Genomic DNA, 224,335 nt, shown 5'->3' with positions numbered 1-224,335 from the left:
GGATCGACATCAGGTCGTTGGGCGTGGCGCCCAGGGAGTTGAGGGCATCCACCACGTCGAGCAGGTCGGCGCCCTCCACGACCTTCAGGGTGCCGGGCTGCTGCTCGATGCTGATCTCGGTGTCCTCGACCACCACGGTCTCGCCACCGCCGAAGGGATTGGGCTGGCTGACGCCCACATTGGTATCGATGACGATGGAGAGATTGCCGTGGGCCACCGCGGCCTGGCGCAGGGTGACGGCGCCGTTGAGCACGATCGATCCGGTGCGGGAGTTCAGCACCACCCGCGCCGGCGCCTCGGTGGGCGTGACCTCGATGTTCTCGATCCGCGCCATGAAGTTGACCCGCGCATTGGCGTCCAGCGGCCCGTCCAGGGCGATCACCCGGCCATTGCGGGCGGCGGCCACGGTGCGCCCGAACTCGCGGTTGATGGCGCTGACCACCCGCTGGGCGGTGCCGAAGTCGCTGCTGTCGAGCTCCAGCTCGAGCAGGCCGCCATTGGCCCCCAGCGTCAGCGGCACCTCGCGCTCCACGGTCGCCCCGCCGCTGATCCGCCCGCCGGCCTGCTGGTTGATCTGCACGCTGGCGCCGCCGGCGGAGGCCCCCGCGCCGCCCACCAGCAGGTTGCCCTGGGCGATGGCATAGGTGTCGCCGTCGGCGCCCTTGAGCGGCGTCATCAGCAGGGTGCCGCCGCGCAGGCTGTCGGCGTTGCCGACCGAGGAGACCACCACGTCGAAGCGCTGCCCCGGGCGGGCGAAGGGCGGCAGGTCGGCGGTGACCATCACCGCCGCCACGTTGCGCAGCTGCATGTTGGTGCCGGGAGGCACGGTGATGCCCAGCTGCGAGAGCATGTTGGTCAGGCTCTGGCCGGTGAAGGGGGCCTGCATGGTCTGATCGCCCGTGCCGTCCAGGCCGACCACCAGGCCGTAGCCCACCAGGGCGTTATCGCGCACCCCGGCGAAACCGGCCAGCTCGCGCAGGCGCTCGGCCTGGGCCGGCAGCGCGACCAGGCAGCACAGGACCAGCGCCATCGAGCGGACCATCAGCGATGCGCGGCGGGACATCGTGCGGACTGTGCCGAAGTTCATGCGATCACCATCAGAAGGGCGAGACGTTGAGGAAGAAGCGCTGCAGCCAGCCCATGTGCTGCGCCTCGTTGATGTAGCCGTTGCCGACGTACTCGATGCGCGCATCGGCCACCGAGGTCGAGGGCACGGTGTTCTGGCCGGTGATGGTGCGCGGGTTGACCACTCCGGCGAAGCGGATGAACTCGGTGCCCTGGTTGATGGCGATCTGCTTCTCGCCCCGCACCCGCAGGTTGCCGTTGTTCATCACCTCGACCACCGAGACGGTGATGGTGCCGGTGAAGGAGTTGTTGGCCTGGGAGCCCCCGCCCCCCTCGAAGTCGCTCTCGCCGGAGGCGGAGATATCGAAGCCGAGCTCGGCCAGCTGCTCGATGGCGTCGGCCTGCTGGTCGAGGCCGAGGCTCGAAGAGCCGCTTCGATCGGCGTTGGAGCGGGCGTTCTTGCTGGCGCTGACCTCCTCGTCCAGCACGATGGTCAGGATATCGCCCACCATGCGCGGCCGACGGTCCTCGAACAGCGGCTGGTAGCCGCGGTGCGCCTGATAGATGGAGCCGTTGGCCCGCGGGGCCGGCCGGTCCGGGATCATGATCTGCTCCTGCTCGCCGACCACCGAGGCGCGCGGCACCTGGGCGCAGCCGCCCAGCAGCACCAGCACCAGGACACAAAGCCTGCGCAGGCACCATCCGCTATCGAACATTCCGGCATTCATGACCGCTCTCCCTCTCTCACCCGCGCTCCTCCCTCGTCGTTACAGCTGGGCGAGGCGCGCCAGCATCTCGTCGCTGGTCTTCACGGCCTTGCTGTTGATCTCGTAGGCCCGCTGGGTCTGGATCATGCTGACCATCTCCTCCACCACGTTGACATTGGAGGTCTCGACGTAGCCTTGGGAGAGGCGACCCGCGCCGTTCAGGCCGGGGATGCCCTCGTTGCGAGGTCCTGATGAGGTCGTCTCGGTGTAGAGGTTACCGCCGATGCTCTCGAGCCCGGTGGGGTTGACGAAGGTGGAGACGGTGATCTGGCCCACCTCGTTGGACTGGGTGCTGCCCGGCTGCTTCACCGACACGATGCCGTCCTCGCCGATACTCACCGACAGCGCGTTCTCGGGGATGATGATCGCCGGCTCCAGCGGATAGCCGTTGGCGGTGACCATCTGGCCGTTGGCATCCAGCTGGAAGCTGCCGTCGCGGGTATAGCCGGTGGTGCCGTCCGGCATCATCACCTGAAAGAAGCCATTGCCGTTGATGGCGAGATCCCGGGAGTTGCCGGTGTTCTCGAGCCCCCCCTGGGTGTGCAGGCGCTCGGTGGCCACCGGACGCACGCCGGTGCCGACCTGCATGCCCGAGGGCAGACGGTTCTGGACGTCGTTCTGGGCGCCGGGCTGGCGCAGATTCTGGTAGAGCAGGTCCTCGAACACCGCCCGCGACTGCTTGAAGCCGTTGGTGTTGACGTTGGCCAGGTTGTTGGAGATCACGTCCAGCTTGACCTGCTGGGACTCGAGACCGGTCTTGGCCGTCCACAGTGACTTGATCATCTAGGGGTTCCTCATGTTCGGGGCGTCTCAGCTCAGGGAGAGCAGGCTGTTGGCGCGCTGGGCGTTCTCGTCGGCGGTGCTGATCACCTTGGTCTGCATCTCGTAGCGCCGCGCCACGTCGATCATCGACACCATGGCGTCCACGGCACCGACGTTGCTGCCCTCCAGGGCGCCGCTGACCAGCCGGGCCTGGTCGTCGGCGAGCAGCGCCGCCGGGGCGCCCTCGCCCTCGGGCGGGGCCCGAAAGAGCCCGTCGTCGCCGCGGACCATGCCCGCCTCGCCCGGCGTGACCAGCTTGAGGCGGCCCACAGCGACCAGGGCATCGGGCCCCTGGCCCTGGGCGATGGCGCTCAGGGTGCCGTCGCTGCCCACCGAGAGCTGGGCGCCCAACGGCACCTGGATGGGGCCGCCCTCGCCGATCACCGGGCGGCCGACGCTGGTCACCAGGCCGTCGCTGTCCACCTGGAGATCGCCGCGGCGCGTGTAGGCCTCGGTGCCATCCGCCGCCTGGACGGCTAGCCAGGCATCGCCCTCCAGCGCCACGTCGAGCGCCCGGCCGGTGCGGTTCATGGGGCCGGGCGCGAAATCCGCCCCCGGCGTCGAGGCGGCCACCGAGACCCGCGTGGGCAGGGCGCCGTCGCCCTGCACCGGCACAGCGCGCATGGCGTGCAGCTGGGCACGAAAGCCGACGGTATCCACGTTTGCGAGGTTGTGGCTGACCACCGACTGCTGCTCCATGCTCTGCCGGGCGCCGCTCATGGCGGTGTAGAGGATGCGATCCATGGCTCGACTCCCGCCTTAGCGACTCAGGTTGATCGAGGCCTGCAGGACCTCATCCTGGGTCTTGATGGTCTGGGAGTTGGCCTGATAGGCGCGCTGGGTGACGATCATCTCCACCAACTGCTTGGCCAGATCGACGTTGGAGGTCTCGATGGCCTGGGACTCGACGGTGCCCAGCAGGCCGGTACCGGCGACGCCCACCAGCGCCTGGCCGGAGTCCTCGGTGGTCGTCCAGGCGTTGCCTTCCACCGCCTTGAGGCCCTCGGGATTGCGGAAGTTGGCCAGCACGATCTGGCCGGCCGCCACCGACTGCTCGTTGGTGTAATTGCGCATCACGGTGCCGTCATCCTCGACGGTGATGCCCACCAGGGCGCCGGAGGTATAGCCATCCTGAGTCAGGGTGTTATTGGTGGAGTCGTTGGAGAACTGGGTGGTGCCGGCAAGGGTAAAATCGAAGTTTAGCGCATTGGCCCCCGTTCCCAGCAGAGCGTCCGCAAAGGAAAGAGCCTTACTATCGCCCGCATTATCGACACCAATGACGTCGCCAGCACCATCCTTTGTTAGGGTGCCGTCCGAACCAAAAGATAAGGTGAAATCATTGGCTGCTCCGGAGTAGACCCCGTTCACCGCCGTCTTGACGCTCCACTCATTGTCGCCGGTCTTCAGGAAGTAGGCCGCGACGTTATGGGTATTGCCTAGGGAATCATAGACATTGAACGAGTTGGAGTAGTGATACTCTGCGGCTTCAGAGGGCGGATCATCGTTAGTTTTTTCAGCCAGATCTGTGTAGAGGTCGGCAGAGTTTTTCAGGCTAGCATCCGTCGCATCGATGCCAGCATCCAGGTTATAGACGGCATTGACGCCGGCATTCTCTCCATCACTGGTGCCGGTTGCCTGGGCCGGCATATCTGCCGCCGAGACGTTCAGAGGCACCGGCTGACCGCCGGTCACGATCTCGGAGAAGGGATCGTTCGGATCGTCAAGGCCATAGCCCATGATCCTCGCGCCCTGAGCATTTTCCAGGAAACCGTCGGCGGTCATGGTCAGCTGGCCGTTGCGGGAATACACGACCTCGCCTTCCTGCTGGAAGCGATAGAAACCCTGGCCACTGATCGCCAGGTCAAGCTCGCGACCGGTCACTTCGATGTTGCCGGCGCCGAAATCCTGCACGATCGCCGACACCTTGGTACCCAGGCCCTTGGAGCCGGCGAAGACGCTCGCGAACTGGGCGCCGGAGCTCTTGTAGCCCACGGTCTGGGAGTTGGCGATGTTGTTGCCCAACACGTCGAGGTTGGAGGAGGCGGCATTCAGGCCGCTGAGCGCTTGAGAAAAACCCATGTCAATGTCCCTGCGTTATCTGAGTATCGAACGGAAAGCGGCCCGTGATCGAGCGGCCCGTCATCAAAGGATCTGCTTGATATCGGAGAGCCCGACCCGGCCGTAGACAGCTCCCAGGTCGAGCTGCACCTGCCCGCCGTTGGTCGGCGGCGTGACGCTGCCGACCACGGCGTAGTTGAGGGTCTCGACCGGCACCGCCTCGTCCCCGCGAGTCGCCTCGACGCTGACGCGATAAGCACCGTCGGCAGCGATCTGGCCGTCGCTGGTCTGGCCGTCCCAGCTGAAAGACTCCACCCCGGCCTTGGCCGAGCCCATGTCGTAGCGATTCACCACCTGGCCGGACTGGTTGGTGATGGTGACGATGACGCTATCGGCGGGCTGATTCAGCTCAATGCCGAACGGCGTGGTGGTCACCTTGGCCTCTTCACCCTCGGCCGCCTCGCCCTGGCTCAGCAGCACGCGATCGCCGGGCACCAGCACGCCCTTGCCGATCAGCCCGGTAGCCTGCAGCGCCTGGCCGGCGTCGATCTGGCCGGTGATCGCCGCCATCGACTCGTTGAGCTCCTCGATGCCGCTGACGGTGTTGATCTGCGCCAGCTGGGCGGTCATGTCCTCGTTCTTCATCGGACTGAGCGGGTCCTGGTTCTGCAGCTGCGTCACCAGCATGGTCATGAAGTTGTTGCGCAGCTCATCCGACTGGCGGGCGCTCAGGCTCGCGCCGCCCGCGGCTCCGCCGTTCATGGCGTTGATCACGCCGCTATCAATGGTGCTCGCCATGTGCTTATCCCTCGCCCAGGGTCAGTGTCTTGAGCATCAGCTGCTTGTTGGTGTTCATCACCTCGACGTTGGCCTGGTAGGAGCGCGAGGCGGAGATCATGTTGACCATCTCGCCGACCGGGTCGACGTTGGGCATGGTCACGTACCCCGCCTCGTCGGCCAGGGGGTGGCCGGGGCGATACTCCTGGCGCATGGGCGAGGGGTCTTCCACCACCTCGCGCACCCCTACGCCCCCGATGCCGTCGCGCGACTGGGCGCGGGTCTCGAACATCACCTGCTTGGCCCGGTAGGCCTCACCGTCAGGGCCCGCGACGCTGTCCGCGTTGGCCAGGTTGCTGGCGGTGACGTTCATGCGCTGCGACTGGGCGCTCATGGCCGAGCCGGAGATATCGAAGATGGAGAACATCGACATGGATCACTCCTGGGTTATTCGGGCTGCATGGCCTTCTTGAGGCCCTGGATACGGCTGTTGAGAATCGTCAGCGCCGACTGGTAGCGCACCGAGTTATCGGCGAACTGGGTGCGCTCGCGATCCATGTCCACGGTGTTGCCGTCGAGGCTCGGCTGGTCGGGCACTCGATAGAGCAGATCGCGAGATCCCGACATCGGCTCCTGGCCCTCGAGATGGCGCGAGGAGGTCCGCGACAGCGCCAGGCCGTCACCCCCGCCCTGCTGGACGGCCTTGTTGAGTTCGCTGGCGAAGTCCATATCGCGGGCCTTGTAGCCCGGCGTGTCGGCATTGGCGATGTTGCTGGCCAGCACCTTCTGGCGCTCCTGGCGCAGTCCCAGGGCCTGCTGATGGAAGTTCAAAGAGGCTTCGAGCCGATCGATCATCTCGGCGCTCCCCGCAAAAGGTATGAGTCGACGGTGGAGAATAGCCAAGCGTCTGTCATGACAAAGGCTCGAACAGTCGGCATTCGGATAGCCAATTCACGAGTTTCGCGGCGAGGACGACCGCTAGAATCGTGATACCACTCTCCTGCCTGGCCTCGACATGCTGCGCCATCGCCGACCACACCGCCTGCTCTGGCACGCCGCTCGCCTGCTCGCGCTGATCCTGCTGCTGGCCGGGCCGACGTATGCCGCAGAGGCCCCCAAGGAAGAGGCCCTGCTGGCACAGGTCCAAGACGTCCTCGTTGAGCGCGCCGCGCGACCGGGCGACGAGGTCGCCATCGAGGTGTATCCGCCTCGGGCCGCCCTGCCCGCCTGCCCACGGCCCGATATCTTTCTGCCCCGCGCCGCCGAGAGGCCGGTCGGCCGCGTCTCCGTGGGCGTGCGCTGCGGAGACGACAGCCGGGTGCGCTACCTCCAGGCCGAGATCCATGTCACCGGGCACTATGTGGAATTGGCGCGAGACGTGCGCACCGGCGAGACGCTCCACCCGGAGGACCTGGCCGAGGTCGCCGGCCGCCTGGATCGCCTGCCCCGCCAGGCCGTGCTCGATCCCGACCAGGCAATCGGCCAGCAGGCCACCCGGCATCTGGCGGCCGGTGTAACGCTGCAGCGCTACCACCTGCGCCCGCGGCCGCTGGTCAGGCGGGGACAACAGGTGGTCATCGAGGCGCGCGGGGCGGGCTTTCGCGTGACGAGAAGCGGCGAGGCGCTGTCACCGGGCGGCCGGGGAGAGCGGATACGCGTGCGCCTCGCCAATCGCGAGATCCTCGAGGCGCGGATCACCGGCGAGGGACGCCTGGCCGTGGACTTTTAAACGGCTCGACCGCACACTCATCGCCGCACAAGCGCCGCAAAGCCATGCGCCGCGTTAAAGTTCGCGAATCGACGGCCGATACCCTTCATCAACACATCGGTCACGAGGCCATCACCGTGAAAATCGACAACCTGCATCCCCTGCCGCGCGCCGGCCAGGCGGAGCCGCGTGACGAGAGCCGCAAGGCCGAGGGCGCGAACCGAGCTCCTCGACAGGACGCCGGCCCGTCCGCCACGACCCACCTGAGCCAGGGCGCCACGGATGCCAGCCAGGACATCGACACCGCGCGCGTCGAGGAGCTGCGCGAGGCCATTCGCGAGGGGCGACTGGACGTGCGGGCCGAGCGTATCGCCGACGGCCTGATCGCGAGCGCCCAGGACCTGCTGAAAGGCGAGGAGCGTGGCGAATGAGCCTGCACCGCCTGCTCGCAGCACAACAGTCTCGACTCGAGACGCTGACGCGCCTCCTCGATCACGAGCAGGAGCAGCTGCTGAACGGCACGATCGACGGCGCATGCCTCGAGGAGATCGCGCAGGAGAAGGCTCGGCTGCTGCTTAGCCTCGAAGAGGCCGAGACGAGCCGGACCAAGGTGCAGCACAAGCTTGGCTATCCCGGCGGCGGCCGCGGCGCCCGCCAGGCGGCCGAAGACGCGGAATGCCTTGAGCAGTGGCAGGCCACCCTCGAGATGGCGGCCCATACCGCTCGCCTGAACGAGCGTAACGGACGCCTGATCGGTCTGCGCATGTCGCACAATCAGCAGATGCTCGACTACATCCACCGCATCGCCGAGAAGTCCGTGTACGCCGCCGACGGACGCGCGACCGTAGGGCAGCGACGGCTGAACACCTCCGCCTGACACGCCTCACCGTCATCCTTCACCCTTCCCGGGCACGACACCGCCTCGTCACGACTCCAGCAACAGCTGTCGGTCGGGACGCTCCTCCAGCCAGATCGCCAGCGCGTCGGCAGACATCGGCGGACCCAGCAGGTGCCCCTGGACCCAATCGACGCCCTTGCGTCGTGCCGCGGTGAGCTCCTCGGTCGTTTCCACCCCGACCATGATGCTGCCCAGCTGCAGTGCCTTCAGGCACTGTGACAGCGCGCTGACCGCCTGGCGCGCAAAGGGACTGCTGTCCCCCAGGCCATGCACCAGCTCGCGACCGATCTTTCCCTGGGCGACCGGCAGCATCGCCAGGCGAATCAGGTCCACCGGGGCCTCTCCCAGGTTGTCGACCACCAGCTGCACCCCCATGCGCGAGAGACGACGCAGCAGCAGCCCATGAGCCTCGGCCTGCTGCGAGAGCCCCCGCCCATCGATCTCCAATGCTAGCCAGCTCAGGTCGTCGCAGCGCTGACGCAGGAAGCGGTCCAGCGGGCGTCCGTCGAAGACGCTCTGCTCCAGCAGACTGGCATCGAGATTGACCGATATCCTCAGCTCCGAGAGCCTCCCCTCGAGCGCCTGCCAACGTTCGTGCTGAGCCATGACCCGCTCGATGACCCAGCGGTCGAGCCTGACCATCTGCGCCATCTCGGCCACCATCGGCAGGAAATCGTCGGGCGGCAGCATGCCCCGCTCGGGATGTCGCCAGCGCACCAGGGCCTCGACACCAACGCAGCGGCCATCGGCCAGGTCGATCTGAGGCTGGTAGGCGACGACGAAATGCCGATCGGGGCAGAGCAGGGCCTCCTGCAAACGGCGGCGCAGCGCCATGCGCTGCGATAGCCTTTGCTTGAGGCGACGATCGAAGAAGGCATAGCCGGCCGGGCGCGCCCGATCCAGTGCCTGGCCGGCACACTCCATCAGCTGCTCGGAGGCGGCTCCGTCGTCCGGGTAGAGGGCGATGCCGATGGAGAGCGTCAGCAGCAGCGGCGGACGCTCCAGCGTGAACGGCGCCTCCATGGCCTCGAGACAGCGCAGCACGGCGGCCTGCAGGCTCTCCGGGGAGACCGGATGCTCGATCAGCGCCGCCCAGCGGTCGCCCCCCAGGTAGGCGATACTGTCCTCGCCGCGCAGGGTGCCCGTCAGACGACGGCTGATCTGTGCCAGCAGGTGCTGCATCGCCGGCTCGCCACAGGCAGCCCGGACATCGTCGGCACCGTCCAGCCGAATCAGCAGCACGGCCAACGGCTGATCGTGACGATCCGCTCGCGCCGTCGCATGCCGCAGGCGGTCTTCGAAGACCCACTGACTGGCCAGGCCGGTGTGGGGGTCCGAGAAGGGCGGCACCTCCTCGGCTTGTCCGTCTCGCAGGTCCACGAAGGCCAGCAGCTTGGCCACGCCCACCGCCTCCGCTTCTGGAATCACCTCGGACATCAGCACCATCCTCGATGCCTCGCGTCCTTCGCTGGCCAGCCAGATGCGCTGCCAACGATGCCCCGCCGAGTGAACCTCCATCTCGCGCTGCACCGGCAGCCAGGAGACCATGCGCACGATATCGGTGAGTCGCCTGCCGACGAGATCCGCCTCGGCCGAACCGAGCAGCGCCAGGAAGCCGGGATTGGCCCACAGCACCTCGTCCCCGGCGTTGAGAGCCACCATGGCCATCGGGGTGTGCTCGAGGAGCAGACTAGACAGCAGGGCCGGATGCTGCATCAGCGTGACGCCCTCTGGCTCCCGCTTCCCGGAGGGCGATTTGGGGGGTGATCCGCCACCGTCGTTGGACATGGGAAACTCCCGGAAGTGATGGGCGCGAAGAACATCTGGGCGTTTGACAATTGGCTGATCAGCCGCCGATACCGTGGGTCAGCCAATCTCTCTATCGGAGTCACGGGCCCATGCCCTGCCCACGGCGCTGCTGACCCGGCGCATGAGGGCATCATAGCGCGCCCCTGCCCCAAAGGAGACATGAAAGACCCAGTTGGAAACTCAGACTATCGGCCGCACGCCCCCGGACTTGAGGCACCTGGCGACGCCCGTCTCAAGATGAGCGCCGCGCGGCCGATAGCACCCCCAGGCAAAGCCGGCGAGATGAGGAAAGGATGGCGCAGCAAGAGGATGGCTACACTCGCGTGGAGAGCCCCGCGGAGATCGAGACGCTGCTGGAGGCACTGATCGAGCCCGGCGGGGCATCGCTGCAGGTCGACGCCCCGGGGAGCAAGCCGCTCCCGGTGCTGGTCGCGGAGCAACAGCCCGATGCCGCCCTCCTGACGCTGGACATCAGCGCCATTCGTGAGATCGCCGGCGAGCTGAAGCGCGGCCAGGCGTTTCGCCTGCTGGGCCAGGTCCAGGGCAAGATGCTGCGTACCCCGCTACTGGCCATGCACGAGTGCCACGAAGTAGAGGGTCGCCTGACCTGCACCTGCCCCTTCCCCTACCACCTCGAGGTACTGCAGCGTCGCGCCTCCTTTCGTGCCCGGCTGCGACTGGGCATGGAGGTCGGAGCGATCCTGCGCGACGATCGGGACGGCTCGGTCCAGGGGGACCTTAAGGATCTCTCGCTGGAGGGCTGCCAGCTGGAGCTGGACCTCTCCGCCGGCGCCATCCTGGCGGATGCCAGCCAGCCGCTGGAGGTGGAACTCTGCTTTCCCAACGATACCCGATTCTCGGTGCGCGCCTCGCCGCGCCATCATACCGTGGACACCGCGCGCCAGGTGATCCTGGCCGGCTTCCGCTTCGCCAATCCCAGCAGCGAGCAGGAGCGTCAACTCTGGTTCTTCGTGCGCGAGATCGAACGCGAGTCCGCGCGCTATGCCGAGGGCAGCGAGGCGTCACGCCTGCCGTCGTTGCTCTTCCAGACCCAGGCCTCGTCACCGCCCACGGTGGGGCGGCGCAATACCCAGGACTATGCCACGCCCATGGCCAAACGGCTGGCGCGCATCGCCGGCTACCTGGATGCCCAGATTCTCGAGCTGCAGCAGGGCGGTGAGATCGATTCGATACAGCTGTCACGCCATGCCGATCGCCTGATGCTGCTCCACGACGAGGATCGTGAGGGCCTGCTCTTCGCCACCCGCTGCCTCCAGCACGAACCCCAGCTGGTGCGCCACAGCCTCGCGATGAGCGTCTTCCTGCTGGATCTGGCCGGGCAGCCGCCCATCCCCCGCGAGCTGAGCAAGGCCATGGTGGCCAGCGCCATGGTGCACGACCTGGGCAAGGCCCAGTGGCCGGCCGAACTCTGGCAGGTGCGTCACCCCGACGAGCAGCAGCGGTGCCAGATGCACGGCCACGTGGAGGCGTTGATGAGTCGCATGGGGCGCTGCCACTGGCTCTCCGCCAACATCCTCGACTCGGTGGCCCACAACGTCAACGAGCGCCTGGACGGCAGCGGCTATCCCCGCGGCCTGACCGGAGACCGCCTGCACGAACTGGCCCGGGCCGCGGCGGTGGTGGACGCCGTCGACGGCATGCGACGCGAGCGGCCGGATCGGCCCGCCTGGCGCACCGCAGCCATCTATCGACACCTGCTGAATCACTCCGAACAGTTCGACTCCCGCTGGGTGAAGCGCTACATCCAGCGCTTCGGCCTCTATCCGATCGGCACCCTGATCCGCTACGACAGCGGCCAGCTGGCCTGGGTCCAGTCTCTGGATGCGCAGGGACAGCCCGATCGGGTCCAGCTGACCGACGCCCCGGAGCCTCCCGGGCCGAATCTCGGCGAGGTGTGTCGCGGCAGCGCCGTTCAACGGCTCGGCAGCATTCAGGAGGAACAGCCGGTTTCACGCTAAAGTCGCCGTCGGGCCGGCCGATACTCAGAAATAGCGACGCTGGCGAGTGCTGTTCACGTCAACACGGGGCACCCGGCTTGTCAGACTGTGCGCAGTGAAGGGGAGGCGTCATGACGGCCGTTTCAGCATGGCCCAGAGCGAGACCTTCCCCCCCATGGCCATCGATCGAGGCCTTAACGACAGGAGCATGCAACCCATGAGTGCCATGCGAGGAGCCGCCGCCTACGGGCGCGGAGCCAGCGCCTATGCCAAGGTCGGCGTCGAAAGCGCCGCGATGTCCGCGAGCCCCCATCAGCTGATCGTGATGCTGTTCGACGGTGCCCAGGCGTCTATCCGCACCGCCCGCATCCATATGGAGGGGGGCAACATCGCAGAGAAGGGCAAGGCGATCTCCAAGGCGCTGGATATCGTCAACAACGGTCTGCTGGCCGCCCTGGACGCCGAGCGAGGCGGCGAGATCGCCGAGCGCCTCGCCTCCCTCTATGACTACGTGGCTCGCCTGCTGCTGTCGGCCAACCGGCACAACGATGTCGAGAGCCTGAACCAGGCCGAGGCGCTGCTGAACGACATCGCCTCGGCCTGGCGAGAGATCGGCAACCAGGCATCGGCGGGGTGAACATGGACCAGGGTGGGGAGCCAACCGGCCAGCAGGTACTGGTCGAGCACTACGAGGCGCTGCGCTCGCGCACCCGCCAGATGCTGGATTCGGCTCGCGACGCCGACTGGCCGACGCTGATCGGCCAGCAGGAGAGCTACCTCATGCAGGTGGAACAGCTGGCGACACTCGAAACCGAACGCCAGCTGGATGCCGAGAACCGGGCCCGCAAGGCGACACTGCTCGAGGAGATCCTGGAGAACGATCTCGAGATCCGCGCGCGCCTGATCGAGCGGCGCGACGAGCTTGGGGAGCTGATCGGCACCGCGCAGCGTCAGCGCAAGCTGCACCGCGCCTATGACATCAGCGATCCGGGTCAAGGAAGCCGCGCCCGGTGAGCGGCATCACCCCGCTGCTGGATACCCTGCTGCACCAGGTGCTGGGCAAGCGCGTCGACACCCAGCCCCCTCAGGACCTGAACCAACCGGTCAAGCCGACCTCCCCTGCCGAGGCCCCGAAGGCCCTGCACAGCGACTCGCGGCTCGATGCGAGGAGCCGACCCGCCCCATTGCCCGGCCTGGGGCGCACCCCAGGCACCGCGTCGGACAGCGCGACCCAGCCGCTCCCCGCATCGGGCCAGTCGCCCGCCTCGACCCAGACCCACTTCAGCCGCTCGGCGCTCACCATCGCCGACCTGTTGATGCGCTTTCCCGCTCCGCCCTCCTCCGTGCGGCCGCCAATGCCGCTGATGGCCACGGGGCAGGCGCCGGAGGCGGCCAACTTGGCGTCTCGTCTGGAGGAGAGCATCCGCCATAGCGGGCTCTTCTACGAGTCGCACCTGGTCCGCTGGTTCAAGGGGGAGATGCCCCGCCAGCAGCTCCAGCAAGAACCCCAGATGTGGCGCACGCTGCAGTTCGCCCTCGCCGGCACGCAGCAGGGCGACGCCGCTCCGAGCGGGCTCGCCGGCCCTCGCGACCTGCCCTTTCTGCCCGGAGCCCCCCTGCCCCGCGGGGCACGCCCCGGGCCGAACACCCTACCGGCCGGCATTCCACCCGCTTCGGCCTCCTCGCCGCCACCGGCCAACGTCGTGAGCCAGTCCCCCGCGGCGGCACCGGCCAGCCCGGCGCCATCGCCCGCCGGCTCGGAACAGGGCGGTACCGTCGCCGCACGGGAGACGCTGGCCGAAGCGCTCCCCCGGCCCCCTGCTGGCCCACCGATTCACGAGAGCCTGCAGGGCATCGTCCGCCACCAGCTCGAGATGCTGGTGACACCGGCCCTGCGCTGGGAGGGCGACGTCTGGAGTGGGCTGTTCATGGCGCTGATGGTTCCGATGCCACCGGGTCACCAGGAGTGGACGGGCGGCGAAGAGGCCGACGCGCAACGCCGGGAAGGCGAACAGCGCGGATGGCGCTCGGAGATCGATCTGGACGTCGCCGGCCTGGGACGCCTGAAGGCCTCGCTGTGGATGGATGCGGACCGCGTGGAGGTCGACCTGCGCCTGGCCCATGAGTCGGCCCGACAGCGCCTCGAGCGTGATCTGGAGAGCCTGCGCTCCCGACTGGCCGGCCATGGCTTCGAGACGGTCCAGATCGAACTGGGCAAGCTGGACGAGGAACCGACACCGTGAACGACCAGGATCCCCGAGGGCGCCGCCAGGCCGTGGCCCTGGCCTATCACGACGCGAATGACGCGCCACGTGTCATAGCGCAAGGATATGGCGAGCTGGCCGAGCGTATCATTGCGGAAGCCCGGCACCAGGGCGTGCACGTCCACGATGCACCGGAGCTGGTCGGCCTGCTGATGCAGCTGGATCTGGACGAGGCGATCCCCCCACGACTCTACCAGGTCATCGCGGAGCTGCTGGTCTGGGTATATGAACGAACCCCGGAATCATCAACGGATCATCCCTAACGTGATAGAGCACCGCTATGGGTGTCATAGCGCTAATCTGTGTAAACATTTGTAAAAAACTAAGTTTAATTTAATGCATGAGATACAGTGAGAGAAGCATGATTTTTCTCATCTTTTTTATTAGGTAATACCATTTATCCCGATCGGCCAGCGCGTGACTCCTCTCGGGCCCGATTGCATCTGCTCACCAACCGCTGACAATACGGACGCCCCGGCCACGTCAACAGACGCCGGAGCAGCGGTCATAGGCCGCCATGTCCATACCATCGGGGTTGGGAGTCGACAGAGAGCCATGCAGACCAATAGCCACATCGACGAGATTCACGAGATGAATCTCGCCTACCTCCTGCTCGCTCAGCGCCTGATCAACGAGGATCGCGCCACGGCCAAGTTTCGCCTCAAGATCGATGACGAGATGGCGGACCTGCTTCAGGAACTCAATGCGCGCCAGCTGACCCGGCTCTCGCGGGTCAATCAGCTGCTCTGTCACTTCGGTCACGACAGTGCCGAGCAGCTGCGACAGTTGACCCACAATCCCCGGGAGCAGGGGCTTGCCCAGTTCCACACGTCGCTGTTGATGGCCTCCCGGCCGGCGGCATCGACCGCCAGGGAGCAATAAGGGATGTCCACCAAGAGCCTGCTCGCGGAAATGAACCAGGTGCAGCTGGCGATCGACCTGATCGAACTCGGCGCACGCCTGCAGGTGCTGGAGACCGAGACCGACCTGAGCCGCGCCCGACTGATCCGCCTGTTCAAGGAAATACGCGGCATGTCGCCGCCCAAGGGCATGCTGCCCTTCTCCACGGACTGGTTCATCACCTGGATGCCGAACATCCACTCATCGCTGTTCTACAACATCTTCCTGCGTCTTCTGGAAGATCAGGGCTGCGAGCGGATGGAGGCCTTCATCAAGGCCTATCGGCTCTACGCCGAGCAGGTGGAGATCGATGGCGCCGAGACCGTGCTGGGCCTGACTCGTGCCTGGACCCTGGTGCGCTTCTTCGAGAGCGATCTGCTGCAGCTCTCGGCATGCACCCGCTGTGCCGGTCACTTCGTGGCACATGCCCACAGCCCGACCCATGACTATGTCTGCGGCATCTGCCAGCCTCCCTCGCGCGCCGGCAAGACCCGCAAGCGTCAGCAGAGCGTGGCGGAACAGCCCCCCAGCGACGCCTCGTCGACACCCCACCGCCATCATCGCCGGGCCTGACCCTCCCGGCCCCAGGCCCGCGATACTCCGCCGCTTTTCGACGACAAGTTTCACCGCCTCCCTCAAGTCTCTCCCGACACCGCCGATATCCGATGAAGAACGTCATTCATCGCCACGCTAGGGATACCGGCCGTGCTGATACCCATTGGATACCTCGTCGTCATCTTGTCCGTGTTCGGGGGCTTCGCCCTGGCGGGCGGCCACCTGGGCCCGCTCTTCCAGCCCACGGAGTTCCTGATGATCGGCGGCGCCGGTATCGGCGCCTTCATCGCCGCCAACAACGGCAAGGCCATCAAGGCGACCTTTCGCATCTTCGGCCGGCTGCGCCGCTCCAACAAGTACGACAAGGCGCTCTACATGGAGCTGCTGGCGCTGCAGTACAAGATGCTCGCGAAGATTCGCCGCGACGGCATGCTGGGCATCGAACGCGACATCGACAACCCCGCCGAGAGCCCGCTGTTCAACGAACATCCCCGCGTGCTCGCCGACCCGCTGATCATGGCTTTCCTCACCGACTACCTCCGCCTGATGGTCAGCGGCAGCATGGATCCCATGGAGCTCGACGAGCTGATGCTCCACGAGATCGAGGCCTTCGAACAGGAGGCGCATATCCCGGCCGACGCCATCGCCAAGGTCGGGGATGCCATGCCGGCCTTCGGCATCGTGGCCGCGGTGATGGGCGTGGTAAAGGCCCTGAGCGCGGCCGATGCCGCGCCCGACGAGATGGGGCGGATGATCGCCCACGCCCTGGTCGGCACCTTCCTCGGCATCCTGGCCGGCTACGGCTTCATCAATCCGCTGGCCAGCCGCGTCGAGCGGCAAGCGAAGGAGGTGGAGAAGATCCTCCAGTGCATGCGGGTCACCCTGCTGGCCAGCCTGCACGGCTATGCCCCTCAGCTCGCCGTGGAGTTCGGACGCAAGGCCCTGCATACCGAGGAACGCCCCGGCTTCAGCGAACTGGAGGAGTACGTCCGCAGTGCCAAGGCAGGTGAAGGCGGCGCATGACCCCGAATCGCAGACCCATCATCATCCGCCGCAAGAAGGTCGTCCATCGGCATCATGGCGGCAGCTGGAAGATCGCCCTGGCGGACTTCATGACGGCCCTGATGGCGCTGTTTCTGGTCATGTGGATCCTCTCGCAATCCGACCAACAGCAGCGGGAGGCCGTCTCCGAGTACTTTCGCACCCCCCTGCTGACCGCCATCACCGGCGGCGATGGCGCGGCACGCAGCCCCAACGTGATCCCCGGCGGCGGCCCCGACCCGGTGCATTCGGAGGGCGAACGCGCGCGCATCGACCTGCGCACCCAGACCCGCCCCAGCGACCAGCAGCGCCGCGCCTTTCGCGATCTCCAGCAGCGCATCGAGAGCGCCATCGCGGCCGACCCGGACCTGCGCCAGCTGCAGCAGCAGCTGCGCTTCGACATGACCCCCGAGGGCCTGCGCATCCAGCTGCTCGACACCGAGCAGCGCCCGATGTTCGAGCTGGGTAGTGCCCGGGTCGCGTCCTACATGCGCGACCTGCTGCGCACCATGGCGCCGCTGCTCAACGAGCTACCCAACGACCTCAGCATCAGCGGCCACACCGACAGCCTGGCCTACCTCAACGGCACCCGCGGCTACGGCAACTGGGAGCTCTCGAGCGACCGGGCCAACGCCTCGCGCCGGGAGCTGGTGGCCGGGGGGCTGAATCCGGCCAAGCTGCTGCGGGTCTCCGGCTTCGCCGATCGGGTCGTGATGCCCGGCACCGAGGCCAGCGACCCCGTCAACCGACGCATCGAGCTGCTGGTGCTGTTCCGTGCAGTCGCCGAGCGCATCCGCTCGCCGGGCGTGCTCAACGGCGCCGGCTCACCGTCGGCGCTCGGCCGGCAGCAGAATCGCGGCAGCAATGAGGCGCCGCTGGAGCGATTCAACCGCAGCCTGCAAGAGGCGCTCGGCACAGAACAACCACGGCCCTGAGGGGCAACAACCATTCCTGGGTGGGGACACGCGCATGGATATCACCGATTTCTATGAGACCTTTTTCGAGGAGGCCGAGGAGCTGCTCGCCGACATGGAGCGCCACCTGCTCGAGATCGACCTCGAGGCGCCGGATGCCGAGCAGCTCAACGCCATCTTCCGCGCCGCGCACTCGATCAAGGGTGGCGCCGGCACCTTCGGCTTCGACGTGCTGCAGAAGACCACGCACCTCTTCGAGAACCTGCTCGACCACACCCGCCGCGGGGAGCTGACCCTGCGCCGGGACATCGTCGACACCTTTCTGGAAACCAAGGACATGCTGCACGACCAGCTGGACGCCTATCGCAACGAGGAGGTCCCCGACCAGGAGGCCTTCGCGCGGATCTGCCAGACCCTGCAACAGCTGGCCCTGGAGGAGATCGGCCAGGAGCTCGAGGCGGCCGGCGGCACGCCCCCCGCGGAACCGGTCGCCGCGAAGCCCGAGCCGGAAAGCACGCCCTCGGCCGACGGCGAACCGGCCGCATCCGCTTCGGGCGAGCAGACGCTGACCGTGGCCCTGCTGAACGTCGGCGAGAAGGACCGCGGCCTGCTGGTGGAGGAACTGGAGCAGCTCGGCACGGTGCAGGAACAGCACGGCGACGAGGCGCGCTACGAGGTCACGCTGCAGACCGCCATCGGCGGCGAGGACATCGAGGCGGTGATGTGCTTCATCGTCGAGCCCGAGCAGCTGCAGGTCACCCCCGCCGCACCGGCATCGGCCGCACAGGGCGCCGAGGCTCCCGCCGCGAGCGTCCCCGACGCCCCCCAGGGGAGCCAGCCAGCAGGCGCCGACGAAGAGCCCCCGAAGAAAGCGGCCGCCCCGCAGGAGGGCGCCAAGGCCGATGGCGGCAAGGCGGCAGATGCCAAGAAGGAGGGTGGCAAGCCCAAGGCGAAGAAGGCCAAGGCGGGCGGCGAGTCCAGCTCGATCCGGGTCTCGGTGGACAAGGTCGACCAGATCATCAACCTGGTGGGCGAGCTGATCATCACCCAGTCGATGCTCGACCAGACCGTCAGCGAACTGGACGGCGTCACCCATGGCGGCCTGCTCAACGGCATGAGCCTGCTGCAGCGCAACGCCCGGGACCTCCAGGAAGCGGTCATGTCGGTGCGCATGGTGCCCATGGACTACGTGTTCAGCCGCTACCCGCGCCTGGTGCGCGACCTCGCCGGCAAGCTCGACAAGGACGTGGAGCTGGTCACCGAGGGCGAATCCACCGAGCTCGACAAGAGCCTCACCGAGCGCATCATCGACCCGCTCACCCACCTGGTGCGCAACAGCCTGGATCACGGCATCGAGGACCCGGAGACCCGCGAGGCGGCCGGCAAGCCGCGCACCGGGCGCCTGACCCTCTCGGCCCAGCACCAGGGCGGCAACATCCTCATCGAGGTGATCGACGACGGCGCCGGCCTGGATCGCGACAAGCTGCTCGCCAAGGCACGCGAAAGCGGCCTCGCGGTCTCCGACACCATGAGCGACGACGAGGTGTGGCAGCTGATCTTCGCCCCCGGCTTCTCCACCGCCAAGGAGGTCAGCGACGTCTCCGGGCGCGGCGTGGGCATGGACGTGGTCAAGCGCAACATCCAGGGCATGGGCGGCCACGTCGAGATCATGTCCCGCAAGGGCCAGGGCACCACCACGCGCATCGTGCTGCCGCTGACCCTGGCGATCCTCGACGGCATGTCGATCAAGGTCGGCAGCGAGGTCTTCATCCTGCCGCTCTCCACCGTGCTCGAGTCCCTGCAGCCCTCCCGCGAGGACCTCTACGCCATGGCCGGCGACGACGTGGTGCTCAAGGTCCGCGACGAGTACCTGCCCGTGGTCGCCGTGCACTCGGCGCTGGACGTGGCGGGCGCCAAGACCGAGCTCAACGAGACCATCGCGGTGATCGTGCAGGGCGAGGGGCGCCGCTACGCCCTGCTGGTGGATGACCTGATCGGCCAGCAGCAGGTGGTGGTGAAGAACCTCGAGACCAACTATCGCAAGGTGCCGGGCGTCTCGGCGGCGACCATCCTCGGCGACGGCAGCGTGGCGCTGATCCTCGACATCGCCGACCTGCACCGCCTGAACCGTGCCAAGAAGGAGGCGCGACGCCCGCAGCGCGCCACCACCGACCACTCAACGCTGTTTCGCAAGGAGGGAGAACCATCATGACCAGCCTGACACGCAACGCCGACCACGCCGCGTCCGAGGCCCATAACCGCGAGTTCCTGGTGTTCTCGCTGGGCGAGGAAGAGTACGCCATCGACATCCTCAAGGTGCAGGAGATCCGCGGCTACGAGAACGTCACGCGCATCGCCAACGCCCCGGAGTTCATCAAGGGCGTGACCAACCTGCGCGGCATCATCGTCCCGATCGTCGATCTGCGCATCAAGTTCCACCTCGACACCGTCGAGTACGGCGGCCAGACCGTGGTGATCGTGGTCAACGTCGGCGAGCGAGTGGTGGGCATCGTGGTGGATGGCGTCTCGGACGTCATGACCCTCACCCCCGAACAGATCAAGCCGGCCCCGGAGTTCGGCGTCACGCTCTCCTCCGACTTCCTGAGCGGCCTGGGCAGCCTCGAGGATCGCATGCTGGTGCTGGTCGACATCGACAAGCTGCTGACCAGCGAGGAGATGGCCCTGGTCGAATCCGTCGGCGACTGACCCACGCCCGGCTCCATACACGACTCGATGACCCAATGACCCGCGAGGGGACGGCACAATGCGGCAACTGACAACAACACAAAAGCTGTGGGGATCGCTCGGACTCATCTGGCTGGCCATGCTGCTCATGGTCGGCTGGGGCGCCTGGGAGACCCGCCAGACCATGCTCGAGGAGCGGCGCGCGGCGCTCGAAGTCTACATCGACCTGGCGATGTCGACCCTCGAAGGCCAGGCCGAGCGGGTCGCCGCCGGCGAGATCGACCGCGAGACGGCGCAGACGCAGGCCGCGTCGCTGATCAAGGCCATGCGCTACGACGAGGGGCGCGGCTATTTCTATATCTTCAACGGCGACTTCGCCCTGCTCAGCCACCCCCGCCTGCCGGTAGGCACCGAGGTGGGCGACTTCCAGAACGTCGAGGACCGCTACCTGTTCCGCGAGTTCGCCGAGGACGTCGCCCAGGACGACGGCTACGTCGACTACCTCTGGCCCCATGAGGAGGGAGGCGAGCCCGCCCCGAAGTCGTCCTACCACGAGCGCTTCGCCCCCTGGGGCTGGATCGTCGGCACCGGCGTCTACATCGACGACATCAATGCCGCCTTCGTCTCCTCGCTGACCGGCACCCTGCTGGCCCTGCTGGTCATCGGCGTGCCGGTGAGCCTGCTGATGGTGATGGTGATCCGCGGCGTGACCCGCGCCCTGGGCGGCGACCCGCGCTATGCCGCCGAGGCGGTGGGGATCATCGCCGACGGCGACCTCACCCGGGAGGTGCGGCTGCGCGCTGGCGACACCGGCAGCCTGCTCTACGACATCGAGCGCATGCGCCGCGCCCTGGCCACCACCATCGGCGAGATCCATCGCGACAGCGACGCCGTGAACACCGAGGTGGTCGCGCTCGGCGCGGGCAACGACGAGCTGGCCACACGCACCGAACAGCAGGCCGCGGCCCTGGCCGAGACCGCCTCCAGCATGGAGGAGCTGACCACCACGGTGCACCACAACGCCGAGCACACCGAGCGGGCGAGCACCCTGGCCGGCGAGACCTCCTCGAACGCCGCCCGCGGCCGCACGGCGATGGCGGACGTGGTGGGCGCGATCACCGAGATCAACGACAGCGCCTCCCAGATGAACACCATCGTCGACACCATCGACGCCATCGCCTTCCAGACCAACATCCTGGCCCTCAACGCCTCGGTGGAGGCGGCCCGCGCCGGCGAGCACGGCCGCGGCTTCGCCGTGGTCGCCGAGGAAGTGCGCAACCTGGCCAGCCGTTCGGCCACGGCGACCCGCGAGATCAAGGCGCTGATCGAGCACTCCGACGGCAAGGTCGTCGAGGGCACGCGACGGGTCAAGGAGACCGACGAGCTGATCGCCGGCATGGCCCGGGACATCGACCAGCTCAGCGGCCTGATGGACGAGATATCCACCGCCACCCGGGAGCAGAGCCAGGGTATCGAGCAGGTCGGCGTGGCCGTCACCCAGATGGATCGCATGACCCAGCAGAACGCCGGCCTGGTGGAGGGCAGCACCGACACCGCCCGGCGCCTGACGGTCAAGGCGCAGCACCTGCGCGACCGGGTGGCGCATTTCCGCGTCGCCCCGAGCGGCGCTGAGAGCCTCGCGCCAACCGACCCGCCCGCCGAGCGAGCACGCGACACCCGCGAGCCGGCCGAGGCCTGACCGCCCCTTCGATCACTGGGGCGGCCAGGGTCGCCCGACCACAGGAGAATCGTGTGAAGCTTCTCGACAACATGACCGTCAGGGTCAGCTGGAGCCTGGTGCTCGCGGTCTTCGCCGCCCTGGTGCTGGTACTGAGCGGCCTCGGGCTCTATACCGTGCGCTACAGCGAGGACTCGCTGCAGACCCTCAACCGGGTCAACGTGGACCAGGTCTCCGCGCTGAATCGCACCAACACGCAGATGCTGTTCGCGCAGATGGAGCTGCGCAATCTTCACGCGCGCCTTGCCCAGGCCGTCTGGCCGGACGAGCGGGAGGCGGTGAAGGCCGAGGCCGAGGCGCTGAGCGAGGAGCTCGACGGGGTCGAGTCGACCTTCCAGGAGTTCCTGAGCCTGCCGCGCCAGGCGGAGCAACAGCCCAGGATCGCGGCGGTGGAAGCGAGCTTCACGGCACTGATGAACGAGGGGCTGCGGCCCCAGCAGCAGGCGCTCACCGAGGGCAGCGCCGAGGCCTTCTCCAACCTGCACGACGACGTGGAGACGCTCACCCAGCGTTTCTACGACGACGCCGTGACCTTCTTCGTGGCCGCCGAACAGAATGGTCGCGCCCTCTACAGCGGCTTCTTCGATCAGGTCGGCCTCCTGCAGCTGCTGATGATCGCCGCCCTCGCCATCGCCGCCTTGACCATCGTCGGCGTGCTGTGGGGCGTGACCGTCAACGTCATCCGCCCGCTGGGGCGGCTGGTCGGCTACTTCGAGCGCATGGAGCAGGGCGATCTGGCCCAGGAGATCCCGCGCCGCGGCAACAACGAGATCGGCCGGCTCTACGCCTCGCTGTCGCAGATGCAGCAAGGCCTCGCCGAGACCGTTGGCCGGGTGCGGACCAGCGGCGAAGCGATCTACCAGGGCTCCCAGAGCATCGCCAGCGGCAACAACGACCTCTCCTCCCGCACCGAGCAGCAGGCCGCCTCCCTGGAGGAGACCGCCTCCAGCATGGAGGAGCTCTCCTCCACCGTGGGACAGAACGCCGAGAACGCCCAGCAGGCCAGCCAGCTGGCCGCCGAGGCCACCCGCACCGCGAGGCAGGGGGGCGAGGTGGTCGGCGAGGTGGTCGAGACCATGCACCGGATCAGCAAGGGCTCCCATCAGGTGGCGGAGATCATCGGCACCATCGACGCCATCGCCTTCCAGACCAACATCCTGGCGCTCAACGCCTCGGTGGAGGCGGCCCGCGCCGGCGAGCACGGCCGCGGCTTCGCCGTGGTGGCCCAGGAGGTGCGCAGCCTGGCCAGTCGCAGCGCCGATGCCTCCAGCGAGATCCGCGGCCTGATCAAGGCCTCGGTACAGCAGGTCGATGCCGGCACCGCCAGCGTCGATCAGGCCGGCCAGACCATGGAGGAGATCGTCCAGGCGGTGCAGCGGGTCAGCGACATCATGGACGAGATCGCCGCCGCCTCCAGCGAGCAGAGCAACGGCATCTCCCAGGTCAACGAGGCGGTCACCCAGATGGATCAGGTCACCCAGCAGAATGCCGAGCTCGTCCAGCAGGCGGCCAGCGCCGCCAACCAGCTGGAGGCCGAGGCCAGCCGGCTCAAGGTCGCCGTCACGCATTTCCAGATCGGCCAGCCGGCCACCCACCGCGAGGAGGATCATCCGCGGGACGACGACGCGACCAACGACCTGGCGCGCTGGATGCCATCGCTGATGCCGGGCCGGACGCAGGAGGGTCGGGCGCCGGAGGGTCGGGCGCCGGAGGGTCGGGCGCCGGCGCGACGCGTCGACGAGAAGGACGATGCGCGAAGCGCGCGTGATGACGAGTGGGAGTCGTTCTGACGCGCTCCGTCATCGCGCGTCTTTCGGCACCGCCCGAGAAGGCGGCACTCGATAACAATCAACTGGCCTAGCCATTTGCCTCAGCAGGGGACCTCGCATGCGAAACAATCAGCCCGTCACCCAGCGGGAACGCCCGCTCCACGATGAGCACTTCCTGATCTCACGCACGGACCTCAAGGGCCGCATCACCTATGCCAACCCGGCCTTCATCGAGGTCAGCGGCTTCAGCCACGAGGAGCTGATCGGCGCGCCCCACAACCTGGTGCGCCATCCTGACATGCCGGAGGCGGCCTACCAGAACCTCTGGGACACCCTGGCGGCCGGCGAGCACTGGAAGGGCCTGGTCAAGAACCGCCACAAGAGCGGCGACCACTACTGGGTGGAGGCCAGCGTCTCGCCGATCGTCGAGAACGGCGAGGTGGTCGGCTACGCTTCGGTGCGGGTCAAGCCCAGTCCCGAGGCCATCGAGAAGGCCGAGAAGGCCTACGCCCTGATCCGCGAGGGCAAGGGACGGCATCTCACCCTGGATCGCGGCCAGCTGCGCCGCCGCGGGCTGGCCGGCCGCCTGGCCCGCCTCAACCTGCGCAGCCTGCGGGCCCGGGTGGTGATCATGGTGATCGTGGCCGGCCTGCTGCTCTCGGCGAGCGGCGCCATGGGGCTCTTCGGGCTGCAGGTCGCAGGCGAGCGCCTGCAGGCCCTGGATCGCGACGGCCTGCAGGACGTCGCCCGCCTCCAGCAGATCGATCAGCTCGCCACCCGCGCCCACCAGACGCTCTCGCGCGGCAAGCGCTTCGAGCTGATCGAGAACAAGGAGCAGAACGCCGAATTCATGCGGGACACACAGGCCTCGCTGGCGTCGCTCTGGCAGGCGTACCGGGCCCGCGAGGTCAACCAGGGGGGCCAGGCCGACGTCTTCGACGAGGCGCTGACGCGCTACCTCGAGGAGGGCCTGGAGCGCGCCATCACGCTCTTCCAGACCGACGAGAAGTTCGAGATGTTCACCAGCCTGCCGCCGCACATCGAGGAGATGCAGGCGATGGGCGAGACCCTCTCCGGCGAGGTCAACGCGCTGATCGAGAGCAAGCAGGCCGATGCGGCCATGCTGGCCAACGAGGCACAGACCGAGCAGCGCCAGATGCTGATCGCCCAGGCCAGCATGCTGGCCATCGGCCTGCTGGCGCTGATCGTGATCGGCGCGCTGACCCTGCGCGCCATGCTGCGTCCGCTGCGTGACGCCCAGGCCTTCACCCTGCAGATCGCCTCGGGCAACCTCGCCGCCGACGTACCGGCGCGCCGGCGCGACGAGCTGGGCCGACTGATGGAGGCGCTCGATATCATGCGCAAGAGCCTCGGCAGCATCGTCGGCGACGTCAACAGCGGCATTCGCGTGGTCACGCCGGCCGCCCGGGACATCGCCTCGGGCAACGAGGATCTCTCCGCGCGCACCGAACAGCAGGCCGCCTCGCTGCAGCAGACCGCCTCTAGCATGGAGGAGATGACCACCACCGTGCAGCACAACTCGGACAACGCGCGCCAGGCCAGCGGCCTGGCCTCGGAAAACGCCGAGCGCACCCAGGAGACCGGCGAGCTGATGCACCAAGTCGTGGACACCATGGGCCAGATCACCGCCGGCTCGCGCAAGATGACCGAGATCATCAACGTCATCGACTCCATCGCCTTCCAGACCAACATCCTGGCGCTCAACGCCTCCGTGGAGGCGGCGCGGGCCGGCGAGCAGGGCCGCGGCTTCGCGGTGGTGGCCGGGGAGGTGCGCAAGCTGGCGGGCCGCAGCGCCGACGCCGCCAGCGAGATCCGCGAGCTGATCGACGGTTCGGCCCGCCAGATCGACGACGGCGCCGAGCTGGTGCGCCGGGCGGAGAGCTCCCTCAGTGCCGTCCTGGAGGCCTCCACCCGGGTCAACGACATCATGGGCGAGATCACCGCCGCCTCTGAGGAGCAGAGCAACGGCATCGGCCAGATCAACCAGGCCGTGGTGGAGATGGATCAGGTGACCCAGCAGAACGCCGAACGGGTCCAGGCCTCGGCGCGGGCCGCCGGCGAGCTCGAACAGCAGGCCGGCCTGCTCGGCAATGCCATTTCCGCCTTCCGCCTGCGCGGCGCGGGCATGGAGCGGGCGCCCTCCCTCGCGGAGCGGCGTGCCCGCACCGAGGCCTCCGCCAGCGCGTCTCCCTCGTCATCATCCGCGGACCATGCGGCCAGGCCGACCGCCCACCGGCATCAGCCTCGCCAGCCCGAGACCGTCGAGGAGTGGGAGGAATTTTGAACGAGCCCCGAAGCGTCGACATGCCGGCGGAAGAGAGCGGCTGGGGAGGTGGCCGGCTCGAGCGTGATCTCGAGCTGACCGATGCCGACTTCGCCCGGATCCGCCAGCTGATCTATCAGCGGGCGGGCATCGTGCTCGCCGAGCACAAGCGCGAGATGGTCTACAGCCGCCTGGCGAAGCGGATGCGCCACCACGGCCTGACCCGCTTCGCCGACTACCTCGCGCGCCTCGAGCGTCAGCCCGAGGCGCGCGAGTGGGAGGCCTTCACCAACGCCCTGACCACCAACCTCACCGCCTTCTTCCGCGAGTCGCACCACTTTCCGCTGCTCGCCGAGCACGTCTGCTCTCGCCCGGGCAAGGTCCGCGTCTGGTGCGCCGCGGCCTCGACCGGCGAGGAGCCCTACTCGATCGCCATGACGCTGATGGAGGCGCTGGGATCGCGCGCCGCCCAGGCCGAGGTGGTGGCGACCGATATCGATACCGATGCCCTGGCCCGGGCCCGGGCCGGCATCTATCCCCTGGAGCAGGTGTGCAAGCTCGAGGAGGCACGCACCAAGCGCTTCTTCCAACGCGGCAAGGGCGCGCACAAGGGCTTCGCGCGCATCCGCCCCGAAGTGGCAAGCATGATCGACTTCCAGCCGCTCAACCTGCTCGCCCCCCAATGGCCGGTAAGCGGCCCCTTCGATGCGATCTTCTGCCGCAACACCATGATCTACTTCGACAAGACCACGCAGAAGCGGATCCTCGAACGCTTCGCCCCGCTGCTCAAGCCCGACGGCCTGCTGTTCGCCGGCCACTCCGAGAGCTTTTCCTACATCACCGATGCCTTTCGCCTGCGCGGCCAGACGGTCTACGTCCGCACGCCCGCGCGCTGACCGCTAAAGTCTGGCTCCCGGCGGCCGATAGACGCTGCATGGTCGTTGCGTGCGGCCGCCCCGCGGGCCGACAAGACAACAGGAGACAACCCCTTGAGCGCCAACCCCATCAAGGTGCTGTGTGTCGATGATTCGGCGCTGATACGTGACCTGCTGACGGAGATCATCAACCAGCAGCCCGACATGGAGGTCGTGGCCGTGGCCCCCGACCCCCTGGTGGCCCGCGACCTGATCAAGCGCCACAACCCCGACGTGCTGACGCTGGACGTGGAGATGCCGCGCATGGACGGCCTCGACTTCCTCGAGCGCCTGATGCGCCTTCGCCCCATGCCGGTGCTGATGGTCTCCTCGCTGACCCAGTCCGGCTCAGAGGTGACGCTGCGCGCCCTCGAGCTCGGCGCCCTGGATTTCGTGGCCAAGCCGTCGCTCGGCATCCGCCACGGGATGATGGAGTACGCCGCGGAGATCGCCGAGAAGCTCCGCGCCGCGGCGCGCTCGCGGCCGCGCCAGGCGCGGCGCCCCAACGCGCCCGGGCCCCAGCCGCTCAAGGCGCCCATCGTCTCCAGCGAGAAGCTGATCATCATCGGCGCCTCCACCGGCGGCACCGAGGCGATCCGCCAGGTGCTCGAGCCGCTGCCGGCCAACAGCCCGGCGATCCTGATCACCCAGCACATGCCGGGCGGCTTCACCCGCTCGTTCGCCGAGCGCCTCGACCGCCTGTGCCAGATCAGCGTCAAGGAGGCGGTCGACGGCGAGCGCATCCTGCCCGGCCACGCCTACATCGCGCCCGGCGACGCCCACCTGAAGCTCGCCCGCAGCGGCGCCAACTACGTGGCCCGCCTCGACGACGGCCCGCCGGTCAACCGGCACCGCCCCTCGGTGGACGTGCTGTTCCACTCCGCCGCCGGCCAGGCGGGGCGCAACGCCATCGGCGTGCTGCTCACCGGCATGGGCAAGGACGGGGCGGCCGGCCTGCTGGAGATGCGCCAGGCCGGCGCGGCGACCCTCGCCCAGGACGAGGCCAGCTGCGTGGTCTACGGCATGCCCCGTGAGGCCGTCGCCCTGGGCGCGGCGGCCGAGGTGCTGCCTCTTGAGGAGATCGCGCCGCGCCTGCTCTCCCTGGCGGCGGCCTCGGGCCGCGCCCAGCGGGTATAGACGCCAGGACGCACACCGTCACCGGGCAAGACGCCCGGTGCCAACTCAGAAGGAAACGTCGGCATGACACGCCTCTTGCGCAACATCAGCATTCACGCGGCCATGGTGGCCGTCCTGATCTGCTTCGTGGTCTTCGTCGCCGCGGTGGCCGTCACGGGGCAGCTGGCCAGCCGCTCGGCCGACAACACCCTCGAGACCCTCGACCGGATCAACGTGGCCCAGCTCAACGCGATCAACCGGGCGGATGCCCTGCTGAGCGGTGCCCGGGCCGACCTGGAGTCGGCGGCCAACCTCTTCGTGCTGGGCCAGCAGGACAAGGCCGAGGCGCATCGGGCCGCAGGAGCGGATCAGCTGACGCGCGCCGAGGCGCGTTTCGAGGCCTTCGCCAGCGTGCCGCGCACCGCCCAGGAGAGCGAGCTCGGCGACCGGGTCGAGGCCACCTTCGGCGAGATGCTCACCCTGGCCCGTCAGAAGTACCAGGCCCTCGGGCGAGGGGAGATCGACGAGTTCAACGCGCTGCGCGAGCAGATGTCGGTGCCGGCCGAGGCCCAAGACGCCGCCCTCACCGAGTTCGTGCGCTACGCCGATGCGCGGGGCGACGCGCTGCTCGACGAATACAAGGACACCGAAATCCTGCTCCAGCGCGTCCAGCTGGGCGTCCTGGCTCTCGTCGCGCTGCTGGTGGGCATGATCTACGTGGGCCTGCGCAAGATCATCATCGTTCCCCTTCAGGTCGCCGTGGAGACCTTGGAGAGGATCGCCAAGGCCGATCTGTCGCGCCCGATCCGGGTGTTGAGCCGCAACGAGATCGGCCAGCTCTTCACCGCCATGCGCGACATGCAGCAGAGCCTGACGCGCATCGTCAGCGACGTGCGCGACGGCACGGACTCCATCCACGTCGGCAGCCGCGAGATCGCCGGCGGCAATGCCGATCTCTCCTCGCGCACCGAGCAGCAGGCCGCCTCCCTGGAGCAGACCGCCTCAAGCATGGAAGAGATCACCGCCACCGTCCGGCAGAACGCCGACAACGCCCGCCAGGCCAACGGCCTCGCCCAAGAGGCGACCCAGACCGCCGAGCGCGGCGGCGAGGTAGTCAAGCAGGTGGTCAAGACCATGCACGGCATCGCCGGCAGCTCCCAGAAGGTCGCCGACATCACCGGCGTGATCGACTCCATCGCCTTCCAGACCAACATCCTGGCGCTCAACGCCTCGGTGGAGGCGGCCCGGGCGGGCGAGCACGGCCGCGGCTTCGCGGTGGTGGCCGAGGAGGTGCGCAACCTGGCCAGCCGCAGTGCCGATGCCGCCAAGGAGATCAAGGGGCTGATCGACGGCTCCGTGACCCAGGTGCAGGAGGGCTCGGCGCTGGTCGAGCAGGCCGGCACGACCATGCAGGACGTGGTCAACTCGGTGCGCCGGGTGACCGACATCATGGACGAGATCTCGGCGGCCTCCCAGGAGCAGAGCGACGGCATCGAGCAGGTCAGCCAGGCCGTGGGCCAGATGGACCAGGTCACCCAGCAGAACGCTTCCCTGGTGCAGGAGGCCTCGGCGGCCGCCGCCTCGCTGGAGGAGCAGGCCGACCGCCTCGAGCGAGCGGTGGCGGTCTTCAAGCTGACGGAGGGCACGCGAGCCGCCGCACCGGCCAGGCCCGCCTCGCGTGCCGAGGCCGAGGCACCCGCCGCCGCGTCCCGGCCGCGCACCCCCACCTCGGGAGCGCCCGCACTGCAGGCGGCCGCCGAGGAAGAGTGGGAAGAGTTCTGATTCGACTGATGTAACAGCGGCCAGCACCGACGTGCCGGCTCCCGCATGCCATGACAGAAGAGGATATCCGATGGCAGACAAGAACATGAGCATCCTGGTGGTGGATGATTTCCCGACCATGCGCCGCATCGTGCGCAGCCTGCTCAAGGAGCTCGGCTTCACCAACGTGGAGGAGGCCGAAGACGGCCAGGACGCCCTGAACAAGCTCAAGGCGGGCGGCTTCGAGTTCGTGGTCTCGGACTGGAACATGCCCAACCTCGACGGCCTGGACATGCTCAAGCAGATCCGCGCCGACGACGGCCTCAAGGACCTGCCGGTGCTGATGGTCACCGCCGAGGCCAAGAAGGAGAACATCATCGCGGCGGCCCAGGCCGGGGCCAACGGCTATGTCGTCAAGCCCTTCACCTCGGCGACCCTGGAAGAAAAACTCAACAAGATCTTCGAAAAACTGGGCATGTAAGCCGACCGACAGGCCCGGCACCAAGGAGCGAGGATGATGAGCAACGAGATGCCGTCCCAGGACCCTCCGCAGGAGGCCAGCGACGAGCTGGTACAGCGCATCGGTCAGCTGACGCGCATGCTGCGCGAGAGCATGCGCGAGCTGGGACTCGACAAGGAGATCGAGCGGGCGGCCGAGGCGATCCCCGATGCCCGTGATCGCCTCAGCTACGTGGCGACCATGACCGAGCAGGCGGCCGAGCGCGCGCTCAACGCCATCGATCGTGCCCAGCCCCTGCAGGACGATCTCAGCGAGCGGGCCGAGGCGCTGGATGCGCGCTGGGCGCAGTGGTTCGCCGAACCCAAGGAGCTCGACGAGGCCCGCGAGCTGGTCCAGGAGACCCGCGGCTACCTGGCCGACGTGCCCCAGCGGACCCGGGCGACCCAGCAGGAGCTGCTCGAGATCATGATGGCCCAGGACTTCCAGGACCTGACCGGCCAGGTGATCAAGAAGATGATGGACGTGATTCGCGAGATCGAGCACCAGCTGGTGCAGGTGCTGATCGACGCCGTGCCCCAGGGAAAGGCCCGCGAGGACCTCCAGAAGCGCGCCACGGACCAGTGGCAAAGCGACGGCCGGCGCCGCGAGGAGGGGCTTCTGAACGGTCCCCAGGTCAAGCCCGAGGCCGAGGGCATCGTCACCGGCCAGGACCAGGTCGACGACCTGCTGGACGAGCTCGGCTTCTAGCCTACTTCCCCTCCCCGCTCCCCATGTGGCCGATAGTCGCGGATAAGACCGCGATTACCGGCCCTTTTTGACGCATCACCCCTTCCCCCTCAGCGACACAATGGCCAGGGTCCGCACGACCGTCCGGTGAATGGCCATGGCCGACCAAGACAGCGATCAGGAAAAGACGGAGGAGGCCACCCCACGACGACTGGAGAAGTCGCGCGAGGAGGGCCAGGTCGCCCGTTCCCGGGAGCTGGCCACCTTCATGCTGCTGCTGGCCGGCGTGATCGGGCTCTGGTCGATGGGCGGCCTGCTCTACGACCAGCTGGGCGTGGTCATGGAGCAGGCCTTCCTGTTCGAGCGGCGTCAGGCGCTGGAAACCACGCCGATGCTCACCAATGCGCTGGACCTCGGCGAGCGCACGCTCTACGCCCTGATGCCCCTGTTCCTGCTGCTGACGGTGGTGGCGCTGGTCGCCCCGGCGCTGCTCGGCGGCTGGCTGATCTCGGCCAAGTCGCTCAAGCCGCAGCTGGGCAAGCTCAATCCCGTCAAGGGCCTGAAGCGGCTGTTCGGCGTCCAGGCGCTGGTGGAGCTGGCCAAGGCGATCGCCAAGTCGCTGCTGGTGGGCAGCGTCGCCGTGACGTTCCTCTACCTGAACCGCGGCGACTTCATGGCGCTGATGGACCAGCCGATCCAGCAGGCGCTGGCCAAGGCGATGGGCATGGCCGCCGAGGCCTGCGGCCTGATGGTGCTGACCCTGCTGGTGGTGATCCTGATCGACGTGCCCTACCAGCTGTGGAGCCACGCCAAGAAGCTGCGCATGAGCAAGGACGAGGTGAAGCGTGAGCACAAGGAGTCCGAGGGCGACCCCCAGGTGAAGGGGCGCATCCGCCAGCAGCAGCAGGCCATGGCGCGCGGCCGCATGATGAGCAAGGTGCCGGAGGCCGACGTGATCATCACCAACCCCTCGCACTACGCGGTGGCGCTCGAGTACCAGGAGACCGGCATGTCGGCCCCAAGGGTCGTCGCCAAGGGCGCCGACGAGGTGGCCGCGCGCATCCGCGAGCTCGGCGAGGAGCACGGCGTGCCCCGGCTGGAGGCGCCTCCGCTGGCCAGGGCGCTCTATCACCACGTGGATCTCGATGCCGAGATCCCGGCGGACCTGTACACCGCCGTGGCCGAGGTGCTGGCCTGGGCCTTCGGCCTGAAACGCGCAGCCACGGAGGGCGGCGAGGCGCCGCCCTCTCCCGAGAATCTGCCGGTGCCGGCCTCCCTCGAGGTCCCGGCCCGCGACGCCGACACTGACGAGGCACGTCCATGAAGGCCTTGATGAACCAATACCTGGGCCAGCGCGACTGGATGGCCAACGTGCCCATGAAGCTGCTGGCGGGCCCGCTGCTGATCCTCATGATCCTCTCCATGATGATCCTGCCGCTGCCGCCCTTCGTCCTGGACCTGCTGTTCACCTTCAACATCGCCCTGGCGATCATGGTGCTGCTGGTGAGCATGTTCACCCAGAAGCCCCTGGACTTCGCCGCCTTCCCGGCCGTGCTGCTGTTCACCACCCTGCTGCGGCTGTCGCTGAACGTCGCCTCGACCCGCATCATCCTGATGGAGGGCCACCAGGGCGGCGACTCGGCGGGCAAGGTGATCGAGGCCTTCGGCGAGTTCCTGGTCGGCGGTAACTTCGCCGTGGGCCTGGTGGTGTTCCTGATCCTGGTGATCATCAACTTCATGGTCATCACCAAGGGCGCCGGGCGCATCGCCGAGGTCGGCGCCCGCTTCATGCTCGACGCCATGCCCGGCAAGCAGATGGCCATCGACGCCGACCTCAACGCCGGGCTGATCGGCGAGGACGAGGCGCGCCAGCGGCGCAGCGACGTCTCCCAGGAGGCCGACTTCTACGGCTCCATGGACGGCGCCAGCAAGTTCGTGCGCGGCGACGCCATGGCCGGCCTGGTGATCATGGTGGTCAACGTCATCGGTGGCCTGCTGATCGGCATGCTCCAGCACGACATGGGCTTCGCCGACGCCGCGCGCACCTACACCCTGATGACCATCGGCGACGGCCTGGTCGCCCAGATTCCCGCCCTGGTGATCTCGACGGCCGCCGGCGTCACCGTCTCGCGGGTCACCACCGACCAGGACGTCGGCCAGCAGATGATCAGCCAGCTGTTCGTCAACCCGCAGGTGATGATCCTGGCCGCCGCGGTGATGGGCCTGCTGGGCCTGGTGCCGGGCATGCCCAATCTGGTGTTCCTGATCTTCACGGCGCTGCTGGGCGGGCTCGCCTGGTGGCTGATGCGCCAGAAGGAGCGTCGCCTGGTCGAGCAGGAGATCGCCACCGAGGCGCCCCCCGCGCCCGAGGCCCCGGAGGCCAGCTGGGAGGACGTGCAGCTGGTCGACACCCTGGGCCTGGAGGTGGGCCACCGGCTGATCCCGCTGGTGGATGCCCGCCAGCAGGGCGAGCTGCTCGGTCGCATCAAGAGCGTGCGCAAGAAGTTCGCCCAGGAGGTCGGCTTCCTGCCCCCGGTGGTGCACATCCGCGACAACCTGGAGCTCGGCGCCAACGCCTACCTGCTGACCCTCAAGGGCGCCGAGATCGGCCGCGCCGAGGCCTTCCCCGGCCAGTGGCTGGCCATCGACCCGGGCCAGGTGACCGGCGAGCTCAAGGGCATGACGACCCAGGATCCCGCCTTCGGCCTGCCGGCCGTCTGGGTGGACAGCAGCCAGCGCGAGCATGCTCAGGTCTACGGCTACACCGTGGTGGACGCCAGCACCGTGGTGGCCACCCACCTCAACCACCTGCTCCACCGCCATGCCGCCGAGATGCTCGGCCGCGCCGAGGTGCAGAAGCTGCTCGACAAGCTGAAGGAGGAGCAGCAGGGACTGGTGGAGGACGTGGTGCCCAAGGCCATCTCGCTCACCGTGCTGCAGCGCCTGCTGCAGAACCTGCTCGAGGAGGAGGTCTCGATCCGCGACATGCGCACCATCCTCGACGCCCTGGCCGAGCACGCCCCGCAGCAGCAGGACCCCCACGAGCTCACCGCGCTGGTGCGCGTCGCCCTGGGCCGGGGCATCACCCAGCAGTGGTTCGCCGGCCGCGAGGAGCTCAAGGTGATCGGCCTGGACAGCCAGCTCGAGCAGATCCTGACCCAGGCGATGAACGGCAACGGCGCCCTGGAGCCCGGCCTCGCCGAGACGCTGATGACCCAGACCGAGCAGGCCCTGGAGCGCCACGAGGCGAGCGGCGAGCCGCCGGTGCTGGTGGTGCAGCACAACCTGCGGGCGATGCTCGCGCGCTTCCTGCGCCGCCGCCTGCGCCACCTGGTGGTGATGTCCCAGGCCGAGATTCCCGACGACCGCAGCCTGCGCGTCACCACCCTGGTAGGAGGTCGCTGATAGATGAGCGTCATTCGCTTCGTGGGCCAGACCAGCCGTGAGGCCATGCGCCAGGTGCGCGAGTCCCTCGGCGACGATGCGCTGATCCTGGCCAACCGGCACACCGAGCAGGGCGTCGAGATCCTGGCCATGGCCGACGACGCCGTGGAGGGCATGACCGCCTCGCCGTCGCCCTCCCCGGCGGCCTCGTCGGCGCTCGAGCCGTCTCCTTCCCGCGCGCCGTCGCCCTCGGCCGCCCTGCCGGCCGGCGAGCCGCCGGCCGACGGCCAGGCCCTGCACGCCATGAGCGAGCAGCTGCTGCGCGAGATGCAGGACATGCGCACGCTGCTGGCCCGGGAGCAGGCGCGCCACGCGCCGGCCCGGGACGGCCGCACGCGGCTCAGGCGCCTGCTGCGGGAGGCCGGCTTCGGCGAGGCCCTGGCCGACGACCTGCTCCCCGCCCTGCCCGCCGAGCTCGACGCCGCCGAGGGTGGCGACCAGGACGACGAGCGCCCGCTGGCCTGGCTGCAGCGCCGGCTGGCGGCACGGCTCTCGGTCCTCGAGGAGGAGGAGGCCTTCTTCGCGCCGCCCGGGATCCTCTCGCTGGTCGGTCCCACCGGGGTCGGCAAGACCACCACCACGGCCAAGCTCGCCGCGCGCTTCGTGCAGCGCCACGGCGCCGACCGGGTCGCCCTGATCACCACCGACAGCTTCCGCATCGGCGCCCACGAACAGCTCAGGATCTATGCCGAGATCCTCGGCATCCCGATGCACGCCCTGGCCCCGGACCAGCCGATCGACAGCCTGGCCCCGCTGCTCCGGGGACGCCGCTGGGTGATCATCGACACCGTGGGGATGAGCCAGCGCGATCACCGCATCATCGAGCAGATCGCCCAGCTGCAGGGCGGGCGCGTCCGGGTACGGATGATGCTGCTGCTCAACGCGGCCAGCCAGCCGGAGACCCTCGAGGAGGTGGCGAGCCGCTACCGCCAGGCCGCCCGCGCCGCCGGAACGGAACTGAACGACTGCCTGCTGACCAAGCAGGACGAGGCCGGCCGGCTGGCGCCCGCCTTCGAGACGATCCTGCGCCACGGCCTGCGCCTCGCCTTCGTCTCCCACGGCCAGCGGGTCCCCGAGGATCTCGCCCTGCCCGATCCCCGGGCACTCGCCATCCAGGCGCTCGCCACCCGCTCGCCCCTGCCCCTGGACGAGGCACCGGCGGCCCCCCGGCCCCGGGCGATGGCCGGCGACCTGCTCGGGCAGGGGCGGCGACTCTCCTCCGCCCTGAACGGGCTGCGTCGCGGACTGACGGGATTCCCCGACCTCGAGGCGGCCTGGGACCTGGCCGCCCTGCCCGAGGAGCTGCAGGCCCCGCGCCTGGATGGCCTGCTCGAGCAGGCCGCCGCGCGACAGGCGCGTGTCGCCACGCTGTGGGCCCCGCGGCGCCCGATGAGCGGCCGCGACTGGACGATGCCCGACCTCGGCCTCGACGCTCGGGGCCACTGGCTGGCGCTCCCGGACCTGCAGCATCGCCAGCCTCCCGGCCAGGCCAACCGGCTGGCCCGAGCCGCCGAGACCCAGGGCGTGCGGGTGCACCTGCTGCCTGCCTTGCCGGAGACGGAGGCCTGGCGGTGGCTGAGCGAGAACGAGGTCATCTGGTCGAGCCAGGCCCGCGGCGCCCAGCGGGTCATCCACGGCGGCGAGCGGCGCTCGCTCGCCGAGCTCGCCGCGCTGGCCACCCCGACGAACCGGGTCGACGCTCGCCTGGGCGGCCGGCCGTGCCGCGTCGCGCTGTCGCGCCTCGGCGTCACGGCCGTCCCGAGCCGGCGCCGGGAGCACGCCGACCAGACGCCCCTGACGGCCTGGTTCGCCGAGCTCGGCGACCCGGAGAGCGGCAAGGCGCTGGGGAAACGCCTCTGGCTGACGACCTGTGACCACCCCGAGGACGCCGTCCCGCTGCTGCTGAGCCACCTCCAGGCCGAGGGCATCGCGCAGCAGACGCGGCGCGCCGAGCAGCGCCTGGTGGAGCTGCTGCCCGCCCAGGCACGCCCCGAGCTGCGACTGCTGCTGGCCGCCGGCATCGCCGCCCAGGCGAGCCACCTCGACCACGTCGACGACGAGGCCGGCCGGGACCTGCGCGCGGAACTGCTGGGCCTGGTCGGCGGCCGCCGCCGGCGCCGCGACACCGCCCTGCTCGAGGCGCTGCTGACGCTGTTCAGCGCCCGGGACGCCATGCGCCAGCTGGGCGCGGCCAGCCGGGAGGAGATCCGGTGAGCGCGTTCGACCAGGCCGCGGGCCTGCGCCAGTGGGCCGGCACGCAGCACGATCCCGAGCCGCCTCGCGCCGGCACCGCCGAGGCGAGCCCACCGCCGAGGACGCTGGTGGTAGTCGGCTTGCCGGGCACCTCGCCCGACCAGGCGCGCCGCGTCATGACGCTGCTCGAGCACTGGGCGGCCCAGGGACAGCGCTGGGTGAGCGATCCCGCGCGGTGGCGGGTGGTGCCCCTGGCGATCACCAGCCCGCACCTGCCGGTGCTGCTGACCCAGCAGTCGCGCTGGGCGCTCTGGGTCGGCAGCGACCCGGACGCCTTTCGCCGCGCGTTCGCGGTGCTGAGCCGGCTCCACGAGCGACAGGGGCCGCGTCGGCTGCTTGCCGTCCACGCCCCCGAGCTGCCCCGCCGGGGGCTGTTGAACAACCTGCGTCAGGCGGCCTGGCGCTGCCTCGGCATCGACCTGCTGGTGATGGCGCCATGAGGCCCTCGAGGCGAGGCTGGCCGGCCCTGGCGCTGGCGCTGGCGCTGGCCGGCGGCGAGCTTCAGGCCGCCGGCAGCTGGGTCGCCGAGGCGCCGGGGCTCTCGGTCAGCCTGGCCGGCCGCGACACGGCGTCCGTCGCCCTGCGAGCGGGCGGCGTGCCGCCCGAGGGCGAGGCCATCACCAGCATCACCTGGCGCTACCGGGTGCCGCCGGGCCGCGACCTCAACGCCCGGCTCTGCCATCCGGCGGGCTGCGTGGTACTGCCCGGCATGCGCGGCACCACCCGGGCGCTGGCAGGGCTCGCGGCCGACACGCCGCTGGCGTTTCGCTTCTCGCTGCCCCGGGGAGCGCGTCCGGTCCGGGTCGGCGGGCTGCAGGTGATCGTGAACCATCGGTAAAACCGAATCCGGCAACGCCACCCCGTAACGCGGGGGACGCTGCTGACCAGCTGTGAGGCACGAGGATGTATACCGCACAAGGGAAGATCGATCAGGGCGCGCTGCTGACGGAGTACCTGCCGATGGTGCGCCGCCAGGCACTCGCCTTGCAGGTTCGGTTGCCCGCCAGCATCGAGCTGGACGACCTGATCCAGGCCGGCACGGTGGGGCTTCTGGAGGCCATGGGGCGCTTCAATGCCGGACAGGGCGCCAGCTTCGCGACCTTCGCCAACCAGCGGATCCGCGGCGCCATGCTCGACGAGCTGCGCAGCCGGGACTGGCTGCCGCGCAGCGTGCGGCGCAGCGCGCGCGCCGTGGACGCGGCCGTGCGGCGGCTGGAGCAGGAGCTGGGGCGCGCGCCCGAGGAGACGGAGATCGCGGCGGCCCTCGAGATGCCCCTGGCCGACTACCGGCGCCTGCTCAACGACACCAACAGCGGCCAGCTGCTGCCCTTCGAGGAGCTGATGGCCGAGGGCGGCGAGACGCGGCTCGAGAGCCGCGCCCTGGAGAGCCCCTTCGCGCAGCTGCTGGATCAGGAGAAGCGCCAGCAGCTGGTCGAGGCCATCGAGGCGCTGCCCGAGCGCGAGAAGCTGCTCATGGCCCTCTACTACCAGGAAGAGCTGAACCTCAAGGAGATCGGCGCGGTGCTCGGCGTCTCGGAGTCCCGGGTCTGCCAGCTGCACAGCCAGGCGGTCAGCCGCCTGCGCGGCCGACTCGCCGAGACCGGTTGACGCCGCGCCTCGGCCAGAGACAGGAAGCGAGGCGGGGCGCTAGAGGCGCCCCATCAGGGCCGCGGTCTTCTCCAGGGCATCGAGATAGCAGGCCTGGAGCCGTTCGGCCGGATGGTCCGGGGGCGTCTCCCCGGGGGTGTGCTCGTGCTCCTCGCAGAGCGCCAGGATGGCGCCGAGGGGCCCCTCGTGGTGCTCGAGGGCACGCTGGATGGCGCCGGAGAGCGGCACCTGGGCGAGCAGCGTCGCCTGATCCTCCTCGAGCAGGGCCCCCATCATCGAGAACAGGCCCGTGGTGAAGGCGTCCTCGGGATCGATGTTGCGGAAGGGCTCGGCCAGGTTCTGGCACATGAAGCCGCGGATCAGCGCCAGGCGCACCGTGATCCGCGATGAGGGCAGGTCGCTGGCGAGTGACATGGTCATCACCAGTCGGCGCAGCTCGTTGAGGCCGAGCACCTGCATCGCCCGCCGGAGGTCCGACGACGGCTGGCGCTGGCCGAAATGGCTCGCGTTGGCGCGATGCAGGATGGCGACGTGCAGATGCGGCATCTGCAGCAGCAGGTCGTGCAGGCGAAGCAGGTCGGCGTCCTCGCGATAGAGCTCGTTGATCAGCCGCAGCTGGGCGGCACGATTGCCATGGCGCCCCCGCGGCCGGGTGGCGTGAAAGTGCGGCTGGGACAGATAGCGCCCATTGATGAGATCGCAGCCGACCTCGAGGCACTGCTCGAGCCGAGCGTGATCCGGGATGTGCTCCGCCAGCAGCCGCAGGCCCCGCCCCTTGAGGGCGTGCAGGCGTTCGAGGTCGAGCGGGCCGGAGGCATCGATCACGACGATGTCGGCCACAGCCAAGAGCGCGGCCTCCATGGGGTGGCCCTGGGGATCGGGCACGGCGATGCGGTAGTGGCGCTCGGCGATTCGCTCGAGGCGATCGATCACCGCCGGGGTGATGTCGAGCCCCGCCGGCACCCCGATGATCACCTTCTCGGGCGGCGTCGGCAGCAGCTCAGGGCGCATCAGCCACTCGCCGGGCAGCTCGATGAGCAGCGTTCGGGCGGCCAGCCGCTGGTGCTCGTCCAGCTCATAGAGCACGGCACTCAGGGCCTTGGCCATGTGGCCGACCGGATCCTCGTCGGCGTCGTCGTGGTGCTGGTAGACGAGCCGATCGGCGACGTGCCGGTAGTCGGCATCGTGGATCGGATGCAGTGCGATGGTGAAGCGCTCCGTCACGCCCTGACCTGTCATGCGGTATCACTCCCTGCGACTGATGCCTGCCATACGAATGGTGGAGAACCATCATCAGCAGATTTTATTATGCAAAGGGTATCACCCCGTCCGAGGACTGTCCGCGCCCCGATGCGACAAGATTAAAGTATCCTGCGCGGCGTCCGATAACCCCTGTATTTCCCCATTACCTACGGTCCGGAGCCGAGCATGAACCCTTCGACACTGATCGGCATACTGGCCAGCTGCGTGCTTCTCGCCAGCGTCCTGTTCTTCACCGCCGAATCCCCGCAGAGCTTCATCAACCTGCCGGGGCTCGCCATCGTCGTCGCCGGCACGCTGGCGGCCACCTTCATCAGCTATCCCCTGAAGGAGGTGCTGCGGGTCGTGCGCCTGGTCGCCATCGTCTTCCGGCGCGAGAACACCTACATCCGCGACGACATCACGGAACTGGTCGACCTCTCCCGGCTGTGGCTCAAGGGGGACGTGCGCTCGGTGGAGAGCGCCCTGGAGCATACCCGCAATCCCTTCCTGCGCACCGGCATCCAGCTGGTGATCGCCAATACCAAGGAGGAGGAGATCTTCGACCTGCTGCGCTGGCGGATCTCCCGCCTCAAGGCGCGCGAGCATGCCGAGGCCCAGATCTTTCGCACCATGGCCACCTACGCGCCGGCCTTCGGCATGATCGGCACCCTGGTGGGGCTGGTGAACATGCTGGAGGTGATGGAGGCGGGGGACCTGCACGTGATCGGCCCGCGCATGGCCGTGGCGCTGCTCACGACCTTCTACGGCATCCTGCTGGCCAACCTGGTGTTCAAGCCGATCGCGGTGAAGCTCGAGCGGCGCACCGAGGAGCGGCTGATCGCCATGAACATGGTGCTCGAGGGCATCTCGCTGATCACCAAGCGGCGCCTGCCCTCCTTCATCGAGGAGACCCTCAACTCCTTCGTCGCCAACTACCACGACGAGATCCGCGACCCGCAGTCCCCCGCCGAGCGTCGCGAGAGCGGCGAGAAGGCCCAGGGCGGCAAGGACCGGGGCGAGCAGGGCCAGCATGCGTAACCGGGAGATCAGCGAGGCGCTCAACCCTGCCGGCCATGGGGAAGGCGACGGCGAGAGCTGGCTGATGAGCTACCTGGACGTGCTGACCCTGCTGATCACCCTCTTCGTGCTGCTGCTCTCGATGGCCGGCAACGGCCAGGCCGACAGCGACAGCCAGTCCGCCGGCCCGGCGGTATCGCCCTCGGCCTTCTCGGCATCGCTGGCGGTCGCCGGCGGCATGGCCCCCCAGGCCGCCGGCCTCAAGCCCCGCCACGACGGCCTGCAGCCGCGCTTCAAGGGCCTCGAGATGGAGGGCGTCAGCGTCGCCGAGGGTGAGGGCGGCATCACCCTGCGCATCGACAACAACCTGCTGTTCGCCAGCGGTCAGGCGCGCCTGACCGCCCGGGGGGAGCGAGTGCTGCAGGGCCTGGTGGAGACGCTCCAGACCTTCGACGGGCGCATCTCGGTCGAGGGCCACACCGACAACGTGCCGATCGCCACGCGCCGCTTCCCCTCCAACTGGGAGCTCTCCACCGGCCGCGCCATCTCGGTGCTGCGTCACCTGGTGAAGAGCGGTCTGTCCGAGTCGCGGCTGCGCGCCATCGGCTATGCCGATACTCTACCCTTGGAGAGCAACGACAGCCGCGAGGGACGCGCCGCCAACCGTCGGGTCGAGCTGCTGCTGACCCGCGATACCCGAGACACCTAACACAGGCAAGGCGCCACGAAACAAGGACACGACATGAGTCACTGCGCACGAGTCGAGGGGCACTGCGGACGCTGCGAGGGGGAGCTCCCCTTCGACTTCACCATGGCATTCCAGCCGATCGTCGACATCCGCGAGGCGCGCGTCACCACCTATGAGGCGCTGGTGCGCGGCCCCGCCGGGGAGTCGGCCTGGAGCGTGCTCTCCCAGGTGACCGGCGACCTGCTCTACCGCTTCGACCAGGCCTGCCGGGTGCGCGCCATCGAACTGGCCAGCCGCCTGGGCATGCGCCATAACCTCTCGATCAACTTCCTGCCCAATGCCGTCTACGAGCCCGAGGCGTGCATCCAGGCCACCCTCGAGGTGTGCCAGCGCGTGGGGTGGCCGACCGAGCGGCTGGTCTTCGAGTTCACCGAGACCGAGCGCGTCACCGACCGGCGCCACCTGCACCGCATCATCGAGAGCTACCGCTCCATGGGCTTCACCACCGCGCTGGACGACTTCGGCAACGGCTACGCCAACCTGGACCTGCTCACCGACCTCAAGCCCGACCGCCTGAAGGTCGATCGGGAACTGGTGATGGGCTGCGACCGGGACACCCGGCGCCAGGCGTTGATCCGCGCCGTGAAGGCGCTGGGCGACGATCTGGGCCTCTTGCTGATCGCCGAGGGGGTCGAGACCCGGGAAGAGGCCCTCTGGCTGGCGCGCCTGGGCATCACCCGCCAGCAGGGCTATTACTTCGCGCGCCCCGCCGTCGCGTCACTGGGCGAGGACCTCGGGCCCATGCTGATCGCGCTGCGCGAGGAGAGCGAGGGCGTCCATCATCGTCGCGCCGCGCCAGCTGCGCAGCGTTGATCCTCCCGGCCGGTGATCGGGGACAGCGGCGCTCGGCATCGCGCCCCGACATCACCTAGCGATCGAACACCACCGTGCGACCGGCGTGCAGGAAGACGCGGCGCTCCACGTGCAGGGCGACGGCCCGGGACAGCGTCAGGCACTCGACGTCGCGCCCCTTGGCGACCAGGTCTTCCGGGTAGTCGGTGTGACTCACCGGCTCCACGCCCTGAGAGATGATCGGTCCCTCGTCCAGGTCGTCGTTGATGTAGTGGGCCGTGGCGCCGACCAGCTTGACGCCCTTCTCGTAGGCCTGGTGGTAGGGCCGGGCCCCCTTGAAGCCCGGCAGCAGGGAGTGGTGGATATTGATCGCGCGGCCGCTGAGCTTCTCGCACAGGTCGCTCGAGAGCACCTGCATGTAGCGCGCCAGGATCACCAGCTCCGCGCCGGTCTGCTCGATCACCGCCCAGACCTGCGCCTCCTGCTGCGCCTTGGTCTCGGCCGTGATGGGGAAGTGGTGGTAGGGAATGCCGTGCCACTCCGCCAGGGTCGCCAGGTCCGGGTGGTTGGAGACGATGGCGCGAATATCGATGGGCAGCTGGCCGATACGGTAGCGATAGAGCAGGTCGTTCAAGCAGTGATCGGCCTTGGAGACCATGATCACCACCGGCAGGCGGCGCCCCGGCGGGGTCAGTTCGAAGCGCATCTCGAACTCGGCGGCGCGCTTGGCGAAGCCGGCCTCGAAGGCCTCGGCATCGAAGCCCTCGGCCTCGGGCCGGAACTCCGTGCGGATGAAGAAGCCCCCGCTCTGGCGATCGTCGAAGGTGTGCTGCTCGGTGATGTAGCAGCGGCTTTCCCTGAGGAAGCGGGTGACCACGTCCACGGTCCCCAGGCGGCTCGGGCACTGCGCCGCCAGGATCCAGCGATGGTTGTTGTCGTGCATGATATCTCTCCTGAACGGGGCCGGCGATGGCCGGCCCCGTCGTGGTCAGCCCTCGACACCGATGGCGTACTCCGCGCCGGCATCCAGGAGCCAGCGATAGAGGTAGTCGGCGAAGCTGCGCCGGATCACCAGCTCCCAGCGATCCTCGCCGGGGCGGCGCAGGACGACGGTCGCCTTGGCAAAGACCGTGGTCACGCCCTTGCCGACCGGGAAGTGGCTCGGATGGACGTCATAGCTCACCGATTTCATCAGCACCTCACGGGCCGCCTCGCCGGACAGCTCCAGCACGGTCTGGCCGCCGCCAACGTTGCTAATGCTGAAGTGCGCATCACCGAGCGCCTCGCGCAGACGCCGCTCGATGTCGAACTCCTCGCCACCGGGCACGATCAAGAGCCACTCGTCCGGCGATATCCACTGAATCGAGCGTTCACCGCCCTCGTCCTGCACCAGGCCCAGCGGCTCGCCGGGAAGGCCCAGGCCGATCACCTCACGCAGGGCCTCATCGAGCACGATGGCACCGCCCCGCAGGGTCAGGTGCCCCAGGAAGGCACGCTCGCGCAGGGTCACGCGGGTGTTGGCCTTGGCCTTCGGGGCCCCCGAGCGGTGCCGGCTGAAGGCCAGCGGCGACTCGACGGCGATCTCGCTTGCATGTTCAACGACGGGGCGCGTATCGAACTGCTGTGCATTAGACATTCTGACGCTCTCCCTTGGGATCGAGGAAGATGGGGCTGACGATTTCGGCCTCATGGACCTGGCCGTCGACCATGGGCAGATAGACGGTGTCGCCCATCTTCTGGTGGCCGCCCTTGACCACGGCCAGGGCGAAGCCTGATGCCAGGGTCGGGCTGTAGTAGCTGGAGGTCACGTGGCCGACCATCGGCATCGGGATCGCATGGCTCGGATCGAGCACGATCTGCGCGCCCTCCTCCAGGACCACCTTGGGATCCTTGGGCTTGAGGCCCACCATCTGCTTGCGGTCGCTGCGCTTGGTGTCGGGACGCGTCAGCGCCCGCTTGCCGATCCAGGAGTTCGGCTTGTCGTAGCCGATCGCCCAGTGCATGCCCAGATCCTCCGGGGTCACCGAGCCATCGGTGTCCTGACCGGCGATGATGAAGCCCTTCTCGGCCCGCAGCACGTGCATGGTCTCGGTGCCGTAGGGCGTCAGGCCATACTTGTCGCCATGGGCGAACAGCGTCTTCCAGACGTGCATGGCATAGTTGGCCTGGACGTTGATCTCGTAGGCCAGCTCCCCGGTGAAGGAGATGCGGAAGACCCGCGCCGGCACGCCGGCCACCTGCCCCTCGCGCCAGTCCATGAACTTGAAGCTGTCCTTGTCCAGGTCGATGTCGGTGATCTCGGCCAGCAGCTTACGCGCCTCCGGGCCGGTGACGGTCATGGTCGCCCAGTGATCGGTCACCGAGTTGAAGTACACATCGAGCTCGGGCCACTCGGTCTGGTGCCAGATCTCCAGCCACTCGAGCACCGCCGCCGCGCCACCGGTGCTGGTGGTCATCAGGAAGTGGTTCTCGGCCAGGCAGCTGGTGGTGCCGTCGTCCATCACCATGCCGTCGTCCTTGCACATCAGGCCATAGCGGACGCGACCGGGGGCCAGCTTGGCCCACTTGTTGGTGTAGACCCGACCCAGGAACTCACGGGCATCCGGGCCCTGGATGTCGATCTTGCCCAGGGTCGAGGCATCGAGGATGCCGACCTTCTCGCGGACGGCGAGGCACTCACGGGCGACCGCCTCGTGCATGGTCTCGGTCTTGCCACCCTCTGCGCGGCGCCTTTGTGGAAAATACCAGGGACGCTTCCACTGGCCGACGTCCTCGAACTCGGCACCGTGCTCCACATGCCACTGATGCAGGGCGGTGTAGCGCTCGGGTTCGAACAGCTCACGGCAATGACGCCCGGCGATGGCGCCGAAGGTCACCGGCGTGTAGTTGGGACGGAACACCGTAGTGCCGACCTCGGGAATCGACTTGCCCAGGCAGCGCGCGGCGATCGCCATGCCGTTGATGTTGCCGAGCTTGCCCTGGTCGGTGCCGAAGCCCATGGCGGTGTAGCGCTTGACGTGCTCGATGGACTCGAAGCCCTCGCGGGTGGCCAGCTCGATGCCCGCCGCGGTGACATCGTTCTGCAGGTCGACGAACTGCTTGGGCGCCCGCAGGGTCGCCTTCTCGTGGGGCACCTGGTAGAGCGCGCTGGCCGCACCTTCCCGGCGGGCCTCGGCCTGGGGCAGCTCGATGGCCGCGGTGGAACGGCCCAGCGCCGCCAGGGCCTTGGCGGCCGCGGCACTGCCATCGGCCAGGCCCTCGGCCAGGTCGTGGATACCGCGGGCGCTGCCGGCGGCGTGCATCCCCGTCACCAGGCTCGGCACGAAGCCGAGGATCTCGTCATCCCAGACGGGGCGAGCACCGGTGTGGGACGCCAGGTGGATCACCGGGCTGTAGCCGCCGGAGCTGGCGATGGTGTCGCACTCCAGCGCCTCGGCCTGACCGGTGACCTTGAAGGCCTCGGCATCGATGGTGGCGACCCGGGCGCCGCAGACGCGGGTACTGCCCTTGGCCTCGATCACGGCCGAGCCTGTGATGATGCGAATGCCGCGGGCGCGGGCCTGCTCGACCAGCTCACCGTCCGGATTACGGCGCGCATCGACGATGGCCACCACCTCGCGGCCGGCCTCCTCCCAATCCAGGGCGGCGCGGTAGGCGTGATCGTTGCTGGTAGAGAGCACCAGCTTGTTGCCCGGCACCACGCCATAGCGGCGGATGTAGGTCGATACGGCACCGGCGACCAGGTTGCCCGGCACATCGTTGCCCGCGTAGACCAGCGGACGCTCGAGGGCGCCGGTGGCCAGCAGTACCTGGCCGGCCCGCACGCGATGCATCCGCGAACGGGTGGGGCGATACCCCTCGCCCCTCGGCGCCGTCTCGCCGAGATGCTCGGTGCGCCGCTCATGCAGGGTCACGAAATGATGATCGTGATAGCCGTTGGCGGTGGTGCGCGGCAGCAGGGTGACGTTGTCGCTCTCGGCCAGCTCGCTGATCACCTTTTCCGCCCACTGGGCGGCAGGCTGGTCGTCGAGCAGCTCGCGGCTGTCCAGCAGCGAGCCGCCCATCTCCTCCTGCTCATCACACAGGATCACCCGGGCCCCGGCGCGGGCGGCGGTCAGCGCCGCGGCGAGGCCCGCCGGGCCTGCGCCGATCACCAGCATATCGCAGTGCTGGTGGAGATGATCGTAGCTGTCGGGGTCGCGCTCCATGGGGCTGCGGCCGAGGCCGGCGCCCTTGCGGATGTACTTCTCGTAGGTCATCCACAGGGACGCGGGGGCCATGAAGGTCTTGTAGTAGAACCCCGGCGGCATGAAACGCCCGCCCAGCTTGCCGACCAGGCTCATGACATCGCGCTGGACGTTCGGCCAGCCGTTGGTGCTCTGTGCCGTGAGGCCATCGAACAGCGCCTGCTGGGTGGCCCGCACGTTGGGCACCTGGGCCGCCTCGGTGCTGCCCAGCTGGACCAGCGCATTGGGCTCCTCGGCGCCGGCGGCGACGATGCCGCGCGGCCGCGAGTACTTGAAGCTGCGGTTGACGATGTCCACCCCGTTGGCGAGCAACGCCGACGCCAGGGTATCGCCGGCATGGCCCTGGTACTGCTTGCCATTGAAGGTGAAGGTCAGCGTGCGGGAGCGATCGACGCGGCCGCCCCGGGCGAGACGATTGAACTGACTCATGCGCGGACTCCTTCAAGAAGCGATGCCTGCTCGACGCCGTCCGTGGACGGCCGACCCTCGGGATGCTCGGCGGTGAACCTCGGCTGCTCGCCTATCTTGTAGGTCTCGAGGATCTCGTAGCTCACCGTGTGACGGGTGATGTTGAAGAACTTGCGGCAGCCCACGGCATGCACCCACAGCTCGTGATGGATGCCACGCGGGTTGTCGCGAAAGAACAGGTAGTCGCCCCATTCCTCGTCGCTGCAGGCGTCCGGATCGACCGGGCGGGCGATATGCGCCTGACCCTTGGGGTGGAACTCCTCTTCCTCACGATGCTCAGCGCAGTGGGGGCAGTAAATATGAAACATGGGGTTGCCTCCTTAGTGGGCCACGCCGGCTGCACCGTGCTCATCGACCAGGGCACCGGTGTGAAAGCGATCGATGGAGAACGGAGCGGCAATGGGATGCATCTCGCCCTTGGCGAGACTGGCCGCAAAGACGTGGCCGGAGCCCGGTGTGGCCTTGAAGCCCCCGGTGCCCCAGCCGCAGTTGAAGAAGAGCCCCTTGACCGGTGTCTTGGAGAGGATCGGGCAGGCGTCCGGGCAGGTATCGACGATGCCGCCCCACTGGCGGTTCATGCGCACCCGCGAGAAGATCGGGAACATCTCGACGATGGCCTGCAGGGTGTGCTCCACGGTGGAGTAACTGCCGCGCTGGCCGTAGCCGTTGTAGCCGTCGATGCCGGCACCGATCACCAGGTCGCCCTTGTCGGTCTGGCTGATGTAGCCATGCACGTGGTTGGACATCACCACGGTGTCGAGCACCGGCTTGAGCGGCTCGGAGACCAGGGCCTGCAGCGGATGGGACTCCAGCGGCAGCGTGAAGCCGGCCATCTTCGCCAGCACGCTCGAGTTACCGGCGGCCACGCAGCCCACGGTCTTGGCCTCGATGTCGCCGCGGTTGGTGTGCACCCCGTAGACGCGGCCGTCGCGGATCTTGAAGCCGGTGACCTCGGTCTGCTGCAGGATGTCGACGCCGAGGGCATCGGCGGCACGGGCGTAGCCCCAGGCCACGGCATCGTGGCGCGCCACGCCGGCGCGGGGCTGCCAGGAGGCACCCAGCACGGGATAACGCGCGCTCTTCGAGCAGTCCATGATCGGCACGATGTCCTGCACGCCCTGGGTATCCAGCACCTCGCCGTCGATGCCATTGAGGCGATTGGCGTTGACCCGGCGCTGGATGTCGCGCATGTCCTGCAGCGTGTGCCCGAGGTTGAGCACGCCGCGCTGGGAGAACATCACGTTGTAGTTGAGGTCCTGGGAGAGCCCCTCCCACAGCTTCATGGCGTGCTCGTAGAGCGCCGCCGCCTCGTCCCACAGGTAGTTGGAGCGCACGATGGTGGTGTTACGGGCGGTGTTACCGCCCCCCAGCCAGCCCTTCTCCACCACCGCCACGTTGGTGATGCCGAACTCCTTGGCCAGGTAGTAGGCCGTGGCCAGGCCATGGCCGCCGCCGCCGACGATGATGACGTCGTACTGCTTCTTGGGCACGGGGTTGCGCCACTGGCGCTCCCAGTTCTCATGATGGCTCAGCGCGTGCTTGGCCAGCCCGAATCCTGAATAGCGTTGCATAGGGTCTTCTCCTCGAAGGGCCCCGCCGAGGCGCCGGCGGGGAACGGGCTCACGCGATGGAGGTTTCGGTCGCCTCGACGGAAGCCGGGGCATAGACCGGGTGGCGTTCGCACAGCTCGGTCACCTTGTCGCGGACCTCGGCCTCGACGGCGTCGGTATTGCCACGTTCGGCCAGCACATCGAGGATGTCGCAGATCCAGCCGGCCAGATCGCTGCACTCGGTCGCATCGAAGCCGCGCGTGGTCACCGCCGGGGTGCCGATGCGCAGGCCCGAGGTGACGAAGGGGCTCTGGGGATCATTGGGCACGGCGTTCTTGTTGACGGTGATGTGCGCACGACCCAGCGCGGCATCCGCATCCTTGCCGGTCACCTCCTGCTTGATCAGCGAGACCAGGAAGAGGTGGTCGTCGGTGCCGCCGGACACCACATCGAAGCCGCGCTCCCTGAACACCCCGGCCATGGCCTGGGCGTTGTCTATCACCCGCCGCTGATAGGCCACGAACTCCTGGCTCATGGCCTCCTTGAAGGCCACCGCCTTGGCGGCGATCACGTGCATCAGCGGGCCGCCCTGCTGGCCCGGGAAGACCGCACCATTGAGCTTCTTGTACAGCGCGGCATCGCCGTGCGCGGAGAGGATCAGGCCGCCACGCGGGCCGCGCAGGGTCTTGTGGGTGGTGGTGGTGACCACGTGGGCGTGGGGAATCGGGCTCGGGTAGTGGCCCGCGGCGACCAGGCCGGCCACATGGGCCATGTCGACCAGCAGCCAGGCCCCCACCTCGTCGGCGATCGTGCGGAAACGCCGCCAATCCACGACCCGCGAATAGGCCGAGAAGCCGGCGATGATCAGCTTGGGCTGGTGCTCACGAGCGAGTCGCTCGACCTCGTCATAGTCGATCTCGCCGGTCTCCGGGTTGAGACCGTACTGCACGGCGTTGTAGTGCTTGCCGGAGAAGTTGGGCGCTGCGCCATGGGTCAGGTGGCCGCCATGGGCCAGGCTCATGCCCAGCACGGTATCGCCCGGCTGGATCAGCGCCATGAAGGCCGCGGCATTGGCCTGGGCGCCGGAGTGCGGCTGGACGTTGGCATAGTCGGCACCGAACAGGTCGCAGGCGCGATCGATGGCCAACTGCTCGACCACATCGACATGCTCGCAGCCGCCGTAGTAACGCTTGCCCGGGTAGCCCTCGGCGTACTTGTTGGTCAGCTGGGTACCCTGGGCCTCCATCACGGCGCGGCTGGCGTAGTTCTCGGAGGCGATCAGCTCGACGTGGGCCTCCTGGCGCACCACCTCGTCGGCGATGGCAGCGGCGATCTGGGCATCGAACGTGGCGAGACCAACCTGATTCATGACTGACTCCTTCTTGTTATCGGTGGCGGGCAGGGTGTGGAGGGAAGCCATCGGCACCTGCCTGCGGAAAAATGGCCATCCTTATGCGCAGATCACCTCTGCGCCGCTTGTCCGGCTTACGTTCCGATTAAAGGCGATGGGGGAGTCCAAAGATTGAATAAATGCGACAGGATTTCTGAACAGCGGAGCACACGGACGGCGTCCGTCAGCGCGATGCACCGGGCTGACGGCAAGCATGAGGGCACTCATTCATTAGGGACAGGCGAGGAATCAGAGCGTCGGTCGGCCGTCGATATGCAGGAAGAAGGGATCGACCCGGTCGCTGCCGGGTTCGCTGGCGCGCTTGCGCATTTCCGACGGCGTCGCGCCGAAGGCGCTGCGGAAATGGCGGGAGAAGTGGGCCGTATCGGCGAAGCCACAGCGCTCGCCGATCTCGGTGATGCTCTTGCCGGTATAGTGCAACAGCCATAGCCCGTAGCGCAGGCGCAGGTCACGGGCGAACTTCTGGGGACCGACGCCCAGGATCTCGCGAAAGCGGCGTTCCAGGTTGCGGCGGGAGGTGCCCACCCGTTCCGATAGCGCGTCCATCGCGATCGCCTCGCCCAGGTGCTGCTCGAGCACGGCGATGGCGCGGCGCACCACCCGATCCTCGATCTTGCCGAAGACCACCGGCTGGGGCTGGGGGTGGGTGCCGGCGCGAGCCTCGTCGAGGAGCATGATGTTCAGGCTCTTCATCGCCCAGGCCTTGCCCAGGTGGCGCTCGACCAGGTAGGCGGCGAGGTCCGCCGCCGCCGCCCCGCCGGCACAGGTGAGTCGATCCCCGTCATCGATGAACAGCCGGTCGGCCACCGGCTGGATGGCGGGAAAGCGCTGGATCATGTCGCGATGGTGGTACCAGCTGACGCAGCAGCGCCGCTCCTTCATCAGGCCCGCCTGAATCAGGGCGAACACCCCGGTGCACAATCCCACCAGCGGCACACCGGCCTCCGCGGCCTGGCGAAGGTAGGCATGGGCGCGGGTATCCAGGCGGTCGTGATCATCCTGTACGCCGCCCACGACCACGATGTAATCGAAGGCGCCGGGATCCTGAAACGACAGGCAGGGAGAGATGGCGGCACCGCAACTGGAGAGCACCTCATTCCCGGCACTGGCCATGAAGGTCCAGTGGCAACGCACCTGCCGCGAGCGATCCCCCTCGTCCGCCGCCAGACGCAGGCAGTCTAGGAAGGCGGCGAAGGGCAGCAGCGTGAAGCGGTGGAGCAGGACGAAGCCCACCGCCAGAGGCTCACTCTTGTGAAGCGGACCGACCGTCGTGGCTGACATCATGGCGGACATTCTGGCATGTCTCTGTACCCCCCAAGGACCCTTACACTATCCCCTCGTCCGCTTCAGCACCACCAGCGATGATCCCGTCATGCCATGCACCTCGACGCTTCGCGTTCCTGACCCCGACATTGACCGCGCTTCGAAGGGTGGCCGATCGAGGTGAGCGGGGAGCCCGCCATGAACCAGCCATGACATGAAGAGGTGTCGCCGGGCGAGCGTCGGCGGCCAGCCCGGTTACCGGTGACCGACAACGAAAAGGGCCTACGACAGTGTCGTAGGCCCTTGAATTCGTGGCGCGCCCGGCAGGATTCGAACCTGCGACCCTCGGCTTCGGAGGCCGATACTCTATCCAACTGAGCTACGGGCGCACGGCCTGGCGATGTGTTCCAGGCGGGCGCTATCCTACCCGCCCACCAGAGCGCTGTCCAGCCGGCATCCCGAGCGGCCCGCAGCCTGCCGTGAGCCGGAGGGATTTTCCAGGCGTTGGCGATGCCGGTATACTGTCGCCCACTATATATGCGCGCCGTGGCGTCCACCGTCTGACGTGATGCCGAGCGTGATTCCGATGACAGGACCGTCGAGAGGTGGTGAGAGTGAAATCCAGCAAGCTGATCATGGGGTGCCTGACCGCCCTGGGCCTGAGCACAGGCATGGCCGTTGCACAGGACGACGCGGCGCACGATGCCATCGCGGAACGCCTGAAACCGGTGGGTGAGCTCTGCCTGCAGGGCGAAGACTGCGGCACCCAGATGGCCGCCGCCGGCGGTGACAGCAGCGCCTCCTCGGGCGGCGCCATCGATGGGGCCGGCATCTACAACAACGTCTGCATGGCCTGCCACGAGACCGGCGCCGCCGGCGCGCCGGTGCGCGGCGACGAGGCCGCCTGGAGCGAGCGTACCGGCAAGGGCTTCGAGACCCTGGTGAGCCACGCCATCAACGGCTTCAACGCCATGCCCGCCAAGGGCGGCAACCCGGGCCTCTCGGACGATGAAGTCCAGGCCGCGGTGGCCCACCTGGTCGAGCCGGTGATGGACGTGCCCTCTCAGGAGAGCGGCGGTGACGAGGCTGCCTCGGCCAGTGCCGAGGGCGAGAGCAGTGCCGAGGGCGAGGCGAGCGAGACCAGCGCCAGCGCCGAGGCCGCCACGGCCGGCATCGACGGCGCAGCGATCTACAACTCCGCCTGCATGGCCTGCCACGATACCGGCGCGGCCGGCGCGCCGAAGAAGGGTGACGCCGAGGCTTGGGCCCCGCGTATCGAGAAGGGCACCGAGACCCTCTACAGCCATGCCATCAACGGCTTCAACGCCATGCCCGCCAAGGGCGGCAACGCGTCGCTCTCCGATGCCGAGGTCCAGGCGGCGGTCGATCACATGGTCGGCGCCGTGCAGTAAGCCTGCGGTCACGCAAAGACCAGCGGGGCGCCCTAGGGCGCCCCGCTCGCGTTTGAAGACGCCGTCTCGGCGGCCGTGGGCCGCCTGCCAGGCCGGCCTCAGCCCAGCAGCGAGCGAATTCCCGCCAGGGCGTCCTTGCCCCGTGCCTGCTTCTTCTCCGGGTCCTCGCGGTCGGCGCGCCCCTCCCACTCCAGATCGTCCGCCGGCAGCTCGTCGAGGAAGCGGCTGGGCGTGCAGTCCATCAGCTCGCCGTAGGCCTTGCGCTGACGCGCCAGGGTCATGGTCAGGGTGCGTCGCGCCCGGGTGATGCCCACGTAGGCCAGGCGACGCTCCTCCTCCACGGTGCCCGCCTCCACGGCATTGCGGTGGGGCAGCAGCTCCTCCTCCAGCCCCATCAGGTAGACATGCGGGAACTCCAGCCCCTTGGAGGCGTGCATGGTCAACAGCTGCACCCGGTCGGAGTCGTCCTCCTCGGCCTGCTGCTCGAGGATGTCGCGCAGCACCAGCCGGGAGATCGCCGCCTCCACGTCGTCGGTCTCGGTCTCCTCGCTGGCCGTCTCCTCGGGGTCGCGGTTCATGGACTTCTCGAGCTGATCGATCAGGATCCAGACGTTGGCCATGCGCCGCTCGGCGATGGTCGGCGCGCTGGCGTTCTGATAGAGCCAGGCCTCGTAGTCCATCTCGTGCAGCATGCCGCGGATCGCCTCGAGGGCGTCGCCCTGGTCCATCCTCCGGCGCACGCCGTCGATGAAGTGGGTGAAGCGCGACAGCCGATCCATCGCCCGCTCCGGCAGCTGCTGGGCGAGGCCCAGCTCATGACAGGCGGCGAACAGCGAGATCGAGCGCCCGGAGGCCTGGTCGTTGGCGTAGTTGGCGAGCTTCTCCAGGGTGCTCGGGCCGATCTCGCGGCGCGGCACGTTGACGATGCGCAGGAAGGCGTTGTCGTCGGCCGGGTTGATCAGCAGGCGCAGGTAGGCCATGGCGTCCTTGATCTCGTTGCGCGAGAAGAAGGAGGTGCCGCCGGAGAGCTTGTAGGGAATCTGGTAGTGCTGCAGCTTGAGCTCCAGCAGCCGGGCCTGGAAGTTGCCACGGTAGAGCACCGCGAAGTCGCGCCATTCGGCGGACTCCTTGATGCGCCGGGTGAGGATCTCGCTGGCCACCCGCTCGGCCTCGGCCTCCTCGTGGCGATTGACCACCACGCGGATGGCCGCGCCCTCGCCCATCTCCGACCACAGGGTCTTGTCGTAGACGTGGGGGTTGTTGGCGATCAGGGTGTTGGCGGCGCGCAGGATGGTGCCGGTGGAGCGGTAGTTCTGCTCGAGCTTGATCACCTTCAGGCGCGGGAAATCCTCGCCCAGGGTGACCAGGTTCTCGGGGCGCGCCCCGCGCCAGGCGTAGATCGACTGGTCGTCGTCGCCGACCACGGTGAAGGTGGCCCGCTCGCCCATCAGCAGCCGCACCAGCAGGTACTGGCTGATGTTGGTGTCCTGGTACTCGTCCACCAGCATGTAGTGGATCTTGCGCCGCCAGCGGGCCAGCGCTTCGGGATCGTCGCGCAGCAGCACCACCGGCAGCAGGATCAGGTCGTCGAAGTCCACCGCGTTGTAGGCCTTCAGGTGGCGCACGTAGGCCTCGTAGACCCGGGCGGCGTACTGCTCGTCGTCATCCTCGGCGTGGGAGAGCGCCTGGCCGGGCAGCAGCAGGTCGTTCTTCCACTGGGAGATCTGCTGCTGCACGGCGTTGATCTGGTCGGCGTCGACCTGGGCGTCCTTGTTCATCAGGTCGCGCAGCAGCGCCTTGGCATCTTCCGGATCGAACAGCGAGAAGCCCGGCCGGTAACCGAGCGCCTTGAGTTCGCTGCGGATGATGTTGAGCCCCAGGGTGTGGAAGGTGGAGACGGTCAGCCCGTGCCCCTCCTTGCCCTGGAGCATGCTGCCCACGCGCTCCTTCATCTCCCGGGCGGCCTTGTTGGTGAAGGTCACCGCGGCGATGCGCCGGGCGCTCATGCCGCACTCCTGCACCAGGTAGGCGATCTTGGTGGTGATCACGCTGGTCTTGCCCGAGCCCGCCCCGGCGAGCACCAGGCAGGGGCCGTCGATGTAGCGCACGGCCTCCTGCTGGCGGGGGTTGAGGCCGGCGACCCGGCGTTTGATGGACGTGGACATCAGGAGCTCCTCGCAGGCGCGTGGGGGGCGGTGGCCGGGCGGTCGGCCTCGGCAGGGTCGCCGCCCGGATGGCCGGCGCCCGGAAGGCCGGCCCCCACGAACTCGAGCTGGCGCCACGCCTCGAAGACCACCACCGCGCAGGCGTTGGAGAGGTTCAGGCTGCGGCTGTCGGGCAGCATCGGAATACGCAGGCGCTGGGCCTCGGGCAAGGCATCGAGCAGCGCCTGGGGCAGGCCACGGGTCTCGGGGCCGAACACCAGGGCGTCGCCCTCGCGATAGCCAGGCTCATGATAGCCGGTGCGACCCCGGGTGGAGACGGCGAAGACTCGCCCGGGCGCCACGGCGGCGAGGAAGGCGGCCCAGTCGGCATGCACGCGCACTCGGGCCCACTCGTGGTAGTCGAGGCCGGCGCGGCGCAGGCGCTTGTCGTCCAGCGTGAAGCCCAGCGGCTCGATCAGGTGGAGCCGGAACCCGGTGTTGGCGCAGAGCCGGATCAGGTTGCCGGTATTGGGCGGGATCTCGGGCTGGTAGAGCACCACATCAAGCATCAACGGCTCCTGATATTAAGGGCGTACAACGCGCTCGGGCCCCGTGCGGGGCCCGAGGAAGGGATCGCCTGGCGCGGGCATCGCGCCGCCGGGCCTCAGTCGCCAGACACGCCGTAGCGGTCGCGGTAGGCGCGAATCGCCTCGGCGTGGCCCTTGAGCGCCTCGCCGGCGTGCTGTTCGAGGTACTCGAGCACCAGGTCCAGGGTAACGATGCTGACCACCGGCATGCCGTAGGTGGCCTCGACCTCCTGGATGGCGCTGCGCGGGTCGTGCTCGTCGCGGCCGCGCTCCTGGCGATCCAGGGCGATCACCACGCCCGCCGCCTGGGCGCCCGCGTCGTCGATCAGGCCCATCACCTCGCGGATCGCGGTGCCGGCGGTGATCACGTCATCGATGATCAGGATGCGCCCGGCGAGCTCGGCGCCGACGATGTTGCCGCCCTCGCCGTGCGCCTTGGCTTCCTTGCGGTTGAAGGCGTAGGGCAGGTCGCGGTCGTGGTGGTCGGCCAGTGCCACGGCGGTGGTGGCGGCCAGCGGGATCCCCTTGTAGGCGGGCCCGAAGAGCACGTCGATCTCGAGGTCGCTGTCGGCGATGGCCTGGGCGTAGAAGCGTCCCAGCTCGGCCAGGGCACGGCCGGTGCGGAACAGGCCGGCATTGAAGAAATAGGGGCTGACGCGGCCGGACTTGAGCGTGAATTCGCCGAAGCGCAACACGCCCTGGTCGATGGCGAACTCGATGAATGCCTGCTGGTAGGGTTGCAGGGACGATGCAGTGCGCGGGTCCGCCACGGAGCCTCCTATCACGTTTATCGGCTGACGCCATTTACCCAAACGTCGAAACGTCGGGTATCATACACGCGCGACGCAAAAGGGACCACGTATGAAAATCGCCACCATCAATGTCAACGGCATCCGCGAAGCGGTCGGACGGGGCTTCCTCGACTGGCTGGCCAACCAGGATGCCGACGTCGTCTGCGTGCAGAACCTCAAGGCCAAGAGCTTCGAGCTGGACGATAGCATCCTCTATCCGGAGGGCTACGAGGGCTACTTCCTCGATGCGGAGCAGGACGGCTTCTCGGGGGTCGGCCTCTACTGCCGTCAGATCCCCAAGGCCATCATGTACGGCCTGGGCTTCCCCCAGTGCGACCACGAGGCGCGCTTCCTGCAGGCGGACTACGACCGCTTCAGCATCGCCAGCTTCCTGATGCCCGACGGCAGCGACTATGCCGCCAAGCAGGCCTTCATGGCCCAGTATCAGGAGTACCTGTCGAAGATGGCCCGCAAGCGCCGCGAGTACATCATCTGTGGCTCCTGGCACATCGCCCACAAGACCATCGACCTGGAGAACTGGGCCGACAACCAGACCACGCCCGGCTTCAAGCCCGAGGAGCGTGCCTGGATGGATCAGGTCTTCGGCCCCACCGGCTTCATCGACACCTTCCGCGAGATCAACCGCGACGCCGGCGAGTACACCTGGTGGCCGAAGCTCGACCAGGAGGTGCCGCGCTCCCGCCAGGAGGGCTGGCGCATCGACTACCAGATCGTCGGGCCGAACTTCCGCCGCCACGTGGTGGACGCCTGGATCGACTACGACGCGACCTTCTCGGAGTTCGCGCCGCTGATCGTCGAGTACGACCTGACGCTCTGAGCCCGCTCCCTACGTCGCCGTTCCGGCCCGTCCGGAACGCAACGCGCCGGCCCTCGGGCCGGCGCGTTGCGTTATGGCATGGCGCGCCCTGAGGGACCGGCTCAGCCCCGAATGCCCAGCGCCTCGCGCTGATGGGCGAACAGCTCGGTGCCGGCCTTCTCGGCCAGGTCGAGCATGGCGTTGAGCTCGGCACGGCTGAAGGTGCCGGCCTCGGCGGTGCCCTGCACCTCGATCAGCTCGCCGCCCTCGGCCATCACCACGTTCATGTCGGTGTCGGCGCTCGAGTCCTCGGGATAGTCCAGGTCGACCACCGGCTGGCCCTTGTAGAGCCCCACCGAGATCGAGCCGACCAGCTGGTGGAAGGGGTCGCCCTTGATCAGCTTCTCGCGCTGCAGGTAGCGGATGGCATCGATCAGTGCCACGCAGCCACCGGTGATGGCGGCGGTGCGGGTGCCACCGTCGGCCTGGATGACGTCACAGTCGACGGTGATGGTGTACTCGCCGAGCTTCTTGAGGTTCACCGCCGCGCGCAGCGAGCGGCCGATCAGCCGCTGGATCTCCAGGGTACGGCCACCCTGCTTGCCGCGGGTCGCCTCCCGGCCGCCCCGGGTGTGGGTGGCGCGGGGGAGCATGCCGTATTCGGCGGTCACCCAGCCCTGCTTCTTGCCGCGCAGCCAGCGCGGCACGCCGGCCTCGACGCTGGCGTTGCACAGCACCTTGGTATCGCCGAACTCCACCAGCACCGAGCCCTCGGCGTGGCGGGTGTAGTCGCGGGTCAGGCGGATATCGCGGGACTGGTCGGCGGCGCGTCCGCTGGGACGCCGGATCTCCGAGGTCATGGCAGCTCTCTTGAATCGGGAAGATGACGGGAAGACACCCGTGGAATGGCGACCATTCTACACGCTCTGGTCTACACGGTCTGGGCGGGGAATCGGTTACACTGCCAGCCCTTGCACATCACGCGTCATCGGGAGGCTCCATGGTCCACAGCATGACCGCCTTTTCACGCCAGGAGCGCGACGGCGAGGCCGGCCGGCTGCAGCTCGAGCTGCGCTCGGTCAACCAGCGCTACCTGGAGCCCCATTTCCGACTGCCCGAGGCGCTGCGCGACCTGGAGCCGGCCTTCCGCGAGGCGCTGCGCACGCGCCTGGCCCGCGGCAAGGTCGAGTGCACCCTGCGCTTCGAGCCCTCCGGCGACGAGGCCGAGCCGAGCGTCGACCAGGCGCGACTCGAAGCCCTGGCCGCCACCCTGGAGGAGGTGCGCCAGCGCGTGCCCAGCGCCGCCATGCCCGATGCCCTGCGCCTGCTCGACCACCCGGGCGTGCTCGAGCGTCGCGCCCCGGACCTGGAGGCCGTGAAGCAGCAGGGCCTGGCGCTATTCCAGGCCGCCCTGGATGACCTGATCGCCGGCCGCGCCCGGGAGGGCGAGAAGCTCGCCGCGCTGATCCGCGAGCGCCTCGAAGCGGTCAACGAGCAGGTGGTCGAGGTGCGCCGGCTGATGCCGCGTATTCTCGAGCGCCAGCGAGCCCAGCTGCTGGAGCGGCTGGCAACCGTCCGCGCCGAGCTCGATCCCCAGCGACTCGAGGCCGAACTGCTGCTGCTCGCCCAGAAGGCCGACGTCGAGGAGGAGCTCGATCGCCTCGCCACCCACGTCGCCGAGGTGGAGCGCCAGCTCGGCCAGCCAGGCCCGGTGGGGCGTCGCCTGGACTTCCTGATGCAGGAGCTCAATCGAGAGGCCAACACCCTGTCGTCGAAGTCGGTGGTCGCCGAGACCACCCGCTGCGCCGTCGAGCTCAAGGTGCTGATCGAGCAGATGCGCGAGCAGATCCAGAACATCGAGTAGTGGTGCGTTCAGGCCGGGCGCTTGCCCTGCGCCTCCCGCAAACGACGCTTCATCCACAGCAGGCTTGAAAGCGAGGTGGCCGCCAGCAGCGCGACGCCGCCGGCGAACCCCATGCCGGCGGGGGCCAGGCCGAAGGCACGGACCGCCAGCCCGATGCCCACCACCGGGATCGACAGGGCGATGTAGGCGACGATGAAGAAGGTCGCGGCGACGCCGCCGCGCTGGTCGGCGGGACTGGCCTGCACGACGGCGCCCAGGCCGGCGCGAAAGGCCATGCCCTGGCCGGCGCCCGCGACGAGCGCCCCGAGAAGGAAGACGGCCAGCGAGCCGAGCCCGATGCCGGCGCCCACCAGCGAGGCGCCAAGGATCACCCCCAGGCAGCCGAGCGGTAGCCGCCAGGGTGCCGGAAAGCGCTCCTGCAGGAGCTGGCCGAGGGTCGAGGCGAAGAACACCGACCCGGCCACCAGCCCCGACAGCGCCAGGCTGTCATGGCCGAGCACGCCGATCATGAAGGCCGGCGCCGTGGCGGTGAAGAAGCCGAGCAGGGCGAATCCGGCGAAGCCGGCGATCGCCGCCGGAAAGAAGAGCGCGCGGACCTCGTTCGGCACCTGCAGCCGCTGCAGGCCCAGTCTCGGCCGCGCCGGGCGGGTCACGGTCTCCGGCACCCGGAGGATCACCAGCGCCGCCAGCGCGGCCAGCGCCAGATGCACCCCATAGGCCAGGCGCAGCGGCCAGGGCAGGACCTCGACCAGCAGGCCGGCCACGATCGGCCCCAGCCCCAGGCCGCCCATGTTGACCGCAGTGGCCAGGAAGGCCGCCCGGCGCGGCCAGGCCCGGGGCGCCAGCTCCATCACCGCCACCGTGGCGGTCGCCGTGAAGATGCCGGCGGACACCCCCGAGACGAAGCGGGCAACCAGCAGGCTCGAAAGGCCGTCGCTCGACAGGAAGATTCCATCGCTGATCGCCGCCGCCGCCAGCCCGGCCAGCAGCATCGGGCGACGCCCGAGCTGATCCGACCAGCGCCCGGTCATCACCAGGGCCCCCATCACCCCCAGCGCGTAGACGGCGAAGATCACCGTGATGGTCAGCGGCGAGAAATCGAAGCGCGCCTGATAGACCGGATACAGCGGCGTGGGCAGGGTGGTGCCCAGCATGGTGATCAGAAACGCCAGCGCCACCCCGAGGAAGGGCAGCGCCGACTCCGCCGAACGGCGATCGTCAGCCGTCGTCATCGAGTCCTCCCAAGGCCCCATCGGGCCGTTGTCGAATCAGGCCAGGGCCAGCGTGGCACGCTCCCGCGCCAGGGCGACCAGGAAGATCGCCAGGCCACCGAGCGCCATGGCCATGCCCACGAGGCCCGTGGCCGACCAGCCCAGCCCCACCGTCACCGCCAGGCCCCCCAGCCAGGCACCGAGGCCGTTGGCGATGTTGAAGGCGGCATGATTGAGGGTCGCGGCCATGGTCTGGGCATCGCCGGCGACGTCCATCAGCCGGGTCTGCAGCGGCGGCACCAGGGCGCCGCAGGTACCCACCAGGCCCACGAACAGCAGGCCGCTCCAGATCCGATCGGCGGCCAGGAAGAAGCCCAGCTGCACCAGCGCGGCCCAGATCAGCACGCCGGCGATGGCCCGGCGCTGGTCGGCGTCGGCGAGCCGCCCGCCGACCAGGTTGCCGATCACCGATCCCACCCCGAAGGTCGCCAGCACCAGCGGCCCCAGCGCCTCGGGCATGCCGGCCTGATGGGTCAGGGTCGGCATCGAGTAGCTGAACACGCTGAACATGCCGGCGAAACCGATGCAGGCCACGGCGAGGGTATAGAGCACCCGCGGCCGGGTGATCGCCGAAAGCTCCGAGCCCAGGGAGGCACCATCATTCGGCGGCTGCACCGGCACCCACCACCGCACCAGCAGCGCGGTGGCGAGTCCCAGGGCGCCGACCAGCACGAAGGCGGCCTTCCAGCCCGCGAGGCCGCCGATCCAGGTGGCCAGCGGCGCCCCGGCCAGGATCGCCAGGGTCAGGCCTGCCAGCACCCGGCCCACCGCGCGACCCCGCTCATGGGGCTCGGCGACGTTGGCGGCGACCAGCGCCGCCACCCCCAGATAGACGCCGTGAGGCAGGCCGGCGATGAAACGCAACACGACGAAGCCATGGAAGGACGGCGCCAGCAGGGTCAGCAGGTTGCCAGCGGCGAACAGCACCATCAGGCCGATCAGCAGCCGGCGGCGGGGAATCCTCGCGCCGAGGGCCGAGATCAGTGGTGCGCCCACCACCACCCCCAAGGCATAGGCACTGATGGCGAGGCCCACGTCCTGGACCGCGATGCCGAAGTCCTCGGCGATGCGCTGCATCAGCCCCATGATCACGAATTCGGTGGTGCCGATGGCGAAGCCGCCCAGCGCCAGGGCGATCTCGGCCAGCCGGGGGGACGATCGGGGACGAAGGGCATCCGTTGGCATCTCACGCTCCTTGGGGCGGTGGCAACGCCACCGCCAGGCGGCGCGAAAAGGGAGCCATTATCCCAGAGGCCGGCGCGGTATGCGATAATCGCTCCCCGGCCGGGCGAGGGATCATCGGTGCGCCCGCGGCGCCGCGAGGGGGTGCTTCATGCCCCAGCTCCTCGCCACCTGGCCGCCGGGGCCAGCACGCCCGGCCCGGTCGAGGGCTCGCCCGAGTAGAACCGCGAGTTGGGCCAACACATCGCGTAGACTCCGGGGATGCCCGTGACGCCGTCCGACACACTCCGCCCCATCGGCATCATCGCCGCACCACGGTGGCTGCCTCTGCTGTTCATGGCCTGCCTCGTTGCGCTGCCGGCCACCGGCCGAGCCGCGCCGCCCTCCGCCGGCGATGACCGGGTCATCGTGATCGGCGGCGATCACTATCACCCCCCCTACGAATTCCTCGACGAAGACGGCCGTCCCGCGGGCTATGACGTCGAGCTGTCCCGAGCCATCGCCGAGGTGATGGGCATCGAGGTGCGCATCGAGCTGGGCCCCTGGAGCGAGATGCGCCGCAAGCTGGAAAGCGGCGAGATCGATGTCCTGCAGGGCATGTCGTACTCCGAGGCCCGCGATGCCAGCTTCGACTTCGCCCCACCCCACGCCATCGTCCATCAGTCGATCTTCGCCCGCCGCGGCACGCCACCCGTGGAGCGCCTGGCGGACCTTCGCGGCCAGGAGGTCATCGTCCAGCGCGGCGATATCATGCAGGACATGCTGATCGAGCAGGATGTGGGGGCCGAGCTGTTCACCACCGACACCCATGCCGACGCGCTGCGCGCCCTCGCCGCCGGCCAGCGTGACTATGCCCTGGTGGCCAACCTGCCCGCCCTGTATCTCAGCCGTGAACTGGGACTGAACAATCTGGTGCCGGTCGCCCGCCCCTTCTCGCTGCGCTACGGCTATGCCGTCAAGGAGGGCAACGCCGACGTGCTGGCCCAGTTCAGCGAGGGCCTGGCCATCCTCAAGAACACCGGTCGCCATCAGGCCATCTACGACAAGTGGCTGGGCCCCCTGGAGCAGGGGCAGGGCCTGCCCTGGAAACGGCTTGGGCTGATCGGCGCCCTCGCCTCGGGGCTGCTGCTGCTGATCCTCGGCGGCATCGTGGTCTGGAACCGCCTGCTCAAGCGCGAGGTGGCGAGCCGCACCGAGGAGCTGCGCCGCCAGCAGCAGCAGCTGATCCAGGCCGACAAGATGTCCTCGCTGGGCGTCCTGGTCTCCGGCGTCGCCCACGAGATCAACAACCCCAGCGGCCTGCTGCTGCTGAACCTGCCGGTGCTGCGAGATGCCCACGACGATGCCCGCCCGATCCTCGAGGCTCACTATCGCGAACACGGCGACTTCCCGTTCGGCGGCCTGCCCTACTCACGCATGCGCGACGAGGTGCCCTCGATGCTCGACGAGATGCTGGAGGGCACCCAGCGCATCAAGCGGATCGTCGGCGACCTCAAGGACTTCGCCCGCCAAGGCAGCCCCGAGCTCGGCGAGCGCCTCGACCTCGACGAGGCGGTCAAGACCGCGGTGCGCCTGGTCGACAACTCGATCCGCCAGGCCACCGACCGCTTCGAGGCGCACTACGCCGGCGACCTGCCCGCCGTGTGGGGCAACGCCCAGCGCATCGAGCAGGTGGTCATCAACCTGGTGCTCAACGCCTGCCAGGCCCTGGAGGGGCGTGACCAGGGCATCCGCCTGACGACTCGCTACCTGGCCGACGACGAGACCGTGATCCTGGAGGTGCACGACGAGGGCCGCGGCATCGACCCGGAAGCGCTCACCCGGCTGACCGACCCCTTCTTCACCACCCGGCGCGAGTGCGGCGGCACCGGCCTGGGGCTATCGGTCTCCGCCGGCATCGTCCGCGAGCACCACGGCCAGCTGGACTTCACGTCCCAGCGCGGCCGGGCCACCACCGTCACCCTGACGCTGCCCGTGGCCTCGGCCGCCGACGCTGCCACCTCCCACCAGGACGATCGATGAGCATGAACCTCTATCCCGCCTTCGGCCTGCTGCTGGTCGATGACGAGCCCTCCTACCTGCGCAGCCTGAGCATCGCGCTGGAGCGCAGTGGCGGTATCAACCACCTCCACTGCTGCCAGGACAGCCGTCAGGTGATGGACATCCTGGCGCGAGAGAACATCGGCCTGGTGACGCTGGACCTGACCATGCCCCACCTGTCGGGCGAGGCGCTGCTGCGGCGTATCGTCGAGGAGCATCCCGATGTCGGGGTGATCGTGATCAGCGGCCTGAACCAGGTGGAGACCGCCGTCGACTGCATCAAGCACGGCGCCTTCGACTATTTCGTCAAGACCGACGAGCAGAGCCGGCTGATCGAGGGGATCAAGCGCGCCATCCGCCTGCAGGAACTGCGCCAGGAAAACCTGGAGCTGCGTCGACGCTTCCTCGACGACACCCTGGAACACCCCGAGGCCTTCGCCGACATCATCACCGACGACAAGGGCATGCGCTCGGTCTTCCAGTACCTCGAGTCGGTGGCGCCCTCCAGTCAGCCCTTGCTGATCGGCGGCGAGAGCGGGGTCGGCAAGGAGCTGATCGCGCGGGCCGCCCATGATCTGAGCGGCCGCCGCGGCCCGCTGGTCTGCGTCAACGCGGCAGGGCTCGACGATGGCGTCTTCGCCGATACCCTGTTCGGGCATGAGAGAGGGGCCTTCACCGGGGCCGATCGCCCCCGTGCCGGCATGGTCGAACAGGCCGCGGACGGCACCCTGTTTCTCGACGAGATCGGTGACTTGAACCCGGCGTCCCAGGTGAAGCTGCTGCGCCTGCTCCAGGACGGCGAGTACTATCCGCTGGGCAGCGATCGCCCCAAGCGGGCCCGGGCGCGCATCGTGGTGGCCACCCATCACGACCTCGAGGCGTGTCAGCGAGACGGCGGCTTTCGCAAGGATCTCTACTACCGGCTGCGCACCCACCAGGTCCAGATCCCCCCTCTGCGTCGCCGCCGCGGCGACATCCCGCTGTTACTGGACCACTTCCTCGCCGAGGCCGCCGACGAACTCGGCAAGCACCGGCCGACGTACCCGCCCGAGCTGCCCGTGCTGCTGGGTACCTACGCCTTCCCCGGCAACGTCCGCGAGCTACGTGCCATGGCCTACGACGCCATGAGCGTTCATCGCTCGCGGACGCTGTCCATGGCGGCCTTCAGGCGGGCCATCGATCCGGGCCTTGCCGGCCTCGAGCCGTCGGCCGAGGCGTCCGTCGAACGCGCCGTCTTCGCGCCGGACGAGCCGCTGCCGACGCTGCACGAGGTCGCCGACCTGCTGGTCCGCGAGGCCATGCGCCGCGCCGAGGGCAACCAGTCGATCGCCTCAAGGCTGCTGGGCATCTCCCAGCCGGCCCTCAGCAAGCGGGTGAAGAAGCTGCGCGAGTCCGGCGCGGAACCCCTATAACCCCGACGCCTGGTTAACCCAGGTTATAGCGCCGTATAGCCTTTTATTTCAGTTGCTTACAGATCGACAACCCCCCGAAGCACCTCGAAGTTATACCCCTTGGCCCTCGTCACCCGGGCCAAGGACTCCGGGGAAACTCATAAAAAACAAATACATAAAGAGAACATCACCACCTGGCACGCCCCTTGCAATTGATGGCGTGGCTCCATGACGAGGGCCGCGACACACCAAGAACAAGAGGTTCAACGATGCCAACCATCATGAAGGCGGCCGTCCCGGCCGCGACCGTCTCCCCCGCCATGACGATCGCCAGCGTGGGAGGTGCCGCATGCTCGCGTTGATCAACGACCTGCTGTGGGGCAAGGTGCTGATCGCCCTGCTGATCGCCGTCGGGGTCGGCTTCACAGTGGCCTCGCGCTGCGTGCAGTTCCGCTACTTCGGCCGCATGTTCCGCATCCTCGGCGCCAGCCAGGCCTTCAAGAAGGACCAGCACGGCCACCTGAGCTCCTTCCAGGCGTTGCTGCTGTCGGTGGCCGGGCGGGTCGGCGGCGGCAACATCGCCGGCGTCGCCGTGGCCATCACCCTGGGCGGCCCGGGCGCGGTGTTCTGGATGTGGGTGGTCGGCCTGATGGGCATGGCCACCAGCTTCCTCGAGTGCACCCTGGCCCAGGCCTACAAGACCGCCGAGCCCGACGGCACCTACCGCGGCGGCCCGGCGCGCTACATCGCCCGGGGGCTCGGGCGCCGCTGGACCTGGCTGGCCGGCCTCTACTCGGTGCTGCTGCTGGCCACCTTCGGCTTCGCCTTCACCGCCCTGCAGTCCTACGCCGTGGCCACCTCCTTCGATGATGCCTTCGGCATCCCGGCGCATATCACCGGCCTCGGCCTGGCGCTGCTGGTAGGACTGATCGTCTTCGGTGGCGTCAAGCGCATCGCCCGGGTCACCGAGGTGCTGGTTCCGGTGATGGCGGGGGGCTACCTGCTGATCGCGCTGGTGGTGCTGGGCCTGAACGTCACCCAGATTCCGGACGTGATCGCGCTGATCGTGAAGAGCGCCTTCGGCCTCGAGCCGGCCATCGGCGGCGGCATCGGCGCGGCGATCCTGATGGGCGTCAAGCGCGGCCTGTTCTCCAACGAGGCCGGCCTCGGCAGCGCGCCCAACGTCGCCGCCGTCGCCTACGTGCCGCACCCGGTCAACCAGGGCGTCGTGCAGGCCTTCTCGGTGTTCATCGACACCCTGATCATCTGCTCCGCCACCGCCTTCATCATCCTGCTCGGCGGCGCCTACGATCCGGCCCTCGGCGCCGGCATCGATGGCATCGCCCTGACCCAGGCCTCCCTGGCCGATCATATCGGGGAGTGGGGGCGCAGCTTCGTCAGCATTGCGCTGCTGCTGTTCGGTTTCAGCACCATCCTCTACAACTACTACCTGGGCGAGAACAGCCTCGACTTCTTCAGTCGCGGCAATCGCACCCTGTTCAACGCCTTCCGCCTCGCCATCATCGGCCTGTGCATCTGGGGGGCGATGACCGACCTGGGCACCGTCTTCGCCTTCGCCGACACCACCATGGGCCTGCTGGCCCTGGCCAACCTGATCGCGCTGATCCTGCTCTTCAAGCCGGGGCGGCGCATCCTGCGCGACTTCGACGACCAGATCCGCGCCGGCGTCGAGCAACCGATCTTCGAGGCCGACAAGTTCAGCGACCTCAACGTCGACCCGGCGGCCTGGGAGATCGAACCCGAGGATCGCGAGCGCGTGCGCCGCCCCCAGACGGCATCGCCGACCACTCCCTGAACGGGCTTCGGCGCCCGGACGTCATCGGCCCGGCCGCGGCACCTGCCGCCGCCGGGCCGTCGCGTCCTCGCGCCCTTCGCGACAACCAGCCAGAGAGTGCTCATGGACACGATGCAGGAGATGCAGGAATGGGTGGAAAGCCTGGAGCGTCGCGCCAGAACCCGACTGGGCAACGGCCGCGTCGCCGACTATATTCCGGCGCTGGCGCAGCGGCGAGCCGACCAGTTCGGCATCGCCCTCTGCACCAATAACGGAGACGTCTACTGTGCCGGCGAGGCCCAGGAATCGTTCTCGATTCAGAGCATCGCCAAGGCGCTGCTGCTGACCCTGGCCTTGCGCGTGCACGGCGACACCCTGTGGACGCGGGTGGGCCGCAACCCCTCGGGCATGCCCTTCAATTCGCTGACCCAGCTGGAGGTGGAGGGCGGCAAGCCCCGTAACCCCTTCATCAACGCCGGCGCCATCGCCGTGACCGATCGTCTGGTCAGCGCCTTCGCCACACCGTCGAAGCACCTCCGCGACGTCGCCCGCCGGCTGTCCGCCAACCCGACGATCCACATCGACGAACGGGTGCAGGCCTCCGAGTGGCGGCATCGAGACCGCAACGCCGCCATGGCCTACCTGATGAAGGCCTTCGGCCACCTGGACAACGACGTGGACGCCGTCCTGCAGGCCTACTTCTCCTGCTGTGCCTTGTCCATGAGCTGCGTCGATCTCGCGCGGGCCTTCAATTTCCTGGCCGCCGGGGGCTACGCCCGCCCCCTGGGCGAGCAGTTCATCGCGCCCGACCTGTCGCGGCGGATCAACTCGCTGCTGTTCACCTGCGGCATGTACGACGCGGCGGGCGACTTCGCCTACCGGGCCGGCCTACCGGCCAAGAGTGGGGTCGGCGGCGGGATCATCGCCATCGTCCCGGGCTGCTTCTCGGTCTGTGCCTGGTCACCGGCGCTGGATGAGTGCGGCAATTCGGTGGCCGCTCAGTACGTCCTCGAGCTCCTCGCCGACGATATGGGCCACGGGGCCGGGGCCCTCCTCACCACGGCGCCTGCATCCGGGGTAGCGCCCTGGTGGCCTCGCCCCCCGTCGAGCCGGGCCTCCCGGTGATCCACCGGGTGACGCCCGGCCTGACTCACGCCCTCAGGATCGGGGCCCCTTGCCCCCTGAGGCCGGAGGCGCGAACCGGGATGCTGTAGAGCGAGGGCCAATCTATGCGATACTTCGCGCCTTTCCGAGCCGCTCGCTCTTCCGCTGTCAACGTCAGGGACCTCGCTCATGGCCCAAGGTACGCTCTTCATCGTTTCCGCTCCCTCCGGCGCCGGCAAGACCAGCCTGGTGCGCGAACTGATCGAAAGCCTCGACGGCATCCAGGTCTCGGTCTCGCACACCACCCGCGAGCGCCGCGAGGGCGAGGTCGACGCCGTCAACTACCACTTCGTGGACGTGCCGACCTTCGAGGCGATGGTCGAGCAGGGCGACTTCTTCGAGTACGCCCGGGTGTTCGACAACTACTACGGCACCTCGCGCAGCGCCGTGCAGGCGATGCTCACCGCCGGCCAGGACGTGATCCTGGAGATCGACTGGCAGGGGGCCCGCCAGGTGCGAGCGCAGCTGCCCGACGCCGTCTCGGTGTTCATCCTGCCCCCCTCCCGCGAGGAGCTGGAGCGTCGCCTCGCCGGCCGCGGCACCGACGAGCACGCGGTGATCGCCCGGCGCATGCGCGACGCGGTGGACGAGATGTCCCACCACGACGAGTACGACTACCTGGTGATCAACGACGACTTCACCACCGCCCTGCGCGAGCTGCAGTCGCTGGTGATCGCGCGACGCCTGACCCGCGAACGGGTCAGCGAGCACCATGCCCCGCTGCTGGCGGCCCTGCTGGACTGAGCCCCCGCTGCGCCGCGAGGCATCCAGGCCCCGGCCGAGGCGCTTGTCAGGGCAACCGGGCGTCGAGTAATCTATCCGGTCTACCTGTCGGTGGATGTCCCGGGGCGTTTCTGCGCCGCCCGGGTATTGCCCGTCGGTACCTTACTCTTACATTTCAGGAAGGCATCCATGGCACGTGTCACCGTCGAAGACTGTCTCGAAAACGTCGAAAACCGCTTCAAGCTGGTGATGATCTCCACTCACCGTGCCCGCCAGCTGGCCCGCGGCTCCCGCGACGCCCTGCTGCCCTGGGAAAACGACAAGCCCACCGTGATGGCGCTGCGCGAGATCGCCGCCGGCAAGGTCGACGCCAGCGTGCTCGACGAGCCCGTCGAGGCGGCGCCGGTGCGCGTGCGCCCCGAGTTCGAGCCGGGCAGCCACCCCGAGGAGTGATCCTGCCCTCTCGGCGCAGGAGCGCTTTCCCTCTGTCCGCAGAGCCAACACGCAGCATTCAGGGCGCGCCGCATGTTCACCATCGATGACCTGGCCGATCGACTCGGCGGCTATCTTCCCAAGGACGAGATCCAGCAGGTCAGGCGTGCCTTCTACTATGCCGAACAGGCCCACGACGGCCAGCGGCGTCGGTCCGGCGAACCCTATGTGACCCACCCCCTGGCGGTCGCCAACATCCTCGCCAACATGCACATGGATCATCAGAGCCTGATGGCCGCCATGCTGCACGACGTGATCGAGGACACCGGCGTCGCCAAGAAGGCCCTGGCCCGGCAGTTCGGCGAGCCGGTGGCCGAACTGGTCGACGGCGTCTCCAAGCTGACCCAGATCACCTTCGAGGACAAGGCGGTCGCCCAGGCCGAGAACTTCCAGAAGATGGTGCTGGCGATGTCTCGCGACATCCGGGTGATCATCGTCAAGCTCGCCGACCGGCTGCACAACATGCGCACCCTGGGCGCCCTGCGTCCGGAGAAGAAGCGCCGCATCGCCCGCGAGACCCTGGAGATCTACGCCCGCATCGCCAGCCGGCTGGGCATCAACACCATCCGCGTCGAGCTCGAGGACCTCTCCTTCCAGGCCCTCTACCCGATGCGCGCCGAGCGCATCAAGCGCGCGGTCTCCAGCGCCCGGGGCCATCGCCGTTCGACGATCCGCCAGCTGCAGACCAGCCTGCAGCAGAGCCTCGACGACGAGGGCCTGACGGGCACGGTGATCGGCCGACAGAAGCACCTGCTGTCGATCTATCGCAAGATGCGCGACCAGCGGAAGTCCTTCGCCGAGATCATGGACGTGTTCGGGTTTCGCATCATCACCGAGGACGTCGACAGCTGCTATCGCATCCTCGGCGTGGTGCACAACCTCTACAAGCCGGTGCCGGGGCGCTTCAAGGACTACATCGCGATCCCCAAGGCCAACGGCTACCAGAGCCTGCACACCACGCTGTTCGGCCGCGGCGGCATGCCCATCGAGGTGCAAATCCGCACCCGCGAGATGGAGGCCCTGGCCAACAACGGCGTCGCCGCGCACTGGCTCTACAAGGCCGGCCAGACCGATCACCCCATCGCCCAGGGCAGCCATGCCCGGGCCCGGGCCTGGGTCAAGGGCCTGCTCGAGATGCAGCGCCACGCCGGGGACTCGCTGGAGTTCATCGAGCACGTCAAGAACGACCTCTTCCCCGACGATATCTACGTGTTCACGCCCAAGGGCGACATCATGGAGCTGCCCCAGGGCGCCACGGTGATCGACTTCGCCTACAGCGTGCACACCGACATCGGCAACAGCTGCATCGCCTGTCGCATCGACCGCCACCTGGCCCCGCTCTCCACCCGGCTCGAGAGCGGCCAGACCCTGGAGATCATCACCGCCCCCGGGGCGCGGCCCAACCTGGCCTGGCTCAACTTCGTGATCACCGCCAAGGCACGCTCGGCGATCCGCCACGCCCTCAAGCACCAGCAGCAGACCGAGGCGGTCCAGCTCGGTCGGCGCCTGCTCAACAAGGCCCTGGCCCAGTTCGAGACCAGCCTGGAGGAGCTGCCCGAGGGGGTGCTCGAGCGCCTGCTCGAGGAGCATTCGCTGAAGAGCGAGGCACCGCTGCTCGAGTCTATAGGGCTCGGCACCCGCGTCGCCCACGTGGTGGCGCGCCGGCTGGTCGGCCTGCTGCAGGGCGAGCCCGACGAGTCGGGCAGGCCCCCGGGACAGCCGCCGGCCCCCCATCAGCCGATCCTGATCAGCGGGGCGGAGGGCATGGTGATCAAGTTCGCGCGCTGCTGCCGACCGCTGCCCGGCGATCCGGTGCTCGGTCATCTCTCGGTGGGCAAGGGGATCGTCGTGCACCGCGCCGAGTGCCGCAACCTGGGCGACCTGCGCGACGATCCCGACAAGCTGTTCGCCCTGGAGTGGTCCGCCGACATCGACGAGGACTTCCCCGCGGCCCTGCGCCTGGAGATGGAGAGCCGCCGCGGCCTGGTCGCGGAGCTCGCCGGCCTGATCACCGACGCCGGCGCCAACATCGAGCGCATCGATATTGAGGAGCGCGACGCGCGGCTGTCGATCGTCAACCTCATCCTCTCGGTGCGCAACCGTGTGCATCTGGCGCGCATCATCAAGCGCCTGCGCAACCTGTCTCACGTGGGACGCATCACCCGACTCGGCAACTGATCCTGCAACGCCCCACCCGCCGCCGACGGCGGCGGGTGGGGCGTTGCTTTTCTCGACATGCAGAACACCAATAACGTCACGAGGAGCACCACCATGAGCAACAAGGCCGTGATCAACACCGACCAGGCACCCGCCGCCATCGGCCCCTACTCCCAGGCCATCAAGGCCGGCAACACCGTCTACATCTCCGGTCAGATCCCCCTGGACCCGACCAGCATGGAGATCGTCTCCGACGACTTCGAGGCCCAGGCGCGCCAGGTCTTCGCCAACCTCAAGGCCGTCTGCGAGGAGGCCGCCGGCACCCTGCAGGACGTGGTCAAGGTCAACCTCTACCTGGTCGACCTGGGCCAGTTCGCCGTGGTCAATCAGGTGATGGAGGAGTACTTCAAGGCGCCCTTCCCGGCGCGGGCCGCGGTGGGCGTGAAGGCGCTGCCGAAGGGCGCCCAGGTCGAGGCGGAAGCCGTGCTGGTCATCGGCGACTGATCCCCGCCGACGGCCCCCTTCGGCATGCGCCTCTTCCTGGCCCTGATGCCGCCGCCGGCCCTGCGCCGGCGGCTCGGCGAGCTCGCCGAGTGGGCCCACGCCCACTGCGGCGGGCGCCGCGTGCCCGATGAGAGCCTGCACCTGACCCTGGCCTTCCTCGGCGAGATCCCGGAAGCGCAGGCCGAGGCACTCTCGACCTGGGTGGCGGGACGGGACGTCCCCGAAGGCGAGTGGCGCCCGGACGCCTGGGGGGCCTTTCGCCGCCCGGGCATCGTCTGGGTGGGCAGCCAGACGCCCGATCGGGCACTGGTGAGCCTCCAGGCCTCGCTGTGGCACGACCTCGAACGGCAGGGCATCACGGGCCGACCGTCACGCTTCATCCCCCACGTGACGCTGCTGCGCCGGGCCCGACGGCTGGAGACCGCGGGGCTGACGCCGCCGGACCTGGTCTGGCCCTACCGGCAGGTGGCGCTGGTGCGCTCCTTCACCGATCAATACCGCGCCCGCTACCAGACCCTCGCACGCTCGCCACTCACCTGAACAGGCCGTCCTGATCGGGCCGTCGGCCCCTCACGCCTTTTCGGACAGGAAGCCCCCGGCCTTCAGCACCTGGGCATAGCCCTCGCGATAGCTCGGATAGCGGAAGCGATAGCCACTCTCGAGCAGGCGCGCGTTGTCGCAGCGCTTGCTGGCGCGGCGGCGCAGGGGAGACTGGATGGTTTCGGTGGCCTCGACCTTGAGCTGTTTCGCGAGCCACGCCATCACCTCGTTGAGCGGCGCGGGTTCACAGTCGCTGCCGAGGTAGAGCGGCGCAAGCGCCTCGCCGGCGAGCGACAGGCCGATCAGGTGGGCCAGCACCCCGGCGCAGTCGTCGCGGTGGATACGGTTGGAGTACATCACGGGGCTCGCCGGGGCGATACGCCCCTCGCCGACCTGGCGGATCAGGCGATCGCGACCGGGACCGTAGATCCCCGAGAAGCGCACCACCGTGCCGGGCAGGTCGTGGTCGAGCAAGGCCTGCTCGGCCTCGCACATCAGGGTGCCCGAGAAGCCGAACGGTTCGGCGGGGCTCTCCTCGTCGACCGCCTCGCCGTCGCGCTGGGCATAGACGCTGGTCGAGGAGACGAAGAAGACCCGCTGCGGCGGCCGGTCGCGGCCGGCGAACTCCTGGAGCACGGCCTTCAGGCCGTCGGGATAGGCGGCGCGATAGGCCTCCTCGTCGAAGCGATCGGCGCTGACCACGTAGACCAGGGTGTCGGCGTCGGGCAGCCCGGGCAGGGTGGCCGGATCGGCGAGGTCGACCGCCACGGCCTCCAGGCCGCTGCCGTCGAGTGCCTGGGGATGGCGGCGTGCCCCGATCACGCGGTGACCCGCCTCGAGCAGCTCGTGCCCCAGCGCCATGCCGATGTCGCCGCAACCGAGAATCAGTGTCGTCGTCTTCACCTTTCCCTCACCCCCTGATAAAAAGTCCCTATTGGCATTATTGTGTCCCATCCTATCGGGCATGATCGCCTTCGACCGTCACCCGCTTTAGAAGAGGATGCCTGCCGGCACCACATGACTCTAACAGAACTCCGCTATATCGTGACACTGGCCCAGGAGCGCCACTTTGGACGCGCCGCGGAGCGCTGCTTCGTCTCCCAGCCGACCCTGTCGGTGGCCGTCAAGAAGCTCGAGGAGGAGCTCGGCGTGGCGCTCTTCGAGCGCTCGAAATCCACCGTGCAGGTCACCCCGATGGGGGAGCGGATCGTTGAACAGGCCCAGCGCGTTCTCGAACAGAGCAGCGTGATCAAGGAGCTGGCCACGGCCGGCCGCGACCAGCTGGCGAGCCCGCTGCGCATCGGCGCCATCTACACCATCGGCCCCTACCTCTTCCCATACCTGATCCCCGAGCTCACCCGGCAGGCCCCCCAGATGCCGCTCTACATCGAGGAGGGCTTCACCGGCAACCTGCGTCGCAAGCTCAGGAGCGGCGAGCTCGATGCGATCATCATCGCGCTGCCCTTCACCGAGACCGACGTGGTCACCAAGCCGCTCTACGAGGAGACCTTCGAGGTGCTGCTGCCGGCCGATCACCGGTGGGCCGAGCGCGAGAGCATCGACAAGGAGGACCTGCTGGAGGAGCGCCTGCTGCTGCTCGGCGAGGGACACTGCTTCCGCGATCAGATCCTCGAGGCCTGCCCGGCCATCAGCCACCAGCTCAACAGCCCCTCCAACACCCTCACCGCCGAGGGAGGATCGCTGGAGACCATCCGCCACATGGTGGCCTCGAAGCTCGGCATCACCGTGCTGCCGCGCTCGGCCATCGGCACCAGCCACTACGAGAGCGGCATGCTGATCAGCCGCCCCTTCACCGCCCCGGCGCCCGCGCGCACCGTGGCCATCGCCTGGCGTGCCAGCTTCCCGCGACCCCGGGCCATCGATGCCGTCACCGAGGCCATCGCGCACTGCCGGCAGGCCGAGCTCGACCCGGCATGAGCGAGCTCGATGCCCCCGTCACGGACCTCAAGGGCGTCGGCGAGGCCCTGGCCGGGAAGCTCGCCCGGCTGGGCATCGAGCGCGTCGCCGACCTGCTGTTCCATCTGCCGCTGCGCTACCAGGACCGCACCCGCATCACGCCCATCGCCACCCTGAGCGCCGGCCATGAGGCCGTGGTGGAGGGCGAGGTGGTCGCCGGCGAGGTGGTGCACGGGCGGCGGCGCAGCCTGCTGGTGCGCCTGCGCGACGGCTCCGGCATCCTCAGCCTGCGCTTCTTCCACTTCTCTCCCGCCCAGCAGCAGCAGTTCCAGGCCGGGGCCCGGGTACGCGCCTTCGGCGAGGCCCGCGCCGGCGCCACCGGGCTCGAGCTCTACCACCCGGAGTATCGCCTGCTGGGCGGCGGCGACGCCCCGGTCGAAGACCACCTGACGCCCATCTACCCGGCCACCGAGGGGCTTCACCAGACCCGCCTGCGGGCGCTGATCGACCAGGCCCTGGCGCGCCTGGACGCCGACCCCGACGCGCTGCCGGACGGCATTCCCGAGCCGCTTCGCCGGCGCTTCGACCTGCCCGCGCTGCACCACTGCCTGGACACCCTGCACCGGCCGCCGCCGGAGGCCGACCCGGAACAGCTGGCGGGTGGCCATCATCCCGCCCGGCGCCGCCTGGCCCTGGCGGAGCTGCTGGCGCACCGGCTCAGCCTGCAGGAGGTGCGCCAGCGCATCCAGGAGGATGGCGCGCCGGCGCTGCATGGCGGACGCAGCCTGCAGGCCCGCTTCCTGACCCAGCTGCCCTTCTCGCTGACCGGCGCCCAGCGCCGGGTGCTCGACGAACTCGCCGCCGACCTGGCGCGCCGGGTGCCGATGCTGCGGCTGGTGCAGGGCGACGTCGGCTCGGGCAAGACGGTGGTCGCCGCCATGGCGGCGCTCTCGGCCATCGCCGCCGATTGCCAGGCGGCGATGATGGCCCCCACCGAGATCCTCGCCGAACAGCACTACCGCACCTTCAGCGCCTGGTTCGAGCCGCTGGGCATCGAGGTGGCCTGGCTCTCGGGCAAGCTCAAGGGCAAGGCGCGCCTGGACACCAAGGCGGCGATCCAGGATGGCCGGGCACGCATGGTGGTGGGCACCCACGCGCTCTTCCAGGGCGACGTGCACTTCCAGCGCCTGGGGCTCGCCATCATCGACGAGCAGCACCGCTTCGGCGTCCATCAGCGCCTGGCGCTGCGCGAGAAGGGCGAGGCCGGCGGCCTCACGCCCCACCAGCTGGTGATGACCGCCACGCCGATCCCGCGCACCCTGGCGATGAGCGCCTATGCCGACCTCGACGTCTCGGTGATCGACGAGCTGCCGCCCGGACGCACCCCGGTGAAGACGGTGGTGATGCCCGACGAGCGCCGCCCCGAGGTGATGGCGCGCATCCGCCACGCCTGCGCCGAGGGGCGCCAGGCCTACTGGGTCTGCACGCTGATCGAGGAGTCCGAGGCGCTGCAGTGCCAGGCCGCCGAGGCGACCCGCGACGAGCTCATCGAGACGCTGCCGGAGCTCGCCATCGGCCTGGTCCACGGCCGCATGAAGCCCGCCGACAAGGCCGAGATCATGGCGGCCTTCAAGGCCGGGGAGCTGGACCTGCTGGTCGCCACCACGGTGATCGAGGTAGGGGTCGACGTGCCCAACGCCAGCCTGATGATCATCGAGAACCCCGAACGACTGGGCCTCTCGCAGCTGCACCAGCTGCGCGGCCGGGTCGGGCGCGGGGCCGTGGAGAGCTTCTGCGTGCTGCTCTACCACCCGCCCCTCTCCGCCCACTCCCGGGAGCGGCTGGCGGTGATGCGCGAGACCACCGATGGCTTTCGCATCGCCGAGAAGGACCTGGAGATCCGCGGGCCCGGCGAGGTGCTGGGCACCCGCCAGACGGGGCTCGCGCAGATGAAGATCGCCGACCTGGAGCGCGACGCCGACCTCCTGGAGCGCGTCGCGCCCCTGGCCGAGGCCCTGCTGGCGAGCCACCCCGAGGCCAGCCGACCGCTGATCCGCCGCTGGCTCGGTGAGCAGGCGGGTCGCTACGGGCAGGTATGACGGCGGCCAACGGGGCAAGCGAAAGGGGGTTGCTTGTAGCTCAGCGCTCGGCGCTTGTAGCTCGGCGCTTGTGGCTGAGCGCTTAAAGGTGCTTGAGCAGGCGCTGCAGCTTCTTGAGGTCGCCGGAGTCGCCGACCAGCCGCACGGTGCCGGCCATCATGCCGTCGAGGAAGGCCTGCTGGGTAGGCTTTTTGAGCACCCGCAGCGCCGTGGCCTCGTCCGCGAAGCGCAGCTCGAGGTCGAGATCCACCGGCAGGCCCCGGCCCGGGCGAATGCCGCCCGGCGACATGCGGTAGTGCCGGGCGATGGCGAGATCCTCGGTGGCGATGCCCCAGTCCAGGCCGCGCATCTCGCCCAGCAGTTCGCGAAACCGCGCCTTGCGGCGCAGGGCACGCTTGAGCATCAGCCCGAGCAGCCACAGCATCAGTCGCAGCTTCATATCGGCTCCGGAACCGGAGGAAGAGAGAGGAGGTAGGGTCACGCGGCCCGCGGGCGGGCGGGCCGCAGCGCCTTACTTGCCGACGGCGTCCTTGAGGCCCTTGCCTGGCTTGAAGGCGACGGTCTTGCTGGCCGGGATGGTCAGCGGCTGGCCGGTCTGGGGATTCTTGCCGGTGCGCGCGGCACGCTCGCGCACGGTGAAGGTACCGAAGCCGATCAATGAAACGTCCTGTCCCTGAGAAACGCTCCCGGTGATCTCGTCGAGGATGACGTTGAGCACCTGGCTGGCCTTGTCCTTGGATAGATCCGCACGCTCGGCAATCGCCGCGGCGAGTTCTGGCTTGCGCATACAGCCCTCCTGATATTGGCATCGAAACGCCGGCGTTCGTCGCCGACTGGATTATTATTTCATACGACCCGTCAGCGCATCACGCGCCCACCTTCCATCGTGCTCATGAGGATGGCGCCGCGACCCGATGACCGCGAGTGGCCCGGTGGTTGACGAACCTAGCCTAGCAACGGCGGCGCGGCTCGCGCCAGTTCGACTTTCCGACGCACCGCGCGCCCTGTCAACGCAAAGCCGATCAGCGCCCCCGCCTCGTCCTCGGCCAGCGCCGTCAGATCACGGCCCTCTCCCTCGATCCGCCAACGTGCCGGCGAACGGGCCGGGGGCAGCGCCACCACCGGCAGCAGGGGCGTCTTGACCAGCACCGGCCAGGGGCCGTAGGTCACCGGGGTAGGGGTGCCGATCAGGGTTCGCGCCAGGGCCTTGGCGCTGGCCAGCAGCGGCTGGACGTACATGGCATTGACCCCGTCGACGCAGGCCACGTCGCCCAGGGCGTGGATGCCGGGCGCCGAGGTGGCCAGCCGGCGATCGGTGTGGATGCCGCCCTGACTGACCCTGAGCCCGGCCGCCTCGGCCAGCGCGGTGCGCGGCCGGAGCCCGGTGGCCACCAGCACCAGGTCCGTCGAAAGCGACGCGCCATCGTCGAGCCCCACCGCGACCCCCTCGCCCTCGGCCTCGAGCCGGGCCAGGGTGCGGCCGGTGTGCAGGCGCATGCCGGCCTCGCGGAAGGCCTCGCCCAGGGCGTGGCCCAGGGCCTCGGGGATCAGTCGCGGCAGGGGCGCCGGTTCCGGGGCCACCAGCTCCACCGCGTGGCCTCCCGCGGCGAGGTCGTTGGCGAACTCGCAGCCCACCAGGCCGATGCCGATGACCGCCACCCGCGCCGGTCGGCCGAGCGCCTCCAGGGCGGCATGGAAGGCCCGATAGTCGTCCAGGTCGTTGACGCTGAAGACGCGCTCGGCGACGGCCTCGGGCACCGTGAAGGGCCACGCCGGCGCCGCGCCGGTGGCCAGCACCAGCTCGCTCCAGGGCAGGGTCTCGGCACCGATCGTCAGGGTCCGGGCCGCGGCATCGATCGCCTCGACCCGGGCCTGGGTGCGCACCACGACGTCGAGCTCGTCGGCCACCTCGAGGGCCGAGCGCGCCGCCAGGCGCGACGGCGACAGGCGCTTGGCGAAGCCGGTGGAAAGCAGCGGCTTGGTGTAGTCGTCACCGCTGTCGGCGGTGATCAGGGTCATCGGTCGCGCGGGGTCAAGCTGGCGCAGCTGACGCAGCAGTCCGAGACCCGCCATGCCGGAGCCGATGATGGTCAGGGGGGCGGTCATGGAACTCCTCGAGTCGGGGGCCCGGGCGGCCCGTCACGAAAAAGCGTGTCGATCCAACATGGTACACTAGCCGCCCTCGAAATCGACGCGGAGAGACACGGTGAGCAACGGCTCGGCACGCGATCCACGCTGGCGCCCCCTGGCGGCGGCACGTCCCGCCATGAGCCCCGACTGGTGGCGCTGGGTGGCGTCCCGCGACTCGCTCACCGCCCGGCTGATCGCCGCCGGAGGCCCGCGCACCTTCCGGGTCCGCCTGCTGGATCAGCGTCTCGGCCGCCCCCACCGCGACGAGGCCCTGGCCCTGGGGCTGCCCCATGGGCGCCTGGCCTGGCTGCGCGAGGTGGCGCTGTGCCTGAACGAGCGCCCTTGGGTCATGGCCCGCTCGGTGGTGCCCCTGGACGGGCTTCACGGCCAGCGGCTCGACCGGCTGGGCGAGCGCTCCCTGGGCCACTGGCTGTTCCGCCAGCCCGACCTGGTGCGCGGCCCGCTGGAAGTGGCCGACCGTCCGGCCGCCTTTCCAAGCGCGCGTGGTCCCTGGGCGCGCCGTTCGGTGTTTCGCCACCGGCGCTTCGCCGTGCTGGTCCAGGAGTACTTCCTGGACAGCATGATGGATGACCTCGAGCTCCCTTCACGCTAGGCTCTGCCGGCACGTCTTCATAAGCGAGAGACCCAGATGGATCGATCCCTGATGCGCCCCAGGGGCCTGGCCCGGCTGCCCGACTTCCTGCACCTGACCCGGCTGGACCGCCCCATCGGCACCTGGCTGCTGATGTGGCCCACCCTGTGGGCCCTGTGGATCGCCGCCGAGGGGCTGCCCGGCCGCCGGGTGCTGCTGATCTTCATCGCCGGGGTCTACCTGATGCGCGCCGCCGGCTGCGTGGTCAACGACTACGCCGACCGCCACCTTGACGGCCACGTCAAGCGCACCCAAAACCGCCCCCTGGCCACCGGCCGCATCGCCGAGGGGGAGGCCCAGGGGCTCTTCGCGCTGCTGGTGATGGCCGCCTTCGTGCTGGTCTGCTTCACCAACCTCTTCACGGTGATGCTCTCGGTGGTGGGCGTGGCGCTGGCCGCCATCTACCCCTTCATGAAGCGCTATACCCACCTGCCCCAGGCCTTTCTCGGCGCGGCCTTCTCCTGGGCGATCCCCATGGCCTTCGGCGCGGTGCTGGGCGCGGTGCCGCCGGTGGCCTGGCTGCTGTTCGCCGCCAACGTGGCCTGGACGGTGGCCTACGACACCGAGTACGCCATGGTCGATCGCGACGACGATCTGAAGATCGGCATCAAGTCCACCGCGGTGCTGTTCGGTCGCGCCGACCGGCTGATGATCGGCCTGCTGCAGGGCCTGACCCTGGCACTGCTGGCCTGGGCCGGCGGGCTGCTCGACCTCGGCGGCTTCTTCTGGCTGGGACTCGCGGCAATGGCGGCGACCTTCGTGCACCAGCAGCGGCTGATCCGCGAGCGCGACCGCGAGCGCTGCTTCCAGGCCTTCCTCAACAACCACTGGTCGGGACTCGTGGCCTTCGCCGGCATCGCGCTCTCGCTGTGGCCGGCGGGACCTGGCGGATGAGCAGGGGGCTGAGCGGGCGACAGCCCCGGCCTGTCACGCTATTGTCATCATGACGTGTTGTCATCGTCATCGACCTGCCATAGACCATGAGGCTTCGGGATGAGCGCCAAGACCGTACTGATCGTCGACGATGAGGCGCCGATCCGCGAGATGATCGCGGTGGCGCTGGAGATGGCCGACTATCGCGTCCTCGAGGCGGACAGTGCCCAGGCGGCCCATGCCATGGTGGTCGATCACCAGCCCGACCTGGTGCTGCTCGACTGGATGATGCCCGGCACCAGCGGCATCGAGCTGGCCCGCCGCCTGAAGCGCGACGAGGCGACCGCCGAGCTGCCGATCATCATGCTCACCGCCAAGGGCGAGGAGGACAACAAGATCCAGGGACTGGAGGCCGGGGCCGACGACTACATCACCAAGCCCTTCTCGCCGCGGGAACTGGTGGCACGCCTCAAGGCGGTGCTCCGCCGCGCCACCCCCCAGGGCGTCGAGGACGCGGTGGAGATCGACGGCCTGCTCCTCGACCCGGTCAGCCACCGGGTCAGCGTCGACGGCCGCTCACTGGAGATGGGGCCCACCGAGTACCGCCTGCTGCAGTTCTTCATGACCCACCAGGAGCGCGCCTACACCCGCGGCCAGCTGCTCGATCAGGTGTGGGGCGGCAACGTCTATGTCGAGGAGCGCACCGTGGACGTGCACATCCGCCGCCTGCGCAAGGCGCTGGGCGAGCCTCATCAGCAGCTGATCCAGACCGTCCGTGGCACCGGTTACCGGTTCTCCGCCAAGGGCTGACGTGGGTCGCCTGTGGAGACGCGAAGGCGGGCGCCTGGTGGCCCTGGTCGCCGCCGGCGCCCTGCTCGGCTGGCCCTTCGCCGCCGTTCCGAGCGGCATCGCCGCCGGCCTCGCGCTCTGCCTGGCCTTCCACCTGCGCCAGCTCCACGCCCTCCACCAGTGGCTGACCCACCACCCCCAGGAGGAGCCCCCCGCCGCCAGCGGCCTGTGGGGCGAGCTGTTCGATCGCCTCTATCGCTACCAGAAGAGCCAACGCCTCACCCAGCAGCGCCTGCGCGCGACCCTGCAGCGCATCCAGGAGTCCTCGGAGGCGATGCGCGACAGCGTGGTGATGCTCGACCGCCACGGCGACCTGGAATGGTGGAACAGCGCCGCCGAGCAGATGCTCGGCTTCCAGCCCCAGCAGGACCGCGGCCAGCACATCACCAACCTGCTGCGCGACCCGCGCTTCGTCGACTACTTCCACGGCCGCGACTACCGTGAGCCGCTGACGCTGGCCTCGCCCATCGACGAGACGCGCATCCTGCAGTTCCAGATCACCCTCTACGGCGACGACGAGCGCCTGGTGATGGCCCGCGACATCACCCGCCTGCACCGCCTGGAGCAGATGCGCCGCGACTTCGTGGCCAACGTCTCCCACGAGCTGCGCACCCCGCTGACGGTGCTCGCCGGCTACCTGGAGACCTACACCGACATGGCCGATCAGCTGCCGTCCCGCCTGGGCCGCGGCCTCGCGTCCATGCAGGCCCAGACCGAGCGCATGCAGAACCTGGTCGACGACCTGCTGCTGCTGTCGCGCCTGGAGATCGACCGGGGCGGCCGCCACGACGGCCCGCTCGACATGGCGGCGCTGCTCGAGGCGGTGCGCCGGGACGCCGAAGCGCTCTCCGGCGGCCGCCACGTCATCTCGGTGGAGGACACCGCGGCCGGTTCACTGATGGGCAACGAGAAGGAGCTCCGCAGCGCGCTCTCCAACCTGGCCTTCAACGCCGTGCGCTACGCCGGCGACGGCTGCCATATCGTGCTGCGCTGGCGGGCCCTGGGCGACGGCGCCTGCCTCGAGGTGCAGGACGACGGCGAGGGCATCGACCCGGTGCACCTGCCGCGCCTCACCGAGCGCTTCTATCGCGTCGACAAGGGCCGCAGCACCGCCACCGGCGGCACCGGCCTGGGGCTCGCCATCGTCAAGCACGTGCTGCTGCGCCACGACGCCCGCCTGGAGATCGACTCCCGCCCAGGCCGCGGCGCCACCTTCCGCTGCTGCTTCCCCGCCGGCCGCCTGCAGGAGACGCCGCAGACTCAGCGCGCCTGAGGCGGGGTGACGGTTGCCAGGCCGCGGTAGTGGCGATCCCACATCAGTACCCCGGCGGCCACGGCGCCGGGCAGCAGGAAGAGATTGGCCAGCGGTAGCCAAGTGATCAGGGTCACCCAGCCGCCGTAGGTCAGGGTCGGCCAGCGGCGCGCGGCGAGCCGGGCGCGCATGTCGCGAAAGCTGACCTTGTTGTTGTCCATCGGGTAGTCGAGGTAGGTGATCGCCATGATCCAGGCCGTGAAGGCCGCCCACAGCAGCGGCGCGATCAGGTTGAGCACCGGGATCCAGCTCAGCACGAAGAGCAGTGCCATGCGCGGCAGGATATAGGCCAGCTTGACCAGCTCGCGAGCCATGGCGTCCACGGCGGTCTTCGCCAGGCCCCGGTCGTCCAGGGGCGGACGCCCCGTCACCTCGACCTCCACCCGCGCCGCCAGGAAGCCGTAGAAGGGCGCGGCGATCAGGTGGGTCACCAGGGTGAAGGTGAAGAAGACGATCAGCGTAAGGCTCACCACGAACAGCGGCCAGATCAACCAGGAGAGCCAGGAGAGCCACTCGGGCACCATGGCCATCCAGCCGTCGAGCCAGCCGCCGAAGTTCCCCAGCACGTAGCCGAGCATGGCGCCGTAGACCAGCAGGTTGACGAGTATCGGCAGGAACACGTAGCGGCGCAGGCCGCGGGAGTAGACCAGGCGGGTGCCGCGGGTCAGCGCGGTCAGGGCATCGAGCATCCGGAACGTCCTCATCATCGCGTAAAGGCCGCCGCCCGAGGGGCGGCGGCCTGCGCATTGAGGGTCAAGCGAGTCGCGCGGTCAAGGGTTGCGCTCGAACATGTCCTTGTCGAGGTCCTCGGGGTCGGTATGGCGGATATCGAGACCCTTGACCAGGTAGACGACGTACTCGGCCAGGTTGTTGGCGTGGTCGCCGATACGCTCCAGGGCGCGCAGGATCCACATCACGCTGAGCACCGGCGAGATCGCGCGGGCATCCTCCATCATGAAGGTCATCAGCGAGCGCATGGCGCTGCCGTACTCGTTGTCGACCTCATCGTCCTCGTGGACCAGCTTCAGCGCCAGCTCGGTATCCAGACGTGCGAAGGAGGTCAGGGCGTCGCGCACCATGCGGCGCACGTGCTCGCTGATCATGCGCACCTCGACGAAGCCGCGGTTGCCGCTGTCGGACTCGATCAGGTCGATGGCGTTGCGCGCGATCTTGCTCGCCTCGTCGCCGATGCGCTCCAGATCGGAGGCGGCGCGGATCACCGCCAGCACCAGGCGCAGGTCCGAGGCGGTCGGCTGGCGCCGCGCCAGCACCTGGGTGCACTCCTCGTCGATCTTGATCTGCATGTCGTTGACGGCGCGATCGTTGTCGACCACCCGCTGGCCGAGCTCCGAGTCGTGGTCGAGCAGCGCGCCCACGGCGTCCTGGACCTGCTTCTCGACCAGGCCGCCCATGGCCATCAGGTGCGTCTTGAGCTCGTCGAGCTCCTGGTTGAACTGCCGCGAGATATGCTGGCTGTGGATATCGCTGGTAATGTCCATGGGATCTCTCCTTGGGGCCGGCCGTCAGGCCATGCGCCCGGTGATGTAGTTCTCGGTACGCGCCAGGCGCGGATTGGTGAACAGGGTATCGGTCGGCGCGTACTCGACCAGCTCCCCCTGCTGCAGGAAGGCGGTGTAGTCGGAGACCCGCGCCGCCTGCTGCATGTTGTGGGTGACCAGCACCAGGGTCAGGTGCGACTTCAGGTTGCGGATCAGCTCCTCGATCTTGAGCGTCGAGATCGGGTCGAGCGCCGAGGCCGGCTCGTCGAGCAGCAGCACCTCGGGGCCCACCGCCAGGGTGCGGGCGATCACCAGGCGCTGCTGCTGGCCGCCGGAGAGCGACCAGGCCGAGGCACGCAGCCGATCCTTCACCTCGTCCCACAGCGCCGCCGAACGCAGCGCCCACTCGATGGTGTCGTCGCGCTTGCGCTTGCTCAGCCCGCCCTGCAGGCGCAGCCCGAAGGCCACGTTGTCGTGGATCGACATCGGGAAGGGGTTCGGCGACTGGAACACCATGCCCACCCGTCGCCGCAGCTCCGCCACCGACACCTCGGGCGCGTGGATGTCTTCCCCCTCTAGGGTCACCTCCCCCTCGCGCACCACCTCGTCGTTGAGATCGTGGAGGCGATTGAGCACCCGCAGCAGGGTCGACTTGCCACACCCGGAGGGGCCGATGAAGGCGGTGACGCGATGCCGCGGCACCCTCAGCGTGAGGTCGTTGAGCGCCCGCTTGTCGCCATAGGCGAGACTCAGCCCCCGGATGGCCAGGCTGCTGGCCTCGGGGGGAAAGTCAATGATCGCCGCCGAGTCGGGCGACGACCGCTGTTCCTTCACGAGTGGCATCGAGACTCCCGGGTGGCGCCACGCTTGGGGGCTCATCGACGCGTGAGCGCCCCGTGACGCGTACTGAGATGATGACGCAGAAATATTGCGGTCAGGTTAAGCACCAGGATCACCAGCACCAGCAGCAGCGCCGTGGCATAGACCAGCGGCATCGCGGCCTGGACATCGCCACCGTGGAAGGCGGCGTCGAAGATGTGATAGCCCAGGTGCATGAACTTCCTTTCAAGATGCAGGAAGGGAAAGTCGCCGTCCACCGGCACCTGGGGCGCCAGCTTGGCGACCCCCACCAGCATCAGCGGCGCGACCTCGCCGGCGGCCCGGGCCACGGCCAGGATCACCCCGGTGAGCATGGCCGGGGCGGCCATCGGCAGCACCACCCGGGAGAGCATCTCCAACCGGGTCGCGCCCAGCGCCAGGGCGCCCTCGCGCTGCTGGTCGGGAATGCGCGCCAGCCCCTCCTCGGTGGCCACGATCACCACCGGCAGGGTCAGCAGCGCCAGGGTCAGCGAGGCCCACAGCAGCCCGCCGGTGCCGAAGGTGGGCGAGGGCAGGGACGCCTCGAAGAACCAGCTGTCCAGGCGACCACCGATACCGTAGACGAAGACCCCGAGGCCGAAGACGCCATAGACGATGGAGGGCACCCCGGCGAGGTTGCGCACGGCGATGCGCACCAGCCGCGTCAGCCGCCCCTGGTGGGCCACCTCGTTGAGGTAGATCGCCGCCAGCACGCCGAAGGGCGTCACTAGGATCGACATCAGCATGACCATCAGCACGGTGCCGAAGATCGCCGGCCAGACGCCGCCGGCGGTGTTCGCCGCCCGCGGCCCCTCGGAGAGGAAGCGCCAGACGCCTTGCCCCCAGGCGACGAGTTTGTCGAGCGGCGACATGGCGTTGGGGCGGCAAGCCCTTAGTACCTGCTCCAGCGGGACCATCAGCGACTCGCCGCCGGCGGTGTCGAGGATCAGGCGCCCTCCCGCCATGGCCGCCTGCAGCTCATGCAGCCGGGTCTGGGCCGCCCGGAGCTCAGGCGACGCCACCGCCTCGCCCTCGCCTCGCCCGGCGAGCGGCAGGATCACCTCCTCGCGCAGGCGATCGCGGGCGTCTCGCAGCGCGGTCAGCTCGGCCAGGCGCGCCTCCAGCGCCGTCCAGGCGGCCTCCCCCTCGATCCGCTCTCCGCCGGCGTCCTGAAACGCCGCCAGCCGGCCGATCGCCCGCCCCCAGCGGCGGCGCTCCACCACCACCAGCTCCGCGGGATGGCTGACCGCCTCGATGGCCGAGACCCGTACCCAGGCCCAGCGCTCGCCCGAAAGGTCGCGGTTGCCGATGCGATAGAGGCGTTCCACGCCATCGCCATCGCCGCCGGCGAGCGGCACCTCGCGGACCCGCTCACCGGCGAGCTGCCGACCATCCTGAAGCTCCACGAACTCCACGGGCGATGGCCAGAAGTGTCCCAGGCCGCGCAGCGCCAGCAGCGCCAGCAACGCCAGCAGCGCCAGCAGCGAGAGCGCCACGCTACCGGCGGCGAGCCAGGCCCCGGCGCCTTCGCCGCGGGGCAGGCGCAGCCGGCGGGAGGGTGCTGTATTCATGGTCCGGCCCTCATGATCCGCCTCCCAGGCGACGATAGCGGCGGCGCAGGCGCGTACGTACCAGCTCGGCCAGGGTATTGACCAGGAAGGTGAAGACGAACAGCGCCAGGGCCGCCAGCAGCAGCAGCTGATAGTGCACGCTCCCGGGGCCGGCCTCCGGCAGCTCGATGGCGATGGTCGCCGCCAGGGAGCGCAGGCCATCGAGGGGATTGAGGGTCATCAGGGCGGCATTGCCGCTCGCCATCAGCACGATCATGGTCTCCCCCACGGCCCGCCCGGCACCGATCATCACCGCCGAGAAGATGCCCGGCGAGGCCGCGGGCAGCACCACCCTCCAGAGGGTCTGCCAGCGGGTCGCGCCCAGCGCCTGGGCGCCCTCCGCCAGGCTCGGCGGCACCCCCGAGAGGGCATCCTCGGCCAGCGCATAGATGCTCGGCATCACGGCGAAGCCCATGGCCGCGCCGACGATCAGGGCGTTGCGCACGGCGATATCGAGCCCCAGGCGCAGCTCCAGGAAGCGGCGCAGGTCGCCGTCGAACGCGACGGCCTCGAGCCAGGGGGCGAGCCATACGGACGCGGCCAGCACCAGCGCCAGCCAGGGCACCAGCCACAGTCCGGCCCAGCCCATCGGCAGCGCCTCGCGCCAGCGCGCGGGAAGCCGCGAGCGCAGCCCGCCGGCCAGCAGCAGCCCCGGCACCAGCAGCAGCAGGCAGGCGACGACCTCGGCCAGGTGACGCTCGACCCAGGGCGCCAATACCAGGCCGGCGACGAAGCCGACGACCACGCCCGGCAGCGCCTCCATCAGTTCCAGCGTGGGCTTCAGGCGGCTGCGCAGGCGCCGGGTCATGAACAGCGACGAGTGAGCGGCCGCCCCCAGCGCCAGGGGCACGGCGATCACCAGCGCCCAGGCCGCCGCCTCCAGGGTGCCCCAGGCCAGCGGCGCGAGGCTGATCCGCGGCGTCTCGTCCGGTGCCAGGGTGGCCGTGGGCGCCCAACGATGACGGGCGGCCTCCTCGGCGGCCGCCTCCCCGCCCCCCCAGAGCGCCTCGGGGCGGATCGCACTCGATTCCCCCGAGGGCCAGAACAGCGGCACCACCTCCACCGCCAGGAAGAGCCCGATCGCCAGCAGCGCGGCGATCACGCCGATGCCGCCGGCGGTGATCAGCGCGGTGGCCAGGCGATCGCGCCCCTGACGCAGGCGGCGTCGCACGGCAGTCGGCGGGGGGGAGTCGAGCATGACCGGACCTGTGAAAGACGAGGGCTAACGAAAGAGTACGACAGGGTGATGACAGACGGATGACAGCCTCAGCCGCCCTCATCCAGCGTCAGCGCGCGACGCTGGCGTCGTCGCTGCGCCTCGGGCAGGGCGACGAAGCCGAGCTCCTCGACGATGGCCTGGCCGGCGGGCGAGAGCACCAGGTCGAGGAAGGCGCGCTCGGGGGCCGGCAGCGTCTCGCCGGGGGGCAGGTTGAGATAGAGGTAGAGGTCGCGCGACAGGGCATACTCGCCGCGGCGCACCGCCTCGGGGTCGGGGGCGCGAAGCGTCCCGTCATCGGTGCGATGGGCCAGCGCCTTGACGCCCGGGGTCAGGTGATTGAGGCCGGCGTAGCCGATGGCCCGCGGGTCCTCGGCCACCGCCGCCACCACCGCGGCCGAGCCGGGGTGTTCGTTGATCGCCGGGTGGAAGAGCCCACCGCAGAGCGCGACCCGCCGGAACAGCGCCTGGGTGCCGGAGGCCGCATTGCGGCCGTGCAGGCGGATGCGCCCCTCGGGCCAGTCGAGGCCCAGCGCCTGCCAGTCGCGGATCGCGGCCGGCGCCCCGCAGCGCCGCGTGTCGGAAAAGACGGCATCCAGCTCGCGGCGCCCGAGACCCGCCAGGGGGTTGTGGCGATGCACCACCACCACCAGGGCGTCGCGGGCCACCGTGAGCTCCCGCGGCGGATAGCCATGACGCTCGACGAAGGCGCGTCGCTCGGCGTCGCTCATGGGGCGCGACATCGGCCCCAGCCGGGTGGTCCCGGCCACCAGCGCCGGCGGCGCGCTGGCCGAGCCGCTGGCCTGCAGCTGCAGCCGAATGCCGGGGTGGCGGCGCGCCAGGGCCTCCCCCCAGCGCAGCATCAGCCCCGCCATGGTATCGGAGCCCATCGTCCCCAGGGTCCCGACGATCGCCTCGCCCCGGTCACGATCATCGGCCTGGGCCTGCGTCATCGCCACGCCGCACGCGATCAGCAGCAGCCAGAGCATCAGGCGGCGAAACGGAACGATGGACATGGCGGCTCCTCGAGGCGCGAAGATGAAGAAGACGATACCGGGAGATCGCGGCCGGCGGCAGGATGTCGCGCCGCAACGGTGGTGAACGCGGGCCCTCGACGTATACCATGGAGCGGCGATGAACACCTCAACCCCTCGACATCCCCCACAACAACAATGCGAGTCGCTCCACCCGCCATGACAGACATCGACGATACCCCCGCCCCGCAGGGTCAGCTGACCCTCAAGCTGCTGGCCAGCCGCCAGGATACCAATCTGCACGGCGACATTCCCGGCGGCTGGCTGGTCGCCCGCATGGACGAGGCCGCCGAGGTGGCCGCCGGCCGCGAGGCCCTGGGCCGCACGGCCAACGTGGCCATCGAGGCCATGGATTTCCTCTGCCCGGTGCGGGTGGGCTCCATGGTGAACATCTTCACCCGGGTCAGCGAGATCGGCCACAGCTCGATCAAGATCGACGTCGAGGTATGGATCCGCGCCCCCCACGAGCGCGACCCCCAGGAGCTGCACAAGGTCACCGAGGCACGCTTCGTGATGGTCGCCCTGGACGACAACGGGCGCATCCGTGGCGTGCGCCAGCACGACTGACCCACGCAGGACGCCTCTCCCGACAGCAGATGGGCGCCGCGAGGGCGCCCATGGCGAGTTCCGAACGGCGCGGCGGCCGCCGTCAGGCGTCGACCTTCTCCCGGGTCTTCAGGTAGGCGAACTCGCCCACGTCGGTGAAGCGACGTACCTTCTGCTGGAAGGCGGTGTAGGAGTCGTAGACCCGGCGCGACGCCTCGTCCTTCTCCACCTGCTCGGCGAGGACCTGCCGGGCGGCATCGTGGAGCGCCACCAGCACCTCCTCGGGGAAGGTGCGCAGCTGCACATCATGCTCGTCGACCAGGGTCTCGAGGGCCTCGGCGTTGCGCACCGCGAACTCGCTGATCATCGCCAGGTTGGAGGCCATGGCCGCCTCGCTGACCACCGCCTTGAGGTCGTCGGGCAGGGCGTTCCAGGCATCAAGGTTGACCATCCCCTCGAGCACGGCACTGGGTTCGTTCCACGCCGAGGTGTAGTAGTACGGGGCCACCTGGTGCAGGCCGAAGGCCAGGTCGTTGTAGGGGCCGACCCAGTCGGCCGCGTCCAGCACGCCGGTCTGCAGGGAGGTGAAGATCTCGGAGCCGGGGGTGTTCACGGTGGTCACGCCGATGCGGTTCATCGCCTCGCCGGCGAGGCCCGGAAGACGCAGCTTGAGGCCCTGCATGTCATCCAGCGAGTTGATCTCCTTCTTGAACCAGCCGGCCATCTGGGTGCCGGTGTTGCCCACCGGAAAGGGCTTGAGGTTGTGCTTGGCGTACTCCTCGTCCCAGAGCTCCTGACCGCCGCCGTGATAGAGCCAGGCATTGGTCTCGGTGGTGGTCATGCCGAAGGGCACGGCGGTGAAGAACTGGGCGGCCAGGGTCTTGCCGCGCCAGTAGTAGGAGGCGGAGTGGCCCAGCTCGGCCGTGCCCTCGCCCACCGCATCGAACACCTCCAGCGCCGGGACCAGCTCGCCGGCGCCATGCACGCGGATCTTCATGCGGCCCCCGGACATCCGCTCGATGCGCGCAGCGAAGTCGTTGGCGCCGGTACCGAGGGCCGGAAAGTTCTTGGGCCAGGAGGTCACCATGTCCCAGGTGATGGTCTCCTGGGCGCTGGCGGTGGCGACGAAGGGGGCGGTGGCGCCGGCGGCGGCACCGACGCCCACGGTCTTGAGAAACTGACGGCGTTGCATGGCGAGCATGACTCCAGGTGTGATTATTCTTCCCGCAGTGCCTGCGGGCTAAAGACGTGTCCGCCCACGAGTATGCGGCACGGCTGAATTAGCCGGCAAGCGCCGCGCGCGGTGGGCCAGGACGGCTCACAGCGGCGTCAGCTTGGCGAAGCCCAACACCAGCCACTTGTCGCCCTCGCCCTCGAAGCTGACCTGCACCCGGGCGCGCTCGCCTTCCCCCTCGGCGTTGAGGATCACCCCCTCGCCGAAGACCGGGTGGCTGACCCGCTGGCCCAGCGACAGGGACGGCAGCTCGCCGCCCCCGTCCACCGAGGTCTGGCGGGAGAGGCCCGCGCTCGGGCGCGTGGTCACCGGCCGCGAGATCTGGCCGCGCAGGCGCACCTCCTCCAGGTACTCCTCGGGCAGTTCGCGCAGGAAGCGCGACGGCCGCTGGAAGGTCTCCTTGCCGTGCAGCCGGCGCAGCTCGGCGTGGGTCAGGTAGAGCTTGCGCATGGCACGGGTCAGGCCCACGTAGCAGAGCCGACGCTCCTCCTCCAGGCGCCCCGGCTCCTCCATGGACATCTTGTGCGGGAAGAGCCCCTCCTCGACCCCGGCGATGAATACCACCGGGAACTCCAGGCCCTTCGCCGAGTGCAGGGTCATCAGCTGCACGCAGTCCTCGAACTCGTCGGCCTCGTGGTCGCCGGCGTTGAGCGCCGCCTCGGAGAGGAAGGCCTCCAGCGCCGCCCCGCCCTCGCCGGCCTCGGGCGGCTCGAAGCTCTCGCCCTGGGTGAAGGCCTTGGCGGCGGTGACCAGCTCCTCGAGGTTCTCGACCCGCGCCTGGCCCTTCTCGCCCTTCTCGCTGCGGTGGTGCTCGATCAGCCCGGAGGTCGTGATGACGTGATCGATGATCTCGTGAAGCGCCAGGCCCGCGGTGTCGTTGTCGAGGCGCTCGATCAGGTCGGCGAAGGCGCGCACGGCCGTGGCGGCGCGCCCCTTGAGCGAGGCGTCCAGCAGGGCATCGTGCAGCGCCTGCCACAGCGAGACCTCGGTCTGCCGGGCGCGGGTGCGCAGCACCTCCACGGTGCGCGTGCCGATGCCCCGGGCCGGCACGTTGATCACCCGCTCGAGCGAGGCGTCGTCGTCACGGTTGAGCAGCAGGCGCAGGTAGGCCAGGGCGTTCTTGATCTCGAGACGCTCGTAGAAGCGCTGGCCGCCGTAGATGCGGTAGGGCACGCCCTGGCGGATCAGCGTCTCCTCGAGCACCCGGGACTGGGCGTTGGAGCGGTAGAGGATCGCCATCTCGCGGCGGTTGACGCCCTCCTCGACCTTCTCGCGCAGGGTATCGACGATGAAGCGCGCCTCGTCCAGGTCGTTGAAGCCCGCGTAGACCGAGATCGGCTCGCCGCGGTGGCCGGCCGTCCACAGCTCCTTGCCCATGCGCTCGCTGTTGTGGCGGATCAGGGCGTTGGCGGCGTCGAGGATGGCGCTGGTGGAGCGGTAGTTCTGTTCCAGGCGCACGGTCTTGGTGCCGGGGAACTCCTGCTCGAAGCGCCGGATGTTCTCGATGCGCGCACCGCGCCAGCCGTAGATCGACTGGTCGTCGTCGCCGACCACCGTCATCGGCGTCGACATGCCGGTCAAGAGCTTCAACCAGGCGTACTGCAGGGTGTTGGTGTCCTGGAACTCGTCGACCAGCACGTGGCCGAAGCGCTCGCGGTAGTGGGCCAGCAGCGCCGGATTGTCGCGCAACAGCTCCAGGCTCCGGAGCAGCAGCTCGCCGAAGTCGACCAGGCCGCCGCGCTCGCAGGTCAGCTGGTAGCGCTCGTAGAGCTCGACCATCTGCGCCATGTAGGCGTCGCCGTGGGCATCGACCTGATGCGGGCGCAGCCCCTCCTCCTTGCAGCCGGAGATGAACGACTGCACCTGACGCGGCGGGAAGCGCTCGTCATCGACGCGATGGTCCTTGAGCAGCCGCTTGACCAGCCGGAGCTGATCGTCACTGTCGATGATCTGGAAGTGCTGGGGCAGGCGCGCATCCTGCCAGTGGGTTCGCAGCAGGCGGTGGGCGATGGAGTGGAAGGTGCCGACCCAGACGTTGCGCAGCGAGATGCCGAGCAGCGCCTCCAGGCGGGTACGCATCTCGCGCGCCGCCTTGTTGGTGAAGGTCACGGCGAGCAGCGCATAGGGCGAGAGCCCCTCGGCTTGCATCAGCCAGGCGATGCGGTGAACCAGCACCCGGGTCTTGCCGGAGCCGGCCCCGGCCAGCACCAGCATGTTGCCCTGGGGGGCGCTGACGGCCTCGCGCTGGGCCGGGTTCATGTGGTCGAGAATCGCCGTGACGTCGTCCATAGCGCAGGGAAAGCCGGGTCAAAAAATGGAGGCCCAGCTTAGCATACCGGGGGACGCCTCAGGACTTGCCGTCCTGCTCGGGGAAGCGCAGCGGGTTGAGGCTCTTCTTCACCTCGCGAAGCTGCTCGGCGAGCTTGGGTCCCCGGGTCTTGGCCACGCCCACCGCGAGCACGTCGACCAATACCAGGTGGGCGATGCGCGAGCTCATGGGGGTGTAGATCTCGGTGTCCTCATGGACATCGATGTAGAGCGGCAGGGTGACCTCCTCGGCGAGCGGCGAGCCGCTGGGGCAGAGGCCGATCACCGTCGCCCCGGCCTCGCGCGCCAGGCGCACGCTGGCCACCAGCGCCCGGGTGCGGCCGGTCTGGGAGATGGCCACCACCACGTCGCCCTCCTTGAGGGTCACCGCCGACATGTTCTGCATGTGCGGGTCGGTGTAGGCGGCGGTGGAGATCTGCAGGCGGAAGAACTTGTGCTGGGCATCGGCGGCCACGGCTCCCGAGGCGCCGAAGCCGTAGAACTCCACGCGATTGGCCATGGCCAGGGCGTTGATGGCCTGGCTCAGCGCCTCGTTGTCGAGCCGGTCGCGCACCGACAGCAGGGTGCCCACGGTGGAGTCGAAGATGCTGTGGGAAAACTCCACCACCGAGTCGCTGTCGTTCATCGAGAACTGGGCGAACTGGCTGCCGGAGGCCAGCATCTGCGCCAGCTGCAGCTTGAAGTCCTGGAAGCCGTTGCAGCCCAGGGCACGGCAGAAGCGCACCACGGTGGGCTCGCTGACCTTGGCCTCGGTGGCCAGGTCGACGATGCGCATGTGGATCACTTCCTCGGGGTTGCGCAGCACGAAGCGCGCCACCTTCTGCTCGGAGCGGCGAAAGTGCTCCATGCGACGTCTCATCTCATCGAACAGGGCACGGCTCACGCGGGGGCTCCTTGCTGGCGAGCCGCCTCACGGCGAGGCGGCAAAACGATGGGCGGTGTCATGCTCACAGTATGCCCCAAGCCGAGGGTCGATGCGCACCCCAGGGGCAAGAAGGCTCGGCGACAGACGCGCCGCCCTGCGTTGACGGCGCGTTGTGCGTTTGCAGCATGCGCCGTCATCATTCTGTCAAGTGAGATATAGTAAGACATGCAGTGTCGCGCAGCGTCCTTGATGCCGGCACATTCACTGCAGAAAGGAGTGTCGATCATGCGTAATGTCGAACGGTTATCCTCCCTCAAGAGTGAACTCCTCGACATCTTCATGAGCATGGAAGTCGTCGAGCACGAGCAGCGGTCTCGCACCGCCGCCCAGCGCAACCTGCGCGCCCGCCGCGGCATCGAGCTGCACAACGAATTCAAGCGCCTGTCCCAGGAGATTGCCCCGCTCCCCGAGGAGGCGCTGGTGGAAGACGAGATGCACTGACCGCGAAGCGCGGTGCCTCTCCCCACATGCAACGAGCCCCGCAGGGCGGGGCTCGGAGGAGACGTGACGCGCCGGCGCGAGCCGGCGGTCAGGCTCAGAGGCTGGAGACGAACACCGCGATCACGCCGATGGGCGCGATGAAGCGGGAGATCACGGTCCACACCTTCGCGCCGGTCTCGCCGAGACCCAGCTCCCGACGCACGCCCTCACGATCCAGCACCCAGGCGACGAAGACGATCGCCAGCAGGCCGGTCAGCGGCAGCAGGAACTTGCTGGTCACCGTATCGAGCAGGTCGAAGATGTTCAGGCCGAAGATCAGCAAGTCACTCCAGACATTGAACGCCAGCAGCGCGGCGATGCCGAGCGCCCAGGTCGCCGCGCCGGCCACCAGGGTGGAGGCGAAGCGCGACAGCGGGGTGCGCTCCTCGACGAACTCCACCACCGGCTCGAGCAGCGAGATCGCCGAGGTCAGGGCCGCGAAGGTGAGCAGCAGGAAGAACATCAGGCTGAGGATGACGCCGCCGCCCATGTTGCCAAATGCCAGCGGCAGGGTGACGAAGATCAGTCCCGGGCCGGAGCTCAGATCCAGTCCGTTGGCGAAGACGATGGGGAAGATCGCCAGGCCGGAGACGAGCGCCACCAGGGTGTCGAGGATGATCACCGTGCGTGCGGTCTTGAGCAGGTTGATCTCCTCGTTCAGGTAGGAGCCGTAGGCCATCATGATGCCCATGCCCAGCGACAGCGTGAAGAAGGCCTGACCCATGGCCGCCAGGACCACGCCGCCGTCCACCTTCCCGAAGTCGGGGTTGAACATGAAGCTCAAGGCCTCGCCGAAGTAGCCGGTGGTCATGCCGTAGCCCACCAGCACCACCAGCAGCACGCCCAGTGCCGGCATCAGGCTACGCACGGCGCCCTCGAGACCCTTGGTCACGCCGCGGGCGACGATGCCGATCACCAGCAGCATGAACACGGAGTGTCCCACCAGCAACAGGCCGGGGCTCGCCAGCATGCCGCTGAACAGGGCACTGATGCCGTCGGCGTCCTGACCGCTGAAGGCCCCGGTGACGGAGCTCAGGGTGTAGTAGAGCGACCAGCCGCCGATCACGCTGTAGAAGGAGAGGATCAGGAAGGCCCCGAGGATGCCGCTGATGCCGACGATCATCCAGCCACGGGACGCCCCGGCCGACTTGGCCAGGTCGGCCATGGAGTTGGCCGGGTTCTTCTGGCCTCGACGGCCCACCAGCCACTCGGCCACCAGGATCGGCAGGCCGACCAGGCCGATACAGAGCAGATAGATGAGCACGAAGGCGGCACCGCCGCTGTCGCCCACCATGTAGGGGAACTTCCAGATATTACCCAGGCCGACGGCGGAGCCGGTGGCGGCGAGTATGAAGGTCAGTCGTGAAGACCAGTGTGCGTGTTGCTTGGTAGACATAAATCACCCTGATGGTACGTGTCGTCATCGATCGATCGGATGCAATGACGGCGTTGTGGTTGTAGTCGCCACGTCCACGTCATCCCGGATCACGGGATGCCGCTTTCAAGGGCATTACGGATGCCAGACAGGATCGCTGCCGGTACAACTTCCGCGGGACCTTCGCGAGGTGAGCCGCGGACACCTCCTGATGGATCACGACGAGGAATCACACGGGATACGTACGAAACCCCACAAGATCCGATGGCAAGTGACGATCGACCCGTAAAAGTATCCGATCAGACGCTTGTTGACCAGTCATCGGGGCAAAACCACCGGTGCCTTCCGGCACCCGTCAGGACGAATCAGAACAGCGAGGCCTGGGACGCGCCGGCGAAGGCCTCCAGGGGCGGAAGTGAAAGGCGCTCGGCGAGCCGCGCATGGAGACGTCGCGCGAGTTCGGGGGCCTGACGGTTATCCGGCGTATGCACAAGCAGAAAAGGGGTTTTCCCCTGTTTTATCCACAGACAGAGGCGCTCGACCCAGGGGGTGAAGGCGCGTTCGTTGAGGGCGTCGTCGAGGTGGCCGATGAAGCGCACCAACGGGAAGCTCCCCGTGGAAAGCACGTGTAATGGGAGTCGTGGCTTGTCGGCCTGGGCGCGAGCCAGGCCCGCATTGCCCTCGGGAGACGTGGCGAAGAGCGGTCGCACATCGAGCATCACCCGATCGGCCCCGTGAGTTATCAACAACCGGTTGAGGGCCGCCTCGGCGCTCCCCTTGTGGAAGAATTCCCGGTGACGGACCTCGACGGCACAGGGCAGGCCCGCCGGCCAGCGCTCGAGCAGCGCCTCGAGCCGGGGCAGCGCCTCGGGACCGACATCCCGAGGCAGCTGCACCATGGTCGGCCCGAGCCGGTCATGAAGCGGCGACAGCGCCTCGAAGAAGGCATCGAGGTCGGCTTCGATGCCTTCCAGGCGCTTCTCGTGGGTCAGGCTCGCCGGCAGCTTGAAGCAGAAGCGGAAGGAGGACGGCGCCTGACGCGCCCAGGCGGCCACCGTCGAGGGCCGCGGCGCCCCGCTGTAGAAGGTGGTGTTGCCCTCCACGGTGGAGAACACCCGGGCGTAGTCGGCCAGCCAGTCATCGCTGCCGCCGTGGGGCGGGTAGAGGCCGCCACGCCAGTCGGGATTGGCCCACATCGGCAGGCCCAGGTGGAGCGGCATGGGCATGATAGTGGGTCCAGAGAGTGAGAGCTCGCCACTCTAGTGCGCCGCCGCGATCGAGACAAGCCGTCCCCGGGCCTCCCAATGAATCCTGAGGAAGGTTCAGGAAGGCTGGACTAGACTCCCGAAGAGCTTGGGTAAGCTCAAACCGGACTGATCAAGATACCACTATCGCTACATACCCATATCGGGATGGAGGCAGAAATGGTTGGAATCAATCTCACGGGACGGCAGCCAAGCGCCTGGCGACCCACCTTGATCATCGCTGGCGGACTGCTGGTCGCCATGCCGATATGGGCCCAGGAGCAGGAGTCGACGCAGGAAACGGACGCCCAGAAACCCAATATCCTGGTGCTGTGGGGCGACGATATCGGCCAGTCGAATATCTCGGCCTACACCCACGGAATGATGGGCTACCAGACGCCGAACATCGATAGCATCGCCGACGAGGGCATGATGTTCACCGACTACTACGGCGAGCAGTCCTGTACCGCCGGCCGATCCTCCTTCATCACCGGCCAGAGCGTGTTCCGCACCGGCCTCTCCAAGGTCGGCATGCCCGGCGCCGAGGAAGGCATCAGCACCGAGGACCCGACCATCGCCGGGCTGCTCAAGGCCGAGGGCTATGCTACCGGCCAGTTCGGCAAGAATCACCTGGGCGACCGCGACGAGCACCTGCCCACCAACCACGGCTTCGACGAGTTCTTCGGCAATCTTTACCACCTCAACGCCGAGGAGGAACCCGAGCTCCCCGACTATCCCGGCGACATGGAACTGGCCGACGGCAGCACCTTCCGCGAGACCTTCGGCCCGCGCGGGGTCATCCGCTCCAGCGCCGACGGCGAGATCGAGGACACCGGTCCCCTGACCCGCAAGCGCATGGAGACCGTCGACGAGGAGACCTCGGCGGCGGCGCTGGACTTCATCGAGCGCAATACCGAGGCCGGGCAGCCCTGGTTCGTCTGGTGGAGCGCCACCCGGATGCACTTCCGCACCCACGTCAAGGACGAGATGCGCGGCGTATCGGGCCAGAACGAGTACGCCGACGGCATGGTCGAGCACGACATGCACGTCGGTCAGTTCCTCGACAAGCTCGACGAACTGGGCATCAGTGACAACACCATCGTCTTCTATTCCACCGACAACGGTCCGCACCTGAACACCTGGCCGGACGCCGGCATGACCCCCTTCCGTGGCGAGAAGAACACCAACTGGGAGGGCGGCTGGCGGGTGCCCGCCATGGTGCGCTGGCCGGGCCAGATCGAGGAGAGCAGCATCTCCAACGAGGTCGTTCACCACATGGACTGGCTGCCCACCTTCCTGGCCGCCGCCGGCAACGACGGCATCAAGCAGGACCTGCTCGACGGTGGCGTCCAGGCCATCGGCCGCGAGTACAACGTCCACCTGGACGGCTACAACATCCTGCCCCACCTGACCGGCGAGAGCGAGGAGGCCCCCCGTCGCGAGGTGTTCTACTTCTCCGACGACGGCGACCTGACCGCCCTGCGCTACGACGACTGGAAGATCGTCTTCATGGAACAGCGCGCCGAGGGCACCCTGAAAGTCTGGGCCAACCCCTTCACCCCGCTGCGCACACCGCTGATCTTCAACCTGCGCCGCGACCCCTACGAACGCGCCCAGATCACCTCCAACACCTACTACGACTGGGTGCTGGACCATGCCTTCATGCTGGTGCCCGCCCAACGCTTCGTGCAGAACTTCCTGGCGACCTTCCAGGAGTTCCCGCCGCGCATGGAGGCGGCGAGCTTCAGCCTCGACAAGGTACTGGAAACCCTGCAGGACCCGCCTCAGTGAGGCAGTGAGTCAGCCCTCGACAGCAGCATGGCCGCCCCCGAGGCGGCCATGCACCGCAAAAGGGATTTCGTCATGAATACCTTCCTGAAGGGACTGGCCGTCATGGGGCTGGGCCTCCCCCTGGCCATGGCCGACCCGCTGCCCTCCTGGCAGCCCGGCGACGCCAGGGCCGCCATCATCGACTTCGTCGAAGCCACCACCGACCCCGCCTCGAGCGACTTCGTGCCCGGCCCGGCGCGCATCGCGGTGTTCGACAACGACGGCACCCTGTGGAGTGAGCAGCCCGCCTACTTCCAGCTGCTGTTCGCCCTCGATCGACTCTCGACGCTGGCCGAGGAAGATCCTGCCCTCCTCACCAGCGACGCCCTGAAGGCCGCCGCCGAGGGGGACCTGCCCGGCGTCATGGCCGGTGGCATGGAGGGCCTGGAGGAGGTGATCGCCGCTTCCCACGCCGGCCTCTCCGTCGAGGCCTTCCAGGCCGAGGTGCGCGACTGGCTGGACGAGGCCCGCCACCCGGCCACCGGCCTCGCCTACACCGACATGGTCTATCAGCCGATGCTCGAGCTACTGCGCTACCTGCGTGACGAGGGCTACGCCACCTACATCGTCTCGGGCGGCGGGCTGCACTTCCTCCGCGCCTTCGCCGAGCAGGCCTACGGGATTCCCCCGCAGCAGGTGATCGGCAGCACCGGCCATGCCAGCTACCAGGACGTCGATGACGCGCCGACGATCCTCAAGGAGGCCGGCATCGCCTTCGTCGACGACGGCCCGGGCAAGCCCGTCGCCATCGACACACGCATCGGCCGGCGCCCGATCTTCGCCGCCGGGAATTCCGACGGCGACTTCGAGATGCTGGCCTGGACCACCGCCGGCGAGGGCCCGCGCTTCGGCCTGCTGGTCCATCACACCGACGGCGAACGGGAGTATGCCTACGACCGCGACAGCCACATCGGCGGCCTGGCACGCGGCCTGGACGAGGCCGACGAGCGCGGCTGGCGGCTCGTCGACATGGCCGCCGACTGGCGGCGCATCTACCCGGAGGCGCCATGACGGTTCGCGATGACATCACCGCCCTGGAGGCCGCCATCGGCGAGTCGATCATCGGCCAGCGCGAGGTCATCCGCCGCCTGCTGATCGGCCTGCTGGCCAACGGCAACCTGCTCGTCGAGGGCCTGCCCGGCCTGGCCAAGACCCGTGCCATCAAGGCCCTGTCGCGTCACCTCGAGGCCGACTTCAGCCGCATCCAGTTCACCCCGGACCTGCTGCCCGCCGACGTGACCGGCAGCGAGATCTACCATCAGGAGGGCGGCGAGGCGAGCTTCCGCTTCAGCCCGGGCCCGCTATTCGCCAACCTGGTGCTCGCCGACGAGATCAACCGCGCCCCGGCCAAGGTGCAGTCCGCCCTGCTCGAGGCGATGGAGGAACGCCAGGTGACGGTGGCCGGCACCACCCATCGCATGCCGCCGTTGTTCATGGTCATGGCCACCCAGAACCCCATCGAGCAGGAGGGCACCTACCCGCTGCCGGAGGCCCAGATGGATCGCTTCCTGATGCATGTGTTGATCACCTACCCCTCGGTGGAGGAGGAAGTCGAGGTGATCCGCCTGGTGCGCGGCGAGGAGACCGAGGCCCTGGCGGACACGCCCGCCACCACGCCGGTGAAGGTCCGCCAGGAGGCGATCTTCGCCGCCCGCCGCGAGATCGCCGCCCTGCATGTCGCCGAGCCCATGGAGCGCTACATGGCGGACCTGGTCGCGGCCACCCGGCATCCCGGCAAGCTCTCCGAGGACCTGGGCCGCTGGATCGAGCTCGGCGCCAGCCCGCGCGCCTCCCTGGCCCTCGACCGCTGCGGTCGCACCCATGCCTGGCTGGCCGGACGCGACTACGTCGACCCCGAGGACGTCCAGGCCATCGCCCACGACGTGCTGCGCCACCGCATCGGATTGAGCTTCGAGGCCCAGGGCGAGGGCATCGGCGCCGACGAGGCCCTCGACGCCCTGCTGCGCTGCGTGGCCCTGCCCTGAGGGACGCCGCCATGAGGTCACTTCGCGCTCGCCTGCGGGCCGGCTCTCCCCCCGCGGTTGCGTCCCCCTCGGGCGAGGACCCTCGCCTGCATCTGGATCTCGCCCACCTCCAGGCACTCGAGCCCCATGGCGCCGCGTTGCGGCTGCTGCCGCGCCAGCCATCACGCAGCGTGCTCAACGGCCGCCACGCCTCGCGCCTGCGTGGCCGCGGCCTGGACTTCGCCGAGCTGCGCGGCTACCTGCCCGGCGACGACGTGCGCACCCTCGACTGGCGGGTCACCGCGCGCACCGGCGCGCCCCACGTGCGCGTCTATACCGAGGAGCGCGACCGTCCGGCGCTGGTGGTGGTGGACCAGCGAATGTCGATGTTCTTCGGTTCGCGCCACGCCATGAAGTCGGTCACCGCCGCCGAGGCCGCCGCCCTGGCCGCCTTCGCAGTGCTCGCCCAGGGCGATCGCGTCGGCGGCGTGATCGTCGAGGACGAACGGCTCAGCGAGTTTCGCCCGCGTCGCCAGCGCCCCCAGCTGATTCGCCTGCTGCGCTGCCTCGCCGAGGCCAACGCCGCCCTGCATGCCGAAGCCATGACGGCATCTCCCACCTCGATGGATGCGGTGCTGGCCTCGGTGGCGCACTTGGCCCGCCGCGACCACCTGATCCTGCTGATCAGCGACTTCGACGTCATCGGCCCGCGCACGGAAACCCTGCTCGGCGGCCTGTCGCGGCACAACGACCTGGTGCTGATGCCGGTCAGCGACCCGCTGAGCGAGGCGCTGCCCGACGATCTGCGGCGGGTGGCCTCCGACGGCCATCGCCAGGCCACCCTGGACACCGCCGAGCGCCCGGTCCGCGAGGCCCTGGAGGACGTCAGCGCGCGGCGCCGCCAGATCCTGACCGACTGGCAGCGCCGCTATGGCCTGGCACTGGCGCCGCTGTCGGCCGGCGAGCCGACGCTGCCCCAGCTGCGCCGCCTGCTGGGACTCGGCCGGCGCGCCGCGGGAGGTGGCCATGGCCGCTGAGTCCACGCCGGTGACCCTGGCCCAGCTGATCGACCGGCTCTCCCCCGCCCCGGCACCTCCCCCGGTACCCTGGCTGCCCCAGACCTGGGGCTGGGCGCTGCTCGCCGGACTGATCCTGGCCATGCTCGCCGGGTGGGCATGGCGTGCCCGGCGGCGCCATCGCGCCAACGCCTACCGCCGCCGCGCGCTGGCCGAGCTGGCCGCCAGCGATCAGCGCATCGAGTCGCTGGCCGAGATCCTGCGCCGCACGGCGCTGGCGGCCTTCCCCCGCGAGCGGGTGGCCGGGCTCCACGGCGACGCCTGGCGGCACTTCCTCGATGCCCACTATCCGGGCGAGGGCTTCAGCGGGCCGCTCGGCGCGGCCCTGGTGCGGGGCCCCTATCGCGGTGGGCCGGCGCCCCCCGAGCTCAGCGTCCTGGTCGCCGAGTGGATTCGCCGGCATCGCACCGATGGGGACGAGGACCGGCGGGAGGCGGCCACGTGATCGAGCTCGCCACGCCCCTCGCCCTGCTGCTGCTGCCCCTGCCACTGCTGGTGAGCCGGCTGCTGCCGCCCCACCGTGAACGCCTGACCGCCATGCGCCTGCCGTTTTTCCAGCAGTTGATCGAGGCCGCCGGGGTCGGCGCCGGCGCCGGCGCGGTGGTGCCCCCTCGCAGCCGGCTGACGCTGGCCGGCGGCTGGCTGGTCTGGGCGCTGATCGTGCTCGCCCTGGCCCGTCCCGAGCATGTCGGCGAGCCGATCGTCGAGCAGCGTGCCGCCCGGGATCTGATCCTGGCGGTCGATATCTCCGGCTCCATGAACGAGAAGGACTTTCCCGCCGAGGACGGCACCCCGATACAGCGCCTGGCCGGCGTCAAGGCGGTGATCGCCGACTTCCTGGACGGGCGCGAGGGCGAACGCCTGGCGCTGATCGTGTTCGGCAGCCGCGCCTTCGTCCAGGCACCGCTCACCGAAGACCTCGAGACCCTCCAGGCGCTGCTGGCCCAGACGGAGGTCGGCATGGCCGGCCCGCATACCGCCCTGGGCGATGCCATCGGCCTGTCGATCCGCCAGTTCGAGGCCAGCGAGATCGACCAGCGGCTGCTGATCCTGCTCAGCGACGGCAGCGACACCGGCAGCCGCATGAGCCCGCTCAACGCCGCGCAGATCGCCGCCGATCGCGGGGTGCGCATCGTCACCATCGCCGTGGGCGACCCCGGGGGCAGCGGCGAGAATCGCGTCGACCTGGCCACCCTGGAGGCCATCGCCCAGCGTACCGAAGGCGGCTTCTTCACCGCCGCCGACCAGCGGGCGCTGGACGCCGTCTACGACCAGGTCGATGAACTCGCCCCGCGCGAGACCGAACGCCTGAGCTATCGCCAGCGGCGCGCCCTGGTCCAGTGGCCGATGGGCTCGGCGGTGCTGCTGGGGCTCGCCATGCTGGGGGCGAACGCCCTGGGCGCACGGCGGGGGGACCACTCATGAGCGCCTGGCGGGAGGCCCTCGACGCCCTGCACCTGCTGCGCCCGGCCTGGTGTGCGCTGCTGCCGGTCATCCTGGTCGGCTGGTGGTGGCTGCGCCGGCGCCGGGCGCCCGACACCGGCGCCTCGCGGCACATCGCGCCCCACCTGGAGCGGGCGCTGAGGGTCGGCGCCGACGGCCGTCGGCGCCTGATGCCGGTGGACACCCTCGCCCTGACGCTGGTGCTGCTGACCCTGGGCGCCGCCGGCCCCACCTGGAGCCGAATACCCAACCCGCTGGTGACCCAGACCGCACCCCTGGTGGTGGTGCTCGAGGTGAACAGCGGCATGCAGGCCAAGGACGTGCCGCCCAGCCGCCTGGCGCGGGCCAAGCACAAGATCCGCGACCTGCTCGAGACGCGCGCCGGCGCCGACACGGCGCTGATAGCCTACGCCGGCACCGCGCATCGGGTGGTGCCCCTGACCGACGATCCAGGGCTGATCCGTCCCTATCTCGAGGGCCTCTCTCCCGAGATCATGCCGGAGCCCGGCGACAACGCCACCGACGCCCTGGCCCTGGCCGAGGAGCTGCTGGCCCGGCAATCGGTCCCGGGCGCCATGCTCTTCGTCGGCGACGGCCTGGACGCCAAGGACCGGCCGGCCTTTACCGACCGCCAGGGCGATGCCGACCTCGCCTTCCTGGTCATGGCACCGGCGGGCATGGCCACCCCGGGCATCGACGCGGTGCCGGACGCCAAACGGGTGCGGGTCGGCGCCGACGATAGCGACATCCAGCGCCTCGAGCGGGTCCTCGCCGCCGCCTACCGCCGCGCCCTGCTCGACGACGACAGCCTGGCCTGGGAGGATCGCGGCTGGTGGCTGGCCTGGCCCGCCGCCCTGCTGGCCCTGCTGGGGTTCCGCCGCGGCTGGTCGATTCGCTGGCAGCTGGTGCTGGTCGTCGGGCTGGCCGGGCTGCAGCCGCTCCCGGCCCGGGCGGGGCCCCTGGCGGATGCCTTCCTGACCCCGGACCAACAGGGCCGCTGGTGGGTCGAACGCGGCGACTACGCCCGGGCCGCGGAACACTTCATCGACCCCGCCTGGCAGGGCTATGCCCTCTACCGCGACGGCCAGTACGCGCAAGCCGCCGAGATGCTCGACCGGCTGGACACCGCCGATGCCGCCTTCACCCGGGGGCTCGCGCTGATCCGGAACCGCCAGTACCGTCCCGCCGTCGCCGCCTTCGAGCAGGTCCTCGCGCGGGATCCGGACTATCCCGACGGCGAGCGCCACCTGGCCCTGGCGAAAGAGATCCTGGCTCACGTGGAGGAGGCCCGCGACCAGTCGGATACCGGCGAGGATCGCGGCATCGGGGCCGACGAGGTGGTCTTCGACAACGAGGCCGACCGCGGCGAGCGCACCGAGCAAGTGGCCGAGGACGGCGACGGCCTGGTCAGCGCCGAGCAGTGGATGTCGACCCTGGACACCCGCACCGAGGACTACCTGCGCCAGCGTTTCGCCGTGGAAGCCCGGGAGGCGAGCCCATGAGCGCCATGCACGCCCGGCTCGCCCTCCTGCTGCTGCTCGCCACGGCCAGTCCGGCCGGGGCCGAGGAGGGCCCCCGGGTATCGGTCTCGCTGACCCCCGAGACCCTGGCCCCGGGCGAGACCGCCGTGCTGCGCTATCGCGTGCTGGTGCCGACCTGGATGCCGGACCCGGTGACCTTTCCCTCCCTGGACCGGCCCGGCCTGCGCGTCACCCTGCCCGAGCGCGGCACCGTGCCGACCAGCGAGCGCATCGACGGCGCGACCTGGTCCGGCATCACCCGGGCCTACCGACTGACCCCGCTGGCCCCGGGCGACTACGCCCTGGGCGGCGAGCCCCTCGAGGTGAGCTATGCCGACCCGGACGGGCAGGCCCCGATCACCCGGGAGGTGACGCCGCAGGCCCCGGTGCTGAGCGTCACGCTGCCCGCCGCCGCCGAGGGGCTCGAGCCCTATGTCGCCGCGGGGTCGATCACCCTCGAGCAGCACCTCGAGGTGGTAGCGGCAGGCCAGGCGGGGAAGGAGGGTAAAGCCGGGGGCGAAGCGGAGGACGACGCTGACAACGGCGGCAAGGCCGAGGGCACCGAGCGGGACGCGCCCCTTGTCCTGTCACCCGGCGATAGCCTGACGCGCATCGTCACCGCCACCGTCGAGGGCGGCACCGTGATGCTGCTGCCGACGCTGATCCCGTCCGAGGCCCCGGCGGGGCTGGGCGCCTACCCCGAGACGCCCAGCGTCACCGAGCGCGACGACGGGGGCGTCCGGGAGGAGCGCGTGGCCTACGTGGCCGAGGGGGGGGTGGACGGCGAGTTGCCTGCCATCCACCTGCGCTGGCTGGATCTCGACGCTCGCGAGATTGCCGAGAGTCGTCTTCCCGCCGTGGCGGTCGAGGCCGAAGGCCCCGCCCCGGCCGGCAGTGAGGCGCGTCGGCTGACGACATGGCTGGCCCCGATCGCCGGCCTCGCCGTGCTGTCCGTCCTGGCCTGGGCACTGAGGCATCGCTGGCCCCTCTGGCGAGAGGCGCTGCGCCAGCGGAACGAACGCTCGGGACGGGCGGCGCTGGCGCGCCTGCGCCGCGCCGTCGCCGCCCGGGATCTCGCCGCGACCCGGACGGCCTGGGGTGAGGTCGGCGCACGCTGCCCGGCCCTGGCCGAGCCACATCGCGAGGCCATCGAGGCGGCCCTGCTGGAACTGGGCCGGTCGCGTTTCGGACCGAAGGAGGGAGACGACAACGCGGCCTGGCGACGCCTGTCCCACGCCCTGCCCCGGCATGTCGCCCTCTCCGGCAGGCGCTCGCCATCGGCCCTGCCGCCACTCAACCCGCTCTGAGCCGGCCAGGCGACGAGGGCCGCGCGGCGGCCCTCGGGATCACTCCACGGTCACGGACTTGGCGAGGTTGCGCGGCTGATCGACGTCGGTGCCCTTGAGCACCGCCACGTGATAGCTGAGCAGCTGCAGCGGCACGGTGTAGAGGATCGGCGCCAGCGCCTCGTGCACCCCGGGCAGGTGCAGCAGATGCACGCCCTCCTCCTCGGCCAGCCCCACCCCCTCGTCGGCGAAGACGAACAGCTCGCCGCCGCGGGCCCGCACCTCCTGGAGGTTGGACTTGAGCTTGTCGAGCAGCTCATCGTTGGGCGCCACCGAGATGACCGGCATCTCGCTGTCGACCAGCGCCAGGGGCCCGTGCTTGAGCTCACCCGCCGGATAGGCCTCGGCGTGGATGTAGGAGATCTCCTTGAGCTTCAGCGCCCCCTCCAGGGCGATGGGGAAGTGGGCCCCGCGCCCCAGGAAGAGCGCGTGGTGCTTCTCGGCGAAGGCCGTGGCGAGGGCCTCGATGGCCGGGTCCAGCGCCAGCACCCGCGCCACCAGGCCCGGCAGGCCGCGCAGCGCCTCGACCAGGCTCGCCTGCTCGGAGGCCGCGAGGCCCCGCACTCGGCCAAGTGCCAGGGTCAGCAGCATCAACGCGGTGAGCTGGGTGGTGAAGGCCTTGGTGGAGGCCACCCCGATCTCGGGGCCGGCGCGGGTCATCAGGGTCAGGTCCGACTCGCGCACCAGCGAGCTGCCCGGCACGTTGCAGATCGCCAGGCTGCCCAGGTAGCCGCGATCCTTGGCGAAGCGCAGTGCCGCCAGGGTGTCGGCGGTCTCGCCGGACTGGGAGAGCGTCACGAATAGCGTGTCCTCGGGGACCACCACCTGGCGATAGCGGTACTCCGAGGCGACTTCCACCTGCACCGGGACCCCGGTGTAGCGCTCCAGCCAGTAGCGAGCCACCATGCCCGCGTGATAGCTGGTGCCGCAGGCCACGATATGGATCTGCTTGACCCGGCCGAACAGCGCCTCGGCCTCGGGACCGAAGCTCTCCACCAGCGCCGAGCGCTCGCCCAGGCGTCCCTCGAGGGCGGCGGCGATCACCGTCGGCTGCTCGTGGATCTCCTTGAGCATGAAGTGGCGATAGTCGCCCTTGCTGGCCGCCCCGTCGCCGTGCTCGAAGGTGCGCACCTCGCGCTCGACCACGTACCCATCGGCATCGACCACCTCGATCACCCCGCCCCGGGAGAGGCGCACCGCGTCGCCCTCCTGCAGGTAGAGGAAGCGGTCGGTGACCTGAAGCAGCGCCAGCGGATCGGAGGCGAGGAAGGCCTCGTCGATGCCCACGCCCACCACCAGCGGGCTGCCCTTGCGGGCGCCGATGATCACGTCGGGCTCTTCGGCATGGATCACGCCCAGGGCGTAGGCCCCGTCGAGATGCGCCAGTACCCCCTGCACCGCGGTGAGCAGGTCGCCCTCGCGGCGGCTCTCGCGCTCCAGCAGGTGGGCGATCACCTCGGTATCGGTCTCGGAGGTGAAGGCGTAGCCCTCGGCCTCGAGTTCCCGGCGCAGGACCTCATGGTTCTCGATGATGCCGTTGTGCACCACCGCCAGGCGCTCGCCGGACTGGTGGGGGTGGGCGTTCGCCTCGCTGGGGCGACCGTGGGTCGCCCAGCGGGTATGGGCGATGCCGCTGCGCCCCAGCAGCGGCCCGGCGACCAGGCGCTCCTCCAGGGCGGCCACCTTGCCCAGCGCCCGCTGGCGCTGCAGGCGCCCCTCGGGCGAGCGCACCGTCATCCCGGCCGAGTCATAGCCGCGGTACTCCAGGCGCTTCAAGCCCTCCAGCAGGATGCCCTGGACATTGCGCTCGGCAACGGCGCCGACGATTCCACACATGTGATCTCTCCTCAGGGTTCCTGACGCTTGGTCGGCCGCGGCCAATCGGGCTTGCTGATCTGGCGGCCGCGGGTGACCGCCAGGGCGTTATCGGGCACGTCCTTGGCGATGGTCGAGCCGGCCCCCACGGTGGCGCCCCGGCCGACGATCACCGGCGCCACCAGGGCGGTGTTGGAGCCGATGAAGGCCCCGTCGTCGATCTCGGTATGGTGCTTGTTGGCGCCATCGTAGTTGCAGGTGATGGTACCGGCGCCGACGTTGACGTCGCGCCCCAGCCGGGCATCGCCAACATAGCTCAGGTGGTTGATCTTGCTGCCCTCGCCCACCTCGGCGTTCTTGGTCTCGACGAAGTTGCCGACCCGGGCGCCGACCGCCAGGCGTGAGCCGGGGCGCAGCCGGGCGAAGGGCCCGACACGGTTGTGACCGGCCACCACGGCGCCCTCGAGGACGCTATGGGCCTCGATCACCGACTCGGCGCCGACGTGGCTGTCGCGGATCACGCAGTGCGGGCCGATGCGCACCCCCTCGCCGAGCTCGACGTCGCCCTCGAAGACACAGCCCACGTCGATCTGGACGTCATGGCCGCAGGTCAGGCGCCCGCGGACGTCGAGCCGCGCCGGGTCGGCGAGCGCCACGCCCTGCTCCATCAGCCGCTCGGCGATGTCATGCTGGAGGGCACGCTCCAGGCGGGCCATCTGGGCGCGGTTGTTGACGCCCTCGACCTCCTGGGGACGCGCCGGCTGGGCAGTGGCGATTCCCACGCCCTCGGCGGCGGCCATGGCGATGACGTCGGTGAGGTAATACTCGCCCTGGGCGTTATCGGCGGAGAGGCTCGGCAGCCAGCGGCGCAGCTGCGCCGCGGTCATGGCCATGATGCCGGTGTTGCACTCGCGCACGGCCCGCTCGGCCTCGGAGGCATCCTTGTGCTCGACGATCGCCACCACGTCGCCGGCCTCGTTGCGCAGGATGCGCCCGTAGCCGGTGGGGTCGTCGAGGGTGACGGTGAGCAGGCCCAGGTGCTGCTCGTCGACGTGCGCCAGCAGTTCCACCAGCGTCTCGCGGCGGATCAGCGGCACGTCGCCGTAGAGCACCAGCACCTTGCCCTCGCCGAGGCCATCCAGGGCCTGGGCCACGGCATGGCCGGTCCCCTTCTGCTCGGCCTGCAGGGCGAAGCGCACGCGGCTCTCGGTCGGCATCTCGGCCAGCGCCTCGCGCACGTGCTCGGCACCATGGCCGACCACCACGTGGGTGCGCTCGGCCGCGAGCCCCTCGGCGGTATCGATCACGTGTCGCACCATCGGCTTGCCGGCCAGGCGGTGCAGCACCTTGGGCAGGGTCGAGCGCATCCGGGTTCCCTGCCCGGCTGCCAGTATCACCACGTCGAGCGTCATCATGACTCCTTGTCCGGATCCAACTGATGGGTTCTATTCTAGGGGGCGGGCGGGCTCATCCGCCATGTCGGCCGACGGGCCGTCGACCACCGTCACGCCCAGTTCATCGATCGCCTCGCGCCCGAAGCGTTCCGCGAAGGCCGGGCTCGCCAGGCTGATCCACCCCTCGTCCTGGCGCACCAGCATCAGCACGGCGAGCCCTCGCTCCCGGGCCAGCGCCATGCCGTCCTCCTCGCCCAGCACCAGCAGCGCGGTGGCCCAGGCGTCGGCCCAGGCATCGGAGGGGTGCACGACCGTCGCCGAGGCCAGGCGATGCTCGATGGGCCGGCCGGTGCGGGGGTCCAGGGTATGGGAGTAGCGCTGTCCGTCTTCCTCGAAGTAGTTGCGGTAGTCACCCGAGGTGGCCACCGCGATGCCCTCCAGGGCCAGCACGTGGCGGGCCTCGGGGCGGCCGTCTCGAGGCACCTCGATGCCGATCCGCCAGGGGGCCGACTCGGCGTCGCGGTGGCCGCTCACCTTGATCTCGCCGCCCAGGTTGACCAGGTAGTGGTCGAGCCCCTGGCGGTCGAGATAGCCGGCCACACGATCGGTGGCGTGCCCCTTGGCCACCCCGGAGAGATCGACGAAGACGTCGCGCAGGCGTCGCGCCTGGCGGGCGTCGGCGTCGACCTCCAGGCTGTCGGGCCCGACCTCGGCCAGTCGCTCGGCCAGGGCGGCGTCATTCGGCACCTCCCGGGGTCGCGCCTCGGGGCCGAAGCTCCACAGGTTGACCAGGTCGCCGATGGTCATGTCGAAGGCCCCGCCACTGGCCTCGGCCACCGATTGGCCGATGGCCAGCACCTCGATCAGGTGGTCGGAGAGCGGCTGCCACTTCCCCAGCGGGGCGCGGTTGAAGGCCATCAGCTCGGAGTCGTCGCGCCAGGTGGACATGGCGGCATCCACCGACTCGAGCTCGGCGAGAAAGCCGGCCTCGAGCTCGTTGGCCTCGCCCTGGGTCAGGGGGTCGGCGATGCTCACCTGGTAGAAGGTGCCGAAGATGTCGCCCTCGAGGGTCACCGGGGACTCCAGCGGGCGGTCACGCTCGGAACAGCCCGACAGCAGCAGGCCGATCAGCAGGGACAACAGGAGCGAACGCAGGTGTGTCATGTCAGGCGCCTCCGAAGAGCCAGAGCAGCGCGACACCCAGCACGAGGCGGTAGACCACGAAGGGCTGCATGCCGATCCGCTTGATGAAGACCAGGAAGAAGTGGATGCACAGGTAGGCGCTGATCCCCGAGAGCAGCGCCCCCATGATCAGGGCACCCCAGTCCACCGGGACGGCGGCGCCGGCGAGATGGAGGATCTCCAGCCCCCCGGCGAGCACGATCACCGGGATCGAGAGCAGGAAGGAGAAGCGTGCCGCCCCCTCGCGATTCAGGCCCAGCAGCAGGCCGGCGGTCATGGTGATGCCGGAACGCGAGGTCCCCGGGATCAGCGCCAGCGCCTGGGCCAGCCCGATCCACAGGGCATCGCGCCAGGTCAGGCGGTACTCGTTGCGGGTGCCGCGACGCCGCCAGTCGGCGTAGGCCAGCAGCAGTCCGAAGCCGATCAGGCCCCCGGCGATGACCAGCGGCGAGCGCATGATCCCCTGGATGGCATCCTCGAAGGCCAGCCCCGCGAGCCCGACGGGAATGGTGGCCAGGATCACCCACCAGGCCAGGCGCGCCTCGTCGTCGGTGCCGCGTCCCGCCACGCTGCGACACCAGCTGGTGGTCATGCCGACCAGTTCGTGGCGGAAGTAGAGCACCACCGCGCTCAGGCTGCCGATGTGCAGGGCGACATCGAAGACCAGGCCCTGGTCGTCCCAGTCGGTGAAGACCGGGACCAGGATCAGGTGGGCGGAGCTGGAGATCGGCAGGAACTCGGTCAATCCCTGAACGATGGAGAGGACGAAGATCTGTAGCCAGTCCATGGAACGGTCCGTGTAGAGGGGAAGATGACAAGGCAGAGGGCCCCAGAGGATACACCGCTGCGGCCCGCCTGTCCGCCGCCGGCGGCTCAGGACGTCGACAGGATGGCGGTGGCGAAGCCGAAGTAGATCACCACGCCCGAGGCGTCGATCAGGGTCGTCACCAGCGGCGCCGAGGCGGTGGCCGGGTCCCAGCCCAGGCGGTCGAGCACGAAGGGCAGGCACATGCCGAGCAGGCTGCCGAACAGCACGATGGCGATCATGCTCACCGCCACCACCAGGGCCACCGCCTCGCCGGCGCGGAGCATCCCGATCGGCGCCACCGCCAGCGCCATGGTCAGCCCCAGGGCCCCCGCCACCAGCAGCTCGCGGCCGAACAGCTTGCCCCAGTCCTTGATGCCCACGTCCCCGGTGGCCATGCCGCGTACCGTCAGGGTGGCCGCCTGGGCGCCGGCGTTGCCGCCGCTGCCGATCAGCAGCGGCAGGAAGAAGACCAGCGCCACCTGGGCGGCGATGGTCTCCTCGAAGTAGGCGATGCCCGCCCCGGAGAAGAGATTGCCGAACACCAGCAGCACCAGCCAGAACACCCGCTTGCGATACAGGCTCCACAGCGGCACCCGGCGCACGCCCCCCTCCAGGGCGCCGATCGACATCCCCTTGTGGATATCTTCGGTGGCCTCGGACTCCACCACGTCCAGGGCATCGTCGTGGGTGACGATGCCGATCAGGCGCCGCTCGGCGTCGACCACTGGCAGTGCCAGCAGGTCGTAGCGGGCGACGATCCGTGCGACCTCCTCCTGGGGTACGTCGACCCGGGTGTGGATAACTTCATGGATCATCAGGTCGTCGACCCGGGCCCCGGGGCGCGCCACCATCAGCTGGCGCAGCGACAGGGTGCCGGCGAGGCGACCGTCGGGATCGACGATATAGAGCTGGTAGACCGTCTCGGCATCCGGCGCGGTCTGGCGCACCCGCATCATCGCCCGGGACACCGTCAGGCCGGTGGGGATCGCCACGTAGTCCGAGGTCATCAGCGCCCCGGCGGTGCCCTCCGCGTAGCTCGCCAGGCGCTTGAGCGCCTCGCGCTCCTGGCGGGCCATGCGTCGCAGCAGGGCCTCGCGGCGATCGTCGCCCAGGGTCTTGTAAAGGTCGGCCCGCTCGTCGGCGCCCATCTCCTCGAGGATCGCCAGCAGCAGCTCGTCGTCCAGCGCCTCGGTGATCGCCAGCTGCTCGTCGCCCGGCAGGTGGCCGAGCACGCTGGCTCGCCGCTCCAGCGGCAGCCGCGAGAAGAGCGCCAGGGCCTGGGGCAGGTCCTGATCGTCCTCGACCAGGGTCTCGAGGATCTCGGCGATATCGGCGGAGCGCAGCTCCGGCAACAGGCCCTGCAGGCACGCGTCATCGCCCTCCAGGGCGGAAAGCAGCGTCGCCTTGTGCGTCTGCAGGGATTCGCTCAGTGACATGCAGGGCCTCCCGACGGCGAGGGCGGCCCGGGGACCGGCGAAAAGAAAAGGGTGGCGCCTCGAGGGCCCGGAAACGACGACGCCCCCCGGACAGGATCCGGGGGGCGTCGAGGTCGAGACACGAGCCGGGCGCTAGCCGCGGCCGGCCTTGCGACGCACCTGCTGGATGGTACGCAGCTGCGCCATGGCTTCGGCCAGCTCCGCGGTGGCACGACTGTAGTCGAGCTCCGCGGACTTGTCGCTCATGGCCTTCAGCGCCTGCTGACGGGCCTCTTCGGCGGCGGCCTCGTCGAGGTCGTCGGCGCGCACGGCGGTATCCGCCAGCACCGTGACCACGTTGGGCTGCACCTCGAGGAAACCGCCCGAGACGTAGAAGTGATCTTCCTCACCTCCGCCATGGACGATCCGTACCGGACCCGGCGCCAGCTCGGTGAGCAGCGGCGTGTGCCCGGCCAGGATCCCCAGATCCCCCATGGCACCGGCCGCCACGACCTGCTCGGCGGACCCGGAGTAGATCGACGCCTCGGCGCTGACGATCTCGCACTTGAAGCTTTTCGTCATGATGACGTCTCCCAGGTGGAGGGATTACTTCATCTGGTTGGCTTTCTCGACGGCCTCGTCGATGGTGCCGACCATGTAGAAGGCCTGCTCGGGCAGCTCGTCATACTCGCCGTCGAGGATACCCTGGAAGCCGCGGATGGTGTCCTTCAGGGACACGTACTTGCCGGGCGCCCCGGTGAAGACCTCGGCCACGAAGAACGGCTGCGACAGGAAGCGCTGGATCTTACGCGCCCGGGAGACGGCCAGCTTGTCCTCGTCGGACAGCTCGTCCATGCCCAGGATGGCGATGATGTCCTTGAGCTCCTTGTAGCGCTGCAGCACGCCCTGCACACCACGAGCGGTACCGTAGTGCTCGTCGCCCACGACCAGCGGGTCGAGCTGGCGCGAAGTGGAGTCCAGCGGATCGATGGCCGGATAGATACCCAGCTCGGCGATCGAACGCGCCAGTACCACGGTCGCATCCAGGTGCGAGAAGGTGGTCGCCGGAGACGGGTCGGTCAGGTCATCCGCGGGCACGTAGACGGCCTGCACGGAGGTGATCGAGCCATCCTTGGTGGAGGTGATACGCTCCTGCAGGACGCCCATCTCCTCGGCCAGGGTCGGCTGGTAGCCCACCGCGGAGGGCATACGGCCCAGCAGTGCCGAGACCTCGGTACCGGCCAGGGTGTAGCGGTAGATGTTGTCGACGAACAGCAGCACGTCGCGGCCTTCATCGCGGAACTTCTCGGCGATGGTCAGGCCGGTCAGGGCCACACGCAGGCGGTTGCCAGGCGGCTCGTTCATCTGACCGTAGACCAGCGACACCTTGTCGATGACGTTGGATTCGGTCATCTCGTGATAGAAGTCGTTACCCTCACGAGTCCGCTCGCCCACGCCGGCAAACACGGAGTAACCGCTGTGCTCGGTGGCGATGTTGCGGATCAGCTCCATCATGTTGACGGTCTTGCCGACGCCGGCGCCGCCGAACAGGCCGACCTTGCCGCCCTTGGCGAACGGGCACACCAGGTCGATGACCTTGATGCCGGTCTCCAGCAGCTCGCTGGAGGCCGCCTGGTCGGCGTAACCCGGCGCCTTGCGGTGGATCGGCATGCGCTCTTCTTCGCCGATCTCACCCGCCTCGTCGATGGGCTCGCCCAGCACGTTCATGATGCGGCCCAGGGTCTCCTTGCCGACCGGCACGGAGATGGGGGCACCGGTGCCGACCACTTCCAGGCCACGCTTGAGGCCTTCGGTGGTGCCCATGGCGATGGTGCGCACCACGCCGTCACCCAGCTGCTGCTGGGTCTCGAGAACGGTCCCGGTGTCCGAGACATTCAGCGCGTCGTAGACCTTGGGCACATCGTCCCGCGGAAACTCTACGTCAATCACCGCGCCGATGATTTGTACGATACGTCCGCTCATCTTGGTTCCTCTCAAATACCTGCAAATGAAACCTGCTTGCCGGGAGGGCCGTGCCCTCCCCGACGCTAAACGGCGGCGGCGCCACCGACGATCTCGGAGATTTCCTGGGTAATGGCCGCCTGACGGGCCTTGTTGTACACCAGCTCCAGGTCGTCGATCAGATTGCCGGCGTTGTCGGTGGCGCTCTTCATGGCGATCATCCGAGCGGCCTGCTCGCACGCCACGTTCTCGACCACCGCCTGATAGACCTGCGCCTCGACGAAACGCACGAGCAGGCTATCCAGCAGCGCCTTGGCATCCGGCTCATACAGGTAGTCCCAGCTACCGGGACGCTTGTTTTCTTCGGTGGACGCTTCCGTCCCCATCTCGGCCGACAGGGGCAACAGCTGACGCACCACCGGCTTCTGGGTCATGGTGTTGACGAACTCGTTGAACACCACGTAGAGGCGGTCCAGCTGACCCTCGTCGTACGCATCCAGCATGACCTTCACGCTGCCGATCAGGTCCTCCGGATCCGGCGCCTCACCGAGGCCGCTCTTGGCCGCGACGAGGCTGCCGCCGAACTTGCGGAAGAAGCCGGTGGCCTTGCTGCCCAGGGCACAGAAGTCGAGTTCCGCGCCCTGTTCACGCTGGGCCTTGGCATCCTTCACCACGGACTTGAACAGGTTGACGTTGAGGCCACCGCACAGTCCGCGGTCGGAGGAGACCACGATGTAGCCGACCCGCTTGACCTCGCGCTCTTCCATCCACGGATGCTTGTACTCCGGGTTGGCATCGGCGACGTGGCCCACGACGTTGCGGATCTGCTTGGCATAGGGCTGGCTGGCCTTCATCCGGTCCTGTGCCTTGCGCATCTTCGACGCAGCCACCATTTCCATGGCGCTGGTGATCTTCTGCGTGTTCTTGATGCTCCCGATCTGGGTGCGAATCTCTTTTGCAGCTGCCATAGCGATCTACCTTATCGTTCGTGGCCCTCAGAAAGCTCCAGGGCCCGCCCCGGAGGAGCGGGCCGTCGGCATTACCAGCTCTGAGTGGCCTTGAACTTCTCGAGACCGGCCTTGAGGCCCGACTTGATCTCGTCGCTGTAGTCGCCGGTCTGGTTGATCGTCTCGAGCAGATCGGCGTGCTCGGACTTCATGTAGTCCTGCAGCGCGCGCTCGAAGTCCAGCACCTTGTTGACCTCGACGTCCTCCAGATGCCCCTCGTTGGCGGCATACAGGGAGACGGCCATCTCGGCCACGGACATCGGCGCATACTGAGACTGCTTCATCAGCTCGGTGACGCGCTGACCGTGCTCGAGCTGCTTGCGTGTGGCCTCGTCCAGGTCGGAGGCGAACTGGGCGAAGGCCGCCAGTTCGCGGTACTGGGCGAGGGCCAGACGCACGCTGCCGCCGAGCTTCTTGATGATCTTGGTCTGGGCCGAGCCGCCGACACGAGACACCGAGAGACCGGCGTTGATGGCCGGACGGATGCCCGAGTTGAACAGGTCGGTCTCGAGGAAGATCTGACCGTCGGTGATCGAGATCACGTTGGTCGGAACGAACGCGGAGACGTCGCCACCCTGGGTCTCGATGATCGGCAGCGCCGTCAGTGAGCCGGTCTTGCCCTTCACCTCGCCGTTGGTGAACTTCTCGACATAGTCGGCGTTCACGCGAGCGGCACGCTCGAGCAGGCGGGAGTGGAGGTAGAAGACGTCACCCGGGAAGGCTTCGCGGCCCGGCGGACGACGCAGCAGCAGGGAGACCTGGCGATAGGCCACGGCCTGCTTGGAGAGATCGTCATAGACGATCAGGGCGTCTTCACCGCGATCGCGGAAGTACTCGCCCATGGTGCAGCCGGAGTAGGCGGCGAGGAACTGCATCGGGGCCGGATCGGCAGCGCCGGCGGCGACCACGATGGTGTGTTCCATGGCGCCGTGCTCTTCGAGCTTGCGCACCACGTTGGCGATGGTCGACTGCTTCTGACCGATGGCCACGTAGACGCAGGTCACGCCGGTGCCTTTCTGGTTGATGATCGCATCGATGGCGATGGCGGACTTACCGATCTGGCGGTCGCCGATGATCAGCTCACGCTGACCGCGACCGATCGGCACCATGGCGTCGATGGACTTGAAACCGGTCTGGATCGGCTCGTCGACGGACTGACGGGTGATGACGCCGGGGGCGACCTTTTCCACCGCGTCGGTCATCTTGGTGTTGAGATCACCCTTGCCGTCGATGGGGTTACCCAGGGCGTCGACCACGCGGCCGGCGAGCTCCGGCCCCACCGGCACCTCGAGGATGCGCCCGGTGCACTGGGCGGTCATGCCCTCTTCGAGCTGCAGGTAGTCGCCCAGCACCACGGCGCCGACGTTGTCGCGCTCGAGGTTCAGCGTCATGCCGTAGACGCCGCCGGGGAACTCGATCATCTCGCCGAACATCGCGTCGGCCAGGCCGTGGATCTGCACGATACCGTCAGACACGCTGACGATGGTGCCCTGATTACGGGCTTCGGATGCGACATCCAGCTTTTCGATACGCTGCTTGATGATGTCGCTGATCTCGGAAGGATTCAGTTGCTGCATGCCATGTCCCTCAGACTCAGGCGGAAAGGGCCTCGTGGAGGCGGTTCAGTCGACCGCGTACCGAGCCGTCGATGACGGTGTCGCCGGCACGCAGGATGACGCCTCCCAGGAGGGTGGAATCCACCTGAGTGGTAATGGAGATTTCGCGGTTCAGACGCTTGGCCAGTGCACTCGCGAGCTTGTCCTGTTGCGCATCGTCCAGCGGGAAGGCGGAGACGATGTTCACGTCCATGCGCTTCTCCTGCTGGGCCTTGAGCATGGTGAACTGCTCGACGATCGCCGGCAGGGCCGCCAGGCGGCCCTTCTGGCCCACCAGGCGCAGGAAGTTGCGGACGGCGTCGCTCACGGCGTCGCCACAGACGTCGACGACCACATCGGCCTTCTGGGTGCTCGAGAGCTGCGGGTTGCCGAGCACGTGGCGCTGCATGTCGTCGTCTTCGACGACACGCGCCGCGGTCTCGAGCATCACGGCCCAGTCATCCAGTGCCTGCTGCTCAACGGCGTGCTCGAAGGCCGCCTTGGCGTAGGGTCGTGCGACGGTAGACGTTTCCGCCATGGGTCACCTCCTCAAAGCTCGTTGGCGAGTTCGTCGACGAGCTTCGCGTGCTTCTTCTCGTCGATGGAGGATTCCAGGATCCGCTCCGCACCCACGATGGCGAGTCGCGACACCTGCACCCGCAGGTCTTCCTTCGCGCGATTCACTTCCTGGTCGATCTCGGACTTGGCCTGAGCGATCATCCGCTCGCCTTCCTGGCGCGCCTGGTCACGCGCTTCCTCGATCATCTGGCTGGACCGCTTGTGGGCCTGCTCCAGAATCTCGGCGGCCTGCTCCTTGCTCTCGCGCAGCGTCTCGCTGGCCTGCTCTTCGGCCAGCTCCAGGTCACGCGAGGCGCGGCTGGCCGCGTCCAGGCCGTCGGCGATCTTCTTCTGACGCTCATGGAGCGCGTTGCTGATCGGCGGCCACACAAACTTAATGCAAAATCCGACGAAGATCGCGAAGGCGATCATCTGTCCGATTAGCGTCATGTTGATATTCACAGGGACGTACCTCTGACAGATTCGTGGCGTCCGGAAACAAGCAAACCGAGCGCGGTGCGCCCGGTATGCCAAACGTTAACCGGCGACGACGAAGATCAGGTACATCGCGATGCCGACGCCGATCATGGGCACGGCGTCCAGCAGGCCTGCCATCAGGAAGGTCTTGGTCTGCAGCTGGTCACCCAGCTCCGGCTGGCGAGCGGTGGTTTCGAGCAGCTTGCCACCCAGCAGGGCGAAGCCGATGCCGGTGCCCAGTGCGCCCAGGCCGATCATGAGGGAGGCAGCAATGTAGACGAGTTCCATGGTGATGCTCCTATCGAGTTTACGTTTAGGTTCAAGGGTTTAGCGGGTGTTACGTGATTCAGTGATGCTCATGTGCCGCGCTCAGGTAGACCACCGTCAGGACGGTGAAGATGAACGCCTGCAGGGTGATGACCAGGATGTGGAAGATGGCCCAGGGCACGTTCAGCGTCCAGGAGACCCAGAACGGCAGCAGCGCGATCAGCAGGAAGATGACTTCGCCGGCGAACATGTTGCCGAAGAGACGCAGGCCGAGGCTGAGCGGCTTCACCAGCAGGCCGATGAGCTCCATGACCAGGTTGAAGGGGATCAGCAGCCAGTGGTTGAACGGGGTGAACGAGAGCTCCTTGACGAAGCCGCCGGCGCCCTTGACCTTGATGCTGTAGTAGATGATCAGGCAGAACACGCCCAGCGCCATGCCGAGAGTGACATTGGGATCGGTGGTCGGCACGAGCTTCATGTACTCGACGCCGAACTTCGCGAACAGCTGAGGGGCCAGGTCCACGGGCACCAGCTTCAGCAGGTTCATCAGGAAGATCCAGACGAACAGCGTCAGCGCCAGCGGAGCGATCACCGGGTTCCTGCCGTGCAGGAAGGCGCCGCGCACGGTGCCCTCGACGAACTCGAAGACCATCTCGATGGCGCACTGCAGCTTGCCCGGCACGCCGGTGGTCGCGGCCTTGCCGACCATGCGGAACAGCCAGATGAACAGCGCGCCCATCGCCAGCGACCACCCCATGGAGTCCAGGTGGATGGCCCAGAAGCCCATTTCCTGAGCTTCGCCGGCCGAGTGGGCCAGCGACCAGCCATTCTCGGGATGGTAGCCGTAGGTCAGATTCTGCAGGTGGTGCTGAATATACTCCGTGGGAGTCGAGTTGTTGCCTGCCATGAGCTGCCTCGATTTCAGTTGGGTGTCTGTCGCGTCATCTGCCAGGAGGCCAGCCAGTACGCGAACAGGGTCACCACATAAGCGCCAAAGAATAAAGCATGATTTGAGAGGGGCACTGTGACGAACACCAGTGTGAAGAGTGCCACTGTCAAACCAAACTTCCCGGCCGCCGCACGATAGAGGCCGTGGACCGCTCGGCGGGCCTGGCGACCGCCGCGGTGGCGAAACACGCGCCAGGCGAAATAGATGTTAGGCAGCAGCGCCACGGCGCTTCCCACCAGGGCCGAGACGGCATCGGCGGGGCCTTTGAACCCGGCAGCGAGCCCGACCATGAGCGCCATGGCGGCGAGCTGTGCGACCCACAGTGGTCGCAGGCTGGGGCGCCTGTTCCTGGCTGCCATGGGGGTCTCCGTTCACGCTACCGATGGTCGGCGACCCGTCAACTTCGCTGCGCCTCGCCACATGCGGGTCAACGAAAGGTCCGGCGCGATTATAGGGAAGGCCCTCTTAAGCTTCAACCGAGGACGCCGCCATTAGCCGCGATATCTCGTTGCTCTACGACTAAAAGTCGATAAAATCGCCCAGCATGTTTAGCCGGCTAATGGCTGGTCGCCGCGCCAACGGCCGGCTAACGGATGTGCTCGAGGATCCCGTCGAGCTCATCGAGGCTCGCGTAGCGGATCGTCACGCGTCCCTTGCCGCCCCGTCCGTGCTGGATCTTCACCGGCGCGCCCAGCACCTCGGCGAGGCGCGTCTCGAGGCCGGCCACGTCGGCGGACGGCGCCTCGGGGGCGGGCTTGGCCGGCTCGCCATTGGCCAGGCGCTTGACCAGCGCCTCGGTGTCGCGAACGGTGAGGTCCTTGTTGACCACCTCGTGGGCGGCCTTGCGCTGCTTGGCGCCCGACAGCGCCAGTAGCGCCCGGGCATGGCCCATGTCCAGGTCGCCACGCTCGAGCAGGGTCTGCACCTCGGGGTCCAGCGTCAGCAGGCGCAGCAGGTTGGCGACCTGGGCTCGGGAGCGGCCCACGGCATCGGCGGTCTGCTGCTGGGTCAGCGAGAACTCCTCGAGCAGCCGCTTCAGCGCCATCGCCTCCTCGACGGGGTTCAGGTCCTCGCGCTGGATGTTCTCGATCAGCGCCAGGGCCAGCGCCACCTCGTCGCTTACCTCGCGGATCACCGCGGGAATCACGTCGAGCTCGGCGAGCTGGGCGGCCCGCCAGCGGCGCTCACCGGCGATGATCTCGTAGCGCGCCTCGCCGACGGGGCGCACCACGATCGGCTGCATCACCCCCTGGGCGCGGATCGAGTCGGCCAGCTCCTCGAGGGCCTCGGGCTGGATGTCCCGGCGCGGCTGGTACTTGCCGCGGGAGAGCTGGCCCAGCGGCAGGCGCTCGAGGCGCTCGTCGGCGGCGGGCGGCAGGGGCGCCGCGGGCTCGAGCCCCTCCTCGATCTCGACCTCGGGCAGGTCCAGGCTTTCACGACGGCGGGCGTTGGCACCGATCAGGGCATCCAGGCCACGTCCCAGGGCGCGTTTACGCGTCATCGACATTCCCTCATCACTACCAGCGGTGTTCGACGGCCGGCCTACAGCGACAGGCGTCGGATCAGTTCCTTGGCCAGCACCCGATGGGCCTGGCTGCCTCGCGAGAAGCGCGCGTACTTGGTCACCGGCAGCCCATGGCTGGGGGCCTCGGCGACCCGGATGTTGCGCGGGATGGTGGTCTTGAGCAGCGCGTCGCCGAAGTAGTCGCGCAGCTGCTTGCTGACGTCCCGGGTCAGGCTGTTGCGGGCATCGAACATGGTACGCAGGATACCGAAGATCTCGATCTGCGGGTTCACGCTGTCCTTGATCTGCTCAACGGTATCGAGCAGCGCCGAGAGCCCTTCCAGGGCATAGAACTCGCACTGCAGGGGGATCAGCACCCCGTCGGCCGCGGTCAGCGCGTTCACGGTGAGCATGTTGAGCGACGGCGGGCAGTCGATCAGCACCACGTCGTACTCGCCGGAAAGCTCGGCGAGGGCCGTGACCAGCTTGCGCTCCCGCCCGTCGCCACCGGCGAGCAGCTCCACCTCGGCGGCGGTCAGGTCGCCGTTGCCGGGCAGCAGGGCGTAACCGGCCTGGGGGCAGTCGAGGATCACCTCGGTGGGTTTCTTGTCGCCCAGCACCACGTCGAGCACGCTGCCGTCCAGGTCATGCTTGTCGGCACCGCTGCCCATGGTGGCGTGCCCCTGGGGGTCCAGGTCGACCAGCAGCACGCGGCGATCCAGCGCCGCCAGGCTGGCGGCGAGGTTGACGGCGGTCGTGGTCTTGCCCACGCCGCCCTTCTGGTTGGTCAAGGCAATGATCTTGGTCACGTGCAACTCCCTTGCTGGGGAAACAGACGCCTCAGGGGCAGGCCCCGTCGGACGTCCGGTGGCGCAGGACCACCAGCGGTCGGCTGCCGGTCTCGAAGGGGACCGCGAGGTCATGCCGGGCCGCCACGGCGATCGTATCGGGCAGGCCGGCCAGCTCATCATCCACGGCGGGGCCCTTCATGGCCAGCCACTCGCCGTCGGGGGCCACCAGGGTCGCGGTCAGGGTGACGAAGTCACCGAGGCTCGAGAAGGCCCGCGAGATCACCTGGGCGTAGCCGCCGTCCACCGGCGTGAAGGCCTCGACCCGCGCCTGCACCGGCGTGACGTTGGTCAGGCCCAGCTCCATCACGGCCTGGCGCTGGAAGCGCACCTTCTTGCCGTTGCTGTCGAGCAGCGTGACCGAAAGCGACGGCCGGAGGATCGCCAGCACCAGCCCGGGCAGCCCCGGGCCCGAGCCCACGTCGAGCAGCGTCGGCCCCTCGACGAAGGGCAGCACCGCGGCGCTGTCGAGCAGATGACGGCTGACCATCTCCTCCGGCGCGCGTACCGCGGTGAGGTTATAGGCGCGGTTCCACTTGTGCAACAGCCCCACCAGCGCCAGCAGGCGTGCCCGCTGCTCGGCGTCCACGGGGAGGTCCAGCTCGGCCAGGCCCCGGTCGAGGCGTGCCTCGACGGTCGTGTCGACGCCCGTCATGCGTTGACCGCCCGGCTGTCGTCGAGCAGGCGCCGCTTCTTGAGGTGGATCAACAGGATCGACACCGCGGCCGGCGTCACACCGGAGATGCGCCCCGCCTGGGCCAGGGTCTCGGGGCGCGCGGCCTCGAGCTTCTGGCGAATCTCGTTGGAGAGGCCCTCGACGCGCTGGTAGTCCAGGTCGGTCGGCAAGGGGGTTGCCTCGTGACGCTTGAGCTTGTCGATCTCCTGCTGCTGACGATCGATGTAGCCCTGGTACTTGGCCTGGATCTGTACCTGGTCGGCCACCGCCTCGTCCGCGACGGGCTCGCCCTCGATGCCGGGCAGGTCGGCGAGGTCGGCGTAGCCGAGCTCGGGACGCTTGAGCAGGTCCATCAGGTTGTACTCACGCGGCAGCGGCGCGCCGGTCTTGGCCTCGACCCGCGCGGCCGCGGGGCTGCCGGGCTGCACCCAGCTGGCCTTGAGCCGGGCGCTCTCGCGCTCCACGGCGTCGCGCTTGGTGGCGAAGGCCGACCAGCGAGCGTCATCGACCAGGCCGAGCTCGCGGCCGAGCTCGGTGAGGCGCATGTCGGCGTTGTCCTCGCGCAGCAGCAACCGATATTCGGCTCGGGAGGTGAACATCCGGTAGGGCTCCTTGGTCCCCAGGGTGATCAGGTCGTCGACCAGCACGCCGAGGTAGGCCTCGTCGCGACGCGGCGACCAGGCCTCCTGCCCCCGGGCCCGGCGGGCGGCGTTGAGTCCCGCCAGCAGCCCCTGGGCCCCCGCCTCCTCGTAGCCGGTGGTGCCGTTGATCTGGCCGGCGAAGAACAGGTTGTGGATGAACTTGGTCTCCAGCGAGTGCTTGAGGTCCCGCGGATCGAAGAAATCGTACTCGATGGCATAGCCCGGACGGGTGATGTGCGCGTTCTCGAAGCCCTTGATCGAGCGCACCACCTGCAGCTGCACGTCGAAGGGCAGCGAGGTGGAGATCCCGTTGGGATAGAGCTCGTGGGTATCGAGGCCCTCGGGCTCGACGAACACCTGGTGGCTGGCCTTGTCGGCGAAGCGGTGAACCTTGTCCTCGATGGACGGGCAGTAGCGCGGCCCGACGCCCTCGATCACCCCCGAGTACATCGGCGAGCGATCGAGGTTGGCGTGGATGATCTCGTGGGTGCGCTCGTTGGTGTGCGCGATGTGGCAGCTCACCTGGCGGGGATGCATCTCGCGGCTGCCCTGGTAGGACATCACCGGGGTCGGGGTGTCGCCGGGCTGCTCCTCGAGCGAGGCGAGATCGATGCTCTTGGCATCGAGACGCGGCGGCGTGCCGGTCTTCAGGCGATCGACCCGGAACGGCAGCGCCCGCAGCCGCTCGGCCAGGCCGTTGGAGGCGGGATCCCCGGCGCGACCGCCGCGGCTGGTGTCCAGGCCGATGTGGATCACCCCGCCGAGGAAGGTGCCCGTGCACAGCACCACGGTCTCGGCGAGGAAGCGGATACCGGTCTCGGTGACCACGCCCCGCACGGTGTCGCCGTCGACGATCAGGTCGCCCGCCGCCTGCTGGAACAGGGTCAGGTTGGCCTGGTTCTCCAGCATGGTGCGGATCGCGGCCTTGTAGCGGACCCGGTCGGCCTGAGCACGCGTGGCCCGTACCGCCGGCCCCTTGCGGGCATTGAGCACGCGAAACTGGATGCCGCCGAGGTCGGTTGCCAGGCCCATGGCACCGCCCAGGGCATCGATCTCCTTGACCAGATGGCTCTTGCCGATCCCGCCGATGGCGGGATTGCAGGACATCTGGCCGAGCGTCTCGATGTTATGGGTCAGCAGCAAGGTCCGGCAGCCCATGCGGGCCGAGGCCAGGGCGGCTTCGGTTCCGGCATGGCCGCCGCCGATGACGATGACGTCAAAGCGGTCGGGGTACTCCAAGGGTCACCTCTTGGCGCAGCGCGCCGATGTGGCAGTCAGGGGTGGAAATCAGCGGGCCAGTATAAACCCCCTGTGGGTAATCGTCAGGGTTTTCCACACCCGAATTCCTTCCCCGCGGCGCTCATCGCTCTTCATATACAATAAAACAGAATATAAAAGAGAAGTTCTGTTGTGGTTGTAACTACTGGTGTGGACATTTTCGGTGGATAAGCGAATAAATCCTATTTTTATCAACAGCTTGTATTGTTGATCCCTCGCGGGAGAAAGGCGTGACTGCCTGCGGACGAGGTGTCCGGAGACTGTGGATGGAATGGTGCCTTGTCCACACGGCAAAACGATCACCGCTTGTCCACCGTTCCCTACCGGGCTTGTTACCGCGACTGTGAACATTCGGGGGCCAGACGTCCATTGCCGTGTATGACGGGGCCTGCAGGCCGATCCGGGCAGGCTCCGGGATTTTTCTATCCACAGGCAAAAAAAAGCCCTGTCGATAACGACAGGGCCTTTTCTGAAGGGCTGATGAAAGGCTCCGCGGGGAGCGCAGCAGGCAAGATCAGTGCTTGAGGACTCGCGAGAGGAAGCTCTGGGTGCGTTCATTTCGCGGCGAATCGAAGACCTCCTCGGGCGGTCCCTCCTCGGTGATCTCGCCCTTGTGAATGAAGATCACCCGATCGGCGACCTCACGGGCGAAGCCCATCTCGTGGGTCACGATCAGCATCGTCATGCCCTCCTTGGCCAGTTCCCGCATGGCGTCCAGGACCTCGCCGATCATCTCCGGATCGAGCGCCGAGGTGGGCTCGTCGAACAGCATCAGGCGCGGCTCCATGGCCAGCGCACGGGCCAGGGCCACGCGCTGCTGCTGGCCACCGGAGAGCTGCCCGGGATGCTTGGCGGCCTGGTCGCTGATGCCGACCCGCTCGAGCAGGCGCTCGGCGGTCTCGGTGGCGTCCTCCTGGCTCCACCCACGCACCTTCATCGGCGCCAGGGTGACGTTGTCCAGCACGCTCAGGTGGGGGAAGAGGTTGAACTGCTGGAAGACCATGCCGACCTCGGTGCGGATCTTCTGCAGCGCCGCCGAGGCCTTGCCGTGGGGCACCAGCTGGCTGCCATCGACCTCCAGGTAGCCCTGCTGGAACTCCTCGAGGCCGTTGATGCAGCGGATCAGCGTCGACTTGCCCGAGCCACTGGCGCCGATGATCACCACGACCTCGCCGGGGGAGACCGACAGGTCGATGTCCTTCAGCACGTGCAGGCTGCCGAAATGCTTGTTGACCTTGTCCATGCGCACGATGGGATCGCTGCCGGACGTGGACTTCTCGTGTGTCATGTCGCGCGTTCCTTATTGTCCGACCAGGCCTCTGCGCTCGAGCTGGCGCAGCACGAACGAGAGGGTCAGGGTGATCGCCAGATAGAGCAGGGCGACCATCAGGTAGACCTCGAGGGCATTGAAGGTGGTGGCGATGTAGACCTGACCCTGACGGACCAGTTCGCCGACCCCGATCACCGAGAACAGCGAGGTGTCTTTGATGCTGATGATGCCCTGGTTACCGAGTGACGGGATCATGCGCCGGAAGGCCTGGGGCCAGATGATGTAGCGGAAGGTCTGGCGGCGCGACAGGCCGAGCGACAGGCCCGCCTCGCGCTGGCCGCGCTCGATGGACTGCACGCCGCCGCGCACGATCTCCGAGATATAGGCGCCGGAATTGACGGCGATGGCGGCGATACCGGCCACCAGGGCGTTGATCGGCCCGCCCAGCAGCTGCGGCAGGCCATAGAAGATGAACAGCACCTGCACCAGCACCGGGGTGCCGCGGAAGATCTCGATGTAGGCCACGGCCGGGATCTTCAGCCAGGCGAGGCGACTGATGCGCAGCAGGCCGAAGAGGATGCCGATCAGAAAGCCGATGGCCAGGCCACCGAAGGAGATCAGCAGGGTATAGGGGATACCCTTGAGCAGGAAGGGAATGGAGGCAAAGGCCGCCTGCCAGTCGAATTGGAAGGTGACGTCCACAAGGTTTCTCCGTCAAGACGCGGGGGATGACGACAGGGGAAGGTACCGGGGGCACAACGCAGCGGGGTCGGGCCTCATGACCCGACCCCGCTGACGGAAGTCGCCGGGCATCACTCGCCGCTGGCGCTACCGAACCACTTGGCGTGGATCTCGTCGTAGGTGCCGTCTTCCTTCATCTCGGCCAGGGCCTCGTTGACGGGCTCGACCCACTCGCTGCCCTCGACGAAGACGATGCCGTACTGCTGGCCCTCGTAGAGGTCGCCCACGACCTTCACGCGACCCTCACCCTTGGTCTGGGAGAAGTAGCCGACGTTGGGCGCATCGTAGAAGACCGCATCGACGCTGCCGCCGAGCAGGGCCATGTACATGTCGCTGCTGCCCGGGTAGGGGGTGATGTCGGCGTCGTCGCCGAGGTTTTCCTGGAGGAAGTCGTAGCTGGTGGAGCCGACCTTGGTGCCGATCTTCTTCCCGCTCAGGTCCTCGAGCTCCTGGACGCTGTCGTCGTTGGCGCCGACCAGGATGCGCAGGCCGCTATCGTAGTAGGGATCGGAGAAGTCGACGATCTCGGCACGCTCGTCGGTGATGGTGATGCCGGCGATGGCGATGTCGACGTTGCCGGTCTGCACGGCGGGAATGATGCCGTTGAAGTCCATCGTGCGCAGGTTGTACTCGAAGCCGGCCCGCTCGGCGAGTTCGCTGATGATGTCCATGTCGAAGCCGACCATCTCGCCGGACTCCTGATCCATCATCTCGAAGGGCACGAAGCTCGGGTCGGTGACGACCTCGAGCACGTGCTCATCGGCATTGGCCAGCGCAGCACCACCCAGTCCGATGGCGATGCTGGCGGCCAGCGTGGCTCTCTTCAGTTGCTGTTTCATGGCATTCCCCGTGGAAGGATTTCTTATTCATACGCGCCATCAACGATGGCGAGTTCCCGGAGAAGCGTCAAGTGACGGGCAAGGTGGGCTTTGGCCGCTGAGCCAACGTTGTCGCTCAGACCATGAAGGAGGCGCCGCACCCGCAGGTGGTGGTGGCGTTGGGATTCTGGACCAGGAAGCGCGCGCCGGCGAGGCCCTCCTCGTAGTCGACGGTGGAGCCGACCAGGTACTGATAGGAGAGCGGATCGACCACCAGGGCCACCGCGCCGAATTCGACGAGGGTATCGTCCTCGGCGGTCTCCTCGGCGAAGTCGAAGCCGTACTGGAAGCCCGAACAGCCGCCGCCGGTGACGTAGACGCGAAGCTTGAGCCGGGGGTTGCCCTGTTCCTCGATCAGCGCCGCGAGTCGGGCCCGGGCGCCGTCGGAGAGCATCAAGGGGGTGGGAACGAAGGATTCGGCACCGCTCATGGGTGACCTCCCCTGGATCGATGAATGGCGTGACAGCTGGCGATTATCCCCATTCCCCAGCAAAAGGGTCAACTTTATCGAGGCGGACTGGGCTAGCGACGGGAATGTTGTGGTTCGAGGCTAAGCCGTCGGCAGGTCCCGAAGTGTCGGACCATCGAGGGGGCGCTGTGAACCCTTCCCTGGGCGCTACTTTTGCCATCCCTGGCAAAAGACCCCCTCTACGACCTGACCCCGGCGTCTCTCAGGAGCCTCATGGCGAGTGCAGCAGGAGGGAGGGAACCATCATCAGGGCATCATCGCCGGGGCATCGAGGCCGGCGGTCTCGTCGAGGCCGAACATCAGGTTGAGGTTGTGCACGGCCTGGCCCGAGGCGCCCTTGACCAGGTTGTCGATCACCGAGAGCACCACCACGGTATCGCCGTCGCCGGGGCGGTGCACCGCCAGCCGACAGACGTTGGCGCCCTTGACGCTGCGGGTCTCGGGGTGGCTGCCGGCGGGCATCACGTCGACGAAGGGCTCGCCCGCGAAGCGGCGCTCGAAGAGCGCCTGGAGATCGCCCGGCTCGCCGGTGAGGCGCCCGTAGAGGGTGGCATGAATGCCGCGGATCATCGGCGTCAGGTGCGGCACGAAGGTCAGGCCCACCGGGCCGCCGGCGGCATCGCCGAGCCCCTGGCGGATCTCGGGCAGGTGACGGTGGCCCGAGGCGCCGTAGGCCTTCATCGACTCGCTGGCCTCGGCCAGCAGCGAGGGGACCTTGGCGCCGCGTCCGGCCCCGGTCACGCCGGACTTGCAGTCGGCGATCACGTGCTCGACATCGATCAGGCCGGCCTCCAGCAGCGGCAGCAGGCCGAGCTGCACGGCGGTGGGATAGCAGCCGGGCACCGCGATCAGCCGCGCCTCGCGGATGCGCTCGCGACGCACCTCCGGCAGGCCGTAGATCGCCTCGCCGAGCAGCGCCGGGGCGCCGTGGGCCTGGCCGTACCAGTGGGCCCACTCGTCGGCGTCGCGCAGCCGGAAGTCGGCCGACAGGTCGATCACCCGGGTACCGCGCTCGAGCAGCTCGCCCGCCAGGGCGTGGGCCACGCCGTGGGGGGTGGCGAAGAAGACCGCGTCGCAGCGTCCCAGCCGGTCGGCATCGGGCAGGCTGAAGGCCAGCTCGTCGTAGTGGCCGCGCAGGTTGGGGTACAGCTCGCTGACGGCCATGCCCGCTTCGGAGCGCGAGGTGATGGCATCCACCTCCACGTCCGGATGACGAGCCAGCAGCCTGAGCAGTTCGACGCCGGTGTAACCGGTGCCGCCGACGATTCCGACCTTGATCACGATGGACTCCTGGGAACGGGGCTGGGAAGGGAAGCGCTGAGACCTCTGTGTCTGGATATGATACACAAGAGGGCAGGGTCCACCCAGACGGGGGATCCCCGATGCCGAGGCCGAACAGGAACGTCGCCGTGCCGCGCTTCTCGCTACCCGACTTCAGCCTGGATGGCTTCCGTCGCCAGCTGGCCAATGTGGATGCCCTGCCCCAGCTGTGCGTGCTGGGCGTGGTCTCGGGGCTGATCACCGGGGGGCTGATGGTGGCGTTCCGGCTGCTGCTCGCCCTGGGCGCCCTGGCCTACATGCCCGACGGCAATCCCGAGGCCTTCGAGCAGCTCCCGCCCTGGGGGCGTGCCCTGCTGCCGCTGCTGGCGGTGACGCTGATCGGCCTGTGGCTGTGGCGTCAGCCGGCCGCCAACCGCAAGATCGGCGTGGCCCACGTGATCGAGCGATTGACCTACCATCAGGGGCGCTTCCCGCTGCGCAACTGGATCACTCAGTGGTGGGTCGGGCTGATCTCGGTGCTCGGTGGCCTCTCCGCCGGGCGCGAGGGGCCGGCCATCCACCTGGGGGCGGCGGCCGTCAGCGGCCTCGGCCAGCGGCTCCAGCTGCCCCACAACAGCCTGCGGGTGCTGGTGGCCTGCGGTACCGCGGCGGGCATCTCGGCCTCCTTCCACACCCCCATCGCCGGGGTCATCTTCGCCATGGAAGTGGTGATGATGGAGTACACCATCGTCGGCTTCATGCCGGTGATCCTGGCCTCGACCGTGAGCGCTGTGGTGGCCCAGCTGGTGTTCGGCACCGAGCGCGCCTTCCAGGCCTCCGACGTGGCGTTGGGGTCTCTGTTCAATCTGCCGTGGCTGGTGGTCTGCGCGCTGGTCATCGGGCTGCTGGCCGGGCTCTTCGTCAGGGTGGCGCGCGCCGGACGCCGGCTGGAGCGACTGCCCTGGGGCCTGCGTTTCGCGCTGGTCGGGATCGCGGTCGGCGGCGTGGCCTGGTGGTATCCCCAGGTGCAGGGCATGGGCTACGACAGCCTGGTCCTGAGCCTCTCGGGTGGCCTGCCGCTGGACGTGCTGCTGGCCATCGCCATCGGCAAGCTGCTGCTCACCGCCGGCGCCGTGGCCTGCGGTATCCCCGTCAGCATCATCGGGCCGGTGCTGGTGGTGGGTGCGGCGGCCGGCACCCTGCTGGGCCTGCTCGGTGCCCAGCTGATGCCGGGCCTGGCCGCCGGTCCCGAGATCTACGGCATGCTCGGCATGGCCGCCATGATGGGGGCGGTGCTGCAGGCGCCGCTGGCCGCGCTGATGGCGCTGCTCGAGCTGACCAGCAACCCCAACATCATCCTGCCGGGCATGCTGGCGGTGGTGGTGGCGGGGCTGACCTCCCGCCAGCTGTGTCGCTGCGACGGCTTCTTCATCAGCGTCACCCGACATGGCCTGCACCCGCTGCAGCAGCCGTTGATGCAGGCGCTCTCCCGGGTGTCGGTGCCGGCAGTCATGGAGCGCAGCCTGGTGCGCAGCACGCGCGTGGTGACTCGCGACCAGGCCCGGGCGCTGCTCGAGGCCAATCCCGTCTGGGTGCTGATCGAGCGCTCCTCCGCCGACAAGCCGTTGCTGGCGCTCAAGGCGGCCGACCTGGCGCGCTGGCTGCAGGAGCACGACGAGGAGAGCGCCGATGACAGTGCGCTGCTGGATCTAGTCGAGATCCCCGGCCAGCGCCTTGACATGGCGCCGATCCACCTGCAGGCGACGCTCACCGAGGCCTTCGAGCGGCTCAACGACAAGGCGGTGGACGCCCTCTACGTGGAGCACGGCCATCGGCCGAAGAACAAGCGGATTTCCGGTATCATCACCCGCGACGCCATCGAGCGACACTATCGTTTTTCCGATTCATCAAACGGCTGAGGAGTCGTCATGTACCTGTGGATGAAGGCCTTGCACCTGGTGGCCATGGTGACCTGGTTCGCTGCCCTCTTTTATCTGCCGCGCCTCTACGTCTATCACGCCCAGGCCCGAGACCGCGGCGAGCAGCAGGCGATCGACCACTTCCTCGTCATGGAGCGCAAGCTCTATCGCGGCATCATGACCCCGTCGATGATCGCCGTGCTGCTCTTCGGTGGCGCCATGCTGGCGCTCAATCCCGCCTGGCTCGGCCAGGGCTGGCTCCACGCCAAGCTCACGCTGGTGGTGGCGCTGGTGGCCTATCACCATGTCTGCCTGATCTACCTGAAGCAGTTCGCCGCGGCGCGCTGCACGCGCGGCCACGTCTTCTTCCGCTGGTTCAACGAGCTGCCGGTGATCGCCCTGCTGCTGATCATCTTCCTCGCCGTGATGAAGCCCTTCTGATGGCCGATGACGCGGAACTCACCCCTCACCTGCCGACCGTGCTGGTGCTGGCCGGCCACGACCCCACCGGTGGTGCCGGCCTGGTCGCCGATAGCGAAGCGGTGGCCGCCTGCGGCGGCTGGGCCTTGACCCTGCCCACGGCGCTGACGGTGCAGAACTGCCGCGACGTCAGCGCGGTGCGTCCCGTCGCCGCCGATGACCTGCGCGCCATGGCGGCGGCCCTCGACGAGTTCGAGATCGCCGCCATCAAGATCGGGGTGATCCCCGATGTCGCCGTGCTGGATGCCGTGGTGGACATCGTGCGCCGGCGTCCGGGCGTGCCGGTGGTGATGGATCCGGTGCTCAGCGCCGGCGGCGGCAGTGAGTTGTCCACAATCGAGCTGATCGACGCCATCCGCCATCATCTGCTACCGCTTGTGGATATCCTGACGCCCAATCGTCGCGAGCTGGCTCGGCTGGCCGACCCCGACGGTGGCGACGATACCGAGCGGGCGGTAGGGCTGATGTCGCTGGGCTGCCAGGCGCTGCTGGTCACCGGCACCGACGACCCCGAGGGGCGGGTGCCCGCCGATCGTGTGGAGCATACGCTGCACGCCCCGGACACCAGCCGCCAGTGGACCTGGCCGCGTCTGGCCGGCGTCTTCCACGGTTCCGGCTGTACCCTGGCGAGCGCCCTGGCGGCGCGCCTGGCCGCGGGGGAGTCGCTGGTCGTCGCCTGCGAGCAGGCTCAGGCCTTCACCTGGCAGGCACTGGCCCACGGCTGGCAACCCGGCAGGGATCAGCGCCTTCCCCGTCGCCTCTGGGAGCTGCCGGCGCTGCCCGCCGGTCTCGCTCCCGGATCGACAAGCGGGTGCTGATGCCGGACGGGCTGGTCATCGTCCCCCCGGCAGACGAGAATAGGGACGAATTCGGGCCCCGCCGGTCGCCCTTCGTTCGGCGACATTCACCGGCTTTTCACCGCCTGTCACAGTTTTATCCAGAGAACTATCCACAGCCTGCCCGACGGGCAGGCCCCAACAGGGCAAGAGGTTGACATGACCACATCCGCACAGCTCTTCGAACAGGCCTGCCGGCACATCCCCGGCGGGGTCAACTCGCCGGTGCGCGCCTTCAAGGGCATGGATCGTCCCCCGGTGTTCATGGAGCGTGCCAAGGGCGCCTATCTGTTCGATGTGGAAGGCAAGCGCTATGTCGACTACGTCGGTTCCTGGGGGCCGATGATCACCGGGCACGCCGACCCCGAGGTGCTGGGCGCGGTGCGTGAGCGCCTCGATGCCGGGCTCTCCTTCGGCACCCCCACGGCCGTCGAGACCACCATGGCCGACCTGATCTGCGAGATGATCCCCTCCATCGAGATGGTGCGCATGGTCAACTCCGGCACAGAGGCCACCATGTCGGCGGTGCGCCTGGCGCGCGGCTTCACCGGCCGGGACAAGATCGTCAAGTTCGAGGGCAACTATCACGGCCACACCGACTCACTGCTGGTCAAGGCGGGCTCCGGGGCCCTGACCCACGGCGAGCCCAGCTCCCCGGGGGTGCCGGCCTCCCTGGCCGAGCATACCGTGACGCTCTCCTTCAACGATCCCGATGCCGTCGAGGCCTGTTTCGAGGAGATCGGCAGCGAGGTGGCCTGCATCATCGTCGAGCCGGTGGCCGGCAACATGAACTGCATCCCGCCCCAGCCGGGCTTCCTGGAGACCCTGCGTCGGGTCTGCGACCAGCACGGCAGCGTGCTGATCTTCGACGAGGTGATGACCGGCTTCCGGGTCGCCATGGGCGGCGCCCAGGCGTACTACGGCGTGAAGCCCGACCTGACATGCCTGGGCAAGATCGTCGGTGGCGGCATGCCGGTGGGGGCCTTCGGTGGGCGTCGCGAGATCATGGAGGTCGTCTCGCCGCTGGGGCCGGTCTATCAGGCCGGCACCCTCTCGGGCAATCCGCTGGCCATGTCGGCGGGCATCACCCTGCTCACCAAACTGCAGGTGCCCGGCTTCCACGATGCCCTGGCCCAGCGGGTCGAAACGCTCTGTCATGGCCTCGAGGCGCGTGCCGAGGCGGCGGGGATCGACATGATCACCCAGCGCGCCGGCGGCATGTTCGGGCTCTTCTTCACCGGCCAGAGCCGGGTCGACAACTTCGCTCAGGCCACCGCCTGCGACGGGGATGCCTTCCGTCGCTTCTTCACCGCGATGCTCGACGAGGGGGTCTACCTGGCGCCGTCGGCCTTCGAGGCCGGCTTCATGTCCAGCGCTCATGCCCCGGAAGACATCCAGCTGACCCTGGATGCCGCCGAGCGAGCCTTTGCGGCGATGCAGCGCCGCTGATTTCCCCTCACCGACCGGGAGACCCAGATGGGCCAGAGAGATGCGCAACACCAGGCGCCGTGCGAGGACGCCCTGCAGCTGGAGGCACTGATCGATCGACTGGTGGCCTTCCACGGTCGCGCAAGCGTGGCGTCCCTTCCCGATGATCCCGGCCTGGTGGCCTTCCAGGCGCGCATCGAGGGTGAGGTGGCGGCCCTCGAGCCGCTGCTGATCGGCGAGGAGGATCGCCATCGCCTCGCCTCGCTGCGCCAGTGGCTCGATCAGGACGTGCAGCGCCTGGCCCCGGTCTTCCTCAAGCGCCGGGATCGACTGCTGTCGACCAGCTGGGCCGTCGAGCATCCCGACAGTCGGCTCTGCGACGAAGGCCGGGTGCTGCTCGCCAATGCCATCGGCCGCGACCTGCAGGGGCCCGGCGCCGACGGCGTCATCGATCCTGGCAACGACCTGGCCGCGCTGCTGGTCGGACTGGATGCCCGGGGCGAGACCGGCCTGGCTCGCCAGGCGCTGGATCGCTACCTGCGTCTGTCCGGGGACTACGGCATGGCGCGGCTGCTCTCGGTGTTTCGCGTCGTCGAGGCCCTCGCCGGTGCACGGCGTGCCCTGGCACGTCGACGCGCGGCGGGAGAGGACACCGAGCGCCCGGCACTGCTGGCCGAGACCATGCGGGCGTGTCACGGGTATCTGACCCTGGCCGAGGCCTATGCCGAGTTCCGCTTTCCGCCGCTGGTGATCGGCATCGGCGTCTCCGGCAGCGGCAAGAGTCGCTTCACGCGCACGCTGGTGGCGCGTCTGGGCGCCGTGCGGATCTGCTCCGACGTGGAGCGGCGTCGCGTCCACGGCCTCGATCCACAGGTGCCGCCGACATCACCGGCTGTGGATATCTTCAGTCGGGAGGCCACCGAGCGGACCTATCAGCGGATGGCCGAATGCGCCGGCATGCTGCTGGAGGCCGGATTCCCGGCCTGTGTCGATGGCACCTTCCTGAAACGCGAGCAGCGTGACCGGCTGCGTCAGGAGGCCGAGGCCCGTGGCCTGCCGGTGTTGCTGGTCAGCTTCGAGGCCGATGAGGCGACCCTGCGCCGACGCATCGAGAAGCGGGCCGGGCGTCAGGGCGTCGAGGCTCGGGAGAGTCTGGCGATCCTGGAGGCTCAGCGGGCCGGCTTCGAAGCGATCGGCGACGAGGAGCGGCTGCATCTGCTGCGCCTGGACACCACCGCCGACAATGCCGCCGAGACCCTGGCGGGACTCATTCAGGAGCATGTGCGGCTGATCTGAACGGGCGCTAGATGATCCGATCCGGGCGGGCCGACCCGGTGGTCACGGGAGTGAGTGGTCGGGTCGTTCGGGACGAATCGTACAGGCTCAGGAGTGGGGGGAAGGGTCCGGTGGGTTATCCCGCTGGCGTCGTCCCACCAGCGGGGGCGGGGCACCGAGGTTCTGACGCGCCCAGTTCACCGCCTGCAGGCGATTGTGCACCTTGATCTTGCGAAAGATGTTGTAGAGGTGGGACTTGACGGTGTGCTCGCTGACGAAGAGCTGATCGGCGATCTCGATGTTGGAGGCCCCGGTGCCGAGCATGGCGATGATCTCCAGCTCCCGGTGCGTCAGGCCGCATACCGGCCGATACGAATTGAGCTGCTGGCGGCGGAAGAACTGGATCATCCGGGTCATCAGTGAGCGAGACATCCACAGGTTGCCTTCCAGCAGTATGGTCAGCCCCTTGCAGATCATCTCCAGCGAATCGCTGCGATAGAACACCCCCTGCAGGTTCATGGCCGAGAGGATCTCGACGGCATGTTCCTCGTCGCGCAGGTTGAAGGCGGCCAGGGACATGTCGTCGGCCTCGGCCGCCTTGACGTGCCACTGCTGCATGGTGGCCTCGTCGATATGATCCGCATCGAGCAGGACCACGGTCGGCGAGGCCTCCCTGCCCTTCCACTCCGCGGCGGGAGCGACGACCGAGACCTGGCAGTCGAGCTGCTGGTGCAGGTAGTCGATGAAGAGTTGTGACTGGGGATTGCTGGCGGTGACCAGCAGCACCAGGCGTTGGTCCTGCGTCATGATCCCTTACCTCTTACATACGTGCGATGACGTTTTAGATTCACAATCAGCCGAACGTGGCAGCTTTGCCACCCTGGAAGTAAGTCTTGGTCAGAATGTAACTTTTGGTTACTAACTTTTGGTTATGTGATTATCTTTTCTTATTCATTCTTGCTCGGTCACGCGGCGTAATGCTTGACAATCAACGGGTTTTGGCCGGTTCTTCGCATCGTTAGCGCCTCCGCCGGAGCTCCCTTTCGAGGAAATTCACTCCCTGGCTCGTCATTTCTCAACGGATTTCTCATTTGCAATGGTGAGATAACTCATCACTTGGCCTGTCATTCGTTTGACGCAGGATGCGGGCGTTTCCCAGGGGGAAGGCGGGCTCGTAGAATGGGGGATCCCTGATGTCATGGAGAGTCGATCATGAGTCCAGCCCAGCTGGTCCTGGCCAGCGGCAACGCGGGCAAGCTGCGCGAGTTTCACCAGCTGCTCGCGCCGCTGGGCATCGAAGTGCACGCCCAAGCCGATTACGGCGTGGCCGACGTCGAGGAGACCGGCCTGACCTTCGTCGAGAACGCCCTGCTCAAGGCCCGGGAGGCCAGCCGTCTCAGCGGGCTGCCCGCACTGGCCGACGATTCCGGCCTGGAGGTGGATGCCCTGGCGGGCGCGCCCGGCATCTATTCGGCCCGCTATGCCGGTGAACCCAGAAGCGATGCTCGCAACAATGCCAGGCTGCTCGAGGCCCTGGCCGAGGTGCCGGAGGGGCGTCGTCGCGCGCGCTACTGGTGCGTGCTGGTGCTGCTTCGCCACGCCGAGGATCCCGTGCCGCTGATCGTGCAGCAGAGCTGGGAGGGCGAGATCCTGCAGGCGCCTCGCGGCGAGGGCGGCTTCGGCTATGATCCGCTGTTCTGGCTGCCCGACCAGCAGGCCAGCGCCGCCGAGCTCGATGCGGATCAGAAGAACCGCCTCAGCCATCGTGGCCGGGCCCTGCAGGCGCTGGTGGCCGCCATGGCGCCGGAGCCGAGGCGCTCATGAAGGAGTCGCTGCCGATCGCGACCGGCCTGCCACCATTGTCGCTCTATGTGCATGTGCCCTGGTGCGTGCGCAAGTGCCCCTACTGCGACTTCAATTCCCACGGCGTCGGGCGGGGGGCCGAGCTGCCGGAAGACGCCTATCTCGAGGCGCTGATCGCCGATCTCGAGGCCGACCTGCCTCTCGCCGCGGGGCGTGAGCTGGTCAGCCTCTTCATCGGCGGCGGCACCCCGAGCCTGATGTCGGCCGGCTTCTATGAGCGATTGCTGCAGGCCGTCTCGGATCGCCTGCCGCTGGCCCGGCACATCGAGATCACCCTGGAGGCCAATCCCGGCACCCTGGAGCGTGGGCGTTTCGCCGGCTATCGGGCGGCGGGGATCAATCGCCTGTCGCTGGGCGTGCAGAGCTTTCAGGATGCCCAGCTGTCGGCCCTGGGGCGCATCCATGGCGGCGACGATGCGGCGGCGGCCTTCGACGAGGCGCGTCGGGCCGGCTTCGACAACCTCAACCTCGACCTGATGCACGGACTCCCGGGCCAGACGCCGGCGCTGGCGCTGGCGGATCTGGAGCGGGCCCTGGCGCTCGAACCGGAGCATCTCTCCTGGTACCAGCTGACCCTGGAGCCCAATACCGAATTCCACTCCTACCCGCCGGCCCTGCCGGAGGAGGAGGTGCTGTGGGATATCCAGGACGCCGGGCACGAGCGTCTCGAGGCCGCCGGCTTCGCGCGCTACGAGATCTCCGCCTATGCGCGGCAGGGCCGGGCGTCGCGCCATAACCTCCACTACTGGCGCTTCGGCGACTACCTGGGCATCGGCGCCGGTGCCCACGGCAAGCTCAGCCTGCCCGGCCCTGAGGGCCTTCAGATCGAACGACGCTGGAAATCCCGGCGGCCCGAGGACTACCTGCGCCGCGTCAACGATCCCCGTGGCTTCGTGGCCGGCCGTGGCCTCATCGACGAGCGGGAGTTACCCCTCGAGTTCGCCATGAATGCCCTGCGCCTGGTGGAGGGCGTGCCGCTCTCGACCTGGCAGGCCCACACGGGCCGCGACGATTCGGTGCTGCTCGAAAGGCTCTCGGCGGCGAGGGAAAAAGGACTTCTTGTGGAAGATGCCGACAGGCTTGGGGCCTCGCCCCGGGGTCTATTATTCTTGAACGAACTGCTGGCCATGATGGACGATGTCGGCCAGTGAAGGATGACCACGTATCACCCAAGGAGGAGAGGACACGATGAGAAGAGCAATGCGATGGATGGCCCCCCTGGCCGCTTCGGCGCTGCTGGTAGGCTGCACCACGACCGATCCCTATAGCGGTCAGACCCAGCGCAGCCAGACCGGCACCGGTGCCGCCATCGGCGCGGCCATCGGCGCGGCCGCCGGTGCCCTCAGCGGCGACGGCAGTACCAGTCGGCGCGATCGCGCCCTGATCGGTGCCGCGGTGGGCGCCGCCGCCGGCGGCGGCATCGGCGCCTACATGGACAAGCAGGAAGAGCAGCTGCGGCAGAGCACCCAGGGCACCGGCATCGGGGTCGATCGTCGCGGCGACGATATCGTGCTCAACATGCCGAGTGAGGTGACCTTCGGCTTCGACTCCAGCGACCTGACTCCCAATGCGCGCAATGCCCTCAATGACGTGGCCGCGGTGCTCCAGCAGTACCCGGACACGCGGGTCAACATCGCCGGCCATACCGACAGCACCGGTGATGCCGGCTACAACCAGCGGCTCTCCGAGCGGCGCGCCAACGCGGTGGGCAACTACCTGGCCCAGTCCGGGGTGACCCGCAACCGTCTGAACATGACCGGCTATGGCGAGAACCAGCCCGTCGCCAGCAACGATTCCGAGCAGGGGCGCGCCCAGAACCGCCGGGTGGAGATAACCCTGACGCCGATCCAGGAACGCTTCCAGCAGTAATCAGCGACGCCTGGCACCATGCACCCTCGGGCCCGCCACTGTTCAAGTGGCGGGCCCTTCTGTCTCTAACCCACGGATCCCTGCCATGCTCTCCTATCAGCATGCCTACCATGCCGGCAATTTCGCCGACGTTCACAAGCATCTGACGCTGTTTGCCGTCATCGATCACTTTTTACGTAAGAAATCATCGGTTACGTACATGGATACTCATGCCGGTCGCGGCCTCTATCCCCTGGCGGCCGAGGAGACGGCGAGGCTGCAGGAGTATCGTGAGGGGGTCGCCCGGCTCTGGCAGGCGCGGGAGCGCCTCAAGAGTGATCCGCTGCTCGGCGACTGGCTCACCGCCCTGAGTCGTGTGCAGTCCCGCGCGGGTGGGCTCGATCACTACCCCGGCTCGCCCTGGTGGCTGTCGGCGCGCCTGCGTGAGCAGGACCGGCTGATGCTCTTCGAGCTGCATCCCGGGGAGCATGGCCACCTGGCCCGCCAGGTGCTGCCGGACAACGTGCAACGCGTCCACGGTGATGGGCTCCAGGGGCTGGTGAAGGGGCTGCCGGTACCGTCGCCGCGTCTCTGTGTGCTGGTCGACCCCAGCTACGAGCGCAAGGAAGAGTATGCCGAGGTGGCCGAGGCGGTGTGTCAGGCCATGCGCAAGGCGCGCCATGCGGTGGTGCTGGTGTGGTATCCGCTGCTGCCGGCGGGCCGCCATCGCGACCTGCTGGAGGGGCTGCGCGACGGCGGGGTGCGCAAGATCTGGCGCAGCGAGTTGAGGCTGCGCGAGCCGCAGGAGGGCGCGCGCGGCATGGTCGGCAGCGGCATGCTGGTGATCAATGCGCCCTGGGGCCTCGAGGAGCGCCTGGAGGCCGCGATGGCCGAGATCCTGCCGCTGCTGGGCGAGACCAGCCGCCATCGCGGCGACTGGTGGGTGGAGGAGTAGGGAAGTAACTGACCGATGCAGACGCTAGAGAGGCGTCGATGGCGACGACGTCCGCTTGGACGCCATGGCGCTACTTGCCGATGCAGAAGCTGCCGAAGATCTCGTCCAGCAGCCACTGGGTGAGCCGGCGTGTCAGCGCCGACGGCTGGACGCCATGGCGTTACTTGCCGATGCAGAAGCTGCCGAAGATCTCGCCCAGCAGGTCATCGGCGCTGAACTCCCCGGTGATCTCGCCCAGCGCCTGCTGAGCATCGCGCAGGTCCTCGGCCAGCAGCTCGCCGGCGCCGTGACCGGCCAGCTGCGCCTCGCCGTTGGAGAGCGCCGCGTCGGCGCGGTCCAGGGCGTCCAGGTGGCGCCTTCGCGCCGAGAAGCGGCCCTCCGTGGTCGCCGCGAAGCCCATCACCGCCTTGAGGTGCTCCTTGAGGCTAATGATCCCGGCGCCGCTCTTCGCCGACAGCCGGATCACTGGCCGCTCGCCGCTGGTATCGAGCCCGGGGGTCTCGTGGCTGGCATCGATCTTGTTGCGCACCAGGGTCAACCGCGTGGGATCGGCCAGGCGCTCGACGAATTCCGGCCAGATGGCCATGGGATCCACGGCCTCGGTGGTGGCCGCATCGACCATCAACAGGACCCGGTCGGCCTTCTCGATCTCCTCCCAGGCGCGCGCCACGCCGATCTGCTCGACGGCGTCCGGGGTGTCGCGCAGGCCCGCGGTATCGATCACGTGCAGCGGCATGCCGTCCAGGTGGATGTGCTCGCGCAGCACGTCCCGGGTGGTGCCCTCGATGTCGGTGACGATGGCGGTCTCCTGCTCCGTCAGCGCATTGAGCAGGCTCGACTTGCCGGCGTTGGGGCGTCCTGCGATCACCACGCTCATGCCCTCTCGCATCAGCGCGCCCTGGCCGGCGGCGGCCCGCACCGCGGCCAGGTCGGTCTGGATGGCGGCGAGCTTGCCGGCCACGTGCCCGTCGGCGAGGAAGTCGATCTCCTCCTCGGGGAAGTCGATGGCCGCCTCCACGTAGATGCGCAGCTCGATCAGCCGCTGGACCAGCGCCTGGACGCGGTGCGAGAACTCGCCCTGCAAGGAGCGCAGGGCATTCTCGGCGGCCCCTCGCGAGCTCGCCTCGATCAGGTCGGCGATCGCCTCGGCCTGGGCCAGATCCAGCTTGTCGTTGAGGAAGGCCCGCTCGGAGAATTCGCCGGGCCGGGCCAGTCGGGCGCCGAGCTGCACGCAGCGCTCGAGCAGCAGGTCCATGATCACCGGCCCCCCATGCCCCTGGAGTTCCAGCACGTCCTCGCCGGTGAAGGAGTGGGGGCCGGCGAAGTAGAGCGCGATGCCCTCGTCGATCACCTCGCTGGCGCCCCGGAAGGGGCCGTAGTGGGCCTGGCGCGGGGCGGGGCAGTGCCCCAGCATCGTCTGGGCGATCGTCGTGCAGGCGGGCCCTGAGACGCGGATGATCCCCACGCCACCGCGGCCCGGCGGCGTGGCCAGGGCGGCGATGGTGTCCTGATCGTAGAGGCTGGCGGCCATGGATGGATCCTGTGGTCGAAAGGCGAATGAGCGAGGGGGCCCGTAACAGAGGCCATTGTCCGGGGCAGGGCGGCCAAACGCCAGACCCCTCAAACGCCAGACCCCTCAAACGCCAGACCCCCGCCGAGGCGGGGGTCTGGAGACGCGGGACGAGACCGTTGCTACTTGGTCTTCATGCCCTTGCCGATGCTCGGATCGGCCTCGATCTTGCGGGTGATGGTGTACTGCTGAATGATCGAGATGCAGTTGTTGACCACCCAGTAGATGACCAGGCCCGCCGGGAACCACAGGAAGAAGAAGGTGAAGACGATCGGCAGCATCTTCATGATCTTCGCCTGCATGGGGTCCGGAGGCGTCGGGTTGAGCATCTGCTGCACGAACATCGAGGCGCCCATCAGGATCGGCAGGATGAAGTACGGATCCTTCACCGACAGGTCCTGGATCCAGAACATGAAGGGCGCATGGCGCAGCTCGACGGATTCCAGCAGCATCCAGTACAGGGCGATGAACACCGGCATCTGCACCAGGATCGGCAGACAGCCCCCCAGAGGATTGATCTTCTCCTTCTGGTAGAACTTCATCATCTCCTGGGACATCTTCTGGCGGTCGTCGCCGAACTGCTCCTTGAGGCGCTGCATCTCCGGGCCCAGCTTGCGCATGCGGGCCATGGACTTGTAGGCCTTGGCGGAGAGCGGCCACAGTGCCGCCTTCACCAGCATGGTCAGCAGGACGATGGACCAGCCCCAGTTGCCGATCAGGTCATGGATATGGTCGAGCAGCCAGAACAGCGGGTTGGCGATGAACCACAGCCAGCCGAAGTCCACCGTCAGCTCCAGGTTGGGCGCCACGGCCTCGAGGCGATCCTGCACCTTGGGACCCATGTAGAGGGTCGCGCCCAGCGTCGCCTCGCCGTTGCCGGCCACGTTGCTGGTCGGGCCGGCGAAGGCCGCTACGTTGCGGTCGCGCGCATCGGTGGTGGCGTAGTAGAGGTTCTGCTGGTTCTGCGCGGGGACCCAGGCCGAGGTGAAGTAGTGCTGGATGATGGCGACCCAGCCGCCCTCGACGTCGCGGTTGTTGAAGGCGCCTTCCTGGATCTCCTCGAAGTCGACCTTGAGGTAGCGGTCCTCCGGCGTGGAGTAGGCGGCACCGAGGTAGGAGCGCATGCCCATCTTCGGGCCGCTGGAGGGATCGCTGCTGTTGTCGCGGACCAGCTGGCCGATGAAGCGGGCGGTGACCGGCTCCTCGGTGTTGTTGGCCAGGAAGTAGTTCACGTCGACCGCGTAGCTGTCACGCTCGAAGGTGAGGCGCTTGATGACCTCGACGCCGTTGACCTCGGCGGTCATGTCGACCTCGAGACGATCGTCGTTCTCGCCCAGGCGGTATTCGGTGGCCTCGGGCGTGAAGGTGATGCGGCCCTCATGCCCCTCGAGCTGCAGCCCCGAGCGCGCCACGTAGCTGCGCGTCTCGCTGTCGGAGAGCAGCACGTAGGGGCGCTCGGAATCGAGGCTGAAGCGATGCTGGGGCAGCGCCGCATAGACGATGTCGCCGCCCTGGGGATCGATGCGCACGTCCAGCACGTCGGTGACCACGGCCACCAGGTCGCGGCTGCCTGCCGGCGTCTCGGCCTCACCGGGAATCCCGCTGGACATGTCGCTCGACGAGGAGGCGCTGGTGGGTACCGAGAGATCATCGCCGCCATCGGTCGACGCACGAGTGCCGTCCGAGGCGCTGCTGGTCATGGCGGGGGCTTGCGGCTCAGGGGGAACCTGGCCGTAGTCCTGATTCCACTGGACCATCAACAGGTAGGCGAGTACCGCCAGGGGAATCAGCAGGAGTAGTCGTTTTACGTCCATGAGGGGTCTGCCCGATGGGTAGTGAACATTCCGATGGCGCAACGCAGGTCGCACACCCGAGATACACGAAAGCCTGCCGGAGGCAGGCTAGGAAACGCACGCTGGTCGGCGGCATCCGACGCGTCGGCGCGGAGAGGCGCGGCAAAGAGCGGGGTGATCATGCTCATGCAGGCTCCGGGATGCGCTGGCGCTTTGGGGGGCCGGTCATCATGTGCGGTGCGTGTCTTCGCTCCGCTTCCCGTGTCGGTCCGGCTCGCGGGCGGACTTGCTCGCCTCGCGCTCGAGGCGGCGCCACATGCCCTGGAGCTGGCGATGCACGGTGGCATTGTCCAGCTCGTGGACTCCCCGTCTGGCCAGTACCACGATATCCACGGCGGGAAGGCGCTGCTGCTGGAGCCGGATGGAGTCACGCACGATGCGCTTGAGGCGATTGCGATCGACGGCCCGGCGCACGTTCTTCTTGCTGAAGATCAGGCCGAGTCGCGGGTGGCCGAGCGCATTGGGCGAGGCCAGAGCCATCAGCCCCCTGCCATGGACCTTGAAAGCCGCCGTTTCGAAGACACGACGATAGTCCCCGGCAGTCAGCAGTCTCAGCTGCCGGGGATAGCCCTGACGTGACACGCGAGGGCCGCGATCAGGCGCTCAGGCGCTTGCGGCCCTTGGCGCGACGGCGAGCCAGCACGGCACGACCGTTCTTGGTGGCCATGCGAGCACGGAAGCCGTGAGCGCGCTTGCGCTTGAGGACGCTGGGTTGAAAAGTACGTTTCATAACTCGTTATTCCCACGTGGTTTTCTGAATGACTGGATCACTCGTAGAGATCCGGATGCCGCAGGCGGATCCGGGGGTATTCGACTCAAGACCGGAAATTGTAGTGATTCCAGCCCTGCGGTGCAATTCTTACCTGCGTTTTGCGCCACCTCGAGCCCCCTGCTGGCGCGGCTTTCCGCGTGGTCGCTCGACCGCCATCCACCACCATCTGGCCCGCTCGGCAGGCCGTCACGCGCCAGCCCCTGTGGTCACTCCTGGGGACGGGTATTGTGAATAAGTCTGTTTATTTCAGTTTTATCAGCGTTTTGAGGCGTTATGCCTGCTGTGGAGAAAGTGGGGATGAGGTGGGGAAGGTGACGCGTTCCATCGCGATGCCGTCCTCTCGGGCGCGGCCCGATGGCCGGCGGTGCCGGAAAGGGCTGTCGCCATGGCCTGTTTCCAGCGTCCGGGCGAGAGGCGGCCTACCCGGCGGCCCGGGTTTTCCACAGGGCGAAGCGTTGGGCCGGTCATGTGGATAACCCGTGGCCCGAACGATACAATAGGCGGTCGTTTTCTACGCAAAGGTGAGGTCGCGTGTCACTGGCTCTCTGGCAACAATGTCTGGATACCCTGCAGGATGAACTGAATTCTCAGCAGTTCAATACCTGGATCCGTCCGCTGCAGGCGGAGGAAGGGGAGTCCAACCAGTTGCGCCTGCTGGCGCCGAATCGCTTCGTGCGCGACTGGGTCAGCGACAAGTATGCCAAGCGGATCAGCGAGCTGATGCGCGAGCTCTCGCCCGCCAAGCCGCCCAAGGTGGTCTTGACCGTGGGCAGCCGGCGCAGCGCGGCGCCGAACCCGCAGCCTCGCGAGCTGGGCAATCCGGTCTCGGCCGCTCCCCGGGCGCCGGCGGCGCCCGCCGTCCAGGTCCCTCCCCGCGGGGACGTGGGCGATGAGCGCGAGATCGATCAGCTGCGCGAGGAGGGGGCCGGCCAGCGCCGTGGCGGTGAGCGCCAGGTGCAGGTAGAGGGGAGCCTCAAGCACAACAGCGGCCTCAATCCCAACTTCACCTTCGAGACCTTCGTCGAGGGCAAGTCCAACCAGCTGGCACGCGCTGCCTCCCGGCAGGTCTCCGAGAACCCCGGCGGGGCGTACAATCCGCTGTTCCTCTACGGCGGGGTCGGCCTGGGTAAGACCCACTTGATGCATGCCGTCGGCAATGCCCTGGCGACCCGGCGCGAGAACGCCCGTGTCGTCTACCTGCATTCGGAGCGCTTCGTCGCCGACATGGTGAAGGCGCTGCAGCTCAACGCGATCAACGACTTCAAGCGTTTCTACCGCAGCGTCGATGCCCTGCTGATCGATGATATCCAGTTCTTTGCTGGCAAGGAGCGCTCCCAGGAGGAGTTCTTCCACACCTTCAATGCGCTGCTCGAGGGCGGCCAGCAGATGATCCTCACATCCGACCGATATCCCAAGGAAATCAGTGGGGTAGAGGAACGACTGAAGTCTCGCTTCGGCTGGGGGCTGACGGTGGCCATCGAGCCGCCGGAGCTGGAAACGCGCGTGGCCATCCTGATGAAGAAGGCCGATCAGGCCAAGGTCGACCTGCCTCACGACGCCGCTTTCTTCATCGCCCAGAAGATCCGCTCCAACGTCCGCGAGCTGGAGGGCGCGCTGAAGAAGGTGATCGCCGACTCCCACTTCATGGGCAAGACGATCACCCAGGACTTCATCCGCGAGTCGCTCAAGGACCTGCTGGCACTGCAGGACAAGCAGGTCGGGGTGGATAACATCCAGCGTACCGTGGCCGAGTATTACAAGATCAAGCTCTCCGACCTGCTCTCCAAGCGGCGCTCGCGCTCGGTGGCTCGCCCCCGCCAGGTGGCCATGGCGCTGGCCAAGGAGCTGACCAACCATAGCCTGCCCGAGATCGGCGACGCCTTCGGCGGCCGCGATCACACCACGGTGCTGCACGCCTGCCGCAAGGTGAAATCGCTGCAGGAGGAGAGCGCGGACATCCGCGAGGACTACAAGAATCTGCTGAGGCTGTTGACCAGCTGAACGGAACACCAGCGGTCGGGACGCCGGCCTCAATCCCTCCAGGACAAGTAGTGGAGTCGACATGAAATTTTCCATCTCCCGAGAAGCGCTGCTGCGCCCGCTGACGCTGGTTGCCGGCGTGGTGGAGCGGCGTCAGACCCTGCCGGTACTCTCCAACGTGCTGATTCAGGTCGACCAGGATCAGGTGTCGCTGACCGGCACCGACCTCGAGGTCGAGCTGATCGGGCGCACCGTGGCCAGCCACGTGGAGGAGCCGGGGTCCGCCACCGTGCCGGCCCGCAAGCTGATGGATATCTGCAAGTCGCTGCCGGATCAGTCGGAGATCCAGCTGACCCTCGAAGAGGGCCGGGCCGTGCTGCGCAGCGGTCGCTCGCGTTTTACGCTCTCGACCCTGCCGGTGGCCGAGTTTCCGAACATCGAGGACGACCAGGGCACCGTGGAGCTGAGCCTGCCGCGGGGCACGCTCAAGCACCTGATCGACGCCACTTCCTTCGCCATGGCCCAGCAGGACGTGCGCTACTACCTCAACGGCATGCTGCTCGAGATGGGCCCCAACCTGGTACGGACCGTGGCGACCGACGGCCACCGCCTGGCCGTCTGCTCGCGCTCCGCCGACATCCAGGTGGAGCCGTCCCAGAAGCTGATCGTGCCGCGCAAGGGCATCATGGAGCTGGTGCGCCTGCTCGACGACGGTGAGGAGCCGGTCAGCCTGACCCTCGGCGCCACCCACGTGCGCGCCCACACCGGCGACTTCACCTTTACCTCCAAGCTGGTGGACGGCAAGTTCCCCGACTATGAGCGGGTCGTGCCGCGCGGCGGCGACAAGGTCTTCATCGCCGATCGTGCCGAGCTGCGCCAGGTGCTGTCGCGTACCGCCATCCTCTCCAACGAGAAGTACCGCGGTGTGCGTCTGCATCTCGAGGAGGGCAACCTGCGGGTCATGGCCAACAACCCCGAGCAGGAGGAGGCCGAGGAGAACGTGGCCATCGAGTACAGCGGGCCGGCCATGGAGATCGGCTTCAACGTCGGCTATCTCGTCGACGTGCTCAGCGTGCTGGACGAGGATCGCGTGCAGATGACCCTGGCCGATCCCAACAGCAGCGCGCTGATGGAAGAGCCCGGTGGCGGCGATGCCATGTACGTCGTCATGCCCATGCGCCTCTGAGACGCCGTCTGGCGGCGCCTGACGCGGGTGCCGCCTACGCTGTCGAACCTCGCCAATGCCTCTCGATCGCCTTACCTTCCAGGGCCTGCGCAACCTGCAGGCCCTCGACGTCACGCCCGGGCCACGCATCAACCTCATCACCGGAGCCAACGGCAGCGGCAAGACCAGCCTGCTGGAGGGCATCCATGTCCTCGGCATGGGGCGCTCCTTCCGGGCACGCCAGCTGCGCCACGCCATCGCCCACGAGTCCGACGCCATGACGCTGCACGCGCGCCTGGCCGGCGACCCGGCCGTGACCATCGGCATACGCCGCCACCGTGACGCCACGGAGCTCGAGATGCGCCTCTGTGGCGAGCGTCTCGACCGGGTCTCGCGGCTGGTGGAGACCCTCCCGCTGCAGCTGATCAACCCCGACGCCTTTCGCCTGCTGGAAGGTCCGCCTGCCGGTCGCCGCGAGTTCCTGGACTGGGGGGTGTTTCACGTGAAACACGAGTTTCTCGACGCCTGGCGACGCTTCCGGCGCGCGCTGAAACATCGGAATGCCCTTCTCAGGCATGGTAGAATGTCGGATGCTTCACTGGATGCCTGGGAACAGGAACTGGTGCACTGGAGCGGGCTGCTGGACGGCATGCGCCGTGAATGGATCGAGAGGTTCCTGCCGGTGTTCGAGGACACCCTGCGGGAGCTGATCACGCTGCCCGGCCTGGCCGTGCGCTACGCGCGGGGCTGGGACCGCAAGCGTGAGCTGAGCGACATCCTTCGTCAGGCGCGACATACCGACCATCAGATGGGTTTCACCCAGCAGGGGCCTCAGCGCGCCGAGCTGGGCATACGGCTCGGCAAGCGGCCGGCGGTGGAGGTGCTCTCACGCGGCCAGCAGAAGCTGGTGGTGAGCGCCCTGAAGCTGGCTCAGGGGCGTCTGCTCGAGCAGCTGACCGGGCAGACCTGCCTCTACCTGATCGATGACCTGCCTGCCGAGTTGGACAGCAACCACCGGCGCGTCTTCTGCCAGTGGCTGGAGCGCATGCAGTGCCAGGTATTCATCACCAGCGTCGACCCCGATGCCCTGGCGGGCCTGTGGCAGGCGGACACCCAGTTGACGATGTTCCACGTGGAACATTCCGAATCAGGCCAGGGGCAGCTGCTGCCAATGGACAGACAGACTTCATGACGGAGTAGTCAATGAGCGAACAGGCTTACGACTCATCGAGCATCAAGGTTCTCAAGGGCCTGGATGCCGTACGCAAGCGGCCGGGCATGTACATCGGCGACACCGACGACGGCACGGGCCTGCACCACATGGTGTTCGAGCTGGTGGACAACTCCATCGATGAAGCGCTGGCCGGACACTGCAGCGAGATTCGGGTGATCATTCACCCCGATGAGTCGATCACCGTGACCGACAACGGCCGCGGCGTGCCGACCGATATCCACGAGGAGGAGGGGGTCTCGGCGGCCGAGGTGATCATGACCGTGCTGCACGCCGGCGGCAAGTTCGACGACAACTCCTACAAGGTGTCCGGCGGCCTGCACGGCGTCGGGGTCTCGGTGGTCAACGCCCTGTCCGAGGAGCTCAAGCTGACCATCTGGCGCGCCGGCCAGGTCTTCGAGCAGCTCTATCACCACGGCGTGCCCGACGCCCCGCTGGCGGTGGTCGGCAAGACCGAGCAGAGCGGTACCCGTGTGCATTTCCGGCCCTCTGCCGAGACCTTCCATAACATCGAATTCCACTACGACATCCTCGCCAAACGACTGAGAGAGCTCTCCTTTCTCAACTCGGGCGTGGCGATTCGTCTGATCGACGAGCGTAGCGGCAAGGAAGAGCTGTTCCACTACGAGGGTGGCCTCAAGGCCTTCGTCAATCACCTGAACACCAACAAGACGGTGCTCAACCCGGTGTTCCACTTCAACGCCGAGCGCGAGGATGGCGTGGGCGTCGAGGTGGCGATGCAGTGGAACGACACCTTCTCGGAAAATATCTTCTGCTACACCAACAACATCCCGCAGCGGGATGGCGGCACGCACCTGGCCGGCTTCCGCGCCGCGCTCACGCGCTCGCTGAACCACTACATCGAGGCCGAGGGGCTGCTCAAGAAGGCCAAGGTCAACACCTCCGGCGACGATGCCCGCGAGGGCCTCACGGCGATCATCTCGGTCAAGGTGCCGGACCCCAAGTTCTCGGCCCAGACCAAGGACAAGCTGGTCTCCTCGGAGGTCAAGACCGCGGTGGAGCAGGAGATGGGTCGCCTGTTCTCGGACTACCTGATCGAGAAGCCCAACGAGGCCAAGGCGATCGTCAACAAGATGCTGGACGCCGCTCGTGCCCGCGAGGCGGCGCGCAAGGCGCGCGACATGACCCGCCGCAAGGGGGCGCTGGATATCGCCGGGCTGCCGGGCAAGCTGGCCGACTGCCAGGAGAAGGATCCCAGTCTCTCCGAGCTGTTCCTGGTCGAGGGTGATTCGGCCGGCGGCAGCGCCAAGCAGGGGCGCGATCGTCGCACCCAGGCGATCCTGCCGCTCAAGGGCAAGATCCTCAACGTCGAGAAGGCGCGCTTCGACAAGATGCTCTCCTCGGCCGAGGTCGGCACGCTGATCACGGCCTTGGGCTGTGGCATCGGGCGCGAGGAGTTCAACCCCGACAAGCTGCGCTACCACTCGATCATCATCATGACCGACGCGGACGTGGACGGCTCGCACATCCGCACGCTGCTGCTGACCTTCTTCTTCCGCCAGATGTCGCAGCTCATCGAGCGCGGCAATGTCTTCATCGCCCAGCCGCCGCTCTACAAGATCAAGCGCGGCAAGCAGGAGCTCTACCTGAAGGATGAGCAGGCGATGGTCGACTACCTGACCACGACCGCCCTGGACGGCGCCCGCCTGCACGTCAACGCGGATGCCCCCGGCATCGCCGGCGCCCAGCTCGAGGAGCTGGTCAACCAGTATCGCGACGTGATGAAGCGCATCGAGCGCCTGTCACGGGTCTATCCCGACGTCGTGCTGCGCAAGATCGTGCACGCCGCCCAGCTCGACGGCGAGCAGAGCCTGCGTGATCGTCTCACCATGCAGAACTGGATCGATTACCTGCAGCGGGAGATGGACGCCCTGGTCTCCTACGAGGGCGGCCCGCGCTACACCTTCCGCCTCGAGGAGGACGGCGAACGAGGCTTCTTCCTGCCGGCGGTATCGCTGACGGCGCATGGCGTCACCACCGACTACGTCTGGGGCGTCGAGTTCTTCACCAGCGCGGACTACCGTGCCATGGCGGCGCTGGGCAAGACGCTGGATGGCCTGCTGGAAGAGGGGAGCTACGTGGCGCGCGGTGAGCGCAAGCGCCCGGTGTCGAACTTCTACGATGCCCTGGCATGGCTGATGGCCGAGGCGCAGCGAGGCCTCTCCATCCAGCGCTACAAGGGCCTGGGTGAGATGAACCCGGACCAGCTCTGGGAGACCACCATGAACCCCGACACCCGGCGTATGCTGCGGGTCTCCATCGAGGATGCGGTCGCGGCCGACATGATGTTCAACACCCTGATGGGCGACGAGGTGGAGCCGCGGCGCGACTTCATCGAGCGCAACGCGCTGGTGGCGAACCTCGACATCTGATCGTCCCGGCGATGTTCCACGTGGAACATCGCTCCACTCGCGACGAGCGCGCCACCAACGACGAGGCCGGCTATCAAGCCGGCCTCGTCGCGTTCGTGGTGCCTGGTGGCGAGAGCGTCAGTCCGCCGCATCTCTGCCTTCTGCTTCCAGCAGCCACGCCACGAAGGCGGCCAGGTCGTCGAAGACCATCGCCCGGGCGAGGCCTTCCCCCTTCGCCTCCGTCCGTCGTCCCTTGCCAGTCCTGACCAGCACCGGACGACAGCCCATCGGCTCACCCGCCTGCAGGTCGCGCAGGCTGTCGCCGACCATCCAGCTACCGGCCAGGGTCTCCAGGTCGAGCGCCTGTCTGATCTGTTCGAGCAGGCCGGTCAGCGGCTTGCGGCAGTCGCAGCCGTCGTCCGGGCCATGAGGGCAGTAGGCGATGTGTGCGATCTCCCCGCCGGCCTGGCGAACCAGTTCGCGGAGTCGATGGTGCATGCTCTCTAACATGCTTTCGCTGTAGTAGCCGCGGGCGATGCCCGACTGGTTGGTGGCGATCGCGACGGTCCAGCCGGCCCGGTTCAGCCGTGCAATGGCCGAGATGGCGGCAGGGTAGGGGAGGAACTCGTCGAGCGACTTCACGTAGTCGTCGGAATCCTGATTGATGACGCCGTCGCGATCGAGGATCACGAGCTTCGAGGGTTGGGGCATGAGGGGGTCCCGGTCGGTAGCAGCCAAGAGATGGCGGAAGTGTTTCACGTGGAACATCACCTGCCAAGGGTGCACTGCGGCCCCTGAATTGGCGATGAGCGGAGCCGTCGCAGACGCGCCTGTGTTTCACGTGAAACCTGGATCTGGATGGCCGGCCATTGGTCCATAATGCTCGGGCATGAAAAAGGCCGGCGATCGCTCGCCGGCCCTTGGGTCCCGAAGGGGTAATCGCTACTGCTGGAGCAGGGCGATGTCGGCCACCTCCAGGAACAGCGCCTGGAGACCGGCCAGCAGTGCCAGGCGGTTGCGTCGCACGGCGGGATCCTCGGCCATGACCATCACCTGGTCGAAGAACCGGTCCACCGGCTCGCGCAGGCTCGCCAGGGTATCCAGGGCCTGGCTGTAGCGGGCCTCGGCGAACAGCGGCATGACCTGGCCTCGGCACGCCTCCAGCGCCTCGAAGAGCGTCTGCTCGGCGGCTTCCTGCAGCTGGTCGGCGTCCACGCGAATCTCGCCGTCGTGCTGCTGCTTGGCGAGGATGTTGGAGACGCGCTTGTTGGCGGCGGCGAGTGCCGCGGCCTCCTCGCGGCGCGCGAAGCCCTGCACGGCGCGCAGGCGGCGGGCGAAGTCGAGGGGCTCGGTGACCGGCCGGGCGCGCACGGCCAGATAGACCTCGGTGGCGATGCCCTCGTCGCCGGCCCAGGCGCGGAAGCGGTCGAGCATGTAGGTGAGGACCTCGTCGACGAGTCCCTCGGCGTAGGGCAGCTCCTGGTGCTGGGCGGCCGACAGCTCGAGCAGCTCGCGCAGGTCGAGGCTGAGCTCTCCCTTGACCAGGATGTTGATCATGCCGATGGCGGCGCGGCGCAGGGCGAAGGGATCCTTGGTACCGCTGGGGCGTTGGCCGATGCCGAAGATGCCGGTCAGGGTATCGAGGCGATCGGCCAGCGCCAGGGCCAGGCCGGTGCTACCCTGGGGAACGGCATCGCCGGCGAAGCGCGGCAGGTATTGCTCCTCCAGCGCCAGGGCCACCTCCTCGGGCTCGCCGTCGTTGAGCGCGTAGTAGCGGCCCATGGTGCCCTGCAGCTCGGGGAACTCGAGGACCATCTCGGTGACCAGGTCGCACTTGGCGAGCTCGGCGGCCCGCCGCGCATCATGCACGTCGCCGTCGATGCGGCCGGCGATGAAGGCGGCCACGGCCGCGTTGCGGTGTGCCTTGTCGGCCAGGCTGCCCAGTTGCTTCTGGAACACGACGTCGGCCAGCGCCGGCGCGCGCGCGGCCAGCGACTGCTTGCGGTCGGTGTCGTAGAAGAAGGCGGCATCGGCTAGGCGCGGACGGATCACTCGCTCATTGCCCTGGATCACCTGGTCGGGATCGGCGCTGTCGATGTTCGAGACGGTGATGAAGAGCGGCTTGAGCCGGCCCGCCTCATCCAGCAGGTGGAAGTACTTCTGGTTGGCCTTCATCGACGAGATCAGGCACTCGGGCGGCACCTCGAGGAAGCGTTCGTCGAAGCTGCCGGTGAGGGCGACGGGCCACTCCACCAGGCCGCTGACCTCGACGAGCAGTTCTTCATCGATGACGGCGGTGGCCTCCTGGACCTCGGCCTCGGCCAGCACCTGCTCGCGGATGCGCTCGCGGCGCTGCTCGCGATCGGCCAGCACCCAGGCGCCCTCGAGGGCGGCGAGGTAGTCGTCGGCATGGGCGAGTTCGATGGGCGCGGGGGCATGGAAGCGATGGCCGCGGGTGGTGCGACCGGCCTCGAGGCCCAGGACGCTGGCCTCGACGATCTGGCTGCCGTAGAGCATCACCAGCCAGTGGACGGGGCGGGAGAATTCGATCCGCGAGGCGCCCCAGCGCATGTTCTTGGGCACCGGCAGGGCGCCGATGGCCTTCTCGACGATGGCGGGCAGCAGCGCAGTGGTGGCCTCGCCCGGCTGGTGCTCGCGATAACCGAGCCAGGTGCCCTTGTCGGTCTCCAGATGGATCAGCTGGTCCACGGCGACGCCGCAGGAGCGGGCGAAGCCCTCGGCGGCCTTGGTCGGCTGGCCTTCCTTGAAGGCGGCGGCCAGGGCCGGGCCGCGACGCTCGACCTCGCGGTCGGGCTGCTTGTCGGCCAGTTCCCGGATCTGCACGGCCAGGCGACGCGGGCTCGCGTAGGCGAGCACCTCGCCGGCGTCGATGTCGGCATCGACCAGGCCACGGCGGATGCCCTCGGCCAGCGCGTCGGAGAGTTCATCGATGGCGCTCGGCGGCAGTTCCTCGACGCCCAGTTCGACCAGTAGGGTGTTGGCAGCCATCAGACATCTCCCTGTTCGGCAAGCGGCTCGTCGGCCAGCAGTTCATGACGCAGGGCCTCGGTGGCCAGCGGGAAGCCGGCGGCCTTGCGTGAGTCGTAGTAGGCCTGGGCCACGCTCCGGGCCATGGTGCGCACGCGCAGGATGTAGCGCTGGCGTTCGGTGACCGAGATGGCGTGGCGGGCATCCAGCAGGTTGAAGGTGTGCGACGCCTTCAGCACCTGCTCGTAGGCGGGCAGTGGCAGCCGGGCGTCCAGCAGCTTGGTGCACTCGCGCTCCTGGTGATCGAAGGAGGCGAACAGGAAGTCGACGTCGGCATGCTCGAAGTTGTAGGCCGACTGCTCGCGCTCGTTCTGCAGGTAGACGTCGCCGTAGGTCACCTTCGAGCCGTCCGGGGCCACCGTCCACACCAGGTCGTAGACGCTGTCGACGTCCTGCAGGTACATGGCGATGCGCTCGAGGCCGTAGGTCAGCTCGCCGGTGACCGGGTAGCACTCCAGGCCGCCGGCCTGCTGGAAGTAGGTGAACTGGGTCACCTCCATGCCGTTGAGCCAGATCTCCCACCCGAGGCCCCAGGCGCCGAGGGTCGGGGATTCCCAGTTGTCCTCGACGAAGCGGATATCATGGACCAGCGGATCGAGCCCCAGTCGCTTGAGCGACCCCAGGTAGAGCTCTTGGAACTCGGCGGGGGAGGGCTTCATCACCACCTGGAACTGGTAGTAGTGCTGAAGGCGGTTGGGGTTCTCGCCGTAGCGGCCATCGGTGGGGCGGCGAGAGGGCTGCACGTAGGCCGCGTTCCAGGTCTCGGGACCGATGGAGCGCAGGAAGGTGGCGGTATGAAAGGTGCCGGCACCGACCTCCATGTCCAGGGGCTGGAGGATCACGCAGCCCTGTTCGGCCCAGTACTGCTGCAGGGCGAGGATCAGGCCCTGGAAGGTTGTCACGTCTGGCGTCGACTGTGTCATTGGAAGCACCGTTGGCCATGAATTCACGAGCCGTCAAGTATACAATTACTGGCAGATCGGTTATAGGCGCAGGCCCGGAGAAGAGGATTCCCATGATCGTAGTAACAGGCGGAGCCGGCTTCATCGGCTCGAATCTGGTCAAGGCGCTCAACGCCCGTGGCCGCGACGACGTCCTGGTGGTCGACGACCTCAGCGACGGCACCAAGTTCGTCAATCTGGCCGACTGCACGCTGGGCGACTACCTGGACAAGGACGATTTCCTGGCCCGGGTGAAGGCGGCGATGAACGGCGAGGAGTCGCATCTGCCGCCCATCGAGGCGATCTTCCACGAAGGCGCCTGCTCGGACACCACCGAGTGGGACGGCCGCTTCATGCTCGAGAACAACTTCGAGTACTCCAAGGTGCTGCTGCACTTCTGCCAGCGCGAGGGCATCCCCTTCATCTACGCCTCCTCGGCCGCCACCTACGGCGGCAGCGAGGTGTTCTATGAGGCGCCGGAGCACGAGAAGCCGCTCAACGTCTACGGCTACTCCAAGCTGCTGTTCGACCAGTACGTGCGGGCTCGTCACGACGAGTTCGAGAGCCAGGTGGTGGGCTTCCGCTACTTCAACGTCTACGGGCCCCGCGAGCAGCACAAGGGCAAGATGGCCAGCGTCGCCTACCATCACCATACCCAGATCCGCGATGGCCATAACCTCAAGCTGTTCGGCGCCTGGGACGGCTTTGATGCCGGCATGCAGAGCCGCGACTTCGTCTACGTGGGCGACGTGGTGGACGTGAACCTGTGGTTCCTCGATCACCCCGAGGCCTCCGGCATCTTCAACCTGGGCACCGGACGCGCCGAGCCCTTCAAGGCCATCGGCGAGGCGGTCATCGACCATTACGGCAAGGGCGAGATCGAGTACATCGACTTTCCCGACGAGCTCAAGGGGCGCTACCAGAGCTACACCCGGGCCGACATCTCGCGGCTGCGCGAGGCGGGCTACGATCGCGAGTTTCGCACCGTGGCCGAGGGCGTGAGCGCCTACCTGGAGTGGCTGAATGGCTGAGGCCGCAGGGCCGTCCGGCGGTGAGGGGGAGCGCATCCTGGTGGTGGGCCCCTCCTGGGTCGGCGACATGGTCATGGCTCAGAGCCTGTTCAAGACCCTCAAGGCACGCCACCCGGGCTGTCGCATCGGCGTGGTGGCGCCCGGCTGGTCGCGGCCGATCCTCGAGCGCATGGACGAGGTCGACGAGGTCGCTGGGCTCGAGGTGGGCCATGGCGAGTTCGGCCTGGCGACCCGCCGGCAGCTGGCCGCCTCCCTCAAGGGGCGCTTCGATCGGGCGATCGTGCTGCCGCGTTCCTGGAAGTCGGCCCTGGTGCCCTTCCTGGCGCGCATTCCCCGGCGGACGGGCTTCACCGGCGAGCAGCGCTTCGGCCTGCTCAACGATCGTCGTGCCCTCGACAAGGCGACGCTGGATCAGACCGTCAAGCGTTTCGTGGCACTGGGGCTGCCCCGCGAGGAGGCCGAGAGCGGCGACTTCGCACTGCCCCGGCCCGCGTTGCGCCTGGACATCGACAACCTGGTCGAGCAGCGCCTCGCCCTGGGGCTGTCGTCGCGCCCGGCCATCGGCATGATGCCGGGCGCCGAGTACGGTCCCGCCAAGCAGTGGCCCCTCGCGCACTTCCGCGAGCTGGCCAGGGCCCTGGTGGTGGAGGGGTTCGAGGTGCGGGTGCTGGGCGGTCCCAAGGACGTCGACGCCGGCGAGGTGATCGCCGATGGGCTGCCCCACACCCACAACCTCTGCGGCAGGACCCGGCTGGCGGATGCCGTCGACCTGCTGGGCGACTGCCGGCAGGTGGTGACCAACGACTCCGGGCTGATGCACGTGGCCGCGGCGGTGGGGACCCGGGTCCAGGCGCTCTACGGCTCCTCGTCGCCGGCCTATACGCCGCCGCTGACCGGGAACGCCGAAATTCACTACCTGGCCCTGGACTGCTCGCCCTGCTTCCAGCGCACCTGTCCGCTGGGGCACACGGACTGCCTGAAGAAGCTCACCCCCGAGCGTGTCCTCGAGGCGGTGCTGGCGGCGGCGCCCTAGGGCAGCTCCTCGAGGGCGTGGGGGGCCATATCCTCCGGTTTCTCGACGATCTGCTCGACGACCGATGCTTCCGATGACGTGGGCTGCGGCGGCTCCAGGCCCTCCCACAGCCGCTCCTGGAGGGCCGTCTCCTCCCGCAGGCGGGCGTTCAGGGTCTCCAGCCCGTGCTCCTCGATCAGCGTCGGCTGGTCGGAGAGCAGCGAGACGCCGAGCCCCGCCCGGTGCCAGTCGATGACGAACCCCATGGCCTCGAGCACCGTCGGCAGGATATCCATGGTCGACGCCTCGACCCTCTCCCGGCCGGGCTCGACCCGCTCGCCCATCAGCATGAGGGTGTTCTCTCGCTCTCCCGCGACCAGCTGCTCCCAGGCGGAGACGCGCATGGTCAGGTGGTCGCTGGCGATCACCACCAGGGTGTTCTCCAGCAGCCCCTCGGCCTCGAGCCGCTCCACCAGGCTTCGCGCCAGCCAGGCCGAGCACTCCACCGAATAGAGGATGTCGGTGCCGTCGAATTCGCCCTGACGCTCGCGGCAGGCGCGCGCCGGATAGCCGTTGGGGGCGTGGCCGGAGATGCTCAGGTTGACCAGCCCCCAGGGGCCGCCCTGGCGCTTAAGGCGGCGGATCTCCTCGACCGTGAAGTCATAGAGCGTATCGTCGTAGAGGCCCCAGCTGTTGACGTAGTCGGGATCCGGAAGCCGCGGCTGCAGCTCCTCGCGCCCCATCACCCGCTCGAAGCCGTGATCGCGGTAGAAGACGCCCTTGCCGGCGAAGCGGGTGCTGGCCCCGCCCAGGTAGGAGAGCGCATAGCCGCGCTCGGCGAGCAGGTCGCCCAGGCAGTCGACCCCCGGCACGACCCGGCCGAGCGGCTCGAACTGGCTGTCGTGGAGCAGGCCGGCCGGCATCAGTGGCGTGCCGCACTGGCTGGCGATCATGCCGGCCATGGTCCAGCCGGTGTTGTCGAGCTGGCGCACGCCCTCGACGACCAGGGCCCCCTCGCCAAGTGCCTCCAGGGGCGCATAGGCATCGCCGAAGCGCTCCCGGTCGGCGTAGGTGCGCTCGAGGCTCTCCAGGTAGAGGAGCAGCAGGTTGGGCGGTGTGCGGGGCGCGTCGAGGATCACTGGCGCCACGTACTGCCGATCGAGCCAGGCGCCGTCATCGGTGACGATGGCGGCGCCGCGTTGGCCGAGCCCGTAGAGCATGGGGTTGCCGGCCAGCAGCACCACGGCCAGCAGGCGCTCCGTCGTGCGCCAGCGGCGATCGACCCGCACCAGCCAGGTGAAGGAGACGAGCAGCAGCAGCATGCCCAGGGTGTGGAGGAGGGCGGAGATGATCCGCCCACTCCCGCCGTGCTCAGAGATGCCGGCCTGGAGGTGGAAGAAGACCGCCCCGAGATCGACCTCCCCGAAGCTGGCGGCCAGGTAGACATAGAAGCCCCACAGGGCCAGGGGGACGAGCGACCAGGGCCACACGCGGGTCGCCGGCCGGGGATTTGCGGGGGCGCCCCAGCGGCGCCAGCGCGCCAGGAGCAGCCAGGCGCCGGTGACCGCGGGTAGCGCCCAGGTCGGCAGCCGGGTCAGCATGGCCAGGGCATAGCCCAGCCACAGGCCCAGCACCAACAGGGCCCACCAGCGCGGATGACGGAGGCGGCGTGGCATCCTAAGCATGATCGGAAGGCGTCGCGGCCCGTTCGTTCTCATGAAGTTCGTTCAGTTTGGCGTACTTCATGTAGGCATGGAACGCCGTGGTGATCGCCACCGTCATGCCGTCCGCGCCCTGGAAGAGCCCGCCCTTGAGGATCAGCTTGCGCAGCATGGCGCTGGCGGCATGCAGGGTGGGGCGCCAGCGCGAGGGGCCCTTGCCGCGCTCCTTCATCGCCCAGGCATCGCGGCTCGAGAGCTGGTCGATGCGGGTGATCCAGTGCGACAGGTCACGGTAGGTGAAGTGCCGGATGTGGCTGTGGGTGTCCACGACGGCGGGGGCCTGCACCGAGGAGTGCGCCTTCTTCGGCAGGTAGCCCGAGGTGGTGCGGTTGTAGAGCCGCGTGACCGGGTCGGGATAGAAGCCGGCCGCCTTGATCCAGTGATGCCCGGCGAAGTTGCGGCGGTTGAAGCGGTACGCCTGGTGCGGGTCGTCCAGCGGCAGTGACCGGATCGCCGCGACCGCGTCCTCGTCGAGGCGCTCGTCGGCATCGAGGGCGAGGATCCAGTCGTGCCGCGCCTGGGGCACGGCGAAGGCCTTCTGGGGGCCGTCGCCGAGGTAGGGCTGATGGATGACGCGGGCGCCCAGCGACTCGGCGATGGCCACGGTGTCGTCCCGGCTGCCCGAGTCGACGACGATGATCTCGTCGCAGACCGGTCTCAGCGAGGCGATGCAGTCGGCGATGTTCTCTGCCTCGTCGAGGGTGATGATGATTCCGGTGATGGGCGTCATGGGGTCGTCTCGCGGGTCGGGAGGTGCAGCAGGCGCTCGGCGATGCGGCCTGCCGCGGCCTCGAGGTCGATGCTCGCCATGTCGCGCTCGCCCGCGCCCTCGGGGGGGCAGAAGGCCAGGCGGTGAGCCTCGGCGTTGCAGGTCTGCCAGCGCAGCGGGGTGGCCGAGCGGCGCGAGGGATAGAAGCCCGCCGTCGGTCGGTCCAGGGCGCCGGCGATGTGCAGGGGCCCGGTGGAGCCGGCGATGAACAGGTCGGCGGCCGAGAGGCATCGGGCGAAGTCGTCGATGCCGTGGCGCGCCGGCAGCCGGTGGGCGGCGATCCCCGCCTCGGCGAGCCGCTCGCGAAGCCGGTCCGCCGCCGCTTCCTCACCGGGGCCCGCTGTCAGCACCCAGTGTGGCGGAGTGGTGTCGGCGGCGTCGAGGCGTGAGGCGACGGCGGCCACCAGGTCCGCGTACTGCGCGAGGGTGAGATTGACCGCCGAACCGCCGCTGCCCGGGTGCAGGAAGACCCAGGGCGACGAGGCCTCCAGGGCGAGCTCATCGACGAGTCGCGCCCGCTCGGCGTCGCGGGTGCCGGGCGGCAGCGGCCAGAAGGGCGGCGCGGGGCGCGGCGGCACGGCGAGGCCCAGGGCGTCGAGCAGGGCCTCGGCCAGCTCCAGGTTGTAGACGTATTCGGGTTTCTCGGAGCGCGACCTGCGCTGGGTGACCCGGCGGTTGTAGAATAGCTGCGCCCACTTGGTGGCCGGGGCCAGGCGCAGCGGGATGCCGGCGCGCCAGCCCAGCCAGCCGATGCGTGGGGTGGAGAAGAGCGTCAGCAGCGCATCGAAGCGCCCCGCGCGCAGGGTGCTCAGCAGCTCACGTTGCGCCTCGCGTCCTGCATCTTCGCCAGGGTCGAGCAGCACCTCGTCGACCCACGGGCACTGCCGGGCGAGCGGTGCGGTGTAGCCCGGCACCAGCACGCTGACGTGCGGGGCCGGGTCGGCCGTCTTGAGGCAGGCCAGCGCCGGCCAGGCCAGCATGAAGTCGCCGAGCTTGTCGTTGCGCACGACCAGCAGGCGAGGGCGGCCGCCATCCCTGGCAGGGGAAAGTGTCATCATCCGGGCTCCCGGGCCCCGCAACCGCAAGAAAGGAGAGCGCCTTGTCCTGCAAGTCGTCCCGCAAGGTCCTGCATATCTGCCTCTCGAACGGCTGGGGCGGACTGGAAATGTATCCGTCGCGCATTATACCCGAGCTGAGGCGACAGGGGTGGGAGGCCTACGGCCTGGCCCTGGCCGGCTCCCGGGTGGCCGAGAGCCTCACCGAGGCCGGCATCACGCCGCTGACGGTGCCCTCGCGAGGTCGCGCGCTGCTGGGCCTCGGTCGGCTGCTGGCCTACCTGAAGGCCCACGAGATTCGCGTGCTGCACTGCCACAAATCCAGCGACCTGCGCCTGGGGGCCCTGCTGGTGAGCCTGCGCCCCTCCCTGCGGCTCTTCTTCACCGACCACATGGGCGTCACCCGCCCCAAGAAGGATCCCTACCACCGCTGGGCCTATGGTCGCGTCACCCGGGTGTTCTCCATCAGCGAGACGACCCGCCAGCGCAACCAGGCGGCCTTCCCCCTGCCCGCCGAGCGTATCCAGCGTCTCTACCTGGGCATCGACCCGGCGCCCTATGCGCCGCGCCTGTCGCCGGGCGAGCGGGCCGCGCTGCGCGATGAGCTCGGCGTGGCGCCGGGCGCGGTGGCGATCGGCCTGGCGGGGCGGTTGACCCCGGGCAAGGGGCAGCGGGTGTGGATCGAGGCGCTGGCCTGGCTGGCCGAGCATCGTCCGGCACTGGCCTGGCAGGGCCTGCTGGTCGGCGGGCTCTCCGCCGCCGAGGGCAGCAACGAGGCCTTCGTCACGGAACTTCGCGACCGGGTCCGCGAGCTCGGCCTGGAGGAGCGCATCGTCTTCGTCGGTTTTCGCCGCGACCTGCCGCGGCTCTTCGAGGCGATGGACATCGTCTGCGTGCCGTCGCGTAACGAGGCCTTCGGGCTGACGGTGATCGAGGCCATGGCGGCCGGCAAGGCGGTGGTCGGCAGCGACAGCGGCGCCCTTCCCGAGCTGATCGATCCCGCCACGGGACGCCTCGCCGCGCCCGAGGATCCTGCCGCCTGGGGCCAAGCCCTGGCCGAGCTGGCGGACGATGCGGCCCTGAGGGAGGCGCTGGGGGAAGCGGCCCGCTCGCGCGTGGCGCGCGAATTCACCCTCGAGACGCATGTGACGGGGCTCGTGGCCGCCTACGCCGAGGCGGCGTAGCCGCGGCGCACGGCCGCCATGGCGTCGGCGGCGCCGAACTTCTCGAAGGAGCGCTGCAGGCGCGCCAGGTTGGCGGCCTGCCAGCGGCCGGGACGCCGCAGCCGGCAGCGGTCCAGGTCGATCAGCCAGACGCGCCCCTCCGGGTCGATCAGCAGGTTGCGGGCGTTGAGGTCGACATGGTCGAGGCCGGCGTCGTGGAAGCGGCGCACGGTGGCGCCGACCCGCTCGAGCAGGGCGTCATCGGCCTGCTGGCGCATGATCAGCTCGGCCAGGGCGCGGGCGCCGGGAAGCCGCACGGTGATCAGCGCCGCCGCGTAGGTGAGGCCGTGACGGGTCACCAGCGCCGCCACCGGGCGGGGCACCGGAAGGCCCCGGTGGTGCAGGTGGGCGGTGAGGCGCAGCTCGCGGAAGGCGCGGGTCCGCTCCAGGCCGGTCCAGAGGTAGCGGGTCTCGCTCAGCCGGGCGATCAGGCCGCCGCGGCGGTAGGGGCGCAGCACCCACTCGACGCCCTCGCCGGCGTCCAGGAAGAGGCTGGCGCCGCGGCCCGGCGCCTCGCCGGTGATGCGGCCGGCGTCGCGCCACCAGTCGGGGTCGAAGCCCTCGAGCGTGAGCCGCGACGCGGTTTGTGGCGCCCGGCCGGCGTCACATAAACTGTCCGCATCATATAGAATGCAACTCTTTCCCGCTCGATACGTTGCCAACCGCATGAAGCATCCTCTGCCCGATCGACCCCAGCACATCTGCGTGCTGCGACTCTCCGCCCTGGGCGATGTCTGTAACCTGGTGCCGACAGTCCGTGCCCTGCAGCGTCAGTGGCCCGAAGCGCGGATCACCTGGATCGTCGGCAAGGGCGAGCACAGTCTACTGGCGGGTCTCTCCGGGGTCGAGTTCGTCGTCTACGACAAGGCGACGGGCCTGGCCGGCATGCGGGCCCTGTGGCGGCAGCTCGCCGATACGCGCTTCGACGTGCTGCTGCACATGCAGCAGGCGCTGCGCGCCAGCGTGCTCTCCCTGGGGCTCAAGGCCGACCTGCGGGTGGGCTATGACAAGGCGCGCGCCAAGGATGCCCAGCACTGGTTCACCCAGCGTCAGCTGGCGCCCCATGCCCGCGCCCACGTGCTCGAGTCCTACCTCGACTTCGCGCGCCTGCTGGGCGTCGAGGATCTCTCGCTGATCTGGGACCTGCCGGTGCCCGAGGCCGCGGTGGAGGAGGCGCGGGGCATCACCGGCGAGGCGCCTTACCTGCTGATCAGCCCCTGCGCCAACCCCCGGCTGCGCAACTTCCGCAACTGGTCCGCCGAGGGCTATGCGGCGGTGATCGAGCACGCCTGGCGCCAGCACGGCCTGAAGACCGTGCTGACCGGCGGCGGCAGCACCCAGGAGCGCGAACTCGGCGAGCGCATCCAGGCTCTCTGCTCGCCGGAGGTGGTGATCGACGTCATCGGCGAGACCTCGCTGAAGGGCCTGCTGGCCCTGATCCGGGACGCCCGGGCGGTGATCGCCCCGGATTCCGGGCCGGTGCACATGGCCAACGCCCTGGGCGCGCCGGTGGTCGGGCTCTATGCCACCACCAATCCCGATCGCGCGGGCCCCTACTGCTGGCGGGCGTTCGTGGTGAACCGCTACCCGGACGCCGTGCGCAGCTACCTGCACAAGGACCCCGAGACGCTGCCCTGGGGCCAGCGGGTCCGCCACCCCGACGCCATGTCGCTGATTCGTGCCGAGGACGTGATCGACCGCCTCGAGGCACTGCTGAGCCACCCCGAGTCCCCCATCGAGACGGAGTCCCCCGATGAAGCTTGATCTGACCGCCCTGGAGCGCTCCCGCCTGCTGGTGGTGGGCGATGTGATGCTCGACCGCTACTGGCACGGCGGCACCTCGCGGATCTCGCCGGAGGCCCCGGTCCCGGTGGTCAGGGTCGACGAGTCGGAGGATCGCCCCGGCGGCGCCGCCAACGTGGCCCTCAACGTCGCCTCCCTCGGGGCCCAGGCCGCCCTGGCCGGCCTGGTGGGGGACGACGACAACGCCGACCGGCTGGTGACCCGGCTCGAGGATGTCGGAGTGAGCACTCGCTTCGCGCGCAGCCCAGGTATCCCCACCATCACCAAGCTGCGGGTGATGAGCCGCAACCAGCAGCTGATCCGCCTGGACTTCGAGGAGGGGCTCGGCGAGGTCGACACCTCAGGGCTCCTGGCCCAGGTCGAGGCGGCCCTGCCCGGCTGTGACCTGGTGATCCTCTCCGACTACGGCAAGGGCACCCTGAACCGCGTCGAGGAGCTGATCCGGATGATCCGCGGCGCCGGCAAGCGGGTGCTGGTGGATCCCAAGGGGGGCGACTTCCGCAAGTACCGCGGCGCGAGCGTGATCACCCCCAACCTCGGCGAGTTCGAGGCGGTCATGGGCCACTGCCGCGACGACGCCGAGCTCGCCGCCAAGGGCGAGACGCTGCGCGCCGAGCTCGAGCTCGAGGCGCTGCTGATCACCCGCAGCGAGAAGGGCATGACGCTGATCCGCGAGGGCCACGAGCCGCTGCACCTGCCGACCCGCGCCCGCGAGGTCTACGACGTGACCGGCGCCGGCGACACCGTGATCGGCGTGCTGGGCCTGGCCCTCGCCGCCGGGCACGGCTTCGCCGAGGCGATGACCCTGGCCAACCTGGCCGCCGGCCTGGTGGTGGCCAAGCCCGGCACCGCGACGCTCTCGATCGCCGAGCTCTACACCGCCCTGCACGGCGACAAGCTCGCCGAGTTCGGCGTCATCGAGGAGGCGCCCCTGGTCGAGGCGGTGCGCGCCGCCCAGGCCCGCGGCGAGCGGGTGGTGATGACCAACGGCTGCTTCGACATCCTGCATGCCGGCCACGTCGCCTACCTGGAGCAGGCGCGCCGCCTCGGCGACCGCCTGGTGGTGGCGGTCAACGACGACGCCTCCATCGGCCGCCTCAAGGGGCCGAAGCGCCCCATCAATCCCCTGGCGCGGCGCATGCAGGTGCTGGCCGGCCTCGGCGCCGTCGACTGGGTGGTGCCCTTCGGCGAGAACACCCCCCAGCGGCTGATCGAGACGGTGCTGCCAGACGTGCTGGTCAAGGGCGGCGACTACCGCCCCGAGGAGATCGCCGGCGGTGCCGCCGTGCGCGAGGCCGGCGGCGAGGTGCGGGTGCTGGGCTTCGAGGACGGCGTCTCCACCACCGCGATGATCTCCACCATCCTCGATCGCGAGACCTGATGACACGCGCTTCCGCCTGGGCCCGCCGCGCCTACTCGGCGGCCCTCTACCTGCTCGCCCCGCTGGTCTGGAAGCGCGTCTGGCGCGAGCAGCTGCCCGGCCGCCCGCGGCGCGAGCGGCTGGGACTCATTCCCCCCGCCGACGAGGGCCAGCGGATCCTCTGGCTGCACTGCGCCTCGGTAGGGGAGGTGCAGGCCGCCCGCCCGCTGATCACGGCCCTCGCCGAGCGCTGGCCGGAGCATCGCCTGGTGATCACTACCATGACCGCCACCGGCGCCCAGCGGGTGCTGGCGCTCTCGGAGGCGTCGGGTAACAACAAGGCTATCGGCGAAGTGAGCCATCACTTCGTGCCGCTGGACTTCCCCGGTGCCGCGCGCCGCTTCGTCGCCCGGCTGCGCCCCGAGCTTGCCATCTTCTTCGAGACCGAGCTGTGGCCCAACCTGCTGGCCGCCTGCGAGCGCGGCGGGGTGCCGGTGGCGGTGGTCAACGGTCGGCTCTCGCCCCGCGCCTTCCGCGGCTATCGCCGCCTGAGGCCGCTGATGCACGACGCGTTGAGCCGAGTGCGCTGGCTGGCGGCCAAGTCTGCGGAGGATGCCGAGCGGTTCCGCGCGCTGGGCATGCCCGCCGGGCGCAGCGAGGTAGTAGGGAGCCTGAAGTTCGATATCGCCGTCGATGACGAGGGCCTTGAGGCGAGTGCACGGCTGCGCAGCCGCCTGGGCGATCGGCCTGTCTGGGTGGCCGGCTCCACCCATCCGGGGGAGGACGAGGCGCTGCTGGCGGCCCATGCGCGGCTGAGAGCGCGCCTTCCCGAGGCGCTGCTGGTGCTGGTGCCGCGCCATCCCCGGCGCTTCGAGGCCGTGGCCGCACTGTGCGCCGGGGCGGGTCTCTCGGTGGCGCGCCGCTCCCGGGACGAATGGCCGGACGACGAGACGGCCGTCTATCTCGGCGACACCATGGGCGAGCTGCTGGCGCTCTACGGGGCGGCGGACCTGGCCTTCGTGGGTGGCAGCCTGGTACCCATCGGCGGCCACAACCTGCTGGAGCCGGCGGCGCTGGGCGTGCCGGTGCTCACCGGCCCCGAGCTTGCCAACTTCCTCGACGTGGCCGAGACGCTGCGCGAGGCCGAGGCGCTGGTCGAGGTGGCCGACGGCGAGGCGCTGAGCGACGCCCTGGGGCGGCTCTTCGACGACGCACCCGAACGCCGGCGCCTGGCCGCGGCCGGCCGCGGCGTGGTGGCGGCCAACCGCGGGGCCCTCGAGCGCACCCTGACGGGCCTGGCGCGGCTTTTGTCGGCGAAGTGAGCGCTCATTAACGCCTCTTCCCCATGCCCGTTCGAGCGTCAGGCGGGCGTCAGGCGCTCCACGCCCCGTTCGCCGCCAAGCAGCAGCAGGTCCGCGCCCCGGGCGGCGAAGAGCCCGTTGGTGACCACCCCGACGATGGCATTGATCCGCGCCTCCATGGCGACCGGGTCGTCGATCATGAACTCATAGCAGTCGAGGATCTGGTTGCCGTTGTCGGTGATCACGCCCTGGCGATAGACCGGGTCGGCGCCCAGCTTGACCAGCTCGCGGGCCACGTAGGAGCGCGCCATCGGGATCACCTCGACCGGCAGCGGGAAGTCGCCCAGGGTCGCGACCTTCTTCGAAGCGTCGGCGATGCAGACGAAGCGCTCGGCGCAGGCGGCGACGATCTTCTCGCGGGTCAGGGCCGCGCCGCCGCCCTTGATCATGTGAAGGTGAGCGTTCACTTCGTCGGCACCGTCGACGTAGACGGGCACGGTGCCCACCTCGTTGAGCTCGAAGCAGTCGATGCCGTGGCCGCGCAGGCGCTCGGCGCTGGCCTCGGAGCTCGCCACGGCGCCGCGGAAGTCGCCGCGCAGGCCGGCCAGCCGATCGATGAATCGGTTTGCGGTGGAGCCGGTGCCGACGCCGATCACGCTGTCACGGCCGAGGTGCGGGCGGATCTCGTCGATGGCCGCGGCGGCCACGGCGTCCTTGAGTTCGTCCTGGGTCATGTCGGGCTCGCTGTCTGATGGGGGCGAATGCGGCGCCATTATAGGCCATGGCGCCGATGGATGCTGGACGCCGCGGTCGCGGGAATGCTACCAATACGGGTTCCTCGCGGCGCCGCCCATGGCGCCCTCGCGTCACTTCTGGGATATCAGGATGCTCGAAGCTACCGTCAAGAAGATTCTCCAGGCCCGGGTCTACGAGGCCGCCCGGGAAACCCCCATCTCCCCGGCCCCCTTCCTTTCCCGTCGCTTCAACAACCAGATCCTGATCAAGCGCGAGGACCTCCAGCCGGTCTACTCCTTCAAGATCCGCGGCGCCTACAACAAGATGGCCCAGCTGACCGACGAGCAGAAGGCCAAGGGCGTGATCGCCGCCTCCGCGGGCAACCACGCCCAGGGCCTGGCCATGGCGGCGAAGCTGATGGGCGTCAAGGCGGTGATCGTCATGCCGCGCATCACCCCGGAGATCAAGGTGGCCGCGGTGCGGGCCCGAGGCGCCAAGGTGGTGCTCAAGGGCGATGCCTTCGCCGAGGCGGCGGCACACGCCCAGGAGCTGATCGCCGAGCACGGCTACACCTACATCCCGCCCTTCGACGATCTCGACGTCATCGCGGGCCAGGGCACCATCGCCGTGGAGATCCTGCGCCAGCACGGCGGGGCGATCGACGCCATCTTCGTGCCGGTGGGCGGCGGCGGGCTGATCGCCGGCGTGGCGGCCTACGTCAAGTACCTGCGGCCCGAGATCAAGGTGATCGGCGTGGAGTCCGAGGACAGCGCCTGCCTCAAGGCGGCGCTGGCGGCGGGCGAGCGCGTGGTGCTGGACCAGGTCGGGGTGTTCGCCGAGGGGGTCGCCGTGGCGCAGATCGGCGAGGCGCCCTTCGCCGTGATGCGCGGCCTGGTGGACGATGTCATCACCGTCAACACCGACGAGATGTGCGCGGCGGTGAAGGACATCTTCGAAGATACCCGGGCGGTCTCCGAGACCTCCGGTGCGCTCTCCCTGGCGGGGCTGAAGAAGTACATCCAGCAGACCGGCGCCGAGAACGAGACCCTGGTCTGCATCAACTCCGGGGCCAACACCAACTTCGATCGCCTGCAGCACATCGCCGAGCGCACCGAACTCGGCGAGCAGCGCGAGGCGATCCTCGCCGTGACCATCCCCGAGAAGCCGGGCAGCTTCAAGAAGTTCTGCCGCACCATCGGCAAGCGCATGGTCACCGAGTTCAACTACCGCTACGCCGAGCCCGAGCAGGCCCACATCTTCGTCGGCGTGCAGGTGAAGCCCGGCGGCGAGGACCGACAGGCGGTCATCGACCGGCTCCGCGACGCCGGCTACCCGGTGGAAGACCTCACCGACAACGAGCTGGCCAAGCTGCACATCCGCCACCTGGGCGGCGGGCGCCCCAAGGAGCACTTCGAGGAAGAGGTCTATCGCTTCGAGTTCCCGGAGCGCCCCGGCGCGCTGATGAACTTCCTCACCCACCTGCCCCAGGACTGGAACATCTCGCTGTTCCACTACCGCAACCACGGCGCGGCCTACGGCCGGGTGCTGGTCGGCATGCAGGTGCCCAATGGCGATCGCACCCACGTCGAGGGCTACTTCGACGAGATCGGCTACCGCTACTGGAAAGAGAGTGACAACCCGGCTTATCGCCTCTTCATGGCCTGAGGAGCGCGTCGTCGTGGGGGCTTCGAAGAAGGGTCGAGTGAGCGCTGACTCACCCTGTAGTCTCGGTCATGCAAGTGTTTAGATATGTAACGTACTGAGAATGCCGGTTGTCATGCGTAAGCACGAGGCTCTATAGTCATAGCGGTGTCATCACCGCCGTGGTGACGCCGCCATCATCTTCACACCGGACCCCCGCGGTCCCGTCTCCCATGGAGTCCACCGCAATGAAGCGCAAGCCCGATCTGGTCATGACACTGGTGCTGGTCTTCGGCATCGTCGTCGTGGCCACCGGCTATGCCCAGGCGCTGGCGGGCGGCTGAGGCCACCGCAGGACGGCGGCCATCGCCCTGCCCGACCCCGCCGATGACGACGGCCGATGCGATGGCATCGGCCGTCGTCGTTTCTGTCTAGGTGGCGAGCGCGGCGCGTGGCCTTGGTGGCCTCGACAGGGAAGCCTCAGGGGCGAATCAGGCGGGCGTCGCTGGCGATGGCATCCAGCGGCACGTCCCAGGGGGCGGCCGGCAGCCGCGCCACTCGCTGGACCTCGTGGGCCAGGCCGATCAGCCGCGGGCAAGGCCCCGGGCGCCGGGTGAAGGCCAGGGTGCGGTCGTAGAAGCCCCCGCCCATGCCGATGCGCTGGCCCTGCTCGTCGAATCCCACCAGCGGCAGCAGGATCACGTCGAGTGCCCAGGTCGGCGTGCGCCGGGCGCGGTGCGCGCCGTGGCGGGTCTCGGGTTCGGGGATGCCGTAGCGGTTGGCCACCATGGGCGTGCCGGCATGGTAGTGCACGAACCACAGCTGGTTGTCGCAGAGCGGCTTCAGGACCGGCAGGTAGGCGCGGCTGCCGCGGCGCTCGAGCCAGGCGATCAGCGGGGTGGGATCGATCTCGCCGTCGTTGGGCAGGTAGAGGGCCACGCGTCGGGCGCGCTGGAGTTCAGGGAGGCGGCGCAGGCGCCTGCAGAGTCGCTGGGAGGCCTCGCGGCGCTGCCGGGGCGACAGCTCGCGTCGGCGGCGACGCAGTTCGCGTCTCAGCCGGCGACGATCATCGTCGGACGGGATGGGTGCGGCGGTATCCTGCATGGCGGTCATGTCGGATTGGAGTTCCCCAGAGTGCCGCTGTCGTTCTGGCCCTTGAACCCAGTGGTTCAAGGTGGGTGGCCGCAGCCGAACCGTCAGGCTTTCCGACGCACGGACGTGCACACGGGTTCGGCTAGCTTTGGCCCCCTGGGTACTGCGCATAGGCTCGAGGGACTATAACGACTGGCCAACACCCCAGGGAACCTCTTCATCCTACCAGAGGCCGGGGCCGGGCCAAAGAGGCGATTGCGTGTCGGCTCAGCGGGTGGGGACGGCGTCCAGCGCCTTCTCGAGGCGGGCGGTGAGGGCATTGAGGCTCTCCTCGCCGGCGCGCTGGTCGTCGAGGGTCTCGAGCAGCTCATGGGCGATGTTCAGCGCCGCCATGATGGCGATCTTCTCGCGGTCGACCACCCGGCCCTGGGCGTGGATGCCCTGCATGGCGCGATCGAGGTAGCGGGCGGCCCGCTCGAGCTTCTCCTGCTCCTCCGGCGGGCAGGCGATGGAGTAGGGACGCTCCAGGAGGGTGATCTCGGTGGTCGGCCGTGTCGGCTCGGTCATGGCAGGCTCCGGCAAAGGGCCAGTGGCAGAGGGAGCGCACGGGTGCGCGTCATGCAGGGTCGATGCGTTAACATCAAGGCCTGAAGCGAAACCCAGTCACTATAAGAGAGCCGTTTGCGGGCGGTCAACGCGCCCGCCGGCTCCCAAGCGGAACCAGCCATGTCACTGATCAACGAACGCCAGGACTTCTCCACCATCGCCGACACCTTCCTGTTGCACGGCAGCATGCAGTCGCCGGCCTTTCTCGACGGTCGCCTCTGTGCCTCCCTCGCCCTGCACGACATCACCCCCGAGGCCTGGCTGGAGGAGGTCTGCCTGAGCCTGGGCGTCGAGCAGCCGCGCGACGAGGCCAGCGCCGAGCGCCTGCTGGGCTGGCGGCGCCAGGCCCTCGAGGCGCTGTCGGCCGCCGAGCTCAACCTCGAGCCGCTGCTGCCCGACGAGCTGTTCTCGCTGGCCGAGCGGGCCCAGGGCCTGCAGGAGTGGACGCTGGGCTTCCTCGAGGTGGTGGCCGATGCCGGCGACGCCCCGCGGCGCGACTGGTCCCCCGCCCTGCGCGAGGCCCTGGAGGATCTCGCCGGCCTGACGTCCATCGAGACCGACCTCGAGGACAGCGCCGAGAACGAGAACGACCTCTTCGCCCTCACCGAGCACGCGCGCATGGCCGCCATGCTGCTCTATACCGAGCAGCATCCCGGCAAGCCCCAGGTCGAGCAGGTCGACGAGCCGACCCAGCACTGAGCCGATGGCCCCACACCGCCACCGAGGAGCCGCGATGCCCCCTGCGACCCTGCCCCGCCCCGCGCCGATCTCCGCCGACGAGTACCGCGCGAGGCGCCACACCCTGATGGCGCAGCTGCCCGCCGGCAGCGCCGTGCTGCTGCCCGGTGCGGCGCTGGTCACCCGCTCGCGCGACAGCGAGTTTGCCTTCCGCCAGGACAGCGATTTCCACTACCTGACCGGCTTCCCCGAGCCGGAGGCGCTGCTGGTGCTGCTGCCCGGTCGGCAGGCCGGCGAGAGCGTGCTGTTCTGCCAGGATCGCGATCCGGCGCTGGAGACCTGGACCGGCCGCCGCCTGGGCGCCGAGGGCGCTGTGCGCGACCACGGCCTCGACCAGGCCTTCGAGAATGCCGAGCGCGACGAGCGCCTGGCCCTGCTGCTGGAGGGCCGCGAGGTGCTCTACCTGCCGCTGGATGACGCCGATGCCCTGGCCCTCGCCGAGGCGCTGCGCGGCGAGCTCTCCGCTCACGCCCGCCGTGGGGCGCCGGTCCCGACCGGCTTCGCCGACATCAGCGGGCTGATCCACGAGCAGCGCCTGATCAAGAGCGCGGCGGAGCTTTCGCTGATGCGCCATGCCGGGGAGGTCTCCGCCCGGGCCCACGCGCGCGCCATGCGCGCCTGCCGCCCGGGGCTCGTGGAGTCCCAGCTGCAGGCGGAGCTCGAGCATGAGTTCCGCTGGCAGGGCGGCAGCGGGCCGGCCTATGCCAGCATCGTCGGTGGCGGCCCCAACGCCTGTGTGCTGCACTATCTCGAGAACGCCGCCCCGCTGCGGGACGGCGAGCTGGTACTGATCGACGCCGGCGTCGAGTTCGACCTCTATGCCGGCGACATCACCCGCACCTTCCCGGTCAACGGCCGCTTCACGGCGGCCCAGCGGGCCCTCTACGAGGTGGTGCTGGCGGCCCAGGAGCGCGCCATCGCGGCAGTACGCCCCGGCGTCACCCTGGCGTCGATCCACGCCGGCGTGGTGCACGACCTCACCGCCGGGCTCGTCGAGCTGGGGCTGCTGGCGGGCGACGTCCAGGCGCGGGTCGACGACGGCAGCTACCAGCGCTTCTACCTGCACTCGACCTCTCACTGGCTGGGCCTCGACGTGCACGACGTCGGCGCCTATCGCCGCGCGGGCGAGCCGCGGCCCCTCTGCCCCGGCATGGTGCTCACCGTGGAGCCGGGGCTCTACGTGCCCGACGCCGACGACCTGCCCGAGGCCTTCCGGGGGATGGGCATCCGCATCGAGGACGACGTGGCGGTCACCGCCGAGGGAGGCGAGGTGTTGACCGCCTCCGTGCCCAAGCGGGTGGCCGATATCGAGGCGCTGATGGTCACCGAGTGACCAGCTGGCGAGAGGTCTTTGATGTCTTTATGTAATGTACGTTATGAAATAAAGAGGCGACAGGCATGACGTCGACGCGGGAAACGCGGATCGAGCACCTAGAGCAGAGGGTAGGCGAGCGGGTGGATATCGCCATCATCGGCGGCGGCCTGGTGGGGGCCAGCCTGGGCTGCGCCCTGGCCTCCCTGGTCGAGCGGACGGGACTCAGGGTGGCGGTGATCGAGCCGGCGCCGCTGGATCGCCAGCTGGCCGAGCCCTGGCAGCCGAGCTTCGATGCGAGGGCCAGCGCCATCGCCTGCGGCTCGGCCCGGCACTTCGAGCGCCTGGGCGTCTGGGAGGCGATGGCCGAGCAGGCGGCGCCGATCCGCACCATCCACGTCAGCGAGCGGGGCCGGTTGGGCGTGACCCGACTGCGCGCCGCGGAGCTCGGCGTCGCGGCGCTGGGTCACGTGGTGCCCAACGCCTGGATGGGGCGCGCCCTGCACGGTCGGCTGGGCGAGCTGCCGGTGGACTGGCACTGCCCGGCGAGCGTGGAGGCCATCGAGCCCGTCGCCGAGGGGCATCGGCTCAGGCTCTCGGACGGCAGCACGCTGGAGGCGGGCCTGACGGTGCTCGCCGACGGCGGGCGTTCGGGGCTCAAGGAGCGCCTGGGCATCGAGAGCCGCGAGCGGCCCTATGAGCAGGTGGCGCTGATCGCCAGCGTCGAGGTCAGCCGCCCCCATGACGGCATCGCCTATGAGCGCTTCACCGCCGAGGGCCCCATCGCCCTGCTGCCCCTCCCCGGGCAGGCCATGGAGCTGGTCTGGACCCACGCGCGCGGCGAGGAGGCGCGGCGGCAGGCGCTCTCAGATGGCGACTTCCTGGCCGAGCTGCAGCGTGCCTTCGGCGATCGCGCCGGGCACTTTCGAAGGGTCGGGCGCCGTCACGCCTACCCGCTCTCGCTGGTCACGGCGCGGGAGACGGTGCGCCCGGGGCTGGCGGTGCTCGGCAACGCGGCCCACTCGCTGCATCCGGTGGCCGGTCAGGGCTTCAACCTGGCGCTGCGCGGGGTGATGGACCTGGTGGCGGCCATCGAGGCCGGCGGCGAGCGGGGCGAGGCGCCGGGGAGCGCGGCGGTGCTGCAGGACTTCGAGGCGCGCCGCGACGGCGATCGCCAGGACGTCATCCGCTTCAGCGACGGCCTGATCCGGCTGTTCGGACTCGATCATCCGGTGCTCTCCCATGCCCGGGCGGCGGGCCTCGTCGGGCTGAACCTGGTGGGGCCGCTGCGCCGCACCCTGGCGAGGCGGGCCATGGGGCTGGAACGATAGAGGCTGGAAAGATAGGCGCTGGAACGACAGGGGCTGGAACGAACACCATGAACAGACGGCATGGCCATCCGGGCCACCACGAGGAGCAGGCATCATGAGCGCAGAACAGCAATCCGCCGCGGCGCCGTTCGAGGCGATCGTCGTCGGCAGCGGCATGGTGGGCGCGACCCTGGCCTGCCTGCTGGGCCGGGCCGGGCTCTCGGTGGCCCTGCTGGACGCCCGCGAGGCGCCCCTCGACGGGCAGGCCGCGGGCAGGGGGGCGCCCTCCATGCGGGTCAGCGCCCTGACCCCCGTCTCCCGGCAGCTGCTCGAGGGACTGGGCGCCTGGCCGGCGATGGCCGCGCGCCGGGTCAGTCCCTATCGCTTCATGCAGGTATGGGACGGCGAGGGCAGCGGGGAGGTGAACTTCTCCGCGGAGCAGGCCGGGGTGCCGCTGCTCGGTCACATCGTCGAGAACGACGTGACCCTGGCGGCGCTGGAGGAGTGCCTGGCCGAGCTGCCCTCGGTCAGCGTGCGCTTCGACGCCCGGGTGGCCGAGCTCGAGGCCGGGGGCGAGAAAGCGAGCGCGGGGGATCCGCGCACGGTGGTGCTGGAGGGCGGCGAGCGGCTCCAGGCGCCGCTGGTCGTGGCCGCGGACGGGGCGCGCTCACCGCTGCGTGAGCGGGCCGGCATCGGCGCCCGCGAGCGCGATACCGGCCAGGTGGCGGTGGTCACCACGGTGCGCACGGCACGTGAGCACGGCGGCGTGGCACGCCAGGTCTTCCTGTCGACCGGGCCGCTGGCCTTCCTGCCGCTCTCCGTCGAGGGCGACGCTCGCCACTGCTCCATCGTCTGGTCGACGACGCCGGAGGAGGCCGAGCGCCTGACGGCGCTCTCCCCAGAGGCGCTGGGACAGGCGCTGGGCGCCGCCCTCGAGCATCGCCTCGGCGAGGTCACGGTGGTCGACCGGGCGCTGGCGTTTCCGCTCGTCCAGCGCCACGCCGAGCACTACGTGCGCCCGGGCTTCGCCCTGGTGGGCGACGCGGCGCACAGCATTCATCCCCTGGCGGGTCAGGGGGTGAACCTGGGGCTGATGGATGCCGCGGTGCTGGCCGAGGAGGTGATCGAGGGGCGCCGCCGGGGGCTGTCGACCGGCGATGAGCACGTGCTGGCTCGCTATGCCCGTCGGCGCCGCGGCGACAACGCCGCCATGCTGGCGCTGATGGACGGCTTTCGCCTGCTGTTCGGGGCGCGCCATCCGGCGCTGACCCTCGCGCGCAATCTGGGCCTCTCGGGGGTGGATCGGCTCGGGCCGATCAAGCGGCTGCTGATGCAGCAGGCCATCGGCCATCGCGGCCGGCTGCCCGCCGCCTGTCGCCCGCTCAGTCGTCGCGACGCTGGCTGATCACGTTAAGGGCCTTGAGCAGGTTCAGGGCCTCGCCGAGCTGGTAGTCCTCGCGCAGTCGCTGGCTCATCTCGCTGCGCTCCCGCGGGTCTTCCGAGGCGCCCAGGTGGCCCTCGAGATCCGATTCGCGCACGTCCAGGCGGCTGCCCTCGGCGACCTCCAGGCGGCCGCGGATCACCTCCACGTCGGGCTCGATGCCCTGGGCCTGGATCGAGCGGCCGTCGGGAGTGAAGTAGAGCGCCGTGGTCAGCTTGAGCCCCTCGTCGTTGCCCAGTGACATGATCTGCTGCACCGAGCCCTTGCCGAAGCTCTGGGTGCCCATCACCACGCCGCGCCGCTGGTCCTGCAGGGCGCCGGCGACGATCTCCGCCGCCGAGGCGCTGCCGCCGTTGATCAGCACCACCAGCGGCACCTCGGGCGCCGCGGTCTCGCGGCCCGCGGAGAAGCGCATCGCGCTGTCGGCCAGGCGCCCCTCGGTATAGACGATCAGCCCGCTGTCGAGGAAGGCGTCGGCCACGTCCACCGCCGCCTGCAGGACCCCACCGGGGTTGTTGCGCAGATCGAGCACCAGGCCGTCGAGGGGCGCGTCCTGCGCCAGGCTCTCCAGGGCCTCGTCGACCTGCGCTCCGGTGCGGCTCTGGAACTGGCTGACGCGCAGATAGCCGTAGCCGGGCTCCAGCAGCTCGTGCTTCACGCTCCGGGTGCGGATGATCTCGCGGGTCAGGGTGACCTCCTGCGGGGCATTCGCATCCTGGTGGAGGATGGTCAGGCGGATCTGGGTGCCCGGCTCGCCGCGCATCAGGTTGACCGCCTCCTGCAGCGAGAGCCGGTCGGTGGGGGTGTCGTCGATGCGCAGTATCCGGTCCCGGGAGCGCAGCCCGGCCCGGGAGGCCGGGGTGTCGTCGATGGGCGTGATCACCATCAGCTGCCCCTCCTCCATGCCGACCTCGATGCCCACGCCGCCGAACTCGCCCTGGGTGGATTCGCGCAGGCTCTCGAACTCCTCGCTGTCGAGGTAGGCGGAGTGGGGGTCGAGCTCGCTGAGCATGCCGCGCATGGCGTTGCGCAGCAGGTCCTCGTCCTCGACCTCTTCCACGTAGGCGCGCTTGATGCGCTCGAACACCTCGGCGAAGGCCTGGATCTCGGCCACCGGCAGGTCGTCGTTTGCCCCCGGTGAGTCCTGGGCGATGGCGGGCACGGGGGCGATGGCCAGCAGGGCGACCGGCAGCAGCACCGACACCAGGCGGCGCGTCACGGAAGGCAGGGCGGCGGGACGTAGGGGCATGCAGACTCTCGCGGTTGCGGGGCGGGCGACCCAGCATAGCCCGCGCCCCGGCGTCGATGGAATAGCGGCGACGATCGGCGTCGGCTCAGGGTCGGCTGGCGATCCAGCCCCGCGGATCGATGGGCTGGCCGTTGCGGCGCACCTCGAAGTAGAGCCCCGGCTGGCCCTGGCCGCCGCTGGCTCCCACGGCGCCCAGGGCGTCGCCGCGGGAGACCGCGCTGCCCACCCCGGCGGAGAAGCGCTGGAGGTGGGCGTGCAGGGTCATCACCCGGTCGCCGTGATCGACGATCAACAGGTTGCCGAAGCCGCGCATCCAGTCGGCGAAGACCACCCGGCCGGGGTGCACGGCGGTGACCGGGGTGCCCTCGGCGGCGCGGATCACCAGGCCGTTGAGGTGCACCCCCTCGCCGTTGCGAAAGGAGGAGGCGATGGTGCCCTGCACCGGCCAGGGCAGCTCGCCGCGGGTCTCTTCGATGGCGGTGGAGGGGGGCGGGCGCTCCAGGCTGGCCAGCCGCTCCTGCACCTCGCGCAGGGTGCGTTCGGCATGGGCGCGGTCCTGGGCGAGGGTCGCCAGCCGAGATTGCTCGCTGGCGAAGCGCTCGTCCAGTGTCGCCACCAGCGCGGTGCGCTCGGCGCTTTGCTCGGCCAGCGTGGCGCTGCGCTCGGCCAGGGTTGCCGTCACGGCCTCCAGCCGCTCGCCGCGCTCGGCCAGGGCCTGGCGCGTGTCGTCGAGCTCGCTCTCCAGGCGCTCGAGGCGATCGAGGCGCTCGTGACGGGCCCGGGCCAGGCGGTTGAGGTAGTGCTGAAGGCGGTCGAGCCGGGCCGGGTCATCCTGGTTGAGCAGCAGCTTGAGCTGGGGCGTGAGGCCGAGTCGGTAGAAGGCCTCGAGCTGGACCTCGAGGGATTCGAGCTGCTCGCGCCGCTCGTCGGCCAGGCGCTCGCGGCGGGCCTCCAGATCGGCGATCTCGTCGTTGAGGGCACGCCGCTCGGCCTGCAGGGCGTCGAGGCGGCGATGGGTCTCGGCGAGCGCCGTCTCCACCTCGCGCAGCGCCTCGCTCGCCTCGTCGCGGGCCTCCCGGGTGGTGGAGAGCCGGCCGGAGGCGGCCAGGATCTCCTCGCCCAGGGCGTCGAGGCGCGCCTGGGCCTCGCGCTCGGAGGGCGCGGCGGCAAGCGGCGAGGCTGGGCTTAGCATCAAGCCCAGCGTCAGGCCAAGGCTCAGGCATAGGCCGGGCCCCAGGGCGGCGGCCAGGCCGCTCAGCCCGCTCGGCGTCGAACGCCGCCTCGCCACTCCCTGGCGCTCCGGGCCCCGGCTCACTCGGCCTCGATCAGCACGCGTCCGGTCATCTCCTCGGGCACCGGCTGGTCCATCAGGGTCAGCAGGGTCGGGGCGATGTCGCACAGCCGACCGTCGTCGAGCAGGCGCACCGGACGCGGCCCGACATAGATCAGCGGCACGTCGAAGGTGGTGTGGGCGGTCTGGGGCGCGCCGGTCTCGGGGTGGATCATCTGCTCGGCGTTGCCGTGGTCGGCGGTCACCAGGCAGGCGCCGCCGACGCGTTGGATCGCCTCCACCACGCGGCCGACGCAGGCGTCCACGGCCTCGATGGCCTGGACGGCGGCGTCGAACTTGCCGGTGTGGCCGACCATGTCGCCATTGGCGTAGTTGCAGACGATCAGGTCGTGCTGGCCGCCCTCGATCGCCTCCACCAGGCGGTCGGTGACCTCCACGGCGCTCATCTCGGGCTTCTCGTCGTAGGTCTTCACGTCCTGGGGGGAGGGCACCAGTACCCGGGTCTCGCCGCGGTACTCCTGCTCGCGACCGCCCGAGAAGAAGAAGGTGACGTGGGCATACTTCTCGGTCTCGGCGATGCGCAGCTGGGTGAGGTTCCGCTTCTCCATCACCTCGCCCAGGGTGTTCACGAGCTCGGCCGGCGGGAAGGCGGCCGGGGCCGGGATGTCGGCGGCGTACTGGGTCAGCATCACCAGGCCGTCGGCGGCAAGCCGGGGGCGTACCCGGCGCGTGAAGCCCTCGAAGCCGTCCTCGACGAAGGCGCGGGTGAGCTCCCGGGCTCGGTCGGCGCGGAAGTTCATGAAGATGCCCGCATCGCCGTCGGCCATGGCCACCGCGGCGCCGGCGGGGCGGATGCTGGTGGCGGTGACGAACTCGTCGGTCTCGCCGCGCGCGTAGGCCTGCTCGAGGCCCTGTTCGGCGCTCTTTGCAGTGAACTCGCCCGCCCCCTCGGTGATCAGGCGATAGGCCTGCTCGACGCGATCCCAGCGGTTGTCGCGGTCCATGGCGAAGTAGCGGCCGATGATCGAGGCCACGAAGCCGTGCTCGGCGCCCACCAGCTCGGCGAGACGCGCGTTGGTGCGCGTAAGCGAGGCCAGGGCGCTCTTCGGCGCCGTGTCGCGGCCGTCGAGGAAGGCGTGAACGTAGATGCGCTGGGCCCCGCGGCGGGCGGCCAGCTCGGCCATGGCCAGGATGTGGTCCTCGTGGCTGTGCACGCCGCCCGGCGAGAGCAGGCCCAGCAGGTGCACGGCCTGGCCCGCGGCCACGGCGGCATCGATCGGCGCGGTCAGGGCGGCAATGGTAGCAAGCGTGCCCTCTTCGACGGCCTTGGTGATGCGGGTGAAGTCCTGATAGACGATGCGCCCGGCCCCCAGGTTCATGTGGCCGACCTCGGAGTTGCCCATCTGGCCGTCCGGCAGGCCCACGTAGCGGCCATCGGTGTGGATCAGGCTGTGGGGCTGCTCCTGCCACAGGCGGTCCATCACCGGGGTGTTGGCGGCGAGGACGGCGTTATCGGTGGGCGACTCGTTGTGGCCGTAGCCGTCGAGGATGATCAGGGCTACCGGACGCGGGGTGCGGGGGTCGGTCATGGGGGATGGCCTCGTGGTCGGTGTCGGGCTCGGCCGGCCTCTCGGGCGGCCAGGGTCGCGACTTGCATCTGCTTGCGGCATCATATCGTACGGCACCGTCGGACGTCATTTTGGCCGGCGCCCGGGCCGCGGCGCGCCGCGGCTTTGTGTATACTGGGCGCCGCCGCGACTGGCCGGCCCCGTTCACCGTGTACCCGATAAAGAGTTAGCCGAACCCATGATCGATCAGCTGTTCGAATTCGTGCAGAATCATCCCCTGCTGGTGGGGGCCTTCCTGGTGGTGTTGATCGCCTGGCTCGCCTATGAGGTCCGCAACAGCAGCGCCGGAGGCGTGACCTCCGGCGAGGCCACCCAGCTGGTCAACCGCGAGGACGCCGTGGTGGTCGACCTCCGCGAGGCCAACGACTTCAAGGCCGGCCACATCGCCGGGGCGCGCCACATCCCGCAGAGCAAGCTCGACGAGCGCCTGCGCGAGCTCGAGAAGTTCAAGGGCAAGCCGATCATCGTGGCCTGCAAGCACGGCCAGAGCGCCGGCGTCGCCCAGGCCAAGCTCACCAAGGCGGGCTTCGAGCGCGTGCTGAAGCTCAAGGGCGGCATGGCCCAGTGGCAGGCGGATGGCCTGCCGGTCGTCAAGAAGTAGGCCACCCCGCATCACCCGGACCCGTTTACCCGATATTTTCACCGGACAAAGGATTTTTCCCATGGCGGAAGAGAACAACCAGAACGCCGGCGCCAACGGCCAGCAGGACAAGCCGCAGCTGCAGTTCGCCCTGCAGCGCATCTACGTGAAGGACCTCTCCTTCGAGGCGCCCAACTCGCCGGCGATCTTCCAGCAGCCGTTCAAGCCCAAGGTCGGCCTGGATCTCAACACCACCCACCAGCAGGTCGGGGAAGACCTCTTCGAGGTGGTGATCAAGGTCACCGCCCAGGTCACCCACAGCGAGGAGGGCACCACCTCCTTCCTGGCCGAGGTCGAACAGGCCGGCCTGTTCCGCATCGGCGGCCTCGAGGGGCAGCAGCTCGACCACACCCTGGGCGCCTTCTGCCCCAACGTGCTGTTCCCCTATGCCCGCGAGTGCATCGACAGCCTGGTCAACCGTGGCGGCTTCCCGCCGCTGATGCTGGCGCCGGTCAACTTCGAGGCGATCTACGCCCAGAAGAAGAAGCGCGAGGCCGAGCAGGCCCAGGCCGACGGCGAGCAGGCGACCCAGTAAGCCGATGCCGATCCTCATGAGCGAGGGCCGCCCGTGAAGGCGCCGCGCATCCACGTCGCCGCCGACTTCCATGTCGGCGGCGACGTCGTTCTGCCCGAGGGGCCCGCTCGCCACGTGGCGCGGGTGCTGCGTCTGGGCGAGGGGGCCGAGCTGCGCCTCTTCGACGGTGCCGGTCTGGAGGCCCGGGCGGTGCTCGTCGAGGCCTCCCGCAAGCGGGTGGTGGCGCGCCTCGAGGCCGTCGAGCCGGGGCGCGGCGAGTCGCCGCTGGCGGTGCACCTCGGCCAGGCGATCTCCAAGGGAGATCGCATGGACTACGCCATCCAGAAGGCGGTCGAACTCGGCGTGGCGGCCATCACCCCGCTCTACACCGAGCACGGCGACGTGCGACTCAAGGGCGAGCGGGCGGCCAAGAAGCTCGCCCACTGGCAGGCCGTGGCCGCCAGCGCCTGCGAGCAGTGCGGCCGCGCGACCCTGCCGCCGGTGCATGCCCCGATGGGCCTGGCCGAGTGGCTCGCCGCCCGCGACGAGGCGCTGCGTCTGGTGCTGCATCCCGGCACCGCCGGGGCGTTGGATGTGGCCGAGGCGCCCGCCAGCGCCGCGGTGCTCATCGGCCCGGAGGGCGGGCTCGCCGAGGCCGAGGTCGAGGCCGCCCGGGCCGAAGGCTTCGCCCCCCTCTCCCTCGGCCCGCGCGTGCTGCGCACCGAGACCGCGCCGGTGGTGGCGCTATCGCTGCTGCAGGCCCGCTTCGGCGATCTCTGAGCCGCGGGCTCGGCTATCCTCCTCCCTGGCTCCCCCACGCTTTCCCGCTCCCCACTCTCTACCGGATGCCCGCCATGCCCGATTCCCGAGACCGTCGCTCGCCGCGCTCCTCCGCCCCGCCTGCCGCCGCGCCGCGGCGCCATCGCGCGCCCCGGGCCGCCGTCGGCGAGGTGGTCTACCTCGAGGTGGTCACCGTCAACGAGACCGGCGCCTTCCTCGACTGGGGCCACCCCCGCGACCTGCTGCTGCCCTACGGCGAGCAGCGTTTCCGCCCCAGCGTGGGCCGGCGGGTGCTGGTGATGATCTACGAGGACCAGCAGGGCCGGCCGGTCGCCTCCCAGCGCCTCGATCGCTTCCTGGCCGACGAGGCCGAGGGCCTGGCGGCGGGTGACGAGGTGGCGCTGGTGATCGCCGACCAGACCGACCTGGGCTACAAGGTGGTGGTCGATCAGCGCTTCTGGGGCCTGCTCTATCGCGACGACGTGAACCGGCCGCTGCGCCGCGGCCAGCGGCTCGCCGGCTACGTGAAACGCGTGCGCGACGACGGGCGCCTGGACCTGTCGCTGCTGCCGCCGGGGCCGGCGCGCCTCGACGTGGTCGGCGAGCAGGTGCTCAAGGCGCTGCGCGAGAGCGGCGGCTACCTGCCGCTGGGCGACAAGAGCGACGCCGGTGAGATCAAGGCGCGGCTGGGGGTGAGCAAGAACGCCTTCAAGCAGGCCATCGGCCGGCTCTACAAGCAGCGGCGCATCCTCCTGGAGCCCGGCGGCATCCGGCTGGCGCCCAGCGGAGACTGATCCAGAAGCCCCTGCCATCCGGCCCCGGAAGCGAAGCGTCGAGGGGGCGCTGTGAACCCCTCCCTGGGCGCTACCGATGCCATCCCTGGCATAGGACCCCCTCTTTGCTTCGCTCCCGGCGCCTCTTGCCTCGAGCCACTCGGGTGATCGAACCGCCCGCCTTGGTGGAGGCGATACCGCTGCGGCATACTGACCGCATTCAAACTCCGACTGGAAACTCGACGCCATGAGCGAACGCGCGCTGAAGATCGGCGTGGTGATGGATCCCATCGCCGACCTCACCTACAAGAAGGACACCAGCCTGGCCATGCTGTGGGCGGCCCAGGATCGTGGGGCCTCGCTTTACTACCTCGAGCAGGAGGATCTGTTCCTGCGCGAGGGGCGCGCCTTCGGTCGGCTGCGCGATCTTCGGGTGCACCGCGATCCCGCGCACTGGTACGACCTGGGCGAGCCCAAGGTGGGCCCCCTGGCCGAGCTCGACGTGATCCTGATGCGCAAGGATCCCCCGGTCGACGGCCACTTCCTCAACGCCGTCTACCTGCTGGGCTTCGCCGAGCGCGAAGGCGTGCTGGTGGTCAATCCCACCCAGGCGCTCCTGGAGTGCAACGAGAAGCTCTTCGCCCAGCAGTTCCCCCAGTGCTGCACCCCGACCCTGGTCTCCTGTGACGAGGCCGTGCTGCGCGACTTCCATGCCGAGCACGGCGACGTGATCTTCAAGCCGCTGGACGGCATGGGCGGCAGCGGGATCTTCCACGTGCGCCCCGAGGGCCGCAACCTCGGCGCCATCATCGAGCTGCTGAGCGAGCGCGGCCAGCGCCAGATCATGGCCCAGCGCTACATCCCCGAGATCAAGGACGGCGACACCCGCATCCTGCTGGTGGACGGCGAGCCGGTGCCCTATGGCCTCGCCCGGGTGCCGATGGCCGGCGAGACCCGTGGCAACCTGGCCGCCGGCGGCACCGGGGTCAGCCGCGAGCTCACCGCCCGCGACCACTGGCTGATCGAGCAGGTGCAGCCGGTGATCCGCGAGAAGGGCCTGATGTTCGTCGGCCTCGACGTGATCGGCGACTACATTACCGAGATCAACGTCACGAGCCCCACCTGCGTGCGCGAGATCGACGACCAGCGCGGCACCGACATCGCCGGCCTGCTGATGGACGCCATCGCGCGGCGCCTCGGCGAGCGGGGCTGACCCGGGAGGCCGGCGACCATGTCCAGCACCCTCAGCGATCCGATCCAGTATGCCCCGGTGACCCGGCCGCATCGGCACTGGCTGGCCTGGTCGCTGGCGCTGCTGCTGCATCTGGTGGTGATCGGGGTGGTGGCGAGCCGCCAGTTCGCCCCGGCCCCCGTGGAGCGGACCAGCGTCGACGTGGTGCTGGTGAGTCGCCCGGCCCCGGCACCCGTGGAGGCCGAGGCCATCGCCGAGGCCGATCAGCGCGCCGCCGGCTCGCCCCAGGCGCAGGCGCCGGCCGAGGCGCGCGCCGCGCCCATGGAGGCGCTGCCCGAGCGCCAGGCCGCCGAGCCCGAGGTGGACCCGGCCACGCCGGCCGCGCCCCAGCCGGCCGAGGCCCCCGCGCCCGAGCGCGCCCGCGAGGCGCCGGCCGCCGAGGCCTCCCGCGAGGCGCCATCGCCCCCCGAGCCCCGCGAGAGCGCCCCCCAGTCCGCCGAGCGCTCGGCGCCGCCCGCCGCCGCGGCCCCCTCGGCCTCGGGGCGCGACCTGCTCGCCCAGGCCACCGCCAGCATCCGCGACCAGGGCCTCTCGCCGGAGTACGCCGGCGAGCAGCCGGGCGAGGGGCGCCCGGCCGCCCAGCAGGCCGCCGAGGCGCGCTACATCGACGACTGGACCCGCCGGGTCGAGGACTACGGCAATCGCGTGCACCCGGCGCCGCGCGAGCTGGCCGGCCAGCTGCGCATCCGGGTGGTGATCGGCCGCGACGGTCAGGTTCGCCAGGCAGAGGTGATACAATCCTCGGGACACGCCGAACTCGACCAGGCGGCCCTGGACACGGTGCACGGTGCCGCCCCCTACCGGCCCTTCGACCGGGGCATGGGCAACCTGGACAGCCTGTCCATTACGCGGGTCTGGCGATTCGGCCAAGGCAATCATTACGGCGTGCAATAGGTCCGCCGGGGAGTCTCATGCAATCCGTGCAACACTTCGGCTTGAAACACCACTTCCTGCTGGCGATGCCGCACCTGGAAGACCCCAATTTCGCCGGCAGCCTCAGCTACCTCTGCGACCATGACGAGAACGGCACCATGGGCGTGATCGTCAATCGGCCCCTGGAGCTGACCCTGGACGCCCTGTTCGAGCAGCTGGAGCTGGGCGGCGACGAGAGCCCCCATCGCCAGGCGCCGGTCTACTACGGTGGCCCGACCCACAAGGATCGCGGCTTCATCCTGCACCGCGGCGACAGCGACGCCTGGGACTCCAGCATCCAGGTCGCCGAGGACATCGCCCTGACCACCTCCATGGACATCCTCCAGGCGCTGGCCGACGGCCGCGGCCCCGACGACTTCCTGGTCTGCCTGGGCTGCGCCGGCTGGGAGGCGGGCCAGCTCGAGAACGAGCTCAAGGAGAACGCCTGGCTGACCGTCGAGGGCCAGGCCGAGATCCTCTTCTCGGTGCCGCCGGAGCAGCGCCTGGGCGCCGCCGCGGGCATCCTCGGCATCGACCTGAACCTGATGACCCGCGAGGCGGGGCACTCCTGATGGCCGAGGCCGGCGCGCGCCTGATCCTGGCTTTCGACTTCGGCACCCGGCGCATCGGCGTGGCGGTGGGCAACGAGCTGCTGGGCAGCGCCCGGGAGCTTCCCCCGCTGCCGGCCCGGGACGGCATCCCCGACTGGGCCGAGGTGGCCCGCCTGGTGGACGAGTGGCGCCCGGACCTCTTCGTGGTGGGGCTGCCGCTCAACATGGACAACAGCGAGTCGGTGATGAGCACCCGGGCGCGCAAGTTCGGCAAGCGCCTCTACGGCCGCTTCGGCGTGCCCTGCGAGATGGTCGACGAGCGCGGCTCCACCCGCGAGGCCAAGGCGATCGCCCGGGAGGGCGGCCACCGCGGCAACTACCGCCAGGAGAGCGTCGACGGCATCGCCGCGGTGCTGATTCTGGAGGGCTGGTTCGCCCGCGCGGAGGGGCTGCCGCCGCGCTGAGCGTCTTTTCGTGCCGTCGAGACCACGACGCCCGGGCCATGGCCCGGGCGTCGGTCGTTGTGAGCGGGGACAGCAGCGCCGCCTAGAGGCGGGTGTCGTCGACGCCCACGGTCGGGGGCACGAACCAGGGCACGTCGCGCAGGTCGCGCTCGATGTGCTCCTCGACCTTGAGCAGGGTGGCGAAGATCGCCATGCGCACCGGGATGCCGTTGTCGGTCTGGCGGAAAATCGCGAGGCGCGGGTCGCCGTTGAGGTCGACGTCCAGATCGTTGGCCTCGGGCCGGCTGTCCCGGGGCAGCGGGTGCATGACGATGGTGGAGGCGTTGCAGCGGCTGTCGAGGAAGGCGCGGTCGACGGTGAAGTCCCGGGAGAGGTTGAAGCCCTCGCTCATCTCGGCGGTGAAGCGCTCCTTCTGGATGCGCGTGGTGTAGACCACGTCGACGTCGGAGAAGTCGCCGGCCAGGCTCTCGCGGACCTCCACGGTGAGCCCCTGGCGGCTGACGCGCTCGATCAGGTGGTGGGGCATCTCGAGTCCGGGCGGTGCCACCAGGGTGATGCGCATCGGCGCATAGCGCGCCAGCAGCCGGATCAGCGAGTGCACGGTGCGCCCGTACTTCAGGTCGCCGGTCATCAGCACGTGGGCGTCCTTCAGCGCCTTGCCCTGCTGGGTGAACTCCTTGTCGATGGTGTAGAAATCCAGCAGCGCCTGGCTCGGGTGCTCGCCGGGGCCGTCGCCGGCGTTGATCACCGGCACGTGGGTGGCGGCGGCGAACTCCGCCACCGAGCCCTGCTCCGGGTGGCGCATCACGATGGCGTCGCAGTAGCCGCTCATCACGCGGCTGGTGTCGTAGAGCGACTCGCCCTTGGCCATGGAGGAGAAGGTGAAGCCGGTGGTGTCGCAGACGCTGCCGCCGAGCCGCGAGAAGGCGGTGTGGAAGCTGACGCGGGTGCGGGTGCTGGCCTCGAAGAAGAGGTTGCCGAGTACCGCGCCCTCCAGCACCCGAGTGATCTTGCGCCGCTGGGCGACGGGTTCCAGGCGCGCGGCGACGCGCATCAGGTGGTCGATCTCGTCGCGGGAGAGGGAATCGATGGAGAGCAGGTGGGAGCTCATCGGCGCGGCCTCGGCTGGTGGCGGGTGGACGGGCGCTAGTGTAACGCCGTGCGGGCACGGCTTCAGCCTTCTCGACCGAGGCCCGGAACGCGCACGCCCGGCCGAAGCCGGGCGTGGTGGTCAGGCGTCAGGCGGCTACCAGGCCTCCGGTACCCGCCCGCCCAGTCGCGCGGTGATCTCGGCGGCGGTCTCGCGGACCAGCTGGCCGAGCTCGAGCAGCCGCGCCTCGGGAATCCGCGCCACCGGCCCGGAGACCGAGATGGCGGCCAGCGGGATGCCGTGCTCGTCGTGGATGCAGGCGGCCACGCAGTGCAGGCCGATGGCGTGCTCCTCGCGATCGCAGGCGAAGCCCTGGCGGCGGATCTCGGCCATGCCCTCGCGCAGCGACTCGGGCGTGTGGAGGGTGTTCTCGGTGACCCGCGCCAGGCCCCGCTCGTCGAGGATGCGCTCGAGCTCGTCCTCGGGCAGCCAGGCCATCAGGGCCTTGCCTACGCCGGAGGCATGCAGCGGCGCCCGGGAGCCGAGCCGGGTGATCATGCGCATCATCTGCGGCGACTCGCTCTGGGCCAGGAACACCGCCGTGCCATCGTCGCGCACGCCGAGGTTGGCGGTCTCGCCGGTCAGCGCCGTGAGGCGGCGCAGGAAGGGACGGCTGGTGCCGAGGAAGTCGCGCGCCTCGAGGAAGCTGTTGCCGATGCGGAAGGTCTTGACATCGATCTTCCAGACGCCGAGCTCGCTGTCCTGGGTGACGAACCCCTGGCTCTGCAGCGCCTGCAGCAGTCGGTGGGTGGTGGAGGGGGCGAAATCCGCCTCCTCGGCCAGCTCCGACAGGGCGAGGCCGCCGGGGCTCGCCGCCAGGAGCTCGAGCAGGTTGAGTCCGCGCACCAGCGACTGGCTGTGGCCGCTGGTGCTCTTGCCTGAACCGGCGGGACGTCCCGCTGTCCTGCGCTTGCCTTCGCTCACCCGATGTCTCCTGTCACGTGCGTTAACGGCCTAGGATACCGAGTCGGCGGGGCGATGTCGCGCTTCGGAAATGGTTTCCAACCTGGCCATGAGGCCGTGCGCTCAGCGGTGTCGCCAGCGGGGCGGACGCTTCTCGAGGAAGGCGTCGATTCCCTCGCCGACGTCCTCGGCCATCATGTTCCCCGCCATCACCTGACCGGCGAAGTCGTAGGCCTCGGCGAGCGGCATCTCCTGCTGGCGCGGGAACATGGCCTTGCCGGTGCGCACCGCCACCGAGCTCTTGGCGCAAATGCTGGCGGTCAGTTCCCCCAGTGCCTCATCGAGCGCCTCGTCGTCGGCGACCCGATTGACCAGTCCCCAGTCGAGGGCCCGGTCGGCATCGATGAATTCGCCGGTGAAGAGCATCTCCAGGGCCCGCTTGCGGCCGATATCGCGACTCAGCGCCACTGCGGGGGTGGAGCAAAACAGGCCGACCCCGATGCCGGAGACGGCGAAGCGGGCGCTGCGCGCCGCCACCGCCAGGTCGCAGCTGGCCACCAGCTGGCAGCCGGCGGCGGTGGCGACGCCCTGCACCCGGGCGATGACCGGCACCGGCAGGGCGACGATCGCCTGCATCAGCGCGCCGCAGCGGGCGAAGAGGTCGCGGTAGTAGGCCTCCTCGGACTGCTCGCGCATCTCGCGCAGGTCGTGGCCGGCACAGAAGGCGCGACCCCGGGCGGCGATGACCACGCAGCGCACCTCGCCGTCGTCGGCCAGCTCGCCGAGAGCCGCGGTCAGGGCCTCGAGCATCTCCTCGGAGAGGGCATTGAAGCGCTGGGGTCGGTTCAGGGTGAGGGTAGCCACGCCATCGGCATCGTGGCGCAGTACCGGGGCATCGTCCGCGTCTCGCATCGTCGCTCTCCTCGGGGCAAAGCCCCCAGCGTAACGCCCGGCGGGCCGTTCGCGTGAGGCCTACGACCAAAGGTGCCCTTCTGGACGACCGCCCCGCCAGGAGCGGTCGCGCGCCAGCGCCTTAGACGTCGTCGCGGAAGGCGCGATCCTGCCGGGGCAGCACCAGGTTGAGGAGGATGGCGCACAGCGCCCCGGGGATCAGGCCGGACTCGATGATCGCCTGGACGTTCTCGGCGAGGCCGGCGTAGAGGCCCTCCTGGGCCGGCAGGCCGATGGCCGCGGACAGCGAGACGCCGATGATCACCATGTTGCGCTTGTTGAAGTCGATGTGGGACAGCATCTTGATGCCGGCGCTGGCGATCATGCCGAACATGATCAGCACCGCGCCGCCCAGCACGGCGTTGGGGATGCTCGAGATCAGCCCGCCCAGCTTCGGCAGCAGACCGGCCAGCAGCAGGAAGCCGCCGCCGATGGCCACCACGAAGCGGCTGACCACCCCGGTCAGGGCCACCATGCCGACGTTCTGGCTGAAGCTGATCTGCGGGAAGGCGTTGAAGACGGCGGCGAAGACGCTGGCCAGGCCATCGGCCATGACGCCGCCGGAGAGCTCCCGGGGGGTCGGCTCGCGATCCATGCCGCCGGCGGTGGTGCCGACGATGTCGCCGATCGACTCGGCACAGGTCACGATCGCCAGCAGCACCACCGGCAGGATGGCGGCCAGATGGAACTCCAGGCCGATGGCCAGCGGCGTGGGCAGCGAGAGCCAGCCGGCGGAGGCGATCTGGCCGAAGTCCACCAGGCCGAAGGCCATGGCGGTCACGTAGCCCACGATCAGGCCCGCCAGGGGCGCCGTCTCGGACCAGATGCCGCGGCCGAACTGGTGCAGGCCGAGGGTGACCACCAGCACCAGGGCGGCCAGCAGCACGTTGTGCAGGGCGCCGAAGTCCTCGGCGCCGAAGCCGCCGCCGGCGTAGGCGAAGCCCACCGGCATCAACAGGGTGCCGAGCATGATCACGAAGGTGCCGGTGACCACCGGCGGGAAGAGGAAGCGCACCCAGGGCAGGAAGAGCCCCACCAGGGCCATGGCGATGCCCCCGCACAGCGCCGCGCCCAGCGCGGCCGGCAGGCCCATGCCCACGGCGATGGGGATCAGCACCGGCACGAAGCCGAAGCTGGTGCCCATGACGATGGGCAGGCGCGCCCCGATCGGCCCAAGCCCCAGCGACTGCACCAGGGTGGCGACGCCGGCCACGAACATCGCGGCCTGGATCATGAAGGCGGTCTGATCCGCCGGCAGGTCGGCGGCACCGGCGATGATGATGGGCACGGTGACGTTGCCCACGAACATCGCCAGCACGTGCTGCAACCCCAGCGGGATGGCGCGGCCGAGCGGCGGCATGGCATTGACGTCGTGGGTGGAGCGCACCTTCGGCGGGGTGCCCTCGGTGGTGGTGTCGGTCGTCGACATGGGTGGTTTCTCCTGTTGTCGTTGTTGAAACCTTGGGAACTGGCTTGTCGCGCTAGCGGGCGCGCCTCAGCGCCCGGGCGGCCTCGTCGTGGCGGGCCAGCAGGGCGTCGAGATCGAGGCCCTCCGGCCGGCCGTCGGTGACCCGCCACTGCCCGGCGACCATGACCCGGTCGGCCCGGTGGGCGCCACACAGCAGCAGGGCGGCGACGGGGTTCTCCGCGCCGGAGAAGCGCGGCTCGTCGAGCCGGAACAGCGCCAGGTCGGCCTGCTGGCCGGGGGCGAGGCCGCCGATGTCGCCGCGGCCGAGGCAGCCCGCGGAGCCGCGGGTGGCCCAGCGGATCACGTCGTCATGGGTCACCCGGCTCGGCGCGTAGCGCAGCCGACCGAGCAGCAGCGCCTGGCGCATCTCCTCGGCGAGGTTGGAGTGGTCGTTGGAGGCGGAGCCGTCCACCGCGAGGCCCACCGGACAGCCGGCGGCCTCCAGCTCCAGGGTGCGGCACAGGCCCGAGCCCAGCACCATGTTCGACGACGGGCAGTGGGCGATGCCGGTGCCGGCGGCGCCGAGGCGGGCCACCTCGTCATCGTTGAAGTGGATGCCGTGGGCCAGCCAGGTCCGATCGGAGAGCCAGCCGGTGGCCGCCAGGTAGTCCAGCGGGCGCATGCCGAACAGCCGCTCGCAGTAGGCGGTCTCGTCGGCGGTCTCGGCCAGGTGGGTGTGCAGGCGCACGTCCCGGGCCTCGGCCAGGCGGGCGCTCTCCTGCATCAGCTCGCGGCTCACCGAGAACGGCGAGCAGGGCGCCAGGGCGATGGTGGTCATGGCGCCGTCGCCGCGCTGGTGATAGGCGTCGATCAGCCGCGCGCTCTCGTCGAGGATGGTGCGCTCGTCCTGCACCACCGACTGGGGCGGCAGGCCGCCGTCGTCGCGGCCCACGCTCATCGAGCCGCGGGTCAGGGCGGCGCGCACGCCGAGTCGCCGGGCGGTCTCCACCTGGACGTCGATGGCGTGCTCCAGCGCCCCGGAGAAGACGTAGTGGTGGTCGGCGACGGTGGTGCACCCCGACAGCAGCAGCTCGACCATGGCCAGCTCGCTGGCGACTGCCAGCTGGTCCTCGGTGAGGTTCGCCCAGACGTCGTAGAGCGTCGTCAGCCAGGGGAAGAGTTCCTTGTTCAACGCCGGCGAGTAGGCGCGGGTCAGGGTCTGATAGAAGTGGTGATGGGTGTTGACCAGGCCCGGCAGCAGCACGTGATCCGAGGCGTCGAAGCTGGCCTCGATCGGCGTCTCGGGCGTGCCGCCCGCCGGGACCGCCTCGACGATGCGGTCGTCGTGGATCACCACCCCGCCGGCGGCGCGGGCATCGCTGCAGGCGCGGGGGTGTCGGATCCAGAGGGTCAGTGAGTTCGGGGCCATGTTGTCCTCCTGGAAGACCGCCGGCGGCGGTCCCTGTCGTGGACAAAGGGTTACCCAAGTCTCACCAGGAGCTGGAGCCTTGGTTCAGGTGCCTTTGCGCTAATGTGTACGATCCTGGGTCGCAATCGATCCAGGCATTGTGTACAAGATGCGAAGGGAGCGCGCCGGTGTCAAGACGGACGCTCAACGCTGTCCCCCGACCTCCAAGGCTCGCGCCCTCGCCGCGGCCTTGCGGCGTGTCAGGCGATCGCCGAACAGGTAGGCGCCCAGCGCCACCAGGATCAGCAGCGCGCCGGCGAGCATCGAGGCCGAGGGCTTTTCCTGGTTGAGGGTCATGCCGAGCCCCAGCGCCAGCACCGGCGTGATCAGGGTGACCAGGGCCACGGTGGCGGCGTGGAGCCGCGAAAGGATCAGGTAGTAGCAGAGAAAGCCGATCAGCGAGCCGAACACGGCCAGGTAGAGCACCGCCCCGCGACCGCGCTCGCTGAGCGGGATCGACAGCGGCTCGCCGCTGGCCAGCCACAGCGCCAGGAAGCAGGGAAGGCTCATGGCCAGGGCGCCGACGGTCTGCTCCAGGGGGCCGAGGCCGGCCGCCACGCGCTGCACGGCGATGCCGCTGCCGCTGAACAGCGTCACCGCCGCCAGCATCATCAGAAGCGCCCCCAGCTGGCCGCCGCCCAGGGTCAGGCTGTCGGCGAACACCACCCCGAGCCCGGCCAGGCCGAGGCCGCAGCCAAACCAGTGCCAGCCGCGCAGCCGCGTGGCGCCGGGCAGGGCCTGGAGGATCAGCCCCGAGACCAGCGGCGCCATGCCGAACATCACCGAGAGCATGCCCGAGGGCAGGTGCTGGGAGGCGTGATAGCTCAGCGCCATGGCCCCGAACACGCCGGGCACGGCCGCGGCGTAGCTCAGCCAGGCCCGGCGATCCAGGCGCGGTCGGTGGCGGCGCATCAGCAGGATGAGCGCGCCAACGACCAGCGCGATCAGCATGCGCAGCATCACGCTGCCGATCGGGGCGCCGCCCTCGGCGCTCCACTTGATGGCCAGCGGCGTGGTGGCCCACACCAGCACCACGATCAGGTAGGCCGGTCCGGTCGGCATGGCAGAATCCTCGAGCGAAGGGGGCGAACGGCAGGAAAAACATCGCCGCCCAAGCATTATCACCAAAAAAACCGCCGCGGCGATGACGCGGCGGCGATGGCGTGGCTCGAGTCTCGAGCGCGGGCCTCAGCCCTGGAAGCTGGACTCGGAGTAGAGTACCCGCACGCGCTTGGTGTGGCTTACCTGGCTCAGGGCGTCCAGGGCCTGGGCGCCGTAGTCCTGGTCGACATCGATGACCACGTAGCCGATGCGCTCGTTGGTCTGCAGGTACTGGCCGAGGATGTTGATGCCGTTCTCGGAGAGCACCCGGTTGATCTCGGAGAGCACGCCGGGCACGTTGTCGTGGATATGCAGCAGGCGGTGCTTGCCCGGGTGGGCCGGCAGGGCGACCTCGGGGAAGTTGACCGAGCTGACGGTGGTGCCGTTGTCGGAGTAGGTCACCAGCTTCTCGGAGACCTCGATGCCGATGTTCTCCTGGGCCTCGAGGGTGGACCCGCCGATGTGCGGGGTGAGGATGACGTTGGCCAGGCCGCGCAGCGGGCTGACGAACTCCTCGTCGTTGCCCTTGGGCTCCACCGGGAAGACGTCGATGGCGGCGCCGGAAAGGCGGCCGGCCTCGAGCGCCGCGGCCAGCGCCTCGATCACCACCACGCTGCCCCGGGAGGCATTGATCAGGATGCTGCCCGGCTTCATCAGCGCGATCTCGGCCTCGCCGATCATCCAGCGGGTGGAGGCGAGGTCCGGCACGTGCAGGCTGACCACGTCGGCGCGGGCCAGCAGCTCCTCGAGGCTGCCCACCTGGCGAGCGTTACCCATGGCCAGCTTGGTGACCACGTCGTAGTAGATGACGTCGAAGCCCAGCGATTCGGAGAGCACCGAGAGCTGCGAGCCGATGCTGCCGTAGCCGATGATCCCCAGGGTCTTGCCGCGCGCTTCGTGGGAGTTCTTGGCCGACTTCAGCCAGCCGCCCTGGTGGGCGCGGTGGCTCTTCTCGGGGATGCCGCGCAGCAGCATGATGGCCTCGGCCAGCACCAGCTCGGCCACCGAACGGGTGTTGGAGAAGGGGGCGTTGAACACCGGGATGCCGCGCAACAGGGCGGCGTCCAGGTCGACCTGGTTGGTGCCGATGCAGAAACAGCCCACCGCCACCAGCTTCTCGGCGGCATCGAAGACGCGCTCGTTGAGCTGGGTCCGCGAGCGGATGCCGATGAAGTGGACGTCGCGGATCTTCTCGATCAGCGAGGCCTCATCCAGCGAAGTCGGCAGGTGTTCGATGTTGGTGTAACCGGCATTGAGAAGATTGTCCACCGCACTCTGGTGGACGCCCTCGAGCAGCAGGATCTTGATCTTGCTCTTGTCCAGGGACGTTTTGGCCATGGTCGATTCAACCCCTTCGTCGGCGCGCGCCGCATGCATGTGTCATGAAGATGCTGATGAGCCTGGGGCCGGCCGGTCGCACTTCGCCCGGGGCAAGGCAGGCTCGAAACAGGGCCGTTATCCTACCACAGCCGGCATGAGCCGGGATGAAAATGCTGTGGGACGAGGATGAGCCGCCTGCATGTTGGCACCCCGCGGGCCGGGGCAGACGACCCCCCCGGGAGAGCGTGTATACTGTCGGCCCTAGGATCATCCACCGGCGAGTAGAGGCGATGGCGGAACACCATAGTCAAGGCAGGGACGGGGCCGGCGACGAGGCGGCGCCGGCCGACTTCGCCGCCACCGTCGAGCGGCTCGAGCAGCTCGTCGAGCGGCTGGAGTCCGGCGAGCTGTCGCTCGAGGGCTCGCTCGCGGCCTTCGAGCAGGGCGTGCGCCTGACCCGGGACGCCCAGCGTCGGCTCGACGAGGCCGAGCTTCGGGTGCGCACCCTCACCGAGGGTGAGGCGGGCGGCGTCGACCTCGCGCCCTTCGCGGCCCCGCCAGCGGAGGACGACGGTGAGCGCTGACGCACTGGTGGCCAGGCTGGCCGCGGACCGAGCCCGGGTCGATGCCCGTCTCGAGTCGCTGTTCAGCGAGCGGGTGGCGCCCGCGCCGCGCCTGGAGGCGGCGATGCGCCACGCCCTGCTGGTGGGCGGCAAGCGGCTGCGGCCGGTGCTGGTCTATACGGCCGGCCGGGCCCTGGGCGCCGCGGAGGACGACCTGGATGCCCCGGCCATGGCGCTGGAGCTGATCCACGCCTATTCGCTGGTGCATGACGACCTCCCGGCGATGGATGACGACGACCTGCGTCGCGGCCAGCCCACGGTGCATCGCGCCTATGACGAGGCCACCGCGATCCTCGCCGGCGACGCCCTCCAGGCACTGGCCTTCGAGGTGCTGGCGGAAAGTGCCCACCCGCGGGTCGGCGCCCTGGTCGCCGGCCTGGCCCGGGCCGCCGGTCGCGACGGCATGGTGGCCGGCCAGGCGCTGGATCTGGCCGCCGTGGGCGGACACCCGGAAGTGGCCGCGCTGGCGGCCATGCACGGTCACAAGACCGGCGCGCTGATCCGCGTGGCGGTCCGCCTCGGCGGCCTGATCGCGGTCGACGAGAGCGACGCGCGGCTGGCCGCCCTGGACGCCTATGCCGACGCCATCGGCCTGGCCTTCCAGATCCACGACGACGTCCTCGACGTGACCGGCGACACCGCGACCCTCGGCAAGATCTCCGGGGCCGATGCCGCCCGGGCCAAGCCGACCTATCCGAGCCTGCTGGGGCTCGAGGGCGCCCGGCGCCGGGCCCTCGACCTGGTCGAGACGGGCGTGGCGGCCCTGGCGCCGCTGGGCGAGGGCGCCGCGCCCCTGGCCGACCTGGCCCGCTACATGATCGAGCGTGACCACTGACACCACAGGCCCCACATGAAGCTGTTCGATGACATTCCCGTCGAGCGTCCGGCCACGCCGCTGCTCGACACCCTGGAGGCGCCGGCCGCCCTGCGCGCCATGAACGCCGGCCAGCTGGCCCAGGTGGCCGACGAGCTGCGCGCCTACCTGCTCTACAGCGTGGGCGTCTCCGGCGGCCACTTCGGCGCGGGCCTCGGCGTGGTGGAGCTCACCGTGGCCCTGCACCAGGCCCTGGAGACGCCCCACGACCGCCTGGTGTGGGACGTGGGCCACCAGGCCTATCCCCACAAGATCCTCACCGGCCGCCGCGAGGCGATGACCGGCATTCGCCAGTACGGCGGCCTGGCCGCCTTCCCGCGGCGCGCCGAGTCGGAGTTCGACACCTTCGGCGTCGGCCACTCCAGCACCTCGATCTCGGCGGCGCTCGGCATGGCGCTGGCCGCCCGCACCCGCGGTGAGTCGCGCCGGGTCTGCGCGGTGATCGGCGATGGCGCCCTGACCGCGGGCATGGCCTTCGAGGCCCTCGCCCACGCCGGCCACGTCGATGCCAACCTGCTGGTGGTGCTCAACGACAACGAGATGTCGATCTCCGAGAACGTCGGCGGCATGGCCAGCTACCTGGCGCGCATCCTCACCAGCAAGCCCTATACCAGCATGCGCGAGGGCGGCAAGAAGGTGCTCTCTCACCTGCCCGGCGCCCTGGAGCTGGCGCGGCGCACCGAGGAGCACATGAAGGGCATGATCAGCCCCGCCACGCTCTTCGAGGAGCTGGGCTTCAACTACATCGGGCCCATCGACGGCCACGACCTGCCGTTGCTGGTGGATACTCTGCGCAACATGCGCGACCTGGAGGGGCCGCAGTTCCTCCACGTGAAGACCCGCAAGGGCAAGGGTTTCCTGCCCGCCGAGGCCGACCCCATCGGCTACCATGCCATCACCAAGCTCGAGAAGAGCGAGCCGGGCAAGGGCGAGACCCCGCCGCCGCTCACGCCGGCTCCCCCATCTGGGCCCAAGCCCAAGAAGTACTGCAGCGTCTTCGGCGACTGGCTCTGCGACATGGCGGCGGTGGACGAGCGGCTGATCGGCATCACCCCGGCGATGCGCGAGGGCTCCGACCTGGTGCGCTTCTCGAAGGAGTACCCCGAGCGCTATTTCGACGTGGCCATCGCCGAGCAGCACGCGGTGACGCTGGCCGCGGGCATGGCCTGCGAGGCGATGAAGCCGGTAGTGGCGATCTACTCCACCTTCCTGCAGCGCGGCTACGACCAGCTGATCCACGACGTGGCGGTGCAGGAGCTCGACGTCACCTTCGCCATCGACCGTGCCGGTCTGGTCGGCGAGGACGGGCCGACCCACCACGGCAGCCTGGATCTCTCCTACCTGCGCTGCATCCCCGGGCTCGTGGTGCTGGCGCCGGCCGACGAGGCCGAGTGCCGGGCCATGCTCAGCGCCGCCTACCAACACCCCGGCCCGGCGGCGGTGCGCTATCCCCGCGGCACCGGCCCGGGCGTGCCCACCCCGCGCCATCTGGAACCCCTGGAGATCGGCCGGGCCGAGTGGCGGCGGCGCGGCGAGGCGCGGGTGGCACTGCTGGCCTTCGGAAGCCTCAACGGCCCGGCGGCGGAGGTGGCCGAGCGTCTCGACGCCACGCACCTCAACATGCGCTCGATCAAGCCGCTGGATCGCGACGCCGTCATGGCGGCCGCCGACGATCATGACCTGCTGGTGACCCTGGAGGAGAACGTGGTCGCCGGAGGCGCCGGCAGCGCCGTCAACGAGCTGCTGATGGCCGAGGGCGCCCGGGTCGAGGTGCTCAACCTCGGCCTGCCCGATGCCTTCGTCGAGCACGGCAAGCCCGCCGAGCTGCTCGCCGAGTGCGGCCTGGACGCCGACGGCATCGAGGCGTCGATCCGCGCCTGGCGCGGCTGATTCTTCCCCTTATACCTGCGAGGCGACGATGCTTTTTCTGACTCTGCTCGGTGCGTTACTGGGCTTCTGGATCGGCGGCCCCCTGGGGCTGCTGGTCGGCGCCGGCCTCGGCTACTGGCTGGTGCGGCGGCTGCGCAAGAGCGTGCTGGGCCGGCTGGCCGGCGCCCAGGCGCAGTTCCTCGACTCGACCTTCGCGGTGATGGGCTGCATGTGCAAGGCCGATGGCCGCGTCACCGAGGACGAACTGGAGGCCTCCCGGCGGCTGTGGGATCGCCTGCGGCTCAACGAGGCGCAGCGCGCCCAGGCGCGGGCCGCCTTCACCCGCGGCAAGGCCCCGGACTTCGACCTGGAGGCGGAGCTCGCCAAGGTGCGTCAGGTGGTCGGCCGTCAGCACGCCCTGCTGCAGGTGTTCCTGCAGGTGCAGCTCGCGGCGATCACCGCCGACGGGGAGCTGCACCCCGCCGAGCATGAGATGCTGCTGCGCGTGGCGAGGGGGCTGGGCTGCTCGGAGGCCGAGATCGCCCAGATCGAGGCGATGCTGCGCGGCGGCCCCCAGGGCGCCGCCGAGCACGGCGTCTCCCTGGAGGATGCCTATCGGGTGCTGGGGGTCGAGGCCGAGGCCAGCGATGCCGAGATCAAGAAGGCCTATCGTCGCCTGATGAGCGAGAACCATCCCGACAAGCTCGCGGCCAAGGGGCTCCCCGAGAGCATGCGCGAGATGGCCAAGGAGCGCACCAGCGAGATCGGCAACGCCTACGAGCGCATCCGCAAGGCGCGCGCGGCGGCCTGATACCGCGCTCGGGCGCCATCGACGCGAGCCCTGGCCATGACGCCCGGCCACGAAAAAGCCCCCGATCTCGGGGGCTTTTTTTCGTGCCGGGGGCTCGCGAGACGGCCGAGGCCCTTAGCTGGTGGCCTCGCGGGCCAGGCGGTAGGCGTCGCCGCTGGCGGCGAAGTCGGTCATGGCCTGCCGGGAGCGCAGCCGCAGGCGGGCCTGGGCCATGGCCTCGCTGCCGCCGTCGAGGCGCTCGAGGTCGACCGAGGCGTTCGCAGCATCGGAGCTGGACGTCTCGACGCTCGAGAGCGGCTCCTGGTTCAGCTGCAGGGCGCGCTCGGTGGCCGGGTCGGCCTGGGCGGCGAGCGGCAGGGCGGCAACCATCAGGGTGGCGGTCATCAGTGTGGTCTTCATGGCGAGTGCCTCGTCGTGTTGATGTATGACGAGCATATTAATAGCCAGCTAAATGTTAGGGTAGTTATTGTATTCGATGGGAGAGATTGAGCGGGCCTATCGATTAAGGGCTATCGGTGAAGGGTATCGGTGACGCACTACACATGACGCCCTCTGTCCGGCGAGCGGGGCCGGGAGGCGGTGAGTCGTTTACGAAGGGCGCTCGCCACGGTCGCGGCGGTGGGCTAGCGTGGGGGGACCGAGACATCGCAAGGAGTCGTTCGATGATCACCCTCTACGGGTTTCCCAACTCCCGCTCGCTGCGCGCGACCTGGACCCTGGAAGAGCTGGGCCTTTCGTATGCCTATCGCCACGTGGACCTGGGCCGCGGGGAAGGCCAGTCGGAGGCCTTCCTGGCGCGTCATCCCGACGGCAAGGTGCCGGTGCTGGTGGATGGCGAGCTGACGCTCTTCGAGTCGGCGGCGATCTGTCGCTACCTGGCGGAGCGCTATGGCGAGCCGGGCGGCCTGCTGCCGGCCAGCGTCGAGGAGCGGGCCCGGGTCGACCAGTGGCTCTTCTTCATCATCGGCGAGCTGGAGCAGCCGCTCTGGACCCAGGCCAAGCACAAGTTCGCGCTACCGGGCGAACAGCGCGTCCCGGCGGTGCTGCCGACCGCCGCCTGGGAGTTCCAGCGGGCGCTGGGGGCCCTGGGGCGATGCTTCGACGGCGAGGGCTGGCTGGTGGGGGAGCGCTTCACCCTGGCGGACCTGCTGCTGACCCACACCCTGACCTGGGCCGTGCAGTTCAAGATGCGTCTGCCGCCGGCGCTGGCCGCCTATCGTGAGCACGTCGCGGCGCGGCCGGCGCTGGCGCGGGCGGCGTCACGGGAGCGCAGCGCCGCCGAACCGGGCTGATGTCGGCTCGGGTCGGGTCGGATCAGGCCGCGAAGGGCAGCACGGCGGTGACCACCGCGAAGTAGTGGCAGGTGCTGCCGCCCATGACGAACAGGTGCCAGATCGCGTGGTTGAAGGGGATGGCGCTGACCGCATAGAAGACCACGCCCAGGGTGTAGGTGATGCCGCCGGCGACCAGCAGGGCGAGGCCGGTGGCGGAGAGGCTGGCCGCCAGGCTGTCGCCGGCCAGCACGATCAGCCAGCCCATCAGCAGGTAGATCGAGACCCGCAGCGCCTCGAAGCGATGCGGCCAGGCGAGCTTGCAGGCGATCCCCGCCAGGGCCAGCGACCAGACCGTGGCGAGCAGCGTCCAGCCCGTGGGGCCGCGCAGGTTGACCAGCAGGAAGGGCGTGTAGGTGCCGGCGATCAGCAGGTAGATCGCGCAGTGGTCCAGGTGCTGGAAGAGGCGCTTCAGGCGCGGGTGGCGCACGCCGTGATAGAGGGTGGAGGCGGTGTAGAGCAGCACCAGGCTGGTGCCGTAGAGGCTGATGCCGACGATCTTCCAGGGGTCGACGTGGGCGCCCAGGCTGGCCAGTACCAGCAGCACCACGAGCCCGGCGAGGCTCAGCGCGGCGCCGATGCCGTGGCTGATGCTGTGCAGCAGCTCCTCGAGGGCGCTGTAGGGGGGCTCGCCATGTGCGGGGGGATGCGTCATCGGGGCGCCTCCTCTCAGGCCACCACCCCGATGCCGGTCGGCGCGTCGCCGGCGCTCAGGGCTTGCGTTCGATGTCCACGTCGCTGGCCTGGGTGAAGTCGCCCAGCGCCATCATGTGGCCCAGCTTGCCCGCCTTGGTGGTCAGGTACTGTTCGTTGTGCGGATTTAGACCGGTGGTCAGCGGCACGCGTTCCCTCACCGTCACGCCGGCCTGGGTCAGGGCGTCGACCTTGCGCGGGTTGTTGGTCATCAGCCGCAGGGCCGTGATCTCCAGGTGGTCGAGCATCGGCACGCAGAGGTCGTAGCGGCGCAGGTCGGCGGCGAAGCCCAGCTGCTCGTTGGCCTCCACGGTGTCGGCGCCCGCGTCCTGCAGGCGGTAGGCGCGGATCTTGTTGAGCAGGCCGATGCCGCGCCCCTCCTGGCGCAGGTAGAGCAGCACCCCGCGCCCCTCCTCGGCGATGCGCTTGAGCGCTTCCTGCAGCTGGTAGCCACAGTCGCAGCGCATCGAGAAGAGCGCATCGCCGGTCAGGCACTCCGAGTGGACCCGGCCCAGCACCGGTTCGCCGTCGGCCACGTCGCCCAGGGTCAGGGCGATGTGATCCTTGCCGGTGGCCTCGTCCTCGAAGCCGTGCATGGTGAAGGTGGCCCAGGGAGTGGGCAGCCGGGAGGCGGCGATGAATCGAATCGTCACGATGTACCTCGGTGGATGACCACGGCGTTGCCGACGAGTGAACGACCATTCTATCAGGAAGGCCGGGCGGGCTCACCGTGTGCATCACGGGGCTCATCCCCGGCGCCTTCGATGGGGTACAATGGCGCCCACATTTTCCGTGGACGAGCGCCCGCATGGAACTCAAGAACGACCGCTTTCTGCGCGCCCTGGCGCGTCAACCCGTCGACCGCACCCCGGTCTGGATGATGCGTCAGGCCGGCCGCTACCTGCCGGAGTATCGTGAGGTGCGGGCCCAGGCCGGCAGCTTCATGGATCTCTGCCGCAACCAGGAGCTGGCCTGCGAGGTCACCCTGCAGCCCCTGGAGCGCTATCCGCTGGACGCGGCCATCCTCTTCTCGGACATCCTCACCATCCCCGATGCCATGGGGCTGGGGCTCTACTTCGAGACCGGCGAGGGGCCGAAATTCCGCAAGCCGGTACGCACCGCGGCCGAGGTGGATGCCCTGGCGGTGCCGGATGCCGAGCGCGACCTCGACTACGTGATGCGGGCCGTCTCGACCATCCGTCGTGAGCTCAACGGCCGGGTGCCGCTGATCGGCTTCTCCGGCAGTCCCTGGACGCTGGCGACCTACATGGTGGAGGGCGCCTCCAGCAAGGACTTCCGCCACGTCAAGACGATGCTCTACGACGCACCGGACGCCATGCACCGGCTGCTCGACAAGCTGGCCCACGCGGTCACCGACTACCTCAATGCCCAGATCCGCGCCGGTGCCCAGGCGGTACAGATCTTCGATACCTGGGGCGGGGCGCTGTCGACGCCGGCCTACCTGGAGTTCTCGCTGCGCTACATGGAGCAGATCGTGGCCGGCCTGATCCGCGAGCATGAGGGCCGCCGGGTGCCGGTGATCCTGTTCACCAAGAACGGCGGACAGTGGCTCGAGGACATCGCGGCGGCGGGCTCCGACGCCGTGGGCCTGGACTGGACCACCGAGCTCTCCTCCGCCCGGGCGCGGGTCGGTCATCGCGTCGCCCTGCAGGGCAACCTCGATCCCAACGTGCTGTTCGCCCGTCCCTCGGCGATTCGCGCCGAGGTGGCGCGGACCCTCGATAGCTTCGGCCACGGCCCCGGCCACATCTTCAACCTGGGTCACGGCATCAACCAGTTCACCGACCCGGACCACGTCACGGCCTTCATGGAGGCCCTGCACGACCTGAGCCCGGCCTACCACCGTCAGATCGCCCAGGACTGAGGCGGCGGTGGCGCCGGGAGTGACGAAAGGCACGGCGACATGGCGCCGCCTGTGGGCGGTGCTGGCCGTGCTGGCGGCCCTGGTGATCGCCTGGGGCAGCCTGACCCCGGGGAGTGAGCTGCCCGGGTCGCTGCCCTGGGACAAGGCCAGCCACTTCATCGGCTATGCCGGTCTGACGGGCCTGATCGGGCTCGCGGGGGTGCGCCTGCCATGGGCCCTGCTGATCAGCGTGCTCTATGGCGCGGCCATCGAGGTCGCCCAGATCCCCGTGCCGGGTCGCCTCGGTGGCGACCTGCAGGACATCCTCGCCAACGCCCTGGGGGCGGCCTGCGCGGTGGCCGGGCTCAAGGCCCTGCGCCACCTGCGAGGGTACCGCGCGGCCGAGGGGTGAGCGCGCGGCGCCGTGTTCGGCCCCGGCCTGGGCGCCCGCCTAGAGCCGCGGCTCGTTGACCGCCGCCGGTTCCGGCGCGCCGGGTCGATTCAGGTCCAGGGTGGGCTCGTCGGTGGCGCGGGCCGGCGCCCGGCGCTCGGCGGGGCGCACCACCCGAGGGCTGCCCACGACGCTCTCTTCCTCATCGTCGGCACCGCGCCGCGCCGCACTGGTCCAGGCGTGGGCCTCGTCATGCACCGCCGGGCGCCGTTCAAAGGAGCGGGTGACCACGGCGGCCGGGGCGAAGCCGGGACGCTGCGCCATCAGGTGGTGGGGCAGCAGGGCGAGCTCGGCCACCAGGCGCAGGGCCACGGCGGCCAGCAGCCAGACCCCGCCGCCCAGTGCCAGGGGTAGCCAGTCGCGGGGCGCCGCGTCGCTCGGCATGAGCCACGGGGCGTGCGGGGCCAGCCACAGGGCGGCACCGGCCAACAGGCCGAGCTGCAGCAGCAGGTGGCAGGTCAGCACGGTGGCGCGAGCCAACGGCCGGCGGGGAAACAGGAACTGTCGCATGGGGGATCCTCCCGGGGGAATGCACATCGCAGCGATGAGGCGCGCCGACCTCCGTGTCGGGCGAGGCGTGATGCTACCCCAGTTCCCGCCCTGCTGCAGTCTCGGTCTGTCACCGGCGATGCTTGTTGACCAACCCCGGGGCGCTTGCCAAGGTTGAATCAGAGACGAAGGCGGGTGTCCGTCGGGCAGGCCTTCGTCCATTCACCGGCATCGAGGAGCGACTATGACGACCTATATCGTGGTGGCGGATGCGGCGCGGGCACGCCTGTTTACCCGCGATGGAATCACGATCAGCGAGCTGGATAGCCTCGTACACACGGAAGGACGCCTGCACGAGGGCGATCTGGTCACCGATCGGGGGGGCGATGTCCACGAGTCGACCGCGACCTCGGCCCGCAGCGCCGGCGGAGAGAACGTCGCGACCCAGCATCATGAAGAGATGTTTGCCCGCGAGGTGGCCGAGCGACTCTATCGTGCCCGCGTCGACAACAGCATGGAGAAGCTGATCCTCGTCGCCCCGCCGCGCTTTCTCGGCCAGCTGCGCGACAAGGTCGATGGTCCCACCGCCAAGCGGGTTATCCACTCGCTGGCCAAGGACCTCACCAAGGCCACCCTCGCCGATATCCAGGAGGCGGTCCGCGACCTTCGCTAGGTTCTCCCCGCGCGCTGGACGGCCCGGCCCTGCGGTCGGGCCGTTTGGTGTCGGGGCATCGGTGTCAGGCCCTTCGCATCAGGGCACCTGGGGCAGGTCGATCTGATCGCTGCGGCGAATGCCCTCGGTCATCTGCCGGCACAGCTTGAGGAACTCGCGCATGCCGGTGGCCAGGTACTTGTGGCGGTGCCAGATGAAGCTGAACTGGCGGCTCAGGTCCAGCTCCGGGGTGGCGATGGGCACCAGGCTGCCGCGGCGGAAGGCGTCGCGCAGCGCGAGCTTCGAGACACAGCCGATGCCGAGCCCCGACTCCACCGCCCGCTTGATGCCCTCTGTGTGCTCCAGCTCGAGCAGGATGTTGAAGCGCCCGCGGCGATGACGGGCGGCCTGCTCCAGGGTCAGCCGGGTGCCGGAGCCCTGTTCGCGCATGATCCAGGCCTCGCGCAGCAGCCGGTCGAGTTCCACCGGGCCGCCGTGAGCCAGCGGATGACGCGGCGAGCAGAACACCGCCAGCTCGTCCTCCACCCAGGGCTGGGTGATCACGTCCTCCTCCTCGCACTGCCCTTCGATCAATCCCAGGTCGAGCTCGTGCTGACGCACGCTCTCGATGATGGTGCGGGTGTTGCGTACCGAGAGGCGCACGCGGCTGCCGGGGTGGCGCTGCATGAAGTCGCTGATCAGCAGGGTCGCCAGGTAGTTGCCGATGGTCAGGGTGGCGCCCACGTCGAGGATGCCGATGCCCTGCTGGCCGCGCAGCAGCTCCTCCACCTCCTCGGCACGATCGAGCAGGGCCACCGCCTTGGGCAGCAGCTGGAAGCCCAGCGCATTGAGCTTGAGACGCTTGCCGAGTCGATCGAGCAGCCGGCAGTCGAACTGGCGCTCCAGCTCGGCCAGGGCGGTACTGGTCGCCGACTGCGAGAGCGCCAGGGCGCGGGCCGCCCGGGAGACGCTCTCGTGCTGGGCGACGGCGACGAAGACCTCGAGCTGACGCAGGGTGTAGCGCATGACGCTCCTTGGCGGTTTGATACCCAGAGCTTATATCCAGAGTATAGATAAGCGTTATCCATACAATCCATTTAACAGATAAACTCCCGGCTCTTAGAATTGCTGTATCAGTCTATCAGGCATATTTATTCTTTTTTGGAATATTAAAGGAGCCGGCATGAGCAAGTTTGCGCTTGAGGACGTTCTCAGTGTGCATCACTGGAACGACACCCTGTTCAGTTTCCGCACCACCCGGGAGCGCAGCCTGCGCTTCAAGAACGGCCAGTTCGTGATGATCGGCCTCGAGGTGAACGGCAAGCCGCTGATGCGGGCCTACTCCATCGCCAGCCCCAACTACGAGGACCACCTGGAGTTCTTCAGCATCAAGGTGCAGGACGGCCCGCTGACCTCGCGGCTGCAGCACCTCAAGGTGGGCGACCAGATCATGGTCAGCCGCAAACCCACCGGCACCCTGGTCACCGACGACCTGCTGCCGGGGCGCAACCTCTACCTGCTCTCCACCGGCACCGGCCTGGCGCCGTTCATGAGCCTGATTCAGGACCCGGAGGTCTACGAGCGCTTCGAGAAGGTGGTGCTGGTGCACGGCGTGCGCAACGTCAACGAGCTGGCTTACGCCGACTTCATCCAGAAGGACCTGCCGGCCCACGAGTACCTGGGCGAGGAGATCAGCGAGAAGCTGGTCTACTACCCCACGGTGACCCGCGAGGAGTTCCATACCATGGGGCGGCTGACCGACCACATCCGCAGCGGCAAGCTCACCGACGACATGGGCCTGCCGGCCATCGATCCGAAGCAGGATCGCGCCATGATCTGCGGCAGCCCGGCGATGCTCGACGACACCAGCGCGCTGCTCGACGAGCTCGGCTTCACCATCTCGCCGCGCATGGGCGAGCCCGGCGACTACGTGATCGAGCGCGCCTTCGTCGAGAAGTGAGCCGCGCCGTCCGCTGACCGGGGACGGTCGCGCCTCGGCAAAACAAGACCCCGCGGGAGCTTCTTCCCGCGGGGTCTTTTTTCGTGCGCCGACGCCAGGGAGCGCCGCCTGGCTCAGACGGCGTCCTTGCCGGTCTCGCCGGTGCGGATGCGCAGCACCTGCTCCAGGGCGGTGACGAAGATCTTGCCGTCGCCGATCTTGCCGGTGTTGGCCACCTGGGTGATGGCATCGATCACCTTCTCGGCCATGTCGTCGTCCACGGCCACCTCGAGCTTCACCTTGGGCAGGAAGTCGACGACGTATTCGGCGCCGCGATAGAGCTCGGTGTGGCCCTTCTGGCGGCCGAAGCCCTTGACCTCGGTAACGGTGATGCCCTGGACGCCGATCTCGGAGAGCGACTCCCGTACGTCGTCGAGCTTGAACGGCTTGATGATGGCGGTCACCAGTTTCATGGTCTTGATCCTCGTCGTGTCCGTGGGTCGGTGGCGAGCGCCGCCACCCTTGCCGTACTCATTGTGCCAGAGCATACACCCGGTGCGAGAGGAATGAAAAAGCCCCCCGAAGGGGGCCAGGACGTACGCATGGGCTCACAGTGGGGCGCGTCTCATGACTTGGCGACGCCGAACTCGGGGTAGGCCTCCAGGCCGCATTCGGTCAGGTCGACCCCTTCGTACTCCTCCTCCTCGGTGACCCGGATACCCATCACGGCCTTGAGGATCAGCCAGACGATCAGGCTGGCCACGAACACCCAGATGAAGATGCCGAGGATGCCGATCAGCTGTGCACCGAAGCCGGCATCGCCGTTGGTCAGCGGCACGGCCAGCACGCCCCAGATGCCCACCACGCCGTGCACGGAGATGGCACCCACCGGGTCGTCCAGCTTCAGCTTGTCCAGGGTCACGATGGCGACGACCACCAGCAGGCCACCCACGGCACCGATCAGGGCGGCGCCCAGGGCGCTGGGCGAGAGCGGGTCGGCGGTGATGGCCACCAGGCCCGCCAGGGCGCCATTCAGCGACATGGTCAGGTCGGCCTTGCGGAACCACAGCTTGGCCAGGATCAGCGCGGCGATCACGCCACCGGCGGCGGCCGCGTTAGTGTTCACGAACACCTGGGCCACGTTGTTGGCGGAGGCGACGTCGGACATCTTCAGCTCGGAGCCGCCGTTGAAGCCGAACCAGCCCATCCACAGGATGAAGGTACCCAGGGTCGCCAGCGGCAGGTTGGCGCCGGGGATGGCGTAGATGCTGCCGTTCTTGCCGTACTTGCCCTTGCGCGGGCCGAGCACGATGACCCCGGCGAGCGCCGCCGCCGCACCGGCGAGGTGCACGATGCCCGAACCGGCGTAGTCGGAGTAGCCGACCTCGGCCAGCCAGCCGCCGCCCCAGGTCCAGTAGCCGGAGACCGGGTAGATGAAGCCGGTCATCACCACGGCGAAGGCCAGAAAGGCCCACAGCTTCATGCGCTCGGCCACGGCGCCGGAGACGATGGACATGGCGGTAGCCACGAACACCACCTGGAAGAAGAAGTCCGAGCGCATGGAGTAGTAGGGGGCGTCATCACCGCCGGCGAGCACCGCCTCGACTCCGTTCTCGCTGCCGATCAGTGCACCCAGGCTCGGCAGGAAGCCGCCGGCGTCGCTGGAGTACATCACGTAGTAGCCGACCAGCAGGTACATGGTGCAGGCGATCGCGAACAGGGCGATGTTCTTGGTGAGGATCTCGGCGGTGTTCTTGGAGCGCACCAGGCCCGCCTCGAGCATCGAGAAGCCGGCGGCCATCCACATCACCAGCACGCCGCAGATCAAGAAGTAGAAGGTATCGAGCGCGTAGCTCAGTTCGGGAAGTTCACTCATGGGTGTCTCTCCACGTCGGGAAGGAAAGGGAGGGGCAGTCAGACGGCATCGGCACCGCGTTCGCCGGTACGGATGCGGATCACGTCCTCCAGCGGCGTGACGAAGACCTTGCCGTCGCCGATCTTGCCGCTGTTGGCCGCGCTGCAGATGGCGTCCAGCACGGTCTCGAGGCGGCCGTCGTCCACGGCGACCTCGACCTTGACCTTGGGCAGGAAGTCGACGACGTACTCTGCACCGCGATAGAGCTCGGTGTGGCCCTTCTGGCGGCCGAAGCCCTTGACCTCGGTGACGGTGATGCCCTGCACGCCGTTATCGGCGAGCGCCTCGCGGACGTCGTCGAGCTTGAAGGGCTTGATGATGGCGGTGATCAGCTTCATGACGGATCTCCCCTGCTTGAAAGTGGGCGGCGTGGTGCCCCCCGAGAAGTGGTTGTCCTGACGCTGCGTGAACCGTGCCACTTCTCATAATAGTGGCGTGAAATCAGTTGTCTGGATGGGGCCGTTGGCTTCTCGTGCGGCGGGGGGCGCGAGTCGGGCGGCGAGCGCGCACTTTTTTAGTGCTTTGCCGTGGCGCATATGCACCATCAGCAGGCAGCGGCGGATGGTGCGCGCTGCCGGTGGCTTGCGTATCCTTTGGCGAGGCATCCATTGACGATTCAGGAGAGACACCATGGTGAGCCACGATCGCATCAGCCGCCTGGCCCAGCAGATCGGCGACCGGCTGCAGGGGGCATCCCAGGCCCCGGAAGAGGTGCAGAAGGGCATCCAGCAGGTGGTCAAGGGCGCCTTCGATCGCCTGGAGCTGGTGTCGCGGGAGGACTTCGACATCCTGATGGACGTGATGCAGCGCACCCGGTCGCGGGTCGAGGCCCTCGAGCAGCAGGTGGCGGCACTGGAAGAGGCTCTCGACACCGCCCCCTCGCGGGAGGCCGCGAGCGCTTCGGCCGAGCCGCTGCCGGAGGCGCTGAGTGCCGGCTCCCCGCAGGAGCCGACCCCCGAGGCAGGCGGCGACGATGCGCGCCCCGAGGAAGACGCCGGCGCCGGCGAGTCCCACCGCTGATCCTCGCCCGGCGTCGGGCGCCCCTTGCCGGCCTGGTCTAGCCTGAGGTCACACAGGCAGCGAGGGATCGCGCATGACGCTGGCAATCATCCACACCCGGGCCGGCCTCGGCCTCGAGGCGCCCGAGGTGCTGGTCGAGGTGCACCTGGCCAATGGACTGCCCGGCATCACCCTGGTGGGCCTGCCGGAGGCCGCGGTGAAGGAGAGCCGCGAGCGCGTCCGCAGCGCCCTGGTCAACGCCGGCTTCGACTTTCCCCTGCGCCGCATCACCCTCAATCTCGCCCCCGCCGACCTGCCCAAGGAGGGCGGTCGCTTCGACCTGCCCATCGCCCTGGGGCTGCTGGTGGCCTCGGGGCAGGTGCCGCCCGAGGCCCTCGACGGGGTCGAGTGCGCCGGCGAGCTGGCCCTGGACGGCCGGCTTCGCCCGCTCAGCGGCGTGTTGCCGATGGCCATGGCCACGCGCCAGGCGCGCCGCCGGCTGATCGTGCCCCGGGCCAACGCCGATGAGGCGGCCCTGGCCGGCGATTTGGAGGTGCTGCCCGCCGATCACCTGCTCGAGGTGGTGGCCCACCTGCTCGGCCAGACGCCGCTGCTCCCGCATCGCGCCCCCGGCCCCGCCCCGGCCTCGACGCCGGCGCCCGACCTCGCCGACGTGCGCGGCCAGCACCAGGCGCGCCGCGCCTTGGAGGTGGCGGCGGCCGGCGGCCACAATCTTCTGTTCGCCGGGCCGCCCGGCACCGGCAAGACCATGCTGGCCAGTCGCCTGCCGGGCATCCTGCCGCCGCTCACCGAGCAGGAGGCGCTGGAGGTGGCGGCGATCCGCTCGGTCAGCGGGCTGTCCCACGCCGCCGAGTGGGGCGTGCGCCCCTTTCGCGCCCCGCACCACACCGCCAGCGCCGTGGCCCTGGTGGGCGGCGGCTCGAAGCCGCGCCCCGGCGAGATCTCCCTGGCCCATCGGGGCGTGCTTTTCCTCGACGAGCTGCCGGAGTTCTCCCGCCACGTGCTGGAGGTGATGCGCGAGCCCATGGAGTCGGGGCAGATCCATATCGCCCGGGCCAACCACGAGCGGCGCTTTCCCGCCGGCTTCCAGCTGGTCGCGGCGATGAACCCCTGCCCCTGCGGGCACCTGGGCGATCCGCGCCGGCCCTGCCACTGCACCGCGGCGCAGATCCAGCGCTACCAGTCGCGGCTCTCCGGGCCGCTGCTCGATCGCATCGATCTCCAGGTGGAGGTGCCGGCCCTGGCGCCGGAGCAGCTGACCTCCCGGGAAGCCGGCGAGTCCTCGGCGGTGGTGCGCGAGCGGGTGCTGGCGGCGCGGGCGAGGCAGGCGGCCCGCGGCGGGCTCAATGCCCGGCTGTCCGGGCGCGCGCTGGAGGAGGCCTGCGGCCTCGAGGCCGAGGATCGAGCCTGGCTCGCTGGCGTGCTGGAGCGGCTCAGGCTGTCGGCGCGGGCCTACCATCGGGTGCTGCGGGTGGCCCTGACCCTGGCCGATCTGGCCGGGGAGGTGCCCCCCGGCCGCGACCAGCTGATCGAGGCCATCGGCTATCGACAGCTCGATCGACTGCTCAAGGGGTGAGGGGTGAGGCGCGAGGGCGAGGCGATCCGCGATCAGAGCGCCGTGGCGTCGAGCGCGCCTGCGATCTCGCTGCGCCAGGCGGGCGCGTCGCGTCCTGCGGGGTAGAGCACCAGGCTCAGGCGGTAGGGCAGCAGCTCGCGGTCCGAGAGCCGCAGGCGGGGGCCGTCGGCGCGCAGGCGGGTCTCCAGGCGCCACTGGTTGTCGCGGCCCCCTTCTGCCATGGCCGCTCGCCACTCCAGCACCTGGGGGCCGTCGTCGACCGCCAGCAGGGCGCGGGTCAGGCTCTCGAGCAGGCGCGCGTCGGTGAGGGGCAGCCGGGCATCGACCTGCGGCATCGCCAGCAGCAGCACCTCATCGACCGCCGGACGCGGCAGGGGCGGAGTCGCCGTGACCGCCTCGGCGGCGCGCTCGCTCATGCCGAAGAGGGCCTGGCGCACGGTGGTCGGCTGCTCCGGGGCGCCGGCGCAGCCGACCAGCACCAGCAGGCACGCCAGGAGAGGCAGGCGGCGGATCATGGCGCGGGCCTCCGGGCGTGCGGGTCGTCGGTCGCGGCCAGCGTCGCGACGAAGCGGTCGAGCACCGTGAAGAGTTCGCGGCGAATCGGCTCGGCCTCGTTGACCAGGTGGTGGCGGGCCTCGGGGTGGCGATGGATCTCGGCGTTGGGGAACTTGCGGTTAAGCACCTCGAGGTTCCATTCCCAGTCCACGGTCAGGTCCTGCTCGCCCTGCAGGATCAGGGTCGGCACCGGGCTCGGCGGCAGCGCCAGCAGCTGCGGCATCCAGCGGCGCATGGCGCCGACCCAGTCCATCGCCAGGCGATCGGCCTGCAGGGGATCGCCCTCGCGAAGGAAGTCGGCGAACTCGGCATCGGTGGAATTCGCGCGAAACTTGCGCGGGATCGACTCCACGAAGGGGCCCACCAGGCGGTGCAGCCAGCTCGACTGGTTCCAGCCCCAGGGGCGTACCAGCGGGGCCAGCAGCGCGAGTCCCGACCAGTGGCCGTCGTCGCCGCGGGTCAGCGCATCGGTGGCGAGGATCGCCGCCCCGGTGCTCTGCCCGACGCCGAGCCAGGGGCGCGGGGCCAGTCCCTCGTCGTGAAGGTGCTGCTGCAGGTGATGCAGGCAGCGGCCATAGTCCTGGAAGTCGTCGATGGAGGCGCGGCGGCCGCTGGAGAGGCCGTGGCCCGGCAGGTCCCAGAGCACGACCCGCCAGCCCCGGGCGAGCAGGCACTCCAGCAGGTGGCGGTAGAGGCCGAGGTGGTCGAAGTAGCCGTGCACGACGAAGGCGGTGCCGATGGGCGTCTCGGGGCTCCAGACCTGGGTCCAGAGGCGAAAGTCGCCGGCCTGCAGATAGCCCACGTAGAGCCCCACCCGCTCGGCGAGCAGGGGCGCCAGGCCGTAGTGGCCCAGGTAGCGCTCGAGCGCCTGACCGGTGAGGTCGGCGGGGGCGAGGGGGCCCAGGGCCTGCAGGGGGGTAAAGTCGCTCATCGGTTTCTCCACAAGGGCTCGTTCATGCTAGCGCCAAGCCGAGGGCGCGACCAGCGACACCGGCGGCGAGGGCCGCCGAAAGTGGGGGGCGGTCTCATCATTTGGTCTAGCTTGCGGCCCGTCATGGCGGCAATGGCTTTACATGTGGAAGCAATTTCCACAAAATCGATGCTACGCAGTCATCTTTCCCTGTCCGGCCGATCGGTGCCAGGGGGCACCGAGCAGCCAAGCACGAGGAGTACGACCCATGACCCAACGCATTGCTCGCCACCGCCTCCAGGTGGCCGCCGAGCTGGACCGCTTCATCAACGAACAGGCCCTGCCCGGCAGCGGCGTCGACGCCGACGACTTCTGGAGCGGGGTCGACGCCCTCTTCCATGACCTGGCTCCGCAGAACCGCGAGCTGCTCGCCGAGCGCGATCGCCTGCAGGAGAAGCTCGACACCTGGCATCGCGAGAACCCCGGCCCGGTGCGCGACATGGCCGCCTACCGTGCCTTCCTCGAGGAGATCGGCTACCTCGTCGAGGCCCCGGCCAAGGTCGGCGTGACCACCGCCAACGTCGACGACGAGATCACCACCCAGGCCGGCCCGCAGCTGGTGGTGCCGGTCAACAACGCCCGCTACGCGCTGAACGCCGCCAACGCCCGCTGGGGCAGCCTCTATGACGCCCTCTACGGCACCGATGCCATCCCCGAGGAGGACGGGGCTGAGAAGGGCACGAGCTTCAATCCGAAGCGCGCCGAGAAGGTCATCGCTTACGCCCGCGGCGTGCTCGACCGCGCCGCGCCGCTGGCCAGCGGCTCCCACGCCGACGCCGAGGGCTACGCCCTGCGTGACGGTGAGCTCGTCGTCTCCCTGAAGGGCGGCGCCGAGACCGGCCTCGCGGACGCCGGCCAGCTGGTGGGCTTCGACGGCGACGCCGCCTCGCCCTCCGCCCTGCTGCTGGCCCATCACGGCCTGCACCTGGAGATCCAGATCGACCCGAGCGACGCCATCGGCAAGACCGACCCGGCCGGCGTCAAGGACGTGATCGTCGAGGCCGCGCTGAGCACCATCATGGACTGCGAGGACTCCGTGGCCGCGGTCGATGCCGAGGACAAGGTCGGCGTCTACGCAAGCTGGCTGGGGCTGATGAAGGGCGATCTGGAGGAGCAGGTCGAGAAGGGCGGCAAGACCATCACCCGCCGCCTCAAGGGCGACCGCACCTGGCAGGGCGTCGACGGCGGCAGCGTGACCCTGCCCGGGCGCTCGCTGATGTTCGTGCGTAACGTCGGCCACCTGATGACCACCCCGGCGGTGCTCGATGCCGAGGGCAACGAGCTGCCCGAGGGCATCCTCGATGGCATCGTCACCTCGCTGATCGCCCTGCACGACCTGAATAAGGGCGAGGGCGAGCCGCGCAACTCGCGCACCGGCTCCATGTACATCGTCAAGCCGAAGATGCACGGGCCGAAGGAAGTCGCCTTCGCCAACACCCTGTTCGGCCGCATCGAGGACATCCTCGGCATGGCCCGCGATACCCTGAAGATGGGCATCATGGACGAGGAGCGCCGCACCTCGGCCAACCTCAAGGCGTGCATTGCCGAGGCCCCGTCGCGGGTGGTGTTCATCAACACCGGCTTCCTCGACCGCACCGGCGACGAGATGCACACCGCCATGGAAGCCGGCCCGATGATCCGCAAGGGCGACATGAAGGGCTCCGCCTGGATCCAGGCCTACGAGCAGAACAACGTCCAGGTCGGCCTGGCCTGTGGCCTGCGCGGCCGCGCCCAGATCGGCAAGGGCATGTGGGCCATGCCGGACCTGATGGCGGCCATGCTCGAGCAGAAGATCGGCCACCCCAAGGCCGGCGCCAACACCGCCTGGGTGCCGTCCCCGACCGCCGCGACCCTGCACGCGCTGCACTACCACCAGGTGGACGTTGCGGCGCTGCAGCGCGAGATGGAAGGCCAGGGCGAACCGGATCTGCTGGATGACCTGCTCACCATTCCGGTCGCCGAGACGCCCGAGTGGAGCGACGAGGAGATTCAGCAGGAGCTCGACAACAACTGCCAGGGCATCCTCGGCTACGTGGTGCGCTGGGTCGAACACGGCGTGGGCTGTTCGAAGGTGCCGGACATCCACGACGTGGGCCTGATGGAGGATCGCGCCACCCTGCGGATCTCCAGCCAGCACATCGCCAACTGGCTGCGCCACGGCGTGGTCGAGTCCGGCCGCGTCCAGGAGACCCTGGAGCGCATGGCCAAGGTGGTCGACCAGCAGAATGCGGGCGATCCGACCTACACCGCGATGAGCGACGACTTCGCCGCCTCCACCGCCTTCCAGGCCGCCAGCGACCTGATCTTCAAGGGCTGCGAGCAGCCGGCCGGCTACACCGAACCGCTCCTGCACCACTGGCGCGCGGTGCACAAGGCCAAGTAAGGCCGTTCCAGGCCGCGGGCACGCCCGCATCCTGAACCCGAAATGCCCCCACGGCTCCGGCCGCGGGGGCGTTTTCATATGCGCGAGGCGTTGACGCGCGCGACGTTCGGCGACTGTCGGGGAGGGGCCGGTTTCGCTATCGTGAAGGTCAGCCATCACCCTCACCCGCCGGAGAAGCGCCATGACCGTGATGACCGCCGCCGCCATCGAGGACTTCCTCGACGAGGTCTTTCCCCAGCGTACCGGCACCATCGAGGGCGTCGGCGAGATGCGCGCCACCATGAGCCTGGCCATCGAGGACGAGCACCTGCGCCCCGGGGCCAGCGTCTCCGGCCCCACCCTGATGGGGCTGGCCGATGTCTGCCTCTACGTGGCGATACTGGCCCAGATCGGCCCCGAGCCCATGGCCGTGACCAGCGACCTGCACTGCCGCTTCCTGCGCCGACCCCGGGGCGATCGCGACATCATCGCCAATGCCCGGCTGCTCAAGCTGGGGCGTCGCCTGGCGGTGGGCGAGGTACAGCTCTTCTCGGCGGACGACGAGCGGCCGGTGGCGCTGGTCACGGCCACCTACGCGCTGCCGGACGGCGACTGATCCGCCGGGGCGCGCGCCACCGCCGCCGCCAGGGCGAGCCAGCCACCGATCAGCAGCCCCCCGCCGAGCGGCGTGACCATGCCCCATCGGCCCGTGCCGGTCAGCGCCAGGGCATAGAGCGAGCCCGAGAAGAGCCCCATGCCGGCCGCCCACAGCCCCAGCGCGAGTCGCTGGCCGGCCAGCGGCCGCGAGGCGCGCCAGGCCAGCACGGCGAGCAGCGCCAGGGTGTGCCAGGCCTGGTAGCGCACGCCGGTCTCGAAGGCGGCCGCCAGTCGCGGCGGCAGCGTTCCTTCCAGGGCGTGGGCGCCGAAGGCGCCGGCCACGACCACCAGGGCCCCTGAGAGGGCCGCCCCGAACCACCAGCCTCTGTCCTGCATTCACAATCTCCTTGTCTTGGATGGCCGTTACGGTTGCACAGGTTTGCGCGAGGGGCGCCGGGGGCAGGCCTAAGAGGGGGTCAGAGGACCAGGGATGGCCGAGGTAGCGTACAAGGATGTATTCAAAGCGCCCCCGGAGGGCCGGCTCCGCTCGAAGGCCTGTCGCCGGATCAGCCTCGAGTGCCCCGCTGGCCTTGGCTGTCTACCGTACCCGGCGGCGCTCTTAACGGCTACAATGTCGGCCCCGAATCACCGTTGCCAACGAGTTCTCCCCAGCCCATGAGCGACCCGCGACACGACGACAAGACGACCGGCCCCGAAGGGCCCGAGGCCCCGCTGCATCGCCGCGGCATCAAGAGCTACGTGCTGCGCGCCGGGCGCATGACCCAGGCCCAGACCCGCGGGCTCGAGGAGGTCTGGCCGCGCCTGGGACTGACGCTGGCCGACGGCCGCCAGGACCTCGCGGCGCTGTTCGGCCGCCGGGCGCCGGTGGTGCTGGAGATCGGCTTCGGCATGGGCGCCTCGCTCGTCGAGCAGGCCGAGCGCCACCCGGAGACCGACTTCATCGGCATCGAGGTGCACGCGCCGGGCGTCGGCAAGCTGCTCGACGAGGCCGACAAGCGCGGCCTGACCAACCTGCGGGTCTATCGCGAGGACGCCCTGGCCGTCCTCGAGCAGTGCCTGCCCGAGGCGAGCCTCGACACCCTGCAGCTGTTCTTCCCCGACCCCTGGCCGAAGAAGAAGCACCACAAGCGACGCATCGTGCAGCCGGCCTTCGTCGAGCTGGTGCGCGGCCGCCTCAAGCCCGGCGGCACCCTGCACATGGCCACCGACTGGGAGGCCTACGCCGAGTGGATGGCCGAGGTGATGCAGGCGGCCCCGGGCTTCGCCAACACCGCCCGTGCCGAGACGGCTCCCTACGTGCCGCGCCCCGAGTTTCGCCCGCTGACCAAGTTCGAGGCGCGCGGCGAGAAGCTCGGCCACGGCGTCTGGGACCTGATCTTCCGACGCGTCGACTAAGCACTCAGGCGCCAGCAGACGCCCCCGGGATCGCTCGATTCCGGGGGCGTCTTGCGTTGGGCCGGCGGCAAGGGGCGTGTGGTGAGGGGACGCGCAAAAAAACGCCGCCCGGGGGGCGGCGACAAGAACCGTGACAAACAATGAGAGGGAGAAATCCTGACAGGGCACTGGCAGGGGCCCTGTCCGGCCGTGGCGCCTCATCAACGCCACCCCTGCAGAGTAATCATTCTCGTTTGCGTCGTCAATGCAAACAAGAAGTGTTTTCGTTAATGGGCGCCGCCCGGCGTCTCGGCCGCGCTCAGCCGACCAGCTTCAACCACAGGGGCAGGGTCAGCATGGCCAGCAGCGTCTGGCCGGTGATCAGCGCCGCCATCAGTTCGGCGTCGCCGCCCAGCTGGCGGGCCAGGATATAGGCCGAGGTGGCGGTGGGCAGGGCGGCGAAGAGCAGCGCCACGTCCCGGCTCACCGGGTCCAGGCCGAGCAGCAGGGCCAGGGCCAGCACCGCCGCCGGCATCAGCACGAGCTTGATCAGGTTGGCGACCCAGACGCCGCGATCGAGCCTCAACAGCGTGGCGGGGCGTAGCGCCACCCCCACGGCCACCAGGCCCAGCGGCAGGGCGGCGCGGCCGAGCAGTTCCACGGTGGGCGCGCTCCAGCCGGGCAGGCCCAGGCCACTGAGGTTCAGGCCGATGCCGGCCAGGCAGGCGAGGATCAGCGGGTTGCGCGCCAGCGCCCCCAGACTGCGCCCCAGGCTCGCCGTGCCGAGGGTGCCGGCGGCGATGAAGCTGACCACGCAGAGCACGTTGACCATCGGCACCAGCAGCGCCACCGCGACCGCCGCCACCGTGGTCCCGGCCGTACCGTGCAGGGCCGCCGCGCCGGCCACGCCGACGTAGGTGTTGAAGCGCAGCGCGCCCTGGAGGGTCGAGGTGAAGGCGGCGGGCTCGAGGCGTAGCCGCTGGCGTAGCCCCCACAGCAGCAGGCCGAACAGCGCCAGGGCGCCGAGCAGCGCCAGGGCGAGCCGCACCACCGGCACCTGGCCGACATCCGCGCCGGCCAGGGTCGACACCAGCATGGCGGGAAACAGCAGGAAGTAGATCAGCCGCTCCATCTGCGGCCAGAAATCCCCGCCTGGCTGGCGCCAGCGGCCGAGCCCGGCGCCCAGCAGGATGAGCAGGAACAGCGGTCCCAGTGCACTGCCTACGCCTTCCATGACACCCCCTCGTGAACGTTCCCTGCGACATCCTTGCGCACTTCGCCGCCGGCAAATACTGGTAAGCTTACCCGCATCCTGCCACCGATGGAGGCCCCGCGCTTCGCCATGCCCCCGCGTATCCCGTCGTCGAGCGGCGCGGCGCGCCTGCCGCTGCTGCACCTGCTGATCACCGTCACCCTGCTGACCCTCGCCGTGGCCCTCTGGTACCTGACCAGCTATAGCCTGCGCGACGAGGCCGAGGTGCGCTGGATGCCTCCGGCGCGGGCCGCCTGCGATCCCTCCGCGGCGCCGTGTACCGCGCGCCTTGGCGGCGGCGCCGAGCTGAGCCTGGCGGTGGTCTCCCAGGGGGCGATCCGGCCCCTCGAGCGCCTGCCGCTGGAGGTGCGCGTCTCCGGCACGTCGGCCGAGGCCGTGCGGGTCGACTTCGTCGGCCGCGAGATGGACATGGGGCTGCATCGCTTCCCCCTCGAGGCCGAAGGCGGCGGGGTCTTCCGCGGCGCGGGGCAGGTCTCGATCTGCACCGAAGCGGTCATGCCCTGGCGGGCGAAGGTGGTCGTGGACACGCCCCAGGGGCGTCTGGGCAGCTGGTTCGACTTCGAGGTAGAGAGGCGATGAAGATGAGGCGACGTGGCATCTGGTGGGGGCTTTGTGCGGTACTGGCGATGCTGGTGGCGGTCGGCGTGGCCTTCACCCAGCAGTCGTCGCCGGCCGACGGCGAGCCCGAGGGCGGTCCGATCGAGCTGGCGTCGACCGAGGGCGACTTCTCGCTGCGCCAGCTCGAGGAGGATCAGCTGGCGGTGGTCTTCTTCGGCTATACCTGGTGCCCCGACGTCTGCCCGATGGGGCTCGCCGTGGTGCGTCAGGCGATGGAGCGGCTCCCGCCCGCGCAGCGCCGTCGGGTGGTGCCGCTGATGATCTCGCTGGACCCCGAGCGGGATACCCTGGCGCGGCTGGAGGAGTACCTGGCGTTCTTCGGCGAGGCGTTCATCGGGGCCACCGCCGACCCGGACGAGCTGGCGCCGCTGGCCGAGCGCTACGGGGTGGTCTGGCGCCGGGTGGAGACTCCGGACTCCGCCATGGCCTACACCATCGACCACAGCGCTTCGCTCTTCCTGGTCGACCGCGACGGCGAGATCCAGCGTCGCGTGCTGCACTCTCCCACCTCGGGCCCGCTCCAGGCGGCCCTGGAGCAGGCCCTGTCGGAGGGCTGACGCCCTCCGACCCAACCGCTGCGGGAGCGCCGCCCGGCGGCGCCGACTCAGGGCATCTCGGGCGTCGCCTGTAGGCGCCCGATCATGGCCATCAGCGCGCTGGTCTGGGTGCCCTCGCGGGTATCGTGCAGCGGGTCGAGCTGCCAGGCGCTCTCGGCGAAGCCCCACCAGTCCCAGCACCCCTGGGGGTTGGGCAGGCTGGTCTCCGCCTGGGGGTAGAGCACCACCCGCTCGTTGGCCGCGGCCCAGTCGTTCAGGCCGCTGTGGCGCACGAAGGCCTCGCCGATCTGCTCGGCACCCATGGCGCAGCCGTGCAGCGCCACGGTGAGCGCACAGCCCCCCGCCTCACAGCGCTCCGGCACGTAGAGGTAGCCGGTGTCAGCGAGCCCCCGGGCATCGAAGTCCGCCTGGTCGAAGGCGACCAGGCGGCCGGCGACCTCCCGGGTCTCGGGCGGGGCGAGCTCGCCATGCAACCAGCCTAGCGCCTCGCCGGCGATGTCCCGGTCGCAGGCCAGCAGGTGCGTGCCGCCGCCCTTCTGGCAGTCCGCGAGCGCCTGCATGGGCGCCTGGGTGTCTGCCGCCACCGGCCAGCCGTGGCCCGCCTGTTCGCTCTCCACCAGGCGCAGCTGCTCCTCGGGCGCGGCCAGCCAGCCGCGGAACTGCTCGGCGAGGGCCTGGCCCAGCGCCGGGGCCACGGTGTCGTCCTCGCCGCCCTGCCAGATGAAGACCCTGAGGTCGGCGAGTGCCTCGGCCTCACCGACCAGGTCGCGCTCACGATAGTCGCGGTGGCGCTGCGCCAGGAGTTCCAGGTCGGGCGGGCCCTTGTGGGTCCCCATGCACTGGCCCAGGGCCAGGCTCAAGGAGCCGCGAGCGCAGGCCCAGGGGCCGGCGGCGAGGACGCCGAGCCCCTGGAAGCGTTCCGGCCAGGCCACCGCCAGCTGGGTGGCCATGTAGCCCCCCGAGGAGACGCCGATCACGCTGGTATCGGCCGCGGCGAGAGCGAGGCGAGGCAGGGCGTCCGGCGTCTCCTGGGCGACCGCCGGGGCCGTCAGGCCCAGACTCAGGCAGAGAGCAGCGGTCGACAGGGCTCGGCGGGGGCGCATCGCGGCCGGATCATTCACCGGTGACGTCGAGCAGCTCGACCTTGAAGATCAGGGTCTCGTGGGGACCGATGGGGCCCTGGCCCTGGGCGCCATAGGCGAGCTCGGAAGGGATCACCACTTCCCAGGTGTCGCCCACGCTCATCAGCTGCAGGGCCTCCTGCCAGCCTTCGATGACCTGGCCCACCTGGAAGCTGACCGGCTCGCCGCGCTGGTAGGAGCTGTCGAAGACGGTGCCGTCGATCAGGGTGCCCTCGTAGTGGACCTGGACGGTGTCGTCGGCGGCCGGCGTGGCGCCGTCGCCGCTTTCCAGTTCGCGATACTGCAGGCCGGAGTCGGTGACCGTCACGCCCTCCTGCTCGGCATTCTCGGCCAGGTAGGCCTCGCCCTCGGCACGGTTGGCGGCGGCCTTCTGCTCGGCCTCGGCTTCGCGGGCGGCCATGGCCTGCTGCTGGAAGGCGGTCAGGGCTTCGGCCATCTCCTGGTCGCTCATCTCCAGCTCGTCGCCGCCGAAGACGTCGCGAATGGCCTGGGTGAAGGCGTCGATGTCGAGGTCCTCGACGTCCTGCTGGATGCTCTGGCCCAGGGTCACGCCGAGGCTGTAGCTCAGCTTCTCGTCCTCGGTCTCCGGCGCGGCGAGGGCCAGCGGGGCGGCGATCAGCAGGGCGGCGAGGGAGGCGGTGGTCAGCAGTGTCTTCATGAAGCAACCTTGTGGTCCGGCGCCGTGGCGCCGTGAATGAATGGGCTAGGCAAGGAATCCTTGGGACTCTAACAGTGCCGGACCGGTTCCGCACCCGTGAACGATGCCGGCAAACCGGTCCGCTGGCGCCCCGCGGCGCGGTTCAGATGATCAGGGTGGGACAGTGGGCGGAGCCGGCCACCCGCTGGGCGACACTACCCAGCAGCAGGCTCTTGTCACCGTTGGTGCCCTGGGAGCCGATCACGATCAGGTCGCACTCGCGCTTGCGGGCGAAGCGCACGATGGTGCGCGACGGCCGGCCGCCCTTGACGAAGGCGCGCACATCCTCCGATGGCACGCCGAGTTCCACGGCCTGGGCCTTGGCATGCACCGCGATCTCGGTGGCGTACTCCTTGAGCACGTCGTCGGGGAGATCCAGCTTGTCGGGGCGCACCATGGAGAGCGAGGCCTCCAGCAGGCTGTGGTGCTTGAAGACGCACAGGATGTAGAGCTCGGCGCCGGTGAGCATCTGCAGGCCCGCGCCCTTCTCCAGGGCCTTCATGGCGCCCTTGGAACCATCTACCGGGACCAGTATGCGATTGAACATGATCGTCGTTCTCCTCAGGCCAGGACGCGAGACTTACCGGAAGGCCAGGTCGCGAAGGAAGAGGGCGATCTGCGGAAACAGGATCAGCAGAGCCGCCGCCAGCACCAGGATCAAGATAAAGGGTGGTGTGCCCTTGATCACGTCGAGGTAGGGCCGCTTGAAGATGGCGATCGCGGTGAAGATGTCACAGCCGAAGGGCGGCGTCGCCGAACCGATGGCCACCTGCAGGGTGATCAGGATACCGACCAGCACCGGGTCCAGGCCGGTGGCCTCGACGGCCGGGGCGAAGATCGGCGTCAGCACCAGGATCACCACGATGGGATCGACGAACATGCACGCCACGAAGAAGGCGATGCAGATGGCGATCAGCACGCCGGTGGGGCCCGCCTCGTTGATGCCGGCGGCCTGCAGCAGCTCCTGGGGAATCTGGGCGAAGGAGATGATCCAGGAGAAGCCGTTACCCACCGCCACCAGGATGAACACCACGGCGGTGATCAGGCCGGTGGACTTGGCGATCGCGTAGATGTCCGGGATCTTCAGGGAGCGGAAGATCAGGAATTCCAGGAAGATGGCATAGAGCACGCAGGCCGCGGCCGCCTCGGTCGGGCTGAAGATGCCGCCGTAGATGCCGCCGACGATGATCACCGGGAAGCCCAGTGGCCACAGTGCCTGGCGCACCGCGGTGAACCGTTCGCCCCAGCCCGACTTCGGCTCTGTGGGGACGTTGCGCAGGGTGGCGTAGATCACGCAGTAGATGGAGAACATCAGCAGGATCAGCAGCCCCGGGCCGATGCCGGCGATGAACAGCTCGCCGATGGAAGTGCCCGAGATGACGCCGTAGATGATCATGCCGATGCTCGGCGGGATCAAGAAGGCGATGTCGCTGGAGTTGATGATCAGCGCCAGGGTGAAGGAGTCGGAGTAGCCCGCCTTGAGCATCTTGGGGCGCAGCGGCGAGCCGACGGCCACCACGGTGGCCTGGGTGGAGCCCGATACCGCGCCGAACAGGGTGCAGGAGGCGGCGGTGCTGACCGCCAGCCCGCCCTTCACGTGGCCGATGAAGGACATCACCATGTTGATCAGGCGGTCGGCCGATTGGCCCCGCGTCATGATGTCCGCGGCGAGGATGAACATCGGCACCGCGATCAGCGATGCCGGCCGGATGCCCGCCATCATCTGCTGGATCAGCGTGTCCATCTGATCCAGGCCGTTGAACATCATGAAGAAACCGATGACCGCCGCGGTGATCAGCGGGATCATCATGGGAAAGCCCAGCAGCAGCAGGGCGATCATGGTGGTAACCATTATTGTCGTCATCGTGCGTTCCCCCGGGCTTTCTGCCCTCCGTCAGACTTCCGTTTCCGTATCCTTGTAGCCGTCGAGCACGCCGGTCGACAGATAGACGTCCCGCGACGTCAGGTTCTTGATCGCGGTGAGCAGGTACTGGATGCCGGTGATCAGGAAGCCGAGCGGTGCCCAGACGTAGATGGTCCAGATCGGGAAGCCCAGTGCCGGCAGGATCCTGCCCTTGTCGTAGAGGTCCAGGATGTAGATGACCGAGTAATAGAGCAGGAAGAACATCACCAGCGAGGTGATCAGCGCGATGAAGATCATCAGCGCCTTGCGTCCACCAACGGGCAGGGCATCGTAGATGGCCGACATGCGGATATGGCGGCCGTGCCGGGCGGCGTAGCCGATGCCGGCGAAGGTGATCATGATGATCAGGATGCGGTTGATCTCGCCGGAGAAGTAGATGCTGTCGCCGAACACGAAGCGGGCGATGACGTTGGCGATGGTGTTGAAGGCCATCAGCAGCACGCCGAGCGCCAGGATGACCGCCTCGAGCTTGCTGATGAAGGTGTCGATGGTGCCCAGAAAGCCCGGCAATCCCGAGCGGTAATGCTTTTCGGACTCTTCGGTCATGTCCGCGCTCCCTTTCAGCATGCGATGCGGGAAAAGTGGGATTCCCTCAGGACCAGCATACGCGTCGCGATCGGGCGCCGAGACCCGAGACCTCAACGCTGGGTGCACGCTCGCTCATGCCCGGGAATCCATGGCTGTGAAACAGCAGGGGGGTGGCCCGGGCAGGCCACCCCCCTGTTAGGGCGACGTCGGTTGCGGTTACTCCGCGTCGTTGCTCACGGCCTCGAGGTCGGCCTTGAACTGCTCGAGCAGTTCCTTGCCGCTCTCGCCGGTCATGTCGATGAACTCTTCCTCGACCTGGGGCGCACGCTCCTTGAAGGCCTGGATCTGTTCGTCGTCGAGACGGGTCACGGTGACCTCGTCGGACGCCGCCTGGATCTTCTCCAGCGACTCCTCGGCCAGCCCCTGGATGTGCTCGATGGTGTGGTCGTAGGCCGCGTCGGAGGCGGCACGCACCAGCTCCTTGTCCTCGTCGGAGAGGTCCTCGAAGAAGTCCTGGTTGGCCATCATCGCGGTGGTGAACCAGCCATGGCTGGTGAAGGTCAGGTGCGGCGACACCTCGTAGAGGCCGCCGGACTCGATCCAGAAGATCGGGTTTTCCTGGCCGTCGATGATGCCGGTCTGCAGGCCGCCGTAGACCTCGCCCCAGGGCAGCGGCGTCGGCGTGGCGCCGAAGGCGCTGTAGGTCTCGGCCAGCAGCGGGTTGGTCATGGTGCGGATCTTCTTGTTCTCGAAGTCCGCGGGCGAGGTGATCGGCTCATCGGCGGTGACCACCATCTCGCCTTCCGGATACATCTGCAGCAGCTCCAGGCCCTGCTCGGCGTAGAGCTCCGGGAACATCTCGTTGATGGCCTTGCTCTCGTCGAAGAACTCGAGCACCTGATCCATGTCGGTGGGCATCAGGTAGGGGATGAAGAAGATCTGCGCCTCGGGGATCAGCGCGCCGGTGAAGCCGGGAGACTGGTTGACGAACTGCAGGATGCCGTTCTGGGTCTGCTCCATGATGTCGTCGGACTCACCGAGCTCACCGAAGCGATAGATCTGCAGCGAGTGGTCGGAGTTGGCCTCGATGTAGTCCTTGAAGGCGACCGCGAAGACGTCCTGAACGTCCCCTTCGTACTCCTCGTGAGCATAGCGCCAGTTGTCGGCAACGGCGGCGGTGGACATGCCAATCATCACGGCGCCAATGCCGGCGCTCGTCAGCAGCTTCTGTGACTTCATTCTTGTGATCCCTCTACAGGTGTGCCCGTGATGGGATGATCCATCGGCGGGTGTCTGGTGAACATGGCATTCACGCAACTGGATTTCAGGCTAGCGTGGCCTCTATGAGGGGTCAAGCTGGCTTATTAGCATCTTAAGTCTGCTGAGTTGCGGCGTCTCGTGAAGCCGCAGGCGATCGGCGAGGAGCTCGAGCGGGTCGGGACGCGGCGTGGGTAATGGGCGGATGCCACGCCCGCTCAGGGCCAGGTGCTGCAGGCGAGAGAGGGCCTCGCGCTCGGCCTGGAGCTCGGCCTGCTTGAGCGTTTGGCGCAGCTCGGCGACGCCCGCGTCCTGCCGTGCCTCGGCCTTGAGGGCCCGGCGCAGACGGCGCAGCGGCGCCGTGACATCGCGCTGCCAGTGGCGCACCGCGTCGGGGTCGGCCTCCGAGGTCAGGCCGTGGCGATACAGCCAGCAGTGCCAGAGCAGCTCGCAGACATCGAGGCCAGCCTCGTCCTGCAGCGCCAGGCAGGCCCCCTCGACCCCGTCGCGCCCGTAGAGGGCCAGCGCGAACTCCCAGAGCGGGTCGCGGCGCAGACGGGCCCGCAGAGCGTCGGGCAATTGGGTAGAATCGTGGGTCATGACACGCTGTCGCCCCTGGGCGGCGGCCTCAACGACTGCCGAGTGGAGCCTGCATGATCGCACTGCGCCAAGTTTCCCTGCAACGCGGCACCCAGACCCTGCTGGAGGGGGCCGACCTGACCCTGCATGCCGGCCACAAGGCGGGGATCGTCGGGCCCAACGGCGCGGGAAAGTCCAGCCTGTTCAAGCTGCTGCTCGGCGAGCTGACCCCGGACAAGGGCGAGGTGGAGATGAGCGGCGGGCAGCGCATCGCCCACATGGATCAGGAGGTGGAGGCCCTGGACCGCTCCATCGTCGACTATGTGCTCGACGGTGACCGCGAGCTGCGGAGCACCGAGGCGGCCCTCGAGCAGGCCCGCCACCGCGAGGACGCCCACCGCGAGGCCGAGCTGCACGGCGCCATCGAAGCGCTGGACGGCTACAGCGCCCCGGCCCGCGCCGCCCAGCTGCTGGTGGGGCTGGGCTTCGTCCAGGCCGACCTGGACCGGCCGCTGTCGGCCTTCTCCGGCGGCTGGCGCATGCGCGTCAACCTGGCGCGTACGCTGTTCAAGCCCTCCGACCTGCTGCTGCTCGACGAGCCCACCAACCATCTGGACCTGGATGCGCTGCTGTGGCTCGAGCAGTGGCTCACCCGCTATCCCGGTACCCTGCTGCTGATCTCCCACGACCGCGACTTCCTCGACGCGGTGTGCGACCACATCGTGCACTTCGATCGACGAACGCTTGCCCTTTATCGCGGCAACTACACCACCTTCGAGCGGACCCGCGCCGAGAAGCTGGCCCTGCAGCAGGCGGAGGCCGCCAAGCAGCAGGCCCGCCGCGAGGAGATCGAGCGCTTCGTGGCGCGGTTCCGCGCCAAGGCGACCAAGGCGCGCGCCGCCCAGAGCCGCCTGAAGATGCTCGAGCGCATGGGTGACATCGCCGTGGCCCACGCCGACTCGCCCTTCCACTTCACCATTCCCTCGGCCGACAAGGCCTCTCACCCGCTGCTGGTGCTCGACGAGGCGCGGCTCGGCTATCGTCACGCCGACGGCCGCGAGACGGCGCAGCTCGACGACGTCAAGGTGACCCTGCTGCCGGGCCAGCGCATCGGCCTGCTGGGCCCCAACGGGGCCGGCAAGTCGACGCTGATCAAGTCGCTCACCGGCGACCTGCCGCTGCTGGCCGGGCGGCGAGTGCCCGGGGAGCACCTGGCGATCGGCTACTTCGCCCAGCACCAGCTGGAGGGGCTGGATCTCGCCTCCACGCCGTTCCAGCACGTGCAGCGCCTCTCACCCACCGCGGCGGACCTGGACATCCGCAAGTTCCTGGGCGGCTTCGGCTTCCACGGCGACGATGTCTTCGCCGAGGTGGGGCGCTTCTCCGGCGGGGAGAAGGCGCGCCTGGCGCTCTCCCTTGTGGCCTGGCAGAAGCCCAACCTGCTGCTGCTCGACGAGCCCACCAACCACCTGG

At 69.0% G+C, this 224,335-nt stretch carries 213 protein-coding genes, 1 tRNA gene and 1 other RNA gene (2 of these 215 only partly in view); 108 read left to right on the top strand and 107 right to left on the bottom strand.

Features of this window, described 5'->3' with window-relative positions; all coding sequences use genetic code 11:
• The 8 genes from ACGTNG_RS07990 to flgB all read right to left on the bottom strand — a co-directional run.
• A protein-coding gene (locus ACGTNG_RS07990) for a flagellar basal body P-ring protein FlgI (protein ID WP_394576721.1) crosses the window boundary here: on the bottom strand, window positions 1-1,042 show its 5' portion. It extends 53 nt beyond the left edge of the window; 1,042 of the gene's 1,095 nt are visible here — the first part of the coding sequence; its start codon is at window positions 1,040-1,042; its stop codon lies off the left edge, out of view.
• A gap of 55 nt (window positions 1,043-1,097) precedes the next feature.
• Window positions 1,098-1,781, bottom strand: a complete 684-nt coding sequence (locus ACGTNG_RS07985) for a flagellar basal body L-ring protein FlgH (protein ID WP_394576720.1) — start codon at window positions 1,779-1,781, stop codon at window positions 1,098-1,100.
• Between the two features lie 51 nt (window positions 1,782-1,832).
• The gene (gene flgG / locus ACGTNG_RS07980; protein ID WP_394576482.1) at window positions 1,833-2,615 is read right to left on the bottom strand and encodes a flagellar basal-body rod protein FlgG; all 783 of its coding nucleotides are present in this window, start codon (window positions 2,613-2,615) and stop codon (window positions 1,833-1,835) included.
• A gap of 27 nt (window positions 2,616-2,642) precedes the next feature.
• Window positions 2,643-3,398, bottom strand: a complete 756-nt coding sequence (locus ACGTNG_RS07975; RefSeq protein ID WP_394576481.1) for a flagellar basal body rod protein FlgF — start codon at window positions 3,396-3,398, stop codon at window positions 2,643-2,645.
• Between the two features lie 15 nt (window positions 3,399-3,413).
• The gene (flgE, locus tag ACGTNG_RS07970) at window positions 3,414-4,733 is read right to left on the bottom strand and encodes a flagellar hook protein FlgE (RefSeq protein ID WP_394576480.1); all 1,320 of its coding nucleotides are present in this window, start codon (window positions 4,731-4,733) and stop codon (window positions 3,414-3,416) included.
• A gap of 63 nt (window positions 4,734-4,796) precedes the next feature.
• Window positions 4,797-5,510, bottom strand: coding sequence for a flagellar hook assembly protein FlgD (locus tag ACGTNG_RS07965; protein WP_394576479.1), 714 nt, complete (start codon window positions 5,508-5,510; stop codon window positions 4,797-4,799).
• Window positions 5,511-5,514: 4 nt separating this feature from the next.
• Entirely contained in the window at window positions 5,515-5,922 is a 408-nt protein-coding gene (gene flgC / locus ACGTNG_RS07960; RefSeq protein ID WP_394576478.1) for a flagellar basal body rod protein FlgC, read from the bottom strand.
• 14 nt (window positions 5,923-5,936) lie between these two features.
• Window positions 5,937-6,344 (bottom strand): flagellar basal body rod protein FlgB, encoded by a 408-nt coding sequence (gene flgB, locus ACGTNG_RS07955; RefSeq protein WP_394576477.1) that lies wholly within the window; start codon window positions 6,342-6,344, stop codon window positions 5,937-5,939.
• Window positions 6,345-6,504: 160 nt separating this feature from the next.
• On the opposite strand from flgB, the gene flgA reads away from it, so the two are divergent.
• The 3 genes from flgA (at window position 6,505) to ACGTNG_RS07940 (ending at window position 8,074) form a co-directional block, all read left to right on the top strand.
• Entirely contained in the window at window positions 6,505-7,218 is a 714-nt protein-coding gene (flgA, locus tag ACGTNG_RS07950; protein WP_394576476.1) for a flagellar basal body P-ring formation chaperone FlgA, read from the top strand.
• 116 nt (window positions 7,219-7,334) lie between these two features.
• Window positions 7,335-7,628: a flagellar biosynthesis anti-sigma factor FlgM gene (flgM, locus tag ACGTNG_RS07945; RefSeq protein ID WP_394576475.1), complete on the top strand. Its 294-nt coding sequence runs from the start codon at window positions 7,335-7,337 to the stop codon at window positions 7,626-7,628.
• Entirely contained in the window at window positions 7,625-8,074 is a 450-nt protein-coding gene (locus tag ACGTNG_RS07940; RefSeq protein ID WP_394576474.1) for a flagella synthesis protein FlgN, read from the top strand. The genes flgM and ACGTNG_RS07940 overlap by 4 nt, the downstream gene beginning before the upstream one ends.
• Before the next feature lie 48 nt (window positions 8,075-8,122).
• Here the strand turns inward: ACGTNG_RS07940 and ACGTNG_RS07935 are convergent, their stop codons facing one another.
• On the bottom strand, window positions 8,123-9,883 hold the full coding sequence (locus tag ACGTNG_RS07935; protein WP_394576473.1) for an EAL domain-containing protein: 1,761 nt from the start codon (window positions 9,881-9,883) through the stop codon (window positions 8,123-8,125).
• Window positions 9,884-10,197: 314 nt separating this feature from the next.
• Here ACGTNG_RS07935 and ACGTNG_RS07930 point away from each other — a divergent pair, with 314 nt between their 5' ends.
• The 25 genes from ACGTNG_RS07930 (at window position 10,198) to ACGTNG_RS07810 (ending at window position 38,294) form a co-directional block, all read left to right on the top strand.
• On the top strand, window positions 10,198-11,883 hold the full coding sequence (locus tag ACGTNG_RS07930) for an HD domain-containing phosphohydrolase (RefSeq protein ID WP_394576472.1): 1,686 nt from the start codon (window positions 10,198-10,200) through the stop codon (window positions 11,881-11,883).
• Window positions 11,884-12,079: 196 nt separating this feature from the next.
• Entirely contained in the window at window positions 12,080-12,499 is a 420-nt protein-coding gene (gene fliS / locus ACGTNG_RS07925) for a flagellar export chaperone FliS (protein WP_394576471.1), read from the top strand.
• A gap of 2 nt (window positions 12,500-12,501) precedes the next feature.
• Window positions 12,502-12,876: a flagellar protein FliT gene (locus ACGTNG_RS07920; RefSeq protein ID WP_394576470.1), complete on the top strand. Its 375-nt coding sequence runs from the start codon at window positions 12,502-12,504 to the stop codon at window positions 12,874-12,876.
• Window positions 12,873-14,105 carry a flagellar hook-length control protein FliK gene (gene fliK, locus ACGTNG_RS07915; RefSeq protein WP_394576468.1) on the top strand — a complete coding sequence of 411 codons (1,233 nt, stop codon included), beginning with the start codon at window positions 12,873-12,875 and terminating at the stop codon, window positions 14,103-14,105. Before ACGTNG_RS07920 ends, fliK begins: the two co-directional genes overlap by 4 nt.
• Window positions 14,102-14,389, top strand: a complete 288-nt coding sequence (locus ACGTNG_RS07910) for an EscU/YscU/HrcU family type III secretion system export apparatus switch protein (protein ID WP_394576467.1) — start codon at window positions 14,102-14,104, stop codon at window positions 14,387-14,389. Before fliK ends, ACGTNG_RS07910 begins: the two co-directional genes overlap by 4 nt.
• A 292-nt stretch (window positions 14,390-14,681) precedes the next feature.
• A complete protein-coding gene (gene flhD / locus ACGTNG_RS07905; protein ID WP_394576465.1) occupies window positions 14,682-15,008 on the top strand; it encodes a flagellar transcriptional regulator FlhD in 327 nt (108 codons plus the stop codon).
• Window positions 15,009-15,011: 3 nt separating this feature from the next.
• Entirely contained in the window at window positions 15,012-15,599 is a 588-nt protein-coding gene (flhC, locus tag ACGTNG_RS07900; protein WP_394576464.1) for a flagellar transcriptional regulator FlhC, read from the top strand.
• Window positions 15,600-15,731: 132 nt separating this feature from the next.
• Complete coding sequence (gene motA / locus ACGTNG_RS07895) at window positions 15,732-16,604, top strand: flagellar motor stator protein MotA (RefSeq protein ID WP_394576463.1); 873 nt, start codon at window positions 15,732-15,734, stop codon at window positions 16,602-16,604.
• Window positions 16,601-17,557 carry a flagellar motor protein MotB gene (motB, locus tag ACGTNG_RS07890; protein WP_394576462.1) on the top strand — a complete coding sequence of 319 codons (957 nt, stop codon included), beginning with the start codon at window positions 16,601-16,603 and terminating at the stop codon, window positions 17,555-17,557. Before motA ends, motB begins: the two co-directional genes overlap by 4 nt.
• A 34-nt stretch (window positions 17,558-17,591) precedes the next feature.
• On the top strand, window positions 17,592-19,748 hold the full coding sequence (gene cheA / locus ACGTNG_RS07885; RefSeq protein ID WP_394576461.1) for a chemotaxis protein CheA: 2,157 nt from the start codon (window positions 17,592-17,594) through the stop codon (window positions 19,746-19,748).
• Window positions 19,745-20,242: a chemotaxis protein CheW gene (cheW, locus tag ACGTNG_RS07880; RefSeq protein WP_349756707.1), complete on the top strand. Its 498-nt coding sequence runs from the start codon at window positions 19,745-19,747 to the stop codon at window positions 20,240-20,242. The genes cheA and cheW overlap by 4 nt, the downstream gene beginning before the upstream one ends.
• Before the next feature lie 58 nt (window positions 20,243-20,300).
• Complete coding sequence (locus ACGTNG_RS07875) at window positions 20,301-21,920, top strand: methyl-accepting chemotaxis protein (RefSeq protein ID WP_394576460.1); 1,620 nt, start codon at window positions 20,301-20,303, stop codon at window positions 21,918-21,920.
• Window positions 21,921-21,973: 53 nt separating this feature from the next.
• Window positions 21,974-23,749: a methyl-accepting chemotaxis protein gene (locus tag ACGTNG_RS07870; RefSeq protein WP_394576458.1), complete on the top strand. Its 1,776-nt coding sequence runs from the start codon at window positions 21,974-21,976 to the stop codon at window positions 23,747-23,749.
• Window positions 23,750-23,846: 97 nt separating this feature from the next.
• A complete protein-coding gene (locus ACGTNG_RS07865; RefSeq protein WP_394576457.1) occupies window positions 23,847-26,033 on the top strand; it encodes a methyl-accepting chemotaxis protein in 2,187 nt (728 codons plus the stop codon).
• 20 nt (window positions 26,034-26,053) lie between these two features.
• Window positions 26,054-26,908, top strand: coding sequence for a CheR family methyltransferase (locus ACGTNG_RS07860; RefSeq protein ID WP_394576719.1), 855 nt, complete (start codon window positions 26,054-26,056; stop codon window positions 26,906-26,908).
• A 93-nt stretch (window positions 26,909-27,001) separates the two neighbouring features.
• On the top strand, window positions 27,002-28,063 hold the full coding sequence (locus ACGTNG_RS07855) for a protein-glutamate methylesterase/protein-glutamine glutaminase (protein WP_394576456.1): 1,062 nt from the start codon (window positions 27,002-27,004) through the stop codon (window positions 28,061-28,063).
• Between the two features lie 63 nt (window positions 28,064-28,126).
• Window positions 28,127-29,824, top strand: a complete 1,698-nt coding sequence (locus ACGTNG_RS07850) for a methyl-accepting chemotaxis protein (protein WP_394576455.1) — start codon at window positions 28,127-28,129, stop codon at window positions 29,822-29,824.
• Between the two features lie 70 nt (window positions 29,825-29,894).
• The gene (gene cheY / locus ACGTNG_RS07845) at window positions 29,895-30,284 is read left to right on the top strand and encodes a chemotaxis response regulator CheY (protein ID WP_315585899.1); all 390 of its coding nucleotides are present in this window, start codon (window positions 29,895-29,897) and stop codon (window positions 30,282-30,284) included.
• A 36-nt stretch (window positions 30,285-30,320) separates the two neighbouring features.
• Window positions 30,321-31,010: a protein phosphatase CheZ gene (cheZ, locus tag ACGTNG_RS07840; protein WP_394576718.1), complete on the top strand. Its 690-nt coding sequence runs from the start codon at window positions 30,321-30,323 to the stop codon at window positions 31,008-31,010.
• Between the two features lie 136 nt (window positions 31,011-31,146).
• Entirely contained in the window at window positions 31,147-32,313 is a 1,167-nt protein-coding gene (flhB, locus tag ACGTNG_RS07835; RefSeq protein ID WP_394576454.1) for a flagellar biosynthesis protein FlhB, read from the top strand.
• Entirely contained in the window at window positions 32,310-34,394 is a 2,085-nt protein-coding gene (gene flhA / locus ACGTNG_RS07830; protein ID WP_394576452.1) for a flagellar biosynthesis protein FlhA, read from the top strand. The genes flhB and flhA overlap by 4 nt, the downstream gene beginning before the upstream one ends.
• A gap of 3 nt (window positions 34,395-34,397) precedes the next feature.
• Entirely contained in the window at window positions 34,398-36,647 is a 2,250-nt protein-coding gene (gene flhF, locus ACGTNG_RS07825) for a flagellar biosynthesis GTPase FlhF (RefSeq protein WP_394576451.1), read from the top strand.
• Window positions 36,644-37,126, top strand: coding sequence for a hypothetical protein (locus tag ACGTNG_RS07820; protein WP_394576450.1), 483 nt, complete (start codon window positions 36,644-36,646; stop codon window positions 37,124-37,126). Before flhF ends, ACGTNG_RS07820 begins: the two co-directional genes overlap by 4 nt.
• Window positions 37,123-37,524, top strand: a complete 402-nt coding sequence (locus ACGTNG_RS07815; protein ID WP_394576449.1) for a flagellar protein FlhE — start codon at window positions 37,123-37,125, stop codon at window positions 37,522-37,524. Before ACGTNG_RS07820 ends, ACGTNG_RS07815 begins: the two co-directional genes overlap by 4 nt.
• 65 nt (window positions 37,525-37,589) lie before the next feature.
• Window positions 37,590-38,294, top strand: coding sequence for an RNA polymerase sigma factor FliA (locus ACGTNG_RS07810; RefSeq protein WP_394576448.1), 705 nt, complete (start codon window positions 37,590-37,592; stop codon window positions 38,292-38,294).
• 39 nt (window positions 38,295-38,333) lie between these two features.
• On the opposite strand, the gene ACGTNG_RS07805 is transcribed toward ACGTNG_RS07810, so the two are convergent.
• The gene (locus ACGTNG_RS07805; RefSeq protein ID WP_394576447.1) at window positions 38,334-39,533 is read right to left on the bottom strand and encodes an EAL and HDOD domain-containing protein; all 1,200 of its coding nucleotides are present in this window, start codon (window positions 39,531-39,533) and stop codon (window positions 38,334-38,336) included.
• A gap of 189 nt (window positions 39,534-39,722) precedes the next feature.
• On the opposite strand from ACGTNG_RS07805, the gene ACGTNG_RS07800 reads away from it, so the two are divergent.
• From ACGTNG_RS07800 to ACGTNG_RS07790, 3 genes are read left to right on the top strand one after another with little or no spacing between them, the layout of a single operon-like run.
• Window positions 39,723-40,574 carry a motility protein A gene (locus ACGTNG_RS07800; protein WP_394576446.1) on the top strand — a complete coding sequence of 284 codons (852 nt, stop codon included), beginning with the start codon at window positions 39,723-39,725 and terminating at the stop codon, window positions 40,572-40,574.
• Complete coding sequence (locus ACGTNG_RS07795; protein ID WP_394576445.1) at window positions 40,567-41,262, top strand: OmpA/MotB family protein; 696 nt, start codon at window positions 40,567-40,569, stop codon at window positions 41,260-41,262. The genes ACGTNG_RS07800 and ACGTNG_RS07795 overlap by 8 nt, the downstream gene beginning before the upstream one ends.
• 33 nt (window positions 41,263-41,295) lie before the next feature.
• Window positions 41,296-42,114 (top strand): EAL domain-containing protein, encoded by an 819-nt coding sequence (locus ACGTNG_RS07790; protein WP_394576444.1) that lies wholly within the window; start codon window positions 41,296-41,298, stop codon window positions 42,112-42,114.
• A gap of 55 nt (window positions 42,115-42,169) precedes the next feature.
• On the opposite strand, the gene purU is transcribed toward ACGTNG_RS07790, so the two are convergent.
• From purU to ACGTNG_RS07750, 8 genes are all read right to left on the bottom strand, one after another.
• The gene (purU, locus tag ACGTNG_RS07785) at window positions 42,170-43,036 is read right to left on the bottom strand and encodes a formyltetrahydrofolate deformylase (protein ID WP_394576443.1); all 867 of its coding nucleotides are present in this window, start codon (window positions 43,034-43,036) and stop codon (window positions 42,170-42,172) included.
• A 45-nt stretch (window positions 43,037-43,081) separates the two neighbouring features.
• Window positions 43,082-43,729: a sarcosine oxidase subunit gamma gene (locus tag ACGTNG_RS07780; RefSeq protein ID WP_394576442.1), complete on the bottom strand. Its 648-nt coding sequence runs from the start codon at window positions 43,727-43,729 to the stop codon at window positions 43,082-43,084.
• Window positions 43,722-46,769 (bottom strand): sarcosine oxidase subunit alpha family protein, encoded by a 3,048-nt coding sequence (locus ACGTNG_RS07775; RefSeq protein ID WP_394576441.1) that lies wholly within the window; start codon window positions 46,767-46,769, stop codon window positions 43,722-43,724. Before ACGTNG_RS07775 ends, ACGTNG_RS07780 begins: the two co-directional genes overlap by 8 nt.
• Window positions 46,766-47,116 (bottom strand): sarcosine oxidase subunit delta, encoded by a 351-nt coding sequence (locus ACGTNG_RS07770; protein ID WP_394576440.1) that lies wholly within the window; start codon window positions 47,114-47,116, stop codon window positions 46,766-46,768. Before ACGTNG_RS07770 ends, ACGTNG_RS07775 begins: the two co-directional genes overlap by 4 nt.
• A 12-nt stretch (window positions 47,117-47,128) precedes the next feature.
• Complete coding sequence (locus ACGTNG_RS07765) at window positions 47,129-48,379, bottom strand: sarcosine oxidase subunit beta family protein (protein ID WP_394576439.1); 1,251 nt, start codon at window positions 48,377-48,379, stop codon at window positions 47,129-47,131.
• Between the two features lie 49 nt (window positions 48,380-48,428).
• On the bottom strand, window positions 48,429-49,727 hold the full coding sequence (gene glyA / locus ACGTNG_RS07760) for a serine hydroxymethyltransferase (protein WP_394576437.1): 1,299 nt from the start codon (window positions 49,725-49,727) through the stop codon (window positions 48,429-48,431).
• Between the two features lie 270 nt (window positions 49,728-49,997).
• Complete coding sequence (locus ACGTNG_RS07755) at window positions 49,998-51,053, bottom strand: GlxA family transcriptional regulator (RefSeq protein WP_394576436.1); 1,056 nt, start codon at window positions 51,051-51,053, stop codon at window positions 49,998-50,000.
• Between the two features lie 291 nt (window positions 51,054-51,344).
• A tRNA-Arg gene (locus ACGTNG_RS07750) sits at window positions 51,345-51,421 on the bottom strand.
• Between the two features lie 225 nt (window positions 51,422-51,646).
• On the opposite strand from ACGTNG_RS07750, the gene ACGTNG_RS07745 reads away from it, so the two are divergent.
• Window positions 51,647-52,444: a c-type cytochrome gene (locus ACGTNG_RS07745; RefSeq protein ID WP_394576435.1), complete on the top strand. Its 798-nt coding sequence runs from the start codon at window positions 51,647-51,649 to the stop codon at window positions 52,442-52,444.
• Between the two features lie 98 nt (window positions 52,445-52,542).
• Here the strand turns inward: ACGTNG_RS07745 and rep are convergent, their stop codons facing one another.
• The 3 genes from rep to pyrE all read right to left on the bottom strand — a co-directional run bounded on the left by rep (window position 52,543) and on the right by pyrE (window position 55,945).
• On the bottom strand, window positions 52,543-54,609 hold the full coding sequence (gene rep / locus ACGTNG_RS07740; RefSeq protein WP_394576434.1) for a DNA helicase Rep: 2,067 nt from the start codon (window positions 54,607-54,609) through the stop codon (window positions 52,543-52,545).
• Window positions 54,609-55,157, bottom strand: coding sequence for a tRNA (uridine(34)/cytosine(34)/5-carboxymethylaminomethyluridine(34)-2'-O)-methyltransferase TrmL (trmL, locus tag ACGTNG_RS07735; protein WP_394576433.1), 549 nt, complete (start codon window positions 55,155-55,157; stop codon window positions 54,609-54,611). The genes rep and trmL overlap by 1 nt, the downstream gene beginning before the upstream one ends.
• A 95-nt stretch (window positions 55,158-55,252) precedes the next feature.
• Window positions 55,253-55,945, bottom strand: coding sequence for an orotate phosphoribosyltransferase (gene pyrE, locus ACGTNG_RS07730; protein WP_394576432.1), 693 nt, complete (start codon window positions 55,943-55,945; stop codon window positions 55,253-55,255).
• Window positions 55,946-56,036: 91 nt separating this feature from the next.
• Between pyrE and ACGTNG_RS07725 the strand changes: the two genes are divergently transcribed.
• The gene (locus ACGTNG_RS07725; RefSeq protein WP_089848094.1) at window positions 56,037-56,804 is read left to right on the top strand and encodes an exodeoxyribonuclease III; all 768 of its coding nucleotides are present in this window, start codon (window positions 56,037-56,039) and stop codon (window positions 56,802-56,804) included.
• Between the two features lie 101 nt (window positions 56,805-56,905).
• On the opposite strand, the gene rph is transcribed toward ACGTNG_RS07725, so the two are convergent.
• The gene (rph, locus tag ACGTNG_RS07720) at window positions 56,906-57,643 is read right to left on the bottom strand and encodes a ribonuclease PH (RefSeq protein ID WP_394576431.1); all 738 of its coding nucleotides are present in this window, start codon (window positions 57,641-57,643) and stop codon (window positions 56,906-56,908) included.
• A gap of 140 nt (window positions 57,644-57,783) precedes the next feature.
• On the opposite strand from rph, the gene ACGTNG_RS07715 reads away from it, so the two are divergent.
• Window positions 57,784-58,647 (top strand): YicC/YloC family endoribonuclease, encoded by an 864-nt coding sequence (locus ACGTNG_RS07715; protein WP_394576430.1) that lies wholly within the window; start codon window positions 57,784-57,786, stop codon window positions 58,645-58,647.
• A gap of 8 nt (window positions 58,648-58,655) precedes the next feature.
• Here the strand turns inward: ACGTNG_RS07715 and ACGTNG_RS07710 are convergent, their stop codons facing one another.
• Both ACGTNG_RS07710 and ACGTNG_RS07705 read right to left on the bottom strand, forming a co-directional pair.
• Entirely contained in the window at window positions 58,656-59,879 is a 1,224-nt protein-coding gene (locus ACGTNG_RS07710) for an MFS transporter (RefSeq protein WP_394576429.1), read from the bottom strand.
• 36 nt (window positions 59,880-59,915) lie between these two features.
• Window positions 59,916-61,103, bottom strand: a complete 1,188-nt coding sequence (locus tag ACGTNG_RS07705) for an MFS transporter (protein ID WP_394576428.1) — start codon at window positions 61,101-61,103, stop codon at window positions 59,916-59,918.
• A 264-nt stretch (window positions 61,104-61,367) separates the two neighbouring features.
• On the opposite strand from ACGTNG_RS07705, the gene ACGTNG_RS07700 reads away from it, so the two are divergent.
• From ACGTNG_RS07700 to thpR, 9 genes are all read left to right on the top strand, one after another.
• Window positions 61,368-63,122, top strand: coding sequence for a transporter substrate-binding domain-containing protein (locus ACGTNG_RS07700; protein ID WP_394576427.1), 1,755 nt, complete (start codon window positions 61,368-61,370; stop codon window positions 63,120-63,122).
• Window positions 63,119-64,552 (top strand): sigma-54-dependent transcriptional regulator, encoded by a 1,434-nt coding sequence (locus ACGTNG_RS07695; protein WP_394576426.1) that lies wholly within the window; start codon window positions 63,119-63,121, stop codon window positions 64,550-64,552. The genes ACGTNG_RS07700 and ACGTNG_RS07695 overlap by 4 nt, the downstream gene beginning before the upstream one ends.
• A 328-nt stretch (window positions 64,553-64,880) precedes the next feature.
• Window positions 64,881-66,347: an alanine/glycine:cation symporter family protein gene (locus tag ACGTNG_RS07690; protein ID WP_394576425.1), complete on the top strand. Its 1,467-nt coding sequence runs from the start codon at window positions 64,881-64,883 to the stop codon at window positions 66,345-66,347.
• 102 nt (window positions 66,348-66,449) lie between these two features.
• Window positions 66,450-67,451, top strand: a complete 1,002-nt coding sequence (gene glsB, locus ACGTNG_RS07685) for a glutaminase B (RefSeq protein WP_394576424.1) — start codon at window positions 66,450-66,452, stop codon at window positions 67,449-67,451.
• Window positions 67,452-67,619: 168 nt separating this feature from the next.
• Window positions 67,620-68,234, top strand: coding sequence for a guanylate kinase (gmk, locus tag ACGTNG_RS07680; protein WP_394576423.1), 615 nt, complete (start codon window positions 67,620-67,622; stop codon window positions 68,232-68,234).
• Window positions 68,235-68,402: 168 nt separating this feature from the next.
• Complete coding sequence (gene rpoZ / locus ACGTNG_RS07675; protein WP_108446244.1) at window positions 68,403-68,666, top strand: DNA-directed RNA polymerase subunit omega; 264 nt, start codon at window positions 68,403-68,405, stop codon at window positions 68,664-68,666.
• A 72-nt stretch (window positions 68,667-68,738) separates the two neighbouring features.
• The gene (locus ACGTNG_RS07670; protein ID WP_394576422.1) at window positions 68,739-70,883 is read left to right on the top strand and encodes a RelA/SpoT family protein; all 2,145 of its coding nucleotides are present in this window, start codon (window positions 68,739-68,741) and stop codon (window positions 70,881-70,883) included.
• A 93-nt stretch (window positions 70,884-70,976) separates the two neighbouring features.
• On the top strand, window positions 70,977-71,366 hold the full coding sequence (ridA, locus tag ACGTNG_RS07665) for a deaminase RidA (RefSeq protein WP_138178848.1): 390 nt from the start codon (window positions 70,977-70,979) through the stop codon (window positions 71,364-71,366).
• Between the two features lie 24 nt (window positions 71,367-71,390).
• On the top strand, window positions 71,391-71,906 hold the full coding sequence (gene thpR / locus ACGTNG_RS07660) for an RNA 2',3'-cyclic phosphodiesterase (RefSeq protein WP_394576421.1): 516 nt from the start codon (window positions 71,391-71,393) through the stop codon (window positions 71,904-71,906).
• A gap of 30 nt (window positions 71,907-71,936) precedes the next feature.
• Here thpR and ACGTNG_RS07655 read toward each other — a convergent pair whose 3' ends face one another.
• Window positions 71,937-72,809 (bottom strand): SDR family oxidoreductase, encoded by an 873-nt coding sequence (locus ACGTNG_RS07655; protein WP_394576420.1) that lies wholly within the window; start codon window positions 72,807-72,809, stop codon window positions 71,937-71,939.
• Between the two features lie 114 nt (window positions 72,810-72,923).
• Here ACGTNG_RS07655 and ACGTNG_RS07650 point away from each other — a divergent pair, with 114 nt between their 5' ends.
• Together ACGTNG_RS07650 and recG are read left to right on the top strand one after the other, a co-directional pair.
• Window positions 72,924-73,844, top strand: a complete 921-nt coding sequence (locus ACGTNG_RS07650; protein WP_394576419.1) for a hydrogen peroxide-inducible genes activator — start codon at window positions 72,924-72,926, stop codon at window positions 73,842-73,844.
• A complete protein-coding gene (gene recG, locus ACGTNG_RS07645) occupies window positions 73,841-75,922 on the top strand; it encodes an ATP-dependent DNA helicase RecG (protein WP_394576418.1) in 2,082 nt (693 codons plus the stop codon). The genes ACGTNG_RS07650 and recG overlap by 4 nt, the downstream gene beginning before the upstream one ends.
• A gap of 82 nt (window positions 75,923-76,004) precedes the next feature.
• On the opposite strand, the gene ACGTNG_RS07640 is transcribed toward recG, so the two are convergent.
• The 3 genes from ACGTNG_RS07640 to ACGTNG_RS07630 all read right to left on the bottom strand — a co-directional run bounded on the left by ACGTNG_RS07640 (window position 76,005) and on the right by ACGTNG_RS07630 (window position 78,028).
• Window positions 76,005-76,361 (bottom strand): hypothetical protein, encoded by a 357-nt coding sequence (locus tag ACGTNG_RS07640; RefSeq protein ID WP_394576417.1) that lies wholly within the window; start codon window positions 76,359-76,361, stop codon window positions 76,005-76,007.
• A gap of 72 nt (window positions 76,362-76,433) precedes the next feature.
• Entirely contained in the window at window positions 76,434-76,709 is a 276-nt protein-coding gene (locus tag ACGTNG_RS07635) for an HU family DNA-binding protein (RefSeq protein WP_152485135.1), read from the bottom strand.
• A gap of 158 nt (window positions 76,710-76,867) precedes the next feature.
• On the bottom strand, window positions 76,868-78,028 hold the full coding sequence (locus tag ACGTNG_RS07630; RefSeq protein WP_394576416.1) for an FAD-dependent oxidoreductase: 1,161 nt from the start codon (window positions 78,026-78,028) through the stop codon (window positions 76,868-76,870).
• A 160-nt stretch (window positions 78,029-78,188) separates the two neighbouring features.
• Here ACGTNG_RS07630 and ACGTNG_RS07625 point away from each other — a divergent pair, with 160 nt between their 5' ends.
• The 4 genes from ACGTNG_RS07625 to phoR all read left to right on the top strand — a co-directional run bounded on the left by ACGTNG_RS07625 (window position 78,189) and on the right by phoR (window position 81,699).
• Window positions 78,189-78,665: a chorismate--pyruvate lyase family protein gene (locus ACGTNG_RS07625; RefSeq protein ID WP_394576717.1), complete on the top strand. Its 477-nt coding sequence runs from the start codon at window positions 78,189-78,191 to the stop codon at window positions 78,663-78,665.
• A 36-nt stretch (window positions 78,666-78,701) separates the two neighbouring features.
• A complete protein-coding gene (gene ubiA / locus ACGTNG_RS07620) occupies window positions 78,702-79,598 on the top strand; it encodes a 4-hydroxybenzoate octaprenyltransferase (RefSeq protein WP_394576415.1) in 897 nt (298 codons plus the stop codon).
• Between the two features lie 99 nt (window positions 79,599-79,697).
• Window positions 79,698-80,387, top strand: coding sequence for a phosphate regulon transcriptional regulator PhoB (gene phoB / locus ACGTNG_RS07615; protein ID WP_394576414.1), 690 nt, complete (start codon window positions 79,698-79,700; stop codon window positions 80,385-80,387).
• Window position 80,388: 1 nt separating this feature from the next.
• Window positions 80,389-81,699 (top strand): phosphate regulon sensor histidine kinase PhoR, encoded by a 1,311-nt coding sequence (gene phoR / locus ACGTNG_RS07610; protein WP_394576413.1) that lies wholly within the window; start codon window positions 80,389-80,391, stop codon window positions 81,697-81,699.
• On the opposite strand, the gene cysZ is transcribed toward phoR, so the two are convergent.
• From cysZ to ACGTNG_RS07580, 6 genes are all read right to left on the bottom strand, one after another.
• A complete protein-coding gene (gene cysZ, locus ACGTNG_RS07605; RefSeq protein WP_394576412.1) occupies window positions 81,687-82,427 on the bottom strand; it encodes a sulfate transporter CysZ in 741 nt (246 codons plus the stop codon). The genes phoR and cysZ overlap by 13 nt on opposite strands.
• An 81-nt stretch (window positions 82,428-82,508) precedes the next feature.
• Window positions 82,509-83,237: a phosphate signaling complex protein PhoU gene (gene phoU, locus ACGTNG_RS07600; RefSeq protein WP_394576411.1), complete on the bottom strand. Its 729-nt coding sequence runs from the start codon at window positions 83,235-83,237 to the stop codon at window positions 82,509-82,511.
• A gap of 24 nt (window positions 83,238-83,261) precedes the next feature.
• Complete coding sequence (pstB, locus tag ACGTNG_RS07595; protein WP_394576410.1) at window positions 83,262-84,080, bottom strand: phosphate ABC transporter ATP-binding protein PstB; 819 nt, start codon at window positions 84,078-84,080, stop codon at window positions 83,262-83,264.
• Window positions 84,081-84,112: 32 nt separating this feature from the next.
• A complete protein-coding gene (gene pstA, locus ACGTNG_RS07590; protein ID WP_394576409.1) occupies window positions 84,113-85,666 on the bottom strand; it encodes a phosphate ABC transporter permease PstA in 1,554 nt (517 codons plus the stop codon).
• A gap of 10 nt (window positions 85,667-85,676) precedes the next feature.
• Entirely contained in the window at window positions 85,677-86,903 is a 1,227-nt protein-coding gene (locus ACGTNG_RS07585; protein ID WP_394576408.1) for an ABC transporter permease subunit, read from the bottom strand.
• 68 nt (window positions 86,904-86,971) lie between these two features.
• Entirely contained in the window at window positions 86,972-87,937 is a 966-nt protein-coding gene (locus ACGTNG_RS07580) for a phosphate ABC transporter substrate-binding protein (RefSeq protein WP_394576406.1), read from the bottom strand.
• Window positions 87,938-88,114: 177 nt separating this feature from the next.
• Between ACGTNG_RS07580 and ACGTNG_RS07575 the strand changes: the two genes are divergently transcribed.
• Entirely contained in the window at window positions 88,115-88,522 is a 408-nt protein-coding gene (locus tag ACGTNG_RS07575) for an acyl-CoA thioesterase (protein WP_394576405.1), read from the top strand.
• An 82-nt stretch (window positions 88,523-88,604) separates the two neighbouring features.
• Here ACGTNG_RS07575 and ACGTNG_RS07570 read toward each other — a convergent pair whose 3' ends face one another.
• The 3 genes from ACGTNG_RS07570 to hexR all read right to left on the bottom strand — a co-directional run bounded on the left by ACGTNG_RS07570 (window position 88,605) and on the right by hexR (window position 92,946).
• Window positions 88,605-89,693 (bottom strand): TRAP transporter substrate-binding protein, encoded by a 1,089-nt coding sequence (locus ACGTNG_RS07570; RefSeq protein WP_394576404.1) that lies wholly within the window; start codon window positions 89,691-89,693, stop codon window positions 88,605-88,607.
• Window positions 89,694-89,819: 126 nt separating this feature from the next.
• Window positions 89,820-92,024: a DNA helicase II gene (uvrD, locus tag ACGTNG_RS07565; protein ID WP_394576403.1), complete on the bottom strand. Its 2,205-nt coding sequence runs from the start codon at window positions 92,022-92,024 to the stop codon at window positions 89,820-89,822.
• 58 nt (window positions 92,025-92,082) lie between these two features.
• A complete protein-coding gene (gene hexR / locus ACGTNG_RS07560; RefSeq protein WP_089851195.1) occupies window positions 92,083-92,946 on the bottom strand; it encodes a transcriptional regulator HexR in 864 nt (287 codons plus the stop codon).
• Between the two features lie 267 nt (window positions 92,947-93,213).
• On the opposite strand from hexR, the gene ACGTNG_RS07555 reads away from it, so the two are divergent.
• A complete protein-coding gene (locus tag ACGTNG_RS07555; protein WP_394576402.1) occupies window positions 93,214-93,429 on the top strand; it encodes a PA3496 family putative envelope integrity protein in 216 nt (71 codons plus the stop codon).
• A 94-nt stretch (window positions 93,430-93,523) separates the two neighbouring features.
• On the opposite strand, the gene ACGTNG_RS07550 is transcribed toward ACGTNG_RS07555, so the two are convergent.
• Window positions 93,524-94,864: a sodium-dependent transporter gene (locus ACGTNG_RS07550; RefSeq protein ID WP_394576400.1), complete on the bottom strand. Its 1,341-nt coding sequence runs from the start codon at window positions 94,862-94,864 to the stop codon at window positions 93,524-93,526.
• A 344-nt stretch (window positions 94,865-95,208) separates the two neighbouring features.
• Entirely contained in the window at window positions 95,209-96,069 is an 861-nt protein-coding gene (locus ACGTNG_RS07545) for a DUF72 domain-containing protein (protein WP_394576398.1), read from the bottom strand.
• 249 nt (window positions 96,070-96,318) lie between these two features.
• On the opposite strand from ACGTNG_RS07545, the gene ACGTNG_RS07540 reads away from it, so the two are divergent.
• The 8 genes from ACGTNG_RS07540 (at window position 96,319) to ACGTNG_RS07505 (ending at window position 105,227) form a co-directional block, all read left to right on the top strand.
• Window positions 96,319-97,878: an arylsulfatase gene (locus ACGTNG_RS07540; RefSeq protein WP_394576397.1), complete on the top strand. Its 1,560-nt coding sequence runs from the start codon at window positions 96,319-96,321 to the stop codon at window positions 97,876-97,878.
• A 72-nt stretch (window positions 97,879-97,950) separates the two neighbouring features.
• Window positions 97,951-98,928: an HAD family hydrolase gene (locus ACGTNG_RS07535; RefSeq protein ID WP_394576396.1), complete on the top strand. Its 978-nt coding sequence runs from the start codon at window positions 97,951-97,953 to the stop codon at window positions 98,926-98,928.
• Window positions 98,925-99,902: an AAA family ATPase gene (locus ACGTNG_RS07530; RefSeq protein ID WP_394576395.1), complete on the top strand. Its 978-nt coding sequence runs from the start codon at window positions 98,925-98,927 to the stop codon at window positions 99,900-99,902. The genes ACGTNG_RS07535 and ACGTNG_RS07530 overlap by 4 nt, the downstream gene beginning before the upstream one ends.
• A gap of 11 nt (window positions 99,903-99,913) precedes the next feature.
• Entirely contained in the window at window positions 99,914-100,918 is a 1,005-nt protein-coding gene (locus ACGTNG_RS07525; RefSeq protein ID WP_394576394.1) for a DUF58 domain-containing protein, read from the top strand.
• Window positions 100,908-101,402, top strand: a complete 495-nt coding sequence (locus tag ACGTNG_RS07520; RefSeq protein WP_394576393.1) for a DUF4381 domain-containing protein — start codon at window positions 100,908-100,910, stop codon at window positions 101,400-101,402. Before ACGTNG_RS07525 ends, ACGTNG_RS07520 begins: the two co-directional genes overlap by 11 nt.
• Window positions 101,399-102,382 (top strand): VWA domain-containing protein, encoded by a 984-nt coding sequence (locus tag ACGTNG_RS07515; RefSeq protein WP_394576392.1) that lies wholly within the window; start codon window positions 101,399-101,401, stop codon window positions 102,380-102,382. The genes ACGTNG_RS07520 and ACGTNG_RS07515 overlap by 4 nt, the downstream gene beginning before the upstream one ends.
• On the top strand, window positions 102,379-103,902 hold the full coding sequence (locus ACGTNG_RS07510) for a VWA domain-containing protein (protein ID WP_394576391.1): 1,524 nt from the start codon (window positions 102,379-102,381) through the stop codon (window positions 103,900-103,902). Before ACGTNG_RS07515 ends, ACGTNG_RS07510 begins: the two co-directional genes overlap by 4 nt.
• Entirely contained in the window at window positions 103,899-105,227 is a 1,329-nt protein-coding gene (locus ACGTNG_RS07505) for a hypothetical protein (RefSeq protein ID WP_394576390.1), read from the top strand. The genes ACGTNG_RS07510 and ACGTNG_RS07505 overlap by 4 nt, the downstream gene beginning before the upstream one ends.
• Window positions 105,228-105,266: 39 nt before the next feature.
• Here ACGTNG_RS07505 and glmS read toward each other — a convergent pair whose 3' ends face one another.
• The 23 genes from glmS to argC all read right to left on the bottom strand — a co-directional run bounded on the left by glmS (window position 105,267) and on the right by argC (window position 128,281).
• On the bottom strand, window positions 105,267-107,102 hold the full coding sequence (glmS, locus tag ACGTNG_RS07500; RefSeq protein WP_394576389.1) for a glutamine--fructose-6-phosphate transaminase (isomerizing): 1,836 nt from the start codon (window positions 107,100-107,102) through the stop codon (window positions 105,267-105,269).
• A gap of 11 nt (window positions 107,103-107,113) precedes the next feature.
• Window positions 107,114-108,493, bottom strand: a complete 1,380-nt coding sequence (glmU, locus tag ACGTNG_RS07495; RefSeq protein ID WP_394576716.1) for a bifunctional UDP-N-acetylglucosamine diphosphorylase/glucosamine-1-phosphate N-acetyltransferase GlmU — start codon at window positions 108,491-108,493, stop codon at window positions 107,114-107,116.
• Between the two features lie 33 nt (window positions 108,494-108,526).
• A complete protein-coding gene (locus ACGTNG_RS07490; RefSeq protein ID WP_394576388.1) occupies window positions 108,527-109,639 on the bottom strand; it encodes an FAD:protein FMN transferase in 1,113 nt (370 codons plus the stop codon).
• A gap of 1 nt (window position 109,640) precedes the next feature.
• On the bottom strand, window positions 109,641-110,444 hold the full coding sequence (locus ACGTNG_RS07485; RefSeq protein ID WP_394576387.1) for an undecaprenyl-diphosphate phosphatase: 804 nt from the start codon (window positions 110,442-110,444) through the stop codon (window positions 109,641-109,643).
• An 86-nt stretch (window positions 110,445-110,530) separates the two neighbouring features.
• The gene (mgtE, locus tag ACGTNG_RS07480) at window positions 110,531-111,901 is read right to left on the bottom strand and encodes a magnesium transporter (RefSeq protein ID WP_394576386.1); all 1,371 of its coding nucleotides are present in this window, start codon (window positions 111,899-111,901) and stop codon (window positions 110,531-110,533) included.
• 132 nt (window positions 111,902-112,033) lie between these two features.
• A complete protein-coding gene (locus ACGTNG_RS07475; RefSeq protein WP_394576385.1) occupies window positions 112,034-112,462 on the bottom strand; it encodes a F0F1 ATP synthase subunit epsilon in 429 nt (142 codons plus the stop codon).
• A 24-nt stretch (window positions 112,463-112,486) separates the two neighbouring features.
• Window positions 112,487-113,863, bottom strand: a complete 1,377-nt coding sequence (atpD, locus tag ACGTNG_RS07470; protein ID WP_394576384.1) for a F0F1 ATP synthase subunit beta — start codon at window positions 113,861-113,863, stop codon at window positions 112,487-112,489.
• A 65-nt stretch (window positions 113,864-113,928) separates the two neighbouring features.
• Complete coding sequence (gene atpG / locus ACGTNG_RS07465; RefSeq protein ID WP_394576383.1) at window positions 113,929-114,810, bottom strand: F0F1 ATP synthase subunit gamma; 882 nt, start codon at window positions 114,808-114,810, stop codon at window positions 113,929-113,931.
• 71 nt (window positions 114,811-114,881) lie between these two features.
• Window positions 114,882-116,426 (bottom strand): F0F1 ATP synthase subunit alpha, encoded by a 1,545-nt coding sequence (gene atpA, locus ACGTNG_RS07460; RefSeq protein ID WP_394576382.1) that lies wholly within the window; start codon window positions 116,424-116,426, stop codon window positions 114,882-114,884.
• Between the two features lie 16 nt (window positions 116,427-116,442).
• Window positions 116,443-116,982: a F0F1 ATP synthase subunit delta gene (locus ACGTNG_RS07455; RefSeq protein WP_394576381.1), complete on the bottom strand. Its 540-nt coding sequence runs from the start codon at window positions 116,980-116,982 to the stop codon at window positions 116,443-116,445.
• 11 nt (window positions 116,983-116,993) lie between these two features.
• Complete coding sequence (locus ACGTNG_RS07450; protein WP_108446207.1) at window positions 116,994-117,464, bottom strand: F0F1 ATP synthase subunit B; 471 nt, start codon at window positions 117,462-117,464, stop codon at window positions 116,994-116,996.
• A 75-nt stretch (window positions 117,465-117,539) separates the two neighbouring features.
• On the bottom strand, window positions 117,540-117,767 hold the full coding sequence (gene atpE / locus ACGTNG_RS07445) for a F0F1 ATP synthase subunit C (RefSeq protein WP_089849248.1): 228 nt from the start codon (window positions 117,765-117,767) through the stop codon (window positions 117,540-117,542).
• Window positions 117,768-117,825: 58 nt separating this feature from the next.
• Complete coding sequence (gene atpB / locus ACGTNG_RS07440) at window positions 117,826-118,653, bottom strand: F0F1 ATP synthase subunit A (RefSeq protein WP_394576380.1); 828 nt, start codon at window positions 118,651-118,653, stop codon at window positions 117,826-117,828.
• Window positions 118,654-118,667: 14 nt separating this feature from the next.
• A complete protein-coding gene (locus ACGTNG_RS07435) occupies window positions 118,668-119,054 on the bottom strand; it encodes an ATP synthase subunit I (protein ID WP_394576379.1) in 387 nt (128 codons plus the stop codon).
• A gap of 227 nt (window positions 119,055-119,281) precedes the next feature.
• Complete coding sequence (locus ACGTNG_RS07430) at window positions 119,282-120,196, bottom strand: ParB/RepB/Spo0J family partition protein (protein WP_394576378.1); 915 nt, start codon at window positions 120,194-120,196, stop codon at window positions 119,282-119,284.
• A 41-nt stretch (window positions 120,197-120,237) separates the two neighbouring features.
• A complete protein-coding gene (locus tag ACGTNG_RS07425) occupies window positions 120,238-121,008 on the bottom strand; it encodes a ParA family protein (RefSeq protein WP_349756635.1) in 771 nt (256 codons plus the stop codon).
• 31 nt (window positions 121,009-121,039) lie between these two features.
• Window positions 121,040-121,702 (bottom strand): 16S rRNA (guanine(527)-N(7))-methyltransferase RsmG, encoded by a 663-nt coding sequence (rsmG, locus tag ACGTNG_RS07420; RefSeq protein WP_394576377.1) that lies wholly within the window; start codon window positions 121,700-121,702, stop codon window positions 121,040-121,042.
• Window positions 121,699-123,603, bottom strand: coding sequence for a tRNA uridine-5-carboxymethylaminomethyl(34) synthesis enzyme MnmG (gene mnmG / locus ACGTNG_RS07415; RefSeq protein ID WP_394576376.1), 1,905 nt, complete (start codon window positions 123,601-123,603; stop codon window positions 121,699-121,701). Before mnmG ends, rsmG begins: the two co-directional genes overlap by 4 nt.
• Before the next feature lie 553 nt (window positions 123,604-124,156).
• A complete protein-coding gene (locus ACGTNG_RS07410; protein WP_394576375.1) occupies window positions 124,157-124,930 on the bottom strand; it encodes an amino acid ABC transporter ATP-binding protein in 774 nt (257 codons plus the stop codon).
• 12 nt (window positions 124,931-124,942) lie between these two features.
• Entirely contained in the window at window positions 124,943-125,614 is a 672-nt protein-coding gene (locus ACGTNG_RS07405; RefSeq protein WP_108446200.1) for an amino acid ABC transporter permease, read from the bottom strand.
• Between the two features lie 110 nt (window positions 125,615-125,724).
• On the bottom strand, window positions 125,725-126,492 hold the full coding sequence (locus tag ACGTNG_RS07400) for a transporter substrate-binding domain-containing protein (RefSeq protein WP_394576374.1): 768 nt from the start codon (window positions 126,490-126,492) through the stop codon (window positions 125,725-125,727).
• A gap of 115 nt (window positions 126,493-126,607) precedes the next feature.
• Entirely contained in the window at window positions 126,608-126,961 is a 354-nt protein-coding gene (gene erpA / locus ACGTNG_RS07395) for an iron-sulfur cluster insertion protein ErpA (RefSeq protein WP_138178806.1), read from the bottom strand.
• A gap of 285 nt (window positions 126,962-127,246) precedes the next feature.
• The gene (gene argC, locus ACGTNG_RS07390; RefSeq protein WP_394576373.1) at window positions 127,247-128,281 is read right to left on the bottom strand and encodes an N-acetyl-gamma-glutamyl-phosphate reductase; all 1,035 of its coding nucleotides are present in this window, start codon (window positions 128,279-128,281) and stop codon (window positions 127,247-127,249) included.
• A gap of 128 nt (window positions 128,282-128,409) precedes the next feature.
• On the opposite strand from argC, the gene ACGTNG_RS07385 reads away from it, so the two are divergent.
• The 5 genes from ACGTNG_RS07385 to ACGTNG_RS07365 all read left to right on the top strand — a co-directional run bounded on the left by ACGTNG_RS07385 (window position 128,410) and on the right by ACGTNG_RS07365 (window position 134,219).
• Window positions 128,410-130,179: a chloride channel protein gene (locus ACGTNG_RS07385; protein WP_394576715.1), complete on the top strand. Its 1,770-nt coding sequence runs from the start codon at window positions 128,410-128,412 to the stop codon at window positions 130,177-130,179.
• A 9-nt stretch (window positions 130,180-130,188) separates the two neighbouring features.
• Window positions 130,189-130,620 (top strand): protoporphyrinogen oxidase HemJ, encoded by a 432-nt coding sequence (hemJ, locus tag ACGTNG_RS07380; protein WP_394576372.1) that lies wholly within the window; start codon window positions 130,189-130,191, stop codon window positions 130,618-130,620.
• Window positions 130,620-131,477, top strand: coding sequence for a bifunctional hydroxymethylpyrimidine kinase/phosphomethylpyrimidine kinase (gene thiD, locus ACGTNG_RS07375; protein ID WP_394576371.1), 858 nt, complete (start codon window positions 130,620-130,622; stop codon window positions 131,475-131,477). Before hemJ ends, thiD begins: the two co-directional genes overlap by 1 nt.
• Before the next feature lie 177 nt (window positions 131,478-131,654).
• Window positions 131,655-132,944 carry a glutamate-1-semialdehyde 2,1-aminomutase gene (hemL, locus tag ACGTNG_RS07370; RefSeq protein ID WP_394576370.1) on the top strand — a complete coding sequence of 430 codons (1,290 nt, stop codon included), beginning with the start codon at window positions 131,655-131,657 and terminating at the stop codon, window positions 132,942-132,944.
• Window positions 132,945-132,971: 27 nt separating this feature from the next.
• Window positions 132,972-134,219 carry a P-loop nucleotide/nucleoside kinase family protein gene (locus ACGTNG_RS07365; RefSeq protein WP_394576369.1) on the top strand — a complete coding sequence of 416 codons (1,248 nt, stop codon included), beginning with the start codon at window positions 132,972-132,974 and terminating at the stop codon, window positions 134,217-134,219.
• A gap of 87 nt (window positions 134,220-134,306) precedes the next feature.
• On the opposite strand, the gene ACGTNG_RS07360 is transcribed toward ACGTNG_RS07365, so the two are convergent.
• Complete coding sequence (locus ACGTNG_RS07360) at window positions 134,307-135,005, bottom strand: LuxR C-terminal-related transcriptional regulator (protein ID WP_394576368.1); 699 nt, start codon at window positions 135,003-135,005, stop codon at window positions 134,307-134,309.
• Between the two features lie 405 nt (window positions 135,006-135,410).
• Here ACGTNG_RS07360 and rdgB point away from each other — a divergent pair, with 405 nt between their 5' ends.
• From rdgB to ACGTNG_RS07340, 4 genes are all read left to right on the top strand, one after another.
• Complete coding sequence (gene rdgB, locus ACGTNG_RS07355; RefSeq protein ID WP_394576367.1) at window positions 135,411-136,022, top strand: RdgB/HAM1 family non-canonical purine NTP pyrophosphatase; 612 nt, start codon at window positions 135,411-135,413, stop codon at window positions 136,020-136,022.
• The gene (gene hemW / locus ACGTNG_RS07350) at window positions 136,019-137,212 is read left to right on the top strand and encodes a radical SAM family heme chaperone HemW (protein WP_394576366.1); all 1,194 of its coding nucleotides are present in this window, start codon (window positions 136,019-136,021) and stop codon (window positions 137,210-137,212) included. Before rdgB ends, hemW begins: the two co-directional genes overlap by 4 nt.
• 37 nt (window positions 137,213-137,249) lie before the next feature.
• Entirely contained in the window at window positions 137,250-137,930 is a 681-nt protein-coding gene (locus tag ACGTNG_RS07345) for a YiaD family glycine zipper/OmpA-like lipoprotein (RefSeq protein WP_394576365.1), read from the top strand.
• A gap of 85 nt (window positions 137,931-138,015) precedes the next feature.
• Window positions 138,016-138,864, top strand: a complete 849-nt coding sequence (locus ACGTNG_RS07340) for a 23S rRNA (adenine(2030)-N(6))-methyltransferase RlmJ (protein ID WP_394576364.1) — start codon at window positions 138,016-138,018, stop codon at window positions 138,862-138,864.
• A 160-nt stretch (window positions 138,865-139,024) separates the two neighbouring features.
• Here ACGTNG_RS07340 and mnmE read toward each other — a convergent pair whose 3' ends face one another.
• From mnmE to rpmH, 4 genes are all read right to left on the bottom strand, one after another.
• Window positions 139,025-140,395, bottom strand: coding sequence for a tRNA uridine-5-carboxymethylaminomethyl(34) synthesis GTPase MnmE (gene mnmE / locus ACGTNG_RS07335; protein WP_394576363.1), 1,371 nt, complete (start codon window positions 140,393-140,395; stop codon window positions 139,025-139,027).
• 161 nt (window positions 140,396-140,556) lie between these two features.
• The gene (gene yidC / locus ACGTNG_RS07330) at window positions 140,557-142,248 is read right to left on the bottom strand and encodes a membrane protein insertase YidC (RefSeq protein ID WP_394576362.1); all 1,692 of its coding nucleotides are present in this window, start codon (window positions 142,246-142,248) and stop codon (window positions 140,557-140,559) included.
• 207 nt (window positions 142,249-142,455) lie between these two features.
• Window positions 142,456-142,869: a ribonuclease P protein component gene (gene rnpA / locus ACGTNG_RS07325; RefSeq protein WP_394576361.1), complete on the bottom strand. Its 414-nt coding sequence runs from the start codon at window positions 142,867-142,869 to the stop codon at window positions 142,456-142,458.
• Window positions 142,870-142,882: 13 nt separating this feature from the next.
• A complete protein-coding gene (gene rpmH / locus ACGTNG_RS07320) occupies window positions 142,883-143,017 on the bottom strand; it encodes a 50S ribosomal protein L34 (RefSeq protein ID WP_008959105.1) in 135 nt (44 codons plus the stop codon).
• A gap of 573 nt (window positions 143,018-143,590) precedes the next feature.
• Here rpmH and dnaA point away from each other — a divergent pair.
• From dnaA to gyrB, 4 genes are all read left to right on the top strand, one after another.
• Window positions 143,591-145,060 carry a chromosomal replication initiator protein DnaA gene (gene dnaA / locus ACGTNG_RS07315; RefSeq protein WP_394576360.1) on the top strand — a complete coding sequence of 490 codons (1,470 nt, stop codon included), beginning with the start codon at window positions 143,591-143,593 and terminating at the stop codon, window positions 145,058-145,060.
• 61 nt (window positions 145,061-145,121) lie between these two features.
• Entirely contained in the window at window positions 145,122-146,225 is a 1,104-nt protein-coding gene (dnaN, locus tag ACGTNG_RS07310; RefSeq protein WP_394576359.1) for a DNA polymerase III subunit beta, read from the top strand.
• Between the two features lie 55 nt (window positions 146,226-146,280).
• Window positions 146,281-147,396: a DNA replication/repair protein RecF gene (gene recF, locus ACGTNG_RS07305; protein ID WP_394576358.1), complete on the top strand. Its 1,116-nt coding sequence runs from the start codon at window positions 146,281-146,283 to the stop codon at window positions 147,394-147,396.
• Window positions 147,397-147,407: 11 nt separating this feature from the next.
• The gene (gyrB, locus tag ACGTNG_RS07300; RefSeq protein ID WP_394576357.1) at window positions 147,408-149,828 is read left to right on the top strand and encodes a DNA topoisomerase (ATP-hydrolyzing) subunit B; all 2,421 of its coding nucleotides are present in this window, start codon (window positions 147,408-147,410) and stop codon (window positions 149,826-149,828) included.
• A gap of 117 nt (window positions 149,829-149,945) precedes the next feature.
• Here gyrB and gmhB read toward each other — a convergent pair whose 3' ends face one another.
• From gmhB to glyQ, 3 genes are all read right to left on the bottom strand, one after another.
• Complete coding sequence (gmhB, locus tag ACGTNG_RS07295; RefSeq protein WP_394576714.1) at window positions 149,946-150,518, bottom strand: D-glycero-beta-D-manno-heptose 1,7-bisphosphate 7-phosphatase; 573 nt, start codon at window positions 150,516-150,518, stop codon at window positions 149,946-149,948.
• A gap of 231 nt (window positions 150,519-150,749) precedes the next feature.
• Window positions 150,750-152,816, bottom strand: a complete 2,067-nt coding sequence (gene glyS, locus ACGTNG_RS07290) for a glycine--tRNA ligase subunit beta (protein ID WP_394576356.1) — start codon at window positions 152,814-152,816, stop codon at window positions 150,750-150,752.
• A complete protein-coding gene (gene glyQ / locus ACGTNG_RS07285) occupies window positions 152,816-153,778 on the bottom strand; it encodes a glycine--tRNA ligase subunit alpha (protein WP_394576355.1) in 963 nt (320 codons plus the stop codon). The genes glyS and glyQ overlap by 1 nt, the downstream gene beginning before the upstream one ends.
• A 92-nt stretch (window positions 153,779-153,870) precedes the next feature.
• Between glyQ and rfaD the strand changes: the two genes are divergently transcribed.
• Both rfaD and waaF read left to right on the top strand, forming a co-directional pair.
• A complete protein-coding gene (rfaD, locus tag ACGTNG_RS07280) occupies window positions 153,871-154,827 on the top strand; it encodes an ADP-glyceromanno-heptose 6-epimerase (protein ID WP_394576354.1) in 957 nt (318 codons plus the stop codon).
• Window positions 154,820-155,860, top strand: a complete 1,041-nt coding sequence (waaF, locus tag ACGTNG_RS07275; RefSeq protein WP_394576353.1) for a lipopolysaccharide heptosyltransferase II — start codon at window positions 154,820-154,822, stop codon at window positions 155,858-155,860. Before rfaD ends, waaF begins: the two co-directional genes overlap by 8 nt.
• Here waaF and ACGTNG_RS07270 read toward each other — a convergent pair.
• From ACGTNG_RS07270 to ACGTNG_RS07260, 3 genes are read right to left on the bottom strand one after another with little or no spacing between them, the layout of a single operon-like run.
• Complete coding sequence (locus ACGTNG_RS07270; RefSeq protein WP_394576352.1) at window positions 155,857-157,515, bottom strand: sulfatase-like hydrolase/transferase; 1,659 nt, start codon at window positions 157,513-157,515, stop codon at window positions 155,857-155,859. The genes waaF and ACGTNG_RS07270 overlap by 4 nt on opposite strands.
• 1 nt (window position 157,516) lies before the next feature.
• Window positions 157,517-158,290: a glycosyltransferase family 2 protein gene (locus ACGTNG_RS07265; protein ID WP_394576350.1), complete on the bottom strand. Its 774-nt coding sequence runs from the start codon at window positions 158,288-158,290 to the stop codon at window positions 157,517-157,519.
• A complete protein-coding gene (locus ACGTNG_RS07260; RefSeq protein WP_394576349.1) occupies window positions 158,287-159,384 on the bottom strand; it encodes a glycosyltransferase family 9 protein in 1,098 nt (365 codons plus the stop codon). Before ACGTNG_RS07260 ends, ACGTNG_RS07265 begins: the two co-directional genes overlap by 4 nt.
• Window positions 159,385-159,428: 44 nt before the next feature.
• Between ACGTNG_RS07260 and ACGTNG_RS07255 the strand changes: the two genes are divergently transcribed.
• Window positions 159,429-160,568, top strand: coding sequence for a glycosyltransferase (locus ACGTNG_RS07255; protein ID WP_394576348.1), 1,140 nt, complete (start codon window positions 159,429-159,431; stop codon window positions 160,566-160,568).
• On the opposite strand, the gene ACGTNG_RS07250 is transcribed toward ACGTNG_RS07255, so the two are convergent.
• Window positions 160,550-161,275 carry a 3-deoxy-D-manno-octulosonic acid kinase gene (locus ACGTNG_RS07250; protein WP_394576347.1) on the bottom strand — a complete coding sequence of 242 codons (726 nt, stop codon included), beginning with the start codon at window positions 161,273-161,275 and terminating at the stop codon, window positions 160,550-160,552. The genes ACGTNG_RS07255 and ACGTNG_RS07250 overlap by 19 nt on opposite strands.
• Here ACGTNG_RS07250 and ACGTNG_RS07245 point away from each other — a divergent pair.
• From ACGTNG_RS07245 to waaA, 3 genes are read left to right on the top strand one after another with little or no spacing between them, the layout of a single operon-like run.
• On the top strand, window positions 161,274-162,371 hold the full coding sequence (locus ACGTNG_RS07245) for a glycosyltransferase family 9 protein (protein WP_394576346.1): 1,098 nt from the start codon (window positions 161,274-161,276) through the stop codon (window positions 162,369-162,371). The genes ACGTNG_RS07250 and ACGTNG_RS07245 overlap by 2 nt on opposite strands.
• Window positions 162,361-163,791, top strand: a complete 1,431-nt coding sequence (gene hldE, locus ACGTNG_RS07240; protein WP_394576345.1) for a bifunctional D-glycero-beta-D-manno-heptose-7-phosphate kinase/D-glycero-beta-D-manno-heptose 1-phosphate adenylyltransferase HldE — start codon at window positions 162,361-162,363, stop codon at window positions 163,789-163,791. The genes ACGTNG_RS07245 and hldE overlap by 11 nt, the downstream gene beginning before the upstream one ends.
• Entirely contained in the window at window positions 163,791-165,092 is a 1,302-nt protein-coding gene (waaA, locus tag ACGTNG_RS07235) for a lipid IV(A) 3-deoxy-D-manno-octulosonic acid transferase (RefSeq protein WP_394576344.1), read from the top strand. The genes hldE and waaA overlap by 1 nt, the downstream gene beginning before the upstream one ends.
• A 38-nt stretch (window positions 165,093-165,130) precedes the next feature.
• Here waaA and rpiA read toward each other — a convergent pair whose 3' ends face one another.
• Entirely contained in the window at window positions 165,131-165,805 is a 675-nt protein-coding gene (gene rpiA, locus ACGTNG_RS07230; protein ID WP_394576342.1) for a ribose-5-phosphate isomerase RpiA, read from the bottom strand.
• A gap of 151 nt (window positions 165,806-165,956) precedes the next feature.
• Between rpiA and ilvA the strand changes: the two genes are divergently transcribed.
• A complete protein-coding gene (gene ilvA / locus ACGTNG_RS07225; protein WP_394576341.1) occupies window positions 165,957-167,471 on the top strand; it encodes a threonine ammonia-lyase, biosynthetic in 1,515 nt (504 codons plus the stop codon).
• 456 nt (window positions 167,472-167,927) lie between these two features.
• Here the strand turns inward: ilvA and ACGTNG_RS07220 are convergent, their stop codons facing one another.
• The 3 genes from ACGTNG_RS07220 to ACGTNG_RS07210 form a co-directional block, all read right to left on the bottom strand.
• Entirely contained in the window at window positions 167,928-168,560 is a 633-nt protein-coding gene (locus ACGTNG_RS07220) for a 5-formyltetrahydrofolate cyclo-ligase (RefSeq protein ID WP_394576340.1), read from the bottom strand.
• Window positions 168,561-168,569: 9 nt separating this feature from the next.
• A non-coding RNA gene (ssrS, locus tag ACGTNG_RS07215) (6S RNA) lies at window positions 168,570-168,753 on the bottom strand.
• A gap of 53 nt (window positions 168,754-168,806) precedes the next feature.
• Window positions 168,807-169,106 (bottom strand): cell division protein ZapA, encoded by a 300-nt coding sequence (locus ACGTNG_RS07210; protein ID WP_394576339.1) that lies wholly within the window; start codon window positions 169,104-169,106, stop codon window positions 168,807-168,809.
• Window positions 169,107-169,265: 159 nt separating this feature from the next.
• On the opposite strand from ACGTNG_RS07210, the gene ACGTNG_RS07205 reads away from it, so the two are divergent.
• The 4 genes from ACGTNG_RS07205 (at window position 169,266) to ACGTNG_RS07190 (ending at window position 173,910) form a co-directional block, all read left to right on the top strand.
• Entirely contained in the window at window positions 169,266-169,844 is a 579-nt protein-coding gene (locus ACGTNG_RS07205) for a UPF0149 family protein (RefSeq protein WP_394576338.1), read from the top strand.
• Between the two features lie 34 nt (window positions 169,845-169,878).
• Window positions 169,879-171,216, top strand: coding sequence for a Xaa-Pro aminopeptidase (gene pepP / locus ACGTNG_RS07200; protein WP_394576337.1), 1,338 nt, complete (start codon window positions 169,879-169,881; stop codon window positions 171,214-171,216).
• A gap of 65 nt (window positions 171,217-171,281) precedes the next feature.
• Window positions 171,282-172,526: a 2-octaprenyl-6-methoxyphenyl hydroxylase gene (gene ubiH, locus ACGTNG_RS07195; RefSeq protein ID WP_394576336.1), complete on the top strand. Its 1,245-nt coding sequence runs from the start codon at window positions 171,282-171,284 to the stop codon at window positions 172,524-172,526.
• A gap of 94 nt (window positions 172,527-172,620) precedes the next feature.
• Complete coding sequence (locus tag ACGTNG_RS07190; protein WP_394576335.1) at window positions 172,621-173,910, top strand: UbiH/UbiF/VisC/COQ6 family ubiquinone biosynthesis hydroxylase; 1,290 nt, start codon at window positions 172,621-172,623, stop codon at window positions 173,908-173,910.
• On the opposite strand, the gene ACGTNG_RS07185 is transcribed toward ACGTNG_RS07190, so the two are convergent.
• The 3 genes from ACGTNG_RS07185 to gpmI all read right to left on the bottom strand — a co-directional run bounded on the left by ACGTNG_RS07185 (window position 173,888) and on the right by gpmI (window position 178,075).
• Entirely contained in the window at window positions 173,888-175,195 is a 1,308-nt protein-coding gene (locus ACGTNG_RS07185; RefSeq protein WP_394576334.1) for a S41 family peptidase, read from the bottom strand. The two genes, ACGTNG_RS07190 and ACGTNG_RS07185, sit on opposite strands and share 23 nt — an antisense overlap.
• A gap of 85 nt (window positions 175,196-175,280) precedes the next feature.
• On the bottom strand, window positions 175,281-176,387 hold the full coding sequence (locus tag ACGTNG_RS07180) for a murein hydrolase activator EnvC family protein (protein ID WP_394576713.1): 1,107 nt from the start codon (window positions 176,385-176,387) through the stop codon (window positions 175,281-175,283).
• A gap of 119 nt (window positions 176,388-176,506) precedes the next feature.
• Window positions 176,507-178,075: a 2,3-bisphosphoglycerate-independent phosphoglycerate mutase gene (gene gpmI, locus ACGTNG_RS07175; protein ID WP_394576333.1), complete on the bottom strand. Its 1,569-nt coding sequence runs from the start codon at window positions 178,073-178,075 to the stop codon at window positions 176,507-176,509.
• A 217-nt stretch (window positions 178,076-178,292) separates the two neighbouring features.
• On the opposite strand from gpmI, the gene ACGTNG_RS07170 reads away from it, so the two are divergent.
• The 8 genes from ACGTNG_RS07170 (at window position 178,293) to ruvX (ending at window position 184,000) form a co-directional block, all read left to right on the top strand.
• Window positions 178,293-178,715 carry a rhodanese-like domain-containing protein gene (locus tag ACGTNG_RS07170; RefSeq protein WP_394576332.1) on the top strand — a complete coding sequence of 141 codons (423 nt, stop codon included), beginning with the start codon at window positions 178,293-178,295 and terminating at the stop codon, window positions 178,713-178,715.
• A gap of 61 nt (window positions 178,716-178,776) precedes the next feature.
• Entirely contained in the window at window positions 178,777-179,289 is a 513-nt protein-coding gene (gene secB, locus ACGTNG_RS07165; RefSeq protein ID WP_394576331.1) for a protein-export chaperone SecB, read from the top strand.
• A 33-nt stretch (window positions 179,290-179,322) separates the two neighbouring features.
• Window positions 179,323-180,048: a 16S rRNA (uracil(1498)-N(3))-methyltransferase gene (locus tag ACGTNG_RS07160; RefSeq protein ID WP_394576329.1), complete on the top strand. Its 726-nt coding sequence runs from the start codon at window positions 179,323-179,325 to the stop codon at window positions 180,046-180,048.
• A 74-nt stretch (window positions 180,049-180,122) separates the two neighbouring features.
• The gene (locus tag ACGTNG_RS07155; protein ID WP_394576328.1) at window positions 180,123-180,842 is read left to right on the top strand and encodes a CvfB family protein; all 720 of its coding nucleotides are present in this window, start codon (window positions 180,123-180,125) and stop codon (window positions 180,840-180,842) included.
• 226 nt (window positions 180,843-181,068) lie between these two features.
• A complete protein-coding gene (gene gshB / locus ACGTNG_RS07150) occupies window positions 181,069-182,034 on the top strand; it encodes a glutathione synthase (RefSeq protein ID WP_394576327.1) in 966 nt (321 codons plus the stop codon).
• A gap of 18 nt (window positions 182,035-182,052) precedes the next feature.
• The gene (locus ACGTNG_RS07145) at window positions 182,053-182,967 is read left to right on the top strand and encodes an energy transducer TonB (RefSeq protein WP_394576326.1); all 915 of its coding nucleotides are present in this window, start codon (window positions 182,053-182,055) and stop codon (window positions 182,965-182,967) included.
• 17 nt (window positions 182,968-182,984) lie between these two features.
• Complete coding sequence (locus tag ACGTNG_RS07140; RefSeq protein ID WP_394576325.1) at window positions 182,985-183,557, top strand: YqgE/AlgH family protein; 573 nt, start codon at window positions 182,985-182,987, stop codon at window positions 183,555-183,557.
• Window positions 183,557-184,000 carry a Holliday junction resolvase RuvX gene (gene ruvX / locus ACGTNG_RS07135; RefSeq protein ID WP_394576324.1) on the top strand — a complete coding sequence of 148 codons (444 nt, stop codon included), beginning with the start codon at window positions 183,557-183,559 and terminating at the stop codon, window positions 183,998-184,000. The genes ACGTNG_RS07140 and ruvX overlap by 1 nt, the downstream gene beginning before the upstream one ends.
• Window positions 184,001-184,082: 82 nt before the next feature.
• Here the strand turns inward: ruvX and pyrB are convergent, their stop codons facing one another.
• The 7 genes from pyrB to serA all read right to left on the bottom strand — a co-directional run bounded on the left by pyrB (window position 184,083) and on the right by serA (window position 192,319).
• Entirely contained in the window at window positions 184,083-185,111 is a 1,029-nt protein-coding gene (gene pyrB, locus ACGTNG_RS07130; RefSeq protein ID WP_394576323.1) for an aspartate carbamoyltransferase, read from the bottom strand.
• Window positions 185,112-185,246: 135 nt separating this feature from the next.
• Window positions 185,247-186,074, bottom strand: a complete 828-nt coding sequence (locus ACGTNG_RS07125) for an IclR family transcriptional regulator domain-containing protein (protein ID WP_394576322.1) — start codon at window positions 186,072-186,074, stop codon at window positions 185,247-185,249.
• Between the two features lie 102 nt (window positions 186,075-186,176).
• Complete coding sequence (locus ACGTNG_RS07120) at window positions 186,177-186,965, bottom strand: enoyl-CoA hydratase (protein WP_394576321.1); 789 nt, start codon at window positions 186,963-186,965, stop codon at window positions 186,177-186,179.
• Window positions 186,966-187,086: 121 nt separating this feature from the next.
• Window positions 187,087-188,433, bottom strand: a complete 1,347-nt coding sequence (locus ACGTNG_RS07115; RefSeq protein ID WP_394576320.1) for a uracil-xanthine permease family protein — start codon at window positions 188,431-188,433, stop codon at window positions 187,087-187,089.
• Between the two features lie 52 nt (window positions 188,434-188,485).
• The gene (locus tag ACGTNG_RS07110) at window positions 188,486-189,841 is read right to left on the bottom strand and encodes an 8-oxoguanine deaminase (RefSeq protein ID WP_394576319.1); all 1,356 of its coding nucleotides are present in this window, start codon (window positions 189,839-189,841) and stop codon (window positions 188,486-188,488) included.
• Window positions 189,842-190,024: 183 nt separating this feature from the next.
• Window positions 190,025-190,942: a DMT family transporter gene (locus tag ACGTNG_RS07105; protein WP_394576318.1), complete on the bottom strand. Its 918-nt coding sequence runs from the start codon at window positions 190,940-190,942 to the stop codon at window positions 190,025-190,027.
• A gap of 126 nt (window positions 190,943-191,068) precedes the next feature.
• Window positions 191,069-192,319 (bottom strand): phosphoglycerate dehydrogenase, encoded by a 1,251-nt coding sequence (serA, locus tag ACGTNG_RS07100; protein ID WP_394576317.1) that lies wholly within the window; start codon window positions 192,317-192,319, stop codon window positions 191,069-191,071.
• Between the two features lie 272 nt (window positions 192,320-192,591).
• Here serA and ACGTNG_RS07095 point away from each other — a divergent pair, with 272 nt between their 5' ends.
• Genes ACGTNG_RS07095 through djlA form a run of 4 tightly spaced genes read left to right on the top strand, consistent with a single transcriptional unit; the run spans window position 192,592 to window position 196,478 of the window.
• On the top strand, window positions 192,592-192,885 hold the full coding sequence (locus tag ACGTNG_RS07095; protein WP_394576316.1) for an exodeoxyribonuclease VII small subunit: 294 nt from the start codon (window positions 192,592-192,594) through the stop codon (window positions 192,883-192,885).
• Window positions 192,875-193,759: a farnesyl diphosphate synthase gene (locus tag ACGTNG_RS07090; protein ID WP_394576315.1), complete on the top strand. Its 885-nt coding sequence runs from the start codon at window positions 192,875-192,877 to the stop codon at window positions 193,757-193,759. The genes ACGTNG_RS07095 and ACGTNG_RS07090 overlap by 11 nt, the downstream gene beginning before the upstream one ends.
• Before the next feature lie 15 nt (window positions 193,760-193,774).
• Entirely contained in the window at window positions 193,775-195,688 is a 1,914-nt protein-coding gene (gene dxs, locus ACGTNG_RS07085) for a 1-deoxy-D-xylulose-5-phosphate synthase (protein WP_394576314.1), read from the top strand.
• 28 nt (window positions 195,689-195,716) lie between these two features.
• A complete protein-coding gene (djlA, locus tag ACGTNG_RS07080) occupies window positions 195,717-196,478 on the top strand; it encodes a co-chaperone DjlA (RefSeq protein WP_394576313.1) in 762 nt (253 codons plus the stop codon).
• 114 nt (window positions 196,479-196,592) lie between these two features.
• Here djlA and ACGTNG_RS07075 read toward each other — a convergent pair whose 3' ends face one another.
• Complete coding sequence (locus tag ACGTNG_RS07075) at window positions 196,593-196,877, bottom strand: hypothetical protein (RefSeq protein WP_394576312.1); 285 nt, start codon at window positions 196,875-196,877, stop codon at window positions 196,593-196,595.
• 263 nt (window positions 196,878-197,140) lie between these two features.
• Here ACGTNG_RS07075 and ACGTNG_RS07070 point away from each other — a divergent pair, with 263 nt between their 5' ends.
• On the top strand, window positions 197,141-197,770 hold the full coding sequence (locus ACGTNG_RS07070; RefSeq protein ID WP_394576311.1) for a glutathione S-transferase family protein: 630 nt from the start codon (window positions 197,141-197,143) through the stop codon (window positions 197,768-197,770).
• 22 nt (window positions 197,771-197,792) lie between these two features.
• Here ACGTNG_RS07070 and trhA read toward each other — a convergent pair whose 3' ends face one another.
• Together trhA and ribA are read right to left on the bottom strand one after the other, a co-directional pair.
• Complete coding sequence (trhA, locus tag ACGTNG_RS07065) at window positions 197,793-198,464, bottom strand: PAQR family membrane homeostasis protein TrhA (protein ID WP_394576310.1); 672 nt, start codon at window positions 198,462-198,464, stop codon at window positions 197,793-197,795.
• Window positions 198,465-198,519: 55 nt separating this feature from the next.
• Window positions 198,520-199,155 (bottom strand): GTP cyclohydrolase II, encoded by a 636-nt coding sequence (gene ribA, locus ACGTNG_RS07060; protein ID WP_394576309.1) that lies wholly within the window; start codon window positions 199,153-199,155, stop codon window positions 198,520-198,522.
• 155 nt (window positions 199,156-199,310) lie between these two features.
• Here ribA and hemE point away from each other — a divergent pair, with 155 nt between their 5' ends.
• Window positions 199,311-200,387, top strand: a complete 1,077-nt coding sequence (gene hemE / locus ACGTNG_RS07055) for a uroporphyrinogen decarboxylase (RefSeq protein WP_394576307.1) — start codon at window positions 199,311-199,313, stop codon at window positions 200,385-200,387.
• A 19-nt stretch (window positions 200,388-200,406) separates the two neighbouring features.
• The gene (locus ACGTNG_RS07050; protein ID WP_394576306.1) at window positions 200,407-200,778 is read left to right on the top strand and encodes a VanZ family protein; all 372 of its coding nucleotides are present in this window, start codon (window positions 200,407-200,409) and stop codon (window positions 200,776-200,778) included.
• A gap of 39 nt (window positions 200,779-200,817) precedes the next feature.
• Here ACGTNG_RS07050 and ACGTNG_RS07045 read toward each other — a convergent pair whose 3' ends face one another.
• Window positions 200,818-201,327, bottom strand: coding sequence for a hypothetical protein (locus ACGTNG_RS07045; protein ID WP_394576305.1), 510 nt, complete (start codon window positions 201,325-201,327; stop codon window positions 200,818-200,820).
• A gap of 223 nt (window positions 201,328-201,550) precedes the next feature.
• On the opposite strand from ACGTNG_RS07045, the gene ACGTNG_RS07040 reads away from it, so the two are divergent.
• Window positions 201,551-201,979: a host attachment protein gene (locus tag ACGTNG_RS07040; protein ID WP_394576304.1), complete on the top strand. Its 429-nt coding sequence runs from the start codon at window positions 201,551-201,553 to the stop codon at window positions 201,977-201,979.
• 78 nt (window positions 201,980-202,057) lie between these two features.
• Here the strand turns inward: ACGTNG_RS07040 and ACGTNG_RS07035 are convergent, their stop codons facing one another.
• A complete protein-coding gene (locus ACGTNG_RS07035; RefSeq protein ID WP_394576303.1) occupies window positions 202,058-202,984 on the bottom strand; it encodes a LysR family transcriptional regulator in 927 nt (308 codons plus the stop codon).
• A gap of 157 nt (window positions 202,985-203,141) precedes the next feature.
• Here ACGTNG_RS07035 and ACGTNG_RS07030 point away from each other — a divergent pair, with 157 nt between their 5' ends.
• A complete protein-coding gene (locus ACGTNG_RS07030) occupies window positions 203,142-203,918 on the top strand; it encodes a ferredoxin--NADP reductase (protein ID WP_394576302.1) in 777 nt (258 codons plus the stop codon).
• Window positions 203,919-204,031: 113 nt separating this feature from the next.
• On the opposite strand, the gene glnK is transcribed toward ACGTNG_RS07030, so the two are convergent.
• The 3 genes from glnK to ACGTNG_RS07015 all read right to left on the bottom strand — a co-directional run bounded on the left by glnK (window position 204,032) and on the right by ACGTNG_RS07015 (window position 206,150).
• Complete coding sequence (gene glnK, locus ACGTNG_RS07025; protein ID WP_089847718.1) at window positions 204,032-204,370, bottom strand: P-II family nitrogen regulator; 339 nt, start codon at window positions 204,368-204,370, stop codon at window positions 204,032-204,034.
• A 152-nt stretch (window positions 204,371-204,522) separates the two neighbouring features.
• Entirely contained in the window at window positions 204,523-205,773 is a 1,251-nt protein-coding gene (amtB, locus tag ACGTNG_RS07020) for an ammonium transporter AmtB (RefSeq protein ID WP_394576300.1), read from the bottom strand.
• A gap of 38 nt (window positions 205,774-205,811) precedes the next feature.
• Window positions 205,812-206,150 (bottom strand): P-II family nitrogen regulator, encoded by a 339-nt coding sequence (locus tag ACGTNG_RS07015; protein ID WP_089847715.1) that lies wholly within the window; start codon window positions 206,148-206,150, stop codon window positions 205,812-205,814.
• Window positions 206,151-206,442: 292 nt separating this feature from the next.
• Between ACGTNG_RS07015 and ACGTNG_RS07010 the strand changes: the two genes are divergently transcribed.
• Window positions 206,443-206,832 carry an accessory factor UbiK family protein gene (locus ACGTNG_RS07010; RefSeq protein ID WP_394576299.1) on the top strand — a complete coding sequence of 130 codons (390 nt, stop codon included), beginning with the start codon at window positions 206,443-206,445 and terminating at the stop codon, window positions 206,830-206,832.
• 73 nt (window positions 206,833-206,905) lie between these two features.
• The gene (locus ACGTNG_RS07005) at window positions 206,906-208,408 is read left to right on the top strand and encodes a YifB family Mg chelatase-like AAA ATPase (RefSeq protein WP_394576298.1); all 1,503 of its coding nucleotides are present in this window, start codon (window positions 206,906-206,908) and stop codon (window positions 208,406-208,408) included.
• Between the two features lie 32 nt (window positions 208,409-208,440).
• Here ACGTNG_RS07005 and ACGTNG_RS07000 read toward each other — a convergent pair whose 3' ends face one another.
• Together ACGTNG_RS07000 and ACGTNG_RS06995 are read right to left on the bottom strand one after the other, a co-directional pair.
• Window positions 208,441-208,923 (bottom strand): hypothetical protein, encoded by a 483-nt coding sequence (locus ACGTNG_RS07000; RefSeq protein WP_394576297.1) that lies wholly within the window; start codon window positions 208,921-208,923, stop codon window positions 208,441-208,443.
• A complete protein-coding gene (locus tag ACGTNG_RS06995) occupies window positions 208,920-209,894 on the bottom strand; it encodes an alpha/beta hydrolase (protein ID WP_394576296.1) in 975 nt (324 codons plus the stop codon). Before ACGTNG_RS06995 ends, ACGTNG_RS07000 begins: the two co-directional genes overlap by 4 nt.
• Window positions 209,895-210,141: 247 nt before the next feature.
• Between ACGTNG_RS06995 and ACGTNG_RS06990 the strand changes: the two genes are divergently transcribed.
• Both ACGTNG_RS06990 and ACGTNG_RS06985 read left to right on the top strand, forming a co-directional pair.
• Entirely contained in the window at window positions 210,142-212,316 is a 2,175-nt protein-coding gene (locus ACGTNG_RS06990; protein WP_394576295.1) for a malate synthase G, read from the top strand.
• 181 nt (window positions 212,317-212,497) lie between these two features.
• On the top strand, window positions 212,498-212,911 hold the full coding sequence (locus tag ACGTNG_RS06985; RefSeq protein WP_394576294.1) for a PaaI family thioesterase: 414 nt from the start codon (window positions 212,498-212,500) through the stop codon (window positions 212,909-212,911).
• Here the strand turns inward: ACGTNG_RS06985 and ACGTNG_RS06980 are convergent.
• The gene (locus ACGTNG_RS06980; protein ID WP_394576293.1) at window positions 212,887-213,288 is read right to left on the bottom strand and encodes a DUF423 domain-containing protein; all 402 of its coding nucleotides are present in this window, start codon (window positions 213,286-213,288) and stop codon (window positions 212,887-212,889) included. The two genes, ACGTNG_RS06985 and ACGTNG_RS06980, sit on opposite strands and share 25 nt — an antisense overlap.
• Window positions 213,289-213,567: 279 nt before the next feature.
• On the opposite strand from ACGTNG_RS06980, the gene trmB reads away from it, so the two are divergent.
• Window positions 213,568-214,308 carry a tRNA (guanosine(46)-N7)-methyltransferase TrmB gene (gene trmB / locus ACGTNG_RS06975; protein ID WP_394576292.1) on the top strand — a complete coding sequence of 247 codons (741 nt, stop codon included), beginning with the start codon at window positions 213,568-213,570 and terminating at the stop codon, window positions 214,306-214,308.
• A gap of 298 nt (window positions 214,309-214,606) precedes the next feature.
• Here the strand turns inward: trmB and ACGTNG_RS06970 are convergent, their stop codons facing one another.
• A complete protein-coding gene (locus ACGTNG_RS06970; RefSeq protein ID WP_394576291.1) occupies window positions 214,607-215,521 on the bottom strand; it encodes an AEC family transporter in 915 nt (304 codons plus the stop codon).
• A gap of 108 nt (window positions 215,522-215,629) precedes the next feature.
• On the opposite strand from ACGTNG_RS06970, the gene ACGTNG_RS06965 reads away from it, so the two are divergent.
• Together ACGTNG_RS06965 and ACGTNG_RS06960 are read left to right on the top strand one after the other, a co-directional pair.
• The gene (locus ACGTNG_RS06965) at window positions 215,630-216,139 is read left to right on the top strand and encodes a hypothetical protein (protein WP_394576290.1); all 510 of its coding nucleotides are present in this window, start codon (window positions 215,630-215,632) and stop codon (window positions 216,137-216,139) included.
• A 2-nt stretch (window positions 216,140-216,141) separates the two neighbouring features.
• Complete coding sequence (locus ACGTNG_RS06960) at window positions 216,142-216,735, top strand: SCO family protein (protein ID WP_394576289.1); 594 nt, start codon at window positions 216,142-216,144, stop codon at window positions 216,733-216,735.
• A gap of 47 nt (window positions 216,736-216,782) precedes the next feature.
• Here ACGTNG_RS06960 and ACGTNG_RS06955 read toward each other — a convergent pair whose 3' ends face one another.
• From ACGTNG_RS06955 to ACGTNG_RS06925, 7 genes are all read right to left on the bottom strand, one after another.
• Entirely contained in the window at window positions 216,783-217,838 is a 1,056-nt protein-coding gene (locus ACGTNG_RS06955) for a poly(3-hydroxybutyrate) depolymerase (protein WP_394576288.1), read from the bottom strand.
• 10 nt (window positions 217,839-217,848) lie between these two features.
• Entirely contained in the window at window positions 217,849-218,535 is a 687-nt protein-coding gene (gene bamJ, locus ACGTNG_RS06950) for a BamJ family beta-barrel-assembly machinery protein (protein ID WP_394576287.1), read from the bottom strand.
• 142 nt (window positions 218,536-218,677) lie between these two features.
• Complete coding sequence (locus ACGTNG_RS06945; protein WP_394576286.1) at window positions 218,678-219,121, bottom strand: universal stress protein; 444 nt, start codon at window positions 219,119-219,121, stop codon at window positions 218,678-218,680.
• Between the two features lie 33 nt (window positions 219,122-219,154).
• Entirely contained in the window at window positions 219,155-220,438 is a 1,284-nt protein-coding gene (locus ACGTNG_RS06940; protein WP_394576285.1) for a TRAP transporter large permease, read from the bottom strand.
• A gap of 30 nt (window positions 220,439-220,468) precedes the next feature.
• A complete protein-coding gene (locus tag ACGTNG_RS06935; RefSeq protein ID WP_394576284.1) occupies window positions 220,469-221,044 on the bottom strand; it encodes a TRAP transporter small permease in 576 nt (191 codons plus the stop codon).
• A gap of 198 nt (window positions 221,045-221,242) precedes the next feature.
• Window positions 221,243-222,265 carry a TRAP transporter substrate-binding protein gene (locus ACGTNG_RS06930; RefSeq protein ID WP_394576283.1) on the bottom strand — a complete coding sequence of 341 codons (1,023 nt, stop codon included), beginning with the start codon at window positions 222,263-222,265 and terminating at the stop codon, window positions 221,243-221,245.
• A 102-nt stretch (window positions 222,266-222,367) separates the two neighbouring features.
• Window positions 222,368-222,883 carry a TIGR02444 family protein gene (locus ACGTNG_RS06925; protein ID WP_394576282.1) on the bottom strand — a complete coding sequence of 172 codons (516 nt, stop codon included), beginning with the start codon at window positions 222,881-222,883 and terminating at the stop codon, window positions 222,368-222,370.
• A 53-nt stretch (window positions 222,884-222,936) separates the two neighbouring features.
• Between ACGTNG_RS06925 and ACGTNG_RS06920 the strand changes: the two genes are divergently transcribed.
• Window positions 222,937-224,335 carry the 5' portion of an ATP-binding cassette domain-containing protein gene (locus ACGTNG_RS06920; RefSeq protein ID WP_394576281.1) on the top strand. It continues 548 nt past the right edge of the window, so the window shows 1,399 of its 1,947 coding nt (coding positions 1-1,399); the start codon lies at window positions 222,937-222,939; its stop codon lies off the right edge, out of view.

The organism is Halomonas sp. B23F22_3, assembly GCF_043496965.1.
Lineage (GTDB): Bacteria > Pseudomonadota > Gammaproteobacteria > Pseudomonadales > Halomonadaceae > Halomonas.
This window is presented reverse-complemented; position numbering and strand designations above follow the sequence as displayed.

Bases quoted from the DNA above. Each gene is read 5' to 3' on its own strand.
- ACGTNG_RS07985 (WP_394576720.1), bottom strand. From the start codon at position 1,781: ATGTTCGATAGCGGATGGTGCCTGCGCAGGCTTTGTGTCCTGGTGCTG.
- flgG (WP_394576482.1), bottom strand. From the start codon at position 2,615: ATGATCAAGTCACTGTGGACGGCCAAGACCGGTCTCGAGTCCCAGCAG.
- ACGTNG_RS07975 (WP_394576481.1), bottom strand. From the start codon at position 3,398: ATGGATCGCATCCTCTACACCGCCATGAGCGGCGCCCGGCAGAGCATG.
- flgE (WP_394576480.1), bottom strand. From the start codon at position 4,733: ATGGGTTTTTCTCAAGCGCTCAGCGGCCTGAATGCCGCCTCCTCCAAC.
- ACGTNG_RS07965 (WP_394576479.1), bottom strand. From the start codon at position 5,510: ATGGCGAGCACCATTGATAGCGGCGTGATCAACGCCATGAACGGCGGA.
- flgC (WP_394576478.1), bottom strand. From the start codon at position 5,922: ATGTCGATGTTCTCCATCTTCGATATCTCCGGCTCGGCCATGAGCGCC.
- flgB (WP_394576477.1), bottom strand. From the start codon at position 6,344: ATGATCGATCGGCTCGAAGCCTCTTTGAACTTCCATCAGCAGGCCCTG.
- flgA (WP_394576476.1), top strand. From the start codon at position 6,505: ATGCTGCGCCATCGCCGACCACACCGCCTGCTCTGGCACGCCGCTCGC.
- ACGTNG_RS07940 (WP_394576474.1), top strand. From the start codon at position 7,625: ATGAGCCTGCACCGCCTGCTCGCAGCACAACAGTCTCGACTCGAGACG.
- ACGTNG_RS07935 (WP_394576473.1), bottom strand. From the start codon at position 9,883: ATGTCCAACGACGGTGGCGGATCACCCCCCAAATCGCCCTCCGGGAAG.
- ACGTNG_RS07930 (WP_394576472.1), top strand. From the start codon at position 10,198: ATGGCGCAGCAAGAGGATGGCTACACTCGCGTGGAGAGCCCCGCGGAG.
- fliS (WP_394576471.1), top strand. From the start codon at position 12,080: ATGAGTGCCATGCGAGGAGCCGCCGCCTACGGGCGCGGAGCCAGCGCC.
- ACGTNG_RS07920 (WP_394576470.1), top strand. From the start codon at position 12,502: ATGGACCAGGGTGGGGAGCCAACCGGCCAGCAGGTACTGGTCGAGCAC.
- flhD (WP_394576465.1), top strand. From the start codon at position 14,682: ATGCAGACCAATAGCCACATCGACGAGATTCACGAGATGAATCTCGCC.
- flhC (WP_394576464.1), top strand. From the start codon at position 15,012: ATGTCCACCAAGAGCCTGCTCGCGGAAATGAACCAGGTGCAGCTGGCG.
- motB (WP_394576462.1), top strand. From the start codon at position 16,601: ATGACCCCGAATCGCAGACCCATCATCATCCGCCGCAAGAAGGTCGTC.
- cheA (WP_394576461.1), top strand. From the start codon at position 17,592: ATGGATATCACCGATTTCTATGAGACCTTTTTCGAGGAGGCCGAGGAG.
- cheW (WP_349756707.1), top strand. From the start codon at position 19,745: ATGACCAGCCTGACACGCAACGCCGACCACGCCGCGTCCGAGGCCCAT.
- ACGTNG_RS07875 (WP_394576460.1), top strand. From the start codon at position 20,301: ATGCGGCAACTGACAACAACACAAAAGCTGTGGGGATCGCTCGGACTC.
- ACGTNG_RS07865 (WP_394576457.1), top strand. From the start codon at position 23,847: ATGCGAAACAATCAGCCCGTCACCCAGCGGGAACGCCCGCTCCACGAT.
- ACGTNG_RS07860 (WP_394576719.1), top strand. From the start codon at position 26,054: ATGCCGGCGGAAGAGAGCGGCTGGGGAGGTGGCCGGCTCGAGCGTGAT.
- ACGTNG_RS07850 (WP_394576455.1), top strand. From the start codon at position 28,127: ATGACACGCCTCTTGCGCAACATCAGCATTCACGCGGCCATGGTGGCC.
- cheY (WP_315585899.1), top strand. From the start codon at position 29,895: ATGGCAGACAAGAACATGAGCATCCTGGTGGTGGATGATTTCCCGACC.
- cheZ (WP_394576718.1), top strand. From the start codon at position 30,321: ATGAGCAACGAGATGCCGTCCCAGGACCCTCCGCAGGAGGCCAGCGAC.
- flhB (WP_394576454.1), top strand. From the start codon at position 31,147: ATGGCCGACCAAGACAGCGATCAGGAAAAGACGGAGGAGGCCACCCCA.
- flhA (WP_394576452.1), top strand. From the start codon at position 32,310: ATGAAGGCCTTGATGAACCAATACCTGGGCCAGCGCGACTGGATGGCC.
- flhF (WP_394576451.1), top strand. From the start codon at position 34,398: ATGAGCGTCATTCGCTTCGTGGGCCAGACCAGCCGTGAGGCCATGCGC.
- ACGTNG_RS07815 (WP_394576449.1), top strand. From the start codon at position 37,123: ATGAGGCCCTCGAGGCGAGGCTGGCCGGCCCTGGCGCTGGCGCTGGCG.
- ACGTNG_RS07810 (WP_394576448.1), top strand. From the start codon at position 37,590: ATGTATACCGCACAAGGGAAGATCGATCAGGGCGCGCTGCTGACGGAG.
- ACGTNG_RS07805 (WP_394576447.1), bottom strand. From the start codon at position 39,533: ATGACAGGTCAGGGCGTGACGGAGCGCTTCACCATCGCACTGCATCCG.
- ACGTNG_RS07800 (WP_394576446.1), top strand. From the start codon at position 39,723: ATGAACCCTTCGACACTGATCGGCATACTGGCCAGCTGCGTGCTTCTC.
- ACGTNG_RS07795 (WP_394576445.1), top strand. From the start codon at position 40,567: ATGCGTAACCGGGAGATCAGCGAGGCGCTCAACCCTGCCGGCCATGGG.
- ACGTNG_RS07790 (WP_394576444.1), top strand. From the start codon at position 41,296: ATGAGTCACTGCGCACGAGTCGAGGGGCACTGCGGACGCTGCGAGGGG.
- purU (WP_394576443.1), bottom strand. From the start codon at position 43,036: ATGCACGACAACAACCATCGCTGGATCCTGGCGGCGCAGTGCCCGAGC.
- ACGTNG_RS07780 (WP_394576442.1), bottom strand. From the start codon at position 43,729: ATGTCTAATGCACAGCAGTTCGATACGCGCCCCGTCGTTGAACATGCA.
- ACGTNG_RS07775 (WP_394576441.1), bottom strand. From the start codon at position 46,769: ATGAGTCAGTTCAATCGTCTCGCCCGGGGCGGCCGCGTCGATCGCTCC.
- ACGTNG_RS07770 (WP_394576440.1), bottom strand. From the start codon at position 47,116: ATGTTTCATATTTACTGCCCCCACTGCGCTGAGCATCGTGAGGAAGAG.
- ACGTNG_RS07765 (WP_394576439.1), bottom strand. From the start codon at position 48,379: ATGCAACGCTATTCAGGATTCGGGCTGGCCAAGCACGCGCTGAGCCAT.
- glyA (WP_394576437.1), bottom strand. From the start codon at position 49,727: ATGAATCAGGTTGGTCTCGCCACGTTCGATGCCCAGATCGCCGCTGCC.
- ACGTNG_RS07755 (WP_394576436.1), bottom strand. From the start codon at position 51,053: ATGATGTCAGCCACGACGGTCGGTCCGCTTCACAAGAGTGAGCCTCTG.
- rep (WP_394576434.1), bottom strand. From the start codon at position 54,609: ATGTCCACGTCCATCAAACGCCGGGTCGCCGGCCTCAACCCCCGCCAG.
- trmL (WP_394576433.1), bottom strand. From the start codon at position 55,157: ATGCTTGATGTGGTGCTCTACCAGCCCGAGATCCCGCCCAATACCGGC.
- ACGTNG_RS07725 (WP_089848094.1), top strand. From the start codon at position 56,037: ATGAAAATCGCCACCATCAATGTCAACGGCATCCGCGAAGCGGTCGGA.
- rph (WP_394576431.1), bottom strand. From the start codon at position 57,643: ATGACCTCGGAGATCCGGCGTCCCAGCGGACGCGCCGCCGACCAGTCC.
- ACGTNG_RS07715 (WP_394576430.1), top strand. From the start codon at position 57,784: ATGGTCCACAGCATGACCGCCTTTTCACGCCAGGAGCGCGACGGCGAG.
- ACGTNG_RS07710 (WP_394576429.1), bottom strand. From the start codon at position 59,879: ATGACGACGGCTGACGATCGCCGTTCGGCGGAGTCGGCGCTGCCCTTC.
- ACGTNG_RS07705 (WP_394576428.1), bottom strand. From the start codon at position 61,103: ATGCCAACGGATGCCCTTCGTCCCCGATCGTCCCCCCGGCTGGCCGAG.
- ACGTNG_RS07695 (WP_394576426.1), top strand. From the start codon at position 63,119: ATGAGCATGAACCTCTATCCCGCCTTCGGCCTGCTGCTGGTCGATGAC.
- ACGTNG_RS07690 (WP_394576425.1), top strand. From the start codon at position 64,881: ATGCTCGCGTTGATCAACGACCTGCTGTGGGGCAAGGTGCTGATCGCC.
- glsB (WP_394576424.1), top strand. From the start codon at position 66,450: ATGGACACGATGCAGGAGATGCAGGAATGGGTGGAAAGCCTGGAGCGT.
- gmk (WP_394576423.1), top strand. From the start codon at position 67,620: ATGGCCCAAGGTACGCTCTTCATCGTTTCCGCTCCCTCCGGCGCCGGC.
- rpoZ (WP_108446244.1), top strand. From the start codon at position 68,403: ATGGCACGTGTCACCGTCGAAGACTGTCTCGAAAACGTCGAAAACCGC.
- ACGTNG_RS07670 (WP_394576422.1), top strand. From the start codon at position 68,739: ATGTTCACCATCGATGACCTGGCCGATCGACTCGGCGGCTATCTTCCC.
- ridA (WP_138178848.1), top strand. From the start codon at position 70,977: ATGAGCAACAAGGCCGTGATCAACACCGACCAGGCACCCGCCGCCATC.
- thpR (WP_394576421.1), top strand. From the start codon at position 71,391: ATGCGCCTCTTCCTGGCCCTGATGCCGCCGCCGGCCCTGCGCCGGCGG.
- ACGTNG_RS07650 (WP_394576419.1), top strand. From the start codon at position 72,924: ATGACTCTAACAGAACTCCGCTATATCGTGACACTGGCCCAGGAGCGC.
- recG (WP_394576418.1), top strand. From the start codon at position 73,841: ATGAGCGAGCTCGATGCCCCCGTCACGGACCTCAAGGGCGTCGGCGAG.
- ACGTNG_RS07640 (WP_394576417.1), bottom strand. From the start codon at position 76,361: ATGAAGCTGCGACTGATGCTGTGGCTGCTCGGGCTGATGCTCAAGCGT.
- ACGTNG_RS07635 (WP_152485135.1), bottom strand. From the start codon at position 76,709: ATGCGCAAGCCAGAACTCGCCGCGGCGATTGCCGAGCGTGCGGATCTA.
- ACGTNG_RS07630 (WP_394576416.1), bottom strand. From the start codon at position 78,028: ATGACCGCCCCCCTGACCATCATCGGCTCCGGCATGGCGGGTCTCGGA.
- ACGTNG_RS07625 (WP_394576717.1), top strand. From the start codon at position 78,189: ATGAGCCCCGACTGGTGGCGCTGGGTGGCGTCCCGCGACTCGCTCACC.
- ubiA (WP_394576415.1), top strand. From the start codon at position 78,702: ATGGATCGATCCCTGATGCGCCCCAGGGGCCTGGCCCGGCTGCCCGAC.
- phoB (WP_394576414.1), top strand. From the start codon at position 79,698: ATGAGCGCCAAGACCGTACTGATCGTCGACGATGAGGCGCCGATCCGC.
- cysZ (WP_394576412.1), bottom strand. From the start codon at position 82,427: ATGCTCGATGCCCTGACCGCGCTGACCCGCGGCACCCGCCTGGTCTAC.
- phoU (WP_394576411.1), bottom strand. From the start codon at position 83,237: ATGGACATTACCAGCGATATCCACAGCCAGCATATCTCGCGGCAGTTC.
- pstB (WP_394576410.1), bottom strand. From the start codon at position 84,080: ATGCCACTCGTGAAGGAACAGCGGTCGTCGCCCGACTCGGCGGCGATC.
- pstA (WP_394576409.1), bottom strand. From the start codon at position 85,666: ATGAATACAGCACCCTCCCGCCGGCTGCGCCTGCCCCGCGGCGAAGGC.
- ACGTNG_RS07585 (WP_394576408.1), bottom strand. From the start codon at position 86,903: ATGCTCGACTCCCCCCCGCCGACTGCCGTGCGACGCCGCCTGCGTCAG.
- ACGTNG_RS07580 (WP_394576406.1), bottom strand. From the start codon at position 87,937: ATGTCCATCGTTCCGTTTCGCCGCCTGATGCTCTGGCTGCTGCTGATC.
- ACGTNG_RS07575 (WP_394576405.1), top strand. From the start codon at position 88,115: ATGACAGACATCGACGATACCCCCGCCCCGCAGGGTCAGCTGACCCTC.
- ACGTNG_RS07570 (WP_394576404.1), bottom strand. From the start codon at position 89,693: ATGCAACGCCGTCAGTTTCTCAAGACCGTGGGCGTCGGTGCCGCCGCC.
- uvrD (WP_394576403.1), bottom strand. From the start codon at position 92,024: ATGGACGACGTCACGGCGATTCTCGACCACATGAACCCGGCCCAGCGC.
- ACGTNG_RS07555 (WP_394576402.1), top strand. From the start codon at position 93,214: ATGCGTAATGTCGAACGGTTATCCTCCCTCAAGAGTGAACTCCTCGAC.
- ACGTNG_RS07550 (WP_394576400.1), bottom strand. From the start codon at position 94,864: ATGTCTACCAAGCAACACGCACACTGGTCTTCACGACTGACCTTCATA.
- ACGTNG_RS07545 (WP_394576398.1), bottom strand. From the start codon at position 96,069: ATGCCCATGCCGCTCCACCTGGGCCTGCCGATGTGGGCCAATCCCGAC.
- ACGTNG_RS07535 (WP_394576396.1), top strand. From the start codon at position 97,951: ATGAATACCTTCCTGAAGGGACTGGCCGTCATGGGGCTGGGCCTCCCC.
- ACGTNG_RS07530 (WP_394576395.1), top strand. From the start codon at position 98,925: ATGACGGTTCGCGATGACATCACCGCCCTGGAGGCCGCCATCGGCGAG.
- ACGTNG_RS07525 (WP_394576394.1), top strand. From the start codon at position 99,914: ATGAGGTCACTTCGCGCTCGCCTGCGGGCCGGCTCTCCCCCCGCGGTT.
- ACGTNG_RS07520 (WP_394576393.1), top strand. From the start codon at position 100,908: ATGGCCGCTGAGTCCACGCCGGTGACCCTGGCCCAGCTGATCGACCGG.
- ACGTNG_RS07510 (WP_394576391.1), top strand. From the start codon at position 102,379: ATGAGCGCCTGGCGGGAGGCCCTCGACGCCCTGCACCTGCTGCGCCCG.
- ACGTNG_RS07505 (WP_394576390.1), top strand. From the start codon at position 103,899: ATGAGCGCCATGCACGCCCGGCTCGCCCTCCTGCTGCTGCTCGCCACG.
- glmS (WP_394576389.1), bottom strand. From the start codon at position 107,102: ATGTGTGGAATCGTCGGCGCCGTTGCCGAGCGCAATGTCCAGGGCATC.
- glmU (WP_394576716.1), bottom strand. From the start codon at position 108,493: ATGACGCTCGACGTGGTGATACTGGCAGCCGGGCAGGGAACCCGGATG.
- ACGTNG_RS07490 (WP_394576388.1), bottom strand. From the start codon at position 109,639: ATGACACACCTGCGTTCGCTCCTGTTGTCCCTGCTGATCGGCCTGCTG.
- ACGTNG_RS07485 (WP_394576387.1), bottom strand. From the start codon at position 110,444: ATGGACTGGCTACAGATCTTCGTCCTCTCCATCGTTCAGGGATTGACC.
- mgtE (WP_394576386.1), bottom strand. From the start codon at position 111,901: ATGTCACTGAGCGAATCCCTGCAGACGCACAAGGCGACGCTGCTTTCC.
- ACGTNG_RS07475 (WP_394576385.1), bottom strand. From the start codon at position 112,462: ATGACGAAAAGCTTCAAGTGCGAGATCGTCAGCGCCGAGGCGTCGATC.
- atpD (WP_394576384.1), bottom strand. From the start codon at position 113,863: ATGAGCGGACGTATCGTACAAATCATCGGCGCGGTGATTGACGTAGAG.
- atpG (WP_394576383.1), bottom strand. From the start codon at position 114,810: ATGGCAGCTGCAAAAGAGATTCGCACCCAGATCGGGAGCATCAAGAAC.
- atpA (WP_394576382.1), bottom strand. From the start codon at position 116,426: ATGCAGCAACTGAATCCTTCCGAGATCAGCGACATCATCAAGCAGCGT.
- ACGTNG_RS07455 (WP_394576381.1), bottom strand. From the start codon at position 116,982: ATGGCGGAAACGTCTACCGTCGCACGACCCTACGCCAAGGCGGCCTTC.
- atpE (WP_089849248.1), bottom strand. From the start codon at position 117,767: ATGGAACTCGTCTACATTGCTGCCTCCCTCATGATCGGCCTGGGCGCA.
- atpB (WP_394576380.1), bottom strand. From the start codon at position 118,653: ATGGCAGGCAACAACTCGACTCCCACGGAGTATATTCAGCACCACCTG.
- ACGTNG_RS07435 (WP_394576379.1), bottom strand. From the start codon at position 119,054: ATGGCAGCCAGGAACAGGCGCCCCAGCCTGCGACCACTGTGGGTCGCA.
- ACGTNG_RS07430 (WP_394576378.1), bottom strand. From the start codon at position 120,196: ATGACGCGTAAACGCGCCCTGGGACGTGGCCTGGATGCCCTGATCGGT.
- rsmG (WP_394576377.1), bottom strand. From the start codon at position 121,702: ATGACGGGCGTCGACACGACCGTCGAGGCACGCCTCGACCGGGGCCTG.
- ACGTNG_RS07410 (WP_394576375.1), bottom strand. From the start codon at position 124,930: ATGACACACGAGAAGTCCACGTCCGGCAGCGATCCCATCGTGCGCATG.
- ACGTNG_RS07400 (WP_394576374.1), bottom strand. From the start codon at position 126,492: ATGAAACAGCAACTGAAGAGAGCCACGCTGGCCGCCAGCATCGCCATC.
- erpA (WP_138178806.1), bottom strand. From the start codon at position 126,961: ATGAGCGGTGCCGAATCCTTCGTTCCCACCCCCTTGATGCTCTCCGAC.
- hemJ (WP_394576372.1), top strand. From the start codon at position 130,189: ATGTACCTGTGGATGAAGGCCTTGCACCTGGTGGCCATGGTGACCTGG.
- thiD (WP_394576371.1), top strand. From the start codon at position 130,620: ATGGCCGATGACGCGGAACTCACCCCTCACCTGCCGACCGTGCTGGTG.
- hemL (WP_394576370.1), top strand. From the start codon at position 131,655: ATGACCACATCCGCACAGCTCTTCGAACAGGCCTGCCGGCACATCCCC.
- ACGTNG_RS07365 (WP_394576369.1), top strand. From the start codon at position 132,972: ATGGGCCAGAGAGATGCGCAACACCAGGCGCCGTGCGAGGACGCCCTG.
- ACGTNG_RS07360 (WP_394576368.1), bottom strand. From the start codon at position 135,005: ATGACGCAGGACCAACGCCTGGTGCTGCTGGTCACCGCCAGCAATCCC.
- rdgB (WP_394576367.1), top strand. From the start codon at position 135,411: ATGAGTCCAGCCCAGCTGGTCCTGGCCAGCGGCAACGCGGGCAAGCTG.
- hemW (WP_394576366.1), top strand. From the start codon at position 136,019: ATGAAGGAGTCGCTGCCGATCGCGACCGGCCTGCCACCATTGTCGCTC.
- ACGTNG_RS07345 (WP_394576365.1), top strand. From the start codon at position 137,250: ATGAGAAGAGCAATGCGATGGATGGCCCCCCTGGCCGCTTCGGCGCTG.
- ACGTNG_RS07340 (WP_394576364.1), top strand. From the start codon at position 138,016: ATGCTCTCCTATCAGCATGCCTACCATGCCGGCAATTTCGCCGACGTT.
- mnmE (WP_394576363.1), bottom strand. From the start codon at position 140,395: ATGGCCGCCAGCCTCTACGATCAGGACACCATCGCCGCCCTGGCCACG.
- yidC (WP_394576362.1), bottom strand. From the start codon at position 142,248: ATGGACGTAAAACGACTACTCCTGCTGATTCCCCTGGCGGTACTCGCC.
- rpmH (WP_008959105.1), bottom strand. From the start codon at position 143,017: ATGAAACGTACTTTTCAACCCAGCGTCCTCAAGCGCAAGCGCGCTCAC.
- dnaN (WP_394576359.1), top strand. From the start codon at position 145,122: ATGAAATTTTCCATCTCCCGAGAAGCGCTGCTGCGCCCGCTGACGCTG.
- recF (WP_394576358.1), top strand. From the start codon at position 146,281: ATGCCTCTCGATCGCCTTACCTTCCAGGGCCTGCGCAACCTGCAGGCC.
- gyrB (WP_394576357.1), top strand. From the start codon at position 147,408: ATGAGCGAACAGGCTTACGACTCATCGAGCATCAAGGTTCTCAAGGGC.
- gmhB (WP_394576714.1), bottom strand. From the start codon at position 150,518: ATGCCCCAACCCTCGAAGCTCGTGATCCTCGATCGCGACGGCGTCATC.
- glyS (WP_394576356.1), bottom strand. From the start codon at position 152,816: ATGGCTGCCAACACCCTACTGGTCGAACTGGGCGTCGAGGAACTGCCG.
- glyQ (WP_394576355.1), bottom strand. From the start codon at position 153,778: ATGACACAGTCGACGCCAGACGTGACAACCTTCCAGGGCCTGATCCTC.
- rfaD (WP_394576354.1), top strand. From the start codon at position 153,871: ATGATCGTAGTAACAGGCGGAGCCGGCTTCATCGGCTCGAATCTGGTC.
- waaF (WP_394576353.1), top strand. From the start codon at position 154,820: ATGGCTGAGGCCGCAGGGCCGTCCGGCGGTGAGGGGGAGCGCATCCTG.
- ACGTNG_RS07270 (WP_394576352.1), bottom strand. From the start codon at position 157,515: ATGCCACGCCGCCTCCGTCATCCGCGCTGGTGGGCCCTGTTGGTGCTG.
- ACGTNG_RS07265 (WP_394576350.1), bottom strand. From the start codon at position 158,290: ATGACGCCCATCACCGGAATCATCATCACCCTCGACGAGGCAGAGAAC.
- ACGTNG_RS07260 (WP_394576349.1), bottom strand. From the start codon at position 159,384: ATGACACTTTCCCCTGCCAGGGATGGCGGCCGCCCTCGCCTGCTGGTC.
- ACGTNG_RS07245 (WP_394576346.1), top strand. From the start codon at position 161,274: ATGAAGCATCCTCTGCCCGATCGACCCCAGCACATCTGCGTGCTGCGA.
- ACGTNG_RS07250 (WP_394576347.1), bottom strand. From the start codon at position 161,275: ATGCGGTTGGCAACGTATCGAGCGGGAAAGAGTTGCATTCTATATGAT.
- hldE (WP_394576345.1), top strand. From the start codon at position 162,361: ATGAAGCTTGATCTGACCGCCCTGGAGCGCTCCCGCCTGCTGGTGGTG.
- waaA (WP_394576344.1), top strand. From the start codon at position 163,791: ATGACACGCGCTTCCGCCTGGGCCCGCCGCGCCTACTCGGCGGCCCTC.
- rpiA (WP_394576342.1), bottom strand. From the start codon at position 165,805: ATGACCCAGGACGAACTCAAGGACGCCGTGGCCGCCGCGGCCATCGAC.
- ilvA (WP_394576341.1), top strand. From the start codon at position 165,957: ATGCTCGAAGCTACCGTCAAGAAGATTCTCCAGGCCCGGGTCTACGAG.
- ACGTNG_RS07220 (WP_394576340.1), bottom strand. From the start codon at position 168,560: ATGACCGCCATGCAGGATACCGCCGCACCCATCCCGTCCGACGATGAT.
- ACGTNG_RS07210 (WP_394576339.1), bottom strand. From the start codon at position 169,106: ATGACCGAGCCGACACGGCCGACCACCGAGATCACCCTCCTGGAGCGT.
- ACGTNG_RS07205 (WP_394576338.1), top strand. From the start codon at position 169,266: ATGTCACTGATCAACGAACGCCAGGACTTCTCCACCATCGCCGACACC.
- pepP (WP_394576337.1), top strand. From the start codon at position 169,879: ATGCCCCCTGCGACCCTGCCCCGCCCCGCGCCGATCTCCGCCGACGAG.
- ubiH (WP_394576336.1), top strand. From the start codon at position 171,282: ATGACGTCGACGCGGGAAACGCGGATCGAGCACCTAGAGCAGAGGGTA.
- ACGTNG_RS07190 (WP_394576335.1), top strand. From the start codon at position 172,621: ATGAGCGCAGAACAGCAATCCGCCGCGGCGCCGTTCGAGGCGATCGTC.
- ACGTNG_RS07185 (WP_394576334.1), bottom strand. From the start codon at position 175,195: ATGCCCCTACGTCCCGCCGCCCTGCCTTCCGTGACGCGCCGCCTGGTG.
- ACGTNG_RS07180 (WP_394576713.1), bottom strand. From the start codon at position 176,387: ATGCTAAGCCCAGCCTCGCCGCTTGCCGCCGCGCCCTCCGAGCGCGAG.
- gpmI (WP_394576333.1), bottom strand. From the start codon at position 178,075: ATGACCGACCCCCGCACCCCGCGTCCGGTAGCCCTGATCATCCTCGAC.
- ACGTNG_RS07170 (WP_394576332.1), top strand. From the start codon at position 178,293: ATGATCGATCAGCTGTTCGAATTCGTGCAGAATCATCCCCTGCTGGTG.
- secB (WP_394576331.1), top strand. From the start codon at position 178,777: ATGGCGGAAGAGAACAACCAGAACGCCGGCGCCAACGGCCAGCAGGAC.
- ACGTNG_RS07155 (WP_394576328.1), top strand. From the start codon at position 180,123: ATGCCCGATTCCCGAGACCGTCGCTCGCCGCGCTCCTCCGCCCCGCCT.
- gshB (WP_394576327.1), top strand. From the start codon at position 181,069: ATGAGCGAACGCGCGCTGAAGATCGGCGTGGTGATGGATCCCATCGCC.
- ACGTNG_RS07145 (WP_394576326.1), top strand. From the start codon at position 182,053: ATGTCCAGCACCCTCAGCGATCCGATCCAGTATGCCCCGGTGACCCGG.
- ACGTNG_RS07140 (WP_394576325.1), top strand. From the start codon at position 182,985: ATGCAATCCGTGCAACACTTCGGCTTGAAACACCACTTCCTGCTGGCG.
- ruvX (WP_394576324.1), top strand. From the start codon at position 183,557: ATGGCCGAGGCCGGCGCGCGCCTGATCCTGGCTTTCGACTTCGGCACC.
- pyrB (WP_394576323.1), bottom strand. From the start codon at position 185,111: ATGAGCTCCCACCTGCTCTCCATCGATTCCCTCTCCCGCGACGAGATC.
- ACGTNG_RS07120 (WP_394576321.1), bottom strand. From the start codon at position 186,965: ATGCGAGACGCGGACGATGCCCCGGTACTGCGCCACGATGCCGATGGC.
- ACGTNG_RS07115 (WP_394576320.1), bottom strand. From the start codon at position 188,433: ATGTCGACGACCGACACCACCACCGAGGGCACCCCGCCGAAGGTGCGC.
- ACGTNG_RS07110 (WP_394576319.1), bottom strand. From the start codon at position 189,841: ATGGCCCCGAACTCACTGACCCTCTGGATCCGACACCCCCGCGCCTGC.
- ACGTNG_RS07105 (WP_394576318.1), bottom strand. From the start codon at position 190,942: ATGCCGACCGGACCGGCCTACCTGATCGTGGTGCTGGTGTGGGCCACC.
- serA (WP_394576317.1), bottom strand. From the start codon at position 192,319: ATGGCCAAAACGTCCCTGGACAAGAGCAAGATCAAGATCCTGCTGCTC.
- ACGTNG_RS07095 (WP_394576316.1), top strand. From the start codon at position 192,592: ATGGCGGAACACCATAGTCAAGGCAGGGACGGGGCCGGCGACGAGGCG.
- dxs (WP_394576314.1), top strand. From the start codon at position 193,775: ATGAAGCTGTTCGATGACATTCCCGTCGAGCGTCCGGCCACGCCGCTG.
- djlA (WP_394576313.1), top strand. From the start codon at position 195,717: ATGCTTTTTCTGACTCTGCTCGGTGCGTTACTGGGCTTCTGGATCGGC.
- ACGTNG_RS07075 (WP_394576312.1), bottom strand. From the start codon at position 196,877: ATGAAGACCACACTGATGACCGCCACCCTGATGGTTGCCGCCCTGCCG.
- ACGTNG_RS07070 (WP_394576311.1), top strand. From the start codon at position 197,141: ATGATCACCCTCTACGGGTTTCCCAACTCCCGCTCGCTGCGCGCGACC.
- trhA (WP_394576310.1), bottom strand. From the start codon at position 198,464: ATGACGCATCCCCCCGCACATGGCGAGCCCCCCTACAGCGCCCTCGAG.
- hemE (WP_394576307.1), top strand. From the start codon at position 199,311: ATGGAACTCAAGAACGACCGCTTTCTGCGCGCCCTGGCGCGTCAACCC.
- ACGTNG_RS07045 (WP_394576305.1), bottom strand. From the start codon at position 201,327: ATGCGACAGTTCCTGTTTCCCCGCCGGCCGTTGGCTCGCGCCACCGTG.
- ACGTNG_RS07040 (WP_394576304.1), top strand. From the start codon at position 201,551: ATGACGACCTATATCGTGGTGGCGGATGCGGCGCGGGCACGCCTGTTT.
- ACGTNG_RS07035 (WP_394576303.1), bottom strand. From the start codon at position 202,984: ATGCGCTACACCCTGCGTCAGCTCGAGGTCTTCGTCGCCGTCGCCCAG.
- ACGTNG_RS07030 (WP_394576302.1), top strand. From the start codon at position 203,142: ATGAGCAAGTTTGCGCTTGAGGACGTTCTCAGTGTGCATCACTGGAAC.
- glnK (WP_089847718.1), bottom strand. From the start codon at position 204,370: ATGAAACTGGTGACCGCCATCATCAAGCCGTTCAAGCTCGACGACGTA.
- amtB (WP_394576300.1), bottom strand. From the start codon at position 205,773: ATGAGTGAACTTCCCGAACTGAGCTACGCGCTCGATACCTTCTACTTC.
- ACGTNG_RS07015 (WP_089847715.1), bottom strand. From the start codon at position 206,150: ATGAAGCTGATCACCGCCATCATCAAGCCCTTCAAGCTCGACGACGTC.
- ACGTNG_RS07010 (WP_394576299.1), top strand. From the start codon at position 206,443: ATGGTGAGCCACGATCGCATCAGCCGCCTGGCCCAGCAGATCGGCGAC.
- ACGTNG_RS07005 (WP_394576298.1), top strand. From the start codon at position 206,906: ATGACGCTGGCAATCATCCACACCCGGGCCGGCCTCGGCCTCGAGGCG.
- ACGTNG_RS07000 (WP_394576297.1), bottom strand. From the start codon at position 208,923: ATGATCCGCCGCCTGCCTCTCCTGGCGTGCCTGCTGGTGCTGGTCGGC.
- ACGTNG_RS06995 (WP_394576296.1), bottom strand. From the start codon at position 209,894: ATGAGCGACTTTACCCCCCTGCAGGCCCTGGGCCCCCTCGCCCCCGCC.
- ACGTNG_RS06990 (WP_394576295.1), top strand. From the start codon at position 210,142: ATGACCCAACGCATTGCTCGCCACCGCCTCCAGGTGGCCGCCGAGCTG.
- ACGTNG_RS06985 (WP_394576294.1), top strand. From the start codon at position 212,498: ATGACCGTGATGACCGCCGCCGCCATCGAGGACTTCCTCGACGAGGTC.
- ACGTNG_RS06980 (WP_394576293.1), bottom strand. From the start codon at position 213,288: ATGCAGGACAGAGGCTGGTGGTTCGGGGCGGCCCTCTCAGGGGCCCTG.
- trmB (WP_394576292.1), top strand. From the start codon at position 213,568: ATGAGCGACCCGCGACACGACGACAAGACGACCGGCCCCGAAGGGCCC.
- ACGTNG_RS06970 (WP_394576291.1), bottom strand. From the start codon at position 215,521: ATGGAAGGCGTAGGCAGTGCACTGGGACCGCTGTTCCTGCTCATCCTG.
- ACGTNG_RS06965 (WP_394576290.1), top strand. From the start codon at position 215,630: ATGCCCCCGCGTATCCCGTCGTCGAGCGGCGCGGCGCGCCTGCCGCTG.
- ACGTNG_RS06960 (WP_394576289.1), top strand. From the start codon at position 216,142: ATGAGGCGACGTGGCATCTGGTGGGGGCTTTGTGCGGTACTGGCGATG.
- ACGTNG_RS06955 (WP_394576288.1), bottom strand. From the start codon at position 217,838: ATGCGCCCCCGCCGAGCCCTGTCGACCGCTGCTCTCTGCCTGAGTCTG.
- bamJ (WP_394576287.1), bottom strand. From the start codon at position 218,535: ATGAAGACACTGCTGACCACCGCCTCCCTCGCCGCCCTGCTGATCGCC.
- ACGTNG_RS06945 (WP_394576286.1), bottom strand. From the start codon at position 219,121: ATGTTCAATCGCATACTGGTCCCGGTAGATGGTTCCAAGGGCGCCATG.
- ACGTNG_RS06940 (WP_394576285.1), bottom strand. From the start codon at position 220,438: ATGACGACAATAATGGTTACCACCATGATCGCCCTGCTGCTGCTGGGC.
- ACGTNG_RS06935 (WP_394576284.1), bottom strand. From the start codon at position 221,044: ATGACCGAAGAGTCCGAAAAGCATTACCGCTCGGGATTGCCGGGCTTT.
- ACGTNG_RS06930 (WP_394576283.1), bottom strand. From the start codon at position 222,265: ATGAAGTCACAGAAGCTGCTGACGAGCGCCGGCATTGGCGCCGTGATG.
- ACGTNG_RS06925 (WP_394576282.1), bottom strand. From the start codon at position 222,883: ATGACCCACGATTCTACCCAATTGCCCGACGCTCTGCGGGCCCGTCTG.